Source organism: Lysinibacillus sp. NPDC056959 (genome assembly GCF_042674095.1).
Taxonomy (GTDB): Bacteria; Bacillota; Bacilli; order Bacillales_A; family Planococcaceae; genus Lysinibacillus; species Lysinibacillus zambalensis.
The window spans coordinates 173,015-402,746 of record NZ_JBHURE010000002.1 but is presented as its reverse complement, the minus strand read 5'-3'; the positions used below and the strand labels follow the sequence as shown (position 1 = coordinate 402,746).

Sequence of the window (229,732 nt, the reverse complement as noted above, 5' to 3'; positions counted from 1 at the left end):
AAGATGGATAGGACCATCAAAAAGATGGATAGAAGCATCAAAAAGATGGATAGAAGCATCAAAAAGATGGATAGAAGCATCAAAAAGATGGATAGGACCATCAAAAAGATGGATAGAAGCATCAAAAAGATGGATAGGACCATCAAAAAGATGGATAGAACCATTAAAGCGACCCCACCATTCAATGTAGAATCACTAACTACTATAAGATAACTATTTAATATAAAGGTGTATATTGATATACTTACATTAATTTGTATTTCAGTTAAAATAATTACATATTTTGCGTTAAATATGAAACAGATTGTTCATAGTTTATGTGTTGAAAGGGATGATTGATCGAAAATGCAAGCGACTCAAGTTGAATTGAGCTTACCGATAAACAGTGTGTTGAAAGATACATATAAAATAAAAGAAGTAATTGCTACTAGTAAATTGTCCTTTGTTTATATCGTGGAGAATATTAATGAAGGGAATCAACTAATTATTAAAGAGTTCTTTCCAAATGACATAGCTTTACGGGATTTAGATAATAAAACAGTTGTTAATCGTGTGCCTTCAACGAAGCAGAAGTTCGAGGATTTAAAAGCTATTTTTTTAAATGAAGCGTTAATTATGCAGCAAATAAATCATCAAAATATCGTCAAATATATGCACCACTTTGAAGAAAATGAGTCGATTTATATCGTGATGGAGTATTATGAAGGAACTTTATTAGATCAATATTTAAAGGATTTTCCTATTAATGATAGGGAGCATTTGTACACGAGTATATTCCTTCCTCTAATTGGTGCTTTAAGCTATTTACATAAAAAAGGCATACTCCATCGTGATATTAAACCAAGCAATATTATAGTAGATTCTGAAGGTAATCCATATTTACTAGATTTTGGTTCGGCTATTTTTAATAAAACTGCTGGGAATCATCAAATTTTCACTAGCCCAGGGTATTCTCCTTTAGAGCAATACTCGAATAAATCTGAGCAAGGTGTATATACAGATATTTATAGTTTAGCAGCAACCTTTTATTACTCTTTAACAAATATTATCCCAATGGATAGTTCACAACGAATAATCGAGGACAAAATTGAGAATGTGAGAAAATATAATGAGAAAGTGAGTGTTGTTCTATCTCGAATTATTATGTGGGGTCTGGCAGTGCATGCAAAAAAACGATGCTCCTCACTTAAAATTATGGAAATGGCCATCAATTTTGAAAATATTGTAAAAAAGACGAAGGGTTATTTCAAGTCATTTGATTCCAAATGACTACTTTAATAAATTAGTAGTTCTATAGTTCTGTTTTTGAGTTCGGAAAATATTTTTGAATAACAGCTTATGGACTACCTATTTTTACTCCATAAGCTGTTTTTTTAGTAAAAATAAAGAATAAATACATTTATTTCTATAAAAAAGTCATAAATTTTAACATGTTTATTTTTTACCATGAACCCAGTTAAATACATTTATTTTACAAAATGTACTAATGTAAATATTGACAATAAAATTAGATACTGTATAGTTACTTTGTGATACATAATGTCATCAGTGAAGTAAGTGTGTAAAATTATAGAATCATTAGGAATTCTAGTATTGAGTAACTGGTGTACATAATTACATACAAAATCATAAATAACTATTGATTCTTTGTCTGTAATTACCATTTTGTTACTTATTAGTTTCTTATTGGTTTATTTTATACGCAATCAACATATTTTATTTGCGACTCACTTATGACTATGCTTACTCGAAATTCGTTACAAAAAGGAGGGATGGCTGTATAATCATACGGCCGACTGAATGGAGATTATTAATCAAACAAACAGAACCATGCTCTTTGAGGAAATTAATCCTGAAAAAATGGATTTAATTACGCTTGTTGGAGATGTAAAAGGGATTGACAGTCTTAGTGATGAAAAAATTAAAGAAATTAATGAAAATCTTCTTGTTAAAAGCTTCGACGAGTTTTTAGATAAGTTTTCTCCGACGGTTTACTCATTCTACAATGCTGCTAACCAAAAGGTTATGTATACATTAAAAAAACCTGAAGGAATTCAAGATGACTGTATTTCTGAAATAGCAATTGACCAAAATAATGATTTTTTAAAGATGTTATTTACCCTCATTGATACGAAAAGAAGTCAGGGCATTGCGAACGTTGATTTTAAGTTTGAAAATTTGCTCGATATGATCTCTCCTAAAAAGGTTATGGACGACATTCGACAAGTCCGTAAAGAAATCCATTACCTATATGGTGAATATGACAAATTAGATGAAGGCGATCCCAAAAAATTGGATACAGGGGACAAGCTAAACCTGATGTTTGAAGTAGCTAGTAGAAATTACAATAATGTCATGGCGATGCTTCCTTTAGCAATTGAAGATATTAAAACACGTCTATTATTAGGTGCTAATCAGGATGAAGACGAGTCCGAAAAATTACAAATTGGGACACTTTCTATTGGCGACAGTGGTGAATTAAAAATCATTGAGGCACCACAAAATAATAGCTCGGAACTGATGGTTATTGAAGAAAATAGTAACTATGGTTTAAGCACAGTATTTGAAGAGGACTATGAGGCGATTACAGAATCACCATCCTCTTATGTCAAAGATTTAGTCGTAAGAACGTTCTCTCCATTGCCAGCTGTGAGAGCTGAATTAGATGTAGAGACAGAGGTACAAAACTACAATACTTACTTAGAATTCTATAAGGATGCTAAGGATGAATTTGTAAAAACAGTGAAGCCATTAGTTGAAAAACTATTAGGCGTAAAAATGTACTTTGATCAGTATGCCACTAAAAACAAAGGTATGCAGCCCTCGTTACTTGTAACGAACACAAAGTTAGATATGCTCGTTAAAAGTAATAATCTACCACGATTACGCACGTATTTAAACACAGTTAACTCCAAAAATGACTTTACAGATACAGTATGGTACGGAATTGTCCCTGCACTAGAACTAGAAGCTTCTGGAAAAATGAAAGTAAGTAGAGCTAGATTTAAAGGGAACGATAAGGTTGCCAAGCAAGATGGCAATACAATGGAATCGTTATCCATCCTTCTTGATACTGTGAAAGATTATAAAATACAGATTTTCTTCAACTTCATGGCAGAAGAAGAAACGACATTTAATGGAATTGCTACTGCAGGTATTGATCGCTTGATTGATAAATGCTCAGTGCTTATTCGAAAAGATTATAGTGAGTTTGCGATACCATGTTTACCGAACTTCACAATTATTCCTAAAGATAAATCAGGAGTAATCATTGATACACGAATGCAGACAACAGAAAATGGAGCACGATTATCTAAAGAAAAAGAAGATATTTTAAAACTTTGGATAGAGGGCGTTTATGTTGGTGCTAGCTATGTAGCGGCAGGTATTGTTTCAGCTTACCAATGTCCGGAATATTTGAAAGATTCTTTCAGAAATGTTCAGAGAAATTATCCTGGTGTACGCTTCGATATTGAAGCTGGTGATAACTCACTAAGAGCCGTTACAACAATGGCGAAAGAAATCTCAGGATTTACTAATAATATTAAAGATGCTATTAACAGTAGAAGCTTTGGCTTTGTATTCTCATCAGAAAATGCACAGCTTCAAGATAAAGAAATTAAACGTATTACAGTGTATAAAGCTAGAAGTTTAGCTATGGAAGAAGATGGATTCGATTCGATTTACAAAACTCAAGTTAGTACGTATATTGAAAGAATTTTACGATTCCAATCAGGTGACTTTAAACATGAAAATATCGTTCGATTCTTTAGTAATAATCCAAGTAGCCAAAAAAGCAAATGGGTTCAAGATAAAGGCTATGTAAACTCCGTTATTCACGATGGAGATGACATTGGCTACATTATCGATGAAAAAACAAGCACATGTCAGATTGACCTAGTGTTTAACGGTAATGTGAAGAATCTTGAAGTTATGATTACAAAGGCAAGTAGTGCTGTTAAGGCCTAACAAGTTTACACATACACTAAAATATTTTTTAAGTCGTATGTTTAAGATTTTTTCATAAATCTTTTAACATAAATAGAATCCTCCATTAATTGTAAGGTGAAAACATTACATATTTCTCCGTGCTTCATGTATTAGCATTAGGCATGGAGGAATGTATACAACAAGTTATACATTTTCACCCAAAACGATTTTTTGAGACGATTCAAACAAATTTCAGGAGGTAATGAGAATGGGTTTTGTATTAAAAGTAGAAGGATCAGAAGCAATTGAACTAGGGTTAGATAGCATTATGGCTGTTGAGTATGAAACAGATACGCCGAATGACTCTAACGCACGTTCTACAGATGTAGGAGCAACTTTAAAAATAAGAGGTAAAATTCTTACTGCAACAGATGGAGACAATTCTGATGACACGATGAAATTAGGATTATGGTCATTAGTTCCAGCTGAAAAGGCTGACTGTTACCGTAAAGTAACTCTAGAAGTTGTTTCAGCTGATCAAGTAGTAAGAAAAATTCATTTCCCAAATGCTTTCGTTGTTGACTATACAGAAAAGTATGGTGACACAGAAGGTATTGGTGAATTTTACTTATTCATTAAACAAAAGAAAGACAAAACAGATTTGGCAAAAATCGAAGGCGGCTACGCTGTCTAAGATTGCAGCTTGATAGCTATTCCACATTATCTAAGGGACTTTCATAGTTCCTTAGATAATTTTGAATAATCCTAATATTGGGGATGAAAAATATGAAAACGCATTATGAAACTTTAGGTGTCAGTAGAGACGCCACGCAAGCACAAATAAAACTAGCTTACCGAAAACTATCAAAAAAACATCATCCAGACGTGAGCGGTGGAAGCAAAGAATCAGAAAAGATTTTTTTAGAAGTGACAGAGGCATACAAAGTACTAAAGGATCAAGCCTCAAGAGAAGCATATGATGCTCGACTAGATGGAGCTAGTCAAAGTTGGGGCAAGGGACAGACATCAGAAAAACAGTCTTCGCGCCCACAGTCTACTGAAAAAAAGCCAGATTTTAATATGAACAATATTGAAAAGAACTTTGAGCATTTTTTTGGTTTTAATCCTAAAACAAAGGAAACGGGATCAACCCTTAATAAGAATGCAAAGAAAAATCCACTAGATACAACTGATTTATTTGAACGTTTTTTTAACAAGTAAAACGAAGCCATAGCTAGTATGGAGGAGTGTGATACCATGTATGGTCAAAATTCAATGGATGCATACACTGAAGATGCAAAGAAACAAATGGTTATAAAAATTATCGATATTATTATTGTCATAATCACCTTCTTTTTCATTCTATACGTATTTGTCATGAATCAGGATTTTATTTTAAAAACAATTATTGGACTAATGCTGGGCATACTAGCAATAATTTATGGCTCTATTAAGTATGAAGCTAGAGATAAAAATTACAATGTGACAAACAAGAAAATTCGAAAATTAGTTCTCCTCAATGATCGAGGAGCTGAAATAGATGAATGGGAAATCGGTGATCAAACGTCATTACTTATTGGGAAAAGTTCCGCTGACAATAAGGCAGATATCGATTTAAATGGTACTGAATATGAATCGCTTATCAACTATGAACATGCCGTATTAAATAATGTTTCAGGAGTATGGTACATAGAGGATATTGATTCGGTAAATGGTGTTGGTATAAAAAAGGCTAGTAAGCGCGTTAAAAACAGAATAAAACATGAAAATCCTTACCCAATAGGTAATGGAGACACAATATACATAGCAAATACACGGATTTTAGTGAAATAGAGACAAGTAAATTCGTAAACATAGACGGGGGATAGCGAAAATGAGTTTGATTAGATGCACAAATGGTCACATGTTTAGTTCCAGAAGACATAGAAATGTATGTCCGTATTGCAACGTAATGGTGGAACAGGAGCAAAGACCAAGTAGTCAGCAAACAGCTATAGCAGAACTAGATGATAAAACAATGCCATACCTTGGGGAAATGGATGGCATTGATCCGGTAACAGGATGGCTAGTTTGTATTGAAGGACCTCAAATGGGTCGAGACTATCGAATTTTATCGGAAAAAAACTTTATTGGTAGAGCTGAGGATATGCACATTCGTATTGTTGGAGACAATTCGATTTCTCAACGTAACCATGCTGTGATTGTTTATGATCCTAAAAAAAGGAATTTCTATCTGCTGCCTGGAGATGCATCAGGCTTAGCTTATCTTAACAATGAAGCGGTTTATACGCCAACAGAGCTAGCAGCGTATGATGTAATTCAGTTAGGCGCAAGTATGTTTCTCTTTATTCCCTTATGTGGTGTTCATTTTGAATGGGAAAACAACAACAGTGAGGGATGATGACGGATGGATGAGAAACTACTGCCATACATAATTGCACTTATTTTTATCGTTGTACTCTTTGCGTTATTAATCGTTAGAAACATGCTTGCGCAACAAAATGAAAAAACAAAAATAGCCATCGGAAATGGTCAAACGATTGGCAGACGTGATGAGCAGGATGATTATTTCTCTACAGCAGAAACGAAAGATGGAACAATCGCCGTACTAGCAGATGGCATCAGTGGTTTAGCAAACGGTAGGATGGCAAGTACGGTTGCTGTCAATACATTTATTGAAGAATTTAAAAAGCTGAGCGGTCTAAATGCCCTAGAAAAATTTTTTAAGGAGGCCGCTTTTGCAAGTAATCATATGATTGTCGAAAATTTAAATGGCTCGAATGGCGGGACTACATTAGTGGCAGCCGTTATTGATGATAATGGATTTCTTCATTGGGGAGCCGTTGGAGATAGTGTCATTACCATTTTTCGAAATGGAGAATTTAAGGCCATCAATCAAAAGCATATTTTTGAATCAGTGTTAACGGAGCGATATATATCTGGTGAAATATCTCAGCTTGAGGTGCAGGAAAATCCTTTGAAAAAGAGACTTATCAATTATTTAGGGTATGAAGGCTTTAAAAATATGGATATCGGAAAAAGTCCGATTCAGCTAAATAGAGGGGATAAAGTATGTCTATTTAGTGATGGTGTCTATGATACTTTAACAGAGGTTGAAATGGAGAAAATTCTCTCTCAGCAAGCTACTCCCTATGATATTGCTCAAGACATGATAAAAGCCGTTGAACAAAAACGCTTAAAAAATCAAGATAATGCAACCATCGTTATTTTAGAAAAAACATGGTAATTATTTTACATGTGTCTTTAAATGAGTCAGTAAATGAGGAGGAGTAATCATGAGAAAGGAAAATAGCAACTTTAAAACAAGCTTTTTATCCGAAGCGGGCTCATTTTTGCAAAATAAAGATTACTTTGCCTATACAGAGCTGGACGATGTAGCCTGCTGGGTAGCGGTAAAAGGGTTAGATTCTGATCAGGAAATAAGTAGTGCAGAGCTTGCTGTAAAGGCAATTTTAGAAAAATTCATGGAAAAGCCATCCATGTCCAGACGGAAAATTAAACAATACTTACAATATGCACAAGATATTCTTCAAGCACAAAGCTTAAGGGTGAGATTAAAGGCTAGTATTGTCATAGTCGTCTCGGATTACTCAAAGATGATTGTTGCCGTTGCAGGAAATTCGAGATTATATCATTTCCGTAATGGGACTTTAACGTTTAAAAGTACGGATCAAAGCTTAGCGCAAGAAATAGTGAATGATAGGAACCGTTCGCTCGATATTAGCCAGCACGAGGAAAGAACCAATTTACTAAACTATTTGGGCAAACCAAAAGAGTTCCAGCCTTTTGTTTCAAAGAAAATGAAGTTAATGGATGACGATGTACTAGTGCTTTGTACAGCCGGCTTTTGGGAAGATGTCAATGAAATTGAAATGGCAGATGCGTTGGAAGATGCAAAAGAGCCTGAGAAATACATTGATGTATTAGAAGAGGTCCTGTTAAGCAGGCAAAAGAAAGTGGTCAATAATTACACAGTCGCAGCGATATTTGCTAACAAGGTTTACCAGGAAACAAATAAGAAAAAAATGAAATACATCAAAATGATTGTAGCTGCATTAATCCTAGCTTTGGTCGTAGGTGGAGGCACGATTTTTTATCAGGCAAAGCAAGCTAAAAAAATGGCTGAATTAACTGTCGAGATGAAAGATCATGAAAAGAGCGGAAACCAGTATTTTCAAGATGGAACTTATGATAAGGCACTCCTGGAATATAGTGAGGGCAGAAATGCTGCTAAAAAATTGAAGGATCCAATACATAGAAATGTACTAGCGAGAAAATTAAGAGTTACCGATCTGATTATCAGTGGAGATAAAGCAGCGGAAGAAGGTAAATTTAACGATGCGCTTGAGCAATATGAAAAGGCTAAAAAAGAAGGAAAGCTTATAAAAGACTTTGGGAAAGCAGTAGTTGAACAAAGAATCGCTAATATGGATACCATTGTACAAATTGCTGAAGCTGTGAAAGATGGAGATTTTCGATTTGAGGCAGAGGATTACAATGGGGCTCTTGAAATGTATCAAAAGGCAAGAAAAAAAGCGCTGACAATTGCCTTTACTGGCGAACCTGAAATAAAGACAAAAATAGAAGAAGCAGAGGCTAAAATTGCTGAATTGAAAAAGGCCCAGAAGGAATTAAAGGCAGAAGGCTTAGAAAAAAGCGGAGATCAGAGCTATGCACGCCAAGAGTTTGGGAAAGCAATTGAATATTATACACTTGCACAGGAAATTTATCAGGAGACAGAGCTGTTGTCCAAGGTTTTAGGTCTTGAGCGAAAGGTTATGAACGCCAATGATAAATTAAATCCGCCTCCTCAAGCACCAGCTGCCGATGCAGCGCCACCTGATCAGGCAGCTCCGCCTACGAATGAAGGGACAGCTGCTAGTGAGCCATCTGATGCTGAAGTGATGAAAGAGGGAAAATAAATTGATAAAAGAGCTCATGATTGAACGGTTACGCAAAATAGAGGATTTAGAGCAACGTCAACTGCTAAAGGATATTGTAAGTGGCGTTTTTGTAAATTTAATCGACTATCAGGATGACATGAACAAAAAGCTTGAAGACCGCGTATTCAATGAAATAGATGATGCTGAGAATAGGTTTGATATTTATGTGACGTTAAGTTCTAGGGAGGATGTTGACCCTATTCATGAATGCTTATTCCCGATGCGACCAGCTGATTTAGAAAGTAAATCAATCAATAAAAAAAAACTGCTTGAATCATTTAAAAACAATGAACCTGCAGTGCTGTTCACCTTATTTTTAGCGTGTGATTCCATGCAAATCCAACAGTTACTTACAGAGCAGCGACGCTTTAATGGAAGGCTAGTAACGACAGAAGGACAAGTAGAGATTAAAGTCAGCCTTACTCAAAATCTGGACTATTTACAAGAGATGAACAAGCTATATCCGCTCTTCCAAATAAACGGCTTACCGTGGAAAACTATTAATCATCCATTCGTCTATAAATTTTTTAATGTCAATTTAGTAGATTGCCCGCCTTTAGATGAGGATGCTGAGATTACTGAAATAATCGTTGATTTAGAAGAGTATGAGGATAAGAAACGTATGAATATGGTTCCACTATGGAACATTGAACGCCATGAGGTCAAAAATGTCGGGTTTCCCGTCCCTGCTATCGATAAGGTGAATTTTGAACATGTCCTTTCTGTACGTAAAATCGGAAACGAGCATGGCTATCTTGTTGAGGCCGAAGAGGAAAATGTTCGTTACGTTAAACGCTCAGACAATGAATTAACAATTGTTTCACCCCAGGATAAGTCAGGGGTTTGGCAGCTAATCAAAATTGCAAAGATGGAAGATGACAAGATCGGGAAATTAAATTACGAGCTTGTATCAAATCGAAGAATCGAGCATTTTATACACAAATTCGCTAACAAGTATACGGCTACTGTTAAAACGAAGGGTGAAATTACTCGTATGATTAACTCCTTTGAGGCAGCTAATCGATTTGAGCTTGTAGATGTTGAAATAGTGGACTCTTTCTCGGGAACAAGCTTTACGCACTCCGCGAACACGTTCTTAACGGAAATGATAGGAGAAAATAATCATAGAAAAACGATGCTATTAAAGTTTAAGGCGAAAGAGGAAAGAAACTTTATCGCAAACGATATTTTAAGCTTCCTCGCATCAGAAGTGCAAAGACATTTCTTCGAATATGAATGTGTAGGTGTGTGGCTATGAACTATATTTGGGATTTGCTCATTAAAGCTGAGGATGAAGGACTTTCTAAAAAGGATATTTATTTTCATCTTGCCGAAGCCTATTCACCTTATATGGAACTAAGTCCACAACTATTAAATGCACAGTATGTTGACCAGCACGTTGAAGTAAATCCGTATTATCGCTATTACGGAATTTTTAATGGTCTCTTCCATCCAGATAATTCTGCGGATATTGAGTTTAGGAATTATCTTTTAGATACCGTATTGCACTTTTTAGCTGAAATTGATCGTATGCAGGGCATGAATAAGAGAGAGTTCTATATTCGCTTTATCTTAAGGGAAATCGAGGCCGATGTATTTGGTAAATTGGTGCGTGACAATATTCATGCTTTTACGAAAAAGGAGCAAGAAATAGTTGCACTCAACATGCTAAGACTGTACCGGACTGGTGAAGAGATTTACTTATTAAAGGATACGCTGAAAAGGCTCTTTAAAAATTGCATGATTTATGTGAAATCGGAGGACCAGGATGAGCTGCTTTTATACATCCGTCAAAAGCAGACAGAACAGAATGAGCGAAAGGTACAGCTTGTACAAGAAATTTTTCTGCCAATAGGCTTTCATATGGAGGTTTATTGGCAATATCATTTTGGCATTATTGATGCAGAGGAAACGATGAAGCTAGATCGAATAGCTCTTTACTAAATAGGGAAGAGGAGGGATTCCAATGACAACTAAATATTCATATAAGCTGTATGCCAATAAGCGTAATACAGAAAAGAAATATATGACCTATACACGAGTAGAACTAATGGAAATGACAACCTTCCAGCTTAGAAATATTTGCTATAAGGAAAAGCTTGTGACGGGGCTTATTAATACACTGACAAGAGACGAGTTAATCGACAAGATTTTAAGATACCGTGGCTCTGAAGAAAACCCTCTCATTAGAGAAAAAAAGGATGGGGGCTTTGAACGAGTAGAAGCGGCCATGCAAGAGTATTTAAAAACGCAGATGTCTGACAATGGTGACATTAAAATTCCTGCCAAAATGAGCTTATATAGCGGGATGAAGATTGATAAACCCGATCAGTATTTCTTGGAAACAGGCGGTTTTCTTGTTGAATCTAACGTACTGCTAGTCAATGAGCAGCTGGAACTTTGCGGCATTCTTAATATCCTTAAAGACGACGAAGTCCCAAATCAATACTATTTCGCTGCTGACCAAGCAATTGGAATCCGGAAGACAAACAATAAAAACTACAGCTTTATTTTTTTAAGAAAGCAAGATTCTGAGTATATCTATAAGACGTATTATCAGGAGACCCCACTTCCGCCAACAAATCTTCATTATTATAAAGTTCCAATACCAGATTTAGAGATGAAACAGCTGGAAACAACGAATGCTATTCTTGCGATTGACTTTGGTACAACAAATACAACGGCTGGTGTTTATTTAGAGAGCGATTATGTGTCCTCTCCTTGCAGTCATGATTTATTAAATGACAGAATTCAGCTAAATAGCATTAATTTTGTGCAATTTCCAGATCCGCTTCATCAAAACGAATGGATCGAAGTAGTGCCGACGGTCATGACTGTCGCAGATTGCTCAAATGCAGACCAAGTAGGCTATCACTACGGCTATGAAGCGTTAAAAATGATGAAAAAAAATAGCTATACATCATTGGCTACGAAATTCCAAGGTATTAAGCGATGGGTTAGTAACTATGCTAAGTTGGAAGAGGTGATGGATGCTAACGGGAATACTGCACTTGTTCCACGTAGCCAAATTTTAAGAGAGTTTATGCTTTATATTATTCGAATGGCGGAGCATCAATTTAAATGTCGCTTCAAGCATTTACATATTTCCAGTCCCGTTAAGCTGAAAACACAATTTTTAGATATGTTTCGTGCGATTTTACCCGAATACCAAATCGAAACTGAGCATGCTCTCGATGAAGGGATGTCGGTTCTTTATAATACAATCGCCAATCAAATAGAGAATGATAGTTTTCTCGATGGCAAGGAATATAAAGCGCTAGTGATCGATTGTGGAGGCGGAACAACAGACCTTTCTTCTTGTAAGTTTCGCATAGAGGACGGACATATTTCTTACAAAATTGATATTCATACTACTTATGAAAATGGAGATACGAATTTTGGTGGCAACAATATTACGTATCGCATTTTCCAATTTATGAAAATCGTTTTTGCCAACTATTATAGTCGAGGAAAAAATGATTATGATATCGATGCATTAATTGATATTCCAGGTAAGGATATTTATCGATATGTCGACGACCATGGCGTGGAAGCGGTGTATGAGCAATTCGAAAAAGCCTTTGTAGATGCCGAAAATATTATCCCTACACGTTTTAAGGAATATGAAAATCGCACACGTGATGAATACCTACGTGTTCGCAATAATTATTATTTCTTATGGGAAATGGCAGAAGAGATGAAGAAAGAATTTTTCCGCAAAACAGGTATATTAAGAAGTCGTTTCTATGCGGATAGCGATATGCAGCACGATAGTGATTTAAATGTCACAGCAGTAGATCGCTGGTGCCTGTCGTTGGTAGAAAACAATCAATTTAAAGAAGTTTATGACTTCCCAAATGTCTTTTTCAACATTAAAGAAATCAATCATCTCATAAAGGCGGATATTTATGATATCGTACGAGAGTTTTTAGAGGAATTTTATGAGAGTGGCATACTGAGTGACTATTCCATCATTAAATTGACGGGACAATCCTGTAAAATTGACGCGTTTCGCGAGGCTTTAAAGGAATTTGTACCAGGGCGCAGCATTGAGTTTAGACAAAAGGCTGAAAATATCGGTAAAGTTCCAGAGTTAAAGCTTGCTTGTTTAAGGGGAGCGCTGCGTTATTTAAATGCCAAGAAAATCGGCATGATTGAAACAGAAGTGACGAACCATGCGCCAGTTGTCCCTTATGCTGTCAGTGCCTTTACACATAATCGTCAGGAAAAATTACTGATTAGTAGCTTAGAAAGATTGAATCAAATTCACGGTACGATTTCTCGTCCATGGGGAGTAAAAGAGGTGGAGTTCTTCCTCACAGGCAACGACGATCACTCATCGTTTAAATACACTTACTTAAATCGTCAGGAGGATTATGCACCTGTTCTTTATGAGAATATTGCCATGCACTATCAAGATAAAATTCCGCAGGACGAAACGGATTCCATCACGAATGGAGAAGTGAAGTTCTTTGTCTTTGCAGGCGAAGATAATTGGGGCTTCCATGTTGTTCCAGTAGCACGAAAAGACGAACAGTTGTTTATCGGAAGCAAGGAATTCTTTGCCTTTGAAACCGATTTGTCTGAGCTGGATTTCTTTGATGGATTAAAGTAAACAGTGAAAAACAAGAAAAGAGGTGGGTGACAGCTTGTTTGCCAATCAATTTCCACATTTTCAAAAGGGCCGCATTTTAAAGCGAGAAATGCTAGAAAATTTGCGAGATTTCCCAAGAGAATTTTTAGATTTATATTTCCAAGATTATTCTAATGGCATTATTGCTGGTGCCAATATTATCGTAGCAGATAAAAGCCTCATAATAGCGAAAGGCATTATCAAGCATAACGGAAAGCTCTATACGCTACCTAGTAGCTATGAGCTTCCTTATGAGGCAACAGGAAGTGAAACAATTTTAAAAGTACGATTTGCTGAAGAAGTGAATGAATTAGATTTTAGAAACCTCACGACGGAAATAGTCCTAGATGATGCATTAGAGCTTGCGAATAATGAGCTAGAGTTGGCGCGCTTTAAATTAAAATCGGGTGCAAAACTGCGCTCGGAGTATATTGATTTTTCCGATATTGCGACTGAATACAATACGGTTAATTATCTTCACAGTCAGTATGCAGGTTTTCATAAAAGCACTTATCATCCAATCATTTTGCACTATTTTGCACGAGAGCTGTTAAAAAATCGCCCAGCGAATCCGTACGATATAGCTTTTGCTTTAGAGTGCATAAATCAGGAGCGGGTTCAACGAGATGCAATCGACTTTTATATTTGCAATCGGCTAGAGCTTGATTACCAAACATTTTCTAATAGTCAAATTCATAAATACTTGAACCGTATTTTATTGGAATCAAAACGTGGTGGTCGTATGACAGGGCACAGTCAAGGGCGACCAAAGCGCATGATTGTTGACTAGCTGATGGTCTGCTGATGAAGAAACGTTCAAAAATGGACAACGTGTAATAGCTCAAAAGGAAGCGGCTTTATAAGAAAGATAAACACCGTATGAGGAGCATTTCCTAGGGCTTTGTCAATATAGATGAGCAGGATATTTCAGTCATTGATTCAGCATGTCATGGAAGGAAAAATTTCGTTTCGAATGCCGAAGCTATTTTCGATCATGTCAGCTGAGTTAGCCTTAATAGGAAAGCAAAAAATGACAAGGCTATGAGATAGAGAAAAAAGAATCGAAACAAAGGAGCGAAAAAAATGAATTTCATGGATGAAGAAGTAATCGAGATGACGAAACATGCAAGGCAGAAGAAACGAATGGAGAACATTGAAAACCAATTATTAAATACTGATATTGTGAAAGCGATTAAAGATGGTCAGCTCATGATTGAAGATGAAACGATTGAGTTTAAAGAAATGAGTTTTTATGAGGATCAAATCCGGATGTGTATGCCTGCAACCTTTGACGTGATGGAGCCTGAATTAATGGATATTAAATATCCATCCAGTCGTAGACCCGATTATATTTATACAAGCGAAAGTACGTCCATCAATGTCACGCTGAAAATCATGGAACAACAGGTAAAAGAAGAGGAATTAGAAGACTTCACAGAGGCCATGAGGAACATCCTTCAAAAAACGCAGCCAACTACAAAAATGTTGGATACCGCCATGATTGAAGTTAACGGTCTACAAATTGGTTACTTTGACTTCATTTCGCCAGCACTAGATAACAAGATTTATAATTTAATGTTTTTGTTTATAGTAGGCGAGAATGTGACGATGGGTTCGGTTAATTGTTTGAAAAAAGAGATGGATATTTGGAAGCCCATTGCTTACGGCATGATGGAATCTATCTTTGTTGAAAACAAATTATTAGATGGGGAAGGTGTTGTCGAATGAGTAAAGAAACAGCCTTGACGTATAAAGATATCATCGTGATGCCCTATAATATTCGCGTCAATCAAATCGAAATTACGCAACAAATGAATGAGCATGCTACATTGCATTTAACGGGTGTGATTCCAGATGAATACGAAGATTCCTATGTCTATATGACGGATGCCGAAACGGCTATTGAAGTCGTGCAAATCGGCAGTGGTGGACAAGCTATTCCTATTTTCAATGGGCTGGCGTTAGATGTACAGGTGAAATCGGTTTTGGGCACCTATTATTTGGAGGTTAAAGCAGTTTCGCATTCGTATGTGTTAGATGTGAAGAAGAAAAATCAAACTTATCAAAATGCGGGTATGCCCTATAGTGAATTAATAAATGCATGTATTGCCGATCAAAAAGGTGCAGATTTCATGGATTATGCCTCAAAGGGCGCTACTATTGGACGATTTACGATGCAATATATAGAGACAGATTGGGAGTTTCTTAAACGAATGGCATCAAGATTCCATACAGGTCTGGTGCCAGATACGGTTCATCCGGCTGCCAAGTTTTACTTCGGCGTACCGTTTCAAGCTGGGGGCACGCAGAAAATGGAGTCCATCAATTATCGAGTTAAAAAGGCGATCGGCAATTTCCTTGTGTCCAGTAAAAATCATCTCGACGGTATTACTGATAGTGACTACATGTACTATGAGGTAGAATCGTTCCAACCATTCAAAATAGGCAATGAAGTTACGTTCCAATCCAAAAAATTGTATGTCTATAAAATCTACTCAACTTTAAAAGATGGCTTGTTCAAGCATATTTATACGTTAACACCTCAGAACGGCTTCAGTGTCCACACTACTTATAATCAAGCTATTATTGGTGCTTCCATTCAAGGAAAAGTAATTGATGTAGCAGGGGATAAAATTCGTATTCATGTCGATTTCGACGAGGGTCAAGATAAAGATACAGCGTATTGGTTTCCGTATTCAACGATCTATGCATCAGAAGATAATACAGGATGGTACTTCATGCCAGAGCTATCCGATAATGTTAGAATCTATTTCCCAGGAAATCGTGAGGATGAAGGGATTGCGATTAGTTCTGTATCAAAAGCACCACCACAATCTGGTTCAATGTTAGCAGCGACGAATCCGCCTAGTCCAAGCGGTGGTGGAAGTGCCAGTGCTAGTGGCGGTGGAGGAGGTGGCGGCGGTGGATCAAGACCTGCACCACCAGAGGACAGTCGCCAAGACCCAGCACGGATGGCCGATCCAGATGTCAAAACACTTAGAACGAAGCACGGTAAACAAATTCTACTTGCACCCGATCGTATTGTCATATCTGGTGGAGGATTAATGATTTCGCTTATGGATGATAATGGGATCTCCATCATAAGTGATAAAAATATTACCTTACAAGCAACAGATAAAGTCGCCATCAATGCGAAGCAAATTATGATTAATGCGACCGAGAAAATAGAGATGACGTGTAAAGACAGTTCAATCAAGATGGAAGACAAAATGGAGATCAAAGGAACAGAAGTACGAGCAAATTAGTGAGGATGAGAACGCATGAAACGAGAAGAAGCATTACAGCATTTTATGGATGAATGCGTGTCAGTTCATATCAACCGATTACAAGAGAAGGTTGATCGACAGTTTCGCCAAGAGAAGGAAATCTTACTAAAACCAATCATTAACTCGCTTGAACAGCTGTTTGCAAATATTAAAGATGAGCAAGAGCAAGAAAGGTTAGCTCCAGTTGCCTTTATTCATTTTTCATTGCTACGAACATCATTACTAGATAACAAGTGTACGTATTTGCTAGAAGCGTATGGAGAAAAATGGTACTACGACTGGGTAGAATGCACGGCACAGTATGAAGCGGACTGGCTTAGTGAGGCGATTATAGATTTACACAAAACGCTTGAAAAAGAAAGAAAGCCATATCTCTCCATACAAGCAGCTGATGTTCGAGGAATTATTCAACAGACTGTGATTCTATTTCATCAGTATATTATTCAATTGGTACGCTATCTCTTCCGTTATCAACAAGAAAGCGTACCCGAAGTAGATTTCCAACGAGCAGCATGTTTGCGATTTCGTGTCGGTGAATATAAAGGATTTAGTGAAGATGTTGCGATGTTCGACGAACGTGAACGAGTGGAACAAAATCTTCTCGCATGGTTAGGGAAAAATGAGATGGATAAATCATATACGTTTGAAAATTTCTCAAGCTTACCATTACAGCAAAAACTTTTCGACCAAATGGACTTTTCTTATGCGAATTTCAATGGCAGTGACTTAGAAGGGGCTTCCATGAAACAAAGTGTTTGCGTCGGTACTAGTTTTGTAGATTGTAGCTTAGCGAATGTTGATTTTTCCTATGCAGCCATTCAAGATGCTGATTTTCGAAACGCCAATTTGGCAGGCGCTAATTTTACGCATGCACAAGGAAAAACGCTAATGCTTCCCGATGACGAAGTTGCCTGTTACCTAGGTACTGATTTCAGTCATGCGAATTTGGAAAATGCAAAATTTGAGTTTGCGCAAATTGCAGGCGCCAATTTTACAGGTGCCAATTTAAAAGGAGCTACCTTCTTTAAACGCGATCAAGAGAAGTGTCTATTTAGCCCTGACCAGATAAAAGACATTCATTGGATTCATTAACGTTGAAATCAATAGAAATGATAGTTACAGGAGGAAAAGATGGAGTATTTTATTGTTCGGCAAGATCAAAGCATTACAAATCCAATTATTCCTTTCAAAACAGACCTCGATGATAACTTTGTCTGCTCATCTGTATTCGGGGAAGTAATAGAAAAAGAGAACGCGGTATATCTGGATTATTTAGAGAAGCCTCGAAGAATCGTGTCTGATGATTTAAAAGGGTTGTTGGTGAAATATGAGGATAACTTAGAATTTACAGCCATTGTCTTTACGGATGTGAAGAAAGGAACACAGCGTGTGCATTGGCTTATGGACATTGTCAAGAAGAACTGTATTTCCGATGAGACGATTTATTATCCAGACGGACAAATAAAGGAGCTCGTAATTGACCCGAAGAAAGTGGAACTAGATTGTATTTTTCAAGTCGACGGCAAGAAGGAATCATTCACCATCGTCAATTTAGACGTGGCAGAAAGTATGCTACGACGACCATATCTCGGGATTCAGCTGCAGCGAGTAAAACTACAAAGTCGATAGATCATTCTAATAAATCATTCCAAAACACTGTCGTAGTTTAAAACAATGTTCAATCGATACGAAAGGAAGGATATTTAATGGCTCAAGTTGTAGAAAGTTTGGAAACAGAAGGTTCAGAACAAGAGCAATTTAGTTATGTCGTACATGGAGCAATCATTTCTTGTGAGTTTGGTAGCCATCTCAATTATTTAAATTTGCCGCAAGACCATGGCGTTTATATTAAAGAGAAAGCTGTCATGAATGTAGGGGATCGAAACCCTGATAACATCCCAACCTTTGGTGTTTGTTTACAGTTACAAAAGCCATGTACACCAACATGTTCCATTGATTGGATGGAAGGAATGGAAAATGTCAATATCGAGGGGAAGCAAGCGTTATTAAGCCGCTGCCATACGCAATGCTCAGCAGGTGGAGGCAAAATCGAAATTATTCATGACGGTCAAGAGGAAGTAGAAATACCGAAACAAGGTTTTTAAAAGACAGGTTGATTGAAAGGAGGTAAGTAATGAAATCGCTTGAAGAAAAGGAAATACACACAGTTAGTACGTATGAGGATCTTGTGCTCGAATGGCCGTATCCACTTATTCATTTAGAAAAACTAACCATCAAACATAAAGCCAATGACCATGCAAGATTGTACTTTACAGGAATGATTGCTGAAGAGCAAGCACAAAAGTATATTGAGCGGGTCAATCAATCAGATGAAGTGGTTGTGAGATTTGGACGAGACAGTGCCATATTGTTCTCAGGAAGAATTGATAATGCGGAGTTGCAGGCATCACAAGGGGTGCACTATGTCTCCGTTGAGGCTGTATCATTTACAGCAAATATGGATATTGCAAAGCGCTCACGTTCTTTTCAAGATGTGAACATGACGTACGTGCAGTTAATAAAAAACATCGTAAGCGCCTATCCTAATGGGGATTACATCGACCAAGCTTCTAACGGTCAAGCCATTGGTAGTATTGCGATTCAATACTTAGAAACAGATTGGGAATTCATTAAAAGAATGGCCTCCCGTTTGCACGCCGTTGTTTTTCCTGATTTAAAAGGAAAAGGTGCTCGGTTCTGGCTTGGTACACCTCAAAGTAGGAAAAGCATAACGATCGACCATCTGCCGTCTATAGTACGAATGGACGTCGATGCGTATCGGTTGATTACTGAAAATGATGGTACGGATGTGAGTGAAGCCGATTATACTTTTTGTGAGTTTGAAAGCACAGAGGCCCATGAGCTGGGCACGTTGGTGCAATTCAAGGGAAGCTCCTATATCGTAACGGCTAGGGAAACCCATCTTGATGACGGTGTGTTGAAGTTTCAATATACTGCCCAACCCGAGAAAAGTATTCGTCAGCGGTTAGTACGTAATTTAGACCTTATTGGTGCAGCATTTACGGGAAAAATTATTGATGTCACGCAAAACACCGTTAAAATTCATTTAGATATAGATAAAAGCCAAGATCAAGGAAAAGCACATTGGTTTGCTTATTCAGCAGATGCCAATGGTGTTATGTATTTAATGCCTCAAACAGGTGCACGTGCCCAATTGCATTTTCCAAGTGCAGTTGAAGAAGACGCCATCGTTATCAGCTCGGTGCGTGTTAATCCAGCCACACCAGAGGGCGGACAAAAGCAGACGAAGAAAATGGCGGACACTACCGTTAAATCATTGGCGACCAATGTTGGGAAAGATGTGACATTAGGTGTTGGTGATATTACCTTTAGTGCAGTAGATGGGGTATTGGACTTAAAGATGGATGATGGAGATGGCGTAACATTTCAAAGTAACAGTACCATCATGCTAGCGGCAGATGAAACACTCGAAATTAGTGGAATGAAAGAGCTAGCCGTAGAGGCGGAAGAATGGATTGCGATATCCGCGAAGGAACAAAGCCATGTGATTATGGCCGCTGACACACAATTAATTAGTACGCTCATTGATCAAGAAGGTATAGAGAAGCAGAGTCAACCACCGAAGTTAAATGAAGAAGCAATTGAAGCTACGACGAAAGTTGACTTAATCTTCCCTCAAAAGGCAGAAGAGAAGAAAGAGAAGAAAGGCTGGTTTAGTAGTTTAGTTGATGGCGTGAGTGCAGCATTGGATGTTGCTGGATTTATTCCTGTCATCGGTACATTTGCAGATATTGCGAATGCAGGAATTAGCTTGGCAAGAGGGAATTACATGGATGCAGCCATGAACTTAGTAGGTGCGATCCCAGTAGTTGGTGATGCCGCCAAGGGAGCCTACAAGGTCAAAAAAGGGGCAAAACTCTTAGATAAAGCTGCTGATGCTAAAAAAGGTGCTGATAAGGCAATAGATGCTTCAAAAGCTTTAGCAAAAGGGATGAAGGCAGCTTATCCGAAAGTATCTAAAACGTTAGATGCAGTAAAGGGACTAGCGGAACTAGCTAACAAAGCATCTAAGGCTGTGAAGACGGCCGCAGATAAAGTCATTTCATCGATGGATGAATTGCTTGCTGCGTCGAAGGCAGTAGACGGAATGAAAGCTATGGCCAAAGCTGGGCTAACGAAATTTAATCATGGGGTATTAAAGAAATTTAATTGTACAAAAGGGTTAAGTGAAAAATTCTGTAAAAGAGGGTTTGAGCCCGTTGATTTAATTACAGGGCGTATGATATATGAAGGCATCGACTTTGAACTGCCTGGACCTATCCCCCTTTCATGGGAACGCGCATGGTACAGTGATAGTAGTCGCATTGGTTTGTCAGGTCATGGTATGCATTTTACATACGATCTAGCCTTAGAGATTTTTGAAGAAGATGACCTGATTGGGATTATTGTGACGGATGGTCGCGCAGTTGGGTTTCCAATTTTACCAATAAACTTGCCGTATTTTAACAAAAGAGAAAGAATGACCTTAACAAATACAGGTGAGGAGTATCATTTGTTTGAGCATGATACACGATTGATATACGTATTTGAACAAACAACAGAAATAACATACCGATTAAAAGAAGTAAAAAATGAACAAGCGCATCATATTCAATTTGCCTATAACCGTAAAGGCTTCCTATCTCAAGTAACCGACAGTGTTGGTAGAGTGCTTGAGGTTACGACCAATGAGGTAGGCAGAATGACAGAAGTCGCCTTACATAACCAGATGAGCCGTGAAGTCTTAGTTCGGTATGTTTACAATGATGGACAAGATTTAGTCGAAATCCGAGATGCATTAGGGCAAAGTACACATATTAAATATGTTAACCATTTAATGATACAAAAAATTGACCGTAATAAAAATAGTTTCTTCTGGCGCTATGATGGGCTAACTACAGGTGCTCGAGTCATCAAAACATGGGGAGATGGCAATGTCCTTGCAGGGGAGCTTTCGTATCACGAGGGCTATAATGAGATTATGAATAGCTTAGGCCATAAGAGTTATTATTATTTCAACGAAGATAACCTGTGTACAAAAATTGTTCATCCAGATGGTAGTGAAGTTAGCTATGAATATAATGGGGACTTTGAATTACTGCAAGAAGTAGATGAAGATGGCCGTGGCACGGCATATAGCTATGATGAATGGGCAAATCCAGTGACGATTACCCTTGCAGATGGCAGTACCTTATCTTCACAGTACGATGAGAAGGATAGGCTAATTCAGGTAGTTAACGCAGAGGGCGGAAGTCGTCAATGGATCTATAATGAAGACAGTACATTACAGGAAAATATTTTAGAAGATGGCACGAAGACTGGATTTTCCTATAATGAGCATCGTCTAATTGAAACGGTGACAAATGCGCAAGGCCATGTGGTAAGCTTAGCTTATGATGCTGATCTGAACTTAAGTCAAGTGACATTGCCAGACGGGACAAGTTCAATCTGGACATATGACCGTCGTGGTAACTGCACAACAACTACAAATCCGCTAGGGGCAACAGAGAAGTTCGTATATGATAACTTGAATCGTCTCGTACGGGCAAATCTTTCAGATGGTAACGACGTTCAATTAAAGTACAATGCCTATGATGATATCGTTTTTGCGAAAGATAACCATACGCAAGCAGCCTTTGATTACACCATTCTTGGTAGCTTGATGTCCCGAGAACAAGGTGGAAAGAAAGTTAAATTCACCTATGATACAGAAGAGCAGTTAACCACTGTCATCAATGAAAAAGGCGAAATGTATCAGTTTGAACGTGATACGAAAGGAAATATCATCAAGGAAATCGGCTTTGATGAGATGGAAAGAACGTATGAGCGAAGTCTGGCAGGATTGGTTCAGAGAATTCAACGTCCTGGTGATCGTTGGACAGCGTATCAGCATGATGGTTTAGGAAATGTCATTCGGGCTGATTATTATGATGATACTTGGGAAACGTTTGGCTATGACAAAAATGGTTCGTTAATTGACACTGAAAATGAGCACGTGGCCGTAAAGCTGGAGCGAGACCCATCTGGCCAAGTCATCAAGGAGTGGCAAAACGACCATTGGATTGCAAGTAGCTATGATGAATTAGGCAACCGTTCACAAATTACGAGTAGCCTAGGTGCAAAAATCGATGTCGCACGTAATGAAATGGGTAATGTGTCACAAATCACAGCTTCTCGCTCAGAGCAAGAACATTGGACAGCGTCAATGCAGTACAATGAACTCGGTCAAGAGATTGAGAGAATCTTACCAGGAGATGTCATCAGCAAATGGCAGTATGATACGACGGGTAGACCGACACACCACCGAATAAGTAGTCAAAACCGTGATACACGAAGACGTGTGTATAATTGGGACGTCAATCATCGCTTACGAAGCATGATAAACGAGTTAACAGGTGTAAAAGTTACTTATGGTTACGATGAATTTAGTAATCTCGTCTGGTCCAATCAAGGCGATCAATTTGACTTTTTACATCGTAGTGTCGATGATGTTGGGAATTTGTATGAAACGAAAGAAAAGACAGATCGTGTCTATGGTCCCGGAAGCAGATTGTTTGAAACTAGAGACGCAAACTTCTCTTATGATGATGAAGGGAATCTGATTCAGAAACTTGAGAAGAACGGTGATTCGTGGAAGTACGAATACTATGGCAATGGCATGATGGCGAAGGTCATCAAACCAGACAACACAGAAGTTACTTTTAAGTATGACCCACTAGGTAGACGAACAGAGAAGTGTTCTGACAAGAAAACAACAAGTTTCGTTTGGGATGGGAATACTATTCTACATGAGTATCTTTCAGAGAATGATGCAGCTGAACTGGAAAATGATAATCTAGTTACATGGGTGTTTAATGATGGGTTTGTACCTTCTGCTAAAATCACGAATGAAGGTAACTACAGCATTATTAGTGACTATCTGGGAACGCCTGTTGAAGCCTATGATGAACAAGGTAATAGGGTTTGGTCAGCTAAGCTTGATATCTATGGGCGAGTGAATGAGTTCACTGGTGAGCAGGATTTCATTCCGTTTAGGTATCAGGGGCAATATGAGGACATAGAGATCGGATTATATTACAACAGATTCCGATACTATGACCCAGAACAAGGGAATTATACTCAAATTGATCCGATTGGACTTGCAGGTGGAAATCCTACGCTTTATGGATATGTTGGAAATCCATTACTATGGACTGACCCTTTTGGATTGATTGAGACTTATTATAGAACAATGTCGGAAAAACATTATAATCGTCTTGTCAAAAATGGTGGGATTCCAGCCACAGGTGAAACATTTATTTCACCAACAAAGAAGTTCGCAGAAGGATATAAAGGGGTTACGGTGGAGATTAATGTTAAAGATGGAACCACTAAACTTTTAGAAGAAATTGGAGTGAGGGGACAAGGTGATGACCTTCGAGCGTTATACCCTAATATGCCAGAAGCGAAAAAGGGGTGGAACGCTAATAATGTTCAGTTTAAGTTGGAGGATCCAAATATTAATATAGGTCTAGGAAAAGGAAAAGGTCTAGAAATTTTTAATGAAAATATCGAAAGTTTTAAGGTATGTGGAAGGAGATAGACTGGGATGGAGATAGAAATGGCTCGCAAATTATGGTTGAATGAAATTACTGAGAAAGAATTCATAGATGTTTTTTTTCAAAACGGTATAGACTCTGAATATGTTTTAAAATTACTGTATGGTGCTTATAAAATTCAAGATGTGGAAGCGGTTAGATGGATGTTATATGTTGCCTCCAAATTTGACTTGTTCACTTTAAATTATACTAAGGTACTATGTAGTCTTATTGAAGCGGATTGGCACAAATCTCATGAAGACATTGCTTTTACACTATCAAAACTAAAGCCATTAAACGCTGTTGAATCGCTTTATAAAGCTGTCTTTCATGAACTTGAATATCTTAATTACGATGATAATTTTGCATTAGCTGTAAAATGTATTTGGGGTCTGGGTAATATAAACAGCCCTGACTCTATTGAAAAATTAAAATCTCTTTCGAAATCTACCAATGAGATAATTAAAAGTAATGCAATGGAACAGCTCGAAATGCATGGTCTGTTTACTGAAAGACAATCTGAATTGATTTTAAATCTTTTTAAGAATGAGATTTCAAAAGAAGATTTTATTGAAGAGTTTTATCCAGATTATCTTTACACTGCCGATGAGTTTAAACGTTCGGATTATGTGTTAAAATTGATCTACGATGAATATAATAAAAGAGATGCCCAAGCTATAGAGTATTTGTTTTACGTTTCTTCGTTTTTCGGATTGATAACTGCGGAATACATGAAAATAGCAAGTAATTTGATTAAGGAAGAGTGGTATCAAAAACAAGAAGAAACTGTCTCTCTTGTGGATTTGACCTTATTATCTTCAAATCAATAAAACTTTGATGGGGAAACTACACATTTTGTGTGAGATGGAAATATGATTTCACATGAATGGGTTGGAAATGGTGCCTATACTTGTATAGGTAGTGCTACGAAGACATCTGCAAACAATGCGAAACATTCTCCGAAAGAAAACTGACTGGTATTACAAAGAAAGTTTCACTGACGCTAACGGATGTGAAATAGGAAAATTAATCATACGAAGGAACAGTAGCTAATTATATTAGGATGTTTAGAGATGTAAGAGAAAAGCCCGACAATGCTGATATGAGTAAAAGTTACTAATATCAAAGACAACAGGATATTAGTTAGGGGTTCACTCAAGAAGTAATTGAATGATATTGGGGTTTAATAGCGCAGAAAGAAAACGTCAACGTAGGTAATTTAGGTGTGGATAATTGTCAGATAAAGTATCATTAAATTGTTAAATGTGTCAGTTGAATTTACTAGCTTTCTGTTGGCATGGGAATGCTTGTCAAGTGCTTGTGAAATACAAGAAGTATAATAAAATAGGTGATTTGGTCAATTATGAATTACTTCACCAGATATTTTGAACCTATGACCAAGACACCAAGTTTGGTCAGCAAAATGTGGTGAAGGAACGAGGTTATATCAAACGATTCCTTATCAAAAAGCTAATGACTAATATTACAAAACATATGTAAAAAAGACTTCATAAGCTCTTTCTTTACATATGTTTTTTTGTTAGAAATCAAATGGTTTTTTGTGTATTTATTTACAATCTTCATCTTGAACAGTGGTTTTTTCACACGAGAAATCAAAAAAACTATTAGAAGCCTTGATATTAAAGGGTTTAAGCTCACTCTTGGAAACAAAGACATTGAAATGACATGGTATCGCCCCAAACAGCTCCCTGAAAAAAATATTAGAACTCGATTATATAAGCCTCATTCATAAAAATCACTATTAAGCCTAAAAATCTGTTAAATAGTAGGGATAATCCCGGTTGAAGGAGAAGTAGCGGATGACGTGAATGGCATTATTTATACGGCAAGAGACGACAAGCTCAATGCTGCTCTCTCCTTTGGGGCAATGATTCCAGTGATGATGAGTATCATGATCTTATGGAGCAATTTCTAGCAGATGAATCTCCGGGTATAAAACAAGCTAAAGTTGGAAACCAACTTATTAAAGTTGATCCAGCTACTAATCGAGTACTTGCGGGACATGCTAAAGATGGAAAGATTCTTTCGTTTTATATAGCACTTCCTGAATTCGTTGTAGAGGATCCTCTTACAGATGCAGTTAATTACGCGCTTGAAAAAACAAAACTATCAAAGTCAGAGGTTAAGTACAAATGTTAATATTTAGTAGGGAACTTGCGTTAACAAGTTACGCGATATACAAAATCGCTTCTTTATCCAAAAACGAAATCGATAATATCCTTTGTTCCGATTATTTGGATGAGGAAGGTGAAACAAAAGAATATGATAGTGTTTACTCTCCAAATGTTCAAAACTTTTTAGTTGGCCATTTTACTACTATCATTCTTGTTGGAATATCAAATAACTTTTTAAAAAAATTTCTTGAAGATTGTTTTAAAGACGATGTAAATATAATTGGAGATGAGGAAGTTTTATATAAATGTCCATGCTGTGGGTATCTTACTCTTTCAACTCGAGGCGAATATGAAGTGTGCCGCGTCTGTATGTGGGAGGATGATGGCAGATCGGAAAATGATATAGAGCGGATTAGTTCTGTAAATCATTCTTCAATTAAAGACTATAGAGATAAGCACCGAATGCTTCTTGAACCAGAAAATATCCCATATAAAAAAGGTGACTAAATCAATTGTATTTGTATTATAGAGAACGCTCGACTTTCAATCGTCAAAAGCGAGAAAACCGAAGAAGAGATTAGTCTTCAAGAATATAGTTTACAAAGGCTGAAAAGGGTTACGTGATATTTTAAGGCTAATAATATTTTTGTTTAGTATGCCCTTTTGTCCTTTGTGACAGTAGGGATTTTTATGTGCACGGCAAGTGCAACAAACGCCACATTTTTAGGATTTAATATAGGGTGCCGACCTAGTATGAGCGAAGTATTACAGGATTGGTTCAAAGAATTCAACGACCGGGTGATCGTTGGACAATATATCAGCATGATGGTCTAGGGAATGTCATCCGTGCTGATTATTATGATGACACTTGGGAAACGTTTGGCTATGACAAAAATGGTTCGTTAATTGAGACTGAAAATGAGCATGTGAAAGTAAAACTGGAGCGAGACTCATCTGGACAAGTAATCAAGGAGTGGCAGAATGACCATTGGATTGCGAGTAGTTATGATGAATTAGGCAGCCGTTCACAGATTACGAGTAGCTTAGGTGCAAAAATCGATGTTGTTCGTAATGAAATGGGAAATGTGTCACAAATCACGGCTTCTCGTTTAGAGCAAGAAAACTGGACAGCAGCGATGCAGTACAATGAACTTGGTCAAGAGATTGAGAGAAACTTACCAGGAGATGTCATCAGCAAATGGCAGTATGATACGTCGGGTAGACCGACACACCACCGAATAAGTAGTCAAAACCGCGATACACGAAGACGCGCGTATAATTGGGACGTCAATCATCGCTTACGAAGCATGGTTAATGAGTTAACAGGTGTAAAAGTTACCTACGGTTACGATGAATTCAGTAACCTCGTTTGGTCCAATCAAGGCGGTCAATTTGACTTCTTACACCGCAGTGTCGATGATGTCGGGAATTTGTATGAAACGAAAGAAAAGACAGATCGTGTTTATGGTGCCGGAAGTAGATTGCTTGAAACTAGAGACGCAAACTTCTCTTATGATGATGAAGGGAATCTGATTCAGAAACTTGAGAAGAACGGTGATTCGTGGAAGTACGAATACTATGGCAATGGCATGATGGCGAAGGTCATCAAACCAGACAACACAGAAGTTACTTTTAAGTATGACCCACTAGGTAGACGAACAGAGAAGTGTTCTGACAAGAAAACAACAAGTTTCGTTTGGGATGGGAATACTATTCTACATGAGTATCTTTCAGAGAATGATGCAGCTGAACTGGAAAATGATAATCTAGTTACATGGGTGTTTAATGATGGGTTTGTACCTTCAGCTAAAATTACGAGTGAAGGTAATTACAGCATTATTAGTGACTATCTAGGAACGCCTGTTGAAGCTTATGATGAACAGGGTAATAGGGTTTGGTCTGCTGAACTTGATATTTATGGACGAGTGGTGGAGTTAACAGGTGAGAAAGACTTCATTCCATTCCGTTATCAAGGGCAGTATGAAGATATTGAAATAGGATTGTTTTATAATCGATTCCGATACTACTCACCTATGGAAGGAATTTATACTCAACAGGATCCAATTGGTCTTGCTGGTGGAAATCCTACTTTGTATGGGTATGTTGGTGATACGAATGTTATAATTGATCCATTGGGATTAAAGCCAAAACCTTTTAATTTTGCTGAGTTATCAGGAGATAAACCTCTTTCGTTAAATCCGAATGACATTTATTTTATGCAGAAAAATATCAAGAATAGTACTGGTCTATATACAGTTTTGGAAAATGCTGAATCATTAAAGAATGGTTCACTTAAAGTAAGCGATTTAAATACAATTAATGTTTGGAAAGATGTAGATGGTAAGATATGGACGTTGGATCATAGAAGACTAGCAGCATTTAGACTAGCAAATATTGATGAAATCCCAGTAAACTGGGCTAAGAGAAGTGAAGTAAAGCATCAATGGTTTAAAATGTCAACAAAAGTTGGAGGAACATCAATTGTTTTAAAGATGGATGATGGAACCAAATCGGTAATTTGTAGAAAAAAATAAAGTCGATAGTAAAAGTCGAAAGGTGTGAATTGTATGGATTGGTATGACCAAATTGAAAACGTTTCAAATAAGCAACAGTTTTTAGAATTTGTAAATTTATTATCAGCCGATTTTAAAAAAAATAGAGATGAATGGGAGAATAAATCTATAGATGAATTTCTTCAAGGCATTGAGGGCTGGGTGGACAGTATGGAAGGTTTTTTTGAAAATTCTGGTTTAGAAACACCCCAAAATATTAATTGGAATTTTTTGTCTATAATGTTATATGTGGGTAAGATTTATGAATAAAAGTCCACTCTAAAAAAAGAGTGTGATTATACGAAATTTGTATGTTGAGAGGCTTTAAAATGATGAGTGTGGTGTAAAGAATATTTCAATATTATGATCCTAGCATGGGAATGTATACGCAAATAGACCTTATAGGGCTTACACTTACAGGGGCAATCCTACATTCTATGACTATGTGAAAAGATCCGAATAAGTTTATCGATCCGTTTGGGTTGGGGATTGATGATTCATTTAAAATATTCTACAGCCGAAACAATATTGGTGCAAATTTTAGCGATAAGTCTAGTGCTAATGTTTTGACTGAACAATTAAAGAGTGGCTCAAATTATTATAAACAGGTAGAAACCAATAAGAATTGTGAAATTAGCAGATTTTCCGCTGGAAGTTCATAAAATAAAGGGCAGGAGTGGACGATGTTATCACAGTAGATAATAGAAGACTATATGATATGTTACCAGAAAGGCTAACTCAAAGGTGAATTCCATTTGGCCGACTGAAGGAAATTTAGGGAAATGAATTTAGATATACGTTTTAGCGAGAAAGTCGGTAAGACAATTAAAATTCGTTGCCCTAGGTAAAGAAATGGTGGGCATAATGAGAACCACGTTTAGTATGAATAATGCTAGAGATGCGTTTATTTTAAATAAGTTAATTATGCATTGATTTCCAAGGGAAGTAGAACTTTCGCTAAATTTAGCAACAGCGTTGGCATCGAATATTTCCACAGAAAAACTATACATTGATATTTCTTGCATTTTTTAAAATGTAGTCAAATGGACTTTGTGGTCTTGTTAATTTTAATAAAAATTTATTGGATACGTGTTTTTGTGAAGTGATTGATTCCGAATTTTTGAATCCGCAAAAGACACTGGTTGAAAAGGGATTTAAGGATTGTTTTTTTGAATTATGATGAAGTTATTGAAATTGTGGCTCAAGAATACAAATCTTATTTTGACAGATGGACTTAGAATAATTGATGAATAAATGAATAAAAGCAATTGAAAAGAGGTTGAATTTAAGGATTCAAGGAGCTGTAAGGTGAATGAATTATGATAAACTTAGTAAAGAGGTGGCATATGCTCTACGGCATTCTCCCGAGGAGTATGAATTAGAGTTAGATGCTAATGGATGGGTTTTAGTTGATAAATTGTTAGAATCATTAAGAAGGTCTGATAAATGGTCACGCATTGAGATTAATGATTTGAAAAAAATGATTGAGAAGTCAGAAAAGAAGCGTTACGAAATTGTAGATGATAAAATAAGAGCATTTTATGGACATTCGATTCCTATGAAAATTCAAAAAAAGGAAATGAAGCCACCTAGCACACTTTATCATGGAACTAGTCGTCGTTTTCTTGAGTCGATAATGAAGAATGGCTTGGTTCCTAAAACAAGGCAATATGTTCATTTGTCTGAAGACATCCATACTGCTATATTAGTAGGTAAAAGGAGAGACACTGACCCTATAGTTTTAAAAATCAATTCGGAAGATGCATATAAAAATGGTGTGAAATTTTATTTTGCGCATGAAATGATATGGTTAGCAGATGCTATACCGTATGATTTTATCAGTCACTAAAATTATTTAACAGCACAGAAATCTACAACATGGAGAGGCGTATCTTTATAGTAGAAATATGAAAACACATGTATATGGTATTATTCCATGTACATGTGTTTTTTCTTGTTTTGATTTACTTTTATCCCTCACTATTTAGGTAATGATTGTTAAATTATGTAAAAACCCGAGTGTTAAACAAGTAAAAATTAGTTGTTTGATCACTTTAAACTCGGAAAACGAGTGATTTTATTCATCCTTAAATAGCAAAAATGTACATAATGGTGTTGACATTTATATGCATACTTTAAATTTTATTACCACTAACAGTAACATACCTTCACCATCGTAGAAACATACTTTACAACTATAACTATTCTCTCCAACACGAATGTAATCTTAGTTTGACGCTAATTACATTTCTTGTACCTAATGATTAAAGTTTCACTTTATTCATCTCTCACTCGGTATATCTAACTACTAAAATTCAAATTTCCCTAATATACAGGGTTTTTAGTCTATTCTGAATAATAGTTCGTATGGATGTTGACTTTTGATCTATGGTTTATTAGCATATTTATGAAGAAAATAACCAATTAATGGTTTCGATGACATATGTAATTAATTTAGGGATATTACTGAATTAATGAAATTAATAACAAAATTGAGCGATAGTATTTAATAGGAAAGTAAAAAATACAAGATTATGAGATAGAAAGAATAATACAAATCGAAACAAATGATAGAACATAATGAATTTTATGGATGAAGAGTTATTGAGATGAAGAAACATGTAAGGCAGAAGGAACGAATGGGGAACATCGCACCCTAATTATTACATATGAGTTTACAGAAATGAGTTTTTATGAGGATCCAATCCGGATGTAGACCTTCAACATTTGACGTGTTTGGAACCTGAAAAATGGAAAATAAATATCCATCTAGTCGTAGATACGATTATATCTATACAAATGAAAAACTTACGTCATGTAGAAAATCATGGAACAACAGATAAAAGCAGAAGAAGTAAAAGATTTCACACAGTCAAATTGGTTATTTGATTTCATGACGCCAGTACTAGATAACAAGATTTAAAATTTAATGTTTTTGTTTTAGGTAGGCGAGAAATGACGATGGGCTCGGTTAATTGTATGAAAAAAGAGATGAATATTTGGAAACCCATTGCTTACGGCATGTTGGAATTTAACTTACAAGGTTTTTAAAAGCCGAGGTTGATTGAAAGGAGGTAAGTAATGAAATCGCTTGAAGAAAAGGAAGTACACACAGTTAGTACGTATGAGGATCTTGTGCTTGAATGGCCTTATCCGCTTATTCATTTAGATAAACTAACCATCAAGCATAAAGCCAATGACCATGCGAGGTTGTATTTTACGGGAATGATTGCTGAAGAGCAAGCGCAAAAGTATATTCAGCGGGTCAATCAAACAGATGAAGTTGTTGTGAAATTTGGGCGAGACAGTGCCATATTGTTCTCAGGAAGAATTGATAATGCGGAGTTGCAGGCATCACAAGGGGTGCACTATGTCTCCGTTGAGGCTGTATCCTTTACAGCGAATATGGATATTGCAAAGCGCTCACGTTCTTTTCAAGATGTGAATATGACGTACGTGCAGTTAATAAAAAATATCGTAAGCGCCTATCCTAATGGGGATTACATCGACCAAGCTTCTAATGGTCAAGCTATTGGTAGTATTGCGATTCAATACTTAGAAACAGATTGGGAATTTATTAAAAGAATGGCCTCCCGTTTGCACGCTGTTGTTTTTCCTGATTTAAAATGGAATGGAGCTCGATTTTGGCTTGGTACACCTCAAAGTAGGAAAAGCATAACGATCGACCATCTGCCGTCTATAGTACGTATGGACGTCGATGCGTACCGATTGATTACTGAAAACGATGGTACGGATGTGAGTGAAGCCGATTATACTTTTTGTGAGTTTGAAAGCACAGAGGCCCATGAGCTGGGCACGTTGGTGCAATTCAAGGGAAGCTCCTATGTCGTAACGGCTAGGGAGACCCATCTTGATGAGGGCGTGTTGAAGTTCCAATATACTGCCCAACCAGAGAAAAGTATTCGTCAGCGGTTAGTACGTAATTTAGATCTAATTGGTGCAGCGTTTACAGGAAAGATCATTGATGTTACGCAAAATACCGTTAAAATTCATTTAGATATCGATAAAAGCCAGGATCAAGCAAAAGCACATTGGTTTGCATATTCTGCAGATGCCAACGGTGTTATGTATTTAATGCCTCAAATAGGTGCGCGTGCCCAATTGCATTTTCCAAGTGCAGTTGAAGAAGAAGCCATCGTGATCAGCTCGGTGCGTGTCAATCCAGCCACACCAGAGGGCGGGCAAAAGCAGACGCAGAAAATGGCGGATACTACCGTTAAATCATTGGCGACCAATGTTGGGAAAGATGTGACATTAGGTGTTGGTGATATTACCTTTAGTGCAGTAGATGGTGTCTTGGACTTAAAGATGGATGATGGAGATGGCGTAACATTTCAAAGTAACAGTACCATCATGCTAGCGGCGGATGAAACTCTTGAAATTAGTGGCATGAAAGAGCTAGCCGTAGAGGCGGAAGAATGGATTGCGATATCAGCGAAGGAACAAAGTCATGTGATTATGGCAGCTGACACACAATTAATTAGTACGCTCATTGATCAAGAAGGTATAGAGAAGCAAAGCCAGCCACCGAAATTAAATGAAGAAGCAATCGAAGCTACGACGAAAGTGGACTTAATCTTCCCGCAAAAGGCAGAAGAGAAGAAAGAGAAGAAAGGCTGGTTTAGTAGTGTACTTGATGGCGTAAGTGCAGCATTGGATGTTGCTGGATTTATTCCTGTCATCGGTACATTTGCAGATATTGCGAATGCAGGAATTAGCTTGGCAAGAGGGAATTACATGGATGCAGCCATGAACTTAGTAGGTGCGATCCCAGTAGTTGGTGATGCCGCCAAGGGAGCCTACAAGGTCAAAAAAGGGGCGAAACTCTTAGATAAAGCTGCTGATGCTGCAAAAGGTGCTGATAAGGCAATAGATGCTTCAAAAGCTTTAGCAAAAGGGATGAAAGCAGCTTATCCGAAAGTATCTAAAACGTTAGATGCAGTAAAGGGACTAGCGGAACTAGCTAACAAAGCATCTAAGGCCGTGAAGACGGCCGCAGATAAAGTCCTTTCATCGATGGATGAATTACTCGCTGCGTCGAAGGCAGTAGACGGAATGAAGGCTATGGCAAAAGCCGGGCTAACGAAATTTAATCATGGGGTATTAAAGAAATTTAATTGTACACAAGGGTTAAGTAAAAAATTCTGTAAAAGAGGTTTTGAGCCCGTTGATTTAATTACAGGACGTATGATTTATGAAGGAGTCGACTTTGAATTACCTGGACCTATCCCCCTTTCATGGGAACGCGCTTGGTACAGTGATAGTAGTCGAATTGGCTTGTCAGGTCATGGTATGCACTTTACATACGATCTAGCCTTAGAGATTTTTGAAGAAGAAGACCTGATTGGGATTGTTGTGACGGATGGTCGCGCAGTGGGGTTTCCAATTTTACCAATAAACTTGCCGTATTTTAACAAAAGAGAAAGAATGACCTTAACAAATACAGGTGAGGAGTATCATCTATTTGAGCATGATACACGATTGATTTATGTATTTGAACAAACAACAGAAATAACATACCGATTAAAAGAAGTAAAAAATGAACAAGCGCATCATATTCAATTTGCCTATAACCTTAAAGGGTTCCTATCTCAAGTAACGGACAGTGTGGGTAGAGTGCTCGAGGTGACGACCAATGAGGCAGGTAGAATGACAGAAGTTGCCCTACGTAACAAGATGAGTCGTGAAGTCTTAGTTCGTTATGTTTACAATGATGGACAAGATTTAATTGAAATCCAAGATGCATTAGGGCAAAGTACGCATATTAATTATATTAATCACTTAATGATGCAAAAAACGGATCGCAATAAAAATAGCTTCTTCTGGCGCTATGATGGGCCGACTACAGGGGCTCGAGTAATCAAAACATGGGGAGATGGCAATGTCCTTGCAGGGGAGCTTTCATATCATGACGGCTATAATGAGATTACGAATAGTTTAGGCCATAAGAGTTATTATTATTTCAATGAAGATAATCTATGTACGAAAATTGTTCACCCAGATGGTAGTGAAGTAAGCTATGAATATAATGAGGACTTTGAATTACTCCAAGAAGTAGATGAAGATGATCGCGTCACGGCTTATAGCTATGATAAATGGGCAAATCCAGTGACGATTACTTTTGCAGATGGCAGTACTTTATCCTCTCAATACGATGAGAAGGATAGGCTAATTCAGGCTGTTAACGCAGAGGGGGGAAGTCGCCAGTGGATTTATAATGAAGATAGCACATTGCAGGCAAATGTTTTAGAAGATGGAACAAAAACAGAATTTTCCTATAATAAACAATATTTAATTAAAACTGTGACAAATGCGCAAGGCCATGTGGTAAGCTTATCTTATGATGCTGATCTGAATTTGAATCAAGTGACATTACCAGACGGAACGAGTTCCACATGGACATTTGACCGTCGTGGTAACTGTACAACAACGACCAATCCGCTAGGGGCCACAGAGAAGTTCCGTTATGATAACTTGAATCGTCTAGTACGGGCAAATCTATCAGATGGTAACGACGTTCAATTAAAATACGATGCCTATGATGAAGTCGTTTTTGCGAAAGATAACCATATACAAGTAGCCTTTGATTACACCATTCTTGGTAGCTTAATTTCTCGAGAACAAGGTGGAAAGAAAGTTAAATTCACCTATGATACAGAAGAGCAGTTAACCGCTGTCATCAATGAAAAAGGCGAAGCGTACCAGTTTGAACGCGATACAAAAGGCAATATCATCAAGGAAATCGGCTTTGATGAGATGGAAAAAACGTATGAGCGAAGTCTGGCAGGATTGGTTCAGAGAATTCAACGACCAGGTGATCGTTGGACAGCGTATCAACATGACAATTTAGGAAATGTCATACGGGCTGATTATTATGATGACACTTGGGAAACGTTTGGTTATGACAAAAATGGTTCGTTGATGGCGACTGAAAATGAGCATGTGAAAGTAAAACTGGAGCGAGACCTAACTGGACAAGTGATCAAGGAGTGGCAGAATGACCATTGGATTGCAAGTAGCTATGATGAAATAGGCAACCGCTCACAGATTACGAGTAGCTTAGGCGCAAAAATCGATGTCGATCGTAATGAAATGGGGAATGTGTCGCAAATCACAGCCTCTCGCTCAGAGCAAGCCCATTGGACAGCATCCATGCAGTACAATGAACTCGGTCAAGAGATTGAGAGAATCTTACCCGGAGATGTCATTAGCAAATGGCAGTATGACGTAGCAGGTAGACCAACACACCATCGAATAAGTAGTCAAAACCGCGATACACGAAGACGCATGTATAATTGGGATGTCAATCAACGATTACGAAGTGTGGTAAACGAGTTAACGGGTGTAAAGGTTACCTATGGTTACGATGAATTCAGTAACCTCGTTTGGTCAAATCAAGGTGGTCAATTTGACTTCTTACACCGTAGTGTCGATGATGTTGGGAATTTGTATGAAACAAATGAAAAGACAGATCGTGTCTATGGCGCCGGAGGCAGATTGCTTGAAACGAAAGAGTCAACCTTTTCATATGATGATGAAGGTAATCTGATTCAGAAACTTGAGAAGAATGGTGATACGTGGAAGTACGAATATAACGGTAATGGCATGATGTCGAAGGTCATCAAACCAAACAAGGCAGAAGTTACTTTCAAGTATGACTCGCTAGGTAGACGGATAGAGAAGTGTTCAAAAGAAAAGATATCAAAATTTGTATGGGATGAGAATACTATCCTACATGAGTATTTCTTGGAGAATAATTCAGATAAATTTGAAAGTCTAGTAGAGAATTCTTCACAGAATAACTCCGAAATACCGGATAATCTAGTCACATGGGTGTTTAATGATGGATTCGTACCTTCAGCTAAAATTACGGATGAAGGTAATTACAGTATTATTAGTGACCATCTTGGAACGCCTGTTGAAGCTTATGATCAACAAGGTAATAGGGTTTGGTCAGCAAAGCTTGATATCTATGGGCGAGTAAAAGAATTCACAGGGACGAAAGACTTTATTCCATTCCGTTATCAAGGGCAGTATGAAGATGAGGAAATTGGCTTTTATTATAATAGATTCCGATATTATTTGCCAAGTGAAGGGATTTATACACAGCAAGACCCGATTGGTCTTAATGGTGGACTAGTCTTATATGGGTATGTACACAATACAAATACTTGGGTGGATGTATTTGGTCTACGTGGCAATGAAAGTTATCCAACATGGATGAAGAAGAAACCTGGGTTTGAACGACATCATATCATACCATATCACTTATGGAGTACACATCCATTGTTGCTAAAATCCGGGCTAAACGTTAATGCAGCAACGAATATGATGATGTTACCAAGATTTACATCAAAACATCCAAGTAAAGTAACTCACAGTTTCTTTAAACTTGGTACGGAACATCATAATATATACAATCGTGATATGAACGATATTTTGGATGAAAAATACGAGGATGCCAAAAGAGAAAAATGGAGTAAAGATAGAATGCAGAAGGAGATACGTGATTTACAACATGGGACTCGTAAAAAGTTAAACAATAGAAATAGCTTCAAAGGATGTAAATAAAAGGTGAAATTATAATATGGTAATGAATGAAAAATAATAATATTTTATCTGAAAGAAGGAATGATCAATGAAATTTTCATTTATTAAAAATAATACTAATCTTCAGTTTATCTCAATAAATAGTGATGAAGTTGAACAAGTGGAAGGTGAACTAGGCATTGTTTTCCCAAAAGAACTAAAGATATTTTGGGCGGAGATTGGTTACGGTTCTTTTGTTGGGGAAGAAGAATTAGACGAAAATTGTGTATTAAGTCCTGCGTCAATTAGAGATTTCCGATTAAGACAAGGTTTTTTTGATGCTTACCCAAAGTACGATGAAGAAAATAAATTAATCTTCTTTATTGGATGGGAATCAGTACCTTTTTCAATCGAATTAACAGATGAAGAACAAAATCCTGTCTATGATAACGAAAAGAAGATTGCAAGCTCGCTTGAAGAATTTTTATCAAAGATCGTGGAAGATCCTGAATACTTCCAACAGGATTAGTGCGAAAGGTTAAAATGCTTAAAGCTTAATGCTTAAAGCGAAAACGAATGAGAAATATGTAAAAAAAGCATCCTCATTGTGCTAACGTAAAGAGCTGTTTAAGTTTTAGTTTGATAGGCGTGCAGACCACGATAAAAACTACATCAAAAACGCTTAAAAAGATAGTTCTGATTTAACCTGATTCTAACGCTTATTTGTCAGAATAAGCTAGAAAAATGGCTGGATTAGATACACGAGTATTAAAGGTGTGTTAGAAAATGCAAACCTCAATAGACTAGTTACAATGTGCAATTATTTTTTCTATGAAAATGATGCGTCTCTAGAATTTTAAAATAGATTCCTTCGAATATTTTTAGTTAGGTGATGTTTAAATCTAGCAGTGTAAAGATAATGAGAATAAAAAAATAATACAAAGTTCTATCATTACCAAGCCTTAAAATTTTTAAATATTAATTAAAGTTTAGTATAGATAAATCAATTTAAAACGGCTACAAATCCATTAATTGGGATGTATAGCCGTTTGTTTTTATGACCGTGGTGGTAACTGCACAACAACGACCAATCCGTTAGGGGCCACAGAAAAGTTCCGTTATGATAACTTGAATCGTCTTGTACGGGCAAATCTATCCGATGGAAACGACGTTCAATTAAAGTACGATGCCTATGATGATGTTGTTTTTGCGAAAAGATAACCATACGCAAGTAGCCTTTGATTACACCATACTTGGTAGCTTGGTGTCTTGAGAACAAGGTGGAAAGAAAGTCAAATTCACCTACGATACAGAGGAGCAGTTAACAGCTGTCTTCAATGAGAAAGGCGAAGCGTATCAGTTTGAACGAGATACGAAAGGGAATATCATCAAGGACATTGGCTTTGATGAGATGGAAAAAACGTATGAGCGAAGTCTGGCAGGATTGGTTCAGAGAATTCAACGTCCAGGTGATCGTTGGACAGCCTACCAGCATGATGGTCTCGGAAATGTTATTCGTGCTGATTATTATGATGACACTTGGGAAACGTTTGGCTATGACAAAAATGGTTCCTTAATTGAGACTGAAAATGAACATGTGAAAGTAAAGCTGGAGCGAGACTCATCTGGACAAGTGATCAAGGAATGGCAGAATGACCATTGGATTGCGAGTAGTTATGATGTATTAGGCATGCGTTCACAGATTACGAGTAGCTTAGGTGCACAAATCGATGTCGCTCGTAATGAAATGGGCAATGTGTCACAAATCACAGCCTCTCGCTCAGAGCAAGCACATTGGACAGCATCCATGCAGTACAATGAACTCGGCCAAGAGATTGAGAGAATCTTACCAGGAGATGTCATCAACAAGTGGCAGTATGACGTAGCAGGTAGACCAACGCACCATCGAATAAGCGGTCAAAAGCGCGATACACGAAGGCGCACGTATAATTGGGATGTCAATCATCGATTACGAAGCATGGTAAACGAGTTAACAGGTGTAAAAGTTACCTATGGTTACGATGAATTCAGTAGCCTCGTCTGGTCCAATCAAGGCGATCAATTTGACTTCTTACACCGCAGTGTCGATTATGTCGGAAATTTGTATGAAACAAAAGAAAAGACAGATCGTGTATATGGTGCTGGGAGCAGATTGCTTGAAACGAGAGAGGCAACATTCTCTTATGATGAAGAAGGTAATCTAGTTCAGAAAGTTGAGAAGAACGGTGAAACGTGGAAGTACGAGTACTTTGGTAATGGCATGATGTCGAAGGTCATCAAACCAGATAACGTAGAAGTTACTTTCAAGTATGACTCGCTAGGTAGACGAGTAGAGAAGAGTTATGGCGAAAAAACAATGAAATTTATATGGGATGGGAATACTATCCTACATGAGTATTTCTCGCAGAATGATTCAGATAAATTTGAAAACCTAGAGGAGTATTCTTCACAGAAAAAGACTGAAATACCAGACAATCTAGTCACATGGGTGTTTAATGATGGGTTCGTACCTTCTGCTAAAATTACGAGTGAAGGTAACTACAGTATTATTAGTGATTATCTTGGAACGCCTGTAGAAGCCTATGATGAAGAGGGTAACAAGATTTGGTCAGCTGAGCTTGATATATATGGGCGAGTGGTGGAGTTTACTGGTAAGCAGGATTTTATTCCGTATAGGTATCAGGGGCAGTATGAGGACATTGAGATCGGATTATATTACAACAGATTCCGATACTATGACCCAGAACAAGGGAATTATACTCAAATTGATCCGATTGGACTCGCTGGTGATAACCCTACTTTGTATGCGTACGTAAAAGATACAAACATTTTATTCGATGCTTTTGGTTTAGCCCCTACAAGCCCGTTTGATAGAGCTTATCTAAAAGAAATACTGGGAGCAAGTAAAAAATCCGGTGGAGCAAATATGTTTAGAACCATTGATATAAGAGATGGTATGACAAAATGGTATGTTGGTAAGGCTAATAACTTATATACAAGATTAAGACAACATTTAGGTACAGGTAAGTTAACATCATCACAGTTAGAATCATTACAGGTATTGGTAGTTCCTCATGGTAAAGAAGCAGACTTTTTCAAAACAGAGGCAGATATAATAAAAGCTTTTGAAGATGCAGGCGAAGATCTTGCAAATAAAATAAAAAGTCCTGGCTGTAAATAGGAGGTTCAAGGAGAGGGTATTATGGTTTTCGACAAAGTTTATTTTAATAGGAATTTTAGGTTTATTAACATAAATCCAGATATAGAGGTAATTGATATTGAGGATGTAACAAGGCAAAAAATAGACAGTGTATCAGTTTCACATGAGAGTATAAAACACAAGTTTGAGAATATAAAAAAACTCAATGATATTTCAGATATTAGAGGGCTTAGGTTAAACTCTTATGATTATGTATCCCTAAATGAACTAAAAAATTATAGTTCATTAGAATACTTTAATTTTTTGGGGAAAACTGATGAAGTGATTCCTTTTGCGGAGCTAAATTCATTGTGGTGTGTGTACTTAAATTATGATAGAAAAACTTGTAGTTCAATTTTTCAAAACAAGAATCTAGAGTACTTATTTATTGACAATTATATTGGCGATTCATCTAAAGAATTCAATATATTTACAAAAGCTAAAAGAATAGGGCTAGTAAAAAATAAAATATTAGAATTTGAAGCTCTTAAGTACATGCCTGTCTTAGAGCATTTAGGAATAGGTTATAATTCAAAAATGACTTCTATAAAGTGGATTGAAGATGGAAAATCATTAACTTCGATAGGGTTTCAAAATTGCAAAAATATTAAGGATTGGAGTTCAATTGGAAATGTTTCTAGCATAGAAAAAATAATAATTGAGAACTGTGGTGAAATCCCTTCATTAGATTTTCTACATCAGCTTCCTAATTTAAAAGAAGTTCGAATTATCGGAACAACAAGTATTAGAGATGGAAAAATAAAAGATCTAATGAATCATAAGACTCTGAAATATTTATTTTTACCTATTAAGAAAGATTACGATATCAAACTAGCTGACTTAGATAGTTTTAACAATAACTAGAAGATTTGTTAGTTAGTCAGCATACGTATAGTTTAAAAATGGTTAACTAGGAGAGATAAACGCTTGCTGTGATGATTACGAAATATGTAAAGAAGACTAAAACAAGCTCTTCTTTACATATTTTTTTGCTAGAAATGGAGTTGCCCGTTCCGTGTAATTAATGTCTATCCTCAACTGGGACAAGTATTTTCACATACAAAAACTAATACTGTTCGAAAATTAGGCATTAAAAAAGCAAAAAGCAGCTTACTAAATGCTAAGGAGTGTGAAATCCGGATTAAGATATTCGGATAAATAATATGGAGAATAAAAATAACATATTAGTTGAGCGAAAAGTAAGTATTATATTTCAGTTAGACAAAAAGAATGTTGATAATGGATGGATCGGTGGAAATGCTCCAGCATATTTTGACGATAAAAGTGAACTTTTTAGTGAAATTGGATCTAATTATCACTTCTATCTTTGTTTTGTGAATCCACTTGATAAAAATAACATGGTTTCTATCTTTATACCAAAAGAATACGAAGATCGTGCTTCAAAAAATATTTATCCAAACTGCTCATTGTACGTGTTTGAACATCCGGTTTCAAAAGAAAGTTTGGATTCCACTTATACCGAATTTGGAATAGTTAAACATTATATTTCAGAAGGTATTTTTGTAAGTGAAGAACAAGCATTTGAAACACCTTTTTTTATTAAATTGGGGGGGAATCCATTTCATATCCAAGAAGAAGAATATTATTACACAGAATTAGAAAAAGATGGATATAGTTTCTTGTGTCAAATTGATGAGGACGGCTATCCAAGTGGGTTATTCAATTCAGGCACAAGTCTTCCATTTGGGTTTGGTGCTGTGTATTTATATGCAATTGTGACGGAGGATTCAATAAAGAATCCAATAGTGGGATATTGGCAATATTCATAGGTTGCTAAATAATCTAGTAAAATAAATGCTTGTTGTATTTAGAATCAAAACATAAGTAAGAAGGCGCTTGCGTCTTCTTTTTTCATGCCCTCATCCGTTAGAAAGTGAACCATTTGGTTCAGAGATTTTATCGTCCGGACGACCGTTGGACAGCCTACCAGCATGATGGTCTAGGGAATGTCATTCGAGCTGATTATTATGATGATACCTGGGAAACTTTTGGCTATGACCAAAATGGTTCGTTAATTAGACTGAAAATGAGCATGTGACCATAAAGATGGAACGAGACCCATCTGGACAAGTGATCAAAGAGTGGCAAAATGACCACTGGATTGCAAGTAGTTATGATGAATTAGGCAATCGTTCGCAAATTATCAGTAGCTTAGGTGCAAAAGTCGATGTCGCTCGTAATGACACGGGGAATGTGTCGCAAATCACTGCCTCTCCTCAGAGCAAGAAAAATGGACAGCAGCGATGCAATACAATGAACTTGGTCAAGAGATTGAGAGAATCTTACCAGGAGATGTCATCAGCAAATGGCAGTATGATACGTCGGATAGACCGACACACCACCGAATAAGTATTCAAAACCGCGATACACGAAGACGCGCGTATAATTGGGATGTCAATCATCGCTTACGAAGCATGGTAAATGAGTTAACCGGTGTAAAAGTTACCTATGGTTACGATGAATTCAGTAACCTCGTTTGGTCCAATCAAGGCGGTCAATTCGACTTCTTACACCGTAGTGTCGATGATGTCGGGAATTTGTATGAAATGAAACGAAAGAAAAGACAGATCGTGTTTATGGTGCTGGAAGTAGATTGCTTGAAACAAGAGAGGCAATCTTCTCTTACGATGATGAAGGTAATCTTGTTCAGAAAGTCGAAAAGAATGGTGATACGTGGAAGTACGAATATTATGGCAATGGTATGATGGCGAAGGTCATCCGACCAGATAAGACAGAAGTTACTTTCAAGTATGATTCGCTGGGTAGACGAATAGAGAAGTGTTCTGACGAGAAAACAACAAGTTTCGTTTGGGATGGGAATACTATACTACATGAGTATTTCTCGCAGAACAATTCAGATGTATTTGAAAATCCAGTTGAGTATTCTTCAGAGAATAAGTCTGAAATACCAGATAATCTAGTCACATGGGTATTTAATGATGGGTTCGTACCTTCTGCTAAAATCACGAACGAAGGTAATTACAGTATTATAAGTGACTATCTAGGAACGCCTGTAGAAGCCTATGATAGGCAAGGTAACTAAGCTTGATATCTATGGGCGAGTGAATGAGTTCAAAGGTGAGCAGGATTTCATTCCGTTCAGGTATCAGGGACAGTATTTAGATGAGGAAACAGGTCTTTATTACAATAGGTTCAGGTATTACTCACCAAATGAGGGGATTTATACACAGCTCGATCCTATTGGTTTAGCAGGTGATAATCCGACACTGTATGCTTACGTTAGTAATACAAATAATCAAGTAGACATATATGGACTTAGAGTAGTAAATAATCCACTTATACCTGGGGAAGGAAAAGTTGGAACCTATGAATACTTGATAAAAGAAGGAGTACCAAAGGATAATTTAACACCACACCATATGCCATCAGCTTTATATATGTCTCAAAATGGAGTATTACATGCTAACGGTGTGACTATGAATATGGAACAACCAAGTCCTGGCGTAGGTGGGAGACATAGGGCAACAGCAACTTATGGAGAGAGAAAAAAATCACCTTTTAATCAAACATATCTTTCATTGTCTCCTAGAGATGCATTAGCACATGATATTAGAGATGCGCGAAGAATTTATCAAGAAGGTGGGAAATACACGCCTGAAATTAGAAGAGGATTGCAAATACAATTACACTTAACAAAGTCCTTAATAAAGAAATGTTTAGAAAACCTACAAAATGTAAAGGATGATATGAAAAATGGAGTTAGACATGAAGATAGAAAAAATAATAAATGGTAAGTTAATTGATCCTGATATGGAAATTGAAGAGTTTGAGCAATTACTGTCAGAAATAATTAAATCAAATAATAGTGAATATATACGGGCACTGTATTTGGCTTTTGACGATAGATTCGAACTGCCAGAATACGGAATGAATTTATTGCATACAGTAGAACATAGCAGAATAATGTTTGGAGATGAAAAAGGATTTAATATATTTATTGAAATGCTTCCCAAAATGCTTCCACATGCTCAACAATGGGTAGAATGGATTCATGCAAGAATTTTAAACGAAGAAAAAGGCAGAAAGGTTTATGCAACCTTAGTTTCTAATACAGATTCTCATTTGCAAAAGTTAGTTATTAACATTATTAAACAGTTAAAAGAAGAATCGCCGGGTCATTATGATTCAGCTACAGAGGTTTTATCTATCATTGAGGCCCGTACAGGTGAATAATAAAAGAATTATAGATGTAGAAAATATTTACATTAGTCATTGAATTAATAAACATATGTAGAGGACGGAATCTCTTCCTTTACATATGTTTTTATTATAAATAGAATTAATTACCTATCCATTTATTTACTATAGTTCAACTAGGACAGTGATTTTTAGACACTAGAAACCAAAGCTGCTGAAGCCTTGATATTAAATTGTTTATGGATAATTCTTAGAAACAGATATTGAAATGACATGATGTTGCCCCATACATAGTGGAAGGATATTTTAGGTGCTTTAAAAATGAATAGCCATTTTAGCTAACCGTTCCCAGATTACAAGTGGCCTAGGTGCAAAAATTAATATCGCTCGTAATGAAATGGGAAATGTGTTGCAAATCACAGCCTCTCGCTTAGAAAAAGAAGGCAATTGGTTTGCAAGAAGTTATGATAAATTTGGCAGTCGTTCACAGATTACGAGTAGCTTAGGTGCAAAAATCGATGTTGCTCGCAATAAAATGGGAAATGTGTCGCAAATTACGGCTTCTCGCTCAGAGCAAGAAGTTTGGACAGCATCCATGCAGTACAATGAACTCGGTCAAGAGATTGAGAGAATCTTACCCGGAGATGTCATCAGCAAATGGCAGTATGATGCAACGGGTAGACCGACACACTATCGAATAAGTAGTCAAAACCGCGATACACGAAGACGAGCGTATAATAGGGATGTCAATCATCGATTACGAAGTAAGGTAAACGAGTTAACAGGTGTAAAAGTTACCTATGGTTACGATGAATTCAGTAACCTCGTCTGGTCCAATCAAGGCGGTCAATTTGACTTCTTACATCGTAGTGTCGATGATGTCGGGAATTTGTATGAAACGAAAGAAAAAACAGATCGTGTCTATGGTGCCGGCAGCAGATTACTTGAAACGAGAGAGGCAACATTCTCTTATGATGAGGAAGGAAATCTGGTTCAGAAAGTCGTAAAGAATGGTGATTCGAGGAAGTACGAATACTATGGCAATGGCATGATGTCGAAGGTCATCAGAAGTTACTTTCAAGTATGACTCGCTAGGTAGACGAATAGAGAAGAGTTCTGATGAGAAAACAACAAGTTTCGTTTGGGATGGGAATACTATCTTACATGAGTGTTTCTCAGAGAATGATTCAACTGAACTAGAAAATGATAATCTAGTTACATGGGTGTTCAATGATGGGTTCGTACCTTCAGCTAAAATCACGAGTGAAGGTAACTACAGTATTGTTAGTGATTATCTTGGAACGCCTGTAGAAGCCTTTGATGAAGAAGGTAAAAAGGTTTGGTCGGCTGAGCTTGATATGTATGGACGAGTGAAAGAATTTGTAGGTGAGAAAGACTTTATTCCATTCCGTTATCAAGGGCAGTATGAAGATGTAGAAATAGGATTGTATTATAATCGATTCAGCTAGATAGTATAGGAAAATAAAAAAAATCAAAAAAGAAATAATAATGTAGGGCATTTATACTTACAGCAAGTCTTTAACTTCAAGAGATTTAAAGTGTAATTTAAAAGAGGCAATAAATCCATTGATTATGGAATTTATTGACATTTATTTTTTCCAATGATTACAGTTTGAAAAAGTATTCTCATTGAAAAGAGAAACCCCAAAACGCTAAAAGTCTTGATATTAAAGCGTTTATGTCTCAATATGGGAGACATTAAAGTCACAAATCACGGCTTCTCGCTCAGAGCAAGAACAATGGACAGCATCCATGCAGTACAATGAACTTGGTCAAGAGATTGAGAGAATCTTACCAGGGAATGTCATTAGCAAATGGCAGTATGATGTAGCAGGTAAACCAACACATCATTGAATAAATAGCCAAAACCACGATACAAGAAGACGCGCTTATAATTGGGACGTCAACCATCGCTTACGAAGCATGGTCAACGAGTTAACAGGTGTAAAAGTTACCTATGGATACGATGAATTCAGTAACCTAGTTTGGTCCAATCAAGGCGGTCAATTTGACTTCTTACACCGCAGTGTCGACGATGTCGGGAATTTGTATGAAACGAAAGAAAAGACAGATTGTGTCTATGCTGCCGGAAGTAGATTGCTTGAAACGAAAGAGGCAATATTCTCTTATGATGATGAAGGTAATATGGTTCAAAAAATCGAAAAGAATGGTGATACATGGAAGTACGAGTACTATGGTTATGGCATGTTGTCGAAGGTCATCAAGCCAGTGGATGCGGTACGATGTGACAGGAAAACTGTTCGTCATCAAGCGAAAAGTAACTAAACACTACTAAATGAATAGACGAAAGTAAGTAAAAGGGGATTAAATTTCGAAAGAGAAAGCAAAAGATATACTACATCTAATTGTTTTACACGAAACGATTAGTCAAATTAACAATACATGTATGAGCTCTAAAATTATCATTCGAAGTATAACGGTTGTTTTTCAACTTATTCACTATAATTCCTTCCTTAGATTTCGGTTCCTTTTTATAAATTTTTGGTTTTGGTAATTGATTTAATTCATATTGATATGGGTATATTTCTAGATAAGAATTGCTCCAAATAACGGTTCCATTTCCAACGTCTTCAACTTGTTGGTGCAACACATTATATGAGGAACTATATTCCTCGAAAACTTTTAAAATCATCTTGTAATCTTTTTCTAAATTGGACAGCATTCATGCAGTACAATGAACTCGGTCAAGAGTTGAGATAGACCCTTTTGGTTTAGCTAAACATAGAGGCAGAATTCAAGCGCAAGGTTCCAAATTAGAAGAATGCGTAGCTTGGAATCGTGATACCCCTCCAACAATTTCTGAGGGATTAGCGATGGTGGATGAGTTAGAGGCAAAGTTAAGCAAAACGGATAGAAAATTTAAAAAAACAGAATTCGAAAAGGCACGAAAATTTATTGAAAGTGCTGGAAATGCTAATGGGGTTGATGCTCCTGTTTCAAATACGTATCAAGTCAAGAATACAAAACATGAAAGAGTAGACGTTGAAGTAAAAATAGGAAAAGCTTTTGTTCCTGATCCATCACCTGCAGAAAGAAAGGGGGGCGTTTGTAAATGATTCCACACCAAAAATTGCAGAAATTCAATACTTATTTAGAAGATGAATATGTTTATACTGAGTTAGAGCAATTTTGGATTGATTTTTTTCTAAGCATTTTAGATAAAAACAGTAAAAATAAAAATGAATGGATTTCTCCTTTTTACAACACTAAATTTTCGAACGGGAAAAGTATGATGAATGCAAATCCCATTTTTTCTGCAAAATCATTAAAAAATGAAAAGATTATCAGAATACTTCAGACAGATATGGAAGACCAACAAGAACTTTCTCATTGGATAAATAGTACGATGGATAATCATAATGATGAATTAGTAATCAATTGTGTGTTAAATCAAAAAAACTTAATAGAGATTGAAAGCCTAATACTCAATTGGATTAAAACTTGAGTGAGACCAAATTCAAGCATACAATAAAAATATAAGCAAACAGGATGTTGACCATCTCTCAGAGCTTGTTTCTTACATTCCATAAATCATTTACTGCCATTTACTAGGTATAGCAGTCATCAAAACTGATTCCATTTATTAGGTCTGTAATCGCCCCCTACAAAAGGGAATTTTGGTAAAAAGATTAGATTATTAAATACTAGACCATACGTTGAAGATAAGCATGATTTTATTTATTTTGTTAATTCTCACGTTAAGGATGTTTTCAAGGTCAGTAAGACTTTCATAATTCGAAAACCCAGCAAACTTCATATTTGGGTACACCTAGTAAAGGCTTTAAAAAATATAAAGACGGTAAGACTACTTACCTAAGTTGTTTGCATTATTGTAAACCTATAATACACTGTAGGTATCTATAGAAAGGTATTTCATATGATGATTAATGTAAATATTAACACATTTAGTTTGGTAAAGTACCCACAGGACTTAATTGTTGGAGAGGTGTATTTTTCTTTCAAAGATATAGTTTTTCCGAAAATAAAAAAAGAAAAATGGTCAGATTTTATTGTTTGGGTCTTGATTGATTGGAATCAAGCTTTTGAAAAAATAAAAAACAATTCAGATGAGACTACCTTCCAATTAAGTTTTTTTGACGGACCATTTGAAGCTGATGTAGTAAATAAAAATGGTTTATTAAAATTTCAATTCGTGCAAACAAAACAGGGTACAATAATATCAATGACTGAATGTGAATGCGACTTGATAGAATTTGAAAAATCCTTAAAAGCTGCTACTAAAGAATTGTTAATTGAATTAAAGAAAAGAAACTGGATTTCTAAACATACGGAAGAGTTATCGGATTATCACACTGCTTAATTCGTCACTTTGAGAGACTTAGAGCTTCTCTTTAAATGTGTTATATTATGAGTACCTAAAGGTGATCCAATTCATCAAGCTAATAAATGGGCAAAAGGAGCAAAAGAAATTTTAGTGGAAGGAGGAATACCTAACAGTGCTATTACCTGTCCGGGTTAATTATTATGAAAGATAGTTTAAAACAGTTTTTTGAATATAATGATTCTGATGAGGAGTTAGCATATTACATTAGAATGAATGCAGAGTGGAATGAAGAATCATTTATAAGAATGCAACAATTGGTTAGGAAGGTTATAGAGGACTATTCAGATGATGATTATTATAATAAAACCTTTGTATTTTATTGTGTGGAAATTATTGGGGTAATAATAGGCACGATATCAAGTGAAGATTTCTGTAATACGTGGCCTGAGTGTTTTACACAAGAAAGTTATACAGATTTTATAGCAGAGAGAATTGAGCAATTAAAGTTACTTCAGAAAGATTTATTTTATTAGGCATTTTCTTAGAAAAGTAACAAATACTTGGTGGTTATACTTGTGGAAATTTAAACCAGCATCAAAAGAGTAGCATAAATCCTTTGAAAATTGGACTGCTACTCTTTTTTATAGTAGCACTGCAGTACAATAACTCCGTCAAGAGATTGAGAGAATTTTACCAGGGGATGTCATCAACAAATGGCAGTATGATACGAAACTAAAAAATTGGGGGAGTGTATAAGGTGATAGAAAAAGATTACGAGATGATTGTAAGAATTTTTGAAGAATACGGATCCTTATATAAAGTGTTACTTAATAAAGTTGAAGATATAGTAAATGAAACAGTTCTTTGGAGCAATTCATATCTCGAATTTTATCCATATCAATATGAATTAAATCAATTACCAAAGCCGAAAATATATAAAAATGAGCCAAAACGTAAGGAAGGAATTATTGTGAATAGGCTAAAAAACAATGAACTGTATTTTTCTTATCGTGCTGAAAATAAGGGCTGGGGAAGTTCTTTCATAATAAATGAAGTTGAAAAGAAAATTTGTCTTAGATTTCTAAATAACGATGATGACGAAATGGTTTTAAGTCAAGTATATTGTGTAATATATAAAAGATCTATGATAGAAAAAGTAATATATTATACAAGGGACGATGATATAGGCGAAGAAACGTTTAGGACTGACAGATATTTATATAATGATAACAACACTATTCAAACTATTATTAGAGACGGTTTCTTTGAAGAAAAAATAAATGTTTTACACACAAGGACATTTAGATTTGAGTATGTAAATGGAGATGTACTTATTTACTCGAAACAATTGAAAAAAAATCTAAAAGTTGTTGAAGATCTATTGTATACCTCTAGAAAGGCAAAAAAAAATAAACAGTGAAATCAGAGACAGGTAATGCGAAACGAAAATAGGGAAATTAAGATTAGAGTGTAAGGAATTGTAATTAGCGGATGCAGTACGATGTGACAGGAAAACAGTTCGTCATCAAGCGAAAAGTACTATACGTTACTAAATGTAGAAAATGTTTATTTAACATATTGTATTTTATTATAGTCGAAAGTAAATATAAGTGAATTAAATTTCAAAAGAGGAAGTAAAAGAATGATGCGTATAATGAGCCTTATCATTTATTAGAAAAATATAGTGATAATAAATCAGGAGATGAAAAATATGATGTGATATTATCGTATTATATAGAAATTCTTGAAAAACAGGAAATTGAATTAAAACTATATTTTTCAGAAGGAAAAAGGTATTTACATGCAATAGAATTTTATGAAGATTCCCCGAAACTATTTGATTTCCAGAAGCAATTGGAATCAAAAAGTATTTATGTGTATGTTTGCACATATGAAGAAATTGATTGGGAATATGGAGTGATCATTTTAGATCAAACAAAGGCCATACAATTTAGAGTAAATACATCTTTAAATAAATATGAGATTTTTCAGATTGAGGCACCGCATGTTGGCGAAGATCAAGCGGAACGATCAGCTGGTATGATGAGAGGGATACAAGTATCATATAAGCAGATTAGTTTTCAAGAATTGAAAGCATCTCGTTTTTGGTAATAAAAATGGTTTTCTTGCTGATCTACTCTCACAAGCTGATGAAGATTATTTTTATGATGAAAATTGGAGATTAAAAGAAGAATTTCGAGAAAAGATACAATAAGGAATGGGGAATTTTAAACAGAGCAAAAAGTGAATTGAAATATAAAGAAAGTAGATTAGTTTAAAAATATTTTTATAAAACACACATAAACGAAGGTATATAAGCCTGCTTTATGTGTGTTTTTGTTAGAAATGAAATTGTTTCATCCTTTGTATTTTTTGCTTGCTATGATGTCAAAGCAACAAAATTCCTATGGGAGCGGTACACTTACATGAATGGAGTATTGCAAAAGAAAGTGACCTATCCTAACCAAAAGACGAAAACCTAACAACATGGATATTTGAAGCAGACACCTTCATCCCTATAGCCAAACTACAAGTGCTGGCAGCTACAGTATTATCACCGACCCACCGGTAAGTTCCTATGATGAAGAAGGAAAGAAGTTTGGAAAAGAGAATTAGACATATATGGTAGAGAAAAACTTGAACTAACCGAATACAAACAAGTAAAAAATTCACAGGAGAAACAGATTTTATTCCATGTGAAGCGATATACTACTGAATTAACGATAAAACTTAGGGAGGAAGCAATTAATTTTGCTAAGGAACAAGGTTATATAAAATGTCCTTAAAAACTAATAAAACGGAAGGGTGGATTTTAATTGTTTGCTCAATGCATTCCTTTTGAAGATCATGTGAGAGGTAGAATAGGTGGTAATCCTCCAAAATTGATTGAAGAACAAATACTTGATGATTACAGGTTTTATGCAACTCTAGTTCATCCAGAAAAGGAGGATGTTATGCTTTCTATTATTATACATAAGAATTTTGATACTTTGTTGGAAAAAAATATTTATCCTTCAATTGAAGTAAGAGTAATAGAGCATACATACTCCGAAATGGGAAGCAATACTGATAAAAGTATTTTAGATTTAGGTATGAACTCAATAAGCGATTATTCGGAAAACCAAGGGAATAATTTTTTGTTTATTAAAGTTTTGGGAGAACCACGTCTTATTCAACCCAAAAGTTATTATTATAAAGAGTTGGAAAATAATAATTATTCCTTTTTTCTGCAAATAGAGGAGGAAGGCTATAGCGATAATATGGATTATGTGTTTATGTACGGTGCATTATATCTATATAGGCATAATGAAATAGGAGAGGTCATTGCTGGTTTCTGGCAATGCTCTTGAATAACCTAGCTAATAGAGTGCAAAATGCGCACCTGCCGGTTACTTTATTCAAATGTTGAGTAAAGTAACCCACTTTTTCATTTATTTTGATGTGAATTTTGACAAAGACCCTTGTATTTTCTTCAGGAGAAATAGCTGAAAACATCCATTTTTACGTGAGCGATGGGATCTTGATCAGTCCATAAGTAAAACGTTTTGAATCTATCTGTATAAATTATCATATTTCTCAAAACAATAATTTGGTTACATAAAAATTAAAGTGTACCCAGAACACGCAGGTTATAAAAAAGGATGTGTTAATCCATCACCATGTTAATTTCGGGAGATATGTAATACTAGTACCAGCAGGAACCACAAGTTGGTTCTGGTGGAGTATGGCATTGAAAAAATCACCAAAATCGTAATTTAAAATTAAATTAACAAAATCATCAGGGAATTTCATCCCAAATCGTGAGGAAGTAGGTGACTTTATTGTTGAAATTAATAATATTAAAATACAAGAAACATGTAACAGATTAAAGGAATCAGCAATTGATTACAAACTATTTAAGATATTGGCGGCATGGAATAGGGCAACGTTAATTGAAATTATAGCAAAAGAAGTTAATTTTTGTGGCGGGTGAGGCGTTGTATGGAATTTTTTCTGTTCGCTCCTAAGAAGATTTAAATATTTAACTTTATCTTGTAGTGGGCACCTGTTGCCTTGTTTAAATACAATTTTGATAGGGTTCACAAGATTTTGTGCAAGATTTAGAAGAAATTCAAGACGCGCTAAGGTAGAGCATGTACTTAGAAAATGTAGCAATCATAAAAAAGGGGTTAAGATGAGCATAGTCTTTTCTTACGATACAACCTCATCTAGTGTTCTAAGAGCGTGTGGTAATTTTGTATTTACTAGTCCGAGTATGGAAATAGCTACTGAATTTGCTGGAAAAACGGATATATCATGAAATTAAAGCCTCTAATAAATCGCTCAGTGCTTTTTTGTTATATACAGAACAATTAGAATATTCGATGTTTTAATGCATTTCGCCAATTGAATAGTCGGAGCACATGTATAAAAGAAAGGGATAATGACAGGAGAATTTATTTCTAACCTATTATTTGGAAGGTGATATGTTGAATTATGAAAGTAAAACTATAAAACTTGCTATGAATGACGGAAAAATATTTGATGGCATTTTGAAACTATATGAGGAATGTCCAGATGATGATGAAATGGTTTTAATAGAACTATTAATATTAGGTGACACAATAAGTTTCAAACATGAAAACTTTTTCCTAGCACTACAAAGCCTGCGACAACATCTAGAAGATAAACATATACAGATTATGTGTAATGGGGCCGCGTTAAATGTTTATCCATCTCAAATGCAATTATCGATGGGTACCGGACATTTAGCATATAAATTAAAATTTGGAGAACCAGCAAAATTAAAAGATATAGTTGACATTTTTGAATTTAACAATGATTTGAGGTTTGTAAAAATCGAAGAACAGTTTAGCTACTATACTAGATGGTTAAAAAGTTTAGAAGGTTAGGTTTGATAGTGAAATAAAGAAGAGTTTTACTATTGTTCATTATTATACCGATTTAGCTTGGGAGCATGCAGATCCTTTTCATTTCCACTTAAAAGATAAACCTGTAATTAGTAATCATAAAGGAGAATAGCTATTTATATAAGAAAAGTTGGAGGTGTTATTGCAGGCGGACGGCCATTTTAATCAGGAGCAAGAGGTTCAAAAGGGAGGTGTTTATAAAATGAAGGAAAACACAGATATTTTAAGTATAATAATTTACTATTATAGAGATGAAGAAAGAATGAAAAATCTTTGGTTAAATAAAAAAGAGTTTTCAAAAATACTCTCTCTAGTAATGGAAGTTGAACATGATACCTCTTCAAAAACGATGTTACATAGTTGTGCTGAGTATTTTATAAACTTTACTAGTGTTTTTTTAATAAAAGAAAGTTCGGATTTTTTAAATTTATTTTCTGAGATAAATGACAATAATAAACGTATTTCGTTTATGAGAAAATTTTTTATAAATGATCTTGTTTCTGATAAGATTATTTTCAGTTTTTTAAACGATATAGAATTGATAAAAAGTGTAGGTTCTTACAGAGAGTGGATAGAGTTACCTGTTATGATAAGAGCTCGGAAAATTATTACTACGTCTAATGATAATGAATTATCTGTAGATAAAATTATTCCATTAGATTTAGATTTAGATAATAGTTTTCAAGAATATTTATTTTCTTGGGCTTTTGAAGAAGAAAAGTTATCTAAAGATGGCAAAGAATATTTTAGAAGAAACTTTGAAAAAAAGTATAAACAATTATGTTCTATTATGGAACATAATTCAGATTTAAAATAATATTTCTAGGAAAAGGAACTTCAACCAAGGCGGTTTGGATATCGTTGGAAACAACATGAAACCTGGAAATGTTTGTGGGAAATAATTGCAGAAGGAGGGAATTATGAAGAGTGGAAATAATATTGTAAAGAAATTAGGAATCTTTATGTCAGATACAGATAAAAAAATTTTTTTCAGAGCTATTATTTGGAAATTTCCAGAGTGTTTATTTGATTGATAATAAAAGAAGTGAAAATAAGAATATAAAATTATTATCATTTCTTAGTGAAGTGAATGTTTCTGCAACTATTCCAAATAGCTCAGTTTTTTCATTGGATGATTATAAAAAACTTGTTGAAATGCAAAATTCATCACCTTATAGTTTTCCAATGGTGGGAAAAGGGATGATACAATATGTTCCCTCAAATATTGCTCATTATGACCAGAAATGTTTAAAAGACGGATATTTAAGTGCTTCATACAACAGTGATGATAAAGAAACAGAGCAGTTTATTAAAGAAGTTTTCAAAATAGTAGGTCAGAATGGTAAAAAAGTATTTTTGACTTCAGAATATAAGGATATAGTTGCTGATGTAGCCGAAAAAAATATTGTTGCATGGCCAAATGCAGCAATAGAATATAACGGTAATAATGGCTGTTATCTGACTCAGACGAAAGAAAGAATGTTAATTTCTCAGTAACAAATTCATGAGTACCATTTATTAGACTATCAGAAAACTTGCAATGAGGTATTAAATACATACGTAAAAAGACATTTTATGTGTCAGATTGTAAAAAAAGGCTTTTTGAGAATGTTCCATACCCAAAGGCCTTTATTACTTTATTTAAAAAAGTTTTAAGAGTAAAAAGTGAACTGAAAATCTTAAAGAATGGGTAAGTATTCTATTAGGAGGATGTAAATGAAGAAAGCGATAATTTATTGGTTTTCAGAAGCGGAAGGAGGAAGAAAAGCTCCTCCAACAGGAACAGAGTATTATCCGACTACAGAAATACTAGAAGATGGCAATGTGTGGAGTTTAGCTATTAAATTCGATAGGACAAATCCGACGCAAAATAAAATGATAGATAACTGTGAAGTTTGTTTTTTATTTGATCATGCACCACAACGCTTACTAAGTAGTATGCGGAACTTATCATATGTGAAGGACCTCATAAAGTAGGTAAGATGATAATCAAGTAATATATAATCCTCCCTGTCAAATAAACAGGGAGTGTTTCATGTTATTTGCTACATGAGTTTATGTGTTAGAAAAGGAACTGTTTTATCTTGTGTATTTACTACACACTCTCCTTCTAATTTGTGAACAATTGCCTAATTCATCATAGCTACTTGCGATCCAAGTTAAATACCTAAAAGTGCTTATGCTATTCATAAAAAAGGAAGGTGTCGTTAAATTATGAAAATAGATTATCGAAGTGAAATCGACAAAATTAGAGATTCTTTAAAGAACTACTACAAAAACTACTACAATGAGCAATTCAAAACTGAAGAGGAAGATTACATTGAAAACAAAAAGACTAAAGAACAAATAAAAAAATTAATAATTCAAGTTTATAATGATAGTACTCTGTCTGAAGCAGACAAAGGGTATATAATAAAAGTAGCGGTAGAACTTCTGGCAAAAAATACAGGTTGTGTAGAAGACGTAGTGATTGCTGAAGATATTCTTGATAGTCTTTTTAATGATATGAAAATACTAAGTCAGGAAAATATTGATAATTTTTACGAGCGATTTTCATGCGGAAGATGGTATTAAGGACTGGATTATTCTCAAAAAAATAGACTTCAGTTTAGAAAAGTAAAAACAAAGACTATGTACAAATATAAAATAGACTCGCTGGGACTTTTCATGTCATAACGAGTCTATTTTATATTATTTTGTTTTAGTGATGAGAATTAAGAACAAGGAGATTGCGATTATTGTAAGAGCGAAAATATCAACATTATTAACATATACGAACTAACAGATGATTTTGAAAAAGTAATGGATTGTTATCAAGTAACAGAACCATATAATAATTTTCATCCTGAAGTTTATGACAGGTACTAAAGACCCGAGAATGAAATCACTTGTTGCACAAATTCAAGCACATGGATTTGAACCGGATGGAAAATATAATGGGATTTGGTTACTGACATGAGAATAATGATAAAGTAATAGGTGGAAGATACTTCTCATCAACAAGATGATCTACATAGAAAAGATTGCAAATACGAACTATTCGATAGATTAGATAATAAAGAAAAGTTTGAGAATGAACTGAAGAAAAATAAAGAAGAAACTAAATAAAGGGCGAACTTGGGAAACAGGAACAACTAAAAAATTAGGGAAGTGTACAAGATGATAGAAAAAGATTACGAGATAATTGTAAAAATATTCGAGGAATATAGTTCCTCATACAATGTGTTGCATCATCAAGTTGAAGAAGTTGGTAATGAAACTGTTATTTGGAGCAATTCTTATCTAGAATTATATCCATATCAATATGAATTAGATCAATTACCAAAACCGAAAATTTATAAAAAGGAACCGAAATCTAAGGAAGGAATTATAGTGAATAAGTTGAAAAACAATGAACTGTATTTTTCTTATAACGCTAAGAATAAGGGGTGGGGGAGTTCTTTCATAATAAATGAAACTGAAAAGAAAATCTGTCTTAGATTTCTTAGTAATAGGGCTGGTGAAATGGTTTTAAGTCAAGTTTATTGTATAATTTATGAAGGATCTGTGATAGAAAAAATATTATTCTACTTAAGAGACGATGATATGGACGAAGAAACGTTTATGGTTGACAGATATTCATATAATGACAATTTGACTGCTCATACTATTATTAGAGACGGTTTCTTTGAAGAAAAAATAAAAATTTTACCCACAAGGACATTTAGATTTGAGTATGTAAATGGAGATGTACTTATTTACTCGAAACAACTTCTTTGTCATATACTTCCGATTTTTTATTAACAACAACTTTTATTTTCTCCCTGCATTATAAACTTTTTCACCATTTTCCTTCTGTAATCAAATACTATCTGTATGAGAGTGAGTCATGCTAATGGATTAAAAAAGACCAGGTGATTAATATAGATATTTTTGTAGATATTTTTAAGCAAAACAAAATAAGGCACGATTGGACAACATTATATGTAGGATTAGAACTTAATCTAATAAAACATAGTGACATAATGAATTATGCAGTTGGATTCTTGACAAACTATCCAGAAACAAGTAATCAAAATATTATTCTACTAGCTTGGGGTGGGGATGATATTGATTACAAAAGTTTACTAAAAAATATATTAAAAGAGTCAGAGATTAATGATTTCAAGCTAGATTCTAATCTTTGGCAATTTGAAAAAAGAAAATGGAGATTTGGTATATTGGCTTATATAAGAATGAAACATCTAGATAATTATGAGGAGTTATTAAACAAGATTACTGAAGTATATGCTGATTTTAAGTATCCAGAAGACATGGAAAGCTTTATTAATTATCTCCCTCGAAAAGACGGTCATGATTCTTCACAATACTCAAAAGATGAGAATGTAGCTAGATTAATAAACTTATTTAATGATTTTCTAAACAAGGAACACCAATATTTACAAAATCGCTAATACCTTTAGTTTGTTTTTATGTTATGGAAGAAAATTTTCAAAACTTGAAGAATGGCCTTGAATCGTAAGCATTGAAGCAAAGGTTAATATAGGCTTGGATGTTGAATATGAGGGGCAACGGCAGCTAAAGGAAGAAGAGGGGCTGTCGACTGGCAGCCCATTAGTTCATTTTATCAAAAAGAATCCTAAATTTATCGAAAACTCACGAGCACCTAAGCTATGCATTTTTAGATTCTTTGTTAATACCTAAATAAGTGAACGACCTCCAAACATATTTTAACGGCCCGAAGCGGAATTTGGATAACCAAAGCTTACTAAAAATCACTTGGAAAACAAAAATGACAATGGCAATGATGATAGCTGTCGTTAAGTGGAGTTTTCCGTATACGCCGAATGCAAATGGTCCAAATAAAAATGTACAAATGATAGATTGGCCGATATAGTTTGTGAATGCCATTCTTCCTGGGAACGCTAACCACTGTAAAATTTTCTTTCCTTTCACCGTGTGATAAATAAAGATTAAGCTAATGGCATAAAAGATTGTTAGGAGTGGCGAGCTAATATATTGAACAGTAGAAAAATTTTCTGAAAGGGAAGGTAAGATCCAGCCTAATGTCCCACCAAAAATCAATGTTAGTAACCACGTGATGAAAAAGCCTTTTCGATATTCTTCAAAACGATGAAGCCATTTTTTCTTCGCAACAGCTGCTCCAAATAAAAACATTAGTAGGAACGGTAGATTTGAAAATAAAAAAAATATTGGGTTACCTAAAAAAAGAACATATAGCCCATTACGCATTGTATAAAAAGTTCTTTCCATAAGATTAGCATCTATTAATTCTTGAATATTTCCGTTTTGATGGGCATCGATCGTAACTTGCATGAGCTGACGACTTTCCTCTGACATGGACATTGTCATAGTTGTAGTTGAATCAGAGGATAGAGCTCCAAACGTAAATGATCCCAAAAGTAAGCTATATAAAGTTAAGCTAATAATTAACATAGCTTTTGGTTTTAACTTATGCATGAGAAGGAGTAAAAATCCTAAAATTGCATAGTCTGTTAAAATATCTCCAAACCAAATGAAATAGGCGTGGATAGAACCGAAAATAAATAACGCAATTAGTCGTCTAGAATAAATTCCCCAAAAGTTTAGTTGCTTTGCAGCAGCTCTTTCCTGCATAATGACCATGCCAAAACCGAACAGCATGGAAAAGAGCATGACAAATTTTCCCTCGACAAACATAGTAAGAATAGTTTTAACTGTATAATCGGCATCATTCCAAAAAGAAGTCCATTCATTTTTAAAACTTAAATCTTCCTGCATATAGGCAGGGTAAAGGAACCAAACAATATTAGCTAATATGATTCCTAATAATGCGAACCCCCTTAATATATCGAGTGTTTCAATCCGCTCTTTGGCAGAAATGGGTAAAAGCTTTTGTTTCATATAATCATCCTTTACATTGTTGTTCTGTTCTTTCAACAAGTGGCTATTAGTTGAAAAAACTAAGTTAATGAAACTTTAAATGATAATTATCAGGATTTTATAAGGAAATAAAAGGATTGTAAATTGTGAAACGAAGAGTTAGATGGGAAGAGCGATTTATCAATAAATAAAATAAGAAGATAGAAGAGGAAAGGTTTTTGGAGAACTCTTAATTATTATTGGATTGAGTGAAATTAAATAAGAAGAAATAGGATATTCATTTATGATAAGTGTCGAAGAGAAAGGAAAGTTAAGTACAATAACGTATTTCGAAGAGTCAACCTTATTTTATTACAAGACAAAGAGATATGAGCTTGGTAATAATGTTTGATTTAATAAATTTATCTTAATATTGGACTAACAAATAAATTCATAAAATAACTTTAATGGGATTATTGTTCCAAGCTCTATGCTATTTAAAAACTCTAAAAATCCTCTCCTTCAATTTCTGGTTAGATCTAGTCGGAATAGTTACCACTAAAATATGCTTGGGGGTCAGTTATTTTTTTACTAATAAATATTTCTGCCCATTCTCTGATTACCTCAATGTAAAAATCTTCATCTTCACTAGGAGAAATCTGTAATATTTCATCCATGCTACCCACTTTTTGCACATCACCAGTGTCAGTGTTTATAGTCACAGTTAATTTTATATCTTCTTCGTGACAAATAGTGGCTGTAACTTGATTTTTATCTAAATCAACATGTGTATAATTTATTATTATACCTGTTCTTTTGAAGTAGCTGCTACATGTCAATTTTCTTCACCTTTTTCGTATGATTTTATAACTAGTTCAATAAGTTATTTGAGAAATAATACTTTCCATATAACTAAAATCTTCATTATTATTTGACTGTAAAATAAAACGGACCATTGGCTAATGCATCATATTTACCATTTTTAGCAGTTATAATGCTTCCGCCGAGCTTTACTCTATAACTTCCGGATGCTAATCTAAAGCTTGCTTCATTTCTGATTGTTTTGGTTGGGATATTTACACTAAGTTTAAATGAAAAAGTAGAATAATCTTTCCAACCAACAGCCCATAATGTTTTTCTAGAAACACAATTACATTACTATATGTAATTACATCTCCACCAACTTCAATAGTCCATGGACATGAACCCATCACCATACATGAAATGATACCTCTAGCAAAACTCAGACCACGGGGCTAGTTTTGATCATCATCCGATTCAGGAGCAAATAAAGTAGTTACGGAATCTTGTAATTTGTTTACATCTATAGATGGCTCCTTTTCTTCTGTAATAATGACTTCTGAACCTTCAACAGTAAGTGCAATTTCTTCAGCCATAGATTGAGTTGGAACTACGATAAAGAAGGATAATAGAAATAAAAAACTGCATATTTTCTCATGAATTTCCCCTCCTTAGAATACTCTTTTTAAATATCTGAAAATTAAAACTATTTATAGCATCCTATCATTTTAACAAATCGAAAACAATAGTTTTAATTGGAATTAATTAATTTGCTTAGAGAGTTGGATTGGTAGCGGTTGTGTTAGTGAGTTAGTGGAGTTAGATGACTCTATTGAAACTTGTAACATGGTGTTAACAGCTTCACCCATTGGGGATTAAAAGATTTAGTCAAAATAAAAAATGTTTTGCACTCAAAAATATCTGCTATAGATATACTAAAATGTTCTAAAACAATTCCTTGTGAACTTGTTAATGAATATCCTTACTATCAAGCTACAAGGCAAATTGAATCATTGGGGGAAATTGGACAAGTACTTAAAGTAGTTCCTTTTAAAAAAGATAAATTATAAAAAATTGGCTTTTTCCAACTTTAAAAGAGTAGAAGGAATAAGCTTTTTTATTTTTGAAATGATATCAAGTTATGGATGGTTAAAATAGTGTTAAAACAAAATATTTAGAAAATTAGTACATTGTGTGAAAATAATACATAATCTATCGTTTATTTAGCGAATTGTAGAAAATATTGTTGATTAAAAGTAAAACGATAGTATAATGGAGGGGATGTTACATTTATGGTTATTAATTCCTTGGTAATTAATTGGTAAAAGTGTTGGACTCAGGATGATGGATATTCCAGAAAGTGTAACTATAAAAAAACTAATGAAATGAGGAGATTTTATGATTAACGTAATTCAATATTTAGAGCAAAATCCGTCGTTGATAACTTTGTTAAAAGAAAAAAAAGCTTCTCTACTTGGTGTTACAGAAATTGAACAAAAGGCAATTCTAGAATCCTTTGATGTAGAGCTGCGTGTAGATCTTCGACTTTGGTACTAAGTAATATTAAAAGTAAGTGGTTTTTGCTTGTAATAAGTATTTATTTAATAATTGGTTTTTATTTACTTTATGTTACTTATAACAAATCTTTTATAAATATTGAAGTTAAGAATGAAAATGGGGAATGGTTAGTGGTAGATTCATATTACAAAGATTGGGCTACTAAACAACAAATAGAATCCGGAGATATTATAATAAATGTAGATGGAACAGAGATTAATAATATTTCTAATATCAAGTATGATTTCGTATTACGAGCAGCCAATGATTTAACGATAAAGAAACCCAATGGTAACTTAATTTATGTACACATAAAGCCACTAGATATTCCCCAACAATTTTATTTTGTTCTAATAGCACCAACTTGTTACTATTTTTTAACGCTTATAATTTCTCTATATTTGTATTTTAAACAAAAGGATAATCCTTTAGTGAATTTACTTATATTTTTTATACTAACTGTCTCATTGGCTTATGTAAGTATAGGAGTGTCAGGTAGGTTGGATAATATCGGTACTATTGTAAACCGAAGTAGTATGCTATTTTGCCTAGTCCTATTAATTCACTTTCTAAAGAAATACTTTTTGTTTTTGAATTTAAAATGGATATTTATTAACAATATTAAAATATTTTATATACTTCCTCTGATTGCTGCTTTTTTAAGTATTTTTAGTATATTATATCCTTTTACCAATCCTATATTCTCTAGTTTAACTTTATGTATATTTTTCACTTTGCTAATTTTCATTCTATGTATATTAGGAATAAGTTACATTAAATTTAAAACACCACAATTAAAAATCTTATTGAGTAGTATCATCATCCCGTTTCTACCATTTCTGTTCCTATATGCGTTGCCAAAAATATTTTTCAATAAACAAATACTCTCGGCAGATATAGCTTCCTTATTCTTGATACTCATACCATACAGCTTTATATGTACACAGCTTACTGAACGTATATTTGATATGGAGTACTTTATTACCCGTTTGCGTTATTATTTTAATTTTTCATTTGTTTTTACAATTTGGTTGTTAATGGGTCTTTATTGGCTAACTGATTTATCTATTTCAGGAATGACCAAAATTTCTTTTTTTACGTTCTTTTCTTTAATAGCACTTTTCTACATTAAAGAGAAAATAGATTATCATAAGCGAAAAATTCTTTTTTCAACAAAAGGGGATTATATCCATCGATTGTATACGACAGTTGATAGTATTGGAAGGGTCGTAATGATCGAAGACTTGCTTGAGAAATTTGTTCGAGAAATTGCGTTACACCTTGAGATTAAACATGTTTACATATTAACCTACGATTTGCAAACACATCAAATTACTTCCACAAGCACATCCAAAGAATATACTCAAAATCAAATGAACGAAATAGAGCTTGAGCAACTCCGCTTGGGAGAAATAAAGAAGACAGAGCATTTTTATATTGCTTTTATCCACCAAGATATGAATTATAAAAGAATACTAGTCGTAGACCACTATAAATCTATTCATCTAAAGGATGAGGAATTATTATGGCTTGAATTATTGCTTTTATATGTGAATAATTTTATTGAAAATACGAAAATGGTGGAAGATCTATTAGAGCAGTTAAAACATATGAAAGAGGCTGATAAAAGTCAGTTACCGTGGCTTAATAAGCTACTTTGGCTACGATTTGAACAAGAAAAATATCAATTAGCACAAGAGCTTCATGATACGGTTTTACAAGAGCAACTCCATATTGCTAGGGAGATGGATGTATTTATCCACGCGAAGAAAAAGGCGGATATTCAATCGGGACTTGCTAAGATTCATGAACACATGATTACATCTTTAAATGATTTAAGAGGTTACTGTGAAAATCTGAAGCCGCCATTATTAGATACATTAGGCTTAAATGCTGCGCTTGAGAAGCTTATACAAAAAGTTCATAAGCGTGCTGATTTTGTTTTAATTTACACAATTGATCGTCTATATTTAGAGGATGAGCGTTTAAACTTAATGATTTATCGACTTTTCCAAGAATTATTAAACAATGCGTTAAAACATTCTCATGCCAATACTGTAGAAATTCATCTATTAGAAACAGAAGATGGTTTTGAAATCAATTATTCTGATGATGGTGTAGGATGTAAAATAGATGAGATTATTCTTGCTGATTCAATGGGCATCAGGGGAATGCAAGATAGAGTACAAGCATTTAATGGTCAGTTTTCTATCAATACTGATATAGGAGAAGGAATGTCGATTCGAATTAAAGTAATTGAAGGGCAACCCCATTCCTATGACTACGATACTTATAATAGAAGGCCGGTCATAGTAGAGGATAATCGATGAATAGAAAGAAAGAGATGAACTTTTTTCATACCTCCTAATCTTTTGGTATTGTGCAGAATTCACAGTACGAAAAGATTAGGAGGTTTTTGCTTTGAGGTACAATATTTTCATTAACAAATACCCCATAATTTGTATGTCATGATAGTATATTTATATAGAGAGGAGATGATATCTTCATGGAAATGGAAGAAATGATCTTGAATTATACATCGGAACAAAATGAATTAAGGAAGCATATTTCACTACAAAACAATTTTTCAGCTGATCAAATTAAACTCGTTGCAGGAGTAGATATTGCCTATTGGGGTGAAAATAATAAAGAATATGGAGCTTGTTGCATTCAAGTTATTGATTTTAACTCCAAAAAGATAGTTGAACAAATTGAGTACATAAATGAAATTACTATTCCATATATTTCAGGGTTTTTAGCCTTTCGTGAATTGCCTCTTGTATTAGAGGGTGTTAAAAAGTTGAGAACGAATCCAGACCTTTATATGTTTGATGGAAATGGGTATTTGCATAGTCGTCATATGGGCATTGCTACCCATGCCTCATTTTTCTTGGAAAAACCTACAATTGGTGTTGCCAAAACTTATTATAAAATAGAGAACACAGATTTTATAATGCCGGAAAATATAGCTGGAGCGTTTACTGATATTGTGATTGATGGGGTAGTGTATGGTCGTGCTCTAAGAAGTAGAAAGGATGTTAAACCGATATTTGTTTCATGTGGTAACGAGATTGATTTAGATACGGCAACTAATATAACGATGCATTTTATTGAAAAAGATAGCCGTTTACCAATCCCTACAAGATATGCGGATTTAGCAACTCATCAGGCAAGAAAACTAGAACGAGATTATTAAAATGAGAGGGATAAAATTGAAAAGTGAAGCTGAAATTCTATGGAATCGTATCATTGAAAAAAATTCGAAGTTAGAAATGAACGGTAGAGAAGTATTAAACCTTCAGCCTGGTGCAACAGCTGAAGAATTTCAACAAATCGAAACTACTTTAGGTGTTACTCTTCCTGAAGAGATGAAAAGTTTTTATCGTATATTTAATGGGCAAGTTTGGTCACAAGGAGTACAGCCCTTTGTTAGAAATTTAACCCTTTCTCCCATTTCTGAAATTATTGATAATTGGAAGTTTCTACAGGAGGAGATTGATCCAGATGATTTGCTTCCAGATATAGAGTATGGTGTTGAGGTTAAACCAACACTTTGGAATGAAAAATGGATACCGATTGCTGAAAATGGTGGAGGCGATTATCTTTGTCTTGATACAGATCCGACAGAAGAAGGAGTAGTCGGTCAAGTGTTGTATTTTTGGCACGATTGGGGAGATCGAACAATTGATGCAAAGGGTCTTTTTGAATTTATGGAAATTTGTTTAAATGAAGAAAATATTTAGAAATTAGGAGATATGCGACGATGATTCAGTTGATAATGAAAAAATTAAAGCTTCAATTAGACCAATTATTTTCACTTTTTTTAAATCCACCAGCTTCTGAGGTAGAGATACTGAAGGCTGAAAATGAGATGGGTATTAAATTTCCAGATGAATTAAGGGAGCTTTATCTTTTGCATGATGGAGAGAAGGGAGACGGGCCAGGTTTATTTTTTGGCATGCCGTTTTTACCATTAAATGATGTTTTGCAGGAATGGCATGTATGGGCACAGCTAGAAGAGAAATTTGCATTGGAAGGTGCTTCTTATTCAGTCCCAACAGGATACATAAAAGAGAGGGGTATCAATCGTTATTGGATACCTATTAGTAAAGATTTTGGTGGCAATAATATCGGCATAGATGTCGATCCAGATAAGAAAGGGCGAATAGGGCAAGTTATAAATTTTGGGCGTGATGAGGAAATAAAGTATGTGATAGCAAATCAATTATCAGAATTCCTACTATTTATTTCTGAAACGATATTACAGGGTAATTATCAAATTGAACAAGAAGAAGATTATATCTACTGGAATTATGAAAACAGCACCCATTTTTTAGATATACTTAAAGCCATTGAATTGCCTGTTATAGACCCTGTACGGAGGAGTACTTAATAGTAACATACAGGTTAAAGGGGCATCCCAACTAATGGAGATGCCTCTTTGATGTCAATCTTAAATGCGTTTAGCATGGGCACGTAGATATTTTTCAACATCATTGTATAATCCTGATTGGTTTGCGTACTTTACGTAGTTTTTTGCGGTACGCAGCCATTCTAATGTTGATGGTTGAGCCTCTTCTAAAACGTGTAATAAGTCATTAGTTGTGATTGGACGCTCGTTACCAGTTGTTAAAATTTCAGCAAGGACATTTTCAGTAGCTAATTCTATTACATTTTCAATGTCTGCCCCTGAGAAAAACTCTGTTTGAGCAGCTAGCATTGCTACATCTATTTCTTCAGCATATCTTCCTACTAGCTTCAATTTAAAAATTTGCTCTCTTGCTTTCTTATCTGGTGGAGCGACAAAAATGAGACGATCGAATCGACCAGGACGCTTTAAGGCATTATCAACATCCCATGGTGTATTTGTCGCAGCCATTACAAGAACTTCATCTGTGCTAGTATCGATCCCTTCCATCTCAGTAAGAAATGTATTGATTAAGCTTCGAGAGTTTGCTGAAGAATGGGAACGACTATATCCAAGGGTGTCTACTTCATCAAAGAACATAATACTTGGTCTTTGAAAGCGTGCTTTATCAAAAAAACTTTTTAAATTTTGTTCACTTTCTCCCGTATAGGAGGCCAAAATATCTGTAATATGGACAGGGTAGAAATTAGCCTTACATTCACCAGCGGTTGCTTTGGCAATAAATGTCTTTCCGCAACCAGGGGGACCATAGAGAAGAACGCCGCCGCCTACTTTTTTGCGAAACTTAGCAAATAGACCTTTGTTATAAAATGGGCTAATAATACGTAAATTAATGGTCTTTTTTAAGTCATCGAGGCCAGCAACATCCGCAAAAGTGATTTGCTCCTTACCTTTTTTTACAGTTTTTTTAGGGGCTTCACCATCTAAAACTTTTAACCTAGGTGTAAAATCTATTAATTGACCCGACTCGGCTTCTTCACTATTGACTTCTTTTTCTAGCAATTCTTCTGCTGAAGCGGCAATGGCTTCTTCAGTCTCGATTGTTCCATTTATGTCATGACTTTCCTGCTCAATAACTGGTGAATGGTAGTCCATTGAATTTGTTTGCTGAATTTGTACACTCGCTTTAGTTAATTCATGAATGATTTCCATACGTAGTGTATCATCTGTACAGAGTGAAATTCCTGTTGAATACGCTTGCACAGCTTCTAGCCAGCGACCGTTTTCAGCAAGCTCTTTTCCAAGCCAGTAGTATGCTTGAGGGTCAGTTGGGCTTTGTTCAACCATTTGCTGTAACCATTTAATTTTATCCATATCGATAACCCCTTATTTTTCTTAGTCCCTTTGCCAATGGAACTGATATCCATGTATAAAGTGCAAGTACTACGTAGAATTTTAAAAACAGCATGGCTATAGCATCAAACCCTAATGCTAGTAACAAAAAGGTTAGCCCAATTCCCACGAGCCAAATGATAGATGGACCCCCTAAACGCTCTATAAAACGATTAGGTGCTAGCAGAGGGTGGGTTGTAATTTCCATCTCCTCTAATATAGATAGCAATGTTTGATCCTCAGGGTTTAAAAGAAAGGCTTGTCTGTAATATTCTTTCGCTTCTTTTTCATTATTTCGGAAGGAGGCATTTATTCCAAGGTGCAACAATTTTGCAACTTCGCTATCTGCTGAATTCATATATTGTTCTAATGTAAGGATTTGTTGTTCTTTATTTCCATGTACACCTAGCAAAATAAAATTTTTACGTAACACATATGAATTTTCTGGATCTAATTCTAATGCTTTATTGATTAATAACTTTGATTTTTTTCGATATCCCGTTTGTTTCATTAAAACAGCATAGCCTGCATGTGTTGCTGCATTATTTGGATTTAAACGAAGTGATTCAAGAAAGGCTTCTTCTGCTTCGTGCCACCGCTCGGTTTCCATGTATAAATGGCCGAGAAAATATAATATGATTTCCTCATCATATCCTAATCTCATGGCTTCATGAAATTGTTCTTCAGCCTCGTCAAATTCGTTTATTGCATAGTTACTATAAGCTAACATATACCAAAGCCGACTATTTTCAATATTGTCATGTAGTTCCTCATTAATAAGGTCAATAACTTGGGGATATTTCCCTATATCAAAATAATGCTCGATAACTTCAAAAGATGGTTCTTCATATTCTTCGAATTCACTCATAATATATCTCCTTTCCTAAAGTGCTAGTAAGAATAACGTAGCTAAAGCATCGATAAAGCCATAGAAGATAATTGCGATAAACCCTGGCTTCCATAATGATTCAGCAACACCGTCTACTGCTAAATGTTCTTTATATGGCTCGTCTAAAAATGCGAAGAAAATGAAAAAACAAGCAACCCCAAATAGTCGGCTGACAAATTTAATATACTTTTCATCTAAAGGGATTAGTTGTTGACCAATTGCGTAAACGACTGCAAGCTTCACAATAATAAGTACAATACTAATAATCGTTAACAACCGTATGTATTTCTTTTCAATTTTTAGCCATTTAGCGTTTTGTATTCCTAGTATGGCAATGGCGAAAATACCACCAAGCATAGCAACAAAAAATAGATTACTAATCTCGTAGCTTCTTGTCCTGTCTACGTCATGGCTTGTTAAACTAGGTTTATAAAGATTTTCCATAATCCGATCAAGCTCCTTGTATCCTATTAATATCCTAATAACAGTTGTATTATACATAGATTTCATTAAACTGGAAACATCTTCTTTTGAAGGCTAATAATGCGGTTATTATAATCCTTAGTTCTCATTATTAAAATGCTTACTATTGTTCAGGTAAATATTTGAATCAAATTCATTCGATGACGTCTTTTGTGTGTAGTTTAGGAGCTCATTAACTCAAATAAATGATATTTACTGTAACAATACGGAAGGGGGAATAAGTAATTATTCAACGTAAAATCAAAATAGTATTATTTTCTGTTTTGGAATAGGGAGGAAGTACACTTTTTAGAATTAATCTATAAAATAAAGAGAATTATTAAGAATGTAGCCGATATAATCCAATAGATGATAGAGGAGGTATGGAAATTTGAACAAAAAATTACTTTTCACAGCAGCAGCTATTCCAGCAGCTCTATTTATACCAACAGTCGCAGGGGCTGTGGGAGCTGATACAGTTACAGTCACAGGGAAGAATACAGTAAATGAAACGTTAAAAGCTTCTATCGAAAACTTACCAGCAAACTCAATTGTTAAAGGTTATCAATGGTACTATGTCGGTGGTTCTAATGATTCAACGAATAAACCAATCTCTGGTGCCACAACAGCGTCATTTATAGTACCAGTAGAAGCGGCAGGCAAAGCAGTTTTCGTGGAAGCGACTACAACAAAAGGCGATAAGTATAAGAGTGAAGCCCGTTCGATTAATGAACTAAAACTTTCAATAACTAAGCCAAGAATTGATAGTAGTTCAAATTATGCAGTACCTGGTGAATCGGTACAAGTAGGAGGAGCAATTGTAACCGATGAAGCTGGGGCAAAGTTACAAAGCAATCAAATTACATACAGCTATCAATGGTTTTATAAAGTTGGTGAATCCTTCACAATAATTGATGGAGCTACTAAGGACACATACAAAATTCCTAATAATGCTTTAACAGATGGCATTACAGATATAATGGTCAAAGTACAGGCAAAGGTAGGAACTTCTTTGGTAGAATCTGTTGAGTCTGATGTGATAACAATATCTAATGAACCATCCGATTCAATGATTGAAGAAATTAAAACTTTATTAATAAATGACAACAAATATAATGTAACAAGTTTAGAATCTTTTAAGGCAAAAGTAACGGAATTAGAAAGTAAATATCAGGGACTATCTGCTGCAGCAAAGGCGAATGTGAAAAATTATGATGTATTAAAGAGAGCGGCTGCAGATGTAGATTTAATAAGCAAGTTAAATGAGAAAGTAGATAAGATTAATGAAGTGAATGAAAAAGATCTGTCAAAATATTTAAAAGAAATTGAAGAGGCCTATGATAAGTTTGATTTATTACAACGTAGCTTAGATCTAAATGATGCCTTATACAATAGCATTAAAAACATTTTGAAAGATCCGACAGATATCGATGAATTTAAAGAAGTTAGAAGACTAAATCAGGCAATTGTTGCATTATTAGACTATAAAAGTTCTTTTGTTACGTATGTACCTACTAGCATAGAATCTTTACAATCAGCAGTAGAAACAATTGAAAAGGATATAGCAAAATTATCTCAAAATTACCGAGCAACAGTTCAAAATCAATCGATTTTAAGTGATGCTAAGTCGGATATTAAAAAGGTTGAACAATTTATTAAACTTTTCGATAAGTTGTCAGAAAAAGATTCACCTAGCAAACAGGTGACTACAGCCAAATCTATACGTACGGCTTTTGAAAAGTTAACTTATAAACAACTTAAGCTTGTACCAGAAAAATATATGAATACATTACTTAAAGCTGAAAACGCAGAAAATAGTCAAATAGACAGCTTAAATAGAGAGATTGATAGTTATGTCGGCGATGTGGATGACAGTTACCCGATAGATCCATCAAAAGATTCTTGGCAAGGACATGTCAATAATGTAAACCGTATTATTAATGAATATAAGGGTTTAACGAAAAATTCAGCGGCTAAAATTGTCGGATATAATAGCTTGATAACTTTACAAAAGGATTTTAAAACAGCTGAAAAAATTATTAAGGACATGGACGCTTATCAAAAGCTTTCAGAAACGCCAGGGGTAGCTGAGAGTAAGTTAAAAACGAACTACACAAATGTATTGAAAGCTTATAATAAGTTAACTAGTTTACAACAGTCACTTGTTTATAACGCAAACGATTTTTTATTAAATACACCGACTATTACAGTTGATTTAAATGGTAAGGAACCTGCTGATAAAGCGGCTGCATTAGCTTTAAAAGCCGAAGTTGAGAAGCTTGCTAATGTAACGAAATATACATTTACACAATTCGAAAGTGCTGTAAATGCAGCAACAACAAAATATAAAAACCTATCTTCAGGTGGACGAAAATATGTAACAAACTATTATTTATTAACAGCTGCGAGTAAAGACCTTTCTGGTGTTAAGTCATTCCATAAAAAAGTGCAAACTGCACGACAAGAAACCGATGCAACGAAACAAGCAAAAAAAATTCAAACCGTTCAAACTGCATATGCCAAGCTACCAGCAAATCAACAACATTTAGCTAAACAGCAATATGAAGATTTGCTCAATAATCGACTAGAAGACGGTAATGCACCAGATATCACAACGTTGAATAATGAAATTGCAAAAATTGTCTCAAATGATTCGTATACTGTATCAATAGAAAAGATTAATGAGCTTTCAACTCAATATAAAAAGCTAAGCTCTAGTGATAAAAAACGTATTACGAATGCGTCGATCTTAACAACAGCGGTTTCCGATGTGAAAAAAGTAGAATCATTTATGAAGACGTATGAAAAATCATTTACTAGTAACCCAACAACTGTTATTAAAGCTTTTAATAAGCTAACTTCAAAACAAATGAGTTTAATTAGTCCAGAAATACGACAATCCATTATTGATAAAGATCAAGGTCAACAACAGTCTAATGAAAGTGCTTTGAAATTAGTTGAATCCATTAATTCACTGATTGTAAATGGTGAATATATTGATGACTTGGAAACGAAAGTTAAAGAAATCCGAACAGCATATGATGGTCTTAGTTCTTCTGAAAAGAGCGTCGTAAAAAATTATTCTAAGCTAACTCAGGCCGAGAGTGATTTGAAAAAGGTAGCTGATGTACATGCTCTTTATGTGCCTTCTACAGGAGAAAATGAAGCGGCTCGTAAAACTTGGCAAACTGCCTATGGTAAGCTCTCAAAAAAATTAGAAATTTTATATAAGAAAATGTATGCAAACGATTTATAAAACTGTTTAAGCCTAAACCCCGAATAACGAAATTATTCGGGGTTTTCATGTTGTAGAAAACAAAATGGTCAAGGAAAACTGCAATTTAAATGAGAGGGATTTCTGTCTTGGATTACTCGCTTTAATATGAGCGGACGTCGAGTTTGCTTTCTCCGCTTTCGTTGCCGTTTAGCTTTTATTTAGATACAATGCTAAACATATAAATTAGAGTGATATGTAAGAATATACATGCTATGTGGAGTGTTTGATTGGAGTGGAGATCGGACGCCCCCAGAAAGCGCCCGGTCGGAACGGAAATCAACCTCTCGTTTTGCGCAAAATCTATACATTATACATAAATCACCCTTAATTTTATAGATATAATTGTTCTTCGGTAGAAAAAGGTACTGGTTAAATGTATCTTTTTTATTTGTGTAGAATATCAATTCTTAGATATACTATTTATAGTTAATCTGCATAATAATTGAGAATTTTTTGTCATAACAAAAGTAGTTTGACATAGAAGGTAGGAACTAAAGATGTATAAAATAGGTGTTGTTGGCCCAATAAAATCCGTAGAAAAAATTATCGAATTAGCACATGAAATCGAAGAGGATATGGAATTTATTCCATATATTTATTCGATTGCTACAGAAACGAAACATCTGGTGGAAACCTACAATCAAGATGTTGATTTTTGGCTATTTTCAGGATACATACCTTTTAAAATTGCTAGTCAGACAAGTGTCTCACAGGATAAGCTGGCACATATCATCTTTTCTGAGGCAGCTATTTACAAAGGCTTTTTTGAGCAGTCCTATAAAATAGGGAAAGTTATTGAAAATGTTAGTATTGATATTATTCCATCACCTGCACAAATGTTGTTAGAAGGGGTAGCAGAGATCGAGAAAAATGTAAGGAACATGTATGTAAAGGAATTTGATGTGGCCATTGATCCGAAAGAATTATTTGATTTCCATTATGACCTATGGCTGGAGGGGAAAATCGATTTTGCGATCACATGTTACCCATCTGTCGATGAAGAGCTGAAAAAGAGAGGGGTTCCCTCTTATTGGGTGTCGCCTACAAAAACAGAAATTTACCATACCGTTCAGCTATTTACCGAAAAAATTAAAACTTCGTATTATAAAGAAACGCAAATAGGTGCTGTCATGCTCGAAATAAAAGAATTCGATTCATTGAAGGAAAGAATGAAACAAGGATATCGTATTCAATATTTAGAATTGCGCATGAAGGAAAACTTACTGCAATTATGCGAACAGATTGATGGCTCCTTAATAGAGGAAGGAAATGGGAGATATACTATTTTCAGTACGAGGGGAGCAATCGAAGGGCAGATTCAATTCATCAAGGAAAAGATGTACCAGCTGTCCATTGAAATGGAGGCAAAGGTTACAGCAGGGATAGGCTTTGCACAAACGGTATTTAATGCCGAATTAAATGCGCATAGGGCTTTACGTCAAACGAAAGAACATGAATCGATTGATATTGTCATGATTCAAGATGATGGTACAATGATTGAATCTGTCGGAAATAGCGAGGAGCTAACATATTCCTATCGAGCTGAGGATCCTACCATCCTTGAAAAATTAAAAAAAAGCAATGTTAGCATTAAAAACTATACAAGAATACAAGCGCTAGTTCAAAAAATGAGTTGGAAGCATTTTACGACAAAGGATTTAGCCGCACAGCTTCAAATGAGTGAAAGAAATGCACAGCGCATCGTGGCTGATTTATGTAGTGTAGGTTTAGCGGAAATTTGTGGAGAAGAATTACAGCATACACGTGGTAGACCAATAAAAATATACCAGCTTGTGATGTAGGTCAAGCATATGAAATATAAAATGTCCTAAACCAATGAATGGTTATTAGGGCATTTTTTGTTTGGCGAAAATTTTCGCAACTAAAAAAATACAGAATTTTTTTAGTTATTATTTGTTTTCGATAAATGTTTAAAAGTGTAGATAAATCAACGGTTTCCAAGTTTCTATGACGTATGTTTGACACCATTTTTTATGCGATTATCTATTAGAAATTTTCAAAATAATATTGTCAATTCATAAAAAGTCGATTATTATACGAATATATAACGAAAATGTCGCTATATGCACGAGCCGATTTTAATAAATAGGGAGAGATGAAAAAAAGTATAGAAAAGTTGCAAAAGATATCGAGATGGAAGAATAAGAGTTTTAGTTGTCGCAATATTCGAGTAACTGGATGTCTTTTTCCTTTAATACTATCAATTGCAGCAAATCAGTTTAAACATGGGAGGGATAGTAATGACAACGAATGCAGTAACCAAAAAATCCAGAAATTTAATCCTTGCACTTTTATTTTTAGGTTGGTCATTAGGGAATCTAGATCGTTACATCATGAACTATGCAGTAGTATCGATTACGGGTGATTTAAATTTAGATGCTTCTTCTACTGGAATTATTTTAAGCGCTTTCTTTTTAGGCTATGCGATTATGCAAATACCTGGCGGTTGGTTGGCTGATAAATTTGGCGCTAAAAAAATCTTACTTTTTTCAGTAATCATGTGGTCGATATTTACAGGTTTAACGGCAATAGCTTGGTCTTTAGTTGCGATGATTATCATTCGATTTTTATTTGGTATTGGGGAAGGTGGGTTCCAACCATCGAGCTCTAAAATTATTGCAACGATTTTTCCGAGGGAAGAACGAGGACGAGCAATGTCAATTATGCTTTCCTCTGGAGGTATTGTTTCGTTAATCGTACCTTTACTCGCAGCTTATTTATTAGGAACAATTGGCTGGCGTACGATGTTTGTTGTAATTGGTGCAATCGGAGCCATTATTGCATTTTTATATTGGAAATATATCAAACTTCCACAAGAGGAAGTAGTGGAAAGTAGTAATGGTAAAGAAAGTACTTCTACGAAAGTAAACTTTAAGGAACTTTTTAAGACACCGCTTATGTGGAATTTAATGATTGCTTATTTCTGTATTTATGCGGTGAACTGGGGATTAGTTTCTTGGATTCCAACATACCTTCAAAAAAATCGAGGACTCGATTTAATGTCGATTGGTTGGGCGCAAACAATTCCAGCTATCACTACTATTATCGGTATTTATGGAAGTGGTTATCTCATTGATAAGTTGCCACGAGGAATGGACAAAATCTTAGGTTCAATTTCATGCGGATTAATTGGTATTTTATTGTACTTCATGTTTACAGCAGAGTCAGTAACGATGTTTATTACTTATCAAACGGTCGTTACTTTATTTATTGCATTTGTTATTACATTACTACCTGCCATTGTGTTAAAGAAATTACCTTCTTCTATTACAGGTTCCGCAATGGGGGTTGCTAATACAGGCGGGCAATTAGCTGGATTTGTAACCCCAATGGCAATTGGCTTTATGGTAGATGCTTTTAACGGTTCGTTCGATGCAGCATTTTGGATGTTAATTGGATTTGCGGCTATTTGTATTATTTCGCTTTTAACGTTAAATGATCAAAAAGGAAGTCTTTTGAATTCATAGTAGGGGGTATAAAAAGATGAGTGTACATGAAAAAATTTCTTCATTAGTCGAGTCAAAAAGGGATGCTAGTATTCAATTAAGTGATGCTATTTGGGCAGTACCTGAACTTCACTTTCAAGAAAAGAAATCTGTTCAATATATGAAGGCAGCTTTAGAAGAAGAGGGCTTTGCAACAGAACGTGGCATTGCAGGACTTGATACAGCACTAGTAGGAACGTATGGATCTGGAAAGCCGGTTATTGCCTTTCTCGGTGAATATGATGCACTCCCTGGATTGAGTCAAAAAGGAGGAGCTACTAATTTCGAACCATTAGAGGACGGAGGAAGTGGCCATGGTTGTGGGCATAACTTATTAGGTACAGGAGCGTTCTCCGCGGCTGTTGCGGTGAAAGATTATTTAGAGCAAAATAATCAATCAGCGACAATTCGTTTCTACGGTTGCCCAGCGGAGGAGAATGGTTCAGGGAAAGCTTATATGGCGAAGGCTGGTATTTTTGATGATGTCGATATTGCTATATCTTGGCACCCTGGTACTTTTACAACTGTAATGACTTGCAGCTCCCTAGCAAACTATGCAGTTACGTTTAAGTTTACGGGAAAAAGTGCACATGCAGCAGCAGCGCCCCATTTGGGACGGAGTGCATTAGATGCAGTTGAACTTATGAATGTTGGGGTAAACTATTTACGTGAACATATCATTCCAGAAGCGCGTGTGCATTATGCGGTTACAAACACAGGAGGATCATCTCCAAATGTCGTTCAACCGTATGCAGCGGTGACATACTTAATCAGAGCACCTAAAAAGCATCAAGTACAAGAGATTTATCAACGTGTTGAAAATATTGCTAAAGGTGCAACATTGATGACTGAAACATCGTTAGAAATCGCCTTTGAGGGAGCAGCGTCCAATCTTATTCCAAATAAAACACTTTATGATGCGATGCAAAAACAAATAATTGATCTAGGAATGCCTACTTATACAAGAGAAGATGAACAGCATGCCCAAGCTATTTTTAATACATTTACGCCTGAAATTCAGGCATCAGCATTAGTAGGTCTAAAAAAAGATGATGCTGTGCAGTTACAAGGTAAAGCTATTGCTGACCACATCCCAAGTGTCCTACCTGAATTTATATTAGGTGGATCAACGGACGTTGGAGATGTAAGCTGGAATGTCCCAACTGTCCAATGTACAACTGTATGTATGGCACTAGGTACACCACTTCATACTTGGCAGGTTGTATCACAGGGTGTTATGCCAATAGCACATAAGGGGATGTTACAGGCAGCAAAAATAATGGCTTGCACTGCTGTCGATCTAATTGATAATCCATCACTTATTGAAGAAGCTAAAAAAGAATGGAAAGAACGTCTAGACGGGGAGACTTATGTTTCACTAATTCCAGAAGGTACAATGCCTCCAAAATTTTAAAAAAGTTATACCAAAAAGAGTCTTCATAGGGTAAACTATGGAGGCTCTGTTTTTGCCTAATATTAAGTTTTTTCTTAGTTAAGTGTACTTATTGAGTAGTTATGGCGTAAAATGCCGTTTTTTGAAAGGAGATTACAAAATGCCGACAGAACATAACAATTATAAAAATAATCAACTTGCGGCAGAATGGGTGGAACAGTTTCGTCCTTTTGCTAAAGATGGGCAATGCGCAAGTTATATTCCTGCTTTAGCTGAAAAAGATCCAAACCAATTAGCGATATCGATTATCGGTACTAATAATGACGAAATGAAAGCCGGAGAGACAACTGAACTATTTACGCTGCAAAGTGTTTCAAAGGTCGTTACATTTATTTTAGCGTGTATGGAACGAGGATTACCTTATGTTTTAGAACGAGTTGATGTTGAACCTACAGGTGACACCTTCAATTCAATCATTCGTCTAGAAAGCCATCAGCCTGGAAAACCTTTTAACCCAATGATTAATGCTGGAGCCATTACAGTATCCTCTATGCTTGACGGAAACTCTCCGCAAGAGAAGGTTTCAAAAATCCTTTGTTTTTTAGAGCAAATGATTGGCAAGAAATTAAAGGTGAATGAAGAGGTTTATCAATCTGAGTGGCAAACGGCAAATCGAAATCGGTCATTAGCCTATTATTTAATGGATTCTGGCTTTTTAGACTGTCCTGTAGAGGAAGCATTGGAAGTTTATTTAAAACAATGTGCGATTGAAGTAAATGTTTCAGATTTAGCGATGATTGGTTTAGTAATCGCCAATGATGGCTATCATCCTCTAACAAAAACACAACTTTTTCCTAAGCAAGTAGCAAAATTAGCAAAAGCATTGATGGTTACTTGTGGTATGTATAATGCTTCTGGTAAATTTGCTGCATTTATTGGGTTACCCGCTAAAAGTGGTGTTTCCGGAGCGATTTTGGCGGCTGTGCCAAGTCATGCAGGCTTAGATTCACCTTTCCCTGCTGGGTGCGGTATTGGCATATATGGACCAGCAATTGATAACATCGGGAACAGCGTAGCTGGCGTGAATTTACTTAAGCATATCGCTACCGAATGGAATATGAATATTTTTTAATCAAATAAAGAAAGATGATTTCTATATGGAGTCATCTTTTTTTACTTCTTTTAGCGGATTTCTAAACATCCGCTCCGCCAAGAGTATACCGTTAATTTGTAATAAAAAAGCCCTGAATAGCTTCACTTTGCTTAAAGTGTCACTATCTAGGACAATATAATTTAGCGTATTACTTTCTTTTTTTCTTATAAAGAATCAACAGCAATATAAACCAAATTGGTGTCAATAGTAATGCGGTACGAGTTGCTTCTGAAATGAACATCACTACTAATAAAAATGCAAAGAAGGCAAGTACTAAATAGTTCACGAACGGAGTGAAAGGTGCCTTGAAAATTGATGCTTCATGAAGTGCACGATTTTTACGTTTATAGATGATATGAGAGATTAATATAATACTCCACACCCAGATAAAGCAAATGGCACTAATCGTTGTCACAACACTAAAGGCGTTTTCAGGCATTAATTTACTTAGTAATGCACCAACAGATACTACAATTGCCGACACAATAAGTGCGTTGCTTGGTACACTGTTTTTATTGAGCTTTGCAAACGATGGCGAAGCTTGCTTGTTGTTTCCAAGATTAAAGAGCATGCGGCTTGTAGAAAATAAACCACTATTTCCAGCCGAAGCAGCAGATGTTAGAACGACAAAATTAATAATCCCTGCAGCAATTGGAATACCGGCTAGTGTAAATACTTGTACAAATGGACTACTAGAGGCAGACATTTCATGCCAAGGATTAATGCATAAAATAACAAATAGCGCCCCTACGTAGAATAACAAAATGCGTATTGGAATTTTGTTAATGGCAGAAGGAATATTTTTTTTAGGATCGGCGGTTTCAGCAGCAGAAACCCCTACTAGCTCGACACCAACAAAAGCGAAAACTACCATTTGGAATGCCATTAGGAACCCATGTAGGCCATTCGGGAATAACCCGCCATATGCCCAAAGATTTTCAACAGAAACTGTGCCAGCGCTTGTTTGAAAGCCTGTAAATAACATGAATAGTCCGATCGCAATCAGTACTACAATAGTAATGACTTTTATTAGTGCAAACCAAAATTCTAGTTCGCCAAATAGTTTTACAGTTAATAGATTCAACATTAGCAACAGGACTAAACAGCCAATTGCAGGCACCCATTGTGGTATATCAAACCAATATTGTACATAAACACCGACAGCAATAATATCTGCCATAGCAGTCATAATCCAGCAGAACCAGTATGTCCAGCCGGTAATGTAACCTGCCCAAGGTCCTATGTATTCGGATGCAAAATCAGTAAAGGATGTATAGCCAGCATTCGATAATAACAGTTCACCTAAAGCCCGCATGACGAAAAATAAGGCGGTTCCGACTATTAGATAGGCGAAGATGATGGAAGGTCCTGCTAAAGCAATGGCTTTTCCGGAGCCTAAAAATAAACCAGTACCGATTGTTCCGCCAATCGCAATGAGCTGCACATGGCGATTTTTTAATTCACGTTTTAATTGATGTTGTTGTTGTTCCACGTTGCTCCCCCTCAAAGATACGTAAAAACTATGACTGGAAATAAAAAAGAGACTAGTAGTGACACTAGTCTCGTAAACGACAGAATAACAAACAAATACCGATTGCGAATGTTGTATGTAAAAAAAAGAAAACATTCGTATGGTATAGCTTTCATGATGAAAGTTAATATTACTCTTCTGTCCTTTTGCCTGAGATAGTGAACCCTTCGGCGTCGCAAAATGCGCTCTCTCCAGAACTGCTCCTGCTATAGTTTTATCCATAGCATTCATAGCTTGTATTGTATGTCTTGATGACATTATTTTAAGATATTATACATCCTATCAGTGCTACCATAAATATTCAAGGGTAAATTTCAGTCTTTTTCAGAAAAAAAGAAGATTGGAGTTCGTCTAGGTGAAAATTATACTAAACATAGTATTTTTAGACATACGTTAAAATATGGATAATGTTTAATGGTTAGTATAAAGGATTAAACAAGGCGAGGGATGAGTGAGGGAAGCAGCTAGAATTTTAATAAAGGAAGTTGAAAGTGATGTGAGCAGTATATTGCCTCACACTCTACTTGTTTCTGTTCAGTAAGTTGTCAGACGTTAAACAATAAATATAATATAGTAGAAACTCAGAATTTTTTGCAAAAAGGAAACCATCTCATAGTCATTTGAGATGGTTTCTTCCTGTTTAAAACAAAGTGAGATAGGTATATATAAATAAATCACCTTAGATTTCGCGAGTATATTTATTTCTAGTAGTCACTTATGCCTTAACGATTTTTTGAAATTATTTTTTAGACTTTATTTTACCTGTCCAAGTACGGAAGCCGCCTTGAAGCTGGTAAATTTGGTTGTAGCCACGTTTTTTAAGAAATAGAGCAGCACGTGCGCTACGGCCTGTATTTTGACAGTATAAATATACTGGTAAATCTGGGCGGATTTCTTTGTGACGTTGACGTAGAGTTGTTGAAGGAACATTACGTGCACCAAGAATGTGACCTGCATCAAATTCTTTTTGCTCACGTACGTCGATAAGCTGCGCTTTACGATAGCCTTCAATAAATTGTTCTTGTGTTAGGTTTGTTACGGCTTTTTTTAATCGTAGGGCATTGATGCCGATATATGCAATTACGACTACTAAAATAACACCGATTGTGATAAGTATGTTTAACAAAATTTCTTACCCCTTTCTATCTTCTTTATTATTATAAAAGATGCGCTAGCGATAGTCCAATGAGTTTGATAAAATTAATTAGATTGTGGCTAGAATGAATCTATCTTTATTAATACGGATTATATTAGTGAACTGTCACAGAACCATTCCACCATATTCTTGGATTAGGGTGGGGGATACTTTTATAAAGAATAGAACTAAACGCAGAGTGTTAAAATGAGGCTGAGAGAAACCTTTGGGCTCATCGGACGCAACCAAGAAAGCGCACAGCCAGAATGGAAATCTACCTCACGTAATTGTGATGAGACTTATTTTTGCATACATTCGCAAAGTTTAATTTAATATTTTTAGGAGATGAAAATATGACAACATGGTATTTTTTAAATTCAGGGAAATGCAGCCCTTCTTTTAATATGGCTTTAGATGAGGCATTACTTGATTGGCATAGTGAAGGTATAATCCCACCAGTCATTCGTTTTTATGAATGGGAGCCAGCAACTCTTTCGATTGGCTATTTTCAACAAGCGAAAAGAGATATTAATCTAGAAGCGGTAAAAGAACAAGGACTAGGCTTTGTTCGTCGTCCAACAGGTGGTAGAGCCGTTTTACATGAACATGAGTTGACGTATAGCGTCATTGTTTCAGAAAGCTATCCAGATATGCCTGAATCAGTGACAGAGGCATATAGAGTGTTAAGTGAAGGTATATTGCAAGGTTTTCATAATCTAGGTATGGATGCTTATTTTAGTGTACCTGATACAGAAGAACAAAGAGCAGACTTAAAGAAACCAAAAAGCGCAGTTTGCTTTGATGCGCCAAGCTGGTATGAGCTTGTTGTAGAAGGTAAAAAAGTAGCAGGTAGTGCACAAACTCGTCAAAAAGGTGTTATTTTACAGCACGGAGCTATTTTACTTGATTTAGATCAAGAAAAATTATTGTCTGTCTTCAAATTTTCAAGTGAAGAGGCAAAGGACCGTATGCGTAGAAAGATGCCAGAGAAAGCGGTTGCTATCAATAACCTTGTTAAAGAACCTGTGACTATTGAACAATGTGTGACAGCTTTTAGAGATGGTTTTGCAAAATCGTTGCAAATTGATTTAAAACCATTTACACTTTCTGAGGAGCAATTAGAATATGTACATGCACTAGAAGAAAAAAAATATGCATGTGATGATTGGAACTTCAAAAAATAAAAAATGGTATAAGAAAAATATTTTTTTAGCGTTCAACCCTTGTAGTAACAAGCAGTTAGCATTCCGTTCGAAATTGCAAGAGTTGAATTAAAAAACTATATATAGTATCTTTTTTTAAGACATATACACAATATGTAGTGTTTAACGACACATGATATTGTGTATTTATATTTGTAAAGCAGAAAATAAGGGAGGCAAAACGATGGTACTCACAAATCATCAACCCGAAGTAAACAAATTTGAACAGTTAAACAAAGATATTGAACAATTTCCACAGGTGCATCCTGTAACGCCTGATATGCACATTAAGCATAAAGGTGTATCAAGACTTGTGATGATCGATCGCTACTCGTTTAAGGATACGGAGAAGAAAACATTAAAAGCTGGTGATTTCGTCGTATTAACAGTGAAGGCAGATCCAAAATTCCCTGCACGTGGTTTAGGGACAATTCAAAAGCTTGATATGTCTACAAAAACAGCAGATATTTTGATTGAGGAAGATTACCGTAGTGCATTAGATGATCCAAAAGAGCAAGAAACGGGTGTGATTACGCGTTCAATTGACGTGCTAGAAAAGCCTCTTGAAATATTTTATGAACAAATCGCAAAACGAAATGCAACAGGGCTTGCTTCTGTTGAAAAAACACAAGAGAAACGCCAAGAATGGTTTGAGAAGTTTTATGAGCAGTTAGTATCATTAAAATTCATTCCAGCTGGACGAGTTATATACGGAGCAGGTTCTGAAACAGATGTAACCTTCTTCAACTGTTATGTAATGCCATTTGTAGCAGATTCACGTGAAGGAATCAGTGATCATCGTAAGCAAGTAATGGAAATTATGAGCCGTGGTGGTGGTGTAGGGACAAATGGTTCAACATTGCGTCCGCGTAACACTTTAGCACGTGGTGTAAATGGTAAATCATCTGGCTCTGTATCATGGTTAGATGATATTGCAAAGCTGACTCATCTTGTTGAACAAGGTGGTAGCCGCAGAGGTAAACATAATCTAGGTGCTTCTGCGTAAACAAACCTCGTGAATTGCTGGGAACTCTTTAACGGAAATATTGTCACTTTAATCGAGGTGGGAATGATGGATGTTTATGATGCGAAACGGCCACAAACTTGTTTTTGAAAATGTTAAACAACGCATTATAAATGCACTGCTAGCTACAACGTAACTGGAAACGGTAAGCGTGAATGCTTGAAAATAGCAGTGGGATAAAGACAATCAGCAGCCAAGCCTCTTCCAAAGGGGAAGGTTCAACGACCATCGAAAGCACGCTAAGTTAGCGGAAGTGAGTAGAGTAGGAGTGAAGCCACTCCGAAGTGCGAGGACATCTAATAGATGTAAGATATGGTCTCAACTTCTATGGTGACATAGAGAGTGGGTGTAGCGAACCCGCGTAAGAAATTGGCACAAATGATTATGCTGGCAGATTGGCATCCTGATATTGTGGAATTTATTATTTCAAAAATGCAAAATCCACGTATTCTACGATACCTAATCGAAAATACAACGGATAAAACGATTATTCGTCTAGCAAAAGAAAAATTAAACTTTAAACCTCTTTCAACTCAAGAGGAAGCTATGTACCAAGGTATTGTTAACTATAAAGGTATCGAAGGTTTAGGTGGTTTTGATACGGCTATTATTCGTGAAGCGGAAAACAAGCTTCGTGATGGTGGTACTTATACTGTTCACAATCAAGAGTTTTTAACGGGTGCAAATATTTCTGTAACATTAACAAAAGAATTTATGCAAGCTGTAGAAAATGACGCTGACTTTGAGCTTCGTTTCCCAGCTGTTGAAGAATATACAAAAGAAGAGATGGCTATTTACAACAGTGAATGGCATAAAGTTGGAGATGTGCGTGAATGGGAGAAAATGGGCTATAAAGTACGCACTTACCGCACGATTAAAGCGAAGGAATTATGGAATTTAATCAACGTTTGTGCAACGTACTCTGCAGAGCCAGGTATTTTCTTCATCGACAACGCCAATGAAATGACAAACGCAAAAGCTTATGGTCAAAGCGTTGTAGCGACAAATCCATGTGGGGAACAACCACTTGCACCATATTCTGTGTGTAACTTAGCAGCTGTGAACTTAGCGCAGTTTGCAAATAAAGAAGATCAAACAATTGATTTCGAAGCACTACGTGAAACAGTTCGTGTTGGTGTTCGTATGCAGGATAATGTAATTGATGCAACACCATACTTCTTAGAAGAAAACCGTGTACAAGCTTTAGGTGAGCGTCGTGTTGGCTTAGGCGTAATGGGCTTAGCGGACTTACTAATTTATTGTGAGAAAGAATATGGCTCAGAAGCTGGTAATGAGCTAGTCGATGAAATCTTTAAGACGATTGCTGAAACTGCGTATGAGACGTCAACAGAACTTGCGAAAGAACGCGGCAGCTTCCCATTCCTTGTAGGAGCAACTGAGGAAGAGACAGCACGTTTACGTAAAGCATTTACTGAAACAGGCTTTATGCAAAAAATGCCTGCACACATTAAAGAGCAAATTTTAGCAACAGGTATTCGCAACTCACATTTACTAACAGTAGCTCCAACTGGTTCGACTGGTACGATGGTTGGCGTGGCAACGGGTCTTGAGCCATACTTCTCATTCACATATTACCGTTCTGGTCGCCTAGGTAAATTTATCGAGGTAAAAGCAGAAATCGTACAAGAATATTTAGAACGTCATCCGGAAGCAGATGAGAATAATCTTCCTGATTGGTTTGTTACAGCGATGGAGTTAAAACCAGAAGCACATGCCGATGTACAATGTATCATCCAAAAATGGATTGATTCATCTATTTCAAAAACTGTAAACGCACCAAAAGGTTATACAGTACAACAAGTTGAAAAAGTATACGAGCGTTTATATAAAGGTGGCGCTAAAGGTGGTACGGTCTATGTAGATGGTAGCCGTGATTCACAAGTACTGACACTAAAGGCTGAAGAAAATGATATGGATCAACTATCATTTGAGGAAGAATTAGTAGAAGTACCAACGAAGCGTCCAGTTGTATTAGTAGATACGATTCAAGCATTAGAATCGACAACAGTTATTGGTTCGGATGTTGGGAATACTTGTCCTGTATGCCGTAAAGGAACTGTAGAAGAAATTGGTGGCTGTAATACATGTACAAACTGTGCAGCACAGTTAAAATGTGGCCTATAAACCGTTTATAAAAAAGATGCGGTGTTTAAAATAAACTCGCGAAGCTTTGCCCCTTTGGATATAATTATCTAAAGGGGTGTTTTTGTGTTGAGCTGGATTAAAGAGGGGCAAGGAACTGGCGGTGGGGCAGATTATCCGCCTTGGTTTAAAATTAAGGTTCAGTAAAGGACACGCCATAAATAAAAGGTAGCGTATGATTCCCAGTTTTCCCATGGAAGCGATAATTCTAAGATTTCATCTTTCGAAGGCTTTCGGTCCATATTACGTAATATTTTTATTGAATTAATAAGACCTACATCATCAATTGGAAAAGCTGTCTGGAACCTGAGGCAGCGCATTAAAACATAATTGGCTGTCCAAGGACCGATTCCTCTTATTTTAATTAAGTTTTTTTCAGCATCTTTAAAGTTCATTTTCATTAATTTTTCCCTCGTTAATTCTCCACTTGCCATTAATTTAGCAATTCCAATAATATATTCACTTTTTTTTTCCGTCATTTTAATATCTGCTAGGTCGGTAGGTGTTAACTGTGCAATTCGTTCGTACGGTGGGAACACCCAATACTTTTTACCATTCCATTCGATGGAATCGCCAAATCTTTCTACAAATTGCTTCTTTAAGGAGTACGCGAAGGCTAAGTTAATTTGTTGCCCTAACACTCCCCAACATAAAGCTTCAAATAAATCGGGAATGCCGATAACTCGCAATCCATAAAATTTTTGGGCAGGTATTTTAAGTAATGGGTCTGCTTTTGCCATTTCATAAAATGGCGTTAAATCTTTATCAAGATCAAACCATTCATAAATGTATTTTACAATCTCTTCCCGTTTCAACTTTTCAATAGGTCGCGTATTATTTACGAATTGAACAACCATTTGTTTATTATTGAGTACACTTACCTGTACTAAGGACCGAATTTCCCCAATGGCTATAACTTTTGTAATGGTATTGTTCTCTATTTCATACATGCATTCATTTTTTTCCCTTGTTAAATAGCCTAGGTTTGCATTCATGTCGAAGTTTTCAGGTAATGCAATTACAATATCATCATTGACTTCATGCCATATCACTTTTCATTCTCCTCATCATTATTCCGATTTTTTATACTATAGAAGACTTACACTGACTGTAATTTTACTTTATCACATAATAATCTTACCTAATTTTGTTATCTTGCTATTACATTCTAAACTCCTTATTTTTTTTTATTTATGAGGTTATAGTGTTACTTATCAAGAATGCAAAATAGGAGTTGATAAAAATGGTCCAAAATATAAAAACACGTGTCGAGAGCTTAAATTGGGATTCGATTCAACATGAATTAGATGAGCAAGGATTCGCAAAGTTACCAGTGATTTTAACAAAAGAGGAATGTGAATTTTTCAAAAAATTGTATTGTGAAGAAGAGCCATACAGAACGACAATCAATATGACGAGATATCGCTTTGGGAATGGGGAGTACAAATATTTTTCCTATCCATTACCTGAAATCATCCAAAGTTTAAGAGAGTCCTTTTATGTAGAGTTGGCCAAAACAGCTAATCGATGGTTAGGTTATTTAAAGAAAACAGAACAGTTTCCAGAGCATTTTCAAGATTTTTTGAACACCTGTGTAGAATATGAACAAACTAGACCGACACCTTTACTATTAAAGTATGAAACAGGCGGATTTAATTGTTTGCATCGAGATTTATATGGAGACATATTTTTCCCGTTTCAAGTAGTATTTGTATTAAATCAACGTGAAAAAGACTTCTGCGGTGGAGAATCTCTATTAGTGGAACAAATTCCTCGTGCTCAGAGTAGGGGACATGTCATTACTTTAGAACAAGGCAGTGCGCTGATTTTTCCTACTAACTATAGACCTGTTCAAGGTAAAAAAGGATATTATAAACATACGGTTCGTCATGGAGTAAGCACGGTTACTGCTGGAGAACGATACGGTCTTGGAATTATTTTTCACGATTCTAAATAAAGTGAAACTTTGATCAATCGGGTATTCTTCATCCCCCACTGATCGTTAGTTAAACCAATTGGGCTTTTAAGGGGCTGTTCATCTCCCACCTAAACTTCTCCGATTTCTCAACGTTTTGAGGTTGGAGTCTTACAGCCCGTTAATGCGGGATAAAAAATAAACTTCAATATATTGCTGTTTCATTCCCAGAACTATACATTCTGAAATTATAGGGAGTATATTGTAAGGAGAGGTGAGGTCAATGCCGGATAGTATTAATAACGGACATAGAATTTTAAATGATGTAGAAATGATAACAAATGAAAAGTGGCAAGCAATTATAAATAATGATGCAGCGTTCAATAATCAATTTTTCTACGCTGTAAAGTCGACGGGGATATTTTGTAAACCATCCTGTAAATCTCGCGTTCCGAAAAAAGAAAATGTATGCATTTTTCCAAACGCAGAACAAGCTCTCCGTGCAAATTTTCGTCCTTGTAAACGTTGTAAGCCAACTAATGAAAATCTGCCAGATAACGAGTGGGTTGATTTAATTACTGAATACATTGATAAAAATTTCACAGAAAAAATAACGCTAGAATCGTTAGCAAATATATGTCACGGGAGTCCATATCATATGCATCGAACATTTAAAAAGATTAAAGGCATTACGCCGATTGAGTATATACAACAAGTTAGAGTACACGCGGCTAAAAAGTATTTGATTCAAACACATAAAGCGATTGGAGATATCGCTTTATGTGTAGGTATGGCTAACACACCTTATTTTATTACTTTGTTTAAAAAGAAAACTGGACAGACGCCAACGCAATTTCGTCAAATGAGTAAAATGGAGGAAAAGTACAATGGGAACAAAGAATAAACCAACCCTTTATTGGTCTTTACTAAAGTTTAAGGATTGGAATTTTTATATTGCTTCAACTTCTAAGGGGCTTGTGTTTGTGGGTTCACAGAACAAACCATTCGAGGAATTGTTCGAATGGGCTAAGAAACACTTTCCAGCAAGTCCTCTTGTTGAAGATGATGAAAAGCTGGAACCGTATGTCGCTGAAATCACTCAGTACCTAGAAGGGAAGCGGAAAACCTTTACTGTTCCATTTGAGTACGTAGGTACGCAATTTCAGCTAGCAGTCTGGAATGCACTTTGTGGAATTCCTTATGGACAGACGAAATCCTATTCCGACATTGCAAATGATATAAATAAACCAGCAGCTGTTCGTGCTATAGGAGCGGCTATTGGGGCTAATCCGATATTAATTACTGTACCGTGCCATCGTGTAATAGGGAAGAATGGCTCATTAACTGGCTATCGGGGTGGATTAGAAATGAAGACATTGCTACTGGATCTAGAAAAGCAAGCTTCATTAAGGCAATGAGTAATTATTGCCATACAATGAGTGGGGGGCCGTCATGAAAAATGAATTTTTTTATAAAAATCCGAAAACCATTCTGAATAAAGGGACTGGCTTTCTTTCTGGATATACGCATTCACTAAATCCATATACAGGCTGTTCTTTTGGGTGTTCCTATTGTTATGTACGCGAAATGCCTGTATCTCTTTTTCGAGAAGGGGAATGGGGAAATTGGGTCGATGTTAAAAACGGAGCTGCGAATTTATTAAAAAAGGAGCTTCGTCGCGCCAAAGCCAAAGGGAATGTAACCATTTTTATGTCATCAAGTACAGACCCGTATCAACCAATAGAGCATAAGGAAAAGGTGACGCGATCTTTACTAGAAGTGATGGTAGAAGATCCTCCTGACTTCCTATTAGTACAAACTAGAAGCCCACTTGTAAGTCGAGATATCGATTTGCTGCAACTTTTTAAAGATAAAGTTCGAGTAAGTATGACTATTGAGACAGATTCGGAAACAATCCGTAAACATTTTACGCCAAAGGCCCCTCCAATCCAGGCGCGCTTTAAGACATTGGAACAATTAGCAACTGCTGAAATACCCACCCAAGTTGCTATAGCCCCTATCTTACCGAGTAGGGAATGTTTCCCTATAAAATTGAAGCCATTCGTCGATCGGATTTGTATGGATGACTACTTCATGGGCGATGGCAGTGGTGGAAAACGAACAAGAAAACTAGGTATTGAGAAAAAATATGCCCAACTTGGTTTAGAAGAATGGTATGGACCACATGTAATTAATAAAGTATATAACCGATTCATTGAAACCTTTCCGGAAAATCACGTTTATGTGAGCCAGGCTGGGTTTGAGCCGTAAAAAAATTGTTTTCGAATTATATTTTCCATTCGAGCTCTCAATATGACAAATCCCTACTTTCATAATCAGGCACGATTATAAAGTGGGTACGGATTATATGCCGTAGTTAAACTTCAGGATGTTTCATAGTTAGGAAGGTCCGCTCGTTAAACGATTTTAAAACAGATAGACAGCATGAATTTCTATCAATTTAATAAAAAACATTTGATTATGCATTTAACAGACCTAAAGTATCAGCATCTTGCTGGTGCTTTTTTTAGTGGTGTGGGTAGCTTGCGCATGAACTCTAGGGTGCAGATTCCAATCTCTGAAGGAAGAAATACACCTGCCCAAGGAAAATTACTACATATAAAGCTAGATCCGATTGAGTTTGCGCAATAAAACAAAGCGCTTTCTTTTGAAGACCGTATCGGATAAATAAGGTGGATAGGTGGTGTGAAAGTGTATGTGCTTAGCTGGGGAGGTCTGACAGAAGCGTGAAGTATCCCTTCATAACGTGCTTGTTGAAAAGTAGGGGTATATTGAGTTTCATAGAACACCTAAAGGAGAAGGTAATTTGCTAATCATGAAGCGGTCTGCCTGGTACATCAGCTGAACTTGTAAAACAAGTGCTGACACAGGGAATCTTGTTGACAGTTAGGAATAAAAATAGAACACCTAAATCAAATACTTCGGACATCTAAGTATAGAGGAGCATTTTGTATGCATGGAATGAAAAACAGTGGAGTTCTCGAGTTATAGTATGTATGTAAATAAGGAGGATGAACCATGCAGGATTACAATGTAAAGGTAGAAAAATTAACAAAGAACTATGGGAAAAAAGCTGTTCTGAAAGGAATAGACTTTACTGCTAAAAAAGGAGAAATTATTGGTGTTATCGGTAAAAATGGCGCTGGGAAATCGACATTCTTGGAAATATTAATGACGATCAAAGATTATAATGACGGCAAGGTAGCTATTTTTGGTAATAACTTGAAGGAAGTTGATCAAGCTAAGCTGGAAGAAATCAAAAGTAATATATCTGCTGTACTTCAGCCTACACAGTTTTATAAAAAATTAAAAGTAAAAGAATTATTAGATCTTTTTCGTGCCTATTATGGTAGCAAAGTAGATTTAAATGAAATTATCGAAGGGTTTGAATTGCAGGAGCATCTAAATACGTTTTTTGATAATTTATCTGGAGGCTGGAAGCAAAAGGTTAGCCTAGCAATTGCATTTTCTTCAAAACCGCGTTTGATTATTTTGGATGAACCGACTACCGGTCTGGATCCTCATATGCGGAACGTATTATGGGAAAGTATCACAGGATATATAAAAAAAAATGACAGTACAGTGATTTTATCGACTCATTACATGGATGAAATAGAACTCTACTGTGATAGAGTTCTATTCATTAACGACGGTGTAACCGAAGTATATGATACGCCAGAAAATATACTGAAATCAGGTTATAAGTCTATTAATAGCTTTTATCTTGATAAAATTTCTAAATAAGGGGGCGAAAAGATGTTATTAACACAAATTAAATATGACTTAATCATGTTTTTTAGAGAGTTATTTTATTTAGTTTTCACAGTTGTTGTACCGCCAGTAACATATATTTTAATGGGACAAATGTTCAGTAATGCAACCTATAGCGGAGGAATGAATTATGTTCAAATGTATACACCATCGTTTATTGTCCTAATTAGTTTTTCAGTAGTATTTTTTGCCTTTGGTTTTGATCAGGTAATGAATCGCGCAGAAGGAATTGAAAAAAGACTTTTCATTACGCCTATAACGGATAAAATTTTGCTGATGTCCAGTATAGCCAAGTCATTTATTATTGCAACTGCAGGATTTGTCTTAATAACATTGATTGGCATACTTATTTATGATTTGCAACTTTCTATTGTTAATTTCTTAGTTTCATATTTAAGTTTGTTGCTTATTAATGCGATAATGTTAGTTTATTCTCATGCGATTTATTCGAACTTCAAGGAAGTAAAAACAGCACTAATTATGTCTATTGTTTTGTTTCAAATTGTTATGTTCACTGGCGGCTTTTCTGTACCTGTGGAGAGTCTTCCGAATTTTGTGAAATATGCATCCTATGTGAATCCGTTCTATCATTTAAATAACATGTATATTTCAATTTGGAATCAGACATTTGAATTCAATCAAGATATGCTGATTTCAATCGGGTACACATCGTTTCTTTTAATTATTTCATTAGTTGTTATTAAGCTCAAAAAAAGATTTTAATGAGTTCCAACGATTTGGTGAGAATCGTTATAAGTAGACATTGTCTGCTACGTCATTTTGATAATGAGCTGTTGTTTTAAATGAATTTTTTGAACGAGCTTTATAAGAGCTGGAATATAAGCTTGAATTTTGGTCTGTTTTGTCTTTCTTTTAATTACCTATCTTCCGCTAACACGCCTTCTCTGATTCCTTTTATTTACTTATCTATAGTATACTATACAGTGGAGTTACTATATAGAAATGAGGGTCAGTGAGTGGCTATATTAGCATTCATTCAGGTTTTATTTTATTGTATTTTGGTAAGTTTCATTATAGGTAAACGTTTTTTTCGAAAGGAATATATTATTGCGGCCATATTGTTTAGTTTAATTATGGCATGGCTATATTCGTATTTAGATATTTTTGGTTCGTTATTAATATTTGCGTTTGTTCTTGCTATGTTTAAGTATACATCTCTAAAGTGGATACCTGCATTGTACTACGCATCAACAATAATGATTGCTATGATTCTAATTGATCATATAACATCTTTCATTATGGTAAAAATCTTTGGGATTAGTACTACCTTTATAGAAACGAACGGAATCATTTTTTCAGCGACATTACTTCATCACTTTATTACACTGATTATTGGCTTTATATTTATAGCCTTTTGGAAAAAAGTAACTATCCGAATTTTTGAGAAGGATGCAGATGATAAGAAATTAACGCGAATTGCGGCTTTCTTCGGTCTTTTTACATATGCGATTTATTTTACAATGATTGTTTATGTACGATTAACAGGAAATCAAAATAAGCTGGTATTGATGAATACGATGTACTTATTAATCTATTTTATTATTTTTGCTGTTAGTTTGTCGTTTCTAGTATATACCTTTAGAAAGCAGTTTGAGATGAGGGAAAAGGAAATTGAGCTAAACAGTCTACAAATGTATACCGAACAGCTGGAAAAAAACTATAATGAAATGCGAACTTTCCGCCATGATTACATCAATATTTTGTCTTCTATGTCAGAATATATCACTAATCGTGACATGACTGCTTTAGAAAGCTATTTTAATGACAATATTATGCGCGTCAGTCAAAAGATTCGTGACAATGATTTTAAAATGAGGGGATTGTCTCAAATTAAAATCCCAGAAGTAAAAGGGTTGGTATCCTCCAAACTGATTACAGCACAGGAAAAGGGGATAGATGTGGTTTTTGAATGTCCTAACGAAATTCATTATCTTAATATGGATAGTGTACTGTTGTGCCGCTGTATTGGAATTATTTTAGATAATGCCATTGAAGCAGCAGAAGAAGTAGAAAAAGGTACGGTTCGAGTGGGGTTTGTGGAGTTTGAACAATCCGTGTCCTTTGTCGTTTGGAATACGTTTAGAGATACTGGACATAAGCTCTTTCAATATTTCGAAAAAGGTTTCTCAACAAAAGGAGAAAATCGAGGCTTGGGGCTGACTAGCCTGAAGAAAATGGTTGATCAAGAAAATAACACACAGTTGGATACAGTTATAGAGGATGAATTTTTTAAGCAGGAAATTGTAATTTTAAAGTGAGGGATTGAGATGATTGATGTTTTTATTTGTGAAGATCAAAAGGAACAAAGAGAAAAGATAGACAGGTATGTTTCAAATTACATAATGATTGAAAACCTTGATATGCAACTGGTACTAACAACTGCAGATCCAGAAGAAATATTAGCCTATATAAAGGAGAGTAATCGACCTGGTTTATATTTTCTTGATATCGACTTGAATCATGAGATGAATGGTATCACACTTGGCGCGGAAATCAGAAAAATTGATCCAATAGGTGATATTGTTTTTATCACAACCCACTCAGAACTTACATATTTAAATTTCATTTATAAAGTAGCTGCGATGGATTTTATTATTAAAGATGATGTCGATTCTGTACAGAGCAAGATTGTTAGCTGTTTGAAGGTGACAAATGAAAGAAAGCAAGTAATGAACAAGACATCCAATAAAAAATTCGTTCAAAGAGTTGCAGATAAAATTATTAGTGTCAACTATGATGATATCATGTTTTTTGAATCCTCCCCATTACATAAAGTTGTTTTACATTTGGATAATCGTCAAGTGGAGTTTTATGGGAAGCTGAAAGACATAGAAAAAGAGTATGAAGGCTTCATTCGTTGCCATAATTCTTACGTAGTAAATATCGACAATATTCAAGAACTGGACTTAAAAAAGAAAGAAATTCTAATGGAAAATGGAGAAACTTGCTATGGATCTGCTCGAATGATTAAAGCTGTACAGAAAAAATTAGAAATGAATGTTATCGAATAAGAGTATGATTTCCTACTATTTCCGAGTGTTAAAAATGTATCGAAAAAGGAAATTGAAAGGTTAGTATGAACTATACATAAAAGAAAGCTATCGTTTTGATCAATCTTTATTCAAAACGATAGCTTTTTAAATGCGATACAATCAAACTTTAAATGAAGGTGGGTAAGTGTAATTTCCCGTTGACTTTTTCTCAAAGTCTCTATACGATAAATATCGTACCTTTGAAAATGTAAGGAGGATTATTAAAAATGATACCTAGACTATGGTCCCTAACTTTGAACCAGTAATTCAATACGGTCAAAGACTCTGTTTGTATAACACAGAGTAAACGGGATAAGTCTGTCCTTTTTTAGTAATCTTCATTTTAAATATAATTATCTAATTTGAAGAAAGGGATTATTCTGCCTTTCTTTATCTTTGTGTAATTTTCCTTTACTAAGAGAAGGCTCATTTGGTGACATTTACCTTCAAGCCTCTACTTTAATGAAGATGGGCAATTCCATTTACTCTAAATCACAGACAGGACGTCTGTGATTTTTTATTTTATTTAAAAGTAGGAGGGATTTTGAATGGGTATGTTACTTTTTTATTGATACGAGCTTAGTTTAGAAGCTCGTATCGATCCTTGCTATCGATACGAAATGATAAAAATTTCGGGAGGTAGCGAATATGGAAAAAATCTGTTTTGAATTAGAAAATGTTGAAGTAGCCTATTTAGATAAGGAAATCTTAAAGATCGACCGGTTAGCCATTCACCAATTTGACCGTATTGGGATTGTTGGTAGTAATGGTGCAGGAAAAAGTACACTATTAAATTTATTGTCAGGTAAGGTTCAACCAACTAAAGGAAAAGTGTATCGTCATGTTGAGTCCGGATGTTTTGAACAACTTGAAGCACCAACATCACTTGGAGCCGATCCAGTATTACTTGGAAAATTAGATATACCAAAAGATTCGGTTCATTTAAGTGGCGGCGAGCAGACAAGGATGAAGCTTGCTCAGTTGTTTACCAACTATTACGATGCATTACTAATTGATGAGCCGACAACGCATTTGGATCAAGAGGGGATTTCCTTTTTATTAGAGGAACTTCGGTATTATTATGGAGCGCTAATATTAACTAGTCATGACCGTGCTGTACTAGACGAACTAGTCACGACAATTTGGGAAATTCATGAAGGCAAGGTCCTAGTTTATTTAGGGAATTATAGTGAATATGTGGTTCAAAAGCAGTTAGAACGTGAGCAACAACAGCAAGCCCATGAACAGTTCGTGAAAGAAAAGAGGCGGCTCGAAAAAGCAGCACAAGAAAAAATGAAAAAAGCTCAAAAGGTCGCTCAAGCTGGGCGGATGTCTAAAAGGGAAGCGAATGCCTTACCGAACAAGTCGTTTATGACGAAGTCCAAAGGTACGAGTGCAAAAGCGATGCAACGTGCAGCTAAAGCTATTGAAAATCGAATGGAAAAACTTCAGGAAGTCGAAGCTGTAAGAGAAAATAGACCTATTGTTTTCCGCCAATCTAAAGCTACAGAATTGTATAACAAGTTCCCGATTATGGTTGAGCGATTGACACTTCAAATTGAAAATAAAATATTATTAGAAGATGTTAGTTTCCAACTGCCACTTGGTAAAAAAATTGCGATTACAGGTAGCAATGGCAGTGGGAAAAGTACATTGCTAGACTATATTGCAAAGAAGGATTATAGCCTAATAATTTCTCCAAAAGCAAAAATAGGATACTTCAGGCAAATGAGTTACCATTTCACGAATGATGCAACAGTTATGCAATTCGTAAAAAATCGCTCAGGATACGATGAACCATTTGTACGAAGTGTTTTACATTCAATGCAGTTTGTTGGTACAGATTTACAAAAAAGTGTAAAGTCTTTAAGTGGCGGAGAAGCTATTCGACTCCAACTATGTCTGCTATTCTTAGGTGAATATAATATTTTATTGTTAGATGAACCAACTAATTTCTTAGATATTGATGCTATAGAAGCATTAGAAACTTTTATTACTGGATATGAAGGCACTATTCTTTTTGTTTCACATGATCAACAATTTATAAAAAATGTAGCAGATTTACAATTGAGTATTCATGAGAAAAAATTGATACAAAATTGAGTGATAAAAAAGCCGCCGGATTTTCGGCGGCTTTTTAATTAGTTGAAACGATTTTCGACGATTGGCTGTAATTATAGAAGATTAATAGCTAGAAAATGATCAAACTTTATTTGAAAGCTACATTTATCTCGTTATAAAGATAGGTAGGCAATTTTTTTTCTTCATTTAGAAAAACTGCTGCCTCCTTTGAGAGGGGGGGGGCCAACCATTTATCCCGTATAAACGACCAGTCGTCGAAATTCCATTTACATAACTACATAAAAATTTTATAGTGAAAACGAATGAAAGGACTGTGATGATATGAAGGTAGAAGTGTCGATTGACCCGGCATGCAAAGAGCCTAAAGTGACTATTCATACTGATAAGATGACCGATAAAATAGAAAATCTCATGCAGTATATCGCTTCCGCTGAAATGAATACATTATCGGTTTTATCACATAGAGGTGTTGAATTTATTAACTGTGGGGACATTGTGCGCATTTATACGGAACAAAAGAAAGTTTTCGTGCAAACGATGGGTGGTATTTACAATGTACGTTTTCGCTTGTATGAGCTTGAAAAAAAGCTGAATGCACAGCTATTTGTACGAATTTCAAATGCAGAAATGGTCAATCGAAATATGATTATACATATGGACATTAGTAAAACAGGAACAATTGGAGTTGAGCTCAAAGGTGGGATTAAAACATACGCTTCAAGGCGCTATGTAACGAAAATTAAGAAGCAATTAGGACTATGAGGTGAAAAACGTGCGAAAAGACTTACTAATTCGTATTATAGGTGGATTTGTCATTGGTGCTGTACTTGGGCAAGTAGTGCAATTTTTTGTATCAATGGGGATCGCGCAAGGAAGTTACGCTTGGGTAGTGCCCGAATTTCGAGCGTTATTTACAAATGAAATAATCGCAATAATCACGCAAGTATTGTTGACTGGCTTGATTGGGATAACCTTCGCTGTAGCTGCACTATTTTTTGAAATGGCTAGATGGGGGATGCTAAAGCAGTTTATTGTGCATTTTTTTGTAACGGCAATTATTTGGATACCTATTGTGATGATTTTATGGATGCCGAAAACGATGGCCAATGTTTGTTCTTTATTAGCAAGTTTCTTAGGAACATATGTCGTGACATGGCTATTGCAATATAAGCTTTCGAAGCGTGATATAGAAAAAATTAATGCCATGCTAATAGAGAGAGGTGAGTCTCATGACGATTGAAATTAAGAGTTTAACAAAACAGTTCAAGGAACATGTAGTAGTGGATCAGTTATCTTTAACTATTATAAGTGGAGAATTCTTTGCACTTCTCGGGCAAAATGCAGCCGGGAAGACGACAACGATTAAAATGCTTTGTGGACTTTTGCCACCAACAGCTGGTGATGCCCTTTTAGATGGTGAAAGTATTGTTCATCATCAAGTCGCTGCTAAAAAGAAATTAAATATTTCTCCGCAGGAAACAGCAATTGCACCGAATTTAACAGTAGTAGAGAATCTGCTATTAATGGGCCAAATTTATGGATGCTCAAAAACGGAGGCGCAGAAACGAGCAAGCGCACAAATGAATGTATTTGGCTTGACTCCTCGGCAGTCCAGTAAAGCTAAAACGTTATCGGGCGGCTACATGCGTCGCTTAAGTGTTGCGATGGCTATGATGTCTAATCCGAAAATACTTTTCCTAGACGAACCAACTTTAGGTATGGATGTACGTGCACGTCGCGATTTATGGAACGTATTAAATCAATTAAAAGGTCATGTAACGATTGTCTTAACAACTCACTATTTAGAAGAGGTCGAGATGCTGGCAGATCGTGTAGGAATTATGCATCGAGGGAAATTACGTGCTCTTGGTACAATCCAGCAATTATTGCATGAAACTAAAAAGGGTTCTTTAGAAGATGTATTTTTAGAGTATACAGAGGAGGAGTCCCTATGAAAGCAAGTGTATTTGCGACAAGAAATCATAAGGAAATAGTACGCGATCCGGTAACGCTCATCTTTGGCATGGGCTTACCAATGCTTCTTATGTGGCTATTTTCTGTCATGCAAAAAAATATGCCATTCGCTTTATATGAAATTAGTAATCTCACACCAGGTGTTATTGTTTTTAGTTTCTCATTTCTTACTCTTTTTTCAGGTATGTTACTAGGCAAGGATAAAAGCTCATCCTTTTTAATGCGGATTTTTGCTTCTCCTATGTTAGCGCGAGATTATATTTTAGGCTATGTGCTACCTCTGCTACCAATTGCATTCATGCAAATTATTTTTTGTTTACTCACAGCCGTATTTTTAGGATTATCCTTTAATATATCTGTCCTTTTAATGGTAGGCGTACTTATTGTCATTTCCTTATTGTATATTGGTTTTGGTTTATTACTTGGCACAATTTTTACGGACAAACAGGTAGGGGGGATCTTTGCGATATTTGTCAATTTATCAACTTGGTTTAGTGGTACGTGGTTTGAGCCTGACTTGATAGGTGGTACATTTCAATCTATCACGCAATTTTTGCCATTTGTCCATGCTGTTTATGCGGCGCGTGCAGTGCTAAGTGGAGCATATTCAGATGTTTTCGTGCCACTTGCTATCGTTTTAGGGTATACAGTCTTTATTTTTATGATCACTACTCTGTTATTTCAACGGAAGATGCGAGGTCAGAGCTGAAATTTGAATTTATATAGTAGGATTTTCAGGAAATCTCTCGAAATGTTATAAGTATAAAGGGGGAGGGTGTATGTCTAGTTTACCAATTATAGTTGCTCCGATGTTTTTAGTTTCTAATCCTAAGATGGTTATTGAGGCTAGTAGAGCAGGGGCTATCGGTTCATTTCCGTTATTAAATGCAAGACCGGCTTCAACTTGTGCAGAGTGGCTTGAAGAAATAAAAAAGGCGCTAACTTTTGAGCTATGGGCTGTCAATTTTATTTGTCATCCTGTAGCGAATACACGGTTTGAAGAAGATTTACAGTTAATTGAACAATTTCAGCCACCAATTGTCATTACTTCACTCGGTAATCCAAAGAGAGTTATGGACATTGTGCACAGCTATGGTGGGAAGGTCTATGCAGATGTTGCGAATGTCAAGCATGCCGAAAAGTCTGCTGCAACGGGTGTAGATGGTCTAATTCTTGTATGTGCAGGTGCTGGCGGTCATGGTGGGCAACTGAACCCATTTGGCTTTGTATCTGCGGTTAAGAAATTCTTTACGGGAACGATCATTTTATCTGGCTCCATCTCTAGCGGTGCGGACGTACTAGCTGCTCAAATAATGGGAGCAGACTATGCCTATATGGGTACTCGATTTTTAGCTTGTGATGAAGGAGATGCACCTGAGGAGTACAAAAACATGGTAATTGAAAGTAGCACTTCAGATATTTTATATACCGATGCTTTTAGCGGTGTCCATGTCAATGTGTTAATTCCATCCTTATTAAAGGAGGGGATTGATCCTGCGACATTGAAGCCAAGAGAAGATGTCGATTTAACACATCTTGTTAATGTCAAGGCATGGCGAGATATTTGGTCAGCCGGACATGGCATTACCAATATTGACAAACAAGAGTCCGTTCGTGAAATACTCATAACATTGGAGGCAGAGTACGAGAAAGCAAAGCAACAAATAATTTCTGCACAGCCATTATAATAACGAATCTCTAACATAAAAGGGCAAGTCCAACAAATAGTTGGTCATGCCCTTTAATTTGTTAATCATGATTCAAAGTAGCTGCGATTTCTGGTTGTTGCTCAACTTGAAGCAGCATATTGAATGATGCGATGGCTACTTCTACTTGGTCGTCTTTTGGCTCACGTGTTGTCAGTAATTGTAGCCATAAGCCTGGATAGCCAAGGTAGCGTAACACGGGAATATTACGGCACGCATTTGTAGCTTGAAGTACTTCAAATGAAATTCCAAGAACCACTGGAATTAATAGAATACGGTCCAAAATGCGTAACCAAAGCGGATCAGTTGGCACGAAGAAATATAAAAACATGCCGACAAACACAGTAAACAGCATAAAACTACTACCGCAACGATAGTGTAAGCGTGATTGTGCTTGCACATTTTCTACTGTTATTTCCATACCAGCTTCATAGCAGTTGATTACTTTATGTTCTGCACCATGATATTGGAATACGCGTTTAATAAGTGGTGTTAAAGATATAAAATATAAATAGGTAAGTAGTAAAAGTAGCTTTATGCCACTTTCAAGTAAAATTTGGCCAGTTTTGCCCTCAATCCATTTAGAGAAAAAATCCGCAATAAATACTGGAATTAATGTAAAGGCAAATTTACCAAATAAAAAGGAAAGGATACCTACAACTGCAACCCCTAAAATCATTTGCAGTCTTGAGCCTTCCTCTTTATGCTCTTCTTCTTCGCCAGGTGTAACGTCGTAACGGTCCCCTGAAAATTGCATATGACGAGAGCCTAAACCAGCTGATTCAATCAGCGCTACTACGCCTCGTACCAATGGAATTTTTTTAAGCTTTTGTAAAATAGGGTTTTGAACTTTTTTAAAATGATAATAATCGATGGAATCATCGTTACGGCGAATGGCAGTAATCGTATGTTCCTTTCCTCCGAACATTACACCCTCTAATTGTGCTTGTCCCCCGTATACAGGTGAATTGCTCAAGGCTAACACCACTCTCTTTATATATTTCAACTGTACCATTGTACTAAATTTAGTGAAAAACCTCTAGAGTTACGCATAGTAAAATTTCTATATGGATACACTAATCGTACAGTTTAGGAAATGATTAACGTTTAAAAATTAACTCGTGGTACAAGTTAGGAGGATTTTACTTGAGAGTAGCTAGTATAACATCGTTAGTCGGTGCGCTTGTTTTTGCATTGTGTTTAAAAGGGCTTCATTACTTTCATCTTATTAAATGGAATCCAATAGGTTTTTATAAGAAGTGGGATTTATTCGAAGACAGTTCAAAACTATTTCAATGGAGCTTTTTCATTCTAGTCTTATTCCTGATTGGATTTTTATTATACATTACGTTGAGATATGTTTATATTATCCCAGCTGTGCTTTCATCTTTTTTGCTCGGCCTTATTGTGTCAATCACATTAGAATGGATTGTTCTTGATTTGCCTTTACAATCTTCTTCCTTTAAAAAATTATCGATTCCTTTTATAGTCATTGTTATTTGTCTATTACGTTTCTTGCTTGAAACTGCAAATTTTCATCAGAAGGAGCATACAGCACAAAAAGGAAATTAGTTGCTGTATGCTCCTTGTATGATAAAATAATGGCAAGTACATAGAAAGAGGCGAATATGCGTGAAGTTATTATGTTTGAATGGACCTAACTTAAATCGACTAGGTAAAAGAGAGCCCCATATTTATGGTTATGAGACATTGGAAGATGTGAAAAACAATGTTCAGAATCTTGCGGCGTCTTTAGGTGCTACTGTCGAGTTTCGTCAATCTAATCATGAAGGGGTACTTGTTGATTGGGTGCATGAGGCGGAGGACGAAAAATATGATGGTATTATCTTTAATCCCGGTGCATATACCCATACAAGCATAGCTTTACATGATGCAATTGCAGGGATTTCTGTGCCGGTCATAGAAGTACATATTTCAAATATCCATAAACGTGAGGCTTTCCGTCATCATTCTTATCTCGCTCCGGCATGCCTTGGTCAAATCTCAGGACTAGGTACGAAAGGCTATGAACTGGCACTACGCACATTTATTGAGAGGGAGAATTGATTATGTTTAAATTGCAAAAGCTACGTAAGACACTTCAAGAACAAAATCTCGATGGCATTTTAATTACGAACGGATACAACCGTCGTTATATGACTGGTTTTACAGGGACAGCGGGCGTAGCAATCGTGTCTCAAAATGATGCTGTGTTTATCACGGATTTTCGTTACACAGAGCAAGCAGCCGCGCAAATACAAGATTTCCGTATTGTTAAGCATGAGGCGACGATCATTGAAGAAATTGCAACGCAAGTAAAAAACATGGGTATCAAATTATTGGGCTTTGAGAAAGATACTGTTAGCTATGGCACATATGAGCTATATAAAAATAAAATTCAAGCTGATTTAGTACCGATTTCTGGGCTAATTGAAAAAATTCGCTTGATTAAGACGCAACAAGAGATTAATATTATTAAGGTTGCGTGTGAAATTGCTGATCACGCATTTACACATATCTTAAACTTCATCAAGCCAGGTAAAACAGAGCTTGAGGTTTCGAATGAATTAGAATTTTTCATGCGTAAACAAGGAGCAACTCAATCTTCGTTTGATACAATTGTTGCGTCTGGTCTTCGCTCAGCTTTACCACATGGTGTAGCGACGAATAAAGTGATTGAAAAAGGCGACTTTGTCACATTAGACTATGGAGCACTGTACAATGGCTATATTTCGGATATTACACGTACTGTTGCAGTAGGCGAGCCATCTGAAAAATTAGTGGATATGTACAACGCAGTACTTGCTTCCCAGCTTTTAGCACTTGAAAAGGTTGGCCCTGGCTTAACAGGGATCCAAGCAGATGCGATTGCACGTAACTACTTAAAAGAAAAGGGCTATGGCGAGGCATTTGGTCATTCATTAGGACATGGAATTGGTCTTGAAGTACATGAAGGCCCTGGCTTATCGATGCGTTCAGAAGCAATTCTAGAGCCAGGTATGGCCGTAACGATTGAACCAGGAGTGTATTTACCAGGAATCGGTGGTGTTCGTATCGAGGACGATATTTTAATCACAGAGACAGGTAATGAACTGCTAACTCATTCGTCAAAAGAACTTATTATTTTATAAACTATGGAGGAACACAAATGATTTCAGTAAACGATTTCCGTACAGGTCTAACAATTGTTGTAGATGGCCAATTATACCGCGTGTTAGATTTCCAACACGTTAAACCAGGTAAAGGTGCTGCGTTCGTACGTTCTAAATTACGTAACCTACGTAACGGTTCAGTAAATGAAAAAACTTTCCGTGCTGGTGAGAAAGTTGAAAAAGCACAAATTGATAACCGTAAAATGCAATACCTTTATGCACAAGGTGATGAGCATGTTTTCATGGACTTAGAATCATATGAGCAAACTGAACTTTCTTCAGCTGCTATTGAATATGAATTAAAATTCCTAAAAGAAAACATGGAAGTGCATATCCAATCATACCAAGGTGAAATGTTAGGTGTTGAATTACCAAATACTGTAACACTAGAAGTAACAGAAACTGAGCCTGGTATTAAAGGTGATACAGCTTCAGGTGGTACAAAACCTGCAACTCTTGAAACAGGTCTTATTGTACAAGTGCCATTCTTCGTAAACCAAGGTGACATGTTAGTAATCAATACTGAAGAAGGTTCTTACGTTTCTCGTGGGTAATGAATAATAATATCCGACCTACTCTTTTTTTAAAAGGGTAGGTTTTTTTATTATACATATAAAGGTAGAGAGAACTTCTTTTTTATAAATAGAAAAATTTGTTTCTATTATTTAATATGTGGTCATAATTGGAAGATTTGTTTACAATAATAGTAAGGAGTGAATGCTATGCTACAAACAACTTTTGAAATACCATATCCAATAATACAGGCGCCAATGGCTGGTGTAACTACGCCAAAATTTGTGGCTGCCTGTGCAGAACAAGGTGTTTTAGGCTCGATTGGAGCGGGCTATTTAGATGGTGAGCAAACAAAAAGCTTTATTCAGGAAGTTAAAAAGCTAACGAAAAAGCCATTTGCGATTAATTTATTTGTACAAGAAGAACCACGTATTGATATAGATGTTCTTCAAAAAGCTCGAATGGCTTTACAACCGTTTTATGATGAACTTGGACTATCACCTGTACAAAGTGTCATGTCCAAGGAAGTATTTGAAGAACAAGTACAAGCTGTTCTTGATGAAAATGTAGCCATTTGTTCCTTTACATTTGGTATTCCTTCAGCAGATGTCATTCATCGTTTAAAGGACAACCAAGTTTATGTAATTGGTACAGCTACTACACTAGAGGAAGCAAAGCGTGTAGAACAAGCAGGTATGCAAGCTGTTGTTCTTCAAGGTGGCGAAGCTGGTGGTCATCGTGGTTCCTTCACTGAACCTATGCAATTAATTGATTTGCATGATTTACTGCAACAAGTGGTAGGACAAATTTCCATACCGATTATTGCTGCTGGAGGCATTGTTACAAAGGAAGATGTAAGCAAAGCACTAGCAATGGGTGCACAAGCGGTTCAAATTGGTACAGCCTTACTTGTAGCAGATGAGTGTGAAATTTCACCTCTTTACAAAAATGCCTTGCTTCAATCGGAAGCACAGCAAACGACGATTACACGTGCTTTTTCTGGGAAACCAGCAAGAGGCTTAGCAAATGATTTTACTGAACGTATGAAGGATGCTACTGTAGCCCCTTATCCATTGCAAAATGATCTAACTACAACGATTCGTAAAGAAGGCGCAAAACAGGGTAAAGCTGACTATTTATCGATGTGGATGGGCGAAAAAAGCTATTTAGTGAAACAACCGGGTACTGTGAAAAGCATAATTGAAAAGTTACTTTAACTTCTTTCAGTAAGAGTTTTCTTAACGAAAGCGAAGCGTCAGCTATAAAACGTTCTTCCTCTATGGTGGTGGGAATTTAAGTACTTATCAAGGTGTCTAACATTCACTGAAAGAAGTTCAGCTCCCGGCGTTACGCAAGCGGGAAGGGGTCTTTGGGCTGCGCAAAGCCAATCTAGAACGCAATGATGACGAGGCGTCATTAATTTCATAATAATACTAAGATCTCTATACGTAAGTATGGAGGTCTTTTTTTTGTGGTAGCGACATATATTGCTGTACACGAGGGGGCGTATGAAATGGAATTACAAGACGTATTAAGAGTCGCGGGAGTGGGACTAGTAGTTGCGCTTCTTCATGTCTTCTTTGATCAAACAGGAAAGAAAGAATTTTCATTTTTCCTATTTTTCATTGCCTATTTATATATGACAGCGGAATTACTGCGATTTTTACGTCTATTTTTTAATGAGATCCTTACATTCTTTCAATGGCTGACCTCATCAGGGTAGGTAAATGGAAATTGTCATCGTTGCTGTTGTCATGCTGCTTTTATTATTGCTTATAAAAGAAGTCATACAGCCACTCCATGCGCTAATTAGTGTAATGTTTTCGTTTTTACTTTTCGGTATGTTGTTTTCGACACTCTTATTGCCTTTCATTAAGCAATTACTTGAGACATTAGCATTTTTGCCTTATGCAAAAGCCATTGTGGTAAGTGCTAGCCTTTTTTATATCGGGCAATGGGTGTCGATGTTACTGGTAGAACAAAACTATAAAGTGCTCGGGCACATCGTCTATGATGGGGTCAAAATAGTTATTTTGTTGTACTGGTTTAAGGAGTTTTTGGCTGTTTTACAGGAGGTGTCGGCCATTTTACAACGGCTAAACTAAGGGGCGAAGACATTGCTAGAGCAAATATTTTCGTTTTTAACGGATCCATTCTTTCTATTGCTGAAGATGACGCTTATTTTATGTGGCTACGTCATTATTATTTTGATAATCAATATGATTTTGCCAGAGTTTGAAAAAGGGACAAGGATACTTTTTTTTCTTATAGTCCTTGCAACAATAGGACCTGTCGTTGTGAATTCATTTACATTAATAGACGAAATCGCAAAGGGACTTGCTCATATTTTTACTGCATTTTATCCCATTCTTACTTCAAGTTTTCTTTTATCAAGCAGCATTACAGCGATCGCTTCTTGGCAGCCTTTTTTACTTTTTTTTGTACAAGTATTAACGATTATTAGTAGTAAATGGCTTATTCCAGGAGTTCTTCTTGCCATTGTTTTTGATGTTTGCAGTGTCATTGTTAAAGAAATTTCGTTTACGAGAATTGCTGAATTGATTCGTTTTACCATTATGAGCATCGTCTCTGCATCAGTTATTTGTTACATCATTTTAATGTCGGCGAGTGGTGTTGCGGCTTTTAGTGTCAACGCAGCTGTTGCAGAGCCTGTGAAAAAATTAATAGAGGAAAATATTCCAGTTGTCGGTTCCTTTATAGTAGATAGTTTTTCAATGTTCCAGCATATGACACAATTCTCTTCTTCTATTAGTAGTATTACTGCGTTTATAGCGGTTATTACCGTGTCGTTCATTCCTACAGTGCAGCTTGTTGTTGCTGCCTATTCGTTGAAAATGTTAGCTGCTATTTTAGAGCCAATCGCCTTTGATGATATTTGTAGACTTCTAGATCATGTTAGTAAATCGCTATTTACATTATGTGCTGTATCATTTCTAATTGCTTTTTCGTTTATGTTTTCTTGTTTATTCCTCATCGTTTTTGTGCAAGTTATGGCTGGAGGGAGATAAATTGATTCTTTTATTAGCAATTCTCTTTATCTGTCAGATATTCGTGTTTCTAACGGACGATAAAGAAATAATTTCACTTACAAAGCTTGTCATTACGTTAGTATTTTTGCAATTGCTATTAAAGATTCCATTTATCAATTCATAGGAGGAAACAAGCGTACATACACTTGAAAAAGAGAAGAGATGAAAGGAGGCAATGTACAAGTGATGTGGAAAAGAAACCAAAAAAAACAACGTCATTTTTAGTCTTAATGCTGATCGCTGCCTCCGTGGGAATTTTCATCATTTTACCAATGTATCAAACGAATACAACGAATGGGCAAGTATCACCGAAAACCAATGAAGAAAAACTTGAACAGACATTGAAGGCTATGAAAGGTGTTGGGGAGGTAAAAGTCTATTTTTATTACGGAGATATGACAGATGAGAAGGATGACAATCAATTATTCAGTCAATATTTTCGAGGAACTGAACAAGGCACGAAAGAAGTAACAGGGATACTAATTGTTTCAAAAGGAGCATCAGATATCTTTGTTAAAAATGAAATTCGTGCGGTTGTTAGTCAAGTAATGCAATTACCGATTCATCGAATTATTATCGTTCCAATGGAAAATAAGGAGGAAAAGTAAATGCGCGTACGTAGAAGAACAGTTTGGTTTATGACATTATTAAGTCTAGTAGCGGTTATTTCAGTGTATTATTTGGTTGATCCAGCAAAACAATTTAATGGACTAACTATTTTCACAGATGACGCATTACAGCAAACTGCAGTAACAGGTGTGACTGATCAAGAAGCAACGAAAGAGGGAGAGACGAAGGAAGTATCTTCTCCAAGCCATTTATTTGAAGAGATGCGCATGCAAGTTAGTGATGAAAGAAGCCAGCTTCGTTCACAATTAGAGCAGAAAATCGGTTCACAAGATTATTCAGCAGAAGATAAAAGTAAAGCTTATAATGAGATGGATAGCCTTATAAAACAAGAATCCTCTGAAGCAATGTTAGAAATGCTTATTAAATCTTTAGGCTATTCCGATGCATTTGTACGAGCAGACGGTGATAAAGTACAGGTAACTGTTATGGCGGAGGAGCTATCAAAAGCTCAAGCGAATGAAATAATTTATTTAGTGAGAACAGAAATGGAAGGCGCAAATGACGTCCTAGTAAAATTCAGTGCAAATAGTAACAATTAAAAATAACAAGAAAAATACTAATATTCTGTTTATTTGAAATCGTTGTTATATATCAGTATCATGAAAAGGCTTTCGTTTAGTAAAAGAAAGCCTTTTGTTTTGTTCATATTTACTTAATTTGCATTAAAGTATTTCAAATTGTTCGAAAAAAATATAGAATAGTGCTTGTAGTAGATTTTATTTCATAAGGAGAGTTAGGAAAATGTTCAAAATTCAAGAAATTCGTGAAATCATTAAATTGGTAGATTCTTCTTCAATTGACGAGTTCGTTTATGAAGCAGATGGGGCAAAAGTTAAATTAAAAAAGAATGGTGTTGTTGTTACTGAAACTGTAGCACCTAATAAAGAAGTAGTGGCACCTGTTGTACAACAATCTGCACCAGCAGCGGCTCCTGTAGCACCAGCTACTCCTGCTCCAGCAAAAGCTGAAGAAGCACCAGCTGCAGCACCAGTAAATAACGACCCATCGTTACATAAAATTGTATCTCCGATGGTCGGTACTTTTTATCAATCTCCAAACCCGGATTCACCAGCTTACGTTAAAGTGGGGGACAAAGTTGGTAATGAAACAATCGTATGTATCGTAGAAGCTATGAAACTATTCAACGAAATTGAAGCAGAAGTTCAAGGGGAAATCGTTGAAGTACTTGTTAAAGACGGTGAATTAGTAGAATACGGACAACCATTATTCCTTGTAAAAGCTGAGTAAGGAGTGCACAATATGAAAAAAGTTTTAATTGCAAACCGCGGCGAAATCGCTGTGCGTATCATTCGTGCTTGTAAAGAGTTAGGCATTCAATCTGTTGCCGTATATTCAGAAGCAGACGCAGACGCATTACATGTGAAATTAGCAGACGAAGCATATTGCATCGGACCAAAGCTATCAAAAGATTCATATCTTAGCTTCCCGGCTTTACTGAGCGTAGCAGAAAAAACAGGTGCAGACGGTATCCATCCAGGTTACGGTTTCGTATCTGAAAACGCTGACTTCGCTGAAGCTTGTGAAAACGCAGGCATTAAGTTCATTGGACCTTCATCAGATTCAATTAAAATTATGGGTATTAAAGATGTTGCACGTACAACAATGGAAGCAGCAGGTGTTCCGCTTGTTCCGGGTACTGGCATTGTTCCAGATATCGAAACAGGTAAAGAATGGGCTGCTAAAATTGGGTACCCAGTTATCATTAAAGCAACTGCTGGTGGTGGCGGTAAAGGTATCCGTGTAGCACGTACAGAAGAAGACCTTGTAAAAGGCATTGAAATTACGCAAAAAGAGGCTGCTGCAGCATTCGGTAACCCTGGCGTTTATTTAGAAAAATTCATCGAGTATTTCCGTCACTGTGAAATCCAAGTATTAGCGGATGGCTATGGTAACGTTGTACATTTAGGTGAACGTGACTGTACAGTTCAACGTCGTATGCAGAAATTAGTAGAGGAAGCTCCGTCTCCAGCGCTATCTTCAGAGCGTCGTGCTGAGATGGGTGCGGCTGCCGTTAAAGCTGCACAAGCTTGTAACTATGAAGGTGCTGGAACTATCGAGTTTATTTATGACTATAGAGAAGATAAATTCTACTTCATGGAAATGAATACTCGTATCCAAGTAGAACACCCAGTAACTGAAATGATTTCTGGTGTTGATCTTGTACAACAACAATTAAAAATTGCATCTGGTGAAAAACTTCCTTTCACTCAAGATGATATTCAATTAAATGGATGGGCAATTGAATGCCGTATTAACGCAGAAAATGCTTATAAAAACTTCATGCCATCAGCTGGTACTGTAGATACTTATGTAACTCCAGGTGGCTACGGTGTACGTATTGACTCTGCAGTATATGCTGGTTATACAATCCCACCATACTATGATTCTATGGTTGCAAAACTAATTGTTCATGCAGACACACGTGAAGAAGCGATTGCGAAAATGAATCGTGCGCTTAGCGAATTCGAAGTATCTGGTCCTGGGATCAATACAACAATTCCATTCCACCAAGCATTGATGAACAATGACGTTTTCAAATCAGCGCAATTCAATACGAAGTTCCTAGAAGAGAATGATGTTTTGGGGACAAGCAAGTAAGCCGTATCAACGGTTTAACCATCTCGGCTAATAGTCGGGAAGCTTGCGAAATAGTTGTGCGATATTTGCCAGCGGAATAGTTGGCGGAATAGAATTAGGAATAAAACAAAACGGAATATCCGATTTTTAGACCCTTTAACGAAACCGATTCGTTAGGGGGTCTTTTTTTGTGCGTAAAAATAGTCAGCGTACAGGGATTTTTGACTTAGAAAATATGAATTCGATTGAACTAAAAACGATTAATCCTAAAAACGAAAATAATGAGCCGCTAATATCAGCGCCGACAATTATGATTGATGTTAATTCAGTTTGTTTAAAAGGTAATCGTATAAGTGCGTATTCGGCGCTAATCATCGTTAATGAACAAATGCGTTTATCGGGCATACGCAAACAAACGATTAAAGAATACGACTACAATTTTAGGCGGTTATTAACGAACATGAATGTCGAATATTTAGATGAAATAACAGCGGAAACACTATTCGGATTTATTTCATCATTAGGCGATGTAAATGACATTACAAAGCAAAGTAAATTACGTGTGATAAAAGCGATATTAAATCGTATATTCGATAACGGTTGGATTGAAAGGCGTTTTCGGAAGGATATAAAAATTAAAGTCGACGGGAAAATCAAACCACCAGCTAATGAGAATAATTTAGCGATACGTCTTTCGTTATTAAATATGAGTAACTTTATTATTTTTCACGATGCAGTAGCTATTTAACAATTGTTTAAAGCAAATGATTAATGTGGCTAAATACATGAGGGGAAGAAAGGTGTTGAGTTAATTGTGAAAGAGTAAATGCGTCTGTCGGGCGTTCGTAAGGTGACAATAGGGGGTGTGAAACATCACAATAGGACTGATGTATAATGAGTAGTCGTCATTAGTACAAGTCCTTAGAGTGATGTTTGTGTGCTATTGTTTGGATTGACGAAAAGTTATCATAACCCGCTACTTAAATCGCTATTATAAAATGAAAAAAACTATACGTGGAAATGATATCATAGGAAAGTATTGTGATTGATGGTGCTTTTAAAGAGATCAACCGTTACTTCGAAGCGAGTCGATTTCGTCTAAAGTTACTTTAATAATCATTTTTCTTTTATAAAAAAGAAACCTGTTCCATTTTCTTATGTTACAAATCCTTCTTTAACAACGGAATTTTTTTCACCATTTTTTGTTCCTCTGCTGTGATTACAGTGGTTTTGAAGCATATTATTTGTATATGTTATAATCAAATTGATGGAGAAGTGTACACTATCGGTGCTATATCGTTAAAAGAGATAGGGGGCAGATGATGAATAACGAATATTTCGTAGGTTGGGGTACATTGGCGTTGATAAATGCTGCACTTGCACAAGGGAAGAATAGAACGGGGCTAAATTGGTTTTTACTTTCTCTTGTATTAGGTCCGATTGCAACACTAATTTTGTTATTTGTTGAAAAGAGACAGTAACACTACATATTCATAATTGATTAAATAATAAAGCGAGAAGCGTTGAAATGTAGATTTCGCATATTCAATTATTTGGGTTTTAAATAAATGTAAGTCGATTTTAGATCGGCTTATTTAATAGTGTCATAACTTAAACCTTCTAACTTTTATTAGTTAGGAGGTTTTTTATGTCGAAAAAACGGAGAACAGAGATAAGTCTTTTCTAAGAGCTTGCTACCGTTGTTATAACCCTAAGCTTATCGTATTGCCTGTAGCCAAACGTCAATCTCATTTGCTACGCAATTCCCATTCCTTTACCAATTAATGATTTTCTATGTTACAATGTTTTATAGATGGAATTTTCAGTTATTTAAGGAGTGGGTTAAACGGCAATGAAAAAATTGTTATTTTTAGCACTTTTGTCAGTGTTTCTTTTAACAGCGTGTAATTCACCAACGTTAAGTATTAGTGAAATTGAGATTGTTCCAGATAAAGTGCAAGAGGTAATTGATGAAAAATATACACTTCAAAAAATCAATGTAGTAGATAAGGATATTTCTTATGTCGTTTTTCGGTCAAAAGGAACGGTTACATCAGACCTTGAAACGCAGGGTAATACATTAATAATAAAGTTAGACGTTACGAATCAACAGGATAATGCAATAAAACAACATGTTTATAAATTAACATTAGATCCGAACCTTGATACGATTGATATTCACATCAATGGTAAATCTACTTCTATTGATAATGTAGCAGGGATAAAAGAAGGCAATTAATGACTTTTCAACAGCCATCACACAAAAAATAAAGAGCCGTTTACAAATAATGAATAGGGTGATTGTATGGAGGGTTTTGAACTTTCATTTAAAAATAAAGCAGTACGAGTTTGGCTTTGTACGATGCTACCTGCAATTATTTTAACTATTGTCCTTACTATTGTTTTGCCCAATGAGCAAAGTAGATATGTTTCATGAGCTTTATCACTAGTTACAATCTTATACTTTGTCTGGTTTGTGATTGATTTTAAAAAGAAACGCAAATAAAATGGCGAAGAAATCTTCAACATCTTCGCTTTTTATTTTTATCGATAAACTTTGTTAATTTATCGACATAAACATGATCCAAATAAATTAAAGCGTCTTTACGAAGCCAAACTTTCCTTTTTATAGTATAATAAGCGTAAGTACAGCATTTGTTTGTGATGTGTAAGGGAAAGGATGATATTTGTATGGCAGAGAAAGTAGGACAATCTTTCGTACAACCAACACCTTCTGGTAAAGAAGAACTTGGGAAAATTGAAGTAGCAGCGGAAGTAATCGAGGTTGTTGCTGGAATCGCAGTGAATGAGGTAGAAGGGGTCGCTGCAACTCGCGGTAATATTGCTACGGGCGTAGTTGAACGCTTCGGTAAAAAAGTTCACAATAAAGGCATTAAATCGGGTGTTACTGAAACTGGTGAGATTGCCATTGATGTATTTTGCTCTGTAAAATACGGCTATACAATCCCAAAAGTGGCGAAGGAAGTTCAAACTCAAATTCGCCAAGCGATTTTTAATATGACTGCACTTGATACAGCTGAAGTGAATGTCCATATTACTGGCATTCTCTTTGAAAAAGAAGAAGTAGCTGTGCAAGAATAAAAAGAAGGGTTGCCTTTTACAGGGCAATCCTTCTTTTTTACGTTTTTCACGGAAATTGTTCAGCAGTGATTAGTATAGCTACTTTATTATATTTCTATATGCTTTGGCTTTCTCCAGAACAAAGCAAGGATAACGCCGAGTGTTAAAACAATTGTTGCAAAGTAATACGGATAGTTCAAATTGATATCGAATAGTACCCCACCTAAAATAGGGCCGAATATATTTCCTAGACTTGTAAACATGGAGTTCATGCCACCAACGAATCCTTGTTCATTACCAGCAATTTTAGATAAATAAGAGGTAACGGCAGGACGAATTAAATCGAAGCCGACGAAAATAAAGAATGTGACAAATAATATTGCGAAATAGTGGCTTACGAATGTCATAGCAAATGTTAAAACAGCAGATAGGACAAGTGAATAACGGATAAGATTAATCTCGCCCATTTTCTTTGTCAGCCAATCGAATAATACTAGCTGAGCAAGAGCCCCAACTACTCCGCTTCCCGTAATAATAATCGCTATATCTGAAGGCGTAAATGCGAATTTATGATCCACAAATAGACTAAATAATGATTCAAATGCAGCTAAACCAAATGATAGTACAAAAATAAGCACGAATGGAATGAGGTATAATGGGCTGAAAATACGCTTCACACTGCCTAAAATTGATGGTGCAGACTGTTCATCATCATCAGCACGTGTCGGTTCTTTTAGTAAAATAAATGACAAGAGCGCTGCTATAAATCCAAGTATACCAGCAGCATAAAATGGTATGCGCGTTCCGAATTCAGCCAAAAATCCACCGATACCAGGTCCGATAATGAAGCCAGTACTAATCGCTGCACTCATATAACCCAAAGCCTTTGGACGTTGTGACAAGGTTGTAATATCAGCGATATATGCAGTTACCGCAGGCATGATGAAAGCAGCACTGATACCACCTAACATACGAGAGATAAAGAGTATTTCAATTGAGCGTCCAAGACCAAATAACAGCTCTGAAAAACCGAATATAAATAGACCCGCAACGATCATAATTTTACGGCCAATGTTATCCACCATTTTACCAGAAATCGGTGAGACGATAAGTTGAGTGATAGCAAATGCGGCCACCATATAACCAACGACAGAGCCTGAAATTTTCAGCTCATTCATGAGTGTTGGTAGCACAGGTATTACTAAACCAATACCTAAAAAGGCAATGAATAAATTCGATAATAAAATACTTAAGGTTAAAAGTTGTTTCTTATTCATACTGTTCTCCTTCAATCTTTCACGATACATGAATCAAAATCTACTAGAATATTTCCACGTAATACAATAAACCCTATAGTAACTATAGGGTCAAAAGATTTGTTTTAACTTCTTTCAGCCGGTTCCGGACGCAATTACCTATACTTAATTAATTTTTATAGTGTGGAAGTATTCGTTCGCGGTTATACAAAGTGTTTTATATTTCTTTTATGCTCCGATGTTAATGTAGCCTGCATAGTTATTTCTCTAAGTTTATTCATAAAATGCCTTTACTAGTAAGAGCTAAAGAAGTTTCATATCGCATCGAAACGAATTTTATGTTTACAATTATCGCAGTAAAATAGGTGCGATTTGCGTTCTTTGAATTGTTTATACTGTTCCTCGCCTTCATATAACTTGAAAGTTCTTTTGCAGCTTATACATGTAACTTCATATTGCATAATGAACACCTCAAAAGATGATAATTAATTTCCTTAATTATAACATTCTTGGTATATAAATAATAAAGGTTGATTTTAAATTTCAATATATTTCTTAGTAAAGTTAATTGCAGGGTGTTAACTTAAGCAAAAACTTGCTTGAAAAAGGTATCAGATTATTTAAAACTTGCTTGAATTCGTGTTTCTCTTACGAATTTATGCTATTATAAACCTTAATGCCACTTAAGAAGGAGAGCTTTACATGAAACGACATGAAGCACGCGAAAAAGCGTTGCAAGTTTTGTTTCAGCTAGACAATACCGATCTAACAGTAGAAGAAGCAATGGGTCATATTAAAGGCCAACCAACAAACGTCTTCTATGAAAAGATTGTTACTGGAACAGTTGAACATTTGGAGGAAATCGATGCTGCTTTAGAACAGCATCTTGAAAAGTGGTCGCTTGCCCGTTTACCTAAAATTGAAAGAACGGTTTTACGTCTAGCTGTATATGAGATTTTATACATGCCAGAAACACCAAAAAGAGTAGTACTTAATGAAGCAATCGAGTTATGCAAAACATTTGGCGACGATGGTTCGTCTAAATTTGTTAATGGCGTACTTTCTAAATTTACAGAACAATAACATGTGTTGAATTGGAAGGAGTAACTAAGGTCTATGTCAAGTGCAATTATTAATGGTAAAGAAATTGGTCAAGAAATTCGTAATTCAGTAGCAGAGCGAGTAACGCGTTTAAAAGAGCAAGGATTAACACCAGGCTTAGCGGTTGTTTTAGTAGGAGACAACCAAGCCTCCGCTACATATGTGAGAAATAAGCAAAAATCTTGTGAAGCCATCGGTATGTTTTCAGAGCTAATCAAACTACCAGAAGAAACTACACAAGAATCATTATTAGCACAAATTGAATTATTAAATAATCGTGAAGATATTCATGGTATTTTAGTACAATTACCACTCCCAAAACATATTGATGAGGATATTGTTATTGCCACAATTGCTGTTGAAAAAGACGTTGATGGCTTCTCACCGGTAAGTGTTGGGAAAATGATGCTTGGCCAAGAAACATTTTTGCCTTGTACACCGTTTGGCGTAATGAAGCTTCTTGAATTTTCAGGAATCGAAATAGCAGGAAAGCATGCGGTCATCGTAGGGCGTAGTCATATCGTTGGGAAACCAATGGGACAACTTCTACTACAAAAGGATGCAACTGTGACATATACGCATTCCAAAACACCAAATTTACCTTCGTTCACTAAACAAGCAGATATTTTAATTGCGGCAGTTGGACGTGCGAACTTTATTACAAAAGAGCATGTTAAAGAAGGCGCAGTTGTTATAGATGTTGGAATCAATCGTGATGAAAACAACAAGCTTTGTGGTGACGTAAACTTCAATGAGGTTGATGGAATTGCGTCTCATATAACACCTGTACCAGGCGGTGTAGGACCAATGACAATTACGATGTTACTATTCAACACAGTTCAAGCTGCAGAAAATAAGCTTGAACATATAGTTAAGCTATAAATTTTGAATGACTCTTTATAAAAAGCTATCTCAATATTAAATTGAGGTAGCTTTTTTTGTATGATTAAGTATTTCGAGAACTTTTACGTTGTTTTTAACGTCTAATATAACGTTTGGGTCATACATATGAATAGGGAGGTTTTTATGGAAAACATAGATTTAATACTGATTATCAAACATATTATTATCGGTCTTGTCCAAGGATTTACTGAGCCAATTCCTGTATCATCAAGCGGTCATGTTATGATTGCAAGTGAAATTCTTGGTCTTGGTGAGCAAGGATTTACTTTTGCTATTTTAACGAACACAGCTTCTTTACTAGCTATTGTCTATATTTATCGAGAGGATATTATCCGACTCATCACAAATTTTTTCCTTTATCTTAAAACGGGAGAGAATCGTTATAAAGCGGATTTCCGTTTTTCCATATTTATTGTGATCGGTTCTATTCCAGCGGGCATTTTAGGTGTTTTATTAAGTGATGTTATTGCGGATAATGTTAGTATGACAACGATTGCGCTTATGCTATTTGTGACAGGTATTGCCCTATGGCTAATCCGTAATATGCGTGGTACGAAAAGAGATGCGGATTTGACTGCAAAAGACGCCATCATCGTAGGTCTTGGTCAAGCTGTAGCATTAACACCTGGTATTAGTCGTTCAGGAGCAACGATTATTTCAGCCATTGCAGTTGGTATGAAACAGGAAACCGCTTTACGATTTTCCTTCATGCTTTATATTCCTGTAAGTCTTGGTGGGGTTGTCCTTGGGATTTCTGATTTTTTAGATGAGCCAAATAAAAGTGCATTAGCAATTCCTTATGCTGCGACATTTATAGCGACATTATTTATGACTTATTTTGCAATGCGTTGGTTTATGGGAATCATGAAAAGTGGGAAGCTTAGCTACTTTACATATTATTGCTTTTTTGTAGGTACGCTCCTTTTAATATTTTATTAATTTAAAAGCCTCATAACTTTAATTAGTTGTGAGGCTTTCTTGTTTGTTGAGAAAATAAAATGGTAGGTATTCGACTTCTATCCATCATTTCGACGATTCTATTCGTCGCTCCAGCAGATCAATCCGTCGTCCAAGCTGCATTTTCCACCTCGCTCCGTCTTCTTACCGTCATTCTGGCGTTTCAATCCGCCATTCTCGTAGCTCAATCTGCCACTTCGCCTCTTCTATCTGCTCTCCCAGCAAAGCACTCAGTCAAAACGCAACTCCACCGCACATTTCGTCGAAAAAACATACTTTATCTAATACGAGGTCTTAAGATATGTTATAGTAAGGTTTTCAATTCTATGAAAGACGGTCGTTTTTTCAAGCGAAACTGCATTTTGGCACGTCAGGCACAATAAAAAATGTTATGATAGGTGTAGTTTTGTGAAAAACTTGATTTTAGTAAAGGAGCCGGAAAAATGACATCTGCTTCTTATTTAACTGTAAAAGCATTAACAAAATATATTAAACGGAAATTTGATGCTGATCCGCATTTACGTGAAGTCTATGTAAAGGGAGAGCTATCCAATGTCAAGATTCATCAATCGGGGCATATTTACTTTACATTAAAAGATGATGGAGCACGGATTGCGGCTACAATGTTTAAATCAGCGGCCGGAAAGTTGGCGTTTGAACCTAAGGAAGGTATGCAAGTATTTATTCGTGGGGATGTAAACGTTTACGAAGGCTACGGTACATATCAACTATATGTACAGGAAATGCAACCAGATGGAATCGGTAGCTTGTTTGTTGCCTTTAACCAGCTGAAAGAGCAGTTACAAAAAGAAGGGCTTTTTAAACCTGAGTGGAAACAACCAATTCCGAGATTCCCTGAAAAAATCGGTGTTTTAACGTCTACAACAGGTGCAGCCATTCGAGATATCTGTACAACATTAAAGAGACGCTATCCACTTGCTGAAATTTTTATTTATCCTACCCTTGTACAAGGAGCACAAGCAGCGCCAAATATTGTTCGCAATATTGAGAGTGCAAATATGGATGCGAGTTGCGATGTACTGATTGTTGGGCGGGGCGGTGGATCGATTGAGGATTTATGGGCATTTAATGAGGAAGTTGTTGCAAGAGCGATTTTTGAAAGTCGTATCCCTATTATTAGTGCAGTAGGTCATGAAACAGATACAACTATAGCGGATTATGTAGCTGATTTGCGTGCACCAACACCAACAGCAGCGGCTGAGATGGCTGTACCTGATCAACAGGATTTATTTCAGCGGGTACTTACACAAAAATCACAGCTCCACCAAATTGTAAGAGCGCAACTTATTGCAGAACGGCAACGTCTAAATAAGCTCCAACAGTCTTATCCGCTGTCAATGCCAGAACGTCTATATCGACCATTTACGGAAAGGTTAGCACAACTTGAGTCGGGATTGCAAAAAGCAATGCAGGTCGATTTAATGAAGAAAACAGCGCAGTTTCAACAATTACGTAGTGCAGTAGAGCAGCACTCACCGAAAAAAGCATTAGCTTTCCATCAACGAGAGCTAGAAGCACATGTCCAACAATTAACTCGTGCTACAACGCATTATGTAACGAAGCAAAAACAACAATTTGAGGCAACCGTCAGAACTTTAGAAGCATTGAATCCGCTTGCCATTTTAACAAGGGGCTTTACGGTAGCTTATAAAGATCAACAAATGTTGAAATCAGCAGCTGATGTTAAGCCACAGGATCAATTAACACTTTCTTTCCATGATGGAAAGGTAATTGCTGATGTGGTAAAGATCTTGCCTAAAAATGAGGGGGAATAATTGTGGCAGAGAAACAACAAACTTTCGCAGAAGCAATGACGGCACTAGAGGAAATTGTCCGTCAGCTAGAGCAAGGTGATGTGCCGCTAGAAAATGCGATTGATTTATATAAACAAGGCATGGAGCTTTCGCAATTTTGCCATAGCAAGCTACAAAATGCTGAAGAGCAGTTAATTTCAATTGTCCAAGAGACAGGTGAAACGACAGCATTTGATCCACTAAAGGGAGAGAACTAAGAAATGAACGAGCAATTAAAGCATTTTATTGAAAGCAACATACCACAAGTTGAAGCTGAAATGTTTGCACTAGTTGAGAAAATTGACGCACCAGCCAATTTAAAAGAGTCAATGCTTTATTCATTAAAAGCTGGAGGTAAACGTATTCGCCCTCTTTTCGTTTTGGCTGTTCTTGAACTATACAAACAAAATTTAAAGCATGGTTTAACTGTAGGATCAGTCATTGAAATCATCCATACGTATTCGTTAATCCATGATGATTTACCAAGTATGGATAATGACGATTTCCGTCGAGGTAAGCCGACAAACCATAAAGTTTATGGCGATGCATTAGCGACGCTTGCGGGTGATGCATTGAATACACTTGCGTTTGGCATTTTAGCACGCATGGATGTATCAGCAGAAAAACGTATTGAACTTGTCAGTCTGTTAAGTGAAGCAGCTGGTGCAGAAGGTATGGTTGGGGGTCAAGTACTCGATATAGAAGGTGAAAAGCGTCAGCTGAACATAGCTGAGCTTGAGCATGTCCATATTAATAAAACGGGTGCTTTATTACGATTTAGTATTGAAGCGGGAGCGGTGTTAGCTGATGTATCGCAAAAAGAGCGCGAAACTTTAAAAGAATATGCGCATCATATCGGCCTTGCCTTCCAAATTCAAGACGATATTTTAGATATTGAGGGAACTACAGAAGAACTAGGGAAAACTGCAGGTAAAGATGTAGCAAGTGATAAAAGCACATACCCAGCTCTGCTAACTTTAGATGGGGCAAAGGAAAAGCTTGCTGAGCATTATCAGCATGCCAATAACGCACTAGATAAATTGCAAGTGGATGCCAGCTTATTACGTGATTTTGCAGCCTATATTGTTCATCGTAAAAACTAGGATAAAAACGAGGCGTTAAAGGCATAGAGTATGCTAGAATAGGTGAGGGCGTTTGCCAATGTGCAAACAATAAAGTGTTCGTACTTTTAGCATATTGATAACACTGTTATAATGGTGGAAACACAATTACGGTGAATAATTTATTGAAAAGGTGTGTGAGAAAGGTGGATTTAAATAAGATAACTAGTCCAGCCTTTTTAAAAAACTTAGATAAGAAGGAGCTTGAGCGACTTGCGCAAGAAATTCGTGCCTTCTTAATTGAAAAATGTTCTGTCACAGGTGGTCATATCGGGCCGAACCTAGGTGTTGTGGAGCTAACGATTATGCTCCATAAAATGTTTGACAGTCCACAAGATAAGTTTTTATGGGATGTTGGCCACCAAGCTTACGTGCACAAAATTTTGACAGGTCGTGCAAGTCAATTTGATACATTACGTCAGTTCAAAGGACTTTGTGGTTTTCCAAAGCATGTGGAGAGTGAACATGATGAGTGGGAGACGGGGCATAGCTCGACATCTTTGTCAGCAGCTATGGGTATGGCAGCAGCACGTGATATTAAAAATGAAAAGAACTTCGTGATACCAATTATTGGTGATGGAGCTTTAACAGGTGGTATGGCACTAGAGGCATTAAACCATATCGGTCATGCTGAAACGAATATGATTGTCATTTTAAACGATAATGAAATGTCGATCGCTCCAAATGTCGGGGCGTTACACAATGTACTGGGACGTCTTCGTACAGCCAAGGAATATTCAAAAGCAAAAGAAGAACTGGAATCACTTATGAATAAGATTCCTGTTCTAGGCGGTAAGCTTGCTTCAACTGCTGAACGCTTAAAGGATAGCTTAAAATATTTAGTGGTATCAGGTGTGTTCTTTGAGGAGTTAGGCTTTAAATATCTAGGACCGATTGATGGACATGATTTCGAAGCTCTTGAGGCAACTTTATCACAAGCTAAAAAAGTAAAAGGTCCAGTGCTCGTTCATGTGATTACGAAAAAGGGCAAAGGTTATAAACCAGCTGAAGATGATACAATCGGTAATTGGCATGGGACAGGTCCATATAAAATTGAAAACGGTGCCTTTGTAAAATCAGAGGCGAAAGGTCCAGCTTGGAGTAGTTTGGTTGCAGAGACTGTTCGTAAAATTGCTCATGAGGATAAACGAATTGTCACAATTACACCTGCAATGCCGGTGGGCTCGAAACTACAAGATATCCAAAAGGATTTCCCAGAGCGTTTCTTTGATGTGGGGATTGCCGAGCAACATGCAGCCACGATGGCAGCAGGTCTAGCGACCCAAAAAATGAAACCATTTTTAGCCATTTACTCAACATTCCTTCAACGTGCCTATGATCAAGTACTACATGATATCGCACGTCCAAATTTAAATGTCTTTATAGGAATTGACCGCGCAGGCTTAGTTGGCGCAGACGGTGAAACCCATCAAGGCGTATTTGATATTGCATTCCTTCGTCATATTCCAAATATGACAATTATGATGCCAAAAGATGAAAATGAAGGTCAACATATGGTGAAAACAGCCATTGAATATGATGGCGGTCCAATTGCGTTACGTTATCCACGAGGTAATGGGATAGGCGTTCCGTTAGACGATGAGCTTAAGACGTTACCAATTGGTAGCTGGGAAGTGTTGCGTGAAGGTAAGGATGCTACGATCTTAACCTTTGGTACGACGATTCCAATGGCAATGAAAGCAGCCGGTATTTTAGCACAGCAAGGTGTAGAGATAGAAGTAGTCAATGCTCGTTTCATTAAACCAATGGATGAGGATATGCTTCATCGTATATTATCAAGCCGTAAACCAATATTAACGATTGAAGAGGCGGTTCTACAAGGTGGTTTTGGTAGTGGTGTATTAGAATTTGCCCATGACCATGGCTATTTAAGTGCACTGATCGATCGTATGGGTATACCGGATCATTTTATTGAGCATGGAAATGTAGACCAGCTTCTCGCTGAAATTCATATGACGGCTGAAGATACAGTGGCACGAATGCATGTGTTACTTCAACAAAAACAGCAAGTAGGTTTGAATAAATAATGACAAAACATCCAAAAGAACGTGTAGACATTTTACTTGTAGAGCGTGGGCTTTGCGAAACGCGAGAAAAAGCAAAGCGCTCTATTATGGCAGGGCTTGTTTTTTCTAATGAAATTCGCATCGATAAGGCGGGGGAAAAAATCGCTATTGATGCACCGCTACAAGTAAAAGGCTCTGATTTAAAATATGTTAGCCGTGGTGGCTTGAAGCTAGAAAAAGCGCTACAAATTTTTGATATGTCTGTAGAGGGGAAGCTAATGCTAGATATTGGCTCCTCTACAGGAGGATTTACCGATTGTGCATTACAAAATGGTGCAAGACATTGCTATGCACTGGACGTTGGTTCCAACCAACTAGCGTGGAAAATCCGTTCTGATGAACGTGTAACTGTCATGGAAAAAACAAATTTCCGTTATACGACAGCGCCAGATTTAACAGAGGGCTTACCAGAGTTTGCAACAATTGATGTCAGCTTTATTTCATTATCACTTATTTTACCGGTCTTAAAAACGTTGTTAATGCCAGGTGGCGATGTAATGGCACTTGTAAAGCCTCAGTTTGAAGCTGGGAAAGAGAATGTCGGGAAAAAAGGTATTGTTCGTGATAAAAAAGTACATTTAGAAGTTTTAGAAAAGACAGCTGCAATGGCGACAGAGGTTGGCTTTGTCGTTAAGGATGCTTCGTTTTCGCCAATTACAGGAGGCGAGGGGAACATTGAATTTTTATTCCATTTAGTGAATCCTATTGGTGATGAAGATGTCTCTTCATATACAGCTTTTAATACACTCGTTGAAGAAGCGCATAGTGCACTAAAATAACACGTGCTCGTTTACAGAGCCGTGTTTTTTCTTGTGCTTTTATGCTTAAAATGGTAGTGTAAATATACAATTATTCAACTATTTATAAGAGGTGACCGAGATGAACAAAGGACAACGACATATACGAATTCGGGACATTATTGCCAATCATGAAATCGAAACACAAGATGATTTAGTCGATTTTTTAAAAGATGCAGGCTATAATGTGACACAAGCAACAGTATCACGTGATATTAAAGAACTTCATCTTGTTAAAGTACCTTTACAAGATGGACGCTATAAATATAGCCTACCCGCAGACCAACGATTCAATCCTATACAAAAATTACATCGTGCATTAGCTGATGCTTTTGTCAGCATTGACGGAGCATCACACTTTTTAGTTATGAAGGCTCTTCCTGGTAATGCCAATGCTATTGCATCATTACTTGACCATTTAGATTGGCCTGAAATTTTAGGGACTATTTCTGGAGACGATACTATTTTAATTATTTGTCGTAATGAAGATGAGCGTGAAAATACTAAAAATCGCTTATTAGAAATGCTATAAAATAACAGGGTAATTTGATACAGAGGTGACATTTTGTGTTAAGAGAGCTAAGTATAAGAAACTTTGCCATTATCGAGGATTTAACTGTTAGTTTTTCAGGTGGTTTGACTGTTTTAACAGGTGAAACAGGAGCAGGAAAATCCATTATTATCGATGCAGTGCATTTACTTGCTGGCGGACGAGGAAATACCGAATTTATTCGTCATGGAGCTAAAAAGGCAGAATTAGGTGGTTTATTTCAAATTTCAAGTTCTGGGCATCCTGTTCATAAGAAACTTGAAGAGGCAGGCATTGAAATTGAAGAAGATACCATTATTTTACGCCGTGATTTAAATGATTCTGGAAAAAGTGTTTGTCGAGTAAACGGTAAACTTGTGCCATTATCTGTTTTACGTGATATTGGGGCTAGCCTTATCGATATTCATGGTCAGCATGAAAATCAAGAATTAATGGATGAGAAGCAGCATATCTCTTTACTTGATCATTTTGCCGAGGAACAACTTACACCAATTCAAGAGGCATACAGTTCTCAATATGATGAATATCGTTCACTAAAAAAAGAATTAGCTTCGATTTCGATTGATGAGCAGTTAATGGCGCAACGTATTGATTTGTATCAATTCCAAATGAAAGAGCTGGAGGATGCCAATTTAAAGCTTGGCGAGGAAGATGAGCTTCTTGATGAACGCCGTCGTCTAATGAATTTCAATAAAATTTTTGAACGCTCCAGTGCAGCTTATGAAGCCATTCAAGGTGAATCGAAAGGCCTTGACTGGATTGGTAATGCAATGGGAGCCTTAGAGGATGCTGCTACTATTGACGAACAATTTAAAGAGGCATCCGAATCTGTTACTACTGCATTTTATGCGTTACAAGATGCTGCGTATCAGGTTAAAAATGTGTTGGACGAATTAGAATTTGATCCCGCTCGCTTAAATGAGGTTGAGCAACGTTTAGCGTTATTACAAAATTTGAAGCGCAAATATGGCTCAACAGTTGAAGAGATTTTAGCGTATTACGATAAAATTAAAACAGAGCTAAATGAACTTTTAAATCGAGACGAAATTTTGCAAGTGAAAGAAAGAAAAGTGCTGGAAATGGAAACGGTACTTGATGAGCTTGCTGCAGAACTTTCTACTGTTCGAAAAGAAGCTGCACAAAATTTAAGTGAAGCTATTATGGCCGAACTGCGTGAATTACATATGGAAAAAGCAAAATTTATTGTTAATTTTGATGAATTACCTTTCTTTGATGCAAACGGAAAAGACCAAGTAATTTTTTATATTTCTACGAATGTAGGCGAGCCGCCAAAATCTTTGCCGAAAATTGCTTCTGGTGGAGAATTATCGCGTATGATGCTTGCGTTAAAGACGATTTTCTCATCGTCAAATGGCATCACATCTATTATTTTTGATGAGGTAGATACAGGTGTAAGTGGTCGCGTAGCGCAAGCAATCGCAGAAAAAATTGCAGCAGTATCCATTAACTCTCAAGTTTTATGTATTTCGCATTTACCACAAGTAGCTGCGATGGCTGATCATCATTATTTTATTAAAAAAGAAGTCGAGCATGATCGAACATTTACGTCATTGCTGGAAATAGATACGAATGCTCGTATCGAAGAAGTCAGTCGCATGATATCTGGAGCGGAAATTACAGATTTAACTTTGCAGCACGCAACAGAGCTCTTAAAAATGGCGAATGAACGGAAAAAACAAATGAGATAGCAAAAGAATCCAGAAACAGCTCGTTGTTTCTGGGTTTTTTCTTTTAGCGCAAATATTTACCGCTTATAAGAACGCCACAACAACACATAGTATAAAGACAAAAATAAAAAGGAGGTGTCGTATGTATCGTCGTTGGCGTCAATTTGTCATTTTGCCTATGCTCATCGTTTTATTATTCATGCCCGTAAAGGCTTTTGCCGCAAAAAAGCTAATTCCGATGGGCGAAGCAATTGGTATTCAACTTCAGCTATCACATGTATTTGTAGCACATGATGTGCTATTAGCTTCCAATCAGTGGATGAAAGGAGGCGCTGTAATTGAAAAAATAAATGATATTACAGTAAAAACACTTGCAGATGCCAAAAAAGCTGTTGCTCGACAAGGACAACAGAAATGGACGATAAAAAATGAAGGAAAAGAAGTGACACTTGAGTTACAGGAGCAAGAAGCTGAACATGTTATTTCCTTTTTAAAAGATGAAACAGATGGAGTAGGAACATTGACATACATTGATCCAGAGACAAAAAATTACGGTGCGTTAGGCCACCAAATCGTTGATTCAACCTTACAAGAAGCCCCTAATTTCCATGCTGGCTCCATTTTTTTAGCTTCGATTCAACAAATTCGTAAAAGTATACCTGGCCAACCTGGCTATAAAATATCCTCCATTGAAAAACATCAGGATCGATTAGGAAGTATAGATAAAAATACAGTTTATGGGATTTTTGGCCGTTGGGAAGACGGTTATCAACAAAGTTTGCCTAAAGCAATTGAAATTATGCATGAAAAGGATATAAAAGCAGGAAACGCAGAAATCTATACGGCGATCAAGGGCAGTAAGGTGGAAACTTTTTCAATTGAAATTACAAAGGTTGAAAATGAACGCCTTGAATTCATAGTCACTGACAAAAAGCTCATTGAAAAAACAGGTGGTATTTTGCAGGGAATGAGTGGCAGTCCTATCATTCAAGACGGTCGTTTTGTAGGTGCGGTTACGCATATGTTTGTGGAGGAGCCGAAAAAAGGAGCAGCAATAACTGTAGCGGAAATGTTAAAAAAATCATCTTAAACGAAGGAGCTGCCAAAAGGTGGCTCCATTCTTTCATGAAAATATATTGTTCACCATGTATTTCGTTTATTTATGAAGCGATTAGCGATACTTAAAAAAAACTGTAGTTTTATCTCCATTTTTTCACTAAAATAAATGGTATAAGCATTCGAAGCTTTGTCAGTTATTTATCATAACTTGTCGATATTAAAAGAAAGTATCGGACTACATACTCATTTTTGGAAATTGAAAAGGTTTTTAAAACAAAAATGTCGAAAATTCCACAGTGTGCAAAAAATGCATTGGGGTAGGTAACGGGATATTCGAAACACAGTTCAGAAGGAGGAATTTTAAATGACAAAGGTTAAAGTAGCGATTGCAGATGATAATCGTGAGTTATTAAAAACGATGGAGCAGTATTTTCAAGGACATCCAGAAATTGAAATCATTGCAACTGCTTCAAATGGGAAAGTTTGTTTACAAATGCTTGAGGAATTCACACCAGATATTTTGCTGCTAGATATTATTATGCCACATCTTGATGGGTTAGCTGTTTTAGAGTCGATGTATCAAAATGAACAAATGTCATCAATTCAAGTTATAATGTTAACTGCATTTGGTCAAGAAGATGTGATGAAACAAGCTGTAGACTTAGGTGCATCCTATTTCATGCTAAAGCCATTTGAGTTTGATCAATTGGTTCAAAAAATCTTACATTGTGCTGGACAGAAAGCAACACTTCCTAAAAAGACAAGTGTTTTACAACCGACGGCACCTCAAAAATTAAATCAACATCAATTAGATAGCACGATTACGGCCATTATTAAAGAAATTGGCGTTCCTGCACATATAAAAGGTTACTCTTATTTGAGAGAAGCTATTCAGATGGTATTCGAAGATATCGAGTTATTAGGATCTGTGACGAAAATTTTATATCCAGAAATTGCTAAAAAATTCAATACAACGCCATCAAGAGTTGAACGTGCGATTCGTCATGCCATTGAAGTCGCATGGAATCGTGGCAATTATGAATCGATTTCGTCGATGTTTGGTTATACGGTACATCATTTAAAATCTAAACCGACAAATAGCGAATTCATTGCCATGATCGCTGACAAGATTCGTATTGATATGATGGCGAGTTAAGGTTAAAGCCACAAAAGATTACAGGACTTATTTAGAGAGAATTCATTGAATTTATACCGATTAATTACTGAGATCATATAACTAATGTTAATTAATTGAATTAAACTATGAAACACATTCATTTATGGGGAAAATCCCGTTCATGGAGGTGTTTTTTTTTGACTATTTTCGATATTGAAATAGACCGTTTTATGCTAGATTGTGTGGTAAAAGGACTAGCAAATGCAAAGGTCCAGTTTCTTATTGTCTTTATTAGTCAGCATGAGGTCATGTTAGCTAATTAGTGGAAACCTAGTAACACCAATTGCGACTAAACTTGACAGGTTATGACTCCCCACCATACAAACGTCTAGTATATCGCTAGAAGCCTCCTTGTTGGCCTGAATGAATGGTGCTGCCGAACATAAAGGGCAGGAGTGGAAGGTCTGAGTTGCTATGGCTACGCGGGATATACAAAACATTTTCGTTGTTGCTGAGTACTACATAACTAGTAGAATAAGCATTTGTAACAAAATATTGTAATGATTAAAATATAGAAGTGGTTTGTTAAAGCATGTTCTTTAATGAATTTTATAGTAAAATATTATAAAGATAGTCAAAAATGGTAAAATAAGCTTTATAAATTTAATTAAAGAGGTGGTTAAATTGCCATTTAGGAATATTTTAATTGTTGATGACCATATAGAAATTATACAATTGATGACTGATTTTCTAGAAATGGAAAATTACAAAGTTTATAGTGCTAAAAATGCTGAAGAGGCAGAAATACTGTTACGTCAAATGACAATAGATTGTATTATTTTAGACATTATGCTGCCTGGAACTGATGGCTTTACACTTTGCAAGAGAATCCGAAAAGAATCAGAAGTTCCTATTTTATTTTTAAGTGCCAATCATCAAACCGATGCAGATAAAATTAGAGGTCTCATGCTTGGAGCTGATGATTATATTGTCAAAACGGCAAGTCCAAGTGAAATCGTGGCAAGGGTCAAGGCAGTTGAAAGAAGAATAGCTATACATTCTCGGAAGGCTATAGATGTGCAGAGGGTTTTATCTATCGATCAACTTAAATTAAACTTAGACACGAGGTCAGTGAGGGTAGGACAACAAGCAGTAGAGCTAACGACAATCGAGTTTGATTTATTATATTATTTTATGGAAAATGAGGGGATTGTGCTAACCTATGAGCAAATTATAGATAGGATATGGAATGACGATGTAACTGGGTTTCACAATGTGCGAGTCCATGTTGCAAAATTAAGAGAGAAGATAGCTCCTTTTGATACAATTCCCAAGATAAAAACAATTAGATCCGTTGGTTACCAGTTATATAAGGGAATGAGAGGATAAAAGATGCCAAAAATTAGTTTTAAGGCGTTTATTGCGTTAAGCCTAATTATTATTGTTTTCACGCCAATCCTTCTAGCTAAAACAGTTACACGCCTAACAGACGTGTATTCATCTAAAGAAAGTCAAATATTCGATTTGGACTTGTGGGTGCAAGACAATATAGTGAATGCAGATAAGACACAGTTCGATAATGAAGAATGGAAAAGTCAATTAAAAAAGAAAGCCGAAGCTGATATGCTTGATTTGTTCATTATTTTTGCAAATGATGAGTTGCTTTATACTGAAGGAATGAAGGAAAATACTCAGCTTCATGAAGAGGGCCAAGCCCTTTCAGAAAATCTCGAAAGAAAATCTAATTTAAATCTAGTTCCTTATAATGTTTATTCAGATGATTCATTCGTTGCAACGGTATATATTAGCTATCCTATACCTGCAGAAGAACAAATTCAAAGTACGAATTACGATTTTGTCTTTTATATGGGTGCATTTTCTCTAGTCTCGATTCTCTATATAGTATTTCTACAAGTAAATTTAATGAAGCCATTGCGTGCTATAAATAAATCTTCACAGCTTATATCGAATGGTACATATAGCATAGATTTGCCAGCCTCCAACATTAAAGAAATGAGCTACACGACTCATACCTTTATTGAAATGACAAAAAAACTCAAATTATCGAAGGAAACGAACGAAAGACTAGAAGATGAAAGAAAGCTCTTTGTGTCTTCCATTGTTCATGATTTAAGGACGCCTATTTTTTCATTGCGAGGTTATTTGGAAGGCCTAATAAAAGGAATTTTTAAAAATGAACAAAAGAAAATGCAATATTTAGAAATGAGTATGAAACAAGCAAATCACCTGAATGAATTGGTCACGTCTTTGGCCAATTATGCAAATATTGAAGGACAAATTAAACTCGAAAAAATAACGGAATTTCAAGTTAATGATCTGGTACATGATTTAAAGCAGATGTTGTTTTTTAACCTTTCAGAGAAAAAACTTACGCTAGAAGTAAATAATCGAACAAGTCAGCCCATTGCTGGTGATTATGTATTGCTAAAAAGAGCATTTGAAAATGTACTTATCAATTGTATTCGCCATAGTCCACCAACAGAGAAAATAGAAGTATTCATTAGAGAAAGGGAGAGTTTTATAGAAACTATTATTTTAGATAATGGAAAGGGATTTGTGGAAAAGGATCTTGCACACCTATTTAAACCTTTATATAAAGGAGATGAAGAAAAGTTTAGTGCTGATCGAATGGGATTAGGTTTAACTATTGCACAGGTTATTATTCAGAAGCATAAAGGAACAATTCAAGCCGCAAATGATGAGGAAAAAGGGGCAAAGATTGTTATAAAGATTCCTAAAAATATCATCGAATAAAATGATCAGAAAACATAAAAATGAAGGAAATCGCTTCCTTCGTTTTTTTTTTTGGATTGTTTTTTTCAAAACAGTGAAAGGGAGTATATAGGTATACCTAGTTGTTACTGTATAGAAGGATGATATTTCTTGATAAAGTCTTGATAATAGCTCGATAGAAAATTGATTTACCTTGGCTATAATTCTTACAAGAATAAGAAGGAGGAGATTAAAAATGTCAGTTCTTAGCGTGAGAGGTCTCTCTAAGACATATGGTCAAGGTCATAGTCAAGTAAAGGCATTAAATCATATTGAATTAGAAATTGAAAAAGGCGAATTTGTCGCAATAATGGGAACAAGTGGTTCTGGAAAATCAACCCTTTTAAATATGATATCTGGGCTAGATACTTATGATCATGGAGAAGTTCTGATAAGCGGTGAAAATATAAAGGGGTATTCAGATTACGAATTGACTCGTTTACGTAGAGAAAAAATAGGATTTATTTTTCAATTATTTAATTTAATTCCTGTATTGTCCGTTCTAGAGAATGTTACCCTCCCAGCAATGCTAACTGTAAAGAATAAGAAAGAATTAGATGAAAAAGCGATTGACTTGTTGCATTTAGTCGGTCTAGGTTCTTTTATACAATCTAAACCTAATCTATTATCTGGCGGTCAACAACAAAGAGTAGCGATAGTGAGGGCACTTATAAATGACCCGGAATTAATTCTAGCAGACGAACCTACAGGTAGCCTGGATTCAAAAACCTCTAAAGCCATGATGAGTATTCTACGTAACTTTTGTGAGAAACTGGGACATACGTTAATTGTAGTAACACATGATGCAAATGTAGCTGCTTATGCTAATAGAGTTATTTTCATGCATGACGGTAAAATCTGCGATACGCTAAATTTAAAAAACTCAAACTTGAAGGATAATGAAGTAGTTAGGATCATTGCATCTAAGATTGAGGAACTAAGCTTATGAGATTATTTATTAAAGCAGCTATTAATTCATTATTCAACCATACGGCCAGAAACGCATTCTTAGTTTTAGGTATTTCTCTAGGTGTTGCTCTAATTGTAATTGTGCAAATAATATTAGCTAGTTTACAAGAATCAAATGAACAGACAATCAAAAATTTGCATGGTGATTTTGACATAGTAGTTGGTTATCAAGATAGTCATAAGTCACTTACTAAATCAGAGATTGATGCGATAGAGACGATAGAGGGGGTGGAGAAAATAAGTCCCTTCCTATACCCATACTTAAACAAAGAAGAAGAGTATGATATGTGGAGCGAACCAACTTACATTGGTTTTAACAATGATGAGCTAGCTTATGAATATCCGTTTGTATCAATAAAATCTGGTAATTTCCCTAAAGCAGAAGAAGCTTTAATTTCTCCCACATATGCTAAATTAAATAATTTGCAAATTGGCTCGAAGATAAAAATGAATTTTCCACCACAAGGGAAAAGAGAGGTTACGGTATCGGGAATTAGTGAAGAGCATGAAGCATTAACGAATATGGTCATTCTCGACTTTCATTGGCTTCAAGAAGTTACTTTAAACGATGGAATAACAACCGCATTGATTATTAAGTTAGATGATATTAAAAAGAAATCGGATGTTGTTCAAGAATTGAGAGAGCTTAACCAGGATTTTTTTATTGATAATCGATTAGAGATTGATAATGAACGTAATAATATTGGAGGGCTTGGACCATTTGTTAAGGGGCTTAATATTGCCATTTACCTAATAAGTGCATTGATACTTATTAGCACAATGAGAATGTCCATTCAGGAAAAACAAAAAGAACTTGCAACGCTACGCCTATTAGGTTTTGGGAAAAAACACATTATGTTTTTAGTTTTAATTGAAACGATGATAGTAGGATCAGTTTCTTTAGCAGTGGGAATCCTTGTTGGTATTCTAGTCCCTTTTCTTACATTTGATGTATTTTTAGGGCTATTGAATATTCCAAATGCCGGTATTGTATTACCATACCACGATATATTATTTAGTTTGGGGATTTTTACAGTAGTCATTTTTTTATCTTCACTCATTCCTGGCTATATAGCAAGTCTTTCTCCACCAATTGTTGTTTATAGAGGTGTGAAAAGCACACAATGTATTACAAAAAGGTATTTCATGATTAGTTTGTTGTATGCAGTATTCACAACTATATTATTTGCCCTTAATCTATGGCAGTGGCAATCAAGGTTTATATTTGTTATTAACGCAGTTTCGTTTATAGCGTTGATATTTATAACAATCCCTCTAATGTTTGTGTTATTTGAAAAAGGAATAAGTCTATTAGATCGAAAAATAAAGGTTAGAGCAGAAGGCTTATTAGCTACGAAAAATTTACTAAGGCAATTAGGTAGAAATGTACAAATCTCTATTATTTTCACTTTAGGTGTTATCATCACTATTATAGGAATGGTGGTATTAACAAGTGTTAAAGCGACCACGACTGAAACAATCATGGATACTTACACAAATGATTTAAAATTAGTGTCTGTGGGATCAGAAAGAGAAGAGGGATTTCCTTTTTCATTCTATGACCTTGTCAGTGAGAGCCCTAATATAGAAGCGCATTTTTACACAAATGTAAAGCTGTTTGATACGATGAATCTCCCTTCAAAACAAGGTGAAGTGATACTAGCTCTTAGTGGGACTGATTTACAATACAGCTTAGATAAAAATGAGGTTAAGGTAAAGGACGGTATTCATCTAGAAGAAGAGTTGAGTCCTAACGGTGTTATGATAACAGAGTCTACTTCAAAGAAATTAGGATATCATTTAGGCGATGTAATAGAAGCTGATATCTCTGAAAATATGAATGAGGTGGATAAAAAAGAATTTATCATAGAAGGTATTATAACCAATTCAGAGCACATGAGTGACGACTACAAAGTATTCACTACTAAAAAAAATATGGAAGATATGTTTCAGATTCATACTCTTCATAGCGTAGAGATGAATATAACATCAGATATAGACCAACAAGAAACATTGAAAGAAGTTCAATCACTGATCCAACAACCGCAGTATGCTAATACTATTCTATATAATAAAGCAGAAGAATTGAAGGACTTAGAAGAACAATTGTTGCAACGCTTTTTCATTTTATTTCTAGCTGTAGGATTAATAATTATATTTACCATCATCGGGTTAATGAATAGTACAGCCAGTAGTATTAAGGAAAGAATCCAAGAATTAAGTATGCTACGTGTACTTGGTTATACAAAAAAACGGGTATTTTCGTTACTATTGCTTGAAGGAGCTCTTTTAACAGGAACAGTTGGAATATTTGCAGTAGGGTTATCGATGATTTCCACGTACTGTTTGCTTCAAAGTTTAAATGCTACTACATTTCCGTCAATGCCTTTACTTCTGGGAGGTATAATTGTACTTTCTCCATTAATAGGTATGGGAGCAGTTGTATTTCCCGCTCTGTGGGCAACGAGACAAGACGTAATGAAGGGATTACGTTAGAAAACCGCCATGATTGCAGTCAAAAATCGCATCGAAATGATGGCGGGCTAAGGTTAGAGCTACAAAGGATTACAGGACTTATTTAGAGAGAATTCATTGAATTTATACCGATTAATTACTGAGATCATATAACTAATGTTAATTAATTGAATTAAACTATGAAACACATTCATTTATGGCAAAAATCCCGTTCATGGAGGTGTTTTTTTTTGACTGTTTTCGATATTGAAATATACCGTTTTATGCTAGGGAATATTAGTGAATATGTAGTTGTGGAGTTAAATTACTCTAGTGGAAATTGAGGATTATTTAGGATAGTTGTTGATGGATAAGAACAATCTCAGTTGGAGAAAATATTTGTGAACTAAAAAAATGTTCAAATTATAAGGATTGGGAGGACTAAATATGTCATCTGAAATGGAAGATATACATCGTACTGGTAGAGACATTAATGACGTAATAGTACACTTTGGTGGGCAAGCTGAGAGTGTTTTTAGTTCATTGGCTGAACAAGGTCGAGTTTCAATACAAAAGAAAGCAGACGAATTAGCTGCGCAGTATCTTGAAGGTAATCCTAACCCAGACTATTATGATTGTGTTCAAATTGTAGCAGAGGGAGTTTTTACAGCAGGAAACGAAATCAAGGCTAGCAGTGGTTCTTGGGGAGAATCAGTAGATGCAGCACTTGATGCTGGTGTTGGAACTCCAGCGGCAAAAATAGCTTGTAAAAGAATAACGATGTCTCATTAATTTTTGAAAAAGCATAGGCGTAAAAAGCTTATGCTTTTTGATATTTATAATTTCTATTATCCTCTCCCAAAATATAAAAAAGAAGAATCGATTTCTCAATCCTTTCGATAGCGAATTATAATATAAAACTTTTGAAGGGTTTAAAGAATGTTAAACTGGAGCGAAAAATCAAAGTTATGCCCGAAGATAATAAATTAAAATAGTTTATCCGTTTTTTCGACGTTACGAAATTCGATCAATACTGCGACTGGGTTAAAGCTCGATTAATCTTTGATACTGGAGCTAGGAGAGGGTAATTGTTGGGAGTTGTAGCATCTGATATAGATTTGCGGCGCAATGCATTGTTATTACGCAAAAAAGTCTGGAAAACAGCGCTTTGTTTATTATTCGCAGAAAACAGAAATCATCTTAAATCGTGATACTGGATTTGATCCATCAGCAGATTTAGGGAAAGAAATTCTTAACATGTTTTGTGGGGCTTTATTTGTGCCTCACCAAAGACCTTGAAGTCATTTGAACTAACTTTAACGCTCTTTAAAAATTACTTTAAGCATGAACTCAGAATTACAGATGCCTACTTGTTATTATATAGCTATGTGATAGGGATAGAGGTAGCTTAAAAAGGACTTGTGTGTAATTTTAAGCGCAAGTCCTAGATAGGTGTGTGATGGTTATTGTTTCTATTGTTGATAAGGGAATAATAGTCTTGTTAACGTTTTAATTTTTCATGATTTCTTCCAATAATATGGTTTGCGTTTGAGTTAGTAGAGGAATGTAAATGTGTGACAGATGAGAATTACCTTGGACATTTTCATTATAAATCTCTATTATCAAAAGAATTTTTACATTCTTTCTCACTATATTTTGTCTCACCCTCAAATAGGTCAGTAACACCATCCGCTGAAAGTACGTCTTTTTCACAAAATTGCTGAACTTGTTTTCCATTTTTAGTTATTCCATAATAATAGGTTGTATTCGGCTCATCTTTAAAAATAACCATATAGTGTCCGTGATAAAAGTCTTTATTTATTAAGTACTTTGGCTCAACATAATGTGATTTTTCAATTTTTTCGTCTGTATAGCCCTTCTCTTCCAAATATTCCGGAACATACTTATTAGCGATGTATTTTGTATATGGATTACCATTGCTTAGTACATAAATAAAACCTGTTGGAATAGCAATGAATTAGGATGCTAATTGTAATATATATCTTTTTTTTCTTCATTTTACGTCACCCTACTTTATTAACAATAATCATTTTACGTACAAGTCCTTGATGAGCTGTATGATAGGCTTTGTTTTGCTTATTGAAAAATGAAATACCCCTATTATTTCGAGTAAAATTAAGCTATAAACCATTTGATCAATTTATCCACCAAAACAGCATTTAGTGTAATTTTATACTATTTTGGTATTTAGTCAATTGAGAATTGCTACTTATTCGCAGTTTTAAATAATATCGTTTAACGGAGTTGGGTTGAATTTATGGAAAAATAATCTCATATTCTAAATGAAGGATGGACATTTGGAGGGGGAGTAAAGATGGGGTTATTTGATGGGATAATAGGTAATGCAAGTGAAGTTAATCTAGAAAAGTTAAAGGAAGAAGTTAAAGGCTTATTAACACCTAATGAAACGATTAAGAATGCTTACAAAATAATAAGAGACACGTTTATTTTTACGGATAAAAGACTTATCTTAATCGATAAACAAGGAGTGACCGGAAAGAAAACACAATACCATTCAATTCCATATAAAAGTATTCTTCATTTTTCAGTTGAAACGGCAGGGACATTTGATTTAGATGCAGAGTTGAAAATTTGGGTTTCAGGTAATGAATTACCGATACAGAAAAGCTTTAATAAATCAACTAACATATATAAAATTCAAAGTGTATTGGCGGAACATGTATTAGGAAAGTAATAAATTAAACGATCAACAATGCTGTTGATCGTCTATAACTTATTTCAGCGTGTGTCCATACACCCGCTGAAATAGAGGAGCTGAGTCTAAGAACGCCACGTACTGTGGCGATTTATCTGTGCGAAAGCGAAGCAACAGCAACAGCAACAGCAACAGCAACAGCAACAGCAACAGCAACAGCAACAGCAACAGCAATAACAACAACAACACACGACAGAGTGATCAACATCGGATTGGCCAAAGCCTATTCCGGACACAATAATACCGAGGTATAATTGATTTGGGGTGATAACAGATGAAAACCGTAAACATACAGCTTGACGAAAAAAACTCGTTAGAAATAACGCAGATAGAAGATAATTTATTTGAAGTGCGGCTTGGAATGAATGGAAGCATTAACGTTTACTATATGATACGTGAGCAACTTTTGAATTTTGATCAATTAGGTGCTCATTTGCGCATTGGGTCTATTCTGGAGAAAGATTAAGAGCCATCATTCGACTCTGTATAAATGGTTTCCGAGGGATATTTATTTAGTATTGAAGGCCTAAGTAAGATTATGAAAATTATGACAGATATATTATCTGATTTTTACGTTAGTTGAAGATTTAATAAATTTCCTGATTGTTAATAGTGAAATTTATACAATTTGGACAGTGAGAATTTGAGAACTGATTATAATATTACTTTTGTATAGTATAAATCACCTAATTATCATATTAAAATGAAAATATTGGATGTGAATATTACTTATAAAGTATGTGTATCTTCTTTCTGAGTAGTGACAATTGTCTCTAAACAAATGTAAATAGATTGTATATACTTACAGTTAGAGGGAAGGAGGAGGTAGCTTGATTCTAGTTCGAAATGATAAATTCGAAATAACGGAAGAAAATGGCAAGGTATATATGCTTACTTACAGTGCCGGGTTTCCATTAAAAGAATTTGATAGTATTTTACGAAGTCATCCCCGACTCAAATTATCAAATTTTTCAATACTAAAAAATGTCTTAGCAACTGAAAGCACAAGCCCTATTGAAATTGGACGCTGGCTTCCAAATGTTGAAGCTGAAGTTGCAAGAGATAAAATGTCTGCCTCAATATTTATCTATGAAACACATGACTATATTCTAAAGAATAAAGAGAAATTAACGGAACAAATTTTGGAAACTATCAAAAACGAAGGAATTGTTAACGGCATATTAGATTTTGATATTTCTAACATTGAGACAGGAAAAGCATTTTTAATTGCTCAAGGTACACAACCAATAGCAGGAACAGATGCACAAATTACATACTTACCTAAGCCAGAGAGAAAGCCAGTAATTCGTGAAGATGGCAAAGCTGATTATTATGACATGAACTTTATTTCTGAAATATCCGAAGGTTCGTGGTTAGGCGAGAAAATCCCTGCGACATTAGGTAAACCAGGGGAAAATGTACTAGGTGAAATGATGGCTGCAGTACCGGGTCGTGATTTTCATATACGATATGATAAAAAATCGGCTTATGAAGTGGAAGAGGATGGGAAGACTGTCATCCGTTCAAAAATAGCTGGTGTATTAGATGATGTCAAAGGCATGATCGGTGTTAATAGACATTTGCCAATTAATGGAGACGTTGGCGTTGAAACAGGGAATCTCGAATTTAATGGCTCGTTAAGTATTAGAGGAACAGTTACATCAGGCTATACAGTCATTGCTACTGGAGATATTTCTATCGAGGGTGCCGAAGGTGTAAGCGGTGCCAAACTGATTAAATCCCTTGAAGGCGACGTCTATATTCGCGGAGGGATTTTTGGTCTAGGGTCAACGCTTGTAGAGGCAGGAGGCAATATTTTCGTTAAACATGTTAATGAAGCAAATCTTGTTGCAGCTGACAGCATTCATATAGGATCTTATGCATTGGGATCCCAGCTCACTGCCCATTCTATCTTTGTGGACGAACGAAAAGGAAAAATTATTGGCGGTCGTGCAGTAGCCAAAAATACAATCGTTACGGCCATCTCAGGAAATCGTTTAGAGCGTCGAACTGATTTAATTATCGAAAGCGTCAATAAACAAGAAAGCTATTCTATTATGCAAGAGAAGGCGGGGAAGCTTAAGCAACTGCAATCAGAAATCGCTGAGCACGAGGGAAAAATTAAAAGCTTACTGCCACTCCTGAACCAATTGTCTAAGGAGCAAATAGCTACATTTGAGGGTACAAAACAAATTTTAACAAAATTGAAAGCGGATGCAGTGACCATTGATCGTGAGGTTAAACTCATAATGGATGAAATGCGTCATGCTGGAAAAGAGGAGATTATTGTTACGAAGGAAGCGCATCCTGGTACCTATATTCAAATTGGCAAAAAATCATCCTTATTAAGTAAGATTAAAAAGGGTAAATTTCTTATTGAATTTGGTGAGTTAAATGCTTAGTGAATCTTTTATTCCTGTATTTGCACATCGTGGGGCATCAGCGTATGCACTTGAAAATACTTTGAAGTCTTTTGAAAAGGCATTAGAGCTAGGGGCAGATGGAATTGAATTAGATATCCAGCTTTCAAAAGAGGGCATTCCAGTAGTGTTTCATGATCCACAGCTATCAAGATTAGTAGGCATCAATAAGCTTGTGAACGAATGTACGAAAGAGGAGCTAATAAGCTTTAAACTTGGGAAGCCGTGGAGACGATTATTTTCAACGTACAAAATTCCGACGTTTGAAGTTGTTTTAGCATGGGCAAATTCTCAACAGCTCCCACTTAATATTGAATTAAAATCAACACTCCTTGATAATAAAAGCGCACTTATACAAATGCTACATGGGCTTACTTTGCCTGTTGGCAGTCATTTTTCATCGTTTCACTATGAGCTTTTAGAGATTGTGAAACAATATAAGCCAGACTATGAAACAGCACTTATAGCAACTAAAAAAATAAAATGGGATTTGCTTCGTGATTACAAAGCAATTGATAGTGTTCATATGCATAAAAGGTATTATAAACCAAGATATTTAGAGGCTTGTGTAGCGAGTGATAAAGCATGTCGTTTTTATGCAATTGATGGGAATGAAGCATTTTTAACAAATCCCCATCCTTCTGTAATTGGTTGGATTTCTGATTTTCCAGATAAAGTGATTAAGCGACAACAACGTTAATCAATGTCACCTCGGTAAAATTGTTGCTGTCGCTTCGCTTTCGCACAGATAAACAATGTTGCTGTCGCTCTGCTTTCGCTACAGATAAACAGTGTAGCTGAAGATTTTGAATGAAGATAAAAATAGCTATCCAATAAGTTTGTTGAGACTTATTAGGATAGCTATTTTTATTTTTTCTGGAAGCGCGGAGCCACTTTTCCATTTTTCCGATCGCGGTGAAGTAAAAAACCTGCGAAAAAGCCAAAGCCTATAACAAAAAGAATAATGCCAACGACAAATTGTAGCCATAAAAATGGGAAAGGTGAAATGAGCTTACCAAATAATGTATCACGCATAAATTTAATGCCACCTGCAGCCATAAGACCGGGAATAAGCATTACTATAAATGCAGCAAAACGAGCCATGCATGTCCCTCCTTATTCCTAAGTTTAATTGTACCTGTGGATATTGGAATGTCAAGAAACGTTATAAAACTATGGAACTGATGAACTCAAAAACAAGTAAGACAAAACGTGATGATTGTAACTGAATCTTTAGAAAATTCTTACTTAAACAAGAAAATGTAATAATAGTTGCTAAATTGTGAAATTGTCAGTATTGTAAAATTAAATGGAGCAATATTATCCATTGTTAAACAATTTTAAATTTTTTCAGCAGGTGTCCAAATACCTGGTGAAAGAATTTAAAGCCTCCGGCGGATGTCACAGAATCGGAAAACAATTCAATATAGGATGTTAGCCTAATATCATCGCATCCATGCGAAAACGGCTAACTGACCTGCGTCGGTAAAAACGCCACGTCCTGTGGCATTACCGAAATGACCGACATCGTGTCGGCCCTCGTGCAGGCCTATACACAAAGCCGATTCCGGACGCAGTTATGCCGAGGCATAATTGATACACTAATTATACTGAATTGGAATGGGCATTTGGGGATGCACTTTCCAAAGCAAAGGGGCGAGTTTTCATGGAAATCTTCAAGTATATGGAAAAGTATGATTATGAACAATTGGTATTTTGCCAAGATGAAGCATCAGGGTTAAAAGCGATTATCGCTATCCATGACACAACACTTGGACCAGCATTAGGCGGGGCACGTATGTGGACATATGCATCAGAAGAAAATGCAATAGAGGATGCATTGCGTTTAGCAAGAGGGATGACCTATAAAAATGCTGCAGCTGGTTTAAACCTTGGCGGTGGAAAAACGGTTATTATCGGTGACCCATTTAAAGATAAAAATGAAGAAATGTTCCGTGCACTAGGACGTTTTATCCAAGGGCTTAATGGTCGCTATATTACGGCAGAAGATGTAGGTACAACAGTAACAGATATGGATTTAATGCATGAGGAAACAAATTATGTAACGGGAATTTCCCCTGCTTTTGGTTCATCAGGAAATCCTTCACCAGTAACTGCATACGGCGTTTACCTTGGGATGAAAGCGGCAGCAAAAGAAGCATTTGGATCTGACTCATTAGAGGGACGTACTATTTCTGTACAAGGTTTAGGAAACGTAGCCTACAAGCTTTGCGAATATTTACATAATGAAGGTGCAAAACTTGTTGTTACAGACATTAATCAAGCGGCAATTGATCGCGTTGTGAATGATTTTGATGCGACTGCTGTAGCACCGGAGGAAATCTATTCACAGGAAGTTGATATTTTCGCACCTTGTGCATTAGGGGCGATTTTAAATGATGAAACGATTCCGCAACTAAAAGCAAAGGTTATCGCAGGTTCTGCCAATAACCAACTACAAGATTCTCGACATGGTGATTATTTACATGAATTAGAAATAGTCTATGCACCTGATTATGTAATTAATGCTGGTGGAGTAATAAATGTAGCTGATGAATTATATGGATATAACCGTGAACGTGCAATGAAACGTGTCGAAGGCATTTACGATAGTCTTGAAAAAATCTTCGCGATTTCTAAACGTGATGGTATACCGACGTATGTAGCAGCTAATCGTTTGGCAGAAGAACGTATCGCTCGAGTATCAAAGTCTCGTAGCCAATTCTTAAAAAATGAAAAAAATATTTTACACGGTCGTTAATAACCGCTTATTCGTTGAAAGAAGTCGCATTGTCGACTTCTTCTAACTTTATCGTAAATTAATAGATTACATGAATGATTAGCATTTGTCTCACAAGGGGGAATCTATATGGCTCAAAACTATGATGTTGTCATTTTAGGCGGAGGTACAGGGGGCTATGTAGCTGCAATTCGAGCTGCACAGTTGGGCTTAAAAACAGCTATTGTCGAACGTGAACGACTAGGTGGAACATGCTTGCATAAAGGCTGTATACCAAGTAAGGCCTTACTTCGAAGTGCTGAAGTGTATCGTATGGCAAATAAAACTGCGGCAGAATATGGTGTTCATATTGAAGGGGTTACATTGCAATTCGACAAAGTGCAAGAAAGGAAGCAAGCTATTGTTGAGCAATTGAGCCAAGGTGTGAATACACTGATGAAAAAGGGTAAAATAGACGTTTATCAGGGAATAGGGCGAATTTTAGGTCCATCTATTTTCTCACCGATGCCTGGCACTATTTCAGTTGAAATGAGTAATGGCGATGAAAATGAAATGCTAGTTCCGACAAATGTTGTCATTGCCACAGGATCAAAGCCAAGAGGAATGGCGGGACTAACGGTTGATGGTAAATATGTGATGAACTCTGATCATGCATTGGAAATGGAAGAACTGCCAAAGTCGTTGTTAATTGTTGGCGGAGGAGTTATTGGAATTGAATGGGCCTCGATGCTTTGCGATTTTGGGGTTTACGTAACGGTCATTGAATATGGGCCATCCATTTTACCTGCAGAGGATGCAGATGTTGTAAAAGAAGTAACAAAGCAACTTGAAAAAAGAGGCGTCCGCATTGTGACGAACGCTCGCTTAGATTCGGGATCATTTAAAATCGAAAATGATAACGTTTTCATTTCTGCAAAAGTAAATGATAAGGATGAATTATTTGAGGCAGATAAATTATTGCTTTGTGTTGGACGTGAAGCCAATACACAAGGTATTGGTTTAGAAAATACAGAAATAGAAGTAGAAAATGGATTTATCAAAGTCAATGATTCGTATCAAACGAAGGAATCACATATGTATGCCATAGGGGATGTTATCGGTGGCTTACAATTAGCGCATGTTGCCTCACACGAAGGGGTGTCTGCTATTGAGCATATTGCAACGGGTAAAACAGAGGGACTTGATGTTCTAAATGTTCCGAAATGTGTTTATTCTTACCCTGAGGTCGCAAGTATTGGCTTAACAGAAAGGGATGCACAAGAGCAAGGTTATTCAATGAAGGTTGGTAAGTTTCCGTTCAAGGCGATTGGAAAAGCACTAGTTAATGGAGAGACAGATGGTTTTGTAAAAATTGTTGCTGATGAAGAAACGAATGATATTTTGGGTATTCATATGGTAGGACCACATGTGACAGATTTAATTGGAGAAGCATCGCTTGCTAAATTATTGGATGCAACGCCTTGGGAAATAAGTCAGGCCATTCATCCACATCCGTCATTGAATGAGGTGCTAGCGGAATCGGCGTTAGCGGTGGATCATCGCGCCATTCATTTTTAAGATTCACAGTTTTTGTAACTAAAGTCTAGGGTCAAAACAAAAATCTGTTCTTGATTAACAGGTAGATTGATAATAGTGCTCATAAAGAGGAAGGTGACGTCGTTCGTGGAAAACGTCCTTTCTGGAGTGGAATGTGCAATCAAGTACATATTTTGATGAAGAGCCATAATTACTTTAGTTATCTGTATCCAGAAAGGTGTTTTTGTAGCGAAAGCGAAACGTTCGAAAGGGGTGTTCGTATGCAAGGTGTTCAAATTAAGCATGAGGATTTAGGGTTAACAAATGAAGATGTGCTTGCAATATTCGAAACGATGTTAATGGCAAGAAGACTAGATGAACGAATGTGGTTATTAAATCGTTCTGGTAAAATTCCGTTTGTTATTTCTTGTCAGGGCCAGGAGGCGGCGCAAGTAGGGGCAGCCTTTGCTCTTGATCATAACAAAGATTATATTGCACCTTATTATCGTGATATGGGTGTTGTTTTACATTTTGGTATGACACCGAGAGAATTGATGTTATCTGCATTTGCTAAAGCAGAGGATCCGAACTCGGGTGGGCGCCAAATGCCAGGTCATTTTGGACATAAGAAAAATCGTATTTTAACAGGTTCTTCGCCAGTTACGACACAAGTTCCGCACGCGGTGGGTGTAGCTTTAGCAGGGCGCCTACAAAAGGAAGATTTTATTACTTTCGTTACACTCGGTGAAGGTTCATCTAACCAAGGTGATTTCCATGAAGGTGCGAACTTTGCAGGAGTGCATAAGCTTCCAGTAATTATAATGGTAGAAAATAATCAATATGCAATTTCTGTGCCAGTTGAACGTCAATTAGGCTGTGCGAAAGTATCGGATCGCGGTATTGGCTATGGTATGCCAGGTGTTACAGTTGATGGAAAATGTCCGTTACAAGTATATAAGGTTGTGAAAGAAGCGGCTGATCGTGCTCGTAGAGGTGAAGGTCCAAGTTTAATAGAGACAGTGACGTATCGCTTAACGGCCCATTCTTCGGATGACGATGATCGTCAATATCGAACTGCTGAGGATATAGCTGAAGGAAAGGCAAAGGATCCAATTTTGTTATTTGAAAAGTATCTAATGGATACTGGTGTTATGACGGAAAAACTTCGTGTTGAAATAGAAGAACGTGTCATGGCAGAGGTGAATGAAGCAACAGATTATGCAGAAGCTGCTCCGTATGCACCACCAGAGCATGCTATGAAATACGTATATGCACCAGTGGACGGAGGTGACGTGTAATGGCAGTAATGTCCTATATTGATGCGATTACGTTAGCGATGAAGGAAGAGATGGAACGTGATGAGCGTGTTTTCATTTTAGGAGAGGACGTTGGTCGTAAAGGTGGGGTTTTCAAAGCGACAGCAGGTCTTTACGATCAATTTGGTGAAGATCGGGTACTTGACACACCTCTTGCAGAGAGTGCTATTGCAGGTGTTGGTATTGGTGCTGCGATGTATGGAATGCGTCCAATTGCCGAAATGCAATTCGCTGACTTCATCATGCCTGCAGTTAACCAAATTGTTTCTGAGGCAGCAAAAATCCGCTATCGTTCAAACAATGATTGGTCTTGCCCGATGGTTATACGTGCACCATTTGGTGGAGGTATTCACGGAGCACTTTACCATTCGCAATCTGTAGAGGCACTTTTTGCAGGAACACCAGGGTTGAAAATTGTTATACCTTCAACACCGTATGATGCTAAAGGCTTATTAAAAGCAGCGATCCGCGATGAAGATCCAGTGCTATTTTTTGAGCATAAGCGTGCATATCGTCTTATTAAAGGCGAAGTCCCAGTAGACGATTACACATTGCCGATTGGTAAGGCAGATGTTAAGCGAGAAGGGGAAGACGTTACTGTTATTACGTATGGTTTAGCTGTCCATTTTGCATTACAAGCTGCAGAGCGTCTAGCAGCAGATGGTATTTCAGCGCATATTCTTGACTTACGCACGGTTTATCCGCTTGATAAAGAAGCAATCATTGAGGCCGCAAGTAAAACAGGTAAAGTTTTACTAGTTACTGAGGATAATAAAGAAGGCAGCATTATGAGTGAAGTTGCAGCAATCATTGCAGAGCATTGTTTATTTGAACTCGATGCACCAATTCAACGTCTTGCAGGACCTGATGTTCCGGCAATGCCGTACGCACCGACGATGGAAAAATATTTTATGATCAACCCTGATAAAGTAGAGCGTGCGATGCGAGAACTTGCCGCATTCTAATATAAATGGATCTATTTCTGTTATCCACTCATGTGGTGATAGAAGCTTTTAAAAGAAAGTTAATGAATATTACAGGTATTTTAAGACTCTTCATCGAAAGTTCGGGATGACATTTCTTAAAACGTTATGTCGTGTATATAAGTTGATTGGAGTTGAGACTGGGTTACTCCTCCTAGGGGTATTGGACGCCCCTAGGAGAGCGTCAAGTCGGTACGGAAATCAACCCCACTTTATGGTGAAGAGTATATTATAAAATATGATAGTAATTTGATAGATACAATTACACCTAGGCATAATTGATGGGGGGAATAGATGATGGCTATTCAAAATATTACAATGCCACAGCTCGGCGAAAGTGTAACAGAAGGTACGATTGAAAAATGGCTTGTCAAACCAGGTGATACAGTAAAAAAATATGATCCACTAGCAGAAGTTGTTACAGATAAAGTAAATGCAGAAATCCCATCTTCTTTTGAAGGAGTCATATCAGAGCTTCTTGCAGAGGAAGGGCAAACGTTACCGGTTGGTGCAGTCGTTTGTTCCGTTGAAATAGCAGGTGACAGTGAGTTACCTCCACCACCTCCAGCTAAAAAATCAGCGGTAAGTACGGCAATTTTAAATGCAGGTGTACAAAAGAAACAGGAAACTCAGCAACCACCTCCAGCTACAAGAGAATTACAAAAAACAGTTCGTCAGGATAAAGTACGTTATTCACCAGCTGTTCTTCGACTTGCACAAGAGTATGAAATTGCCCTTGATCAAATCACAGGTACTGGTGAAGGTGGACGTATTACAAGAAAAGACCTAATGAAACTGATTGAAACAGGGAATGTGCCAACGCCTTTAGTGGAAACATCACCTGTAGTCGATGAAAAAGTTCCGCAATCAGCACCGGATACAACACATGCAGCACAAGAGAATACGAAAGCGGTCACACCTACACAACCAATGCAAGCAGGCGATATAGAAATTCCAGTAACGAAGGTGCGCCGTGCGATCGCCAATAATATGGTACGAAGCGTTCATGAAGTGCCACATGCATGGATGATGATGGAAGTGGACGTCACAGATCTAGTAGCATATCGTGATAGCATAAAGGCTGAGTTTAAGCAAAAAGAAGGATTTAATATTACGTATTTTGCTTTCTTTGTAAAAGCTGTGGCTCAAGCTCTAAAGGAATTCCCGATGATGAACTCTATGTGGGCAGAGGACAAAATTATTCAAAAGCATGACATCAATATATCCATTGCAGTCGCAACAGATGATGCGTTATTTGTTCCTGTTATAAAACACGCTGATGAAAAATCGATTAAAGGCATTGCGAAGGAAATTCATGAGCTTGCAGGGAAAGTTCGCGCCGGAAAATTATCGATGGATGATATAAAGGGTGGTACATTTACGGTTAATAATACGGGTGCATTCGGCTCTGTTCAGTCGATGGGCATCATTAATTACCCACAAGCGGCCATCCTCCAGGTGGAAAGTATTGTGAAAAAACCAGTTATTTTACCTGGTGGAATGTTCGCAGCACGAGATATTGTGAATTTATGTTTATCTTTAGATCATCGAGTTCTTGACGGACTTGTTTGTGGTAAATTCTTAAAAAGAGTTAAAGAAATACTCGAAAATACAAATAAATCTTCAACGTCAGTCTACTGATGACTTGTCGGAAGCCTGTTATATAACGGTTTCCGATTTTTTTTTGCTTTGCGAGTCGCAATTTGTCATGTAGAATAACAAATAGAAACTACTAAGGGGGGAAGCTGATTAAGCGTCCGCATGTCAAACAACATGAAAAATATTGAATTTGAAAAGCCGTCCTATTCAGAATGGCAAGATGCAGCAATCAAGGCTTTAAAAGGGAAACCATTCGAGTCTCTTTTAACGAAAACGAGTGAAGGTATTACATTAGAACCTCTTTACACCCAAGAAAGTTTAGTAGCAAAACTTGGAGAAGAACTTGATAAACAAGTTGCTACGATCCGTTCCCTACAAAATAACGAAGCATTTCGAGTGGCACAGCAAATATATGCTGAAACAAGCGATGCGTTTTTCGCACAGCTTGATGATAGCTTAGCTCGAGGCAATGAAGTAGTAACAATTGATAGCCGTGTGAATTTTGAATGGACTGAAGAAGTAGTGGCACAATTAGCGACTTATTTCTCTGAATATTCGTTTAAAATGTCGGTTGAAAATTCAAATGACCCATTATTAGCAGTATTCGACAAAATAGCAGATAATCAGCGAGAAGCTGTAAAAGGCTTCATCGTATCTAAAAATCCTATATCTTTAAATAATTTCCCGAACGTGCGCTCAGTCGGTGCGGACACAACGGTTTATCATAATGAAGGCGCAAACGCAGTGCAAGAGTTAGCTTATGCACTTGCATTAGCCGCAAAATACGCAAATCAAGAAGAAAGCTTTGAAGCGTTCGCGAAGAAGTTTTATGTATCATTTGCAGTGGATACACAGTTCTTTACAGAGATTGCCAAACTCCGTGCTTTTAAAGTACTTTGGAAAGCGTTCTCATCTGCATATGGAGTATCTAATTGCATAAAAATTCCAACGATTGCTGAAACATCGTTAAGAAGCTTCTCGAAGCTAGATGTTTATGTAAACTTATTACGTTCGGCAAATGAAACTCTTTCTGGCTTAATTGGTGGTGCGGATGTCTTTACAGTTCACCCTCATGATGCATTAACGAAACCAACAGATCAATCGGTTCGTATTGCACGAAATGTATCTTTAATCTTAAAAGAAGAAACAAATGTTTTAAAAGTTATAGATCCAGCTGGTGGCTCTTACTTTATTGAGTCATTAACAGCAGATTTTGTGAAAGAAGCTTGGACATTATTTTTAGAAATTGAAGCAGCTGGAGGTATCGACGCTTACACTGCATTTGGAAAGCTTGCGGAAGAACTAGAAAAATCCTACCAAGCTCGTATTAAAGCGGTACAAACACGTAAGCAATCATTGATCGGTACAAATATTTATGCTAATCCAGCAGATGTGCTTGAAAGCGCAACAAACCCAGCTTTTGCAGAAATTAAGCGCATTGCTAAACCTTTTGAACATTTACGTGCGGAAATGACAGCAGCAAATGTAACAACAGGAATCTTAGCATTAGGTACACTAAAAAGCTCAAAACCACGTGCTGACTTCGTGTCAGGTTTCTTAAACACAGTAGGGCTTGTGCCAGAAAAAAGCGAACCAGTTGCTACAGCAGAAGAAGCATTAGCTTGGTTAAACACTACAGAAGCAACATATGTGGTGATTGCAGGTAATGATGACGATACAAAAGAATTAATACCAGCCATTTTAGCTGGCAAACGAGCAAACATAATTGTTGACGTTGCAGGTAAATTTATAGACGAAGAAGAAGCTTGGTTAGCAAATGGCTTAAACGGCTTTATTTTCGCAGGACAGAACATCATTGAAAAATTAAATTCAGTGTTCGCTAGCATGAAGGAGGTCCAACGATGAGCAAGCCAAATTTTAGTGCAGTTGAAATCGAAAAAGTTTTAGCAGCAGAAGCGCCTCAAGCGTCAGAAGAAAAATTCATGACTAATGAAGGTATCGAAATTAAAGATATATACACAAAAGAAGATATTAAAGAGGCAAAGCATTTAAATGATGTTGCAGGTATTGCGCCTAATACACGCGGTCCATACCCTACTATGTATGTAGCTCGTCCTTGGACTGTTCGCCAATATGCTGGTTTCTCAACAGCTGAAGAATCAAATGCATTCTATAAACGTAATCTAGCAATGGGTCAAAAAGGTCTTTCTGTTGCCTTTGACTTAGCAACTCACCGTGGCTATGACTCAGACCATCCGCGTGTAACAGGGGATGTTGGTAAAGCCGGTGTAGCGATTGACTCTGTAGAAGATATGAAAATCTTATTTGACCAAATTCCTTTGGATCAAATGTCAGTTTCTATGACAATGAATGGTGCTGTATTGCCAGTTCTTGCATTTTATATCGTTGCTGCTGAAGAGCAAGGAGTGACTCCTGACCAATTAGCGGGTACGATTCAAAACGATATTTTAAAAGAATACATGGTTCGTAACACATATATTTATCCACCGGCAATGTCTATGAAAATTATTGCAGATATTTTTGAATATACAGCGAAATATATGCCAAAATTTAACTCTATTTCAATTTCTGGTTACCATATTCAAGAAGCTGGAGCAACAAATGACATTGAACTTGCATATACATTAGCAGATGGACTTGAATATGTTCGTACAGGGCTTAAAGCTGGAATCGATATTGATGCCTTTGCACCACGTTTATCATTCTTCTGGGCAATCGGTATGAACTATTACATGGAAGTTGCAAAAATGCGTGCTGCACGCCGAATTTGGGCACAAATGATGTCAACGTTTAATCCGAAAAACCCGAAAACATTAGCACTTCGTACACACTCACAAACATCTGGATGGTCTTTAACAGAGCAAGATCCATTTAACAATGTGACACGTACATTAATCGAAGCAAATGCGTCATCAATGGGGCATACTCAATCTCTTCATACAAATGCACTTGATGAAGCGATTGCTCTACCAACTGATTTCTCTGCGCGTATTGCACGTAATACGCAGCTGTTCCTACAAGAAGAAACGGCTATGACGAAAGTTATTGACCCATGGGGCGGGTCGTACTATGTGGAAAAATTAACAGACGAGATTACAAAATCTGCATGGGCTTTAATTGAAGAAATCGAAGAGCTTGGCGGTATGGCGAAAGCGATTGAAACAGGTCTTCCAAAAATGAAAGTCGAGGAAGCTGCTGCAAAACGTCAAGCGAAGATCGACTCTAAAACAGAAACGATCGTTGGTGTAAACAAATATCGTTTAGATAAAGAAGAACCTATCGACATTCTTGACATTGATAATACATTAGTTCGTCAAAAACAAATTGAACGTTTAGAAGCTATGAAGGCGGCGCGCGATGAAGCAGAAGTACAAAAACATTTAGCTCGTTTAACAAAAGCGGCGCAAGATGGTGAAGAAAACTTATTAGCGATTGCAGTAGATGCTGCGCGTGCTCGTGCTTCATTAGGAGAAATTTCTGATGCAATCGAAGTTGTTTCAGGTCGCCATAAGGCAGTAATTCGTTCCATCTCTGGTGTTTACTCTGCAAACTTCTCAGATGAAGAGCAAATTGCTGAAGTGAAACAAATGACAGAGGAGTTCCTTGAAAATGAAGGTCGTCGTCCACGTATTTTAGTAGCGAAAATGGGACAAGATGGACATGACCGTGGTGCAAAAGTTGTGGCAACAGGCTATGCAGACTTAGGCTTCGACGTTGATATTTCACCATTATTTATGACACCTGCTGAAGCAGCTCAAATGGCTGTGGAAAACGATGTTCATGTCATTGGTGTTTCTTCATTAGCTGCAGGTCATAAAACATTAGTTCCTGAATTAGTAGCGGAGCTAGAAAAACTGGGCCGTGAAGATATCATTATTATTGTTGGAGGCGTTATTCCGGCACAAGATTATGAATTCCTTTACGAAGCTGGCGCAGTAGCTATTTTTGGACCTGGTACAGTTATTCCTGTATCGGCACAAAAGATTATTGAAGAGATTTACAAACGTTTAGGCTATGAGGAAGTGTCTGAATAATGGACAAAAATAAAGGAATGCCTGAAAGTGCGCTATTTGTTATGGACGGAGTAGAGGCAACTCACGACGGAATGCAATATGGTACACCGAAAAAGTTCCGAAAGAAAAAAGCAGACAATTTAAACATACAGGAGCTTGCACAAGAAGTACGTGCAGGCTCTCGTACACACTTGTCAAAAGCTATTACACTCATTGAAAGTTCAAATGCAACACATAAAGTGCAAGCACAAGAACTTTTACAGGAGCTTCTACCACATACAGGAAACAGTGTCCGGATTGGGATAACAGGCGTGCCTGGTGCAGGAAAGAGTTCGTTCATTGAGGCTTTCGGAACGATGCTTTGTGAGTTGGGGAAAAAAGTGGCAGTCCTTGCAATCGATCCGAGCTCTTCTTTATCGGGAGGAAGTATTTTAGGTGATAAAACTCGAATGGAAGAGCTCGTGAAAAAACCTAATGCTTTTGTTCGTCCCTCTCCATCAGCTGGTACCCTAGGGGGTGTTCATAAAAAGACGCGTGAAACGATGCTTATATGTGAAGCGGCTGGCTATGATGTCATTTTAATAGAAACAGTTGGTGTTGGACAAAGTGAAACGTATGTCCGAGGGATGGTTGATTTCTTCTTGCTGTTAGTTTTAACAGGTGCCGGAGATGAGTTACAAGGCATGAAGAAGGGCATTATGGAGTTAGCGGATTCTATTGTTGTTCATAAGGCTGATGGTGATAATGTTCGTCTGGCTAAAAAAACGGTATCCGAGTACAAGCAAATTTTACATTTCTTACAGCCTGCAACTCCAGGTTGGATGTCCACAGCAATGCCGGTAAGCTCGTGGGAAAAACGTGGTCTCGACAAAGTCTGGGATACAATAGGGGAGTTCAGACAAATCGTTGAGGCAAATAATTACTGGTCAATCAGACGTCAAAATCAGACAAGAGATTGGTTCCAATCGATGATTACCGACCAGTTAATCGATATGTTTTATGGTAATCCAGAACGGAAAGCACAAGTGCAACTTTTAGAACGTCAAATTTTAAATGGACAGTTGACAGTTACACAAGGTGTAGATCGTTTATTTAGCGATGAACAATCACAGAAATAATATCATCTAATATATGAGCAAGTAGGTGCACAAATTCGTCACTAACTGCTATGATAGGAGATGTATGAGCGTCGAATATCTAAAGCTAGTAAGTTTCACTTCTTTCAGCTGAAAAAAGTGAAAGCCACTGGACGCAATTATGTCGAGATATAATTGCTAATGATGACGCGATCTTGAAAGGAGCTATCGCTATATGAATATGGATTACGATTTATTTATGCAAGAAATTTTAAAAACAGCACGTGCAGAAATTGAGGCTGCTGGTTATGAGCAACTTCGCACGCCTGAAGCTGTTGAAGAGGCGTTTGCTCGCCCAGGTACAACATTAGTCATGGTAAACTCAGTATGCGGCTGTGCAGGAGGTATTGCACGTCCATCGGCAGCACAATGCGTACATTACGATAAACGTCCAGATCATCTTGTAACGGTGTTTGCTGGTCAAGATAAAGAAGCAACTGCAGCTGCTCGTTATCACTTCGGTGAAGATCATTTACCATCATCCCCATCATTTGTGTTATTAAAGGATGGACAAGTAGTAGCAGAAGTTGGACGCTATGAAATTGAAGGTCATGACCCAATGTCAGTAGTAACAAACTTACAAGCAAACTTTGAGGAATACTGTGACGAACTTTAATTTTATTCAATTATAGAAAAGCTATTCATTTAGCAGAAAACTCCGCAGGCTATAAAATGTCTGCGGAGTCTTACTACTAAAAAATTCTCCGAATTAGCATCGCTTTCTCCACTGATTTCAGTAGAATTGCATTTAGAATTTTTGTAATATTGGCTAAACGATTAGCTTATAGTTTTCTTTAAATTGAATAAAATAAGTAGAGTACTAAAAGATAGGAGGCAGTCGACTTGAAGAAGTTTTCAATCGGCTATCGTACATTAAAAACGGCATTTGGCGCAGCACTCGCTATTGCCATTGCCCAATACTTTGAATTAGCTTCTTATGCATCTGCTGGTATTCTAACAATATTATGTGTACAGCCAACGAAGAAAAAATCTCTTCATGCTGCTTATACACGATTTGTCGCAAGTATTATCGCAATGTTTTATGCATTTTTGAGCTTTGAGCTATTTTCCTATCATCCACTTGCATTAGCAGGTATGCTACTCATTTTTATACCAACAATCGTGTCATTAAGGGTAGCGGATGGCTTTGTCTCTAGTGCAGTTATTATCATGCATATATATGCAGCTAAAAGCTTTTCATTTGCGCTTGTTTATAATGAATTCGCATTAATGGCAATTGGTTATGGGACGGGAATAGCTATAAATATGTATATGCCAGACATTCAAAAGGAATTAAATTACTATCGAGTTAAAATTGAGGAACTTTACAGTAAGATTTTTTTAGAAATTGCCAACTATTTAAGAGAAGGCGATACATTGTGGGATGGGCAGGAAATTATTGAAGCAATTAAAGTATTGAATAGTGCAAAATCCCTAGCGTTTAAAGATGTTGAAAATCATTTTACGAGACGAGAAAATGACTACTACGTGTATTTTGATATGCGTGAACAGCAGCTGGAAATTATAGATCGAGTTCTGCCTAAAATAACGGCGCTTCCTGTTATAGTACAAGAGGCTGTGATCGTTGCTGATTTTTTACAAGACCTCGGTGAACATGTTCATTCAGGAAATACGGCTAGTCATTTTAGAGAAAAATTAGAGCAAGTAAAGATAGATTTCGCCCAATTACCATTGCCGAAAAATCATGAGCAATTTTTAGCGCAAGCGGCACTTTATCAATTTATTGAGGAAATGGATCGATATTTAGAAATAAAGCAGTCTTTTAAGGGAATAAAGGTAAAGAAAAAGCGCCCGCAGTAATGCGGACGCCTAGCCTTTCATTAAACTATCATCGATAGGCCGAATGCTAGAGTTGAAATTACCATGATCGCGACCATAGTATAAACTACGATTTTTTGAAATTTTTTATTACTCATATGCTCGTTCGCTCCTTCTTTTCTTATAAATAGTTTAGCAAATCTGAAAAATTTCTCAAGTAGTAGAGTTTTGACGAAAAAGTCTGTAAAATAGATTATGTACCATAACAGAAGGAGATGTCACCATGGAGAAAGTAGATCATATTGGGATTGCGGTCCGCAATCTTGATGAACGCATTACATATTATACAGAAACTTTAGGCTTAAAGCTGCTAAAAGTGGAAGAAGTAGAATCTCAACAGGTTCGTGTTGCATTCATAGATGCGGGTAATGTAAAAATTGAGTTATTAGAACCGATGAGTGAAAAAAGTACTATTCATGGATTCATCGAAAAACGTGGAGAAGGTATTCACCATGTAGCTTTCGGTGTAACGGGGATTCGTGAGCGTATGGCTGAGCTTCGTGAAAAAGGCGTACGTCTTTTATCAGAAGAGCCAGGACCAGGTGCTGGTGGTGCAGAGGTTGCTTTCATGCACCCGAAATCATCTTTCGGTGTGTTATATGAGTTATGCGATAAAAGTGGAAAAGGGGATAAGTGATCAGTATGGATATGTTCGACAAAATTAATGAGTTGTATGACCGTAAGACAGTAATTGAACTTGGTGGCGGCTATGAGCGCATCGAGAAGCAACATGATAAAGGCAAATTAACTGCTCGTGAGCGTATTGAATTATTACTAGACGAAGGTACATTTTTCGAGATCAACCCATTCATTACACACCGTACAGTAGACTTCGGCATGGACAAGATGGAAGGTCCTGGCGACGGAGTAGTAACTGGTTTCGGTAAAATTAATGGACGTCCAGTATACTTATTCTCTCAAGACTTCACAGTATTTGGTGGAGCGCTTGGTGAAATGCACGCCAAAAAAATGGCAACAGTAATGGATCTAGCAGCAAAAAATGGTACACCATTTATCGGTATTAATGATTCAGGTGGTGCTCGTATTCAAGAGGGCGTACTTTCACTTGATGGTTATGGTCATATTTTCTATCGTAATGCAATCTACTCTGGGGTAATTCCGCAAATCTCAGTTATCATGGGACCATGTGCTGGTGGGGCGGTATATTCTCCAGCAATTACAGACTTCATTCTAATGGTTGATAAAACATCTCAAATGTTTATTACAGGACCTAAAGTTATCGAAACGGTAACAGGTGAAAAAATTTCTGCTGAAGATTTAGGTGGTTCTAAAGTAAACAACGCTATAAGTGGTAACGCACACTTCCGCGCACCTTCTGAAGAAACAGCGATTGATCAAATTAAGAAACTATTAGGCTACTTACCACAAAATAATAAAGAAAAAGCTCCACGCCAGGCACGTCCAGAGGGTGACGACTATCGTCCAGAAATCGTGGATACGGTACCAATCGAAACAACTCGTCCTTATGATGTTCGTAAAGTAGTCGAGCAAATCGTGGACGAAGGTTCATTTATGGAAGTGCATTCAGAATTTGCAAAAAACGTAGTAGTTGGTTTTGCGCGTATTGCTGGTGAATCAGTTGGTCTTGTATGTAACCAACCTAAAGTATTAGCTGGTGGGTTAGATATTGATTCTTCAGACAAGGCTGCTCGTTTCATTCGTACTTGTGATGCTTACAATATACCAATCATCACATTTGAAGACGTTTCTGGTTTCTTCCCAGGCGTTAAACAAGAGCATGGTGGTATTATCCGTCACGGAGCGAAAATTCTTTATGCATACTCAGAAGCAACTGTACCAAAAATTACTGTGATTCTTCGTAAAGCATACGGCGGTGCGTACGTTGCGCTTAACTCTAAATCAATTGGGGCTGATTTAGTATTTGCTTGGCCTAATGCAGAAATTGCTGTTATGGGTGCGGCAGGTGCAGCTAATATTATCTTCGCGCGTGAAATTGCCAAATCAGAAGATCCAGAAGCAACACGTGCAGCGAAAATTGAAGAATATAAAGAAAAATTCGCAAACCCATACGTTGCGGCATCTCGCGGTATGGTAGACGATGTTATCGATCCACGTGATACACGTATTAAACTAATTCAAGGGCTAGATATGTTAGCGAACAAACACGAAACGCGTCCAGAGAAAAAACACGGAAATATTCCTCTATAACAATTGTACAAGCCTAGTATCCATTCGGATTCCTAGGCTTTTCTACTTTAGATAATAAAAAAGTCGTATTGAATAGGAAAATATAGGTTTATTATTGGCTGATAAGAGGATTTTTTTGTTGATATTTTGCTAATGTATGCCCATTTTAACTGATTGTAGCGTAGGGCTACTCGACTCCCGCGGGAAAGCGAGCCAGACGAGACCCTGCACGGAGCGAATGTTTTCTGTGCGAAAGCGAAGCGACAGCAAATGTTTTATCTGTGCGAAAGCGGCAGCAACAACAACAACAACAACAACAACAACAACAACAAAACAGCGGATGAAGCGGCTCGACGATCGCCCGCAGGAAAGCGAGTAGCCTGTAGAGGGAATCAGAGCCTTCTAATTAGAGTGGATAAAAACGGTTAATAAACACGCTAGATAATAATAGATTAATTATTAATAACAGATAATTGAAACATATTTGCATTTCATCCGTACATATATGTATGAGGAGTTGAGATGAATGGAATGGAAACAATTACAAAAAGAGCAAGGAATAATACATGCACAATTAAGAACTGCCAGTAGATTAAGTGAACAAAAGGTTTTAATTGAACAGCAAATCGGGCATGCCCAACAGGAAATTGACAAACATTCTAAAGCACTCAATCAAATTCGTTTGAGACTCGATAAGTTAGAAGGCTTTTCTTTTATGAATATGATTCGTACGTGGACAGGGCAACAAGATGAGCTACGTGTAGAAAAAATTGATAAAGCAGCTATTCTTGAATTAAAAATAAATGAAGCAAAGAAGATGGATGTTGATTTGACACATGATTTGGGGCAAATAAACACCAAGCTTTCTCAAATTAATGAACAAGAGTTACAAGAAGCTTTAAGCCAATTAAATGCTAAAAAGAAAGGCTACTTACAAATCCATGAGCCTGAGCAGGCAAAAAGACTTGAACAATTAGCTCATGAGGAAATGCTTACGAAACAACTACTGATAGAGATAAAGGAAGCAGAAGCGGCTGGTGAAACAGCACTTACTGAGCTTGGACAAGCAGCAGAGTCATTGCATTCCGCTAATGGGTATTCAACTTGGGATACGTTTTTTGGTGGAGGATTCTTTGTTACGCATTTAAAGCATGACGCACTGGATAAGACCGAAAATTATCTTCACAATGCTCAAATTGCGTTACAACGCTTCCATAACGAACTGCTGGATGTACATGATATGTCAACGAAATCATTACAAGTTGATACAGATGGATTTGTGAAATTTGCGGACTATTTCTTTGATGATATTTTTTCAGCTTGGTCTGTCCATTCTAAAATATCCACTGCAAGAGATCAGGTATCTCGTGTACAAGATGATGTACATAATACAATTTTGCGTCTACAGGATAAACATAACAAGGCAGATGATTATTTGCAGTCTCTGCAAAAAGAAAAAGAAGCGATCTTTTAAAACGTAGATGTAAAGTAAACTGTGAAAAGATTTTCCCTTTTTCTAACGGGTTCGGTTGATCGGGAGAAAAAACGCTCAGTAATTTGAGCGTTTTTTTGTGTAAAGTCCTCGTTTGACTGACGAACGTTTTTAAGTATCACCGTAGTAATCTGCAAAATGTAAAAAGCCAAATTTCCTCACGAGAAAGTTTCTTAATTCGCCATGAGTAGCTTTTTCTATTGGAGGATTTGTTAGGGAGTACGCTTTGGCATTTAATTCGGCAAATTTATCTTTATTTACTTCATTATGTTCTTTATCTTCAATAATTCCTGAAGAAATTGCGGCCTTTGGATAACCCATAAAAAATATATGTGTTCTTAATGCCATACTGGGTGTTGAATGCAACAATATAATTACAACCAACAAAGATACAATAATTATAACCTTTTTCTTCAAGTCACCACGCTCCCAAATTAAAGATGAATAATCTATAAAATATTTTAACGTAATTTTCCATTACAAAGTTCATTTAAAAACCTAACTACCAGATAAATAATACTTTTAAATTCTTGGTGATTTACATTTCAATCTATTCGTTTCCTTGAGGTGAGCAGTGTGAATTCATGAACGGTTCTGACCAGTACGTTATGAAGATAACGAAAACTTGATTTGTCATGTTAGTCATCTAACTGTCCATTCTATATTTGTTCAGCCGTTTATATATATGTTAAGTGCTCATTTCCTTTCAATCTGAAACAAGGTGCTTCCATAATTATCAGGATTTTCACCTGTCTATAATTTACGAATCGAATAGAAGTGGGTAATTACAACCATCAATTGAAAAACAATGTAATCGTTTTATTTTCCCAAACGCAGCAGTGTGCTAAAATATAGAAGATAACTATAACGTGGAAAAACACGTAAACTAAGGGAGTCCTACAACATGACAAGTCGTTTAGTAGAAGAGTTTTTTGAGCTCGTACAAATCGATTCAGAAACAAAACATGAAGAAGTGATTGCGCCGATTTTAATCGACAAATTAACAGCGCTTGGTTTTTCAGTAGAACAAGATGATGCACATACACGTAACGGGCATGGAGCAGGTAATATACTTGCTACGCTTAAGGGTTCATTAGACATTGAACCAATTTATTTTACGTCTCATATGGATACAGTTGTCCCAGGTAAAGGGATTAAACCATCTCTTCGTGAAGATGGCTATATCGTTTCAGATGGTACAACTATTTTAGGTGCTGATGACAAAGCTGGTATCGCTGCATTATTTGAAATGGCTAAACGCTTAAAAGAGCAAAATATTGAACATGGTGATATTGAATTTATTATTACAGCTGGTGAGGAAAGTGGACTCGTTGGCGCTAAAGAGTTAGATCCATCTAAAATTAAGGCGAAATATGGCTTTGCTGTCGACAGTGATGGTAAAGTAGGAGGAATTGTCACAGCAGCTCCATTCCAAGCGAAACTTTCCGTTAAAATAATTGGTAAAACAGCGCACGCTGGTGTTGCACCAGAAAAAGGAATTTCAGCGATTACGGTTGCTTCTAAATGTATTGCAAAAATGAAGCTAGGTCGATTAGATGAAGAAACAACAGCAAATATTGGTCGTTTTGAAGGTGGTCAGGCAACAAATATTGTGTGTGATGAAGTAACGATTCTTGCAGAAGCTCGTTCAATCGACAAAGCGAAGTTAGATGCACAGACTCAGCATATGCAGGAGACGTTTGAGCAAGTGGCTGCTTCATTAGGCGCAAAGGCAGAAGTTGAAGTAAAGCTAATGTATCCTGGATTCCGTGTAACAGAATCAGATAAAGTTGTTCAAGTAGCGATCGCAGCTGCACAGAACATCGATCGCACACCAAAGCTAGGTATTTCAGGCGGAGGTTCCGATGCTAATGTTATTGCAGGTTTTGGCATCCCTACAGTCAATCTTTCTGTTGGATACGAGGACATTCATACAACAAATGAAAAAATCCCAGTAGAAGAATTAGAAAAATTAGCAGATTTACTTGTTGAAATCGTAAAAGAATCTGCGAAAAAATAACAACAGAATCGAAGGATGTGACCGCATGGAAAGTGTGAAGGCAGTAGTTTTTGCTTGTGGTACAGAGGAATACGCAGTGCCTGTGGAGCAAGCGATTTCGATTGAAAAGTTAGAGCAAGTAACACCGATTCCTCATTTACCTAATTATCTTCTAGGTTTCACAAGAATTCGTGGCGAGCTTGTGCCAGTGCTTGATTTTGAGCGTATTCTTTATAATCGTTCCTCTGATGCTGCAACAGCACGTATTATTGTGTTGAACACGGATGTTGTGAATTATGGATTACTTGTCACAGAAGCTCGTGAAATTCTTGATTTTGATGAGTCGGTATTAAAACAGATGGGACTAGTAAATTATTCAAAAACACGCTACTTTACAGCTGTGGCAAATCTAGAAAATCGTATGATTACTTACGTTGACCCGAAAATACTTGTGAATTCATTAGAAGGTATACGTGAAATAATTAATTATTTGCACAAAATGCTTGAAAATGAAAAAGAAAACGTAGAGGCTTGAGTTTTTTAAAGCTAAAAATTAATTCAATAATACACATCAAAGTGGATGGTCTAGACAGAATTACAAATATGTGATTCTGTCTCTTTTTTAACTTTTTTCTGCCAGTGTCTTGAAGTTCATCGTCAAAACAATGGTGGTTTCCGTTCCGACGGTTACTGAGGGGGGGGGAGATGTGCCGTGGACTTAGTCTGAGGTCCTCTATCTACAAGACCTCATCATCAGACGATATCTTTCGTAAATAAATAATTAAATAATTATTTTAGGAGGTGTTCGTCACATGGATTCAAAGAAAAAGGAAACGCCAGAAGAAAAAAGAGAAAATTTAAGACAAAGTGAATTAAAAAACAATCCTACGGGTGCTTTAAACGATGGGGTAAATAGGGGAAGTAGTGGGGATTTAAATGGTATGGGTTGGAAATAAATGCTAGTGTTAATTTTAGTGTTATTTATAGGATACATTACATATAAATTGTTTTTCAGTTAAAGGAATATTTATAGATAATCTCTTCTATGTTTATATGTTGATATAGTAAAAATAACCTGTGTTCTTTTTTTAAGTTGAAAGTTGTTAATAAAATTTATGCGTAATACCTACAGACATCTCCGTTTTAACGTCGTATTATGTAAGGGAAGAAAACTACTGTAAAAGGCAAACTTCACCGAAAGGGAAGGACGCAAAGCCGTGAGTCTAAACACTATTTTTAGTGCATGATCGTCAGGTTGCCAGGTTCTGTTCTATGAGCCTCGGCAAATAGAATGGAGATGTGATTATATGGTACGTTCACTATTAAAAACAATTATTGTTTTTATAGTAACAATTGTAAGTGTGCTAGGATTAACAATGGGAAAGGTTGACGCAAAGTCCATGCAAGATAAGGCTACTTGGTTATGGGATACGACAAAGATTGTCGAAGATGAATCAGGGGTACTCTCATTTTTAGAAGGCAAACAAGTAAAGAAATTATATTTACAAATTAATAGTGATATAGCAAGTAACGATTACAAAAGTTTTATCAATAAAGCTACGACAAAAGGTATAAAAGTATATGCGTTGGATGGTTCTGCAAGCTGGGTATCAGCAGATGGCTATAAAATGCAGGATCAGCTGTTTGATTGGATACAATCATATAATGAAAATGCAGCAGTAACAGAGCAATTTTCTGGAGTTCATCTCGATGTGGAGCCTTACTTAAATAGTAGTTGGAGCTCGAACCAAGAAAAAACGATTGAATCCTATCAAGCGCTCCTCACTAGAGCCAAAGGGAGTACTGAGCAATTACAATTGCCTTTAGAAGCAGATATGCCATTTTGGTTTGACGAAGTCTCATATAATAACCAATTTGGTCAAGGTTTATTAGCGGACTGGGTCATTGACCAAGTGGAAAGTGTTTCAATAATGGCTTATCGAGATGCTGCTAAAGATATTATTAAAATTGTTGAACATGAAATAGATTATGCCAAAAAAGTAAACAAATCGATTGTTATTGGTGTGGAAACAGGAGCCTCTGATGAAGGAAAAAATATTACCTTCTATGATGATGGAGAAGCCTATATGAATAAACAGTTAGCACAAGTTCATAAACAGTATGCCAATAAAACAAGCTATAATGGTTTTGCCATTCATCATGTTGATAGTTGGATGAATATGAAGCCGTAAAAAATCCTCTCCAGCGATAAGTTGGAGAGGATTTTCTTTGGTATTATGAAAGTCGGCTGCTATAGTCTTCAAATTTAAATTTACGAATGACTTTAATGCCTTCTTCATCGTTATAAGAAACGATGGATGGAAGGTTTACACCATTAAACATATGATTTTTCACCATTGAGTAATGCGCCATATCTGTAAATACTAGACGATCGCCTGGTTGTAAAGGTTGTTCAAATGAATAATCGCCAATTACATCACCTGCAAGACAAGTAAGCCCGCCTAAGCGATATGTGTGAGCTAGTTCATTTGGGTGACCTGAACCGATAATCATTGGACGGTATGGCATTTCTAGAACATCTGGCATATGGCAAGTTGCCGATGTATCTAAAATTGCTAAGTCCATACCGTTTTTCTGTATATCAAGGACAGTTGCTACTAAATAACCTGTATTAAGTGCAACAGCTTCACCTGGCTCTAAATATACGAGAAGGTTATACTTGTCTTGAATGTAATTAATGATATTTACAAGCTTTTCTACATCATAATCCTCACGAGTAATATGGTGCCCCCCACCAAAGTTTAACCATTTCATTTGATGTAAGACATCATCAAATTTTTCTTCGACAACTTGTATAATACGCTCTAACGTATCTGAGTTTTGCTCACACATCGCATGGAAGTGTAAGCCATCAATACCGTCAAGCTGTGACTTGTCGAAGTTGGCTAAAGTTGTGCCAAGACGAGAATTCGTGTAGCAAGGGTCGTAAAGTGCTGTTTCAATTTCAGAGTACTCAGGATTGATACGAATACCACATTCAATTGTTTTACCAGCAGATTTTACTTTGTCCTTATACTGGTTCCATTGGTTAAATGAATTAAACACAATATGATCAACATAGCCAAGTAGTTCGTCCATTTCATGCTCCACGTAAGCTGGTGCATAAACGTGAACTTCTTTGCCCATTTTTTCATAGCCAAGTTGCGCTTCAAATAATGAGCTAGACGTAATCCCTGCTAAATATTCACCCACTAAAGGGAATGTTGAATGCATAGAAAACCCTTTTAAGGCAAGTAAAATACGGCAGCCTGTTCGATCTTGAATCGATTTTAAAAGTTCTAGATTTTTTGTTAATAATCGTTCATCCACTACGTAAGAAGGGGACGGAACTTTTGAGAAATCAATTGGCTTCATCGATTTAATTCCTTTGCATCTAACTCTAGGTCAAGTAATTCTGGGTTATGGCTTTCTTGCCATGGTAGACCCCATGTATTTAGTGCATCCATGAATGGATCGGGATTGAAATCTTCGACATTCCAAACGCCAGGTTTACGCCATTGACCGTTCATCACAAGCATTGCACCAATCATTGCTGGTACACCAGTTGTATAGGAAATTGCCTGTGAACCAACTTCGTTATAGCATTCTTCGTGGTCACATACATTGTACACATAATAAGTTTTTTCCTTACCATCTTTTAGACCGCGAATAATACAACCGATGTTAGTTTTTCCTTTTGTACGTGGTCCAAGTGATGCTGGATCAGGTAGTACAGCTTTAAGGAAGTGAATTGGTTGAATCATTTTCCCTTCAAATTCGATAGGCTCGATAGAAGTCATACCAACATTCTCTAATACTTTTAAGTGAGTTAAGTATTTTTCAGAGAATGTCATCCAGAAACGGATTTGCTTTAAGCCTTTAATGTTTTTAGCAAGTGATTCTAGTTCTTCGTGGTATAAAAGGTAAATATCTTTTGGTCCGATTTCTGGTAAGTTATAAACCTCTTTTTTCTCAAGTGGTGCAGTTTCAACCCACTCACCTTCTTTCCAGTAACGACCATTCGCTGTAATTTCACGAATGTTGATTTCTGGGTTGAAGTTTGTTGCGAAATGGTAACCGTGATCACCAGCATTTGCATCCACAATATCAATGTAGTGGATTTCATCAAATTCGTGTTTTTGTGCATGAGCTGTGAAAACGCCCGTTACGCCTGGGTCAAAACCGCTACCAAGTAAAGCAGTTAAGCCAGCTTTTTCGAACTTCTCTTTATAAGCCCATTGCCATTTATATTCAAATTTTGCCGTTTCAGGTGGCTCGTAGTTTGCAGTATCCACATAGTGTACACCCGTCGCTAAGCAAGCATCCATAATCGTTAAGTCTTGATAAGGTAGTGCCACATTAATAACAACTTCTGGTCCAAAGGCTTTAATAAGCTCAATAACCTCTTCCGTATTGTCTGCGTCTACCTGTGCAGTATGAATCTTTGTTTTTCCGCCGTCTAGTTTTTCTTTTAGAGCGTCACATTTTGAAACAGTTCTACTTGCGATACAAATCTCCTCAAATACGTCCGAATTTTGAACACACTTGTGTACCACAACACTGGCTACTCCGCCAGCTCCTATAATCAATGCTTTACCCAATTGTCTACCCCCAAGTTCAAATAAGTATTGTCAAACAAGCTGATTATACAGAAAATTGAATCACTACTCAATCATTCTTTTTGAATTTTCCACAAAATTTTTTATTTTTCAACAATAATTAGTCGTATTCAGAGGGGAAAACCACAAAAAAAGAAGCTTTTCATGAAAAAAATCCCTAAACTACTAACGTAGAAAAGGGGAAATTTGTTTATTATAAATCACCCGACTTATTTAGAAAAAGGATTCGAAATTTGTTGTTTTTCATCCCCCCATAAATAAAAAAAGATTAGTAGTGATGTGCTTAAGAACCCCATCACAAGGGCGTATGTGCTGAGGGCCACATCCACTTGACTTTGCATAGCATAAATGAAAATAGCTCCTAGTGTTAACAGATTTCCGATAATAAGCGATACAAAATGCAATCGTCTATTCAAAGTAAGCCCTCCTATTTACAGTTTACATGCCCTCAAAAATGAAAACATACTTCAATTATCTCATAATTCAGAACTTTATCAAACCCTTTTTTATTTTGAGGCTTATCACTAAAACGTAGGGTTGATTTCTGTTCCGACTGGGCGCTTTATTGTTGCTGTCGCTTCGCTTTCGCACGTTCCTCTATTGCTGATCCCCGATGAGTGCCCAAGTATTAACGAAGATTAACTTCTAGTAGTATGGTCTTTCTATAAAGGTAGTGCTAAACAATTGAGAGAATTATATAAAAATTATTGCTATTTAGTTTGTTTTAGATTTAAAGATGGTAAAATACTTATAAGATTTTTCTTTTGTGAAGGTGAGGATTTATATAGTGATTAACCAATTTGATGAGCAAGTTCAACAAATCAATGAATTATTTATAAATGGTCATGTGAAAGAAAGCTATCAATTAGCCAAAGCACTTATAGCTAATAGTGCGTTTTCAGAACATGAATCATGTTCAACCATTCAACAGCACGTCGCATTGTTGGAAGCGAACGGTTATGCAAATATGCCTATTCCTACTGCTGAAAAAATGAAGCAAAGTGTTGAACGAACAGATGGCTCTTATCTAGAGCGTGATGTACTCGCTACATACATAGGAAGTGAGGATGAAAAGCAATTTGGTAAAATAGTAGATGAATTGTTGGCTGGATCGGCCGAGGCACAAGCGAATGCTTACTATACAATGGCCGAATATTTTGCTCTTGCTAAGGAGCATGACAAAGCACTTGTGCAATATGCGGAAGCGATAAAACTACAACCAAATAAAGCTCTTTACTGGGGAGCTTTCGCACAGTTTTTGAACCGCAATGAAGGCAGTCCGTACTTGGCACTACGTCTTATTGAAGAGGCAATTCAACTAGATAGTATGAACCCTCGCTGGTACTATATTCAAGGGAATATTTTTTTACAGCTTGTCGCAGCTACAAAAAATTTAAGCTATTTACCTGCTCTAGAAGAAGCTTGGGAAAAGGCTAAGAAACGTTGCTCAAATAAACAGGTTTCATTAAAAGTGGACATTGCGAAATCCAATGATGTGCTGTCGCAATGGAAAAAACTAATGCTATAATACGGATGAGAAGAGAAGTTCCTAAAAGTTGCATGATTAAAAAATAGATTTATTGAAGTAAAGGTACAATTCAAGCCTGTTCGGTGGATTTACTGTAACGGGTGGGGAAATGATTATTAAATATCAATAGAAATAGCGTAATTAGATAATAAACAAGGTAGAGATTGATCATGAAACCTTTGCCTTGTTTATTATTATTTAATTAATTAAATCATATCAAATATATCTTTTGATGAAAGTCCAGCTCTTTGTTCAGCAGTATTTTGGTTAAAATAGCACTCGGTTTTTATCGATTACCGACATCTTATTATTATGTTCGAAAGCTTTCTGAATATTTTAAAGCAAGCTGCGTTCGGGAAGTTACTTGAAATTTTCGATACAGATTTTGCAGATGCTTCTTTACTGTATTTTCACTGACATATAAAAACCTAGCAATTTCAGCATTTTTAAAGCCCTTACATAAATATATTAACAACTCTTTTTCACGTTGTGTAATTTGCAATGACTCGCCTGGCTGAACATATTGATGTAATAAATAAACATTTTCAATCATCCGCTTTACATATGATAGCTTTTGACTATCCTGTGCTGTAAATGGTAGTTCCCCTTCTTTTCGTAAAAAGCCAATAGCCGCTGTTGGCTTTTGCTGATTATACAGATACATAACCATTTCATCGATAAAATCATTTTTTTGTAAAAAGCGCTCAACATAATATCGCTTTTTCTTCTTCGATATTGCTTCATTTCGTTGCATTAATTGAATATCGGGTTGGTTTTGCATATTCACTGGGTGTAAAGGATCAAAATATTTAAATTCATGTAAATAATTTTGTATCGTATATGTTTCTACATTGAAACAGACAGGCTGTTCATTTAATTCACCATCTGCTACTTCCCAAAATATAGTATGTTCATATTGAAAACATTCACTCAATACTTGCAACATATTCAATTTAAAGTCTCCACTTGTTTGTTGCATATTCATATTCGAAATTCTAAACGTTGTTTCTAATAAAAACTCCACCTCTTTTTGCTCATACAAAATAATTCCTCCTTTTCTCTATTAGATTCATATATTCTTGTTCGAAACAAATTATCCTTTTGGGTAATATCAATTATTATTATTTCAATTTAAGATGAATTTGTAAGTCAAAATTTTTAACGAGGTGATCAGATGAATTTACAGGAATACGCATCATATGACGGTCTTGGATTAGCGGAGTTAGTAAAAACAAAGCAAGTGACACCACAAGAACTTACAAAATTAGCGCTACAAGGTATTGAAAAAGTTAACCCTTCGATTAATGCCGTTGCCAGTGTTTTAGAGGAACATGCTGACAAAGCGATTTCAACTTTAAATGATAATCAACCATTCGCAGGCGTCCCATTTTTAATTAAAGAAGTTGTGCTTCATGCGGAAGGTGTGCCACATAGTATGGGCAGTCGTGTTGCTGAAAATGCTGTAATGTCTGTCGATAGCGAATTAATGAAACGTTTTAAAAACGCTGGTTTTGTGTTAAGCGGTACAACCACAACACCAGAGTTTGGCTATAATGCTGCAACAGAAGCTGTCATTTATGGTCCAACACGTAACCCATGGAATCTAGAACATAGCCCTGGTGGTTCAAGTGGCGGTGCAGCTGCTTCAGTCGCAAGTGGTATCGTTCCAATCGCGCATGGTAATGATGGAGGCGGATCCATTCGTATTCCTGCATCATGTAGTGGTATCGTTGGCTTAAAGCCTTCACGTGGTCGCGTGCCAATGGGGCCTTATAATAGTGAGGCATTAAATGGTCTAGCAATTGAATTTGCACAAACAAAAACCATTCGTGATACCGCTACATTACTGGACCAAGTAGCTGGGCCAGACTTAGGATGCTACTCGATTATTCAAAGCCCAGAAATGCCTTACAGTCAAGCGATTCAGCAAAAGGTACGTCCACTGAAAATCGCCTGGACAACAGAAACAAATTCTGGTGCATTCGTTGATCCGGAATGTATCGAGGCCGTACATAAGGCCGTAAAATTATTAGAAGAATTAGGACATGAAGTAGTCGAAGCTCGACCAGTTTACGAAGAAGCACCATTTTCACGCGCAACGGTAAATATTTGGACAGCGAATATTTATAAAATGATTGTGGGGGCAGCAGAATTAACAGGTAAAACTCCATCACGCGATACTATTGAAGCAGCCATTTGGCAATGCTATGAATATGGGAAAAACTTAAAAGCTAGCGCACTTTTAGAAGCAATTAATACGAATGCACTCGTATCACGTCAAGTAGCGACATTTTTTGAAGATTATGATGTTCTTTTAAGTCCAACAATTGGCACATTACCAGCGAAAATTGGCGAGCTAAATGCAAATAATCCTAATATCTCGGCAATTGAATGGACAGAGCAGATTTTCACATACGCGCCGTTTACCAATTTGTTTAACGCAACAGGACAACCATCATTATCATTACCACTCGCAATGAGTGCGTCTGGCTTACCAATCGGGCTGCAATTTACAGGACGCTTCGCCGATGAGTTAACCCTTTTACAGCTTGGAAAACAATTAGAAGAATCAGCTCCATGGAAAGATCGAAAACCACCCGTACATGTGGGTGCAGAAGTTGTGGGAATTGCAACAACATAAAAAAGTAGGTACAAGATTTTTTCTTGTACCTACTTTTTGCAACTTTACAGACATGGCACGATGCTCCATTTAAATAACGTTCTTAATAGTTCCTGAACTAACTTATACCGTTCTCCGTACTATGTTTATATGCGATTATTTTTTTATATTTCATTATAACAATAGTGAATCAGTTTGAATTTTCAAAAACCAAATTTTCTTTCGGATGTAACCTGTGGAAGTTCGGGTGATACATTTGTACAGAATGTTAAGAAATCACCAAAAGTTACCGTAGTTGGACGCCCTACAATGGGAATTATGGACTACTTTAATGTCGTAACTGTAGATTATGATGATTACGAATTTGTTTATAGCATTTCTAAAATGCATGAAAAATATCATTACAATGATACAGGCGTAAAGCCACATATCTATATACCTTGGACACCACAACATTTACATGAAGATATTGATCTCAATTATGTTTTACGTTTATGTCATCAAAATCAAGAAAAATCACTTTAAGGAGATTGCGATATGTGGTACATAATAAAAAGAATTTACCCAACCGAATTAAAGGAAGTTGCCCATTTTATTGCACAGCTAAATATCGAAGAACAACATAACATTGGGTATTGTGGTCAAAATGAACAAGAACTATTGAGTACATTACAGGAAGATTTTATCGATGGTGAATTTACATATAGCTGCTTACGATAATGAACATATACAAGCACTTATTGGATTAGATATAGACGGCGATTCAACTGAAGTGTGGGGACCATTTTCTATAAATGAAGATGTAACGATCCAAGAGAAATTACTTTGCACATTGCAGCAGATATATCCACAAATTTCGAACTTTTATTTCTTCATTAATGAACTGAATACTCGACAATTAGCATTTCTGGAGCAAATAAACGCCAATAAAACAGGTGAGCATTTATTACTTGGAGTTTCGAAAGATTCTTTTGAAAATGTAGTTGCTATTACTAGTCGTTATTATAAAACATCGGACTATGAGCAATTTAAAAAGATTCATTCTTAACGGGGCAATTTAGTTGAATAAGCATAACTCTTGTATTTAGTTATTATTCCATATGTTGTATAATTTTAGATAGTAATATTTAACTTTAGTATTTCTAATAAATGATTTCGGGAGGGAAAACTTGTTATATTTAGCTGTATTAATTGGCATCATTTCAATTGTAATTACGGATAAGCTTACGCAAGCTTTTAAATTATCAAGCATTTGGGGGCCATTTGGTCAAATTTGTGCATCACTTGTAATAATAATGGTTGGCAAACTTGAAGTTAGTTATATTAATCTAGGTAATCACTTTGAATTAGGATATTTGACGATTCCGTTTACTTTATTATTTCTAGTAGGTTTTACAAATGTAATGAATATAGAAAAAATGCAAAATCCTTCAATATTGCTATTGCCATTCATTTCTTTAGTTTGTTTCTCAATGTCTGCTTTCATCATAGGCCATTCATTTGTTTTAATAACGGGAATTTGTGCCAGTTTAACAATTATGTTTATTCTGCTATACGGCTATTTTTCAGGTAATGCATTTGTAGGAAGAACTCTTACTACGTCAATAGGCTTCGTAATAGCAGTACTTTCAATATCCCTTATTAAAATATCTATTATAACAATTTATATTCCGATATTTACTTTAGCAATACCATTCACTTTATATTATTTTATTAAAGATAAATTTACGAGTATACAATCAATTAAAGTTAGCACTTTAACAGCTATTTTATTTGGTGTATTAATGTTCATAGTTCCTTTTCATTTAATGTGGTATCTCGTTGTTGGGTTAACGATTATTTTGATTATCACGCAATTTTCACGTAAATATCGCTTTATTTAGAAACTAAAGTTCTTTTTCAACTAACGGCGCAGTTTATTTTAAGAAAGAGTAACTAATTCCTATTCGATGCTGTTTGAACCAATGATTTTATGAAAAATTAAATAATTTATGTTCAGCTAAAGGTTCCATAATAGTTGAAGCACGAAGCAAAGAAATGGAGTAATTATTTTGGGGAATTATATAAAAAAAATGAGAGAACTTATTGGGACTAGACCTCTCATGGTGGCTGGGTCAACTGTTGTTGTTTTTAATGTGATGAGAGAAATCCTACTTCAACAACGTTCCGATAATAATAAATGGGGGGTTCCCTGGTGGGGCTATGGAATACGGAGAAAGTTTAGAAGAAACCGCTATAAGAGAATTATACGAAGAGACTGGTTTAAAGGCAAAAGACTTAAGATTTATTGATATTTTATCTGGAGAAAAAGAATACCATAAATATCCAAATGGAGATGAGATATTTGGTGTAACCGCTGTTTACACTACATCAAATATTAGTGGAATATTATCAATAAATGATAATGAGAGTTTAAATATTAAATTTTTTCCTTTGGATGATTTACCTTCGAACTTGGTGGAGAAAGCACGTTATATAATTCAAAAACACTTATTATAATCTTGAATCTTCTTTAACTATCTGGGTGCTTTAATTAAAGATCATCGAGTTGCTTATGCAGCCCTTTTTTCTTATTGTACTAAAGGAGCAATTTAGTTGAAGAAAAAACTAAGTTATAATTGAGTTTAATTGTATTAGGTTAGGGTATTGGCAGGTTAGTCCAATAAGGAAATCTATTTTTATAATGAATTTAATATTAGTTTCGGTGAACCGTATCATAAGTAAGTGCGGTTTTTGAAAAGAACCACCTAGAACGTTGGAGTGACAGCATTTTAGGTGGTTTTCATTTATCCAAATTCAATAATGTCAGTTTTAATAAATGAGGGTAGTAACTTTTGTACATCTTCTAATGTTGAAAAGCGATTTTCGTTTGAAAAAATATCTGTACCTTTGAAGTCATGACTAAATAAAAAAGCAGTTGTTGGTTCGTTAAAATGAATGCAAATGGTCTCCTCTATCGAAGCATCTATCCCATCTGTACGTTTCGCGTCCCAAATTCTGCTTTCTAACATAAAAGTGCTTTTTCGATTTGACCAAATAGAGCTCATATTATAATTATGCTGCCAAATCATGATAGGAATTAGGCGCATTAGTTCTTGATGATTTATGACAGTAATCATTAAATAAGTGCTCTTTTTTGATTGATAAAATACTTCAAATGGTAGCTGTGCATCATGTAATTCTTGTTTTAACTCTTCAATAATATTTCTATCACTCTGCTCGAATAAATAATAAAGTGGAAATGTGGCTAAGCTTTCTGTAAATAGAGCAAGTTGTTCGTCTGTATAGTCTGGATAATACATTTCGCCAATATTAATGGCATATTGAATGCCTTCATTTATAAAAAAGTAATAGCCTCCAGTTGTAGGTGCATTTTCATAATACTTTTTGGGTAAAAAGCCAATCTCTAAATTCATTACAATCACATCCTTAGATTACAGTATAAATCTGATTGGAAAAAACCGCACTTATACATATTATGGTGAACCGTATCATAAATAAGTGCGGTTTTTAGAGGAGTATCATTCACGAATGATGCTCTTTAATTTTGTTTTAGAACCATTTTTAAAAATAAATTACAATTACTGTCAATGAACTGTGACCTATTTTGTTGAAATAACTATTTGAAGCAGCTAATTTATCTTTAAATAGATTAGCTATTAACCTACATTAAAAGTGGATTGTTCTTCTTGGTTAGCCTTAATAGGCTTTCTATCCTCATAAACTCTTTCTTACTCTTTCTATAAAATAAAGAGGGTAGAATCCGATATTATTTTTGAACAGCTCTTATTAGAGATATTAATAATATGATTTTGAAGGAGAGAACGATGTTTAAAAGATTTAATATTGTTTTAATAGCTTTCCTTACAACGACTTTTTTGTTTACATCTCATAATACTGCTAGTGCTAACGACACTATTAAAGTATTTGTAAACACTAAAGAAGTAGTATTGGATCAAAAACCTATAATAAAAAATGATCGAACTCTTGTACCACTTCGATTTGTATCTGAATATTTAGGGAATGGTGTGAAATGGGATTCGAAAAAGAAAGTAGTCACTATTGTTTACTCTATCGAAAACACTAACTACACTGTTGTTTTACCAATTGGTCAAAAAACGGCTACTATAACTTCAAGTTCTTATTTGAATAGCCACGGTGTAGAAGAAGTAGAACATATTCAATCAGATGCACCTAGTCAGATTATTAATGGAAGAACTGTAGTCCCTTTAAGATTTATTGGGGAATTGCTTGGAATAGATGTCCGTTGGGATTACCAAAACACAGATATATATATTTCTAGTATAGGTGTGAACTTGATCCCATCTGATTTTGAAAAGGATGTTTATGATAAAGAATTGCGTAAGGTGAGAGATTTTGGTAAACCTACAGTCAATTATGAAAAATTTCTAGCTCTTGATGCTGATCATTTTAACTCAATCGATCTTGATTATCTTTTTGCTAAAAAGCCTAGTGTTGACATATTTGGGGCTCCAGAATCATTCCGTGATGGCATCAATGAAATTATAATATCAGGGCCCATTAAAACAAATTATTTAAATATGATGATCTATAAAGGAAAGGACCTACCGATTTTAAGTTACCCAGATGTTACAGCCGAAAGTACGGCTACTATTAAAGAAGGCATGACCTATGATGAAGTAGTCAATATATTGGGTGGTCCTGGAGTATTATCAGGTAAAGGTACTCTTCGAGAGGAATACAAATGGGTATCGTCCACAGAGAAGGGCGAAGCATATTTCACATTTGTTAAAAGGAACAATTCTCTTTATGTTACGCCATCTCCATACAGATCATATTCTTGGGAAAAATTTTATTGAGTTTGACAATTAATTGAGTTTCCTCTAAAACAAAAAGGAGTCGACCTATATCATCTGCGGTCGACTCCGTTGGCTGGGACTTAGAACTCTTATAACAAGCGAAGCTATGACACTAGGATTAGGGGGGCTAACTATGATTCTTGGTCTGGATAATTCAAAAGGAGAAAGCCAGGTTCAAGCATTCTTAGATAAAGGCAAACCATTTCGTAAAAGTTTTAAGCAGGAAACAGGAGAAGGTACATACTGCTCGGACAAGGATTAAAGGTCCATTTTGCATTAGACAAAACAAATACTGGAAAGTGTACTGAACGTTTATTCCTATTAGAAAACCGTTCGTTTTATAAAGACCTATATTTGAATAACATCAAAAGCAAGGAGGCAAGCTCCTCAGCCACCACAAGCGATTTTGTTCGAGCTTGCTCAGAGACAAGGCGTTGGAGTCTGGAAAAAGAATCACTTGTAGAAAGTAATCCTCATGCAATAGATTTTATTATTTCTTAAAGCATTAAAAAGCGTAAAAGCTTATGCCCTTACGCTTTTTGTATGAATAATTATTTACTTTCTTTTGTTGATGTATCTGCATCTTTAGTCGTTGTATTTGTTTCAGTTGGTGTTTCAGCAGCAGCAAAAAACTCATCTAACGTAGTTTTTAAATCTTCATCTTTAATCTTGATATCAGCATCTTTCATCATTTTCGCTACTTTTGTTAATAGCGTTGAAGGTTCCGCTTTTGCTAGCTTTAATTGCTTTTCAAGCTCGGCTTTTTTATCTTCGTATGATTCTTTAATCTCACGCTTGTCCGTCACTTCGATGATATGATAGCCAAAGCTAGATTTAATTGGATCGCTGATAACATTTTTTTTCAATGCGAAAGCGCCTTTTAAAAACTGTTGATCCATATTAGTTGCTTTGTTAAACCAACCTAAATCCCCACCAGTTGTTTGTGCTGCTTCTTCGATAGAATACTCTTTTGCAACTTCTGCAAAATCTTTTCCAGATACAAGTTCCGCTTTCACCTTTTTAGCAGTCTCTTCATTTTCTACTACTATATGACGAGCTTGGATTTCATTTTTGATATTTTCGTATTTAGCTTTAATTTCATCTTCTGTTACTTCCACATCTTCAGCTAATGCCTTTTCTTTTAATAAGTTAAGTTCTATGAGTTTTTTGTACGAAGATTCTGTATCTCCTTGTTGTGCAATGAGGGTTTCGAAATTATCGCCATATTGCTTTTTGTCAGCTTCTAATTGAGCGTTTACTTCATCTTCTGTCACTTCATATTTCGTTGATAGTACTTTTTTAATCATTAGAAATTGAAATGCTTGATTTCCCGAAGATGCTTTCATTTCTTCATATAAATCATTTTGAGTGATATCTCCAACTTTAGAAGTAGCGATTACTTTGTCATTAGTTGCTGAATCATTACTACAAGCGCCTAATGCAAGAACTGATGCTGCAAGTGTGAATGTTAATACTGTTTTTTTCATGGAATTCTCTCCTAACTTCTTGTTGTTGCAGTTGTATAACAAAAACCTAGCTAATTATACTTCAGGACAACCGTTTAAAATTACCAATCATTATACGATTTTCCATCCAAAAAGGTTTCTTATAAAAGATATTTTAAGGTTATTTTAAGATTAGGGGATAGGGAAAGTTCAAAAGTTTAATAGCAGAGGAATCTTGATGAATGAGAATACTGACTGGATGGCAACACATTGACAAAAAGGCATGTGTCAGGGACTGATGCTACTAAAGGAACAACACTATTTCCATCGCTAATTATTCCAGTGAAGTGAATCCTACAATTAACATCGAGACAGATACAATATGTTTCTAGAGTTCTCGTCTGTTTATTGACATGATGGGGATTTTATTTGGTTCGTTGCCTACAATGGATTAAAATTGTAGGCATTTATTTATTTGATTTTCTACATAATGAACTGACTTGTTGTCTATTGTAAATCATATGCCAAAAGTAAAAAAATAATCAAAACAATGCCAAGATTTATAGGCAAATTCAATTGAAATCAATATAACAATTTTAAATACATTGGGTATTAAAACCAAGTTGCTTGAGAGGGTTGCTATTACTGTGTTGGCAAATATACCGTTAAGAAATAGGCGAAGATATACTTAAAATCACAAAATTTTATATAATTCCAGGCTACTTGTAATCGTTTATTAGTCCTTCATCCATTATAACTTCTACCATATTTGAAGACCCCATCTTAAGTTTAGGTCTACGCTTTGAGCTCGGTGTACTATAAAGCTCCACCAAAAATTACTTAAAAGCATCAAAAAAGTGAACAGCAATCGGAATAGGTCTCCCAATACCATCATACAAATAATTTATAAAATAATAGCATAGAGATGAATAAATATTAGTATAATGTTCTATTTATGTATTTTTATGCTATAATACAACTATAAACGGACGTATGAAACATATTCTATTGCATGAAAGAAGTGTTGATTTGAGTTTATATGTAGCGTATGTGTTGGTAGGACTTGCGATTGCCATGCCTGTTGGAGCCATTACAGTAGAAATGACAAAGCAAGGACTAAAAAATGGGTTTATGCACGGTTGGGCTGTCGGACTTGGTGGTATGACAATTGATATTGTATTGGTTTTTGCATTATATATGGGACTAGCTACCATTTTAGCAATGCCTATCATTCAAATCCCTATGTGGATTATAGGGGCTGGATTTTTATTCCTTTTAGGACTGGATTCTATCAAAAATGCTGATCATGATATTACGCTTGCAGGAGAGAAAGTGACAAAATCATTTTTTACTTCTTATCGTAATGGTTTACTAGTTGCAATTTCGCCTGGAAATCTAGTATTCTGGGTAAATGTTTTTGGTGTTGTATTAGCTAAATCATATGGGCAAGGGGAGTCATCGAACTTTCTAGTGATTGCTGCAGGTGTTTTAAGTGGCATATTGTTACATGATATAAGCTTGATGGCCATTGTTTCGGTTACCAGAAAAGCGATGAGTCGTAAAGTCATTAAGTCACTTACAATGGTAGCGGGCGTATTATTAATTGGATTTGCTGGATATTTTATTTATGAATTTATACAAGCTATAAAGAGCTATATATGAGAAAAGTGCGATCCCAAAAGATCGCGCTTTTTATTTTTCCTGCATTCATGGTTAGTAATCTTTGTAAATGCATGGATGCAAGCTAAATTTCCTCTGCTAATGAAAAGTTCAGCATATGTAAATTTTATGTATGGATTCGTAGTCTTTGGGGTCTACGGTGCGAAATAAATCCGGATTTATTAAACCTTCCTATGATTGCTTTCTTTGAAAAACTGTAAGATATAAAATCATGCAGAGAATAAGGATTGTCCCAATAAATTGAAAACCTCCAAAGGTAATTTTAAGCCAAAGCACACTTGTTATAACAGCTGTTAGGGGCTCCAGACTACCAAGTAAACTAGTCTCTTTAGGGGATAAATAATTCAAACTAGCAATATAAAACCAAAATGCTAGCATTGTCCCAAAAATAACGATAAACAAAAAATAAGCGATAGTCGACAATGCCCAGTTTGACACGTCAATTTGCCATGGCTGATGGAAGAGGCTCATTACAATCCCGCCAATAATCATTGACCAGCCTACGACTAACAATGAGTGAAATTGCTGTAAAAGTGGGACTGCATATAACGTATAAAAAGCAGCCGAAAGACCAGATAAAATCCCCCAAAACACGGCCATCGCTGGTACAGAAAGTGTAGACAACGAGCCATTTGTTAGTAATAAAAAAGTACCAACAAGTGTAAAAGTTACAGCGATTCCATCCTGCCTTGTCAATTGACTGTGCTTCGTTATTAAATAATAGGCCATAATAAAAAGTGGTGCTAAATATTGCAATAAAGTCGCAACAGCCGAGTTACCTATAGCAATCGACATCATATAAGTATATTGAACCGCCAGCATTCCTAATAAACTAAATAAAATTTGTCTAAAAGCATTTTGCTTTGTACGCCACATCACAAAAATAGACTCTTTGCGATGTGTAAGTTTATAGGCAGTAATGAGCAATAGGCCAGCTAAAAGAAGACGACTGGAAACGAGCCAGCCAACCTCTATATTTTCCTGCTGAAAAAGTTTTTGAGCGACGGTACCACCAATACCCCAAAAACTTGCTCCTAGAATGACAAGCATAAAACCAAGTGTACGATTTTTCTGTGCTGATTGATTCAACTTAAAACATCTCCTAAACTATCAATATAAAGAAATTATAAAAAATATTTAACGTAAAAAATATCGATTTAAAGGGTTAATAATATCAATATATTGAGGTGAGCTAAGTAGTGGTGTTAACACATATTAAAATTGCAAAGGATTTACAAGAACTTACGTTACATGGGACGAAGGAATTTCCAGTTGCACTATATGAGACGGTTTTGCGATTAGATCGTTTAGATTTTTTACCGTTACATTGGCATAAGGAAATTCAATTTGTCAAAGTGAAAAGTGGTCGTGTGGAATATCGTGTAGGAGCAGATGTTTTTGTACTTGAGGCGGGGGAGGGACTATTTGTCAATGCATCAGGCTTACATGAAGCAAAGCCTTTTGAAGTAGAACAGGCTACAATCTTGTGTATTAACTTGGACCCGTTGCTATTAGGCGGACATAAGGAAAGTATTTTTGCCATTAAATATGTACTACCTTATATAACGAACAATAGACTGCCTTATGTCAAGCTTTCTGGCCAATTGGCGCAAAAAGTAGACATCGTGGCTAAATTACTACAAGAACAAGCCATTTTTTATGAGCTAAAGGTATGGAGAGAGCTATTAGTCATTTGGGAAACTATTTTGTCACAATCAATGCTAACAGAAGAAATACTGGATCCAGCAATTATTGTCCAGCATGAACGAGCGAAGGATATGCTTGATTATTTACATACTCATTATCAAGAAAAGATATCTTTAGAAAGTTTAGCTGCACATGTTTTTTTAAGTCGTGCAGAATGTAGTCGCTTTTTCAAAAAAATGATCGGCATGACACCATTCACATATTTACTACACTATCGTCTTCGTAAAAGTATGGAGCTATTACGTGATAGTGAGCAATCCATCACTACAATTGCTACAACTACAGGCTTCAGTACAGTAAGTTACTATATTGAAAAATTTAAAAAATATACAGGATCCTCCCCACATGTTTATCGTAAACAGTTTTTTGATAAAGGATAGTATTGAAGTGGAATAGAATCGAATACTCGCTTTTGCAATGAATCGCTTGATCTTAGCGATTATTGGAATAAACTGTGCTGTTTATCGTTGGGCCTATTGACAATAAAAACCATATATAATAAAGTAAAGTTAATAGTAAAGATACCTTTACTATTAACTTTACTTAAAGGAATGAGTGAGTTATGGCAAAGGATGAAGAACTTATCTATAAGCTTGTGGAGGAAATAAATGAAGCTATTTATTCGATGGATAGTCATTTCATAAAGCTACATCAAAATTTAATAAGTGATGAACTATCCCCTAAACAAATAATTCTTTTAGATTTTATTAAAAAAAATAACCAAGTGACGATTGGACAAATTGCAAGTTATATGAATATAACGTCTAGTGCTGTCGGACAGCTGGTTAGTAAACTTGAAGAGCAGCAATATGTGTCTCGGAGCATTAATCCGGAAAACCGACGAGAAATATTTGTAAGTCTCGATACATCAGGCATTAAGTATTTTGAAAGAGAAGAAGATATAAAACGATTTATTATTTCTAGATATTATTCAAAGCTTGAGTTAAGTGAGATTGTGCAATTAAAAGAGGTTGTTCAAAAGCTTAATCAAATTGTACTAAAGGAAGGAATTATACATGAAATAAATGATATTTTGAAAAAGGGAGAGATTTGACATGGTTGCAGTAAAGAAAAAGCAAAATCTATGGCTAGCATTTTTGTTAGTCTTACTTGCTAGCAATTACACGCTTTATAACACTGGTTTCGGTTTATCGATTTTGCCTTCTGAAACAAATGGAGTTGTTATTGGCTCATTAATTGATTTTGTTCTTGTTATGCCTGTTTTATTTCTGCTGTATAAAGGAAAGTTTTCTATAAAACAAGCGATTATTTTAGCAGCGGCTGGTTGTATTGTAGCGCGTTTTATTATTCCAATAGAACATTTGCAACCATTTGTTGCAGTGACTTGGACTGGTTTTGCGATTGAAGGTACGCTTATATTATTTGAAATTTTACTAGTTGCAACGCTTGTTCGCTATATGCCGAGAATTTTAGCGGATGTACGTTCAACTTCTTTACCAGATTTGTTCTCATTTCCCAAAGCAGTTGAAAAACATGCACCGAAGCATCCTATTATCCAAGTGTTTTGCGCAGATTTTGTAGTATTTTACTACGCTTTTGCAAGTTGGAAGAGAAAAGAGCAACCTGGTTTAACCTTGCATAAAAATTCGAGCTACATTGCCTTTATCATCATGCTTATCCATGGAATCGCCATTGAAACAATAGGGATTCATTGGTGGCTACATGAAAAATCACTTGTTCTTTCTATTCTATTGCTTATTATAAATGTATACTCTGTACTATTTTTTGTAGCGGATATGCAGGCTATTCGTTTAAATCCTGTTTATGTAACATCTGATAAACTGTATTTGTCATTAGGATTGATGAAACGAGCAGAAATTCGCTTCGATCAGATTGAAGAGCTTGTTGAGGATAAGGAGCAGTTGGAACGAAAATTAGCTAAAGATACAATTGATTTTATAGCACGTGATTTTGAAGCGGTATATCCACAGTTTATATTGAAAATGAAGGAGCCTGTGGAAGTGACTTTTATGCTGGGGATTAAAAAACGTTATAACAAAGTAGCCATTAAAGCTGACCAAGCACAGGAATTTAGAAAAATGCTTCTACAAGGAATGGAAGATAATAGATAATAAACAACAGGTGCTAGCAAACTAAGCTGGCACCTGTTTAATTTGGACAATCAAAAAATAGGGGAAGATATTTGTTAAAATACATACCATTTATATAAAAGTCGGGACGGAAATCAACCTCACGTTTTGAGCTCTAAATTACAAAAATAATAATAAAAATAATAAGGATACACAATAACGGCAGATCGACAAATCCCCTAAGTAATCGCCTGCTAGCTACATGAATTTGTTCATTGGATACTTGAAAGATTGACCAAATTTTGTGCTCTAAAATTTGCTGGATTATCGATTGCATCAATGACCGTAAAGTAAAATAAAGAATTCCAAGCATAATCATTTTCGCCCATATTGGCACAATAATGATGAGCCCAATACCACTCAATAAAAAACGAAGATAGCCAAAGAGATATTGTTTTTGGCGAAGCATCGTTTTGCATACTAATTCCTCTATTAAATAATCGGAACGTCGAAACATACGCTTAGAATTTTTCCATAGTAGGCGAGGCTTTTTTAATTTCGGTACTAGCTGACTTCGAAGCTCAGGAGCAATTTGGAATAAAAGACTTTGCCATTTATAAAATGCTACTTGATCAAGCTCCACCTGTTGATCAAAAAACTTAGTGCTAAAGACATAATGTTTATTATAATAGCTTGTGCAATAAACAAGAAGAATTAGATAAATAAGTGAAGTAATAATAATAGGTACATACAAAAAGCAAACTGTACCGAGAATGCACATAAAAATGTTGCTTATTAGTTGCTGCCATTTACGAAGTTTTAATTGAAAAAGTAACTTCATAAAATTAGTCGTAAATAGTAGCAATAGTAAAGAAAGCAATTCTAATATCGTTATATGGTGAACGATTATAAAGATGGGCGCTAATAAAGCAAGGCCAGTACCTAGTAAAATTAGGTGCTTACTTAACGTCCAATGAAGGCCAGCTCGTTTTAAGCGTATCATTTGTTTTCGGTTTTGGATTAAAAAAAGACGATCGGCTCGTTGCAAATAAGTACGAATAGTTCCGATACGTGTAATAATAAATAACAGTACGATAAACAAAACTAGCGGTATATGTACGATCCAAGATGTACTTATATTTAAGATAAAGTCTTTATAAAGGAAAAAGCCAATGACTAGAGCAGGCACAACAACATATAAGGCGACTGTCCAATCGATAACGCTTGCCAGTATCTTAACATTTTGGGAGCGCTCTAATTTTCTTCGGTGCTGCAATATATTAGTCATGGCGATTTTCCTCAAGCAATATGTCGAAAATATCAAGAAGAGACGCTTCGTCCTGTTTCACCGTTAAACGTAACGATGTGAGTGTACCTTGCTGTAAAATTCGCCCGTGATCAATCAAGATGAAACGATCGCATATTTTCTCTGCTGTATCGAGTGCATGTGTACTCATTAAAATGGTGGCTCCTTGCGCTTTTAATTCTTCTAAAATCGTTAAGAGCTTACGCATTGCCTGTGGATCTAAACCCATAAATGGTTCATCTAAAATATAGGTAGAATGCTTATCAAGAAATGCTAAAATAAGCATCACTTTTTGCTGCATCCCTTTAGAAAACGTTGTTGGATAATCGTGTAGCTTATGGTCCAAATGGAAAATTTCGAGTAAATCTTTCGCGCGATTTGTCAAAGAATCTTCTTTACCAGTAACACGCAAATAAAAATCTATATGCTCCCACAAAGTAAAATACTCATACAAAATTGGTCTTTCAGGTACGTAGCCGTAAGTTTCTATTGTTATTTGACCATCTACTATTGGCAGTACACCCATTATTGCTTGCAATGTTGTACTCTTTCCTGCCCCATTGGAACCGATTAATCCAACGAGCTCACCACTATTTACTTGAAATTGAATGTTTGAAATAATGGCTTCATCTTCTACATAGCCACCTTTATGTATGTTAATATCTATTGTCATTCACTTCCTCTCTTTGTTTATTTACGAACGAAAGAGGGGAATGTTTCAATTTTTTACATATTACTTCTTTGGGAATATAACGTATGAGATGCTAGTTGCGGCATCGATCGCAAGTACAATACCCCAATATTTCATTATTTGAAATAGGGGAGAGGTATCAGAATTTGAACCAACGAAAAGAGACATGGCATACAATAATCCAGCACCAATTATAAAGGCACCAATATGCTGACTAAGCATTTTCATTTCCTGCTTCCCTTTTTTTACTCCAGTTAATGGCTCATTTTTTTGACCAGATTTCAAAAACCATTTTTGAAATTTTTCATCGGCTCATGTAATCATTGTTTTACCAAAAGCTATAGAGACACCAAAATAAATCGCCGCTATTCCGTGAGATATAGATGCAGGAGTACCAGCTTTTAAATCCATAGCAGTAAGGATAACAAGTAACAAATCAATAACAGGTGTTAGTGCAAAAAAGAAAATGCTCAGTTTCGGCATTTTAAAAACATATCTGCAAATAAGCCCAATAATAATAACAATCCAAAAGGCAATTTCCGCAGTAATAATCCATGCAATCATAAAAAACCTCCAAACTTATTCAATATATTTTTGTTGAAAAATACCACACATTCTTAAGTAATACAAACTTATTTATGCCGAAAATAGTGAACAATGGGGAAAGAAAGGTGACTATTGCAAATGGAGACCATTTAAATGCGTTTTTCGATGGTCTTTAGCTTCATGGCGTAATGGGCTTTGTACCGATGGATAAGGGGGAAATCCTAGAAAAGGAATTAGAGCAAATTATGAAAAAATAGTCCCTTGCAATTGCTCACCTACTTAATCTAGGTGGGCAATTGCATTTATAACGTCCTCACTCACTGCATCCCAAAAATGTTGCTGCACAACATCACAATACATATATAGGTCTTTATGTTGGACATGCTCATATAGCTCGGAAATTGCTTCTTTATGAAAAAGAAGTCGATGATTTAATGCCTCCCGTTCTTCCTCAATACAAAAGGATTTATACACATCTGCGAGACGTTCGAGTTTTGCTAACTTTTGTTTAGTTTCCTCGTATTGTGTTTGATGAAAGCGTCCTACTGCTGTAGTCATCGAGATCTTTGCTCGATGCTCGTTATTTAATGTGCGCAATTCTTCCTGACGAATAGCTACTCGATACCAAAACTCATAGCGAATAGGTAAGTCTTTTAGCTCGTATGTGAGCAAGGATTTTAAAATAAAACTAACTTGCTCAAAAGTATCTACAATCTTCTCTGACTCTTTAAAAATACCAAACATACAGCCACCCCCGTTTTGTTTAATACTACGAACGAAGAGTAAAATCCTTTAAATTTTTGATAATATTCGGAAAAGTCAATGAAGCAAAAAAATATCCCAAAGATTATTAGAAATCTAGCTATAATACAAGCTCGAATTGTTGAAAAAACAAATAGAAATTCACATTTTCTCAGATGGTGCATGGAGTGTAAGTGAGTAGGGGAACGAAGCTAATGGTATCACGTCCTGTGAAATGCTTAGTCTTAGTGACCAACGTCTTGTTGTTGCTGACGCTTCGCTTTCGCACAGAAAACATGTGTTTCCCAAAGCGACATTTCGGACTCCTCAAAAAAAGCGCCCGAAACAAAAGTAATTCCACGTTATGGTGATGCGCCTTCTAATTAATAAAAACAGACAAAATGATTAATTGACCATCTACAAAAATATATATTCATTCGCACTAGTTTTTACCTAGGTTAGAATCTAGTGTTTTTTATTGAAGAAAAAAAGTTGTTGAGTTATCACAAAATTCCCTATTTTTCGTAAAGAAATAGACTGTTTTTGAGAAATAGCATTTACAAAATAAAATTAAATGTGTTAACTTAAAATTTGTAAACAGTTAACTTAAAAAGAGGGGGTAGGTTAACGATGCAACATTTTTGGGTTGTAGGGACAGATACAGACGTCGGTAAAACGATTGTCACTACATTGCTAATGCGTCAATTACAAATGCATGATCTACAAGTCACGCCTTATAAGCCTGTGCAAACTGGCGAAATTTGTGAGAATGGGTATTGCTATTACTACGATACAGCAATGTATGCAAAGTATTCATTACAAAGCCTAAAGCAAGAAAATTTAAATGGTTATTCGTTTAAGGAAGCTGCATCACCACATTTTGCTGCACAGCTGGAGGGTCAGCAAATTAATGTGGAGTATTTATTACAGCAAATTCAGTTGTTACAGCAAGCATACGATGTTGTGATTTGTGAGGGAGCAGGGGGACTTTTTGTTCCGATAGATACATATGGAGAACAGACACTGCTTGATGTCATCGTTCGAAGTAAGCTTCCAGTCGTTCTTGTCACACGAACAACACTTGGAACAATTAACCACACATTGCTTACTCTTGAGGCATTACGTGCTCGTAATATTGATGTTCTTGGCCTTGTATTTAATGGAGATACAGGCAGTCAGATGGAACAAGATAATGTAAAAATGATTTTACAACGTCATGATTTGCCATATGCGACGATTCCAAAGCTTCGGGATATTTCACAGATTGTTGACTTCTCTATTTCACACACATCTTTGGTTGAAAGGTTGGTCAAATATGAAACAATCTTTAACTGAATTGCAGACGAGAGATTTACAGCATGTTTGGCATCCTTGCTCACAAATGAAGGACTATGAGCAATATCCGCCTATTGTTATTAAAAAAGGACAAGGTGTATGGCTGTACGATGAACATAATAATCGCTATTTAGACGCCGTATCTTCCTGGTTGGTAAATTTATTTGGACATGCGAATCCACGGATAAGTCAAGCATTAAGCGATCAAGCTTTTACATTGGAGCATACGATCTTTGCGAATTTTTCACATGAACCTGCCATTAAGGTGGCAGAAAAATTAGTTGCCTTAACGCCAGACGATTTAAATAAAGTATTTTTTGCAGACAACGGCTCGTCGGCGATAGAAGTAGCACTCAAAATGAGTTTTCAATATCATATGCAGACGGGAAAAACAATGAAAAAACGCTTTTTAGCTTTAACGGATGCTTATCATGGTGAAACACTTGGTGCCTTATCTGTTGGTGGGGTAGGGCTATATAACGAAGTGTATCAGCCACTATTATTGGATACTGTACGTGCACAAGGACCAGATTGCTTCCGATGTCCTTTTCAAGAGAATCCAGGAAGCTGTCAAGCCCAATGTATACAATTTGTTGAAGACGAGCTTCGTCAGCATCATGAAGAAATTACAGCTGTTATTATTGAGCCACTCATTCAAGCAGCTGCTGGCATGAAAATGTATCCTCCAATATATTTGAAGCGCTTACGAGAACTTTGCACAAAATACGATGTTCATTTTATCGCAGATGAAATTGCAGTAGGTTTCGGACGAACAGGTACATTGTTTGCTTGTGAACAAGCAGGGATTGTTCCAGATTTTATGTGTCTATCAAAAGGTATAACGGGTGGTTATTTGCCACTATCCGCAGTTTTGACGAATGATGATGTATACAACGCTTTTTATGATGATTACGGTACAATGAAAGCTTTTTTACACTCTCATAGCTATTCCGGTAATACACTTGCTTGTCGTGTAGCCCTTGAAGTTTTGACGATATTTGAAGAAGAGCAAGTGATCGACATGATAAAAAACAAAGGTGAACGTATGCGAAAGCTTGCTAAGCAGGCATTTGAAGAGTTGCCGTTTGTTGGTGAATATCGGCAGGTTGGACTAGTTGGCGCTATTGAATTAGTCGCCAATCGTGAAACAAAGGAGCCACTTCCAAGTGAGGAACGTATCGGTTATCAACTATCTAAACGGGCATTAGCAAAAGGCTTACTCATTCGTCCTCTTGGCAATATATTATATTTCATGCCTCCATACATTATATCTGATGACGAAATGGATTTTATGATTGATACAACTAAAGAGACGATCATGCAATTTTTTGAGGAGCGGGAGGGAATAAGTTGTTCAAACGACAATCAACACTGTCACTTGTGATGATTGCGATGTTTGCCGCTTTAACCGCAATCGGGGCATTTATTAAAATACCGCTACCAGTAGTGCCCTTTACATTACAAATTGTTTTTGTTTTTTTAGCAGGTAGCTTGCTCGGTAGTCGTAATGGATTACAAAGTCAGCTCGTCTATATAGGGGTTGGTTTAGTTGGTTTGCCAGTTTTTACACAAGGTGGGGGGATCACCTATGTATTGCAACCGACATTTGGCTTCCTGATTGGCTTTGCACTGGCCGCATTAGTCATTGGTTTCATGATTGAAAGAGTGGATACGCCAACGAAAAAACATTTTATCGGTGCAAATATTGTTGGGCTTATTATTATTTATGGGGTGGCGGTTCCATATTTATATGTAGCATTGAATTTCTGGTTACATGTGAAAGCGAGCTGGTCACATATTTTCGTAGTTGGTTTTTTAAACAGCATTGTGGCTGATTTTTGCTTAGCGATAGCTTCTGCATTTTTGGCCGAGCGTCTTTACAAAGTTTTTCATTCAGCAAGAACAATAACTTCTTTCAGTTGAAGTATCCCACCTATACAGATGTGAGAAGAATGCATATTTAAATTGTTTTTTTAGCGCTTGATCACACATCAGCTGAAAAAGAGGAACTCAGGCTAAGAGCTTCACATCCTGTGAAACCGCCTGAGTGACCAACATCGTGTTGGCCTATAGCCTCCGGCGGATGTCACGGAATCGGAAAGGAGTTCTTTGTGCTTGCACAAAGCCGATTCCAGACGCAATTATGCCGAGGAATAATTGATAAATTATCAAGTAGAGAGGGAGAATGTCTAGATGAATTGGTTACAGTTAGCAGAGGAAGTTATTGCAGGGAAAATCCTTAGTAATGAGGAGGCTCTTGCCATTTTACATAGTGAAGATGATGAGCTCTTGAAGGTGATGGACGGTGCCTTTGCTATTCGTAAGCACTACTATGGAAAAAAAGTAAAATTAAATATGATTATGAATGCTAAGAGCGGTTATTGCCCAGAGGATTGTGGCTATTGTTCTCAGTCATCTAAATCTACAGCACCGATTGAAAAATATCCTTTCATTACGAAAGAGGAAATTTTAGCGGGGGCTAAACGTGCATTTGACAATAAAATCGGTACTTATTGCATCGTGGCAAGTGGTCGTGGGCCGACTCGAAAAGATGTCAATGTAGTTAGTGAAGCCGTTACAGAAATTAAAGAGAAGTATGGCTTAAAAGTTTGTGCTTGTCTTGGCTTATTAAAAGAAGAACAAGCACAGCAATTAAAAGAAGCGGGGGTGGATCGTTACAACCATAACTTAAATACATCTGAACGACATCACTCTTATATTACTACGTCCCATACGTATGAAGATCGTGTGAATACGGTTGAAATTGCGAAAAAGCATGGAATCTCACCTTGCTCAGGGGCCATTATTGGTATGAAGGAAACAAAAGAGGATGTCGTGAATATTGCGCGTGCACTTCATCAATTAGACGCGGATTCCATTCCGGTCAACTTCTTAAATGCGATTGATGGCACGAAACTAGAAGGGACAAAAGAATTAAATCCACGTTATTGCTTAAAAGTTTTAGCGTTGTTCCGTTATTTGAATCCAACAAAGGAAATTCGCATTTCTGGTGGACGAGAAATCAATCTTGGGTCACTTCAACCACTAGGTTTATATGCAGCAAATAGTATCTTTGTTGGGCATTACTTAACAACTGAAGGACAAGAAGCAAACAGTGATTATCGTATGCTTGAGGATTTAGGCTTTGAAATTGAATTATCAGAGAAGCAAGAAGCAGCATTCTGCTAAGTAAAACTTATCCACGCATTAACGGGCAGTAATGAACTGCCCGTAAAAGCCCGATTGGTGAAGACTAATAATCAGTGCGGGATAAGAAACCCCGCTGTTTAAGGATTCACTTTATGAAATAAAATCTACTACTACTTAATTATCATCGAATTTGGAAAGCCGTATGTGCGTCGTGGAAAAGGTGTACATACGGCTTTTCGTATTGAATGTAGGAATGAGGCGGAGCGGTATGAAGATTGTTTTTATGCCTTGGAAAATCCAGTTTTCACAAATTGTTCAATGAAAGCGTTTTGAAATTGAACAGTTTGTGAAGGGCTTCACATAAGGCTTTAATTTTATAAAAAATCGGCGTAAAATAAGAATCAAGTAAGGGATTGTTATAAAACAGTTGGATAAAGTATCACGGTTTTCGGTGGTTGTTATATTACAAAAACAAATTGGAAGGGAGCTTTTATGATGTGGGTTATTACAGTATTTGATAAAAAGGATGTTCGAATTTTTGAATATGCAAATAAAGATGAGGCAACACAGGCTTTAGAGAAATTTAAGAAACATGCCGTTTTAACGTATACAAAATAATTGCATAATTGAACGAAGCAACCCTTTTCGACGCTATAGCGCATGAAGAGGGTTGCTTTTTATTCTTTTAATGAAGGAGAATTGAAATCGCGCTGTACACTAATAAAAGAGCCATCACGATATTAAACGTTTGACGATACTGTAGTAAAATTTTTTGAAAAGCTGAACCAAATAGAGCCCAACTGAATGTGCTCATAATACCGACCATTCCTAAAAATAACGAAAAAAGCAAGTAGCTGACATAGGAAGAATAATAGGGAAGAATATAGGTTGCCACTACTGTAATGCCAAACAAAATACCTTTAGGGTTCACGAATTGTAAGAAGACACCTACTATAAATAAGTTTTGTTTGTTATCCTCTTCCTCAGCATCATCATTCTCTTTGCTCGATAGTATTTTAAAAGCTAAATATAACATATAGCCCACACCAAGAATGGTCAAAGGAATTTCAATCATTGGCATAATATTTGTAAGGAACCTATTAAATAAACTACTCAAGCCCGTAATCGCAAAAAAACCAACCCCAACACCTATACAAAATTGAAGAGTTTTTGCTAATCCATGTTTGTTTGCAAATGCTATTGCCATGATATTGTTAGGACCTGGAGTAAAGCTGGTGATTATTACAAATATTAAAAAAGAAAATAAAGGCATTTGTGGACCCCCTTTGAATTTGTTTGTTATAATGTCTGAAATAAACAATATAACGTCCGTCTTTTTATTATACATAACGGTCGTTATATTGTACATTTTGAAAAGGGGATATTTAATGGAAGAAATTCACCTTATTTTTGCAAGAAATTTAAAAATGATTCGAGAGAAAGAAAAATTAAGTTTGGAGAAAGTTTCTCAATTGTGCGGAGTAAGTAAAACGATGATAGGACAAATTGAAAGGGGAGAGTCCAGTCCAACTCTTACAACTATTTGGAAAATAGCTAATGGATTAAAGGTTTCTTTTACTACGTTAATTAATAACCCTCAGCCTGATACCGAAATTATTGTTAGAGATGATGTTCAACTATTATCTGAAGATGGTGGAAGATATAGAGTGTATCCAATTTTTCCTTTTCAAGAGGATAGCCGCTTTGAAATATACACGGTGGAGATTGAAAGAGAAGGGACATTAAGCGCTGAGGCTCATAAAGATGGCACAGAGGAGTTTATCACGGTTTTTGATGGTGAACTAGTAATCAGAGTCAATAATGACGAATATCGCTTAAAGAGTGGTGACTCCATTCGATTTAAAGCAGATCGTCCACACACCTACTTGAATCCTGGTGATACGTTAACAAAATTAAGTATGACTATCTATTATCCAAACTAAATTTGTAAATGGAAAAACCAAATATATAGATAATTATGGATCATCACCAAAAGTTGTGAATGACATTTGTTAAAACGTATGCCCTATCTTCATTCGGTAAAAGACTCCTACCTTAAAAGGTGGTGGTTAATCGGCACATCGGACGCTCCTAGGAAGCTCTGCTCTGCGCGAAAGCGAAGCGTCAGCAACAAATGTATTATCTGTGCGAAAGCGAAGCGTCAGCAACAAATGTATTATCTGTGCGAAAGCGAAGCGTCAGCAACAAACCGCCAAGCTGAAACAACCACATGCTATGGTGATGATCCATAATAATCGTTTAATTAATAGTAACTACCTATTAGCGTAATAGATAGATAGTTACTAAAGATATTTAAAAAAGTAAGTGTTTCTTATCTATGATTTTTTTAGAAAATAACATTGTTTAATTTTCTAAAGGCTAATAATTAATATAACTCCCTATTATTATTAATCACTTCTGTTCTGTGATAATAATTTTAAAGTTGCCTCATGTAATCTGTCCGCATTTAACGGATTGTATGTGTCCATCGATAAATCAATAGGTTTTTCTTTTAAATAAGCTGAAAGTCCTTGCGAAAACGGCTGTTCTACTAATTGAATAATTGGTAAAATAGCTTCTTCAACCGTTTTTCCTTTAAATTTATACATAATCGCCATGATTGCTTTCAACCTTCGATTATCAAAGGCAACAGATGAACCCTTTGTACGAACAAGCCATGGGTTATACAAAATTGTTCGAATAGATGAATGTGTTTTTGCAAATTTAACTGCTAATAAATCATTTAATCGAATCCCGTTTCGCATCGCTTTAAAACTCTTAACCAAGTTGTTCAATCATGCTCGTAAGGAAATGTATGATGAATGGATGTAAAATAACCTCTTGTACATGAAGAGAGGGAATTGTTTAAAGAAGGCTGCAGTTTAGTGGAATAGACAGTCAATTTCAATTGAGAAAAAAAGCGTGTTTTGATCAAACTTTTTTCAAAACACGCTTTTTTATTTGCTCTTTTAACAAGGTTTATTAAGTTAATTTAATCAAACTTTATTTCAGGGCTACACTATTGACTATTCTACAGGGTATCCGATTTGATAATCGTATAAGGATGTCAAAGATTTAGAGATTACTTGCAATTATCTTAAAGTTTTTGCACCAGAATATTTCTTTAGTACAGGTATAGAAACACTTCCCTTTCCGATGAAATCAATAAGCTTTGTTCCAAACCATTGGCAAATCAGGGCATACATGATCACTTTCCAATCGATCACGACACCAGCAACAAGTAATATCAAACTATTAATCCAAAATAATATGCTTCCGGGAGGTCGTTTTATAAAAGATGATATAATAAGTGCTAAAATATCCATTCCTCCTGAAGAAGCCCCCATTTTAAATAAAATTCCCACACTAAAACCGAATAAAAAGGCTCCAATTACTAAATCGACCCATACATTTCCAATTGGATGATGAATGTGTGGAGAAATTGAATGGATAGTGAAGGCAGCTGCGCCGACACAAAACATCGTCCACACCGCGTTGCTTGTTCCAAGCCACTTGAAGGCTGCAATTACCATCACCGCATTTAATAACCAAATGCTCGTTGCAAATGGCACATCCCATATGTAATTTAATAACACACCTATTCCGGCAGCACCACCGGATGGAATGTAGTGAGGAAATAAGAAAATAGACATAGCTGCTCCTTGAATGGCAGAGGCCAATGTAAGAATGAGTGCTTTAAATAAATGTTGCGACATAACTACTACATCTCCTTGTGTGTATCACAGTATTTCTCTTTTGTTTTACATTATATTAGTTCAATTATTAAGTGAAATATAGATTAGTGATAGTTATAATTAGAAATATTTATGATTAGAAAATGGTCAATACAGATCAAGATGCTAAAGCAGCTATTAAACAAGAAAAAAATATTCAGAATGATTATAAAAGGGTTGAATTGCTAGGAGGGTAATAAGTGATTCTGCTGCAAAGATAAAGTAATATTAATTATTTTGATTAAACTGTTTTGATGTAAGTAAGAATTCTTTAATATTGTGTTTCGTTCTTTCATTACTTCGACTGTATACGACCAAGAATCACTTAAGATAGATGTCGGGATATTTTTAGCCACTCCTTTAAAACGGTCAATCCGCAGCTTCTGAACATATATAATATAGTAGTTTTATTTCTAATAAAGTCGTTTTTAAAAAAACAGTCATGTTATTCAGCTAAAGGGGCTTTACCTGAAAATCATTGAATTGCATAAGCCTTCTTTTGAAAAAGGATATTTATCATCCCAAAGAGAATTTAGATAGAATGAATTTTTATATGGAGGATAGAAAGAATGAATAAATATCTTAATAGAATTTCCCAAGACTTAGTAAATGCAAATTTGGATAATTATTGGTCAGGTTTTGATTCGGTTGCTTACGCACTATATGATAAGAGTTATGTTTATCTTTTCAATCATCCTAGAATGAAAAAAAATCAACAAAATAATTATCAAATTTTAAATTGGGATGAACAATTTATTGGTTGTACACTTATTCTTTATAATGATTATCCAACAGCAATTGTAAATATCGAATTGTGCGAGAATTATGAAAGTTTATATTCTATTCTCGTACACGAATTATTCCACGGTTTTCAATATGTTAAAGGCGAAACGCGGTTTGCGAATGAAATTTTGGGGATCACATATCCGTTAACAAAAGAAAATGTGGAATTACGAAATCAGGAAAGAGCCAATCTTTTTAGTGCGGTGTTAGAAAATAATATTATTAAAAAGAAACTATATCTTAATACTTTCATTGCCCTAAGAGAAAAAAGAGCTGTTATGTTTAATAATAATCTATTATACGAAAACTTAATTGAGACAATTGAAGGACCTGCTTGGTATGTTGAACTAAAGGCTTACTCAGAAAAAACCCCAATAGATTACAAATCAGTTTTAAAAAAATATGGACAAGACCTGAAGGACAAATATGGAACTACTTCTGATATACGCAGGAGTTGTTATAGTTCAGGTTTGTTTATGTGTTTGTTACTAGATGAGTTTTCACCGGGTTGGAAGGAAAGTTTTTGGGGTAAAGAGGAAACATTATACGATATATTTAAACAGCTTTCGGATGATTTTATAAAAATAAGTAATGTAGGAATAAGCTCTGAAACAGAAGAAGTAATTAATTTTGCTATACAAAATAGAAAAAATACATTTGAAAACTTTGAACAACAAAAAGGAATTCATCTATTTGTTGAAGGTGAAATAACTGCTAAATCTTTTGACCCGATGAATATCGTCTCATTAGAAAATAGATTTTTACATAAGAACTTTTTAAAAGTAAGAATTAACAATGAAGACTATCTTGTACAACAACCTGTTATCGCCTATTGTAATCATGGACTTCAACATATAATTAAATTACACCTGATATTAAAGAATAATCCCATTGAAAATGTTGATTCACTTAAGATTGATGGAATCGGAGTAATAAAGGGAAGGTATGAGAAACAGGAAAATGTTTTACATTTATATGTGAATTAGGACCATTTCTTCTACAACGAACGGAGTGCTTTAGTTGAAGAAGATACAAAACCAGAAGTAACAATCTTTGAGGAAACAGTCTTATTTAAAGGTGAGAGAAGGATTTATTTAACGGATAAGATATGTTGAATGAACACGAAAGCAGCTTAGAATATTTCTAGGCTGTTTTTGATCTTTATCCGATATAATCCGTATAAAAAATATCGAGTAAAAAATCAATGGATACAATATGATGTAATTGTTAAGGAGGGAAATGAAATGTTACAAGAATTCAATCAATTAATGGATTACATCGAAAAAAATTTAACGGAAGAAATATCTGGAAAAGAAATATCAGAAATAGTTGGTCTATCTGATTATCATTTTAAAAGGATGTTTTCTTATATGGCAGGAATGTCATTGAATGAGTATATCAAAAACAGGAGATTATCGGTAGCGAATGTTGAATTAATAAACGGTGCGAAGGTTACAGATGTTGCCTACAAATATGGCTATCAATCAATCGAGGGATTTTCAAGAGCCTTTCGTGAATGGTGTGGCTTTTTACCTTCGGAAGTAACGAAAAATAAAATTCAAAAATCATTTCCCAAATTTTCATTCTTTATAGATATTAGGGGGGGAATTTCCATGGAATTCAAAATAGAAAAGAAAGAGAAATTTAATATAGTTGGAGTATCGAAAAGGGTACCAATACAGTTTGAAGGTGTCAATAATGCAATTTTAGAACTAGCCCAGTCCATTACTGAACAACAAAGAAATGAGATGCATCAATTAGCTGATTTATATCCTCATCAAGTTTTGAATGTATCTTATGATTTTGATGATGGTTACTTAGAAGAAAAAGGTTACTTAACTCATATGATTGGTTTTGCAACAACAAAAGAAAATCAATTAGCTGATTTAGAACAACTTTCTATTGAAGAAAGTTTATGGGCGATTTTCCCTAATCAAGGACCATTCCCTGTTACCCTTCAAGAAACGACCGCGAAAATTTATTCGGAGTGGTTGCCATCTTCAGGTTATGAAATAGCCGACCTACCTGGAATTTCTTTTACAAAGCATGATGGTACTTATGAAAATGTATATAGCGAAATATGGATGCCAATAAAGGAAAAAAAGTAAGCGTTAGTTATAACAATGAGGGTATAAGAGTTGTTTTCGAGTAGATGAACTGGTGTTCAGATTACTTCATAAAGAATAAAGGGTCATATGTATAAAACCTCATTTAGAAAGGTCACGGTTAACCGTAACGGGTGTTTTAGTGAAAAAAGGGTACAAAAATTATCTAATACTAAATAAAAAAAATTAAACTCCATTTTAATTAATATTTTTCAGAATGGAGTTTGTATAAATTAGCTAGTTAAAAAAATCTGATTTCAAATCAAGTATTATTCAATAATAGAAAGGCTTAGGAGTTGTTCCTAAGCTTTTTTGAGGTTTAAAATGAAAGAAATGTAATGAATATAGCAGTGGTTTTAAGTATTTAAAAAGATTCTTTTGTTTTCGGTACACCGGAAGTATGTATTAAAGGAATCTATTTTGTATATAGGGATGTTCTTTTTTGATATAATGATTCGCCGTATTAACTATGTATAATATCGATTTCTTAGATAATTGTAAAAAGAGAAGAAAAAATAAAAAAGCAGCTAATGTAACTTTGAATAGAATAGCAACTTTTATATGTAACCTATATTACAAGTGGATTTTTCTTTTTGATTAGCCTTAATAGGCTCTGTCCTCATTTTTTACTATGATGAGAAATAAGAAAAAATGGTGTGAAATTTTCACACCATCTCTTATTAATAACTTTGTTTATTTTTAAACGATTTTTATAAAATGCTACTTAAGCGTTTAATGCCTTCGTGGATGACTTCTGGTGTTGCATTTGTATAATTTAGGCGCATTGTATTCACACCCGTTTTAGATGTGTAGAATGGATCGCCTGGTACGAAGGCAACTTTTTGCTCCATCGCTTTATGGAAGACGTCTAATGATGAAGTTCCATTATTCATTGTAGCCCAAATGAACATTCCTCCATCTGGTCGTGTGTAGTCCACATGTGCTGGGAAAAACTCCTCCATTGCATTTAGCATAGCATCGGCTTGATTTTTATATAACGCTATAATTTTCTGAACGTGCTCCGTATAGTCATTGTTTGCTAAATAATCATAAATGACATATTGAGAGAAAATATTTGTGTGTAAGTCAGTTGCTTGCTTCGCAGTTTCGATATGCTGCATTAATTCTTTATTTTTTGTAATGATAAAACCAAGGCGCATTCCTGGTGTGACTGTTTTAGAGAAAGAACCTAGCAAAATACTATTTTCTAATTTACCAGCGCCAATGTATGGTAGTGGCTCGCCTTGGAAGCGTAACTCTCCATACGGATCATCCTCAATTAACGCTACATCATATTTAGATAGGATTTCGAAAATTTGCTGACGTTTTTCTTTAGAATACGTAAGACCTGTTGGGTTTTGGAAATTTGGAACTGTATACACGAATTTTACATTTGGTTGTTGTAGTGCATTCTCTAATTCTTCTAAGTTTAACCCATCATTTTCGAGTGTTACACCATAAAAGGTTGGCTCACTTAATGTGAAGGCTTGAATAGCACCTAAGTAACCAGGCTCCTCGATGACGATACCATCGCCTTTGTTAATAAGTACTTTCCCAATTAGTTCAAGAGCCTGCTGTGATCCTGTTGTAATCAATACATCGTCAGCATGGACATCTAGTCCGTGTACTCGTCGGTATTTTGCAGCAATGTACTCACGTAAAGGCGCATAACCTTGTGTACCTGAGTATTGGAATAGACGACTACCGTTTTCCGAAATAGCTTTGTTCGCAGATGCCTTTAACGCTTCAACTGGGAAAGAAATTGGATTTGGAAGCCCCCCTGCAAAAGAGATGACATCCTCTGATTCTGTTACTTTCAAAATATTTCGGATGAATGAAGATGGCGTATTTAGTATCTTTTCTGAAAATTCCATGATTTATCGTTCCTTTTTTCTGATTTTTTAAAAATTATATCATTGTCATCATATGCATACAATATTATCATTGTATGCAAGACAATTAAATATTGTATGCAAAAAATGAGAGAGAAGGAGCTTAGCTTAGAATATGCCAGTTAATTCGTTTGAAGAATATCCAATGAGTTGGAAGCCAAATATTAGCGAAAGCTCGGCTCCGTTATATATAGCAATTGCTGAACAGCTGGAGCAAGATATAAAAGATGGAAAATTATCGCCAGGCACGAAGTTACCTCCTCAGCGTGAGCTAGCAGATTTTTTAGATGTTAATTTAAGCACGATAACTAGAGCTTTTAAACTTTGTGGGCAGAAGGGGCTAATTTATGCTTCTATCGGAAGTGGAACATTCGTTTCATCAGATGCAGCGACAAATAAAATATTATTACCGACAAGTAATTCTTCACAGATGATCGAAATGGGCTCTGTGCTGCCAGAAAATCATGCGAATGAGGATATTACACGTTATATGAAAAAGATGATGAATGACCCTAATTTTAGCAAATTATTTCAATACGGACGACCAGAGGGAAATACTTGGCAAACGGAAGCAGCCATGAAGCTTTTGGAAAAGGTCAACTTTCAAACGGATCAATCAGTATTACTTGGGGCAGGGGGACAAAATGCCATTGTTGGCACGTTAGCGGCATTGTTTCAGCCAGGAGATCGAATTGGTACAGATCCCATTACTTATGCAGGTATAAAAACAGCAGCAAATATGCTTGGTATCCAACTAGTAGCAATCCAACAAAGAAACGGAGAAATGACAAGGGAGGGGCTATTATACGCTTGTAAAAATGAGCATATAAAAGGTCTTTATGTTATTCCTGATTTTCATAATCCAACTACCCATACAATGTCGATGGAAACAAGGAAAATGATAGCGGAAGTTGCGAGGCAGAAAGACTTAATCGTTATTGAGGATGCGATTTATAGTTTTCTTAAAGAGAAACCACTAGCCCCACTAGCCTCCTATGCACCAGAGAAGGTCATTTATATTGCCAGTGTTTCTAAAACTATTTCACCAGGCTTACGACTATCCTATATCGTTACACCGCCAACACTACGTAAAAAAATAATGGAAACATTGTATAACATAAATATTTCAGTGTCTTTAATGATGGTGGAGCTTACGGCAAGGATGATTCATGATGGCGTTGCACAATCCATTTTAGAAAAGCACCGTTTGTATGCCAAGCAACAAAATGCCCTTGTCGATCAATATTTAGGGGAATATAACATTTTAGGAGAAGAAGAATGTATTTTCAGATGGCTTATACTTCCCGAAAAATTCACTAGCGTTCAGTTTGAATTGCTAGCAGCAAAAGCGGGTGTGCAAGTGTACGCAGCTGAACGTTTTGCCGTAGGAAATGCGAAGCTAGTAAATGCAGTTCGTTTGGCCATCACTGCACCTGAAAATCAACTTGAACAAGCACTGATCATTTTGAAGGATTTACTTGAAAGTGATGGGGATTATACATTTGTTGATTAAACTAAGAAAGGTTTATAATAAAGTTATGTAAAGAAAAGTGGCGATTCGATAGCGCATACAGGGTAAGCCAAAGTAAATGAGGAGATAGAGTATGAATAAAGGAAGAATCATTTTACATATTGACCTTAATTGCTTCTATGCCTCTGTTGAACAAATTTACGATGCCTCATTAAAAGGGAAGCCTGTAGCAATCGCAGGTAATCCTAAAGAGCGTAGAGGTATTATTATTACTTGTAGCTACGAAGCAAGAGCAAGTGGTGTTTATACAACTATGAATGTCGGAGAGGCGCGCCGAAAGTGCCCAGAGCTAATTGTACTACCACCTAATTTTGAACGATATAGAGCTGCCTCCAAGTCATTTTTTAATTTGTTAAAAGAGTATAGCGACATTCTCCAACCAGTTTCAATCGATGAAGGATATTTGCAACTTCCTATAGTTGAAGGCCAACATGTATTGCAACATGTACAACATATGCAAGATAGAATCTGGAACGAACTGCAACTCCCTTGTTCAATCGGCATTGCACCGAATAAATTTTTAGCGAAAATGGCAAGTGATATGAAAAAACCAATGGGTATTACCGTACTTCGAAAGCGCGATGTTCCCGCAGTATTGTGGCCGTTGAATGTCATTGAGATGCATGGAGTTGGTAAAAGTACAGCGGAGAAATTAGGTAAATTAGGTATCAAAACAATTGGAGAACTAGCTGTAGCTGATGAATATATATTAAAGCAAAACTTTGGCATTAATGGTCTGCGTATGAAGCAAAAGGCCAATGGTGAAGATGATAGACCAGTTGATCCAGAAGCAATATATGATACGAAAAGTGTAGGGAATTCAACAACACTTTCCCGTGATACGACAGATAGAGATGAACTATATAAAGTAATCGCAACACTTTCTGAAAAGGTAGCGGAAAGATTAAAGGCCAAGAAACTTGCTGGAGTTACTGTAAGTATTATGATTCGTTCAGCTGATTGGGAAACATGTACACGAAGTAAGTCTATCAATAACGCAATTCATTCAAAAGAGGAAATCGTTGAGCATGCCTGGTATTTATTTAATAAGCATTGGGACGAAGAACCTGTACGATTACTGGGTGTTACTGTATCGAATGTCAGTGATATTAAAGAAACGACACAACAACTAACGTTATTTAACTTTGAAGAGCATGTAAAAGATGAACCGATCATTAAACTGGTTGATCAAATTGAGCAAAAGTTCGGAAAAGGAACGATTTTGCGAGGTTCAGATATTGCCAAACCAGCTGGGAAATATCAAGCAAATACGAGTTTTAGTAAGGACTTTTGGGACGAACATAAGTAGAAAAAATGATCAAACTTTAAAATCAAACAGAAAACCGTCATTACGATTAACCTTTTTTCGAAATGACGGTTTTCTATTTGTATTTAGATTGAAAGCGGCTTATTTAAGTGGAAATATTATATGTTCGTAGAAATTTCATTTTCCTTTTGTTCATAGTTTTCACGGCGATCTTTGATTTTTTGTAATACACTATCTAGCACATTCCGTTCAGCTAGCGTTTGATATAGGACATTTTGTACCTGTGCGGCTTCCTTGTTTTCTTCTTGATTACTTAGAAATTCACTGAATGTTCCCATATAATCATGATAATCTATATTGGAAAGTGTCTTAGCAGCAACCTGTTTGTGCTCTGTTAACGCAGAAGTAAACTGTTTACGTGCCTCATCTGGTTGGGCAGGTATTAGTTTGATTTTACCTTTTGTATTTGAGTCTCCTGTGAAGTCAAGGAATTGATAATCGAACGCCAATGGTTTAGCAAGGGCGATATGAGCGTGAAGAGCAACAGCATGGTCAGGAAGTTTTTCAGTTATCTCACGAAGGATATCGTTTCCTTTGTCAAGATAACGACTGCCATCGAATGCAAGAACACGGCCGACTTCTTCAGAGAAATAGTCTTGAGCAAGGAATTCCTGATCGTATCCTGTAGGTGGTAAAACCCGAAGTCTTAAGTTATTTGATACGATGTTATGGCCGTTTATTTGCATAGCTACTTGAATGTTATAAAATCCTGGGTCATCAATTAACCAGCCATTTTTCCCTACGGACGCGAAAATAGTTTCGTACAGTGATTCACCAGGCATTATTACCTTATTCTCTTTGTTCCATAAATATTGAACATGAGGTAGTAATCGACGTCCTTGTTTTCCATCTTTTTTAACCATTACAGTCATTCCGTATAAATCGGACAATATATGTTTATTGATTGACTGAGGTTGATTCGAAGTATTTGTTAATTTGATTTCAATAACTGCAGGTTCTAACCATTGGAATATAGACGTTTTACGGTTAACCCTCAATTCAAGATTAAAAGAAGGGTGAATAGAAACGATCGGTTGTTCAAAACCATGATCTACAGCCCAATCAGCATTACCCATTTGTACGAAGCGCTCAGGAGCGTGACGCAAAAACAAAAGCTCTTGATCACTAAAACGATACTCAAAGTTTTTAAAGAACTCCTTACCATTAGTTTTACTATCAAAATTGTAAGGATAATTCATAAAGCTTAGAGCCTTTGGTTCAGGGATAAGGGGGCGCTCTAAAGGTTCCCAAGGATGACCTAGATGTTTTTGCCAAGAGTGCAGAAGATTAAAAGCATGTCCCATCTCATGGCAAGCACACCAAAAACGATTGCGCTGTACATAAGCTTCAGGAGAGGGGTCACCTTTTGGTGAATCTGAAATAAATGAATTATTAAAAATGGCTGTCCCTTGACGATGATTCGGACCTATACTATCAAACATAATGCCGCCCAGACCATGGCCTTCTTCAGCTTCCGAATTGGCAAAGAATGTCCACATGGACCATTGGGGCTTATTTTCAAAGTGTGACCAATATACTTGCATGGCATCATGCATCTCTTGAGTGTTCCACTTTTTATCTTTCCTTGTATAATCTTTGGAAACGATATTATTACCGTCTGATATTTTCACATCAAACCCAGTGCGTTTGAAAACTTCAGAAATTGACAAAGTTTCATCCGGCAAAGATGCTGGCTTGTCTGGATGCGCGTGTGTTTGATATGTTATGAATGGCGTTGTACCTTCTTCAGCATCAAATTCAAATTCCACAGTGTGGAAGTGGGGAGATTGAAACTTGAACGTGCTAGTTCTGTCTGTCTCCCCTCCAATTAGAAATGCGACTTCTGCAGTATGCTGTTCAGGGATTGAACCGCGTGTTACTTGTATTTTTACATTTGTATAAGGAAATGATTGTATGTCGTCTAAGTATTTATTTCGAATATTGCCTGTCCAATTATTTGGTCCATTAGCTGTTAACTTGGCAATCCAATGAATAGTAGAAGACATGTCTGAAATAATAGTCCCGCTTGCTACCATTTGTGGGTAGTATCCATCTACATCGATGCGAAGTTCCTCACTGATTTGCTGTTCACTCCATGCATATAAGCCACTAATTGGTGCGAGGGGAAATTCTCCTAAACTGGAAGGGGTAATGGCTTTTACTAATTCTTTTGTTTCGTTCGTCTTGTTTTGATCCATCTTTATTACCTCCATGTTTATTATTTTTTTCTTTCTTCCTCAATCCCAAGAGCTACAATGTTTCAACAAAAATGCTAAATGTGTTTCAAGTATTATATATGCAACAGAAACTATAAATATGACACTAAAAACACTATAAATTGGTAAAATAAATATAATGTATAAAAATATAGCCCGTAACCATAGTGTGTGGTTGATTTCCGTTCCGACTGGGCGCTTTCCTGGGGGCGTCCGATGAGCCGCTTCGCTTCGCTGCAGGGTCTCATCTGTGACGCTAATCCCCAAGGAGTCGCCCAGTCTCCACTCCAATCAACTTATAATTATGGCATGTAATTTAATAAAATTATCCATTGCTTTAGGTGATGATTCAAAATATGTAAGAATAATCTGTTTATTTCCCGAGAAATACAAGAACAAAGAAAAAAGGTGTGGTAATGCAATATAAGGAGTATGGTGATCTACAGAAGCCACTCATATTGTTGATTCATGGGGATGGTGTTGGAGGGTGGATGTGGGATAAACAAGTCCAATACTTTTCCGAACATCATTGCGTTGTACCAGAATTAATAGATAACGAGGCTAGTAATACCTCTGATTTTTCAATTGAAGATAAGTTTAATAGAAGAAAAAGCCAAAAATAAGCGTGTCATAGTAGTCGGATTTTCACTAGGAGCTCAAATTGCTATTCAAATGGTTAGCTTAACTTCTTCCAGCGAAAGTCTCCTTCTAATGTTTGTTAGTGAATACGGAGTTAAGCTACTTTTCAGTGGGTGACCAAACAATCGCTGAAAGAAGTTAAAGTCTCCGGCGGATGTCACGGAATCGGAAAGGAGTTTTTTGTGCAAGCACAAAGCCGATTGAAACTGTAGGTCTGAAGCACAATGGTCCTGTCGGTGTTGAACTAGAGGACAACCGTTATATTTTAGTCGCGGGTCGTCCCTAAAATATAACGGTTGATAAAGTAGTTCGATATGTAATAATGAAACAGAATTTTGTCATCCGTTTAAATGAGAATATTCATCTAAACCGTAAAAAATCGTTATTTTTTATGCTTGAAAATACAACCAATGACTATATACAATTCCCCTGAAATTCTAAATTTAACAAAATGAATTATTATTTATATTTGAATTATATGTAATAATTTATAATAGAAAGGGAGAGGGTTTTTAGATGCTCAATACATAACAAACATAGAGCAAAGGCAAGCTATACAATTTAGTGTTGAATTGGGTTGTAAGGAGAGAAATCAGCTATCTAAAAAATAGATGCGATAAAATAAATTAAAGGAGTGTTTAGATGTCAGATAAATATAAATATATTTCTGAAATACGAGTATTAGAGAAAGAATTACTGTATGAAACTGAAGAAAGGAACAAGAAAGATATTAAAAAGAAAATTAAAGATTTAAGAGAATACTGTAGAACAGAATATAGCTATTGCGTAGGGAATGAAGATTGGTACACTAAAGTAAGGGATATTTATACTGGAAGTGAATATCTGGATGAAATTCTTAGGCTTTATTATGAAGGTTTTAAATATAAAAAAACTTATATTCCTAAGGATGTTCAGATGCTATTAACGATTTATTCAGCTTACATAGAATATGAAATTGATTCAATGATCGATTATAAGGGTACTATAATCTTGGAAGGTAAAAAAGATAATTTTTTATTTACCAAAGAAAGAGTCAAAAAATTATCAGATTATCGTAAGGCAGCCCTTAAGGTGAGTAAAGTAGGGGAAGAGTTCAAAAATGATACTGAGTCATTTGAGTATTTAGAGAAGGATATTTTGAGATTTGAGGCACACGGCTATTTTGTGCGGGGAGACATTAATAAAGCACTAAAAAAATATGAGGAACTTATAAAAAATGTCAGATTCCAAGATGAGTTATGGCTTTCAGATCTATATTACGATGTAGGGGAGATTTATGAGTCAATTGAAGATTATAAACTTGCTATCAGGTCATATGAAAAAGCTGGATCTGTCTTAGAATCTGGGAATAATGGTCAAAAAGAAGAAGTAAATAAGAAAATTAATGAGATATTAAATAAGGTTGAAAAATAAAGGACTGTATATGGATGCCTACACTTATTTAGACATGTTTAATAGAGGCTTCGTGTTCAAGCAACTTGTTCGCCCCTTATGCCTGAGGTGAACCACCTATCGTTGATTTTAACCTGTTTAAGTTTGAGAATGAGGCGATTTTTAAGCATATGAAAAATAATTTAAAAATGATTACTAATGCAAAGTAAGATATGGGGTTATTTTTATTATGGTTGTAATAATTATACAAAGTTTAAATTCATATGTACTTTTTATAAAAAATCTTGAATTGAATCTTCAAATTTAAAAATTTCGAGTATTGAGTAGTTTCTTTTAGATATGTTTACTCCGTACTCTGGAATGCTTTTTTGTCCAGGTTTGTCATAATTTCTATCAACAAATATTTCATTCGGTACTTCCCATGCTTGAGATGGAATAAGAAAAATATCTGGTAGTTTTCCAACTTCAAATATCAGTAAAGCAAGATAAAGATTTTTATTTGTTATATCAAACTTGCTTTTTTGCATAAACACGTAGCCTGTACCTCTTAGAGATTTCACTTGTATCTCACAGAAACGGTTATTCTTATCTTTCACTACAAAATCTATTCCGTGGTCATCCACTTCCGAAGTATAAACATCGCATCCATGTGAGGCAAACTCCATTTTTGTATAATATTCTGCATATCTCCCCAATTGTTGGGGTTTAAGTTGTGTCCAATTAGTATTTGGCAAAATTTTTCCTCCGAGTTGTTCTGATTTGCAAGTGTTCATATTGTTGGTATCTATATACCAAATAATAACATGCGGTGATAAAATAGTAGTAGATTAATTTGGAAATTACGTTACTAAGAGCTTTTTACAGAGAAGGAGACAGCTATGGAAAAGTATTACTTTAACCTTATGCAATTTTTTGAAGGCTATGTTCGGAATTACAGGAAATTGAATTTATCTAAATTACATAATCGTTCAATGTTTACAAATCGTGAAATTGATTATTTTGCTAATTTGGGAGAAATGTTGGGTTTTGATGCATTTATAGAAGATTCAAAGTTTGATAAATCAAAGGCACGTTCCCGACCAATGGACTTATCATGGTGGAAGTGGGATGCCAGAATAGATGAAGAAAACTTTTTATACCTTGCATTACATTTAGAAAGAGAATTTATATTTAATAAAGATGTAGAGACGATTGAAAAACTCTTTTCTGATACAGAAGAAAGCTATATTCCCCATAATGTCATTGGGATACAGTACATAGAATCAGCAGACAGAATTGATTATTTAAACGACTTAATTCTTCAAAAAAATATGATTCAACAGTCTAATTGTCTAATGGTCTATCGATTTTATGATAGTGGTTTGGATTTAGAACGAGTTTATGCGTATAGCTTTACTCCACAAGGATTGATTAGTGTGAGAAATGCTATATGTAATCAGGATGACTCTGGCTACTGGTATATTTGTTTTGACGAAGACTATGTACCGTTACAAAATAATAAAAGAATCACTAATTCAATTAAGCTTTAAAAAACTTAATGGAAGTTTAGATAGGATGGAGCTACGGGAGAGATTGAGGGAGCAAAACAAAAGGACTTGTGTAAGAGATTTTTTTATAAGCACAAGTCCAATCCTTATTAAACTATCCTTGTTAGGAGAAGAAAATGAATCTTATTCCACAGTTGCGTTTGATTGTTGGAGAGCCAGATTATTGTTGTCTTGTACTTGATTTTGTTGCTTAGCAAAAAAGTTTCGTACTGGGACATTTATATAAAAGAACATGCCTATAAGGAAAATCGAGAAAGCCCACCCTGCGATTTGCTTATATATCAACATGCCGCCATAACCATCAATTCCGTATTTTTGGAGTAGGTATACTGTTAACCCTGCCATAAAAAGTCCTCTGATGATAAAAATTACCTGAATAAATTGAAACCATATAAAGATTCCTTTTTGAAAAAATAATGCTTTGCTGTCCATTCGTGCATAACCTTGCAAATATACAAAATCAACAGCAAAATATAAAGAAAGAGGACGCTTAATTATTAGCGTAACAATATAAAGAAATGTATAAAAGAGACTTAGATATACACCATTCCAAATCATTTGCTCTGCTGAACCTGATAGCAAATTAACCGTCGTACCTAGAGCTAGTGAGCTTAAGATTAATAAGCCCGTAATGTTAAATTGCTTATCTAAAATAAAGCGGTAAATGGTATAGGCAATTCCAGGAATAGTTGAAATCAGCATTGCTGTATAATCACCTAAAGGCTCTCTACAAAAATTCCATATAACATAAGGTAATACTGCATAAAAAATCAACTCTAATAAAATTAATACTTTGCTTGTACGTTGTTTTTTCACGATATTCCCCTCCAGCTCTATTTAGCGTGCACCTTTTTATATTTGTAGAGGTTTAAACTACTTATTTTGCTCAATAGTTGAACAGGCTAAAACATTTTTTTAAAACTAAATTGCTACGTTGTTTTAATGACTGAATAATCAGACGTTTAATTCTAGTATACTACATTTACAAAGAGTATTTTCAACCAAATTCAAATCATAAAACTACTTTGAATAACAGGTTTTTAACGTTACCTATAATTCATATATATAGAGTAAAAGCTAATAGGGGTAGAAATCATTGGACAAACAAAATAGCAGATATAGATGGGTTGTATTTGTTTCCGTATTATTTACTTATTTGTTAATGGCTAGTCAACGAACCGCCCCAGGACTGATTACAGACCAATTGATGAATGATTTTAATGTAACAGCATCAACGATTGGGTTATTGACGAGTATACAATTTTTTGTCTACACGAGTTTGCAAATTCCGATGGGGATTTTAGCTGATCGATTTGGGCCGAATTTTTTTCTAATTATTGGTGCTACTCTTACGGGTTTAGGGACCATTATTTACAGTATGGGTACACATGAATTCGTCCTTTTTTTTGCCAGAATACTAACTGGGGTAGGGGATGCGACCATATGGGTTAACATGGTACTAATTTTGGCCCAATGGTTTCAACCAAAGGAATTTGTTCGATTAATTGGCCTGGCGGGCATGACAGGAAGTCTTGGTTTCTTATTGGCGACAGTACCTTACTCCACGTGGATACTTTTATTTGGTTGGAGGGTAACATTTTTCTCAGTAGGACTACTATTATGTTTGTGTGGCCTTCTCCTTTATTTTGTACTTGTGAAAAAAACAAAACAAATTTATGGGGATGAGCAAGAAGTAGATACAGCAGAAGTGCAACGTGAAAAAACATCCGTTTTACTACGAAGAATATTTTCAAATCCGCAAGCATGGGCTCTATTCTGTTGCCATTTTGGGGTAGTCGGCGGTTATGTAGGGTTTATCAGTTCGTGGGCAGTACCATATGGGATGAATATGTATGATATGACTCGTTCAGATGCCAGCCAACTGATTATGATCGGTCTTATCGGGGCACTTATTGGGGCACCTCTAGCTAGTTGGATTTCAAGTCGGTTAGAAACAATTAAAAAACCGTATATTGTCGTTCATATCATTGTTTTTTTAGGGTGGTTTTCTTTCCTTTTATGCAATGGGCATCCTTCCTTTTTCTTTCTAATTATTATTTTCTTTATCATTGGTTTTGGATATGGGGCAAGTGCATTAACTTTTGCAGCTGTACGTCAATCTTTTAAACTGGAGGAATCAGGAATTGTTTCAGGGATTGCGAATACGGGCGGCTTTCTAAGTGCTGTTTTGCTACCCATCATTTTTGGATATATATTGGATCATTTTCAATCAACTTCAGGAAATCTATTGGATGGCTATTACTATGGTTTTATCACGCCAGTTATTTTCTCCATCGTTGGTTTGATTGGAGTGACTTTATTTAAGGAAAAACGTCAGAGTGTAAATAAGAATAATAAGTAGGGGTAAAGTGCATGGAAGCAAAGCAACCATTCTTTGCTCCTGTTTTTTATTCCTTTACTAACCTGATTTACAGGGTATAGGCTTATCTCCAAAAGTTGTGGATGACATATGTTAAACGTATACCTTGTATATAAGTTGATTGGAGTGCAGGCAGGGCGACTCCTTGGGGATTAGCGTCACAGATGAGACCCTGCAGCGAAGCGAAGCGGCTCATCGGACGCCCCCAGGAAAGCGTCCAGCCGGAACGGAAATCAATCACACGTTTTGGTGAAGAGCCAGGGTATATAAAAACAGTAAGATATTAGGTATAATTATAATTTAAGAAAAGAAAAATTATGATTAGATTAAATCTAGTAAAGAAGGGGGAGAAAACTTAAATTGACAAATAATAATAAAACGGTTATCCGTTCTATGGATATATTAAATTTATTTATCGATCATACTGAACTGACATTTCAAGAAGTAATTGAGTTATCGGGAATCCCTAAAACCTCAGCCTTTCGCATGTTGAAATCTTTTGAGGAAATGGAATTTTTAGAAAAGGGAACTGATGCAAAATATAGGTTAGGTATTCTCTTCCTTAAATTTGGACATCTAGTATCAATGCGCCTAGATGTGCGAAAAATTGCGGAACCAATTATGAATGAGTTACATAATGATGTAAAAGAAGCGATTAATTTAATCGTTCGTGATGGTGACGATGCTGTTTATATCGAGAAAATAGATACGAAGCAAAAAGTTCGACTCTACACAGCAATTGGTAGAAAAAGTCCTCTTTACGCAGGAGCATGCCCTCGTGCTGTATTATCCTTTTTACCGGATGCAGATATAAAGGAATATCTTGAATCGGTAGAACTTAAATCATTTGCAATGGGGACGATTACGGAAAAGGAAAGGCTTTTTGAAACGATTGTGCAGGCTAGAGAACTTGGTTATACAATCAGCCATTCAGAATTAGAAAATTATACATCTGCTGTTGCAGCACCGATTTACGATCATAAAGGAGAAGTCGTTGCGGCAATGAGTATTGCGGGACTAGAAACCAATTATCAAGGGGACAACGTTGAAATCTTCATCTATAAACTTAAGAAGGCTACCGCACAAATTTCTAAACAATTGGGGTATGAACAGCTTTAAAAAATGGGTAGTCTCAAAAGTTATTTGAGATTACCCATTTTGTGTTGGAGTTGCTGTTTTTTAAGAAAATATTATTATCTAAATATGCTATACCCTTTTGAAACGGAGCCCAAATGCTAATTCATTTCGTTTTTTTTCTTGATGAATTAATGCCAATTGAGCTTCTTCCAGAGTGACCTCTTTAAAATAGACTCTACCATTTGCTTGCATTTGCGCTAGTGATGGCAAATCGGCAGCAATCACTTGAGCTATTTTAGGATATCCACCAGTTGTTTGACGATCTGCCATTAAAATAATAGGTCGCCCATTGGAGGGCACTTGAATCGTTCCAAATGTAACCCCTTCGGATAATAATTCAAATGGCTCTTTTAATTGAATAGCTTCTCCTTCTAATCGATAGCCCATTCGATCTGCGTGCGTTGTGATGGTGTAAGGTGTTGAAAGGAATTTTTTTAAACTCTCCTCATCGAAATGCTCATATTCAGAGCCTCTTATAAAGCGGATTGTTTGCGTTTTTTTAAATGTAACAAAGGATGTGTAATCAGCTGACCAAGGAAGGTATGTTGGTTCTTTTTTTAATTGTTCAAAAAGATCCTCTCCTAACTCTGATCGTCTATCTAATTCAAAGACATCATTCTTCAGCAATTTTCTTCCTTGAAATCCTCCAATTCCAGCACGTATGTAGGTACTTTTACTGTTCATCACTTCGGGCACTTGAATTCCGCCACTAAACGATACGTAGGCTCTGCAACCACTAATCGCAGTATTAAATTTTAAAACAGATCCTTTTTGAATTAAAAGTGGTCGCCACATGGGTGCTTCTTTGCCGTCTATTGTAGGTTGCAAATTACCACCTGTAATTGCGATCAGTTCATCTGTTTCAAATAAAAGGGATGTTCCATAAAGTGTCACTTCAAGAGCGCCTTCTCCTTCCGAATTTCCAACAAGTAAATTCGCAATTCGTAAGGAATTTGAATCCATTGCTCCTCCGACAATAACACCAAACTTTTGTAGCCCATATCTTCCTAGGTCTTGAATGGTTGCCAGCATTCCTGGCTGTAATACTTTTATGCCCATGTTTTCATCTCCCATTCGCTCTTATATTCTTCCAACGAAATGGGTACAAACTGAATTCGATCACCAGGTTGTAATAAGGTTGGAGGAGATTGTTCAGGTAGAAACAAACGAGAAGGTGTTCGTCCGATGATTTGCCATCCCCCTGGAGTTTCTAATGGGTAAATACCTGTTTGATTTCCCGCAATTCCAACAGATCCCGGAGAAATCGATAACCGTGGAGTTTCTTTACGAGGTGTTGCTATTTGTTTGTCCATTCCTCCCATAAACGGAAAACCTGGAGCAAAGCCTATCATGTAAACAAGATATTCTACAGAAGAATGAATGTTAATAACTTCATTAGGTGTTAAACCATGATAAGAGGCTACAAATTCTAAATCTGGTCCCATTTCATCACCATATACTACAGGGATTTTTACGACACGTTCCTTCGTTGTTTCAACTATGTGAGATTGATTCATTAAAGAAAGAATTGTTGCTTTCACCTTTTCGTAAGGCATTTCGCCTTTTTTTCCTATATTTGAAAAGTATACTTCAATCGGATTGTAATAAACTGTCACATTATTATAGGCAGGCACAACCTCGATGAATCCTTCAAATGGATTTCTTTCTAATAAGTTCAATATATTTTTAACTTTGTTGTGAATTGCCTCACTGATTCCTTCCCCTACATGAATGACTAGTGCAGAATCACTCAAATGTCTAATCTGTACATTCTCTTTTAAATTCATCATAAAAACCATCTCCTGAAGTTTCGTAATTCGGTATGTAAGTTTTAAATAACGGATTATTAATAGTATATTTAAACAATAAACGAAAACAAGTTTAATTTAAATGAAAATTTCAAAAAAAAAATTATTTCTCAAAATTTTAAATTTACACTTTTCAGTAATAATAAAATATGATAAGATTTTTTTAAATTTCAAAACTTAAGTTCCGAATATCGGTACAAAATAATTGTAAACGTATTCAGTGTAACTATTTTAGTGGGAAGAAAATGGGGGAAGAAGATGTTTCGAGTTGATTTAAACTGTGATTTAGGGGAAAGTTTTGGTCGTTATCGACTTGGAGAGCAAGAAGAAATCTTAAAATATGTAACCTCTGCTAATATTGCTTGTGGATTCCATGCTGGAGATCCAACAGTCATGCGAGAGACAGTTAAGCTAGCCATTGCTAATGGTGTGAAAATCGGGGCACATCCAGGATTACCGGATTTAAATGGCTTTGGACGACGTGAGATGAACATCACACCACAGGAAGCCTATGATATGGTTATTTATCAAGTTGGAGCATTGCAAGGTTTTCTAACGACTTACAATGAAACTATGCAGCATGTTAAGCCACATGGTGCACTTTATAATATGGCTGCTAAAGATCCGGCAATTGCTGAAGCAATCGCACAAGCCATTTATGATATTTCACCTTCACTTGTGTTATTCGGTCTCTCAGGTAGTGAATTAACAAAAGCCGGAGAAAAAGTAGGGCTTCAAACAGCCCATGAAGTGTTTGCAGATCGTACCTATCAGAAGGATGGTTCTTTAACATCTCGTAAACAACCTGATGCATTGATTACCGATAAGGAACAAGCTGTGAATCAGGTCGTGAGAATGGTGAAAGAGGGAATTGTGCTGTCACAACAGCAAATCGATGTCCCATTACAGGCAAATACTATTTGTATTCATGGGGATGGGGAACATGCTGTAGAATTTGCAGAATATATTCATTCAAGATTAGCAGAACATCAAATATCAGTACGTGCAATCAAGGAGGGGTAAGCCAATGGTAGCAAAAAAATCGGAAGTTAGTGAAGCTGGAATCGAGCAAGAGAAAAAAGGTAAATTTGTAAAGAAAACAGCAAGTAAAAGTGTGTTAATAGGAGCTGCCTTTTTAATGGCTACCTCATCTATCGGACCAGGTTTTTTAACACAAACGACAGTATTTACACAGCAATTAGCGGCTAGCTTTGGATTTGTAATTTTAATTTCATTAATTCTAGATATTGTCGCACAGGTAAACGTTTGGCGAATCATTGCTGTTTCCGGTTTACGAGGGCAAGAAATTGCCAATAAGGTGTTACCAGGATTAGGTGTTCTCCTTGCAATTATGATTGTTATAGGTGGTTTAGCATTCAATATTGGGAACGTTGCTGGAGCTGGATTAGGGTTAAATGCAATGCTTGGCGTAGATCCAGCTATGGGTGCCATTGTAAGTGCACTTTTTGCTATTTTTATATTTATCTATAAAGAAGCAGGGAAGGCAATGGACAAGGTTGCGCAAATTGCTGGCGGTGTTATGATTTTACTCATGCTGTTCGTTGCTTTTAAAACTTCACCACCTGTTGGAGATGCGATTGTGAACACCGTTTGGCCTAAAGAAATTAGCTGGTTTGCGATTGTAACTTTGGTAGGTGGATCAGTTGGTGGTTATATTACTTTTGCTGGTGGTCACCGCCTTTTGGACGCTGGCATCAAAGGACAAGAATCCTTGCCAGAAGTAACAAAAAGCTCTGTGACAGGGATATTGATTACTGGCGTAATGCGTGTTGCTTTATTTTTAGCAGTTCTTGGTGTTGTTTCAAAAGGTTTAGTTATTGATCCTGCCAATCCACCTGCATCTGTTTTCCAACTAGCTGCGGGTAATATTGGATATCGTATGTTTGGTATGATTATGTGGGCTGCAGCGATTACTTCTGTTGTAGGTGCAGCTTATACATCCGTTTCATTTATTCGTTCATTCCACCCTAACATTGAGAAACATCATAATTGGGTGATTATAGCATTTATCGTCATTTCAACAACAACTTTTACTTTGGTTGGAAGGCCTGTTAATGTGTTAATTTTAGTAGGTGCATTAAATGCACTGGTTTTACCATTAGCACTTGGCATTATATTAGTTGCTGCACACAAAAAAGAAGTTGTTGGTACATATAAGCATCCACGTTGGTTAACTGTAACTGGAGCAATTGTAGTTGTACTTATGGGATATCTCAGCATTATTACATTAATTGAGGAAATCCCAAAAATTTTTAGTTAATCTAACAACCAACCAACCATCCATGTGCATCTTTTCATGGATGGTTATTTTATAAGGAGTGAATTGATGATGATAACATATAGTGCTTTAGAGCCGAATGAAATCCGTAAACTTATTCGCAATCAAGAAATTTCTGGACCAACTTCGGGCATGTCGATTGGATTTACACAAGCAAACTTAGTGATTTTGAAGAAGGAGCATGCCTTTGACTTTCTACTATTTTGTCAGCGAAACCCAAAGCCATGCCCATTATTAGACGTGACAGAACCTGGATCATTTAACCCTTCAAAAATTGCTAAAAATGCAGATATTCGCAAGGATATTCCGGAATATCGTATTTATCGGGATGGTATTTTAACTGAAGAAGTATTAGATATTACAGATTATTGGGAAGAGGATATGGTAGGTTTTTTAATAGGGTGTAGCTTTACATTTGAAACACCTCTTCTTGAAGCGGGTATTCCAATAAGACATATTCAAGAAAACTGTAATGTGCCAATGTATAAAACAAATATCGCGTGTGAAAAAGCAGGTGTGTTTGAAGGACCAACTGTTGTCAGTATGCGCCCTATGACACCAGAGGATGCGATTCGTGCAATTCAAATTACTTCGCGCTTTCCAAATGTACACGGTGCACCAATTCATATTGGTAGTCCAGAACAAATAGGGATTACGGATATTTCAAAACCAGATTTCGGTGATGCCGTGTCCATTAAGCCGGGCGAAATACCCGTATTTTGGGCTTGTGGCGTAACCCCTCAGGCAGTAGCAATGGAAAGTAAACCTTCTATTATCATTACTCATGCACCGGGTCATATGCTAATCACGGATATAAAGGAAACAAGCTTGAGCATACTTTAAGGAATGTTTGAAGACATCTATATTTCCTTCATAAGTAAGGGTCAAGAGGTTAGGACAAAACCAATTTCTGAAATCTAAAAAGCTGGCGAAATTTTACGATGAGTAAAATTTCACTAGCTTTTAATTTTTTTAGTGGATGGCTAAAATAACAATAAAGTGGATGGTTAATTACAATTGAAATAATATTATTATATAATTTTTTATCAGGAGCAACACTACTATAAGAAGAAAGTGCAAGTTTGAAGGAACTAATGAGGTGTATATATATGGATTGGAAACCTGATAGAAAAGCGAAAAAAGCGATCTATAAACAACTCGCAGAATATATTGAAAAGGGAATTGCAGATGGAACATTTCCACCTGATAAACCATTGCCATCAGAGAGATATTTAGCGAGTGCTTTACATTTAAATAGAAGTACTGTTGTTCATGCATATGACGAATTAGAATCGATGGGGCTAATTGAAAGGACTAGAGGAAGCGGTACTACCATTAGTAAAGATATATGGGGTATAACAAAAAAGCGGATTCCTAGTTGGAATAGGTATATTGAGGCGGGTTCTTTTTTACCGAGTCAACCTGTCACGCAAAAAATAAGAAAGGAAGCTGTTGAACATAAATTAATAAATTTAGCTTCCGGTGAATTGTCAGAAGAACTTTTCCCAAAAAGATTTTTAAGCGAGATAACGTCAACACGTTCTTTTATTGGAAGCTTAGGGTACGATCATCCACGGGGGAATGAAATCTTTAGAACTACCATTACAAAACACGTGAAAAAAAGTCGGGGAATCGACACTAATCCTTCTTCAATACTTATAACATCAGGAGCGCAACAAGCATTACATTTAATTGTGCAATGTTTGTTAAAGCCTGGAGATGCAATAGCAATAGAAGATCCTTCCTACAATTATAATCTTCCAATTTTCAAATCGGTAGGGATACAAATATATTATCTACCTGTCGATAAGGATGGAATTAACCCAGAAGATTTGAAGTCATTATATAAAAAGCATCGAATAAAAATGGTTTTTTTAAATCCATGTTTTCAAAATCCAACTGGCTCTTTATTGAATAAAAAGAAAAAAGAAGCGATTTTAGACATATCCTCAAAGCTTGGAATTCCAGTAGTAGAAGATGATCCTTATAGTTTAACAGCTTTTTCAGGAAATAAAATCTCTACCCTAAAATCAATGGATAGGAATGGCAACGTATTATACATTAGTTCTTTGTCCAAAATTGTTGCCTCAGGATTAAGAATAGGGTGGATAATTGGCCCAACATCAGTGATTGAAAGGTTATCCGATGCGAAACAACAAATCGACTTCGGTCATTCTAGCTATACACAATGGGTAGCGAATGATTTTTTAGAATCAGAAAATTTTCATATTCATATAAAAAATTTAATGAAGGAATTAGAAACAAGAAGAGATAAAATCATAAAAAGCCTTGATACGTATTTAAAAGATCTAGTGGAATATTCTATTCCTCAAGGCGGTATTCATATATGGTGTAAAATACTTAAAAATTATAATGAAACCCAATTGCTTGAAGAATCCATTAAAAGAGGCGTCATTTATGTTCCTGGTTCTACACTGGGATCCAAAGATGGTTTTGTTCGTTTTACTTTCGCAAAGGAAGATGAAGACTCAATCGACGAAGGAATCAAAAGGTTTGCAGAAGCCCTTAATAGTATATAGACAATTGGATGGTTAAATGGATGGTCAAAAAAGCATCAAATTGGATGGTTATAAAAAATATAAATCCCTTATCATGGAGAGGTAGATGTTAAAACATCGATATAGTTTAATTACTAATTATTCTTTATGAAACAATGTGCAATGAAGATAATAATATAGTAATTGCTACTAAAATGCTTAAATTATTGAAAGAGTTGATATGATATGACAACAGGTATGATTATTACGCTAGTGATTGGATCTATTCTTAAATTGATAATGAGCCCTCCCAGTATAGCTGTAGGATGGGGGGTAAGTAAATTTGAACTTCATAAAAAACTTGATTCAAAAGATGTGACGGTAACATTCAATGGAAAGAATTTAAATGAGGAAGAAAAAAACAGATTTACAGACTATTTTAATAAAGCTTCCTTTTTGAAAAAACATTATATATTTCCAGGTAATGAAAAATTATTTTTACAGCCAGAGACTAATGTTACTCCATTTATCATGAACGTAAAAAGAGGCAAAAAAGATGTTAATTTCTTTGTTTTTAGTTATGACGATCACGTTGATGTAGTCAAGAAGTACAAGGAGAAGGTTGTTTCATATAGTATTAGTTCTGAACATCTACAAAATTTCACTCTACAAATGCAAACCATTGAATAATGGGTTTTCGAAAAATTAGGGATTCGGTCGGGGCTTCGGTCACTGACGTAGAATCCCTTTTTTATTACCCTGAAAATTACGTGAATATAGTAGCGGAATTATCTTCCAATTCAATTGAATGGGGGATTGTGATTTTATTATGACCAAAAAGTTGGGATTATTGCTCCTCATCCTAGCACTCAAAACTTGATGTACGACTTCCTTTAATAGAAATAGGAGTAATCTACCATAAGAGGAATAATTCTTGCTTCACTATTTTATTCCATAATAGCTGGTATAATAATGGTAGAATCATACATTCATAAAGGAGAGAAATTGATGACAGTTCAACAACAAGCAGCAATGCAATCCATGATCGACTGGCTAGCAGATGAACACGAACTTGGGCAAGAACCCAAGAAAATAGAAATTGCAGCTGAATTTGATTTACATGATATGCACTACTATATATTCAAGTATAAAAAATCATTGCTAGGAAAATGGCTCCTTGGCGTATGTGGAGGCTATGAGGATCCGTCTGACACTGAGCATTGCGGCCATGTATTCAGTGAGATGCAACCTTATGACCCTGCGACTGCAGAGCAAGAAGCTGTAAAGATGGTAGAATTAATCCGAGAATACTGGATGCAGCAGGCTGCAGCATATGAAGCTGCTCAATCTATGGAGGACGAGACAGAAACGCAAGGTAATGGTTCTGGTATTTTTAACGGTTTCGTTCTGCTTAACTCTGCAGAATGTGATATTGATCAGATAAAGGCAAACCTTTTGAATGATTGGGACATCAGCTGCTCGTCAGTAGAGGATGAGGAAAACGACGAAGAAACAGAGGAAGGAACCTTGGTCTTTGAAGTGGACGACTGCATGTTAGCGGTTAGTTTTGTCGAAGCACCCGTACCAGATGGTGAGGCTGAGTATTATGCACAGGGAAATTACATGTGGAAGGAAGCCGTGGAGGTTACTCAAACGCATGTAGCTCAAATCATCCTAGCTGCATTTACTCGCTCCGGTTCCCCGCTGGACAGTGGCAGGCTATACACTAAGCTGGCGGCAAGTTGTTTAAAGCTTCCTAACGCAATAGGGATCTATACATCTGGCACCGTATTCCAGCCTGAACTTTTTCAAGATATGGCTGAAGTCATGAAGAATGACGACATGTTTCCTTTACTGAATCTTGTTTATTTCGGCCTGGTCGGAACGGAAAAAGGGGTAGATGGATATACTTATGGGTTAAAAGCCTTTGGCAAGGATGAAATTGAAATTCTGGACAGTCAAGCAACTCCTGCCGAACTGCGTGATTTTTTGATTACGATTTCCGGATATATTGTAGAAGAGAATGTCACTTTAAGGGATGGAGAGACGATCGGCTTCTCAGCAGAGCAAAAGCTGCCGATTTCCCGTTCCGAGGCAGTTTATGTCGATGGGGATACTCTTAAAATCAAATACTAGTTTCATGATCAAAAGACACCGTAGCAGGTGTCTTTTTTATGCATCATAATCCCCGACTTCCAACTGTAATTGAGGGGAGGGATATCATCGATGTCAGCTTAGTAGAATGTTGAAATGTGGTCGTTCCAGAATGTTGTACTTACTTAAGCATTTTGTTCGTGTATGCTTAGGATTAGTCACTCTAGAAAAATTTGATTTATGAACCTTATTCATTTATTAAAATATTTTTATGTTGTATAGCAAGGTTAACCAACTTAAATTCACCTTCGCTTAAATCTCCCTTGATGCTGTTTAGCTCGTTCCAAGCCAAATCATACAGAGATTTATCAATGATGCCATTTAAATAAGCTTCTTCTAATTCATCAGCATCTTTTTCAATCAACTCTCCTGATGGTAACAAAATAAGATCTAAAAATAGATCATCCATATAAGGAACATTATTTTCTATTGCGTTTTTATGGCATATATCGATATACCATTGAATTATTTCTCCGTTAGCATTAAACATAGTTGTTACAGAATGGTTTTTTTTAAGGGGAAATTGTTGTAACCATATATAGCCGTTATCAACAATACATAGTTTTTTCTCTCCATAATTCACGTATAAAGGTTCAGTAACTAGGACTGTTTTTAATAAAGTTATAAAACCCTTGAAGTCTCTAGTGTCAAGGTATGACTGATTATACTTTCTTGCGATAACTCGTGACCATTCCGAACGGTCTCCGAACTTTCTCTTTAGCATACTGAACCTCCAAACTCATTTAAAATAATGAGGATACAAATCTTTATGCTGCCATATCCAGTTTTTCATCTCAAGGATCATTTCTTCATAGCTCGGTACGGTAAATGAAAAATCTTTCCTTGTGTTGACTAGTGTTTTATCAATGTTTACGAGGGGATATGGCTGAATCGTACCTTTATTTTCCTTGAAATGCGTATTGAATAATTGCAGGAGATCATACTTTGAAATACTGCTATTGTTGACGAGGTGGTAGAGGCCTGTTGTACCTTCAAGTGTTGCACGTTCAATTGCTTTTGCTAGTGTTAGGGTCGTAACTCCAGTCCATATTGCACCTGTATAGCCGCGAATAGAATTATGTTGTTTCATAAACCAATTAAAAAGGCCAATGCCATCCTCCTTCAGATCAGGACCGATGATAGAATTACGAAACGTTAGATGTTGAGTGCTTTCGATTTCTCCGAGTCCCTTCGTACGATCGTAAAAGGTTTCCCCATCGCGAAGGCTTTTTTCATGATAGGGAGCGGCTTTTCCTGAGAATACACAATCTGTACTTAAATGAATAAGCTTAGTGTTATTGTTTGTTAATAAAGATTTTATGGCATGAGGCAAATAACTATTGAGATATACACTTTTCTCGCGGTCTGTTTCACAGGCGTCATTTAATACACCGATACAATTGACCACAACATCATAGTCGTGATCTAAAATTAGTGATTTTAAAAAATTTGTATCTGTAATATCTCCCGTAATATTATTTCCGCAAGAAAAGGCGGATCGCGAATAGGTTGTTACATCATGCCCTTGGGCGTACAAATAGAGTGAAATTGTGTGACCAGCCATTCCAGTAGCTCCAAGTACTAAAAATTTCAAGGTTTTCCTCCCATCCAATTTTGTAATTCTTCTTGAATGAGAGGAAGCTTTAATAATTTTTCTTTTATTTCAGCGACGGATAGTATTTTCGTATTAGTAGAGTTGTATTCGTCGGTCAACGTAATTTTAGGAGAGCCCTCATCAAGATATTTTCCATAATTTAAATCACGGTTATCTGCAGGGATTCTATAAAAATTCCCCATATCAATGGCCTTTGCAGCTTCTTCCTTTGTTAATAACACTTCGTAAATCTTTTCGCCATGTCGTGTTCCGATAGTTTGTATTTTATTATGACCTTGAAAAATTTCTAGTAATGCCTGTGCTAAATCCTCAATATAAGCAGCTGGTGATTTTTGCACCATAATGTCCCCGTTGTCAGCGTGTGAGAAGGCGTATAAAACTAATTCTACTGCCTCATCAAGGCTCATCATAAAGCGTGTCATTTTAGGATCAGTAATCGTTAAAGGCTTGCCGGCTTTAATTTGTTCGATAAATAAAGGAATAACAGAGCCCCTTGAAGCCATGACATTTCCGTATCGTGTTCCGCAAATTAATGTTTTCTCCGGATGAACCATTCTAGACTTAGCAATAAACGTTTTTTCCATCATAGCCTTCGAAATTCCCATTGCATTTACTGGATAAGCAGCCTTATCTGTAGACAGGCAAATAATTTTTTTAACACCAGCTTGAATAGCCGCAGTTAAAACATTATCAGTGCCTAGGATGTTCGTCTTGACTGCTTCTAGTGGAAAAAATTCGCAAGAGGGGACCTGCTTAAGAGCGGCTGCATGGAAAACAAAATCGACATCATACATCGCATTATGAATGCTTTGGATGTCACGGACATCGCCTATAAAAAATTTGATTTTCGGATGTTGATAGAGTTTACGCATATCATCTTGTTTCTTCTCATCTCTTGAAAAGATGCGTATTTCCTTAATGTTGGTATTTAAAAACCTCTTTAATACTGCATTCCCAAAAGAGCCGGTGCCGCCAGTAATGAGAAGAACTTTATCTTTAAACATTATATTGTTAATTACACCTCCTGCATGCATGGAAATAAGGGCGTTATTTTAATCCTCTTCGATGTAAATCATATTCAGAATTTTCCCTTGGGAAGTTATACCAGTATGCTAATTCATTTGTATATTTACTTGTCGGGTTTTTATCCATTAAAGCACAATTAAAATCCCAATCCCCTGCAATATCTTTTCTTATGGTAAAGGTTGCATCACCTATAAAACTTCTTCGAATAATTTTAAATTGTCCAGGTAATGTGTATCGATTTGATTCATCTTTTATAAATGCATAGCCTTCCTTTGTAAGCATGTTGTAATAATAAATATCAAACTGACCATCTACTTGGCCTAAGACGTTTCGAATAGCGGGTAAGTAGTGATCATCACTATCTATGATAGCTACATAATCACCAGTAGCTTCTGCCATACATCGATTATAGGCTACACTTGCACCCAAATTAGTTGGATGAGTAATTATTTTTAAGGCTGGACAGTTTTTTTGATAGTCCTCTAATAGAGCTAAAGTATTGTCGGTTGAGCCGTCATTGCATACGATAATTTCATAGGCGTATTCTTTAGGAATACTTTCTAACAATGTCAATATCCACTCTTCACTATTGTAGGCTGGTGATAAAAAACTAATTTTCATATAAAACCTCGATTCTTTTTTTGTTAGTAGAAGTGTTCAATAGGCGTAAGTAGAGTTTTAGAAAGTCTATACTTTTTACTTTGATTGACATAACGGATTCTTTATTACAATATGCGTTGCAAGAGTGGTTCTGTAGGCAATGGCTTACATTCGTTAGTTATTTAAAAGAGAGAAAAGCATTTTAAAATAAGGTGATTTTACTAGTGTGATAATGGTACTTATACTAATCTTTTCACATTATTGAACAAGAAATCATAATTTAATGAAATGCTTCATTTAAAAAAGGGGGATGTTATGTCAAAAAAGATAGCCTTCATATGTAGTGTGGAATCGTATAAGCTCTCCGATGCACATATTTTCAAAGATTTATGCCTAGTTCCTATTTTGTTAGGTGAATACTTAGGCTTTGATGTTACTATTGTAACGACTGAAATGAATGAAGCATTATTGAAACAAACCTTTCCTTCTGTCACTTTTCAACATATTCCGTTTGAGGATGACTATGTTGCTAATATGAATAGTTATTTAATAGAGCATGCGAAGGACATCGATATTGCATTTGCGATAGGGCCGTATCCATCGTATTTATCGATCTTAAAAACCTATAAAAAGTTTAATCCAAACGGAAAAATTTATATGAAATTAGATGTTAATCGGTTTTGGTTAAGTCGATTAAAAACTTATCCGTATTTTACGGAGTTACTCCAGCTTTGTGATGTACTTTCGTCCGAATGTGAATCTATTCAAAGCTCTATTCATGAATTTACCAATTTGGATATTAAACGTATTCCTAATGGCTTTTATGAGCTGTTTCAAACAGAGCCTGTTCCATATAAAGAGAAAGAAAATAGAATAGTAACGGTAGGTCGTTTAGATGCTCCTGAAAAACAAATTCTTCTAGCGGTAAAAGCATTTTTAGAAGCACAGCTTGCAGATTGGGAGTTTCGGTTAATAGGTCCAATGTCAGAGGCGTTTAGACAGGAGCTGTTGAACGTGCTGGATGGAAATCCATTTGCAGCACAGGTCATAATGTTGGGACCGATTTATGATAAGGTGCGACTGGAAGAGGAGTATAGAAAGGCTAAAATCTTTTGCCTTACCTCTGTAGTAGAATGCTACGCTCATGTATTTGCTGAGGCCGCAAAGAATGGTTGTTATATCGTTACGACTGATGTCGATGGGGCGGCAGATATTACCCATAATCAGCGCTTCGGGATAATTCATCCGACACATGATTGGCAAAGTGTTGGGCGGACATTGCAGCAAGTAACGAAACAGGAAGCTTTATTGGCTGATGCATGTGAACACCTCCAAGCTTTCGCAAGAGCGGAATTAAATTGGAAACATATTGTGCAAAAAGTAGCCGAATATTTAGAGGAAAAGCCAATCGGATAAGAGGAGTATATTCCGAGAATGGAGTGAAAACAGGGCGACCATATTTATATTAGCGTCGCTAGAAGGGGAATAAAGCACGCTTCTTCTTGACCAATACCCTATAATAAGAACCCCTGAAAAGAGTGCATAGTTGGAGCGGAAATAACTCTCTCGTTATCGTGAATAAAACACGAATGCTTCATAAAAAAGTAAGCGCCAAATACTACAAACCTCCTAATGAATTAATAATCGTGAGACAATCAAAATAATCATTCATTAGGAGGTTTTTTCATGACCAAATCAGAACGTCATCGCTTATGGTACTAACATATCAGGCCTTTAAGACAGTAGTGAAAAAAGTGTCGCTGCCTGGTTTTTTAAACAGGACGTACCTGTTAAAGTATGTATTGTTGGTACAAAAAGACGCGCTCACAAAACCCAACTTTTTTTAAAGAAAGATATCGATAGAATTTAAAAACTTATTTTTGTAACAGAAATTAAATGATAACCATTAAAGGTTAATTTATATACATCAGGTTTTTCTGTAGATTTCCAGAAGTCATATCCATATGAATGATCAAAATAATTTATTATACTTGTCATAATATTACCGTGTGTCCCGATAGCTACATTTGTGAAATCTTGATTTTCAATGATTTTAAGTATTATTGGTAAAGATCTATACTGTGCTTCTCTAACACTTTCTCCTCCATCCAATCGAAAATCTAAATTTTTATAGGAATCCTTCATTGCTTGTTCAATTCTATCTTCTGACAATTTATAATTCCCTTTAAGTGTTCTTTCTTTTAAATTTTCTTCAATAATAATTGTAGAAGGATGGTCAATTAATCCATCTAATGTTTGTAAAGATCGTGTATATGGGCTAGATAATACTGCATCAAAATGTACTTTTTTCAATGAGGCTACAAGTCTTTTTGCTGATTTTATGCCTTCCTCAGAAAGTGGGCGTTCTCGTTCCTGTGCAAAAATAAATGGAGAATGTGCATGTCGAATAAAATAAATATTTGTTTCCAAATTTTTCATCTCCTTTTCAAATACTTTTTCTTTATCGTAAGCTAAGTTTTGGAAAATATAAAGTTATCATAATTAATTTCCATATGGATTCCTCAACGAACTAGAGGAGTGAACAATACTTTTCGATTAATATCAAAAAAGCGCGAGAAATCAACGTTTCTAAAATTGATTTCTTGCGCTTTTTAAAGTTTTGACTTGCTTTCCTAGCCTTAGTCTTTTAAACTACCTTCAACCGAAAATTCTATCTTTCTACTACGTTTATTTTTTCAGTCCAAGGGGTGGATATTTTATTTTATTTCTAGTGTATATGGTTGAGTACTAGCTTTGCCGTAGTATTCACTTACTTCAATAAAGTAAGTTCCTTTATCCAATGTGACTGTACCTACTTCAGCATCTCCAGCTCCGTAATAATCTAAAGTTTGTACTGTTTTTCCTTTTGCATCAATAATACGAATGACGCCATCTAGTGCTTTTTCTGTTTTAAGAGAGAAGGACACATCGCGTTTGCTGTCGTTTTTAAATTCAAAATAGTCTTTATCACCAAATGCAACACCTGCATTTAGATATTGCTTAGCTACCCATTTACCGTCTTTTTTCGTAAGTACAGTCGGTTTTGTCGGTACACCGTTAACTAACTTGGAATCGGCATCTTCATCTGCATTTTTATGATCAAATAAAGTTAAAGTATACGGTTGGATTGATAATTGCCCAATGTGGCTTCCGTTGAGGACAATAAAATACCCATGACCCTGTTTGGCTTTAAAAGAAGTATTTAGATCTGTTGTCCCGCCAAGACCGAGTAGCATTTCGATAAGATCTTCACCTTGTCCAAATTGAATTTCTGTTGCCATTTCTTTTGGATCAATTTTTCTATTGCCATTTGTATCTTCTATAATGGAGCCTGAAAACTTCAAGTCATTTTGAAGTTCTTTTGGTAATTGATCTAGCTGTTCTTTTGTATATGGTACAGAAGAAATAAGAAGGCTCATGATTTCGTCTTTGCCATATTGTTTATAATAGTAGAAATCTGTATTATCTTGATAAATGAGATGATCTTTGTAAGTAGTACCTGGTTGAATCTTCATAGCAGTTTTTGGTGTATTATGATTTGTTTTATCCTCTTGTGGAATAGTTGCCATTTTACTTGTTTTAAGTGTATACGGTTCAGAAGAACGGTCACCAAGATTCATTACTTTTACAACATAGGTTTTATCCTTTTTCAATGCAATTGTCTTCGCTTCGTTTTCATCAATTGATGATCCAAGAAGTAGACTAAGTATCCCCATATCGTTAGTTAATGAAGAAACTGGGATTAATTCTTTTGTTTCCTCATCGTATTCGAATATAGTACCAGCTGGTGATTGGTTAATACCTTTTTGAATGTTGAACCCATAAACGGCATTATCTTTAGCTGTAAATTTGAAGTAATCTTCATCATCTTCAGTTTGGAAGTATGCTTTTTGATCTTGACCAATATCAAAAGGAATCGCTTGTTCCATAATTTGCTCAACGTTTTCTGGTTGTTCCATAGCATCTGGATTCATGAACATATTCATAAAATCATTCTTTTGATTACGTTTTTTTGTTGTATATTCATTAAAAGATAAAAGATCGTCATCGTCTTCTATGCTGCTTTCTAGCATTCCTTCTAATGAAAGGCCGTCTTCATCTTCTGGAAGGGTAACGACTTCACCTTTTAATGTGTAAGGAATGATGGATTCACTAACAGTTGCTTCAGTATCAATACCGCCGCTATAGAACATTTCAAGTGTAGAATTGAAATTGTTTTCATTAGAGACGCCGATTACATATTTTTCATTAGGCTCAGCATCGACAACTAAGCTTACTCCATCGCCTGTATCCGTGCCGTAAGATGCTCGGATTGGGTATGCCTCACCAAATTCTTCTGCATCGACTTCCTCTGACTGTAGAAGATCAAAATCATCTTTTAGATAAAGCTCCATCGATGCAGTAACACCTGGAATACCAGATAAATCAAATTTCAATGTCGTTGGTTCATTTACTGAAAATGTAAAGTAATCTTTGTCACCTAGATGATCTTCAGAAAGTAGGGTATAGTTTTTCCCTTCTGTACTGAATGGGAATTTTTCAATATTCTCCATATGCTCCATATCTAATGAATCAATTGGTAATTTTTTAGTTGTTTGGGCTGTGAAGACGTATTTAGACTGGCCCTTTAAGCTGTAGCTACCATTATAATCCTTAACTCCTACAAGAAGGGTTCCCTTTTGTTCTGCTTTATATAGGTATCCTTCTTCCTTGCCTACACGAACATCATTGACGTTAATTGGTTCTACTTTTTTATTAGAACCTTCAGGGTAGAAGTACAAATCAAATGCATAATCATATTTGTCTGCACCTTTTAATGTCAGTTGAGTATATTCATTTGCATCTAGATCAACCTTGTACCATTTCTTTTCGTCCGGTTGGTTGAATGAACCTTTTTCAGTATTTAAAATATCCTTTTTAAGGACTTTTGCATTTTTTATGCGATCTTCTTTTGTTTCGGAATACTGTTTAGGTAGATTATTTATATCAAACTGTAATGCTTTTACAGGATCTACAAGACCATTTCCAAATGTAAGATCATAGCCATTCTCACCTAAATCTTTTGCTGTCATTTCGAGAATAGCTTCTATTTCATAAGGTTTTAAATTTGGATATTTTGATTTTAGTAGGGAAGCCACACCTGCAACTACTGGAGACGCCATTGATGTACCACTAATTTTTGCAAAGGATGATCCTTTTTTCTCATCATGAACGGTACTATAAATATCTTCACCAGGAGCTACTAGATCAACCGATGGACCGTAATTAGAATAGTCTGATAGTTTGTTTTGATCATTCGTAGAACCTACACTAATAACACCTTCGTATGAAGCGGGGAAGGCATAATTATCTGTCGATTCATTTCCAGCAGCTGCTACAATGGTAATTCCTTTATCAATGGCTTTCTGAACTGCATCCTCTATCAGTGGAGATGACCCGAAGCCCCCGAGGCTCATATTGATAACATCGGCACCTTGCTCAGTAGCGTAAAGAATTCCTTGTGCAATGGCGAAATCACTAGCCCCTGCTTTCCCGTTGAATACATCGATCGGAAGAAGTTTGGCTTTTGGATTAATTCCGTGTCCACCAATACCATTATCTTTTGCCGCGCCAATAATTCCTGCTACATGTGTTCCATGTAAATCTGGAGAAGCTGTATTGGCTGGTGCTGCAGCGTTATATGGTGGGAGCACTTGAGATTTTAGATCCGGATGTTTAAAATCCACACCGCCATCGATAACGGCTACTTTTACCTCATGATTGCCCGCTAATTGTAGTGCTTTATCAATTTGAAGTAGATTTAAATGATACATATCCTGTTTCTTTGGATCTGTTTTCGTACCAAATGAATGATACACATAGCTTGGGGATACACTTTTAACCCCTTTTTGCTGAGCGTAATATGAAACTGCTTTTTCTAAATTTGTTCCTTTGTTCAGTTGGATAACATCGTAACCTAATGAAGGAATAGAGCGGATCACTTTTGTTCCAATTTTGTTATGCACACTCTTATCAAGACCAGAATGTTTGACAATAATCGTATCCTGACTAATCCATTCCTTTTGATTTTTGAATGCTTGGTCCTTATTGCTAGCTACTTTCACTAAATCTTGGCTCTTTGTTGTTTTTTGTGGAGCTTCAGCAAAGGCAGAAGCAGCAGGAACCATTAGTGCAGCAGACGCTACTAGAGCGACTGATTTTTTCTTCCAGTTTTTCAACTGTTTTCCCTCCTTGGGTGTATTAAATATTTGGGCAATCTCTACTATTACGAATAAGTAATAGAAAAGTTTCATAAATGAGGATATATTTTTCTCAGTTTCCAATCTATATTTTACCATTATGTTCTGCCCGTCGTAAAGAATTGGTAGAAAGTAGATGGAATCCCCATAGGATCACTAAAGTAAAATTCACATCCTTCCAGATAGCAGCTGCCATTCCTACTCGAATGAAAGAGTAGTAGAATGTATTAGCCACAATAAATTTCAACTATGGACAAATTGTCTTAAAGCTGCTCTATAAGTCTATGTAAATCTTCCTTAGAACGAGGCATTTTGATGTTTTTCTCAAATAGTTTTTTGTTTTGTAAAGCAGTGGCCATTTCGAAGACCCATGGGCGTTCAAGATGGGCTCTTTCAAGTAAATCATCTTGAAAGAACAGTTCTACGGGATCCCCATTAAAAATAATTCTCCCAGCTTCCATGACGACTATTTGATCTGCCCATTCATAGGCTAACGGGATATCATGAGTCGCCAGTAAAATGGTTCGTTCGCCGTTTTCTAACGTAGCTAAATATTGTAAAACTTGTGCACTATAATAATTATCTAATCCAGCGGTCGGTTCATCTAATAATAAAACAGAAGGTTCCATTGCTAGCACTCCTGCCATTGCGACACGTTTTTTCTGTCCAACACTTAAAAAATGTATCGGTTTATCGAGCAATGCTTCAACCTCGGTTTGAGCGATAGCCCAAGCAATTTTTTCTTCAATTATTTCAGTTGTCCAGCCAAGATTCAGAGGTCCAAACGCAATATCTTGTTTAACAGTGCCAGAAAAAAGCTGGTTGTCTGCATCCTGAAAAACAATACCAACCTGTTGACGTAATTCTTTTAATGCTTTTCTACTATAGTTGAGTGCTTTCCCTTGAAAGGATATACATCCAGCTGTAGGCTTCAAAATTCCATTTAAATGCTGAAATAATGTTGATTTTCCAGCACCATTATGACCAAGTAAAGCAATTTTTTTCCCTTTTGGAATTTGAAGTGTAATGTCTGTTAAAGCATGAGTTCCATCTGCATAAGCGTAAGATAAACGTGTTAATTCAAAGTATAAGTTTGTCATGAGAAAAAACCTCCATAAATGATGAGGAGTATAAAAATTGCAACAATACCTAGCCAATTTTTCGTGTTATAAGTAATCTCCTCCTGCCAATAGACCGTCTCGCCACCACGTGCTTCCATCGCATTGTTTAGTTCACGACTACGTTGGAACATCTCAACAAATAAAGCAACAATCAGCATGGAGACCGAGCGAAGCCACTGAATAGGGGAGCTGTACCCGAGACGAGCCTGCTGAGCAAGATGAATTTTTTGCATACTATCTAAAAAGATAAAAATAAAACGATACGTTAGTGCTACTAGCTCTACGAATAGAGTGGGCAGTCGCCATTGTCGCAGGACATAACAAATAGATTGGACTGATGTCGTAAGAATTAAAAAATACAAACAGCTTATACTGCCAAGTACGATGAAAAAAAGCTGTTGCGCTTTCACTAAGCTCGCAATGCCAACAAATAGTGTCCAATGATGAATAGAAATTGACCAAATAGTTGGAGGTACCGTGCTTGTTGTTGGCGCTATAGAAATTAAAATGGATGCTAGACTCGAAAGTAAAAAAAATCCGGGTAGCAATAGTAATTTTGCGTAATATTTAGCTGGGATTTTTGCACCTAAAATGATAAAAGCACTCATCACAATAAATGTAATGAGTGAGGTTCGTTCATCTCTCATGATAAGCGACAATAAAAGCAGTCCAAGGGAAAACGTCATTTTTTCTAGCGGATGAACAGACGCTAGTTTATTCATATAAGCATACTTATCAATGAGTAACATCGCTTACCCCTCTTTATGTTTACCGCGCATTAAGCCGATGAAATAGCCAATAAATCCGGCTCCAATAGCAGCTTGGAGTGCGAATAATAAGCTTTCTATTTCACCACTTGGTGGCTCCCATAAGCTTTCAAACCAAGGCTCGTAGTTAGCATCTATTTCACCAATTGCTGCCTCCGCTTCGCCATCAGCACCTTCAAAATCTGCGCCTTTTTGAATGAAGAGGGGGATGATTGCTAACAACACAACAATTGCTAAGAGCAGTAAATTTTTTTTCATGTTAGTGAGCCTCCTTTGCCGAGAAAACGCGTAAAGCTTTTAATTCGCTCACATTGTATTTTTTTAAGAAGTTCATAACGATCACTGTTAAAATGCCTTCGCTAACAGCAAGAGGAATTTGCGTGAACGCAAAAATACTAGCAAACTTTGTAAATGAAGCCATAAAGCCTCCGACTTCAGAAGGGAAGGCGAGAGCTAATTGTACAGAAGTGACAATATATGTACCTAAGTCACCAAGCATTGCTGCTAAAAAGACAGCTACTGAAAATGATAATCCCATTTTTTGAGAGCCC

The 229,732-nt window shown here is 36.0% G+C and carries 218 protein-coding genes, 4 pseudogenes and 2 riboswitches (1 of these 224 only partly in view); of the genes and pseudogenes, 173 read left to right on the top strand and 49 right to left on the bottom strand.

Features of this window, described 5'->3' with window-relative positions; all coding sequences use genetic code 11:
* The 38 genes from ACFTQ7_RS04025 to ACFTQ7_RS03830 form a co-directional block, all read left to right on the top strand.
* On the top strand, window positions 1-190 hold a 190-nt coding region (locus ACFTQ7_RS04025; protein ID WP_386827431.1), incomplete at its 5' end, for a hypothetical protein.
* A 155-nt stretch (window positions 191-345) separates the two neighbouring features.
* A complete protein-coding gene (locus ACFTQ7_RS04020) occupies window positions 346-1,269 on the top strand; it encodes a serine/threonine-protein kinase (RefSeq protein ID WP_386827430.1) in 924 nt (307 codons plus the stop codon).
* A gap of 531 nt (window positions 1,270-1,800) precedes the next feature.
* Window positions 1,801-3,969 carry a transcriptional regulator gene (locus ACFTQ7_RS04015; RefSeq protein ID WP_349660295.1) on the top strand — a complete coding sequence of 723 codons (2,169 nt, stop codon included), beginning with the start codon at window positions 1,801-1,803 and terminating at the stop codon, window positions 3,967-3,969.
* 229 nt (window positions 3,970-4,198) lie between these two features.
* Window positions 4,199-4,624 (top strand): membrane-associated protease 1, encoded by a 426-nt coding sequence (locus ACFTQ7_RS04010; protein WP_386827429.1) that lies wholly within the window; start codon window positions 4,199-4,201, stop codon window positions 4,622-4,624.
* A gap of 83 nt (window positions 4,625-4,707) precedes the next feature.
* Entirely contained in the window at window positions 4,708-5,151 is a 444-nt protein-coding gene (locus ACFTQ7_RS04005) for a J domain-containing protein (protein ID WP_386827428.1), read from the top strand.
* A gap of 36 nt (window positions 5,152-5,187) precedes the next feature.
* Window positions 5,188-5,763: an FHA domain-containing protein gene (locus ACFTQ7_RS04000; protein ID WP_349660292.1), complete on the top strand. Its 576-nt coding sequence runs from the start codon at window positions 5,188-5,190 to the stop codon at window positions 5,761-5,763.
* Between the two features lie 40 nt (window positions 5,764-5,803).
* On the top strand, window positions 5,804-6,331 hold the full coding sequence (locus ACFTQ7_RS03995; RefSeq protein WP_386827427.1) for an FHA domain-containing protein: 528 nt from the start codon (window positions 5,804-5,806) through the stop codon (window positions 6,329-6,331).
* 6 nt (window positions 6,332-6,337) lie between these two features.
* The gene (locus tag ACFTQ7_RS03990; protein WP_197144210.1) at window positions 6,338-7,177 is read left to right on the top strand and encodes a PP2C family protein-serine/threonine phosphatase; all 840 of its coding nucleotides are present in this window, start codon (window positions 6,338-6,340) and stop codon (window positions 7,175-7,177) included.
* 49 nt (window positions 7,178-7,226) lie between these two features.
* On the top strand, window positions 7,227-8,873 hold the full coding sequence (locus tag ACFTQ7_RS03985) for a serine/threonine protein phosphatase (protein WP_386827426.1): 1,647 nt from the start codon (window positions 7,227-7,229) through the stop codon (window positions 8,871-8,873).
* Window position 8,874: 1 nt separating this feature from the next.
* Window positions 8,875-10,152 carry a normocyte-binding protein gene (locus tag ACFTQ7_RS03980; protein WP_386827425.1) on the top strand — a complete coding sequence of 426 codons (1,278 nt, stop codon included), beginning with the start codon at window positions 8,875-8,877 and terminating at the stop codon, window positions 10,150-10,152.
* Window positions 10,143-10,838, top strand: a complete 696-nt coding sequence (locus ACFTQ7_RS03975) for an iron-dependent peroxidase (RefSeq protein WP_197144212.1) — start codon at window positions 10,143-10,145, stop codon at window positions 10,836-10,838. The genes ACFTQ7_RS03980 and ACFTQ7_RS03975 overlap by 10 nt, the downstream gene beginning before the upstream one ends.
* A 22-nt stretch (window positions 10,839-10,860) precedes the next feature.
* The gene (locus ACFTQ7_RS03970) at window positions 10,861-13,509 is read left to right on the top strand and encodes a molecular chaperone (RefSeq protein WP_386827424.1); all 2,649 of its coding nucleotides are present in this window, start codon (window positions 10,861-10,863) and stop codon (window positions 13,507-13,509) included.
* Between the two features lie 34 nt (window positions 13,510-13,543).
* Window positions 13,544-14,317 carry a DNA and RNA helicase gene (locus ACFTQ7_RS03965; RefSeq protein WP_386827423.1) on the top strand — a complete coding sequence of 258 codons (774 nt, stop codon included), beginning with the start codon at window positions 13,544-13,546 and terminating at the stop codon, window positions 14,315-14,317.
* A gap of 293 nt (window positions 14,318-14,610) precedes the next feature.
* Window positions 14,611-15,255 carry a hypothetical protein gene (locus ACFTQ7_RS03960; RefSeq protein WP_386827422.1) on the top strand — a complete coding sequence of 215 codons (645 nt, stop codon included), beginning with the start codon at window positions 14,611-14,613 and terminating at the stop codon, window positions 15,253-15,255.
* Entirely contained in the window at window positions 15,252-16,793 is a 1,542-nt protein-coding gene (locus tag ACFTQ7_RS03955) for a phage baseplate assembly protein V (RefSeq protein WP_386827421.1), read from the top strand. The genes ACFTQ7_RS03960 and ACFTQ7_RS03955 overlap by 4 nt, the downstream gene beginning before the upstream one ends.
* A gap of 15 nt (window positions 16,794-16,808) precedes the next feature.
* On the top strand, window positions 16,809-17,906 hold the full coding sequence (locus tag ACFTQ7_RS03950) for a pentapeptide repeat-containing protein (RefSeq protein ID WP_386827420.1): 1,098 nt from the start codon (window positions 16,809-16,811) through the stop codon (window positions 17,904-17,906).
* Between the two features lie 39 nt (window positions 17,907-17,945).
* Complete coding sequence (locus tag ACFTQ7_RS03945) at window positions 17,946-18,443, top strand: hypothetical protein (protein ID WP_386827419.1); 498 nt, start codon at window positions 17,946-17,948, stop codon at window positions 18,441-18,443.
* A 77-nt stretch (window positions 18,444-18,520) separates the two neighbouring features.
* Window positions 18,521-18,919 carry a DUF4280 domain-containing protein gene (locus ACFTQ7_RS03940; RefSeq protein ID WP_268639750.1) on the top strand — a complete coding sequence of 133 codons (399 nt, stop codon included), beginning with the start codon at window positions 18,521-18,523 and terminating at the stop codon, window positions 18,917-18,919.
* Between the two features lie 29 nt (window positions 18,920-18,948).
* Window positions 18,949-24,417 (top strand): RHS repeat-associated core domain-containing protein, encoded by a 5,469-nt coding sequence (locus ACFTQ7_RS03935; protein WP_386827418.1) that lies wholly within the window; start codon window positions 18,949-18,951, stop codon window positions 24,415-24,417.
* Window positions 24,418-24,423: 6 nt separating this feature from the next.
* Entirely contained in the window at window positions 24,424-25,242 is an 819-nt protein-coding gene (locus ACFTQ7_RS03930; protein WP_386827417.1) for a HEAT repeat domain-containing protein, read from the top strand.
* A gap of 1,090 nt (window positions 25,243-26,332) precedes the next feature.
* Entirely contained in the window at window positions 26,333-26,572 is a 240-nt protein-coding gene (locus ACFTQ7_RS03925) for a hypothetical protein (RefSeq protein ID WP_386827416.1), read from the top strand.
* Complete coding sequence (locus ACFTQ7_RS03920) at window positions 26,566-27,054, top strand: CPCC family cysteine-rich protein (protein ID WP_386827415.1); 489 nt, start codon at window positions 26,566-26,568, stop codon at window positions 27,052-27,054. Before ACFTQ7_RS03925 ends, ACFTQ7_RS03920 begins: the two co-directional genes overlap by 7 nt.
* 266 nt (window positions 27,055-27,320) lie before the next feature.
* Window positions 27,321-29,081, top strand: coding sequence for an RHS repeat domain-containing protein (locus ACFTQ7_RS03915; RefSeq protein WP_386827414.1), 1,761 nt, complete (start codon window positions 27,321-27,323; stop codon window positions 29,079-29,081).
* 33 nt (window positions 29,082-29,114) lie between these two features.
* Window positions 29,115-29,369 carry a DUF7660 family protein gene (locus tag ACFTQ7_RS03910; RefSeq protein WP_386827413.1) on the top strand — a complete coding sequence of 85 codons (255 nt, stop codon included), beginning with the start codon at window positions 29,115-29,117 and terminating at the stop codon, window positions 29,367-29,369.
* Window positions 29,370-30,411: 1,042 nt separating this feature from the next.
* Window positions 30,412-30,948 (top strand): RNA 2'-phosphotransferase, encoded by a 537-nt coding sequence (locus ACFTQ7_RS03905; RefSeq protein ID WP_386827412.1) that lies wholly within the window; start codon window positions 30,412-30,414, stop codon window positions 30,946-30,948.
* 1,232 nt (window positions 30,949-32,180) lie between these two features.
* Entirely contained in the window at window positions 32,181-37,691 is a 5,511-nt protein-coding gene (locus tag ACFTQ7_RS03900; RefSeq protein WP_386827411.1) for a DUF6531 domain-containing protein, read from the top strand.
* Between the two features lie 67 nt (window positions 37,692-37,758).
* Window positions 37,759-38,178: an SMI1/KNR4 family protein gene (locus tag ACFTQ7_RS03895; protein WP_386827410.1), complete on the top strand. Its 420-nt coding sequence runs from the start codon at window positions 37,759-37,761 to the stop codon at window positions 38,176-38,178.
* Window positions 38,179-39,093: 915 nt separating this feature from the next.
* A complete protein-coding gene (locus ACFTQ7_RS03880; protein ID WP_386827408.1) occupies window positions 39,094-40,830 on the top strand; it encodes an RHS repeat-associated core domain-containing protein in 1,737 nt (578 codons plus the stop codon).
* A gap of 21 nt (window positions 40,831-40,851) precedes the next feature.
* On the top strand, window positions 40,852-41,712 hold the full coding sequence (locus ACFTQ7_RS03875; protein WP_386827407.1) for a leucine-rich repeat domain-containing protein: 861 nt from the start codon (window positions 40,852-40,854) through the stop codon (window positions 41,710-41,712).
* A gap of 299 nt (window positions 41,713-42,011) precedes the next feature.
* Window positions 42,012-42,638 carry a hypothetical protein gene (locus ACFTQ7_RS03870; RefSeq protein ID WP_386827406.1) on the top strand — a complete coding sequence of 209 codons (627 nt, stop codon included), beginning with the start codon at window positions 42,012-42,014 and terminating at the stop codon, window positions 42,636-42,638.
* A gap of 113 nt (window positions 42,639-42,751) precedes the next feature.
* Window positions 42,752-42,907, top strand: coding sequence for a hypothetical protein (locus tag ACFTQ7_RS03865; RefSeq protein WP_386827405.1), 156 nt, complete (start codon window positions 42,752-42,754; stop codon window positions 42,905-42,907).
* 8 nt (window positions 42,908-42,915) lie between these two features.
* Complete coding sequence (locus ACFTQ7_RS03860; RefSeq protein WP_386827404.1) at window positions 42,916-43,218, top strand: hypothetical protein; 303 nt, start codon at window positions 42,916-42,918, stop codon at window positions 43,216-43,218.
* A gap of 244 nt (window positions 43,219-43,462) precedes the next feature.
* Window positions 43,463-43,912, top strand: a complete 450-nt coding sequence (locus ACFTQ7_RS03855; protein ID WP_386827403.1) for a hypothetical protein — start codon at window positions 43,463-43,465, stop codon at window positions 43,910-43,912.
* The gene (locus tag ACFTQ7_RS03850; RefSeq protein ID WP_386827402.1) at window positions 43,893-44,624 is read left to right on the top strand and encodes an RHS repeat-associated core domain-containing protein; all 732 of its coding nucleotides are present in this window, start codon (window positions 43,893-43,895) and stop codon (window positions 44,622-44,624) included. The genes ACFTQ7_RS03855 and ACFTQ7_RS03850 overlap by 20 nt, the downstream gene beginning before the upstream one ends.
* Entirely contained in the window at window positions 44,596-45,063 is a 468-nt protein-coding gene (locus ACFTQ7_RS03845; RefSeq protein WP_386827401.1) for an Imm30 family immunity protein, read from the top strand. Before ACFTQ7_RS03850 ends, ACFTQ7_RS03845 begins: the two co-directional genes overlap by 29 nt.
* 373 nt (window positions 45,064-45,436) lie before the next feature.
* Window positions 45,437-46,114 carry a hypothetical protein gene (locus tag ACFTQ7_RS03840; RefSeq protein ID WP_386827400.1) on the top strand — a complete coding sequence of 226 codons (678 nt, stop codon included), beginning with the start codon at window positions 45,437-45,439 and terminating at the stop codon, window positions 46,112-46,114.
* Window positions 46,115-46,130: 16 nt separating this feature from the next.
* Window positions 46,131-46,496, top strand: a complete 366-nt coding sequence (locus ACFTQ7_RS03835) for an RHS repeat domain-containing protein (protein ID WP_483869430.1) — start codon at window positions 46,131-46,133, stop codon at window positions 46,494-46,496.
* 475 nt (window positions 46,497-46,971) lie between these two features.
* On the top strand, window positions 46,972-47,334 hold the full coding sequence (locus ACFTQ7_RS03830; protein WP_386827398.1) for a hypothetical protein: 363 nt from the start codon (window positions 46,972-46,974) through the stop codon (window positions 47,332-47,334).
* Between the two features lie 85 nt (window positions 47,335-47,419).
* Here the strand turns inward: ACFTQ7_RS03830 and ACFTQ7_RS03825 are convergent, their stop codons facing one another.
* Window positions 47,420-47,701: a hypothetical protein gene (locus tag ACFTQ7_RS03825; RefSeq protein ID WP_386827397.1), complete on the bottom strand. Its 282-nt coding sequence runs from the start codon at window positions 47,699-47,701 to the stop codon at window positions 47,420-47,422.
* 181 nt (window positions 47,702-47,882) lie between these two features.
* Here ACFTQ7_RS03825 and ACFTQ7_RS03820 point away from each other — a divergent pair, with 181 nt between their 5' ends.
* The 14 genes from ACFTQ7_RS03820 to ACFTQ7_RS03755 all read left to right on the top strand — a co-directional run bounded on the left by ACFTQ7_RS03820 (window position 47,883) and on the right by ACFTQ7_RS03755 (window position 58,697).
* Window positions 47,883-48,125 (top strand): hypothetical protein, encoded by a 243-nt coding sequence (locus tag ACFTQ7_RS03820; RefSeq protein WP_386827396.1) that lies wholly within the window; start codon window positions 47,883-47,885, stop codon window positions 48,123-48,125.
* The gene (locus ACFTQ7_RS03815) at window positions 48,122-48,514 is read left to right on the top strand and encodes a hypothetical protein (RefSeq protein ID WP_386827395.1); all 393 of its coding nucleotides are present in this window, start codon (window positions 48,122-48,124) and stop codon (window positions 48,512-48,514) included. The genes ACFTQ7_RS03820 and ACFTQ7_RS03815 overlap by 4 nt, the downstream gene beginning before the upstream one ends.
* 432 nt (window positions 48,515-48,946) lie before the next feature.
* Entirely contained in the window at window positions 48,947-49,390 is a 444-nt protein-coding gene (locus ACFTQ7_RS03810; protein ID WP_386827394.1) for a hypothetical protein, read from the top strand.
* A gap of 164 nt (window positions 49,391-49,554) precedes the next feature.
* Complete coding sequence (locus ACFTQ7_RS03805) at window positions 49,555-49,887, top strand: hypothetical protein (RefSeq protein ID WP_386827393.1); 333 nt, start codon at window positions 49,555-49,557, stop codon at window positions 49,885-49,887.
* A 224-nt stretch (window positions 49,888-50,111) separates the two neighbouring features.
* Window positions 50,112-50,774 carry a hypothetical protein gene (locus tag ACFTQ7_RS03800; RefSeq protein WP_386827392.1) on the top strand — a complete coding sequence of 221 codons (663 nt, stop codon included), beginning with the start codon at window positions 50,112-50,114 and terminating at the stop codon, window positions 50,772-50,774.
* 296 nt (window positions 50,775-51,070) lie between these two features.
* Window positions 51,071-51,466, top strand: coding sequence for a hypothetical protein (locus ACFTQ7_RS03795; protein WP_386827391.1), 396 nt, complete (start codon window positions 51,071-51,073; stop codon window positions 51,464-51,466).
* Between the two features lie 704 nt (window positions 51,467-52,170).
* Window positions 52,171-52,704, top strand: coding sequence for a hypothetical protein (locus tag ACFTQ7_RS03790; protein WP_386827390.1), 534 nt, complete (start codon window positions 52,171-52,173; stop codon window positions 52,702-52,704).
* Window positions 52,705-53,820: 1,116 nt separating this feature from the next.
* Window positions 53,821-54,246: a hypothetical protein gene (locus tag ACFTQ7_RS03785; protein ID WP_386827389.1), complete on the top strand. Its 426-nt coding sequence runs from the start codon at window positions 53,821-53,823 to the stop codon at window positions 54,244-54,246.
* Window positions 54,247-54,466: 220 nt separating this feature from the next.
* On the top strand, window positions 54,467-55,081 hold the full coding sequence (locus ACFTQ7_RS03780) for a hypothetical protein (RefSeq protein WP_386827388.1): 615 nt from the start codon (window positions 54,467-54,469) through the stop codon (window positions 55,079-55,081).
* Window positions 55,082-55,290: 209 nt separating this feature from the next.
* The gene (locus ACFTQ7_RS03775) at window positions 55,291-55,761 is read left to right on the top strand and encodes a hypothetical protein (RefSeq protein WP_386827387.1); all 471 of its coding nucleotides are present in this window, start codon (window positions 55,291-55,293) and stop codon (window positions 55,759-55,761) included.
* 219 nt (window positions 55,762-55,980) lie between these two features.
* A complete protein-coding gene (locus ACFTQ7_RS03770; protein WP_386827386.1) occupies window positions 55,981-56,241 on the top strand; it encodes a hypothetical protein in 261 nt (86 codons plus the stop codon).
* Between the two features lie 237 nt (window positions 56,242-56,478).
* Entirely contained in the window at window positions 56,479-56,838 is a 360-nt protein-coding gene (locus ACFTQ7_RS03765; protein ID WP_386827385.1) for a hypothetical protein, read from the top strand.
* A gap of 585 nt (window positions 56,839-57,423) precedes the next feature.
* Entirely contained in the window at window positions 57,424-58,047 is a 624-nt protein-coding gene (locus tag ACFTQ7_RS03760; protein ID WP_386827384.1) for a hypothetical protein, read from the top strand.
* A 110-nt stretch (window positions 58,048-58,157) separates the two neighbouring features.
* A complete protein-coding gene (locus ACFTQ7_RS03755; RefSeq protein WP_386827383.1) occupies window positions 58,158-58,697 on the top strand; it encodes a DUF2247 family protein in 540 nt (179 codons plus the stop codon).
* 217 nt (window positions 58,698-58,914) lie between these two features.
* On the opposite strand, the gene ACFTQ7_RS03750 is transcribed toward ACFTQ7_RS03755, so the two are convergent.
* The 3 genes from ACFTQ7_RS03750 to ACFTQ7_RS03740 all read right to left on the bottom strand — a co-directional run bounded on the left by ACFTQ7_RS03750 (window position 58,915) and on the right by ACFTQ7_RS03740 (window position 61,502).
* The gene (locus tag ACFTQ7_RS03750; RefSeq protein ID WP_386827382.1) at window positions 58,915-60,147 is read right to left on the bottom strand and encodes a DUF418 domain-containing protein; all 1,233 of its coding nucleotides are present in this window, start codon (window positions 60,145-60,147) and stop codon (window positions 58,915-58,917) included.
* A gap of 497 nt (window positions 60,148-60,644) precedes the next feature.
* A complete protein-coding gene (locus tag ACFTQ7_RS03745; protein WP_386827381.1) occupies window positions 60,645-60,944 on the bottom strand; it encodes a hypothetical protein in 300 nt (99 codons plus the stop codon).
* A gap of 417 nt (window positions 60,945-61,361) precedes the next feature.
* On the bottom strand, window positions 61,362-61,502 hold the full coding sequence (locus ACFTQ7_RS03740; RefSeq protein ID WP_386827380.1) for a hypothetical protein: 141 nt from the start codon (window positions 61,500-61,502) through the stop codon (window positions 61,362-61,364).
* An 802-nt stretch (window positions 61,503-62,304) separates the two neighbouring features.
* On the opposite strand from ACFTQ7_RS03740, the gene comX reads away from it, so the two are divergent.
* From comX to ACFTQ7_RS03715, 5 genes are all read left to right on the top strand, one after another.
* Window positions 62,305-62,463, top strand: a complete 159-nt coding sequence (gene comX / locus ACFTQ7_RS03735) for a competence pheromone ComX (protein WP_386827379.1) — start codon at window positions 62,305-62,307, stop codon at window positions 62,461-62,463.
* Between the two features lie 131 nt (window positions 62,464-62,594).
* Complete coding sequence (locus tag ACFTQ7_RS03730; RefSeq protein WP_386827378.1) at window positions 62,595-64,793, top strand: sensor histidine kinase; 2,199 nt, start codon at window positions 62,595-62,597, stop codon at window positions 64,791-64,793.
* Window positions 64,794-64,969: 176 nt separating this feature from the next.
* Window positions 64,970-65,659, top strand: coding sequence for an endonuclease V (locus ACFTQ7_RS03725; protein WP_386827377.1), 690 nt, complete (start codon window positions 64,970-64,972; stop codon window positions 65,657-65,659).
* 76 nt (window positions 65,660-65,735) lie between these two features.
* Entirely contained in the window at window positions 65,736-66,206 is a 471-nt protein-coding gene (locus ACFTQ7_RS03720; protein WP_386827477.1) for an SMI1/KNR4 family protein, read from the top strand.
* 20 nt (window positions 66,207-66,226) lie between these two features.
* Window positions 66,227-66,856, top strand: a complete 630-nt coding sequence (locus ACFTQ7_RS03715; protein ID WP_386827376.1) for an SMI1/KNR4 family protein — start codon at window positions 66,227-66,229, stop codon at window positions 66,854-66,856.
* Between the two features lie 60 nt (window positions 66,857-66,916).
* Here ACFTQ7_RS03715 and ACFTQ7_RS03710 read toward each other — a convergent pair whose 3' ends face one another.
* The 3 genes from ACFTQ7_RS03710 to ACFTQ7_RS03700 are packed head-to-tail and all read right to left on the bottom strand — an operon-like array spanning window position 66,917 to window position 69,557.
* Window positions 66,917-68,206 (bottom strand): AAA family ATPase, encoded by a 1,290-nt coding sequence (locus ACFTQ7_RS03710; protein WP_386827375.1) that lies wholly within the window; start codon window positions 68,204-68,206, stop codon window positions 66,917-66,919.
* The gene (locus ACFTQ7_RS03705; protein WP_386827374.1) at window positions 68,199-69,092 is read right to left on the bottom strand and encodes a tetratricopeptide repeat protein; all 894 of its coding nucleotides are present in this window, start codon (window positions 69,090-69,092) and stop codon (window positions 68,199-68,201) included. The genes ACFTQ7_RS03710 and ACFTQ7_RS03705 overlap by 8 nt, the downstream gene beginning before the upstream one ends.
* A gap of 15 nt (window positions 69,093-69,107) precedes the next feature.
* Window positions 69,108-69,557, bottom strand: a complete 450-nt coding sequence (locus ACFTQ7_RS03700; RefSeq protein ID WP_386827373.1) for a hypothetical protein — start codon at window positions 69,555-69,557, stop codon at window positions 69,108-69,110.
* A 409-nt stretch (window positions 69,558-69,966) separates the two neighbouring features.
* Here ACFTQ7_RS03700 and ACFTQ7_RS03695 point away from each other — a divergent pair, with 409 nt between their 5' ends.
* From ACFTQ7_RS03695 to ACFTQ7_RS03675, 5 genes are all read left to right on the top strand, one after another.
* Entirely contained in the window at window positions 69,967-72,831 is a 2,865-nt protein-coding gene (locus ACFTQ7_RS03695; RefSeq protein ID WP_386827372.1) for a hypothetical protein, read from the top strand.
* Window positions 72,832-73,349: 518 nt separating this feature from the next.
* A complete protein-coding gene (locus ACFTQ7_RS03690) occupies window positions 73,350-74,654 on the top strand; it encodes a hypothetical protein (protein WP_386827371.1) in 1,305 nt (434 codons plus the stop codon).
* Between the two features lie 459 nt (window positions 74,655-75,113).
* Window positions 75,114-76,340 carry an MFS transporter gene (locus tag ACFTQ7_RS03685; RefSeq protein WP_386827370.1) on the top strand — a complete coding sequence of 409 codons (1,227 nt, stop codon included), beginning with the start codon at window positions 75,114-75,116 and terminating at the stop codon, window positions 76,338-76,340.
* 16 nt (window positions 76,341-76,356) lie between these two features.
* Window positions 76,357-77,772, top strand: coding sequence for a M20 family metallopeptidase (locus ACFTQ7_RS03680; RefSeq protein ID WP_386827369.1), 1,416 nt, complete (start codon window positions 76,357-76,359; stop codon window positions 77,770-77,772).
* A 139-nt stretch (window positions 77,773-77,911) separates the two neighbouring features.
* Window positions 77,912-78,883 (top strand): glutaminase, encoded by a 972-nt coding sequence (locus ACFTQ7_RS03675; RefSeq protein ID WP_386827368.1) that lies wholly within the window; start codon window positions 77,912-77,914, stop codon window positions 78,881-78,883.
* Window positions 78,884-79,052: 169 nt separating this feature from the next.
* On the opposite strand, the gene ACFTQ7_RS03670 is transcribed toward ACFTQ7_RS03675, so the two are convergent.
* Both ACFTQ7_RS03670 and ACFTQ7_RS03665 read right to left on the bottom strand, forming a co-directional pair.
* Entirely contained in the window at window positions 79,053-80,396 is a 1,344-nt protein-coding gene (locus tag ACFTQ7_RS03670) for an amino acid permease (RefSeq protein ID WP_386827367.1), read from the bottom strand.
* A 167-nt stretch (window positions 80,397-80,563) separates the two neighbouring features.
* Window positions 80,564-80,640: riboswitch (glycine riboswitch) on the bottom strand.
* A gap of 534 nt (window positions 80,641-81,174) precedes the next feature.
* Window positions 81,175-81,561 carry a rhodanese-like domain-containing protein gene (locus ACFTQ7_RS03665; RefSeq protein ID WP_079562970.1) on the bottom strand — a complete coding sequence of 129 codons (387 nt, stop codon included), beginning with the start codon at window positions 81,559-81,561 and terminating at the stop codon, window positions 81,175-81,177.
* A gap of 362 nt (window positions 81,562-81,923) precedes the next feature.
* Here ACFTQ7_RS03665 and ACFTQ7_RS03660 point away from each other — a divergent pair, with 362 nt between their 5' ends.
* From ACFTQ7_RS03660 to ACFTQ7_RS03650, 3 genes and pseudogenes are all read left to right on the top strand, one after another.
* Window positions 81,924-82,754 (top strand): lipoate--protein ligase family protein, encoded by an 831-nt coding sequence (locus ACFTQ7_RS03660; RefSeq protein WP_386827365.1) that lies wholly within the window; start codon window positions 81,924-81,926, stop codon window positions 82,752-82,754.
* Window positions 82,755-82,956: 202 nt separating this feature from the next.
* Window positions 82,957-83,751 (top strand): annotated as a pseudogene (locus ACFTQ7_RS03655) (ribonucleotide reductase N-terminal alpha domain-containing protein); the annotation flags it as partial.
* Between the two features lie 417 nt (window positions 83,752-84,168).
* A pseudogene (locus ACFTQ7_RS03650) lies at window positions 84,169-85,941 on the top strand (vitamin B12-dependent ribonucleotide reductase); the annotation flags it as partial.
* A 158-nt stretch (window positions 85,942-86,099) separates the two neighbouring features.
* Here the strand turns inward: ACFTQ7_RS03650 and ACFTQ7_RS03645 are convergent.
* Complete coding sequence (locus ACFTQ7_RS03645) at window positions 86,100-87,011, bottom strand: DNA glycosylase (RefSeq protein ID WP_386827363.1); 912 nt, start codon at window positions 87,009-87,011, stop codon at window positions 86,100-86,102.
* 191 nt (window positions 87,012-87,202) lie between these two features.
* On the opposite strand from ACFTQ7_RS03645, the gene ACFTQ7_RS03640 reads away from it, so the two are divergent.
* The 15 genes from ACFTQ7_RS03640 to ACFTQ7_RS03570 all read left to right on the top strand — a co-directional run bounded on the left by ACFTQ7_RS03640 (window position 87,203) and on the right by ACFTQ7_RS03570 (window position 100,463).
* Complete coding sequence (locus ACFTQ7_RS03640; protein ID WP_386827361.1) at window positions 87,203-87,916, top strand: 2OG-Fe(II) oxygenase; 714 nt, start codon at window positions 87,203-87,205, stop codon at window positions 87,914-87,916.
* Between the two features lie 241 nt (window positions 87,917-88,157).
* Window positions 88,158-88,778, top strand: coding sequence for a bifunctional transcriptional activator/DNA repair enzyme AdaA (locus tag ACFTQ7_RS03635; protein WP_386827359.1), 621 nt, complete (start codon window positions 88,158-88,160; stop codon window positions 88,776-88,778).
* A complete protein-coding gene (gene adaB / locus ACFTQ7_RS03630) occupies window positions 88,762-89,292 on the top strand; it encodes a methylated-DNA--[protein]-cysteine S-methyltransferase (RefSeq protein WP_386827357.1) in 531 nt (176 codons plus the stop codon). The genes ACFTQ7_RS03635 and adaB overlap by 17 nt, the downstream gene beginning before the upstream one ends.
* Before the next feature lie 34 nt (window positions 89,293-89,326).
* Window positions 89,327-90,145, top strand: coding sequence for an SPL family radical SAM protein (locus ACFTQ7_RS03625; protein WP_386827355.1), 819 nt, complete (start codon window positions 89,327-89,329; stop codon window positions 90,143-90,145).
* Between the two features lie 174 nt (window positions 90,146-90,319).
* On the top strand, window positions 90,320-90,526 hold the full coding sequence (locus ACFTQ7_RS03620) for a hypothetical protein (RefSeq protein WP_386827354.1): 207 nt from the start codon (window positions 90,320-90,322) through the stop codon (window positions 90,524-90,526).
* A 387-nt stretch (window positions 90,527-90,913) separates the two neighbouring features.
* Window positions 90,914-91,639, top strand: a complete 726-nt coding sequence (locus tag ACFTQ7_RS03615; RefSeq protein ID WP_386827352.1) for an ABC transporter ATP-binding protein — start codon at window positions 90,914-90,916, stop codon at window positions 91,637-91,639.
* Window positions 91,640-91,651: 12 nt separating this feature from the next.
* Window positions 91,652-92,389 (top strand): ABC transporter permease, encoded by a 738-nt coding sequence (locus ACFTQ7_RS03610; RefSeq protein ID WP_386827350.1) that lies wholly within the window; start codon window positions 91,652-91,654, stop codon window positions 92,387-92,389.
* Window positions 92,390-92,643: 254 nt separating this feature from the next.
* Window positions 92,644-93,945: a sensor histidine kinase gene (locus tag ACFTQ7_RS03605; RefSeq protein WP_386827348.1), complete on the top strand. Its 1,302-nt coding sequence runs from the start codon at window positions 92,644-92,646 to the stop codon at window positions 93,943-93,945.
* A 9-nt stretch (window positions 93,946-93,954) separates the two neighbouring features.
* Window positions 93,955-94,698, top strand: a complete 744-nt coding sequence (locus tag ACFTQ7_RS03600; protein ID WP_386827346.1) for a LytR/AlgR family response regulator transcription factor — start codon at window positions 93,955-93,957, stop codon at window positions 94,696-94,698.
* Between the two features lie 669 nt (window positions 94,699-95,367).
* Entirely contained in the window at window positions 95,368-96,822 is a 1,455-nt protein-coding gene (locus ACFTQ7_RS03595) for an Msr family ABC-F type ribosomal protection protein (protein ID WP_386827344.1), read from the top strand.
* Window positions 96,823-97,122: 300 nt separating this feature from the next.
* Window positions 97,123-97,563 carry a LytTR family DNA-binding domain-containing protein gene (locus tag ACFTQ7_RS03590; RefSeq protein ID WP_386827342.1) on the top strand — a complete coding sequence of 147 codons (441 nt, stop codon included), beginning with the start codon at window positions 97,123-97,125 and terminating at the stop codon, window positions 97,561-97,563.
* A gap of 10 nt (window positions 97,564-97,573) precedes the next feature.
* On the top strand, window positions 97,574-98,041 hold the full coding sequence (locus ACFTQ7_RS03585) for a DUF3021 domain-containing protein (RefSeq protein WP_386827340.1): 468 nt from the start codon (window positions 97,574-97,576) through the stop codon (window positions 98,039-98,041).
* Window positions 98,031-98,756, top strand: a complete 726-nt coding sequence (locus ACFTQ7_RS03580; protein ID WP_386827338.1) for an ABC transporter ATP-binding protein — start codon at window positions 98,031-98,033, stop codon at window positions 98,754-98,756. Before ACFTQ7_RS03585 ends, ACFTQ7_RS03580 begins: the two co-directional genes overlap by 11 nt.
* Window positions 98,753-99,484: an ABC transporter permease gene (locus ACFTQ7_RS03575; RefSeq protein WP_386827336.1), complete on the top strand. Its 732-nt coding sequence runs from the start codon at window positions 98,753-98,755 to the stop codon at window positions 99,482-99,484. The genes ACFTQ7_RS03580 and ACFTQ7_RS03575 overlap by 4 nt, the downstream gene beginning before the upstream one ends.
* A gap of 70 nt (window positions 99,485-99,554) precedes the next feature.
* Window positions 99,555-100,463 carry an NAD(P)H-dependent flavin oxidoreductase gene (locus tag ACFTQ7_RS03570; protein WP_386827334.1) on the top strand — a complete coding sequence of 303 codons (909 nt, stop codon included), beginning with the start codon at window positions 99,555-99,557 and terminating at the stop codon, window positions 100,461-100,463.
* Between the two features lie 61 nt (window positions 100,464-100,524).
* On the opposite strand, the gene ACFTQ7_RS03565 is transcribed toward ACFTQ7_RS03570, so the two are convergent.
* The gene (locus tag ACFTQ7_RS03565) at window positions 100,525-101,496 is read right to left on the bottom strand and encodes a DUF1385 domain-containing protein (protein WP_386827333.1); all 972 of its coding nucleotides are present in this window, start codon (window positions 101,494-101,496) and stop codon (window positions 100,525-100,527) included.
* Between the two features lie 131 nt (window positions 101,497-101,627).
* Between ACFTQ7_RS03565 and ACFTQ7_RS03560 the strand changes: the two genes are divergently transcribed.
* The 18 genes from ACFTQ7_RS03560 to ACFTQ7_RS03475 all read left to right on the top strand — a co-directional run bounded on the left by ACFTQ7_RS03560 (window position 101,628) and on the right by ACFTQ7_RS03475 (window position 113,526).
* Window positions 101,628-102,053: a hypothetical protein gene (locus ACFTQ7_RS03560; protein ID WP_386827331.1), complete on the top strand. Its 426-nt coding sequence runs from the start codon at window positions 101,628-101,630 to the stop codon at window positions 102,051-102,053.
* Between the two features lie 60 nt (window positions 102,054-102,113).
* Complete coding sequence (gene aroQ, locus ACFTQ7_RS03555) at window positions 102,114-102,548, top strand: type II 3-dehydroquinate dehydratase (protein ID WP_053483682.1); 435 nt, start codon at window positions 102,114-102,116, stop codon at window positions 102,546-102,548.
* Window positions 102,549-102,550: 2 nt separating this feature from the next.
* Entirely contained in the window at window positions 102,551-103,612 is a 1,062-nt protein-coding gene (locus ACFTQ7_RS03550; protein WP_386827330.1) for a M24 family metallopeptidase, read from the top strand.
* 17 nt (window positions 103,613-103,629) lie between these two features.
* Window positions 103,630-104,187, top strand: a complete 558-nt coding sequence (efp, locus tag ACFTQ7_RS03545; RefSeq protein WP_197141081.1) for an elongation factor P — start codon at window positions 103,630-103,632, stop codon at window positions 104,185-104,187.
* 168 nt (window positions 104,188-104,355) lie between these two features.
* Window positions 104,356-105,363: an NAD(P)H-dependent flavin oxidoreductase gene (locus ACFTQ7_RS03540; protein WP_386827328.1), complete on the top strand. Its 1,008-nt coding sequence runs from the start codon at window positions 104,356-104,358 to the stop codon at window positions 105,361-105,363.
* Between the two features lie 296 nt (window positions 105,364-105,659).
* Window positions 105,660-105,869 (top strand): hypothetical protein, encoded by a 210-nt coding sequence (locus ACFTQ7_RS03535; protein WP_012295089.1) that lies wholly within the window; start codon window positions 105,660-105,662, stop codon window positions 105,867-105,869.
* A 4-nt stretch (window positions 105,870-105,873) separates the two neighbouring features.
* Window positions 105,874-106,251: a hypothetical protein gene (locus tag ACFTQ7_RS03530; protein WP_079561815.1), complete on the top strand. Its 378-nt coding sequence runs from the start codon at window positions 105,874-105,876 to the stop codon at window positions 106,249-106,251.
* 12 nt (window positions 106,252-106,263) lie between these two features.
* Entirely contained in the window at window positions 106,264-107,175 is a 912-nt protein-coding gene (locus ACFTQ7_RS03525) for a stage III sporulation protein AE (RefSeq protein ID WP_349662089.1), read from the top strand.
* Between the two features lies 1 nt (window position 107,176).
* On the top strand, window positions 107,177-107,320 hold the full coding sequence (locus tag ACFTQ7_RS03520; RefSeq protein ID WP_349662088.1) for a hypothetical protein: 144 nt from the start codon (window positions 107,177-107,179) through the stop codon (window positions 107,318-107,320).
* Between the two features lie 22 nt (window positions 107,321-107,342).
* Window positions 107,343-107,804 carry a hypothetical protein gene (locus tag ACFTQ7_RS03515; protein WP_386827323.1) on the top strand — a complete coding sequence of 154 codons (462 nt, stop codon included), beginning with the start codon at window positions 107,343-107,345 and terminating at the stop codon, window positions 107,802-107,804.
* A complete protein-coding gene (locus ACFTQ7_RS03510) occupies window positions 107,805-108,365 on the top strand; it encodes a SpoIIIAH-like family protein (protein WP_349662087.1) in 561 nt (186 codons plus the stop codon).
* 202 nt (window positions 108,366-108,567) lie between these two features.
* Window positions 108,568-109,074: an acetyl-CoA carboxylase biotin carboxyl carrier protein gene (gene accB / locus ACFTQ7_RS03505; protein WP_386827321.1), complete on the top strand. Its 507-nt coding sequence runs from the start codon at window positions 108,568-108,570 to the stop codon at window positions 109,072-109,074.
* A 12-nt stretch (window positions 109,075-109,086) separates the two neighbouring features.
* The gene (accC, locus tag ACFTQ7_RS03500; RefSeq protein ID WP_349662085.1) at window positions 109,087-110,445 is read left to right on the top strand and encodes an acetyl-CoA carboxylase biotin carboxylase subunit; all 1,359 of its coding nucleotides are present in this window, start codon (window positions 109,087-109,089) and stop codon (window positions 110,443-110,445) included.
* Between the two features lie 169 nt (window positions 110,446-110,614).
* Window positions 110,615-111,172 (top strand): hypothetical protein, encoded by a 558-nt coding sequence (locus ACFTQ7_RS03495; RefSeq protein WP_386827320.1) that lies wholly within the window; start codon window positions 110,615-110,617, stop codon window positions 111,170-111,172.
* Between the two features lie 574 nt (window positions 111,173-111,746).
* Complete coding sequence (locus ACFTQ7_RS03490) at window positions 111,747-111,905, top strand: hypothetical protein (protein WP_386827318.1); 159 nt, start codon at window positions 111,747-111,749, stop codon at window positions 111,903-111,905.
* 371 nt (window positions 111,906-112,276) lie between these two features.
* Window positions 112,277-112,663: a putative periplasmic lipoprotein gene (locus tag ACFTQ7_RS03485; protein ID WP_386827316.1), complete on the top strand. Its 387-nt coding sequence runs from the start codon at window positions 112,277-112,279 to the stop codon at window positions 112,661-112,663.
* 66 nt (window positions 112,664-112,729) lie between these two features.
* A complete protein-coding gene (locus ACFTQ7_RS03480; protein WP_386827314.1) occupies window positions 112,730-112,861 on the top strand; it encodes a hypothetical protein in 132 nt (43 codons plus the stop codon).
* Between the two features lie 254 nt (window positions 112,862-113,115).
* Window positions 113,116-113,526, top strand: coding sequence for an Asp23/Gls24 family envelope stress response protein (locus ACFTQ7_RS03475; protein ID WP_349662080.1), 411 nt, complete (start codon window positions 113,116-113,118; stop codon window positions 113,524-113,526).
* An 86-nt stretch (window positions 113,527-113,612) separates the two neighbouring features.
* Here ACFTQ7_RS03475 and ACFTQ7_RS03470 read toward each other — a convergent pair whose 3' ends face one another.
* Together ACFTQ7_RS03470 and ACFTQ7_RS03465 are read right to left on the bottom strand one after the other, a co-directional pair.
* Window positions 113,613-114,782: an MFS transporter gene (locus ACFTQ7_RS03470; protein ID WP_386827311.1), complete on the bottom strand. Its 1,170-nt coding sequence runs from the start codon at window positions 114,780-114,782 to the stop codon at window positions 113,613-113,615.
* 293 nt (window positions 114,783-115,075) lie between these two features.
* On the bottom strand, window positions 115,076-115,222 hold the full coding sequence (locus ACFTQ7_RS03465; protein WP_386827309.1) for a DUF2197 domain-containing protein: 147 nt from the start codon (window positions 115,220-115,222) through the stop codon (window positions 115,076-115,078).
* A 241-nt stretch (window positions 115,223-115,463) separates the two neighbouring features.
* Between ACFTQ7_RS03465 and nusB the strand changes: the two genes are divergently transcribed.
* From nusB to ACFTQ7_RS03375, 18 genes are all read left to right on the top strand, one after another.
* Complete coding sequence (gene nusB / locus ACFTQ7_RS03460) at window positions 115,464-115,844, top strand: transcription antitermination factor NusB (RefSeq protein ID WP_053483714.1); 381 nt, start codon at window positions 115,464-115,466, stop codon at window positions 115,842-115,844.
* Between the two features lie 33 nt (window positions 115,845-115,877).
* A complete protein-coding gene (folD, locus tag ACFTQ7_RS03455; RefSeq protein ID WP_079561804.1) occupies window positions 115,878-116,744 on the top strand; it encodes a bifunctional methylenetetrahydrofolate dehydrogenase/methenyltetrahydrofolate cyclohydrolase FolD in 867 nt (288 codons plus the stop codon).
* Window positions 116,745-116,888: 144 nt separating this feature from the next.
* On the top strand, window positions 116,889-117,704 hold the full coding sequence (locus tag ACFTQ7_RS03450) for an undecaprenyl-diphosphate phosphatase (protein ID WP_386827307.1): 816 nt from the start codon (window positions 116,889-116,891) through the stop codon (window positions 117,702-117,704).
* 461 nt (window positions 117,705-118,165) lie between these two features.
* Entirely contained in the window at window positions 118,166-119,518 is a 1,353-nt protein-coding gene (xseA, locus tag ACFTQ7_RS03445) for an exodeoxyribonuclease VII large subunit (RefSeq protein ID WP_386827305.1), read from the top strand.
* A gap of 2 nt (window positions 119,519-119,520) precedes the next feature.
* Entirely contained in the window at window positions 119,521-119,754 is a 234-nt protein-coding gene (gene xseB / locus ACFTQ7_RS03440; RefSeq protein WP_079561801.1) for an exodeoxyribonuclease VII small subunit, read from the top strand.
* A 3-nt stretch (window positions 119,755-119,757) separates the two neighbouring features.
* Window positions 119,758-120,639 carry a polyprenyl synthetase family protein gene (locus ACFTQ7_RS03435; protein ID WP_386827303.1) on the top strand — a complete coding sequence of 294 codons (882 nt, stop codon included), beginning with the start codon at window positions 119,758-119,760 and terminating at the stop codon, window positions 120,637-120,639.
* A 164-nt stretch (window positions 120,640-120,803) separates the two neighbouring features.
* On the top strand, window positions 120,804-122,705 hold the full coding sequence (gene dxs / locus ACFTQ7_RS03430) for a 1-deoxy-D-xylulose-5-phosphate synthase (protein WP_386827301.1): 1,902 nt from the start codon (window positions 120,804-120,806) through the stop codon (window positions 122,703-122,705).
* Window positions 122,705-123,523: a TlyA family RNA methyltransferase gene (locus ACFTQ7_RS03425; RefSeq protein WP_386827299.1), complete on the top strand. Its 819-nt coding sequence runs from the start codon at window positions 122,705-122,707 to the stop codon at window positions 123,521-123,523. The genes dxs and ACFTQ7_RS03425 overlap by 1 nt, the downstream gene beginning before the upstream one ends.
* A gap of 100 nt (window positions 123,524-123,623) precedes the next feature.
* Window positions 123,624-124,073 (top strand): transcriptional regulator AhrC/ArgR, encoded by a 450-nt coding sequence (ahrC, locus tag ACFTQ7_RS03420; protein WP_079561797.1) that lies wholly within the window; start codon window positions 123,624-123,626, stop codon window positions 124,071-124,073.
* Between the two features lie 35 nt (window positions 124,074-124,108).
* Entirely contained in the window at window positions 124,109-125,800 is a 1,692-nt protein-coding gene (recN, locus tag ACFTQ7_RS03415; RefSeq protein ID WP_386827298.1) for a DNA repair protein RecN, read from the top strand.
* A gap of 121 nt (window positions 125,801-125,921) precedes the next feature.
* Complete coding sequence (locus ACFTQ7_RS03410; protein WP_386827297.1) at window positions 125,922-126,869, top strand: SpoIVB peptidase S55 domain-containing protein; 948 nt, start codon at window positions 125,922-125,924, stop codon at window positions 126,867-126,869.
* 333 nt (window positions 126,870-127,202) lie between these two features.
* Window positions 127,203-127,994, top strand: a complete 792-nt coding sequence (spo0A, locus tag ACFTQ7_RS03405; RefSeq protein WP_079561794.1) for a sporulation transcription factor Spo0A — start codon at window positions 127,203-127,205, stop codon at window positions 127,992-127,994.
* A gap of 158 nt (window positions 127,995-128,152) precedes the next feature.
* Window positions 128,153-128,278 (top strand): hypothetical protein, encoded by a 126-nt coding sequence (locus tag ACFTQ7_RS03400; protein WP_386827295.1) that lies wholly within the window; start codon window positions 128,153-128,155, stop codon window positions 128,276-128,278.
* A gap of 361 nt (window positions 128,279-128,639) precedes the next feature.
* Entirely contained in the window at window positions 128,640-129,344 is a 705-nt protein-coding gene (locus ACFTQ7_RS03395) for a response regulator transcription factor (protein WP_386827293.1), read from the top strand.
* 3 nt (window positions 129,345-129,347) lie between these two features.
* On the top strand, window positions 129,348-130,730 hold the full coding sequence (locus ACFTQ7_RS03390) for a sensor histidine kinase (RefSeq protein ID WP_386827292.1): 1,383 nt from the start codon (window positions 129,348-129,350) through the stop codon (window positions 130,728-130,730).
* A 214-nt stretch (window positions 130,731-130,944) separates the two neighbouring features.
* Window positions 130,945-131,697 carry an ABC transporter ATP-binding protein gene (locus tag ACFTQ7_RS03385; protein ID WP_386827291.1) on the top strand — a complete coding sequence of 251 codons (753 nt, stop codon included), beginning with the start codon at window positions 130,945-130,947 and terminating at the stop codon, window positions 131,695-131,697.
* Window positions 131,694-134,213 (top strand): FtsX-like permease family protein, encoded by a 2,520-nt coding sequence (locus tag ACFTQ7_RS03380; protein WP_386827289.1) that lies wholly within the window; start codon window positions 131,694-131,696, stop codon window positions 134,211-134,213. Before ACFTQ7_RS03385 ends, ACFTQ7_RS03380 begins: the two co-directional genes overlap by 4 nt.
* Before the next feature lie 405 nt (window positions 134,214-134,618).
* Window positions 134,619-134,963, top strand: coding sequence for a hypothetical protein (locus ACFTQ7_RS03375; protein ID WP_349660577.1), 345 nt, complete (start codon window positions 134,619-134,621; stop codon window positions 134,961-134,963).
* Window positions 134,964-135,777: 814 nt separating this feature from the next.
* Here the strand turns inward: ACFTQ7_RS03375 and ACFTQ7_RS03370 are convergent.
* Complete coding sequence (locus ACFTQ7_RS03370) at window positions 135,778-136,086, bottom strand: DUF3139 domain-containing protein (RefSeq protein ID WP_386827476.1); 309 nt, start codon at window positions 136,084-136,086, stop codon at window positions 135,778-135,780.
* 420 nt (window positions 136,087-136,506) lie between these two features.
* Between ACFTQ7_RS03370 and ACFTQ7_RS03365 the strand changes: the two genes are divergently transcribed.
* The 5 genes from ACFTQ7_RS03365 to ACFTQ7_RS03345 all read left to right on the top strand — a co-directional run bounded on the left by ACFTQ7_RS03365 (window position 136,507) and on the right by ACFTQ7_RS03345 (window position 140,028).
* On the top strand, window positions 136,507-136,887 hold the full coding sequence (locus tag ACFTQ7_RS03365) for a PH domain-containing protein (RefSeq protein ID WP_323647051.1): 381 nt from the start codon (window positions 136,507-136,509) through the stop codon (window positions 136,885-136,887).
* 104 nt (window positions 136,888-136,991) lie between these two features.
* Window positions 136,992-137,162: a hypothetical protein gene (locus tag ACFTQ7_RS03360; protein WP_386827287.1), complete on the top strand. Its 171-nt coding sequence runs from the start codon at window positions 136,992-136,994 to the stop codon at window positions 137,160-137,162.
* A 20-nt stretch (window positions 137,163-137,182) separates the two neighbouring features.
* A complete protein-coding gene (locus tag ACFTQ7_RS03355; protein WP_386827285.1) occupies window positions 137,183-137,374 on the top strand; it encodes a hypothetical protein in 192 nt (63 codons plus the stop codon).
* Window positions 137,375-137,738: 364 nt separating this feature from the next.
* Window positions 137,739-139,310, top strand: a complete 1,572-nt coding sequence (locus ACFTQ7_RS03350) for a flagellar assembly protein A (RefSeq protein ID WP_386827284.1) — start codon at window positions 137,739-137,741, stop codon at window positions 139,308-139,310.
* Window positions 139,303-140,028 (top strand): glycerophosphodiester phosphodiesterase, encoded by a 726-nt coding sequence (locus ACFTQ7_RS03345; RefSeq protein ID WP_349660574.1) that lies wholly within the window; start codon window positions 139,303-139,305, stop codon window positions 140,026-140,028. Before ACFTQ7_RS03350 ends, ACFTQ7_RS03345 begins: the two co-directional genes overlap by 8 nt.
* A gap of 167 nt (window positions 140,029-140,195) precedes the next feature.
* Here the strand turns inward: ACFTQ7_RS03345 and ACFTQ7_RS03340 are convergent, their stop codons facing one another.
* On the bottom strand, window positions 140,196-140,432 hold the full coding sequence (locus ACFTQ7_RS03340; protein WP_079561768.1) for a DUF2627 domain-containing protein: 237 nt from the start codon (window positions 140,430-140,432) through the stop codon (window positions 140,196-140,198).
* Between the two features lie 562 nt (window positions 140,433-140,994).
* On the opposite strand from ACFTQ7_RS03340, the gene ACFTQ7_RS03335 reads away from it, so the two are divergent.
* From ACFTQ7_RS03335 to ACFTQ7_RS03290, 10 genes are all read left to right on the top strand, one after another.
* Window positions 140,995-142,089, top strand: coding sequence for a Leu/Phe/Val dehydrogenase (locus ACFTQ7_RS03335; protein WP_386827282.1), 1,095 nt, complete (start codon window positions 140,995-140,997; stop codon window positions 142,087-142,089).
* A gap of 108 nt (window positions 142,090-142,197) precedes the next feature.
* On the top strand, window positions 142,198-143,625 hold the full coding sequence (gene lpdA / locus ACFTQ7_RS03330) for a dihydrolipoyl dehydrogenase (RefSeq protein ID WP_386827280.1): 1,428 nt from the start codon (window positions 142,198-142,200) through the stop codon (window positions 143,623-143,625).
* Window positions 143,626-143,864: 239 nt separating this feature from the next.
* Entirely contained in the window at window positions 143,865-144,881 is a 1,017-nt protein-coding gene (locus tag ACFTQ7_RS03325; RefSeq protein WP_386827279.1) for a thiamine pyrophosphate-dependent dehydrogenase E1 component subunit alpha, read from the top strand.
* Window positions 144,881-145,864, top strand: coding sequence for an alpha-ketoacid dehydrogenase subunit beta (locus ACFTQ7_RS03320; protein ID WP_386827278.1), 984 nt, complete (start codon window positions 144,881-144,883; stop codon window positions 145,862-145,864). Before ACFTQ7_RS03325 ends, ACFTQ7_RS03320 begins: the two co-directional genes overlap by 1 nt.
* A 315-nt stretch (window positions 145,865-146,179) precedes the next feature.
* The gene (locus ACFTQ7_RS03315) at window positions 146,180-147,523 is read left to right on the top strand and encodes a dihydrolipoamide acetyltransferase family protein (protein ID WP_386827277.1); all 1,344 of its coding nucleotides are present in this window, start codon (window positions 146,180-146,182) and stop codon (window positions 147,521-147,523) included.
* A gap of 132 nt (window positions 147,524-147,655) precedes the next feature.
* Window positions 147,656-149,347 carry a methylmalonyl-CoA mutase family protein gene (locus tag ACFTQ7_RS03310; protein ID WP_386827275.1) on the top strand — a complete coding sequence of 564 codons (1,692 nt, stop codon included), beginning with the start codon at window positions 147,656-147,658 and terminating at the stop codon, window positions 149,345-149,347.
* Window positions 149,344-151,497, top strand: a complete 2,154-nt coding sequence (gene scpA / locus ACFTQ7_RS03305; RefSeq protein ID WP_349660568.1) for a methylmalonyl-CoA mutase — start codon at window positions 149,344-149,346, stop codon at window positions 151,495-151,497. Before ACFTQ7_RS03310 ends, scpA begins: the two co-directional genes overlap by 4 nt.
* Window positions 151,497-152,594 carry a methylmalonyl Co-A mutase-associated GTPase MeaB gene (gene meaB, locus ACFTQ7_RS03300; protein ID WP_349660567.1) on the top strand — a complete coding sequence of 366 codons (1,098 nt, stop codon included), beginning with the start codon at window positions 151,497-151,499 and terminating at the stop codon, window positions 152,592-152,594. The genes scpA and meaB overlap by 1 nt, the downstream gene beginning before the upstream one ends.
* Window positions 152,595-152,787: 193 nt before the next feature.
* On the top strand, window positions 152,788-153,228 hold the full coding sequence (locus ACFTQ7_RS03295) for a BrxA/BrxB family bacilliredoxin (RefSeq protein WP_197141043.1): 441 nt from the start codon (window positions 152,788-152,790) through the stop codon (window positions 153,226-153,228).
* 227 nt (window positions 153,229-153,455) lie between these two features.
* A complete protein-coding gene (locus ACFTQ7_RS03290; protein ID WP_386827273.1) occupies window positions 153,456-154,433 on the top strand; it encodes an aromatic acid exporter family protein in 978 nt (325 codons plus the stop codon).
* Window positions 154,434-154,453: 20 nt separating this feature from the next.
* On the opposite strand, the gene prli42 is transcribed toward ACFTQ7_RS03290, so the two are convergent.
* Entirely contained in the window at window positions 154,454-154,549 is a 96-nt protein-coding gene (prli42, locus tag ACFTQ7_RS03285; protein ID WP_323647026.1) for a stressosome-associated protein Prli42, read from the bottom strand.
* Between the two features lie 125 nt (window positions 154,550-154,674).
* On the opposite strand from prli42, the gene mce reads away from it, so the two are divergent.
* The 3 genes from mce (at window position 154,675) to ACFTQ7_RS03270 (ending at window position 158,094) form a co-directional block, all read left to right on the top strand.
* Window positions 154,675-155,088: a methylmalonyl-CoA epimerase gene (gene mce / locus ACFTQ7_RS03280; RefSeq protein ID WP_197141038.1), complete on the top strand. Its 414-nt coding sequence runs from the start codon at window positions 154,675-154,677 to the stop codon at window positions 155,086-155,088.
* A 5-nt stretch (window positions 155,089-155,093) separates the two neighbouring features.
* Window positions 155,094-156,641: an acyl-CoA carboxylase subunit beta gene (locus ACFTQ7_RS03275; protein WP_349660565.1), complete on the top strand. Its 1,548-nt coding sequence runs from the start codon at window positions 155,094-155,096 to the stop codon at window positions 156,639-156,641.
* Between the two features lie 505 nt (window positions 156,642-157,146).
* Window positions 157,147-158,094, top strand: a complete 948-nt coding sequence (locus ACFTQ7_RS03270; RefSeq protein ID WP_386827271.1) for a hypothetical protein — start codon at window positions 157,147-157,149, stop codon at window positions 158,092-158,094.
* A 129-nt stretch (window positions 158,095-158,223) separates the two neighbouring features.
* On the opposite strand, the gene ACFTQ7_RS03265 is transcribed toward ACFTQ7_RS03270, so the two are convergent.
* Entirely contained in the window at window positions 158,224-158,529 is a 306-nt protein-coding gene (locus tag ACFTQ7_RS03265) for a hypothetical protein (protein WP_386827270.1), read from the bottom strand.
* A 487-nt stretch (window positions 158,530-159,016) separates the two neighbouring features.
* On the opposite strand from ACFTQ7_RS03265, the gene ACFTQ7_RS03260 reads away from it, so the two are divergent.
* The 4 genes and pseudogenes from ACFTQ7_RS03260 (at window position 159,017) to ACFTQ7_RS03245 (ending at window position 162,303) form a co-directional block, all read left to right on the top strand.
* Window positions 159,017-160,132, top strand: coding sequence for a M20/M25/M40 family metallo-hydrolase (locus ACFTQ7_RS03260; protein WP_386827268.1), 1,116 nt, complete (start codon window positions 159,017-159,019; stop codon window positions 160,130-160,132).
* Between the two features lie 25 nt (window positions 160,133-160,157).
* Window positions 160,158-160,646 carry a chemotaxis protein CheW gene (locus ACFTQ7_RS03255; RefSeq protein WP_386827266.1) on the top strand — a complete coding sequence of 163 codons (489 nt, stop codon included), beginning with the start codon at window positions 160,158-160,160 and terminating at the stop codon, window positions 160,644-160,646.
* A gap of 277 nt (window positions 160,647-160,923) precedes the next feature.
* Window positions 160,924-161,130: pseudogene (locus ACFTQ7_RS03250) on the top strand (DUF6366 family protein).
* 154 nt (window positions 161,131-161,284) lie between these two features.
* Window positions 161,285-161,374: riboswitch (cyclic di-GMP riboswitch) on the top strand.
* 44 nt (window positions 161,375-161,418) lie between these two features.
* Window positions 161,419-162,303: an amidase gene (locus tag ACFTQ7_RS03245; protein WP_386827264.1), complete on the top strand. Its 885-nt coding sequence runs from the start codon at window positions 161,419-161,421 to the stop codon at window positions 162,301-162,303.
* A 43-nt stretch (window positions 162,304-162,346) separates the two neighbouring features.
* On the opposite strand, the gene nspC is transcribed toward ACFTQ7_RS03245, so the two are convergent.
* The 3 genes from nspC to ACFTQ7_RS03230 form a co-directional block, all read right to left on the bottom strand.
* Window positions 162,347-163,486, bottom strand: a complete 1,140-nt coding sequence (nspC, locus tag ACFTQ7_RS03240; protein ID WP_386827263.1) for a carboxynorspermidine decarboxylase — start codon at window positions 163,484-163,486, stop codon at window positions 162,347-162,349.
* Window positions 163,483-164,712 carry a saccharopine dehydrogenase family protein gene (locus tag ACFTQ7_RS03235; RefSeq protein ID WP_386827261.1) on the bottom strand — a complete coding sequence of 410 codons (1,230 nt, stop codon included), beginning with the start codon at window positions 164,710-164,712 and terminating at the stop codon, window positions 163,483-163,485. The genes nspC and ACFTQ7_RS03235 overlap by 4 nt, the downstream gene beginning before the upstream one ends.
* Window positions 164,713-164,939: 227 nt before the next feature.
* Window positions 164,940-165,146, bottom strand: a complete 207-nt coding sequence (locus tag ACFTQ7_RS03230) for a hypothetical protein (RefSeq protein WP_386827259.1) — start codon at window positions 165,144-165,146, stop codon at window positions 164,940-164,942.
* A 371-nt stretch (window positions 165,147-165,517) separates the two neighbouring features.
* On the opposite strand from ACFTQ7_RS03230, the gene ACFTQ7_RS03225 reads away from it, so the two are divergent.
* Window positions 165,518-166,258 (top strand): tetratricopeptide repeat protein, encoded by a 741-nt coding sequence (locus tag ACFTQ7_RS03225; protein WP_386827258.1) that lies wholly within the window; start codon window positions 165,518-165,520, stop codon window positions 166,256-166,258.
* 310 nt (window positions 166,259-166,568) lie between these two features.
* Here ACFTQ7_RS03225 and ACFTQ7_RS03220 read toward each other — a convergent pair whose 3' ends face one another.
* Window positions 166,569-167,300 (bottom strand): response regulator transcription factor, encoded by a 732-nt coding sequence (locus ACFTQ7_RS03220; protein WP_386827256.1) that lies wholly within the window; start codon window positions 167,298-167,300, stop codon window positions 166,569-166,571.
* Between the two features lie 132 nt (window positions 167,301-167,432).
* Here ACFTQ7_RS03220 and ACFTQ7_RS03215 point away from each other — a divergent pair, with 132 nt between their 5' ends.
* The 6 genes from ACFTQ7_RS03215 to ACFTQ7_RS03190 all read left to right on the top strand — a co-directional run bounded on the left by ACFTQ7_RS03215 (window position 167,433) and on the right by ACFTQ7_RS03190 (window position 171,377).
* Entirely contained in the window at window positions 167,433-168,899 is a 1,467-nt protein-coding gene (locus ACFTQ7_RS03215; RefSeq protein WP_386827255.1) for an amidase, read from the top strand.
* Window positions 168,900-169,187: 288 nt separating this feature from the next.
* Complete coding sequence (locus ACFTQ7_RS03210) at window positions 169,188-169,403, top strand: hypothetical protein (protein ID WP_386827481.1); 216 nt, start codon at window positions 169,188-169,190, stop codon at window positions 169,401-169,403.
* A gap of 12 nt (window positions 169,404-169,415) precedes the next feature.
* Window positions 169,416-169,598 (top strand): hypothetical protein, encoded by a 183-nt coding sequence (locus tag ACFTQ7_RS03205; RefSeq protein WP_386827253.1) that lies wholly within the window; start codon window positions 169,416-169,418, stop codon window positions 169,596-169,598.
* Window positions 169,567-169,926, top strand: coding sequence for a hypothetical protein (locus ACFTQ7_RS03200; protein ID WP_386827252.1), 360 nt, complete (start codon window positions 169,567-169,569; stop codon window positions 169,924-169,926). Before ACFTQ7_RS03205 ends, ACFTQ7_RS03200 begins: the two co-directional genes overlap by 32 nt.
* 121 nt (window positions 169,927-170,047) lie before the next feature.
* Entirely contained in the window at window positions 170,048-170,761 is a 714-nt protein-coding gene (locus tag ACFTQ7_RS03195) for an MraY family glycosyltransferase (protein WP_386827251.1), read from the top strand.
* A 319-nt stretch (window positions 170,762-171,080) separates the two neighbouring features.
* Window positions 171,081-171,377: an NUDIX domain-containing protein gene (locus tag ACFTQ7_RS03190; protein WP_483869429.1), complete on the top strand. Its 297-nt coding sequence runs from the start codon at window positions 171,081-171,083 to the stop codon at window positions 171,375-171,377.
* 287 nt (window positions 171,378-171,664) lie between these two features.
* Here ACFTQ7_RS03190 and ACFTQ7_RS03185 read toward each other — a convergent pair whose 3' ends face one another.
* Window positions 171,665-172,294: a hypothetical protein gene (locus tag ACFTQ7_RS03185; RefSeq protein ID WP_386827250.1), complete on the bottom strand. Its 630-nt coding sequence runs from the start codon at window positions 172,292-172,294 to the stop codon at window positions 171,665-171,667.
* A gap of 411 nt (window positions 172,295-172,705) precedes the next feature.
* On the opposite strand from ACFTQ7_RS03185, the gene ACFTQ7_RS03180 reads away from it, so the two are divergent.
* Together ACFTQ7_RS03180 and ACFTQ7_RS03175 are read left to right on the top strand one after the other, a co-directional pair.
* On the top strand, window positions 172,706-173,719 hold the full coding sequence (locus ACFTQ7_RS03180; protein ID WP_386827248.1) for a copper amine oxidase N-terminal domain-containing protein: 1,014 nt from the start codon (window positions 172,706-172,708) through the stop codon (window positions 173,717-173,719).
* Window positions 173,720-173,852: 133 nt separating this feature from the next.
* Window positions 173,853-173,981: a hypothetical protein gene (locus ACFTQ7_RS03175; protein WP_349660607.1), complete on the top strand. Its 129-nt coding sequence runs from the start codon at window positions 173,853-173,855 to the stop codon at window positions 173,979-173,981.
* Between the two features lie 289 nt (window positions 173,982-174,270).
* Here the strand turns inward: ACFTQ7_RS03175 and ACFTQ7_RS03170 are convergent, their stop codons facing one another.
* Entirely contained in the window at window positions 174,271-175,206 is a 936-nt protein-coding gene (locus ACFTQ7_RS03170) for a peptidylprolyl isomerase (RefSeq protein WP_386827246.1), read from the bottom strand.
* A gap of 987 nt (window positions 175,207-176,193) precedes the next feature.
* On the opposite strand from ACFTQ7_RS03170, the gene ACFTQ7_RS03165 reads away from it, so the two are divergent.
* Window positions 176,194-176,826: a LysE family transporter gene (locus ACFTQ7_RS03165; protein ID WP_386827244.1), complete on the top strand. Its 633-nt coding sequence runs from the start codon at window positions 176,194-176,196 to the stop codon at window positions 176,824-176,826.
* 189 nt (window positions 176,827-177,015) lie between these two features.
* Here the strand turns inward: ACFTQ7_RS03165 and ACFTQ7_RS03160 are convergent, their stop codons facing one another.
* On the bottom strand, window positions 177,016-177,933 hold the full coding sequence (locus ACFTQ7_RS03160) for an EamA family transporter (protein WP_386827243.1): 918 nt from the start codon (window positions 177,931-177,933) through the stop codon (window positions 177,016-177,018).
* A 110-nt stretch (window positions 177,934-178,043) separates the two neighbouring features.
* Here ACFTQ7_RS03160 and ACFTQ7_RS03155 point away from each other — a divergent pair, with 110 nt between their 5' ends.
* The 3 genes from ACFTQ7_RS03155 (at window position 178,044) to ACFTQ7_RS03145 (ending at window position 180,644) form a co-directional block, all read left to right on the top strand.
* The gene (locus ACFTQ7_RS03155; RefSeq protein ID WP_386827241.1) at window positions 178,044-178,931 is read left to right on the top strand and encodes an AraC family transcriptional regulator; all 888 of its coding nucleotides are present in this window, start codon (window positions 178,044-178,046) and stop codon (window positions 178,929-178,931) included.
* A gap of 182 nt (window positions 178,932-179,113) precedes the next feature.
* Window positions 179,114-179,605 (top strand): MarR family winged helix-turn-helix transcriptional regulator, encoded by a 492-nt coding sequence (locus ACFTQ7_RS03150; RefSeq protein ID WP_386827240.1) that lies wholly within the window; start codon window positions 179,114-179,116, stop codon window positions 179,603-179,605.
* Window position 179,606: 1 nt separating this feature from the next.
* Window positions 179,607-180,644, top strand: coding sequence for a beta-carotene 15,15'-monooxygenase (locus tag ACFTQ7_RS03145; RefSeq protein WP_386827238.1), 1,038 nt, complete (start codon window positions 179,607-179,609; stop codon window positions 180,642-180,644).
* A 133-nt stretch (window positions 180,645-180,777) separates the two neighbouring features.
* Here the strand turns inward: ACFTQ7_RS03145 and ACFTQ7_RS03140 are convergent, their stop codons facing one another.
* From ACFTQ7_RS03140 to ACFTQ7_RS03120, 5 genes are all read right to left on the bottom strand, one after another.
* On the bottom strand, window positions 180,778-181,890 hold the full coding sequence (locus ACFTQ7_RS03140) for an ABC transporter permease (RefSeq protein WP_386827236.1): 1,113 nt from the start codon (window positions 181,888-181,890) through the stop codon (window positions 180,778-180,780).
* On the bottom strand, window positions 181,883-182,581 hold the full coding sequence (locus tag ACFTQ7_RS03135; protein WP_386827235.1) for an ABC transporter ATP-binding protein: 699 nt from the start codon (window positions 182,579-182,581) through the stop codon (window positions 181,883-181,885). The genes ACFTQ7_RS03140 and ACFTQ7_RS03135 overlap by 8 nt, the downstream gene beginning before the upstream one ends.
* A 60-nt stretch (window positions 182,582-182,641) precedes the next feature.
* On the bottom strand, window positions 182,642-182,827 hold the full coding sequence (locus ACFTQ7_RS03130) for a hypothetical protein (RefSeq protein ID WP_386827233.1): 186 nt from the start codon (window positions 182,825-182,827) through the stop codon (window positions 182,642-182,644).
* A gap of 84 nt (window positions 182,828-182,911) precedes the next feature.
* Entirely contained in the window at window positions 182,912-183,163 is a 252-nt protein-coding gene (locus ACFTQ7_RS03125) for a hypothetical protein (protein ID WP_386827232.1), read from the bottom strand.
* A 261-nt stretch (window positions 183,164-183,424) separates the two neighbouring features.
* Window positions 183,425-183,889, bottom strand: a complete 465-nt coding sequence (locus ACFTQ7_RS03120) for a hypothetical protein (protein WP_349660537.1) — start codon at window positions 183,887-183,889, stop codon at window positions 183,425-183,427.
* Between the two features lie 627 nt (window positions 183,890-184,516).
* Here ACFTQ7_RS03120 and bioD point away from each other — a divergent pair.
* The 5 genes from bioD to ACFTQ7_RS03095 all read left to right on the top strand — a co-directional run bounded on the left by bioD (window position 184,517) and on the right by ACFTQ7_RS03095 (window position 188,989).
* Window positions 184,517-185,221, top strand: coding sequence for a dethiobiotin synthase (bioD, locus tag ACFTQ7_RS03115; RefSeq protein ID WP_386827230.1), 705 nt, complete (start codon window positions 184,517-184,519; stop codon window positions 185,219-185,221).
* A complete protein-coding gene (bioA, locus tag ACFTQ7_RS03110; RefSeq protein ID WP_386827229.1) occupies window positions 185,202-186,605 on the top strand; it encodes an adenosylmethionine--8-amino-7-oxononanoate transaminase in 1,404 nt (467 codons plus the stop codon). Before bioD ends, bioA begins: the two co-directional genes overlap by 20 nt.
* A complete protein-coding gene (locus ACFTQ7_RS03105) occupies window positions 186,572-187,144 on the top strand; it encodes a biotin transporter BioY (protein ID WP_386827227.1) in 573 nt (190 codons plus the stop codon). Before bioA ends, ACFTQ7_RS03105 begins: the two co-directional genes overlap by 34 nt.
* A gap of 270 nt (window positions 187,145-187,414) precedes the next feature.
* The gene (gene bioB, locus ACFTQ7_RS03100; RefSeq protein WP_386827226.1) at window positions 187,415-188,410 is read left to right on the top strand and encodes a biotin synthase BioB; all 996 of its coding nucleotides are present in this window, start codon (window positions 187,415-187,417) and stop codon (window positions 188,408-188,410) included.
* A gap of 453 nt (window positions 188,411-188,863) precedes the next feature.
* Complete coding sequence (locus tag ACFTQ7_RS03095) at window positions 188,864-188,989, top strand: hypothetical protein (protein WP_349660606.1); 126 nt, start codon at window positions 188,864-188,866, stop codon at window positions 188,987-188,989.
* A 67-nt stretch (window positions 188,990-189,056) separates the two neighbouring features.
* Here the strand turns inward: ACFTQ7_RS03095 and ACFTQ7_RS03090 are convergent, their stop codons facing one another.
* Window positions 189,057-189,644 (bottom strand): LysE family transporter, encoded by a 588-nt coding sequence (locus tag ACFTQ7_RS03090; protein ID WP_386827225.1) that lies wholly within the window; start codon window positions 189,642-189,644, stop codon window positions 189,057-189,059.
* Between the two features lie 115 nt (window positions 189,645-189,759).
* On the opposite strand from ACFTQ7_RS03090, the gene ACFTQ7_RS03085 reads away from it, so the two are divergent.
* Window positions 189,760-190,314: a helix-turn-helix domain-containing protein gene (locus ACFTQ7_RS03085; RefSeq protein ID WP_386827223.1), complete on the top strand. Its 555-nt coding sequence runs from the start codon at window positions 189,760-189,762 to the stop codon at window positions 190,312-190,314.
* 465 nt (window positions 190,315-190,779) lie between these two features.
* Here the strand turns inward: ACFTQ7_RS03085 and ACFTQ7_RS03080 are convergent, their stop codons facing one another.
* The 3 genes and pseudogenes from ACFTQ7_RS03080 to ACFTQ7_RS03070 all read right to left on the bottom strand — a co-directional run.
* Window positions 190,780-191,136: a hypothetical protein gene (locus tag ACFTQ7_RS03080; protein WP_386827222.1), complete on the bottom strand. Its 357-nt coding sequence runs from the start codon at window positions 191,134-191,136 to the stop codon at window positions 190,780-190,782.
* 327 nt (window positions 191,137-191,463) lie between these two features.
* Entirely contained in the window at window positions 191,464-192,087 is a 624-nt protein-coding gene (locus ACFTQ7_RS03075) for a YitT family protein (RefSeq protein ID WP_386827220.1), read from the bottom strand.
* A gap of 246 nt (window positions 192,088-192,333) precedes the next feature.
* Window positions 192,334-192,479, bottom strand: a pseudogene (locus tag ACFTQ7_RS03070) (IS1595 family transposase); the annotation flags it as partial.
* A gap of 195 nt (window positions 192,480-192,674) precedes the next feature.
* Between ACFTQ7_RS03070 and ACFTQ7_RS03065 the strand changes: the two are divergent.
* Both ACFTQ7_RS03065 and ACFTQ7_RS03060 read left to right on the top strand, forming a co-directional pair.
* Window positions 192,675-193,874, top strand: a complete 1,200-nt coding sequence (locus ACFTQ7_RS03065; RefSeq protein ID WP_386827219.1) for a hypothetical protein — start codon at window positions 192,675-192,677, stop codon at window positions 193,872-193,874.
* Between the two features lie 258 nt (window positions 193,875-194,132).
* Window positions 194,133-194,996 (top strand): AraC family transcriptional regulator, encoded by an 864-nt coding sequence (locus ACFTQ7_RS03060; RefSeq protein WP_386827217.1) that lies wholly within the window; start codon window positions 194,133-194,135, stop codon window positions 194,994-194,996.
* Between the two features lie 707 nt (window positions 194,997-195,703).
* Here ACFTQ7_RS03060 and ACFTQ7_RS03055 read toward each other — a convergent pair.
* Entirely contained in the window at window positions 195,704-196,867 is a 1,164-nt protein-coding gene (locus ACFTQ7_RS03055) for an aminotransferase-like domain-containing protein (RefSeq protein ID WP_386827216.1), read from the bottom strand.
* A 133-nt stretch (window positions 196,868-197,000) separates the two neighbouring features.
* On the opposite strand from ACFTQ7_RS03055, the gene ACFTQ7_RS03050 reads away from it, so the two are divergent.
* The gene (locus ACFTQ7_RS03050; RefSeq protein WP_386827215.1) at window positions 197,001-198,398 is read left to right on the top strand and encodes an aminotransferase-like domain-containing protein; all 1,398 of its coding nucleotides are present in this window, start codon (window positions 197,001-197,003) and stop codon (window positions 198,396-198,398) included.
* 91 nt (window positions 198,399-198,489) lie between these two features.
* Window positions 198,490-199,725: a DNA polymerase IV gene (locus tag ACFTQ7_RS03045; protein WP_386827213.1), complete on the top strand. Its 1,236-nt coding sequence runs from the start codon at window positions 198,490-198,492 to the stop codon at window positions 199,723-199,725.
* A 116-nt stretch (window positions 199,726-199,841) separates the two neighbouring features.
* On the opposite strand, the gene ACFTQ7_RS03040 is transcribed toward ACFTQ7_RS03045, so the two are convergent.
* A complete protein-coding gene (locus ACFTQ7_RS03040; protein ID WP_386827212.1) occupies window positions 199,842-201,941 on the bottom strand; it encodes a hypothetical protein in 2,100 nt (699 codons plus the stop codon).
* Window positions 201,942-202,450: 509 nt separating this feature from the next.
* Here ACFTQ7_RS03040 and ACFTQ7_RS03035 point away from each other — a divergent pair.
* Together ACFTQ7_RS03035 and ACFTQ7_RS03030 are read left to right on the top strand one after the other, a co-directional pair.
* Window positions 202,451-202,582: a hypothetical protein gene (locus ACFTQ7_RS03035; RefSeq protein WP_386827210.1), complete on the top strand. Its 132-nt coding sequence runs from the start codon at window positions 202,451-202,453 to the stop codon at window positions 202,580-202,582.
* Window positions 202,583-203,240: 658 nt separating this feature from the next.
* Complete coding sequence (locus tag ACFTQ7_RS03030) at window positions 203,241-204,011, top strand: hypothetical protein (RefSeq protein WP_386827209.1); 771 nt, start codon at window positions 203,241-203,243, stop codon at window positions 204,009-204,011.
* Window positions 204,012-204,262: 251 nt separating this feature from the next.
* Here the strand turns inward: ACFTQ7_RS03030 and ACFTQ7_RS03025 are convergent, their stop codons facing one another.
* Window positions 204,263-204,724 carry a DUF4365 domain-containing protein gene (locus ACFTQ7_RS03025; RefSeq protein ID WP_386827208.1) on the bottom strand — a complete coding sequence of 154 codons (462 nt, stop codon included), beginning with the start codon at window positions 204,722-204,724 and terminating at the stop codon, window positions 204,263-204,265.
* A gap of 144 nt (window positions 204,725-204,868) precedes the next feature.
* On the opposite strand from ACFTQ7_RS03025, the gene ACFTQ7_RS03020 reads away from it, so the two are divergent.
* Entirely contained in the window at window positions 204,869-205,519 is a 651-nt protein-coding gene (locus ACFTQ7_RS03020) for a hypothetical protein (RefSeq protein WP_386827206.1), read from the top strand.
* Between the two features lie 141 nt (window positions 205,520-205,660).
* On the opposite strand, the gene ACFTQ7_RS03015 is transcribed toward ACFTQ7_RS03020, so the two are convergent.
* Window positions 205,661-206,353, bottom strand: a complete 693-nt coding sequence (locus ACFTQ7_RS03015; protein ID WP_386827205.1) for a VC0807 family protein — start codon at window positions 206,351-206,353, stop codon at window positions 205,661-205,663.
* A gap of 280 nt (window positions 206,354-206,633) precedes the next feature.
* Here ACFTQ7_RS03015 and ACFTQ7_RS03010 point away from each other — a divergent pair, with 280 nt between their 5' ends.
* The gene (locus ACFTQ7_RS03010) at window positions 206,634-207,899 is read left to right on the top strand and encodes an MFS transporter (RefSeq protein WP_386827203.1); all 1,266 of its coding nucleotides are present in this window, start codon (window positions 206,634-206,636) and stop codon (window positions 207,897-207,899) included.
* Between the two features lie 378 nt (window positions 207,900-208,277).
* Window positions 208,278-209,036, top strand: a complete 759-nt coding sequence (locus ACFTQ7_RS03005; protein WP_386827202.1) for an IclR family transcriptional regulator — start codon at window positions 208,278-208,280, stop codon at window positions 209,034-209,036.
* Between the two features lie 87 nt (window positions 209,037-209,123).
* On the opposite strand, the gene ACFTQ7_RS03000 is transcribed toward ACFTQ7_RS03005, so the two are convergent.
* A complete protein-coding gene (locus tag ACFTQ7_RS03000) occupies window positions 209,124-210,113 on the bottom strand; it encodes a 5-oxoprolinase subunit C family protein (RefSeq protein ID WP_386827201.1) in 990 nt (329 codons plus the stop codon).
* Entirely contained in the window at window positions 210,104-210,844 is a 741-nt protein-coding gene (pxpB, locus tag ACFTQ7_RS02995) for a 5-oxoprolinase subunit PxpB (RefSeq protein ID WP_386827200.1), read from the bottom strand. Before pxpB ends, ACFTQ7_RS03000 begins: the two co-directional genes overlap by 10 nt.
* 276 nt (window positions 210,845-211,120) lie before the next feature.
* Here pxpB and ACFTQ7_RS02990 point away from each other — a divergent pair, with 276 nt between their 5' ends.
* The 6 genes from ACFTQ7_RS02990 to ACFTQ7_RS02965 all read left to right on the top strand — a co-directional run bounded on the left by ACFTQ7_RS02990 (window position 211,121) and on the right by ACFTQ7_RS02965 (window position 217,795).
* Complete coding sequence (locus ACFTQ7_RS02990; RefSeq protein ID WP_386827198.1) at window positions 211,121-211,885, top strand: LamB/YcsF family protein; 765 nt, start codon at window positions 211,121-211,123, stop codon at window positions 211,883-211,885.
* 40 nt (window positions 211,886-211,925) lie between these two features.
* Complete coding sequence (locus ACFTQ7_RS02985) at window positions 211,926-213,143, top strand: NRAMP family divalent metal transporter (RefSeq protein WP_386827475.1); 1,218 nt, start codon at window positions 211,926-211,928, stop codon at window positions 213,141-213,143.
* Window positions 213,144-213,212: 69 nt separating this feature from the next.
* The gene (locus tag ACFTQ7_RS02980; protein ID WP_386827474.1) at window positions 213,213-214,004 is read left to right on the top strand and encodes a putative hydro-lyase; all 792 of its coding nucleotides are present in this window, start codon (window positions 213,213-213,215) and stop codon (window positions 214,002-214,004) included.
* Window positions 214,005-214,270: 266 nt separating this feature from the next.
* Window positions 214,271-215,701 carry a MocR-like pyridoxine biosynthesis transcription factor PdxR gene (pdxR, locus tag ACFTQ7_RS02975; protein ID WP_386827197.1) on the top strand — a complete coding sequence of 477 codons (1,431 nt, stop codon included), beginning with the start codon at window positions 214,271-214,273 and terminating at the stop codon, window positions 215,699-215,701.
* 204 nt (window positions 215,702-215,905) lie between these two features.
* The gene (locus tag ACFTQ7_RS02970) at window positions 215,906-216,349 is read left to right on the top strand and encodes a YfmQ family protein (protein WP_386827196.1); all 444 of its coding nucleotides are present in this window, start codon (window positions 215,906-215,908) and stop codon (window positions 216,347-216,349) included.
* A gap of 318 nt (window positions 216,350-216,667) precedes the next feature.
* Window positions 216,668-217,795 carry a DUF4261 domain-containing protein gene (locus ACFTQ7_RS02965; protein ID WP_386827195.1) on the top strand — a complete coding sequence of 376 codons (1,128 nt, stop codon included), beginning with the start codon at window positions 216,668-216,670 and terminating at the stop codon, window positions 217,793-217,795.
* Between the two features lie 205 nt (window positions 217,796-218,000).
* Here the strand turns inward: ACFTQ7_RS02965 and ACFTQ7_RS02960 are convergent, their stop codons facing one another.
* The 4 genes from ACFTQ7_RS02960 to ACFTQ7_RS02945 are packed head-to-tail and all read right to left on the bottom strand — an operon-like array spanning window position 218,001 to window position 221,075.
* The gene (locus tag ACFTQ7_RS02960; protein WP_386827193.1) at window positions 218,001-218,537 is read right to left on the bottom strand and encodes a ribonuclease FAU-1 family protein; all 537 of its coding nucleotides are present in this window, start codon (window positions 218,535-218,537) and stop codon (window positions 218,001-218,003) included.
* Between the two features lie 15 nt (window positions 218,538-218,552).
* Complete coding sequence (locus ACFTQ7_RS02955) at window positions 218,553-219,407, bottom strand: SDR family oxidoreductase (protein WP_386827191.1); 855 nt, start codon at window positions 219,405-219,407, stop codon at window positions 218,553-218,555.
* Entirely contained in the window at window positions 219,404-220,432 is a 1,029-nt protein-coding gene (locus ACFTQ7_RS02950; RefSeq protein WP_386827189.1) for a polysaccharide biosynthesis protein, read from the bottom strand. The genes ACFTQ7_RS02955 and ACFTQ7_RS02950 overlap by 4 nt, the downstream gene beginning before the upstream one ends.
* Before the next feature lie 43 nt (window positions 220,433-220,475).
* Window positions 220,476-221,075 (bottom strand): glycosyltransferase family 2 protein, encoded by a 600-nt coding sequence (locus ACFTQ7_RS02945; RefSeq protein WP_386827187.1) that lies wholly within the window; start codon window positions 221,073-221,075, stop codon window positions 220,476-220,478.
* Between the two features lie 294 nt (window positions 221,076-221,369).
* Here ACFTQ7_RS02945 and ACFTQ7_RS02940 point away from each other — a divergent pair, with 294 nt between their 5' ends.
* On the top strand, window positions 221,370-222,470 hold the full coding sequence (locus ACFTQ7_RS02940) for a glycosyltransferase family 4 protein (protein WP_386827185.1): 1,101 nt from the start codon (window positions 221,370-221,372) through the stop codon (window positions 222,468-222,470).
* Window positions 222,471-222,920: 450 nt separating this feature from the next.
* Here the strand turns inward: ACFTQ7_RS02940 and ACFTQ7_RS02935 are convergent, their stop codons facing one another.
* The 6 genes from ACFTQ7_RS02935 to ACFTQ7_RS02910 all read right to left on the bottom strand — a co-directional run.
* Window positions 222,921-223,484: a histidine phosphatase family protein gene (locus ACFTQ7_RS02935; protein ID WP_386827184.1), complete on the bottom strand. Its 564-nt coding sequence runs from the start codon at window positions 223,482-223,484 to the stop codon at window positions 222,921-222,923.
* Window positions 223,485-223,771: 287 nt separating this feature from the next.
* Window positions 223,772-227,272: a S8 family peptidase gene (locus tag ACFTQ7_RS02930; protein WP_386827182.1), complete on the bottom strand. Its 3,501-nt coding sequence runs from the start codon at window positions 227,270-227,272 to the stop codon at window positions 223,772-223,774.
* Between the two features lie 284 nt (window positions 227,273-227,556).
* Window positions 227,557-228,393 carry an energy-coupling factor ABC transporter ATP-binding protein gene (locus tag ACFTQ7_RS02925; protein WP_386827181.1) on the bottom strand — a complete coding sequence of 279 codons (837 nt, stop codon included), beginning with the start codon at window positions 228,391-228,393 and terminating at the stop codon, window positions 227,557-227,559.
* On the bottom strand, window positions 228,390-229,163 hold the full coding sequence (cbiQ, locus tag ACFTQ7_RS02920; RefSeq protein ID WP_386827179.1) for a cobalt ECF transporter T component CbiQ: 774 nt from the start codon (window positions 229,161-229,163) through the stop codon (window positions 228,390-228,392). The genes ACFTQ7_RS02925 and cbiQ overlap by 4 nt, the downstream gene beginning before the upstream one ends.
* A 3-nt stretch (window positions 229,164-229,166) precedes the next feature.
* Complete coding sequence (locus tag ACFTQ7_RS02915; RefSeq protein ID WP_079561978.1) at window positions 229,167-229,439, bottom strand: energy-coupling factor ABC transporter substrate-binding protein; 273 nt, start codon at window positions 229,437-229,439, stop codon at window positions 229,167-229,169.
* Window position 229,440: 1 nt separating this feature from the next.
* Window positions 229,441-229,732 carry the final stretch of an energy-coupling factor ABC transporter permease gene (locus ACFTQ7_RS02910; protein ID WP_386827177.1) on the bottom strand. It continues 455 nt past the right edge of the window, so 292 of the gene's 747 nt are visible here — the last part of the coding sequence; the start codon falls outside the window, past its right edge; it ends in the stop codon at window positions 229,441-229,443.

What these genes read in the sequence shown, in the direction of transcription:
- comX (WP_386827379.1), top strand. Translation starts at nt 62,305, where the DNA reads ATGATTAACGTAATTCAATATTTAGAGCAAAATCCGTCGTTGATAACT.
- ACFTQ7_RS03875 (WP_386827407.1), top strand. Translation starts at nt 40,852, where the DNA reads ATGGTTTTCGACAAAGTTTATTTTAATAGGAATTTTAGGTTTATTAAC.
- meaB (WP_349660567.1), top strand. Translation starts at nt 151,497, where the DNA reads ATGGACAAAAATAAAGGAATGCCTGAAAGTGCGCTATTTGTTATGGAC.
- ACFTQ7_RS03680 (WP_386827369.1), top strand. Translation starts at nt 76,357, where the DNA reads ATGAGTGTACATGAAAAAATTTCTTCATTAGTCGAGTCAAAAAGGGAT.
- ACFTQ7_RS03135 (WP_386827235.1), bottom strand. Translation starts at nt 182,581, where the DNA reads ATGACAATAGATATTAACATACATAAAGGTGGCTATGTAGAAGATGAA.
- ACFTQ7_RS03710 (WP_386827375.1), bottom strand. Translation starts at nt 68,206, where the DNA reads ATGGATAAAATTAAATGGTTACAGCAAATGGTTGAACAAAGCCCAACT.
- ACFTQ7_RS03815 (WP_386827395.1), top strand. Translation starts at nt 48,122, where the DNA reads ATGATTCCACACCAAAAATTGCAGAAATTCAATACTTATTTAGAAGAT.
- ACFTQ7_RS03095 (WP_349660606.1), top strand. Translation starts at nt 188,864, where the DNA reads ATGATGTGGGTTATTACAGTATTTGATAAAAAGGATGTTCGAATTTTT.
- ACFTQ7_RS03255 (WP_386827266.1), top strand. Translation starts at nt 160,158, where the DNA reads ATGGAAAGTGTGAAGGCAGTAGTTTTTGCTTGTGGTACAGAGGAATAC.
- ACFTQ7_RS03090 (WP_386827225.1), bottom strand. Translation starts at nt 189,644, where the DNA reads ATGCCTTTATTTTCTTTTTTAATATTTGTAATAATCACCAGCTTTACT.
- ACFTQ7_RS03385 (WP_386827291.1), top strand. Translation starts at nt 130,945, where the DNA reads ATGTCAGTTCTTAGCGTGAGAGGTCTCTCTAAGACATATGGTCAAGGT.
- ACFTQ7_RS02925 (WP_386827181.1), bottom strand. Translation starts at nt 228,393, where the DNA reads ATGACAAACTTATACTTTGAATTAACACGTTTATCTTACGCTTATGCA.
- ACFTQ7_RS03425 (WP_386827299.1), top strand. Translation starts at nt 122,705, where the DNA reads ATGACAAAACATCCAAAAGAACGTGTAGACATTTTACTTGTAGAGCGT.
- ACFTQ7_RS03215 (WP_386827255.1), top strand. Translation starts at nt 167,433, where the DNA reads ATGAATTTACAGGAATACGCATCATATGACGGTCTTGGATTAGCGGAG.
- ahrC (WP_079561797.1), top strand. Translation starts at nt 123,624, where the DNA reads ATGAACAAAGGACAACGACATATACGAATTCGGGACATTATTGCCAAT.
- mce (WP_197141038.1), top strand. Translation starts at nt 154,675, where the DNA reads ATGGAGAAAGTAGATCATATTGGGATTGCGGTCCGCAATCTTGATGAA.
- ACFTQ7_RS02980 (WP_386827474.1), top strand. Translation starts at nt 213,213, where the DNA reads ATGATAACATATAGTGCTTTAGAGCCGAATGAAATCCGTAAACTTATT.
- ACFTQ7_RS03945 (WP_386827419.1), top strand. Translation starts at nt 17,946, where the DNA reads ATGGAGTATTTTATTGTTCGGCAAGATCAAAGCATTACAAATCCAATT.
- ACFTQ7_RS03740 (WP_386827380.1), bottom strand. Translation starts at nt 61,502, where the DNA reads ATGGCTGAAGAAATTGCACTTACTGTTGAAGGTTCAGAAGTCATTATT.
- ACFTQ7_RS03565 (WP_386827333.1), bottom strand. Translation starts at nt 101,496, where the DNA reads ATGGTACAGTTGAAATATATAAAGAGAGTGGTGTTAGCCTTGAGCAAT.
- ACFTQ7_RS03610 (WP_386827350.1), top strand. Translation starts at nt 91,652, where the DNA reads ATGTTATTAACACAAATTAAATATGACTTAATCATGTTTTTTAGAGAG.
- ACFTQ7_RS03715 (WP_386827376.1), top strand. Translation starts at nt 66,227, where the DNA reads ATGATTCAGTTGATAATGAAAAAATTAAAGCTTCAATTAGACCAATTA.
- ACFTQ7_RS04000 (WP_349660292.1), top strand. Translation starts at nt 5,188, where the DNA reads ATGTATGGTCAAAATTCAATGGATGCATACACTGAAGATGCAAAGAAA.
- ACFTQ7_RS03315 (WP_386827277.1), top strand. Translation starts at nt 146,180, where the DNA reads ATGGCTATTCAAAATATTACAATGCCACAGCTCGGCGAAAGTGTAACA.
- ACFTQ7_RS03660 (WP_386827365.1), top strand. Translation starts at nt 81,924, where the DNA reads ATGACAACATGGTATTTTTTAAATTCAGGGAAATGCAGCCCTTCTTTT.
- ACFTQ7_RS03780 (WP_386827388.1), top strand. Translation starts at nt 54,467, where the DNA reads ATGAAGGAAAACACAGATATTTTAAGTATAATAATTTACTATTATAGA.
- accB (WP_386827321.1), top strand. Translation starts at nt 108,568, where the DNA reads ATGTTCAAAATTCAAGAAATTCGTGAAATCATTAAATTGGTAGATTCT.
- lpdA (WP_386827280.1), top strand. Translation starts at nt 142,198, where the DNA reads ATGGCTCAAAACTATGATGTTGTCATTTTAGGCGGAGGTACAGGGGGC.
- ACFTQ7_RS03245 (WP_386827264.1), top strand. Translation starts at nt 161,419, where the DNA reads ATGGTACGTTCACTATTAAAAACAATTATTGTTTTTATAGTAACAATT.
- ACFTQ7_RS03955 (WP_386827421.1), top strand. Translation starts at nt 15,252, where the DNA reads ATGAGTAAAGAAACAGCCTTGACGTATAAAGATATCATCGTGATGCCC.
- ACFTQ7_RS03575 (WP_386827336.1), top strand. Translation starts at nt 98,753, where the DNA reads ATGAAAGCAAGTGTATTTGCGACAAGAAATCATAAGGAAATAGTACGC.
- ACFTQ7_RS03295 (WP_197141043.1), top strand. Translation starts at nt 152,788, where the DNA reads ATGAATATGGATTACGATTTATTTATGCAAGAAATTTTAAAAACAGCA.
- ACFTQ7_RS03130 (WP_386827233.1), bottom strand. Translation starts at nt 182,827, where the DNA reads ATGAAAATGCTTAGTCAGCATATTGGTGCCTTTATAATTGGTGCTGGA.
- ACFTQ7_RS03785 (WP_386827389.1), top strand. Translation starts at nt 53,821, where the DNA reads ATGTTGAATTATGAAAGTAAAACTATAAAACTTGCTATGAATGACGGA.
- ACFTQ7_RS02960 (WP_386827193.1), bottom strand. Translation starts at nt 218,537, where the DNA reads ATGCTAAAGAGAAAGTTCGGAGACCGTTCGGAATGGTCACGAGTTATC.
- ACFTQ7_RS03490 (WP_386827318.1), top strand. Translation starts at nt 111,747, where the DNA reads ATGAATAACGAATATTTCGTAGGTTGGGGTACATTGGCGTTGATAAAT.
- ACFTQ7_RS03640 (WP_386827361.1), top strand. Translation starts at nt 87,203, where the DNA reads ATGGTCCAAAATATAAAAACACGTGTCGAGAGCTTAAATTGGGATTCG.
- ACFTQ7_RS03590 (WP_386827342.1), top strand. Translation starts at nt 97,123, where the DNA reads ATGAAGGTAGAAGTGTCGATTGACCCGGCATGCAAAGAGCCTAAAGTG.
- scpA (WP_349660568.1), top strand. Translation starts at nt 149,344, where the DNA reads ATGAGCAAGCCAAATTTTAGTGCAGTTGAAATCGAAAAAGTTTTAGCA.
- ACFTQ7_RS03170 (WP_386827246.1), bottom strand. Translation starts at nt 175,206, where the DNA reads ATGAAAAAAACAGTATTAACATTCACACTTGCAGCATCAGTTCTTGCA.
- ACFTQ7_RS03725 (WP_386827377.1), top strand. Translation starts at nt 64,970, where the DNA reads ATGGAAATGGAAGAAATGATCTTGAATTATACATCGGAACAAAATGAA.
- ACFTQ7_RS02990 (WP_386827198.1), top strand. Translation starts at nt 211,121, where the DNA reads ATGTTTCGAGTTGATTTAAACTGTGATTTAGGGGAAAGTTTTGGTCGT.
- nspC (WP_386827263.1), bottom strand. Translation starts at nt 163,486, where the DNA reads ATGAAGCCAATTGATTTCTCAAAAGTTCCGTCCCCTTCTTACGTAGTG.
- ACFTQ7_RS03530 (WP_079561815.1), top strand. Translation starts at nt 105,874, where the DNA reads ATGGAAATTGTCATCGTTGCTGTTGTCATGCTGCTTTTATTATTGCTT.
- ACFTQ7_RS04010 (WP_386827429.1), top strand. Translation starts at nt 4,199, where the DNA reads ATGGGTTTTGTATTAAAAGTAGAAGGATCAGAAGCAATTGAACTAGGG.
- ACFTQ7_RS03375 (WP_349660577.1), top strand. Translation starts at nt 134,619, where the DNA reads ATGTCATCTGAAATGGAAGATATACATCGTACTGGTAGAGACATTAAT.
- ACFTQ7_RS03570 (WP_386827334.1), top strand. Translation starts at nt 99,555, where the DNA reads ATGTCTAGTTTACCAATTATAGTTGCTCCGATGTTTTTAGTTTCTAAT.
- ACFTQ7_RS03340 (WP_079561768.1), bottom strand. Translation starts at nt 140,432, where the DNA reads ATGGCTCGTTTTGCTGCATTTATAGTAATGCTTATTCCCGGTCTTATG.
- ACFTQ7_RS03690 (WP_386827371.1), top strand. Translation starts at nt 73,350, where the DNA reads ATGTATAAAATAGGTGTTGTTGGCCCAATAAAATCCGTAGAAAAAATT.
- ACFTQ7_RS03750 (WP_386827382.1), bottom strand. Translation starts at nt 60,147, where the DNA reads ATGAAACAAAAGCTTTTACCCATTTCTGCCAAAGAGCGGATTGAAACA.
- ACFTQ7_RS02965 (WP_386827195.1), top strand. Translation starts at nt 216,668, where the DNA reads ATGACAGTTCAACAACAAGCAGCAATGCAATCCATGATCGACTGGCTA.
- ACFTQ7_RS03970 (WP_386827424.1), top strand. Translation starts at nt 10,861, where the DNA reads ATGACAACTAAATATTCATATAAGCTGTATGCCAATAAGCGTAATACA.
- ACFTQ7_RS03720 (WP_386827477.1), top strand. Translation starts at nt 65,736, where the DNA reads ATGAACGGTAGAGAAGTATTAAACCTTCAGCCTGGTGCAACAGCTGAA.
- ACFTQ7_RS03830 (WP_386827398.1), top strand. Translation starts at nt 46,972, where the DNA reads ATGGTCAACGAGTTAACAGGTGTAAAAGTTACCTATGGATACGATGAA.
- ACFTQ7_RS03930 (WP_386827417.1), top strand. Translation starts at nt 24,424, where the DNA reads ATGGAGATAGAAATGGCTCGCAAATTATGGTTGAATGAAATTACTGAG.
- ACFTQ7_RS03075 (WP_386827220.1), bottom strand. Translation starts at nt 192,087, where the DNA reads ATGTCGCAACATTTATTTAAAGCACTCATTCTTACATTGGCCTCTGCC.
- ACFTQ7_RS03465 (WP_386827309.1), bottom strand. Translation starts at nt 115,222, where the DNA reads ATGCAATATGAAGTTACATGTATAAGCTGCAAAAGAACTTTCAAGTTA.
- ACFTQ7_RS03990 (WP_197144210.1), top strand. Translation starts at nt 6,338, where the DNA reads ATGGATGAGAAACTACTGCCATACATAATTGCACTTATTTTTATCGTT.
- ACFTQ7_RS03950 (WP_386827420.1), top strand. Translation starts at nt 16,809, where the DNA reads ATGAAACGAGAAGAAGCATTACAGCATTTTATGGATGAATGCGTGTCA.
- ACFTQ7_RS02970 (WP_386827196.1), top strand. Translation starts at nt 215,906, where the DNA reads ATGACAACAGGTATGATTATTACGCTAGTGATTGGATCTATTCTTAAA.
- ACFTQ7_RS03045 (WP_386827213.1), top strand. Translation starts at nt 198,490, where the DNA reads ATGAATAAAGGAAGAATCATTTTACATATTGACCTTAATTGCTTCTAT.
- ACFTQ7_RS03850 (WP_386827402.1), top strand. Translation starts at nt 43,893, where the DNA reads ATGATAGGCAAGGTAACTAAGCTTGATATCTATGGGCGAGTGAATGAG.
- ACFTQ7_RS03895 (WP_386827410.1), top strand. Translation starts at nt 37,759, where the DNA reads ATGAAATTTTCATTTATTAAAAATAATACTAATCTTCAGTTTATCTCA.
- ACFTQ7_RS03055 (WP_386827216.1), bottom strand. Translation starts at nt 196,867, where the DNA reads ATGGAATTTTCAGAAAAGATACTAAATACGCCATCTTCATTCATCCGA.
- ACFTQ7_RS03480 (WP_386827314.1), top strand. Translation starts at nt 112,730, where the DNA reads ATGGAGGGTTTTGAACTTTCATTTAAAAATAAAGCAGTACGAGTTTGG.
- ACFTQ7_RS03185 (WP_386827250.1), bottom strand. Translation starts at nt 172,294, where the DNA reads ATGAATTTAGAGATTGGCTTTTTACCCAAAAAGTATTATGAAAATGCA.
- ACFTQ7_RS02915 (WP_079561978.1), bottom strand. Translation starts at nt 229,439, where the DNA reads ATGAAAAAAAATTTACTGCTCTTAGCAATTGTTGTGTTGTTAGCAATC.
- adaB (WP_386827357.1), top strand. Translation starts at nt 88,762, where the DNA reads ATGGGAACAAAGAATAAACCAACCCTTTATTGGTCTTTACTAAAGTTT.
- ACFTQ7_RS03410 (WP_386827297.1), top strand. Translation starts at nt 125,922, where the DNA reads ATGTATCGTCGTTGGCGTCAATTTGTCATTTTGCCTATGCTCATCGTT.
- ACFTQ7_RS03150 (WP_386827240.1), top strand. Translation starts at nt 179,114, where the DNA reads ATGGCAAAGGATGAAGAACTTATCTATAAGCTTGTGGAGGAAATAAAT.
- ACFTQ7_RS03190 (WP_483869429.1), top strand. Translation starts at nt 171,081, where the DNA reads ATGGAATACGGAGAAAGTTTAGAAGAAACCGCTATAAGAGAATTATAC.
- ACFTQ7_RS03620 (WP_386827354.1), top strand. Translation starts at nt 90,320, where the DNA reads ATGAATTTCTATCAATTTAATAAAAAACATTTGATTATGCATTTAACA.
- spo0A (WP_079561794.1), top strand. Translation starts at nt 127,203, where the DNA reads ATGACAAAGGTTAAAGTAGCGATTGCAGATGATAATCGTGAGTTATTA.
- bioB (WP_386827226.1), top strand. Translation starts at nt 187,415, where the DNA reads ATGAATTGGTTACAGTTAGCAGAGGAAGTTATTGCAGGGAAAATCCTT.
- ACFTQ7_RS03985 (WP_386827426.1), top strand. Translation starts at nt 7,227, where the DNA reads ATGAGAAAGGAAAATAGCAACTTTAAAACAAGCTTTTTATCCGAAGCG.
- nusB (WP_053483714.1), top strand. Translation starts at nt 115,464, where the DNA reads ATGAAACGACATGAAGCACGCGAAAAAGCGTTGCAAGTTTTGTTTCAG.
- ACFTQ7_RS03210 (WP_386827481.1), top strand. Translation starts at nt 169,188, where the DNA reads ATGGGAATTATGGACTACTTTAATGTCGTAACTGTAGATTATGATGAT.
- ACFTQ7_RS03180 (WP_386827248.1), top strand. Translation starts at nt 172,706, where the DNA reads ATGTTTAAAAGATTTAATATTGTTTTAATAGCTTTCCTTACAACGACT.
- ACFTQ7_RS03060 (WP_386827217.1), top strand. Translation starts at nt 194,133, where the DNA reads ATGTTACAAGAATTCAATCAATTAATGGATTACATCGAAAAAAATTTA.
- ACFTQ7_RS03175 (WP_349660607.1), top strand. Translation starts at nt 173,853, where the DNA reads ATGATTCTTGGTCTGGATAATTCAAAAGGAGAAAGCCAGGTTCAAGCA.
- ACFTQ7_RS03120 (WP_349660537.1), bottom strand. Translation starts at nt 183,889, where the DNA reads ATGTTTGGTATTTTTAAAGAGTCAGAGAAGATTGTAGATACTTTTGAG.
- ACFTQ7_RS03860 (WP_386827404.1), top strand. Translation starts at nt 42,916, where the DNA reads ATGGAACGAGACCCATCTGGACAAGTGATCAAAGAGTGGCAAAATGAC.
- pxpB (WP_386827200.1), bottom strand. Translation starts at nt 210,844, where the DNA reads ATGATGAATTTAAAAGAGAATGTACAGATTAGACATTTGAGTGATTCT.
- ACFTQ7_RS03080 (WP_386827222.1), bottom strand. Translation starts at nt 191,136, where the DNA reads ATGCGAAACGGGATTCGATTAAATGATTTATTAGCAGTTAAATTTGCA.
- ACFTQ7_RS03905 (WP_386827412.1), top strand. Translation starts at nt 30,412, where the DNA reads ATGAATTATGATAAACTTAGTAAAGAGGTGGCATATGCTCTACGGCAT.
- ACFTQ7_RS03765 (WP_386827385.1), top strand. Translation starts at nt 56,479, where the DNA reads ATGAAAATAGATTATCGAAGTGAAATCGACAAAATTAGAGATTCTTTA.
- ACFTQ7_RS03345 (WP_349660574.1), top strand. Translation starts at nt 139,303, where the DNA reads ATGCTTAGTGAATCTTTTATTCCTGTATTTGCACATCGTGGGGCATCA.
- ACFTQ7_RS04020 (WP_386827430.1), top strand. Translation starts at nt 346, where the DNA reads ATGCAAGCGACTCAAGTTGAATTGAGCTTACCGATAAACAGTGTGTTG.
- ACFTQ7_RS03600 (WP_386827346.1), top strand. Translation starts at nt 93,955, where the DNA reads ATGATTGATGTTTTTATTTGTGAAGATCAAAAGGAACAAAGAGAAAAG.
- ACFTQ7_RS03705 (WP_386827374.1), bottom strand. Translation starts at nt 69,092, where the DNA reads ATGAGTGAATTCGAAGAATATGAAGAACCATCTTTTGAAGTTATCGAG.
- cbiQ (WP_386827179.1), bottom strand. Translation starts at nt 229,163, where the DNA reads ATGTTACTCATTGATAAGTATGCTTATATGAATAAACTAGCGTCTGTT.
- ACFTQ7_RS03085 (WP_386827223.1), top strand. Translation starts at nt 189,760, where the DNA reads ATGGAAGAAATTCACCTTATTTTTGCAAGAAATTTAAAAATGATTCGA.
- ACFTQ7_RS03125 (WP_386827232.1), bottom strand. Translation starts at nt 183,163, where the DNA reads ATGATTGCATGGATTATTACTGCGGAAATTGCCTTTTGGATTGTTATT.
- ACFTQ7_RS03275 (WP_349660565.1), top strand. Translation starts at nt 155,094, where the DNA reads ATGGATATGTTCGACAAAATTAATGAGTTGTATGACCGTAAGACAGTA.
- ACFTQ7_RS03700 (WP_386827373.1), bottom strand. Translation starts at nt 69,557, where the DNA reads ATGGAAAATCTTTATAAACCTAGTTTAACAAGCCATGACGTAGACAGG.
- ACFTQ7_RS03995 (WP_386827427.1), top strand. Translation starts at nt 5,804, where the DNA reads ATGAGTTTGATTAGATGCACAAATGGTCACATGTTTAGTTCCAGAAGA.
- ACFTQ7_RS03325 (WP_386827279.1), top strand. Translation starts at nt 143,865, where the DNA reads ATGCAAGGTGTTCAAATTAAGCATGAGGATTTAGGGTTAACAAATGAA.
- ACFTQ7_RS03435 (WP_386827303.1), top strand. Translation starts at nt 119,758, where the DNA reads ATGAACGAGCAATTAAAGCATTTTATTGAAAGCAACATACCACAAGTT.
- ACFTQ7_RS02945 (WP_386827187.1), bottom strand. Translation starts at nt 221,075, where the DNA reads ATGAAAATTAGTTTTTTATCACCAGCCTACAATAGTGAAGAGTGGATA.
- ACFTQ7_RS03390 (WP_386827292.1), top strand. Translation starts at nt 129,348, where the DNA reads ATGCCAAAAATTAGTTTTAAGGCGTTTATTGCGTTAAGCCTAATTATT.
- ACFTQ7_RS03485 (WP_386827316.1), top strand. Translation starts at nt 112,277, where the DNA reads ATGAAAAAATTGTTATTTTTAGCACTTTTGTCAGTGTTTCTTTTAACA.
- ACFTQ7_RS03040 (WP_386827212.1), bottom strand. Translation starts at nt 201,941, where the DNA reads ATGGATCAAAACAAGACGAACGAAACAAAAGAATTAGTAAAAGCCATT.
- bioA (WP_386827229.1), top strand. Translation starts at nt 185,202, where the DNA reads ATGAAACAATCTTTAACTGAATTGCAGACGAGAGATTTACAGCATGTT.
- pdxR (WP_386827197.1), top strand. Translation starts at nt 214,271, where the DNA reads ATGGATTGGAAACCTGATAGAAAAGCGAAAAAAGCGATCTATAAACAA.
- ACFTQ7_RS03685 (WP_386827370.1), top strand. Translation starts at nt 75,114, where the DNA reads ATGACAACGAATGCAGTAACCAAAAAATCCAGAAATTTAATCCTTGCA.
- ACFTQ7_RS04005 (WP_386827428.1), top strand. Translation starts at nt 4,708, where the DNA reads ATGAAAAATATGAAAACGCATTATGAAACTTTAGGTGTCAGTAGAGAC.
- ACFTQ7_RS03615 (WP_386827352.1), top strand. Translation starts at nt 90,914, where the DNA reads ATGCAGGATTACAATGTAAAGGTAGAAAAATTAACAAAGAACTATGGG.
- ACFTQ7_RS03355 (WP_386827285.1), top strand. Translation starts at nt 137,183, where the DNA reads ATGAAAACCGTAAACATACAGCTTGACGAAAAAAACTCGTTAGAAATA.
- efp (WP_197141081.1), top strand. Translation starts at nt 103,630, where the DNA reads ATGATTTCAGTAAACGATTTCCGTACAGGTCTAACAATTGTTGTAGAT.
- ACFTQ7_RS03200 (WP_386827252.1), top strand. Translation starts at nt 169,567, where the DNA reads ATGGTGAATTTACATATAGCTGCTTACGATAATGAACATATACAAGCA.
- ACFTQ7_RS03310 (WP_386827275.1), top strand. Translation starts at nt 147,656, where the DNA reads ATGAAAAATATTGAATTTGAAAAGCCGTCCTATTCAGAATGGCAAGAT.
- ACFTQ7_RS03450 (WP_386827307.1), top strand. Translation starts at nt 116,889, where the DNA reads ATGGAAAACATAGATTTAATACTGATTATCAAACATATTATTATCGGT.
- ACFTQ7_RS03845 (WP_386827401.1), top strand. Translation starts at nt 44,596, where the DNA reads ATGAAGATAGAAAAAATAATAAATGGTAAGTTAATTGATCCTGATATG.
- ACFTQ7_RS03870 (WP_386827406.1), top strand. Translation starts at nt 42,012, where the DNA reads ATGGAGAATAAAAATAACATATTAGTTGAGCGAAAAGTAAGTATTATA.
- ACFTQ7_RS03820 (WP_386827396.1), top strand. Translation starts at nt 47,883, where the DNA reads ATGGTGGATGAGTTAGAGGCAAAGTTAAGCAAAACGGATAGAAAATTT.
- ACFTQ7_RS03320 (WP_386827278.1), top strand. Translation starts at nt 144,881, where the DNA reads ATGGCAGTAATGTCCTATATTGATGCGATTACGTTAGCGATGAAGGAA.
- ACFTQ7_RS03065 (WP_386827219.1), top strand. Translation starts at nt 192,675, where the DNA reads ATGAATAAATATCTTAATAGAATTTCCCAAGACTTAGTAAATGCAAAT.
- ACFTQ7_RS03675 (WP_386827368.1), top strand. Translation starts at nt 77,912, where the DNA reads ATGCCGACAGAACATAACAATTATAAAAATAATCAACTTGCGGCAGAA.
- ACFTQ7_RS03625 (WP_386827355.1), top strand. Translation starts at nt 89,327, where the DNA reads ATGAAAAATGAATTTTTTTATAAAAATCCGAAAACCATTCTGAATAAA.
- prli42 (WP_323647026.1), bottom strand. Translation starts at nt 154,549, where the DNA reads ATGAGTAATAAAAAATTTCAAAAAATCGTAGTTTATACTATGGTCGCG.
- ACFTQ7_RS03940 (WP_268639750.1), top strand. Translation starts at nt 18,521, where the DNA reads ATGGCTCAAGTTGTAGAAAGTTTGGAAACAGAAGGTTCAGAACAAGAG.
- ACFTQ7_RS03510 (WP_349662087.1), top strand. Translation starts at nt 107,805, where the DNA reads ATGCGCGTACGTAGAAGAACAGTTTGGTTTATGACATTATTAAGTCTA.
- ACFTQ7_RS02950 (WP_386827189.1), bottom strand. Translation starts at nt 220,432, where the DNA reads ATGTTTAAAGATAAAGTTCTTCTCATTACTGGCGGCACCGGCTCTTTT.
- ACFTQ7_RS03910 (WP_386827413.1), top strand. Translation starts at nt 29,115, where the DNA reads ATGGATTGGTATGACCAAATTGAAAACGTTTCAAATAAGCAACAGTTT.
- ACFTQ7_RS03030 (WP_386827209.1), top strand. Translation starts at nt 203,241, where the DNA reads ATGTCAGATAAATATAAATATATTTCTGAAATACGAGTATTAGAGAAA.
- ACFTQ7_RS03475 (WP_349662080.1), top strand. Translation starts at nt 113,116, where the DNA reads ATGGCAGAGAAAGTAGGACAATCTTTCGTACAACCAACACCTTCTGGT.
- ACFTQ7_RS03770 (WP_386827386.1), top strand. Translation starts at nt 55,981, where the DNA reads ATGAAGAAAGCGATAATTTATTGGTTTTCAGAAGCGGAAGGAGGAAGA.
- accC (WP_349662085.1), top strand. Translation starts at nt 109,087, where the DNA reads ATGAAAAAAGTTTTAATTGCAAACCGCGGCGAAATCGCTGTGCGTATC.
- ACFTQ7_RS03020 (WP_386827206.1), top strand. Translation starts at nt 204,869, where the DNA reads ATGGAAAAGTATTACTTTAACCTTATGCAATTTTTTGAAGGCTATGTT.
- ACFTQ7_RS03365 (WP_323647051.1), top strand. Translation starts at nt 136,507, where the DNA reads ATGGGGTTATTTGATGGGATAATAGGTAATGCAAGTGAAGTTAATCTA.
- ACFTQ7_RS03580 (WP_386827338.1), top strand. Translation starts at nt 98,031, where the DNA reads ATGACGATTGAAATTAAGAGTTTAACAAAACAGTTCAAGGAACATGTA.
- ACFTQ7_RS03935 (WP_386827418.1), top strand. Translation starts at nt 18,949, where the DNA reads ATGAAATCGCTTGAAGAAAAGGAAATACACACAGTTAGTACGTATGAG.
- ACFTQ7_RS03145 (WP_386827238.1), top strand. Translation starts at nt 179,607, where the DNA reads ATGGTTGCAGTAAAGAAAAAGCAAAATCTATGGCTAGCATTTTTGTTA.
- ACFTQ7_RS03900 (WP_386827411.1), top strand. Translation starts at nt 32,181, where the DNA reads ATGAAATCGCTTGAAGAAAAGGAAGTACACACAGTTAGTACGTATGAG.
- ACFTQ7_RS03805 (WP_386827393.1), top strand. Translation starts at nt 49,555, where the DNA reads ATGAAAGATAGTTTAAAACAGTTTTTTGAATATAATGATTCTGATGAG.
- ACFTQ7_RS03335 (WP_386827282.1), top strand. Translation starts at nt 140,995, where the DNA reads ATGGAAATCTTCAAGTATATGGAAAAGTATGATTATGAACAATTGGTA.
- ACFTQ7_RS03825 (WP_386827397.1), bottom strand. Translation starts at nt 47,701, where the DNA reads ATGATTTTAAAAGTTTTCGAGGAATATAGTTCCTCATATAATGTGTTG.
- ACFTQ7_RS03470 (WP_386827311.1), bottom strand. Translation starts at nt 114,782, where the DNA reads ATGAATAAGAAACAACTTTTAACCTTAAGTATTTTATTATCGAATTTA.
- ACFTQ7_RS02940 (WP_386827185.1), top strand. Translation starts at nt 221,370, where the DNA reads ATGTCAAAAAAGATAGCCTTCATATGTAGTGTGGAATCGTATAAGCTC.
- ACFTQ7_RS03595 (WP_386827344.1), top strand. Translation starts at nt 95,368, where the DNA reads ATGGAAAAAATCTGTTTTGAATTAGAAAATGTTGAAGTAGCCTATTTA.
- folD (WP_079561804.1), top strand. Translation starts at nt 115,878, where the DNA reads ATGTCAAGTGCAATTATTAATGGTAAAGAAATTGGTCAAGAAATTCGT.
- ACFTQ7_RS03205 (WP_386827253.1), top strand. Translation starts at nt 169,416, where the DNA reads ATGTGGTACATAATAAAAAGAATTTACCCAACCGAATTAAAGGAAGTT.
- ACFTQ7_RS03260 (WP_386827268.1), top strand. Translation starts at nt 159,017, where the DNA reads ATGACAAGTCGTTTAGTAGAAGAGTTTTTTGAGCTCGTACAAATCGAT.
- ACFTQ7_RS03535 (WP_012295089.1), top strand. Translation starts at nt 105,660, where the DNA reads ATGGAATTACAAGACGTATTAAGAGTCGCGGGAGTGGGACTAGTAGTT.
- ACFTQ7_RS03000 (WP_386827201.1), bottom strand. Translation starts at nt 210,113, where the DNA reads ATGGGCATAAAAGTATTACAGCCAGGAATGCTGGCAACCATTCAAGAC.
- ACFTQ7_RS03140 (WP_386827236.1), bottom strand. Translation starts at nt 181,890, where the DNA reads ATGACTAATATATTGCAGCACCGAAGAAAATTAGAGCGCTCCCAAAAT.
- ACFTQ7_RS03270 (WP_386827271.1), top strand. Translation starts at nt 157,147, where the DNA reads ATGGAATGGAAACAATTACAAAAAGAGCAAGGAATAATACATGCACAA.
- ACFTQ7_RS03380 (WP_386827289.1), top strand. Translation starts at nt 131,694, where the DNA reads ATGAGATTATTTATTAAAGCAGCTATTAATTCATTATTCAACCATACG.
- ACFTQ7_RS03810 (WP_386827394.1), top strand. Translation starts at nt 48,947, where the DNA reads ATGATGATTAATGTAAATATTAACACATTTAGTTTGGTAAAGTACCCA.
- ACFTQ7_RS03925 (WP_386827416.1), top strand. Translation starts at nt 26,333, where the DNA reads ATGGAGCAATTTCTAGCAGATGAATCTCCGGGTATAAAACAAGCTAAA.
- ACFTQ7_RS03550 (WP_386827330.1), top strand. Translation starts at nt 102,551, where the DNA reads ATGTTTAAATTGCAAAAGCTACGTAAGACACTTCAAGAACAAAATCTC.
- ACFTQ7_RS03760 (WP_386827384.1), top strand. Translation starts at nt 57,424, where the DNA reads ATGATAGAAAAAGATTACGAGATAATTGTAAAAATATTCGAGGAATAT.
- ACFTQ7_RS03960 (WP_386827422.1), top strand. Translation starts at nt 14,611, where the DNA reads ATGAATTTCATGGATGAAGAAGTAATCGAGATGACGAAACATGCAAGG.
- ACFTQ7_RS03035 (WP_386827210.1), top strand. Translation starts at nt 202,451, where the DNA reads ATGTGGGATAAACAAGTCCAATACTTTTCCGAACATCATTGCGTTGTA.
- ACFTQ7_RS04015 (WP_349660295.1), top strand. Translation starts at nt 1,801, where the DNA reads ATGGAGATTATTAATCAAACAAACAGAACCATGCTCTTTGAGGAAATT.
- ACFTQ7_RS03050 (WP_386827215.1), top strand. Translation starts at nt 197,001, where the DNA reads ATGCCAGTTAATTCGTTTGAAGAATATCCAATGAGTTGGAAGCCAAAT.
- ACFTQ7_RS03635 (WP_386827359.1), top strand. Translation starts at nt 88,158, where the DNA reads ATGCCGGATAGTATTAATAACGGACATAGAATTTTAAATGATGTAGAA.
- bioD (WP_386827230.1), top strand. Translation starts at nt 184,517, where the DNA reads ATGCAACATTTTTGGGTTGTAGGGACAGATACAGACGTCGGTAAAACG.
- xseA (WP_386827305.1), top strand. Translation starts at nt 118,166, where the DNA reads ATGACATCTGCTTCTTATTTAACTGTAAAAGCATTAACAAAATATATT.
- ACFTQ7_RS03920 (WP_386827415.1), top strand. Translation starts at nt 26,566, where the DNA reads ATGTTAATATTTAGTAGGGAACTTGCGTTAACAAGTTACGCGATATAC.
- ACFTQ7_RS03540 (WP_386827328.1), top strand. Translation starts at nt 104,356, where the DNA reads ATGCTACAAACAACTTTTGAAATACCATATCCAATAATACAGGCGCCA.